Source organism: Niastella yeongjuensis (genome assembly GCF_900110245.1).
Classification (GTDB): Bacteria; Bacteroidota; Bacteroidia; order Chitinophagales; family Chitinophagaceae; genus Niastella; species Niastella yeongjuensis.
Window position 1 is genome coordinate 57,672 of sequence record NZ_FOCZ01000004.1, and the last position, 230,686, is coordinate 288,357.

Annotated in this window: 178 protein-coding genes, 1 tRNA gene and 4 pseudogenes (2 of these 183 only partly in view); 80 read left to right on the forward strand and 103 right to left on the reverse strand. The window is 43.6% G+C overall.

Annotated features, from left to right (window positions below; genetic code table 11):
- The 7 genes from BMX95_RS11675 to BMX95_RS11705 form a co-directional block, all read left to right on the forward strand.
- Positions 1–330, forward strand: partial view of a helix-turn-helix domain-containing protein gene (locus BMX95_RS11675; protein WP_081200575.1) — the 3' portion only. The gene continues 42 nt to the left of window position 1, outside the view; the window shows 330 of its 372 coding nt (coding positions 43–372); its start codon lies beyond the left edge, outside the window; the stop codon is at positions 328–330.
- Between the two features lie 375 nt (positions 331–705).
- Positions 706–1,620 carry a glycosyltransferase family 2 protein gene (locus tag BMX95_RS11680; RefSeq protein WP_081200576.1) on the forward strand — a complete coding sequence of 305 codons (915 nt, stop codon included), beginning with the start codon at positions 706–708 and terminating at the stop codon, positions 1,618–1,620.
- 31 nt (positions 1,621–1,651) lie between these two features.
- Positions 1,652–2,116 carry a MauE/DoxX family redox-associated membrane protein gene (locus BMX95_RS11685; RefSeq protein WP_081200577.1) on the forward strand — a complete coding sequence of 155 codons (465 nt, stop codon included), beginning with the start codon at positions 1,652–1,654 and terminating at the stop codon, positions 2,114–2,116.
- A gap of 81 nt (positions 2,117–2,197) precedes the next feature.
- Entirely contained in the window at positions 2,198–3,757 is a 1,560-nt protein-coding gene (locus BMX95_RS11690) for a hypothetical protein (protein ID WP_081200578.1), read from the forward strand.
- 105 nt (positions 3,758–3,862) lie between these two features.
- A complete protein-coding gene (locus tag BMX95_RS11695; RefSeq protein ID WP_081200579.1) occupies positions 3,863–5,401 on the forward strand; it encodes a hypothetical protein in 1,539 nt (512 codons plus the stop codon).
- Between the two features lie 12 nt (positions 5,402–5,413).
- Positions 5,414–5,908: a TlpA family protein disulfide reductase gene (locus BMX95_RS11700; RefSeq protein ID WP_133053913.1), complete on the forward strand. Its 495-nt coding sequence runs from the start codon at positions 5,414–5,416 to the stop codon at positions 5,906–5,908.
- Positions 5,909–6,282: 374 nt separating this feature from the next.
- Positions 6,283–6,579 (forward strand): hypothetical protein, encoded by a 297-nt coding sequence (locus BMX95_RS11705; RefSeq protein WP_081200581.1) that lies wholly within the window; start codon positions 6,283–6,285, stop codon positions 6,577–6,579.
- 525 nt (positions 6,580–7,104) lie between these two features.
- Here BMX95_RS11705 and BMX95_RS11710 read toward each other — a convergent pair.
- The 9 genes from BMX95_RS11710 to BMX95_RS34945 form a co-directional block, all read right to left on the reverse strand.
- Positions 7,105–9,879: a S9 family peptidase gene (locus BMX95_RS11710; RefSeq protein ID WP_165758929.1), complete on the reverse strand. Its 2,775-nt coding sequence runs from the start codon at positions 9,877–9,879 to the stop codon at positions 7,105–7,107.
- A 140-nt stretch (positions 9,880–10,019) separates the two neighbouring features.
- Positions 10,020–10,478 carry a hypothetical protein gene (locus tag BMX95_RS11715; RefSeq protein ID WP_081200583.1) on the reverse strand — a complete coding sequence of 153 codons (459 nt, stop codon included), beginning with the start codon at positions 10,476–10,478 and terminating at the stop codon, positions 10,020–10,022.
- Between the two features lie 133 nt (positions 10,479–10,611).
- On the reverse strand, positions 10,612–11,997 hold the full coding sequence (locus BMX95_RS11720; RefSeq protein ID WP_081200584.1) for a thioredoxin family protein: 1,386 nt from the start codon (positions 11,995–11,997) through the stop codon (positions 10,612–10,614).
- A 407-nt stretch (positions 11,998–12,404) separates the two neighbouring features.
- A complete protein-coding gene (locus BMX95_RS11725; protein WP_081200585.1) occupies positions 12,405–13,898 on the reverse strand; it encodes a RagB/SusD family nutrient uptake outer membrane protein in 1,494 nt (497 codons plus the stop codon).
- A gap of 28 nt (positions 13,899–13,926) precedes the next feature.
- A complete protein-coding gene (locus BMX95_RS11730; protein ID WP_081200586.1) occupies positions 13,927–17,334 on the reverse strand; it encodes a SusC/RagA family TonB-linked outer membrane protein in 3,408 nt (1,135 codons plus the stop codon).
- 304 nt (positions 17,335–17,638) lie between these two features.
- Entirely contained in the window at positions 17,639–18,847 is a 1,209-nt protein-coding gene (locus BMX95_RS11735) for a FecR family protein (protein ID WP_081200587.1), read from the reverse strand.
- Between the two features lie 131 nt (positions 18,848–18,978).
- Positions 18,979–19,578, reverse strand: coding sequence for an RNA polymerase sigma-70 factor (locus BMX95_RS11740; RefSeq protein WP_165758930.1), 600 nt, complete (start codon positions 19,576–19,578; stop codon positions 18,979–18,981).
- A 563-nt stretch (positions 19,579–20,141) separates the two neighbouring features.
- Positions 20,142–20,735: a hypothetical protein gene (locus tag BMX95_RS11745; RefSeq protein WP_081200589.1), complete on the reverse strand. Its 594-nt coding sequence runs from the start codon at positions 20,733–20,735 to the stop codon at positions 20,142–20,144.
- 10 nt (positions 20,736–20,745) lie between these two features.
- Positions 20,746–21,678: a hypothetical protein gene (locus tag BMX95_RS34945; RefSeq protein ID WP_177193691.1), complete on the reverse strand. Its 933-nt coding sequence runs from the start codon at positions 21,676–21,678 to the stop codon at positions 20,746–20,748.
- A gap of 427 nt (positions 21,679–22,105) precedes the next feature.
- On the opposite strand from BMX95_RS34945, the gene BMX95_RS11755 reads away from it, so the two are divergent.
- On the forward strand, positions 22,106–22,438 hold the full coding sequence (locus BMX95_RS11755; RefSeq protein WP_081200590.1) for a hypothetical protein: 333 nt from the start codon (positions 22,106–22,108) through the stop codon (positions 22,436–22,438).
- Between the two features lie 131 nt (positions 22,439–22,569).
- Here BMX95_RS11755 and BMX95_RS11760 read toward each other — a convergent pair whose 3' ends face one another.
- From BMX95_RS11760 to BMX95_RS11780, 5 genes are all read right to left on the reverse strand, one after another.
- Positions 22,570–22,782 (reverse strand): hypothetical protein, encoded by a 213-nt coding sequence (locus BMX95_RS11760; protein ID WP_081200591.1) that lies wholly within the window; start codon positions 22,780–22,782, stop codon positions 22,570–22,572.
- Positions 22,783–23,001: 219 nt separating this feature from the next.
- Positions 23,002–23,688, reverse strand: a complete 687-nt coding sequence (locus BMX95_RS11765) for a hypothetical protein (RefSeq protein WP_081200592.1) — start codon at positions 23,686–23,688, stop codon at positions 23,002–23,004.
- Positions 23,689–24,117: 429 nt separating this feature from the next.
- Entirely contained in the window at positions 24,118–24,987 is an 870-nt protein-coding gene (locus BMX95_RS11770; RefSeq protein WP_081200593.1) for an RteC domain-containing protein, read from the reverse strand.
- Between the two features lie 154 nt (positions 24,988–25,141).
- Positions 25,142–25,726, reverse strand: coding sequence for a Crp/Fnr family transcriptional regulator (locus BMX95_RS11775; protein ID WP_081200594.1), 585 nt, complete (start codon positions 25,724–25,726; stop codon positions 25,142–25,144).
- Between the two features lie 117 nt (positions 25,727–25,843).
- Positions 25,844–26,512, reverse strand: coding sequence for a hypothetical protein (locus tag BMX95_RS11780; RefSeq protein ID WP_081200595.1), 669 nt, complete (start codon positions 26,510–26,512; stop codon positions 25,844–25,846).
- Positions 26,513–27,658: 1,146 nt separating this feature from the next.
- On the opposite strand from BMX95_RS11780, the gene BMX95_RS11790 reads away from it, so the two are divergent.
- Positions 27,659–28,003 (forward strand): restriction endonuclease, encoded by a 345-nt coding sequence (locus tag BMX95_RS11790; RefSeq protein WP_133053915.1) that lies wholly within the window; start codon positions 27,659–27,661, stop codon positions 28,001–28,003.
- Positions 28,004–28,171: 168 nt separating this feature from the next.
- Here the strand turns inward: BMX95_RS11790 and BMX95_RS34950 are convergent, their stop codons facing one another.
- Together BMX95_RS34950 and BMX95_RS11795 are read right to left on the reverse strand one after the other, a co-directional pair.
- Positions 28,172–28,342, reverse strand: coding sequence for a hypothetical protein (locus tag BMX95_RS34950; RefSeq protein WP_177193692.1), 171 nt, complete (start codon positions 28,340–28,342; stop codon positions 28,172–28,174).
- Between the two features lie 33 nt (positions 28,343–28,375).
- Positions 28,376–28,822, reverse strand: a complete 447-nt coding sequence (locus BMX95_RS11795; RefSeq protein ID WP_081200598.1) for a DUF6934 family protein — start codon at positions 28,820–28,822, stop codon at positions 28,376–28,378.
- A gap of 1,218 nt (positions 28,823–30,040) precedes the next feature.
- Between BMX95_RS11795 and BMX95_RS11800 the strand changes: the two genes are divergently transcribed.
- The 4 genes from BMX95_RS11800 to BMX95_RS11815 all read left to right on the forward strand — a co-directional run bounded on the left by BMX95_RS11800 (position 30,041) and on the right by BMX95_RS11815 (position 36,931).
- Complete coding sequence (locus BMX95_RS11800) at positions 30,041–30,646, forward strand: RNA polymerase sigma factor (protein WP_081200599.1); 606 nt, start codon at positions 30,041–30,043, stop codon at positions 30,644–30,646.
- 123 nt (positions 30,647–30,769) lie between these two features.
- Positions 30,770–31,996 carry a FecR family protein gene (locus BMX95_RS11805; protein WP_165758931.1) on the forward strand — a complete coding sequence of 409 codons (1,227 nt, stop codon included), beginning with the start codon at positions 30,770–30,772 and terminating at the stop codon, positions 31,994–31,996.
- Between the two features lie 127 nt (positions 31,997–32,123).
- Positions 32,124–35,558, forward strand: a complete 3,435-nt coding sequence (locus tag BMX95_RS11810; RefSeq protein ID WP_081200601.1) for a SusC/RagA family TonB-linked outer membrane protein — start codon at positions 32,124–32,126, stop codon at positions 35,556–35,558.
- Between the two features lie 11 nt (positions 35,559–35,569).
- Complete coding sequence (locus BMX95_RS11815; RefSeq protein ID WP_081200602.1) at positions 35,570–36,931, forward strand: RagB/SusD family nutrient uptake outer membrane protein; 1,362 nt, start codon at positions 35,570–35,572, stop codon at positions 36,929–36,931.
- A gap of 3 nt (positions 36,932–36,934) precedes the next feature.
- Here the strand turns inward: BMX95_RS11815 and BMX95_RS11820 are convergent, their stop codons facing one another.
- Entirely contained in the window at positions 36,935–37,210 is a 276-nt protein-coding gene (locus BMX95_RS11820; RefSeq protein WP_081200603.1) for a hypothetical protein, read from the reverse strand.
- Between the two features lie 157 nt (positions 37,211–37,367).
- Between BMX95_RS11820 and BMX95_RS11825 the strand changes: the two genes are divergently transcribed.
- Positions 37,368–37,904: a restriction endonuclease gene (locus BMX95_RS11825; RefSeq protein ID WP_133053916.1), complete on the forward strand. Its 537-nt coding sequence runs from the start codon at positions 37,368–37,370 to the stop codon at positions 37,902–37,904.
- Positions 37,905–37,967: 63 nt separating this feature from the next.
- Entirely contained in the window at positions 37,968–38,591 is a 624-nt protein-coding gene (locus tag BMX95_RS11830; RefSeq protein WP_081200605.1) for a class I SAM-dependent methyltransferase, read from the forward strand.
- A gap of 13 nt (positions 38,592–38,604) precedes the next feature.
- On the opposite strand, the gene BMX95_RS11835 is transcribed toward BMX95_RS11830, so the two are convergent.
- On the reverse strand, positions 38,605–39,588 hold the full coding sequence (locus tag BMX95_RS11835; protein WP_081200606.1) for an aldo/keto reductase: 984 nt from the start codon (positions 39,586–39,588) through the stop codon (positions 38,605–38,607).
- A 158-nt stretch (positions 39,589–39,746) separates the two neighbouring features.
- On the opposite strand from BMX95_RS11835, the gene BMX95_RS11840 reads away from it, so the two are divergent.
- Positions 39,747–40,646, forward strand: coding sequence for a helix-turn-helix domain-containing protein (locus BMX95_RS11840; RefSeq protein WP_081200607.1), 900 nt, complete (start codon positions 39,747–39,749; stop codon positions 40,644–40,646).
- 158 nt (positions 40,647–40,804) lie between these two features.
- On the forward strand, positions 40,805–43,204 hold the full coding sequence (locus tag BMX95_RS11845; protein WP_081200608.1) for an ABC transporter permease: 2,400 nt from the start codon (positions 40,805–40,807) through the stop codon (positions 43,202–43,204).
- A gap of 40 nt (positions 43,205–43,244) precedes the next feature.
- Here the strand turns inward: BMX95_RS11845 and BMX95_RS11850 are convergent, their stop codons facing one another.
- The 5 genes from BMX95_RS11850 to otsB form a co-directional block, all read right to left on the reverse strand.
- Complete coding sequence (locus BMX95_RS11850) at positions 43,245–43,673, reverse strand: hypothetical protein (RefSeq protein WP_081200609.1); 429 nt, start codon at positions 43,671–43,673, stop codon at positions 43,245–43,247.
- Between the two features lie 5 nt (positions 43,674–43,678).
- Positions 43,679–53,365 carry a SpvB/TcaC N-terminal domain-containing protein gene (locus BMX95_RS11855; protein WP_081200610.1) on the reverse strand — a complete coding sequence of 3,229 codons (9,687 nt, stop codon included), beginning with the start codon at positions 53,363–53,365 and terminating at the stop codon, positions 43,679–43,681.
- A 16-nt stretch (positions 53,366–53,381) separates the two neighbouring features.
- Positions 53,382–55,373, reverse strand: coding sequence for a DUF8202 domain-containing protein (locus tag BMX95_RS11860; protein WP_081200611.1), 1,992 nt, complete (start codon positions 55,371–55,373; stop codon positions 53,382–53,384).
- Positions 55,374–55,653: 280 nt separating this feature from the next.
- Positions 55,654–56,991, reverse strand: coding sequence for an NAD(P)/FAD-dependent oxidoreductase (locus BMX95_RS11865; RefSeq protein WP_081200612.1), 1,338 nt, complete (start codon positions 56,989–56,991; stop codon positions 55,654–55,656).
- A gap of 146 nt (positions 56,992–57,137) precedes the next feature.
- Positions 57,138–57,917 (reverse strand): trehalose-phosphatase, encoded by a 780-nt coding sequence (otsB, locus tag BMX95_RS11870; RefSeq protein WP_081200613.1) that lies wholly within the window; start codon positions 57,915–57,917, stop codon positions 57,138–57,140.
- 224 nt (positions 57,918–58,141) lie between these two features.
- Between otsB and BMX95_RS11875 the strand changes: the two genes are divergently transcribed.
- Both BMX95_RS11875 and BMX95_RS11880 read left to right on the forward strand, forming a co-directional pair.
- The gene (locus BMX95_RS11875; protein ID WP_081200614.1) at positions 58,142–60,370 is read left to right on the forward strand and encodes an alpha,alpha-trehalose-phosphate synthase (UDP-forming); all 2,229 of its coding nucleotides are present in this window, start codon (positions 58,142–58,144) and stop codon (positions 60,368–60,370) included.
- Positions 60,371–60,454: 84 nt separating this feature from the next.
- Positions 60,455–61,024: a carboxymuconolactone decarboxylase family protein gene (locus BMX95_RS11880; RefSeq protein WP_081200615.1), complete on the forward strand. Its 570-nt coding sequence runs from the start codon at positions 60,455–60,457 to the stop codon at positions 61,022–61,024.
- Positions 61,025–61,033: 9 nt separating this feature from the next.
- On the opposite strand, the gene BMX95_RS11885 is transcribed toward BMX95_RS11880, so the two are convergent.
- From BMX95_RS11885 to BMX95_RS11920, 8 genes are all read right to left on the reverse strand, one after another.
- Entirely contained in the window at positions 61,034–61,882 is an 849-nt protein-coding gene (locus BMX95_RS11885) for a sigma factor (protein WP_081200616.1), read from the reverse strand.
- Positions 61,883–61,970: 88 nt separating this feature from the next.
- A complete protein-coding gene (locus BMX95_RS11890; protein ID WP_081200617.1) occupies positions 61,971–62,513 on the reverse strand; it encodes a hypothetical protein in 543 nt (180 codons plus the stop codon).
- Between the two features lie 31 nt (positions 62,514–62,544).
- Positions 62,545–63,093 carry a hypothetical protein gene (locus BMX95_RS11895; RefSeq protein ID WP_081200618.1) on the reverse strand — a complete coding sequence of 183 codons (549 nt, stop codon included), beginning with the start codon at positions 63,091–63,093 and terminating at the stop codon, positions 62,545–62,547.
- A gap of 24 nt (positions 63,094–63,117) precedes the next feature.
- Positions 63,118–63,666, reverse strand: coding sequence for a hypothetical protein (locus BMX95_RS11900; protein ID WP_081200619.1), 549 nt, complete (start codon positions 63,664–63,666; stop codon positions 63,118–63,120).
- Positions 63,667–63,683: 17 nt separating this feature from the next.
- A complete protein-coding gene (locus tag BMX95_RS11905) occupies positions 63,684–64,175 on the reverse strand; it encodes a hypothetical protein (RefSeq protein ID WP_081200620.1) in 492 nt (163 codons plus the stop codon).
- 12 nt (positions 64,176–64,187) lie between these two features.
- Positions 64,188–64,661, reverse strand: coding sequence for a hypothetical protein (locus BMX95_RS11910; protein WP_081200621.1), 474 nt, complete (start codon positions 64,659–64,661; stop codon positions 64,188–64,190).
- Positions 64,662–64,693: 32 nt separating this feature from the next.
- Complete coding sequence (locus tag BMX95_RS11915; RefSeq protein WP_081200622.1) at positions 64,694–65,071, reverse strand: hypothetical protein; 378 nt, start codon at positions 65,069–65,071, stop codon at positions 64,694–64,696.
- A 379-nt stretch (positions 65,072–65,450) separates the two neighbouring features.
- The gene (locus tag BMX95_RS11920; protein WP_081200623.1) at positions 65,451–66,830 is read right to left on the reverse strand and encodes a T9SS type A sorting domain-containing protein; all 1,380 of its coding nucleotides are present in this window, start codon (positions 66,828–66,830) and stop codon (positions 65,451–65,453) included.
- 491 nt (positions 66,831–67,321) lie between these two features.
- On the opposite strand from BMX95_RS11920, the gene BMX95_RS11925 reads away from it, so the two are divergent.
- From BMX95_RS11925 to BMX95_RS11935, 3 genes are all read left to right on the forward strand, one after another.
- Positions 67,322–67,405: transfer RNA gene (locus tag BMX95_RS11925), tRNA-Leu, on the forward strand.
- A gap of 65 nt (positions 67,406–67,470) precedes the next feature.
- On the forward strand, positions 67,471–68,457 hold the full coding sequence (locus tag BMX95_RS11930; RefSeq protein ID WP_081200624.1) for an AAA family ATPase: 987 nt from the start codon (positions 67,471–67,473) through the stop codon (positions 68,455–68,457).
- Position 68,458: 1 nt separating this feature from the next.
- The gene (locus BMX95_RS11935; RefSeq protein ID WP_081200625.1) at positions 68,459–68,986 is read left to right on the forward strand and encodes a hypothetical protein; all 528 of its coding nucleotides are present in this window, start codon (positions 68,459–68,461) and stop codon (positions 68,984–68,986) included.
- 222 nt (positions 68,987–69,208) lie between these two features.
- Here BMX95_RS11935 and BMX95_RS11940 read toward each other — a convergent pair whose 3' ends face one another.
- The 15 genes and pseudogenes from BMX95_RS11940 to BMX95_RS12005 all read right to left on the reverse strand — a co-directional run bounded on the left by BMX95_RS11940 (position 69,209) and on the right by BMX95_RS12005 (position 81,872).
- Entirely contained in the window at positions 69,209–69,712 is a 504-nt protein-coding gene (locus BMX95_RS11940; RefSeq protein WP_133053917.1) for a hypothetical protein, read from the reverse strand.
- 610 nt (positions 69,713–70,322) lie between these two features.
- Positions 70,323–70,463: pseudogene (locus BMX95_RS35835) on the reverse strand (DUF1016 N-terminal domain-containing protein); the annotation flags it as partial.
- A gap of 297 nt (positions 70,464–70,760) precedes the next feature.
- Complete coding sequence (locus BMX95_RS11950; protein WP_081200627.1) at positions 70,761–71,573, reverse strand: sensor histidine kinase; 813 nt, start codon at positions 71,571–71,573, stop codon at positions 70,761–70,763.
- 108 nt (positions 71,574–71,681) lie between these two features.
- A complete protein-coding gene (locus tag BMX95_RS11955) occupies positions 71,682–73,340 on the reverse strand; it encodes an MFS transporter (RefSeq protein WP_081200628.1) in 1,659 nt (552 codons plus the stop codon).
- A gap of 2 nt (positions 73,341–73,342) precedes the next feature.
- The gene (locus BMX95_RS11960) at positions 73,343–74,740 is read right to left on the reverse strand and encodes an alginate export family protein (protein ID WP_081200629.1); all 1,398 of its coding nucleotides are present in this window, start codon (positions 74,738–74,740) and stop codon (positions 73,343–73,345) included.
- Positions 74,724–75,386 carry an isochorismatase family protein gene (locus BMX95_RS11965; RefSeq protein ID WP_081200630.1) on the reverse strand — a complete coding sequence of 221 codons (663 nt, stop codon included), beginning with the start codon at positions 75,384–75,386 and terminating at the stop codon, positions 74,724–74,726. The genes BMX95_RS11960 and BMX95_RS11965 overlap by 17 nt, the downstream gene beginning before the upstream one ends.
- Before the next feature lie 18 nt (positions 75,387–75,404).
- Complete coding sequence (locus BMX95_RS11970; RefSeq protein WP_081200631.1) at positions 75,405–75,956, reverse strand: YceI family protein; 552 nt, start codon at positions 75,954–75,956, stop codon at positions 75,405–75,407.
- Positions 75,957–75,974: 18 nt separating this feature from the next.
- Positions 75,975–76,733 carry a DUF1345 domain-containing protein gene (locus tag BMX95_RS11975; protein ID WP_081200632.1) on the reverse strand — a complete coding sequence of 253 codons (759 nt, stop codon included), beginning with the start codon at positions 76,731–76,733 and terminating at the stop codon, positions 75,975–75,977.
- A gap of 8 nt (positions 76,734–76,741) precedes the next feature.
- The gene (locus tag BMX95_RS11980; protein WP_081200633.1) at positions 76,742–78,631 is read right to left on the reverse strand and encodes an amidohydrolase; all 1,890 of its coding nucleotides are present in this window, start codon (positions 78,629–78,631) and stop codon (positions 76,742–76,744) included.
- A gap of 6 nt (positions 78,632–78,637) precedes the next feature.
- Positions 78,638–79,309, reverse strand: a complete 672-nt coding sequence (locus BMX95_RS11985; protein WP_081200634.1) for a M17 family peptidase N-terminal domain-containing protein — start codon at positions 79,307–79,309, stop codon at positions 78,638–78,640.
- Positions 79,310–79,511: 202 nt separating this feature from the next.
- Positions 79,512–79,844, reverse strand: coding sequence for a DUF1622 domain-containing protein (locus tag BMX95_RS11990; protein WP_081200635.1), 333 nt, complete (start codon positions 79,842–79,844; stop codon positions 79,512–79,514).
- 89 nt (positions 79,845–79,933) lie between these two features.
- Entirely contained in the window at positions 79,934–80,563 is a 630-nt protein-coding gene (locus BMX95_RS11995; RefSeq protein WP_081200636.1) for an alpha/beta hydrolase, read from the reverse strand.
- A 3-nt stretch (positions 80,564–80,566) separates the two neighbouring features.
- The gene (locus BMX95_RS12000) at positions 80,567–81,172 is read right to left on the reverse strand and encodes a VOC family protein (protein WP_244898104.1); all 606 of its coding nucleotides are present in this window, start codon (positions 81,170–81,172) and stop codon (positions 80,567–80,569) included.
- A 177-nt stretch (positions 81,173–81,349) separates the two neighbouring features.
- Positions 81,350–81,484, reverse strand: a pseudogene (locus BMX95_RS35750) (VOC family protein); the annotation flags it as partial.
- Positions 81,485–81,506: 22 nt separating this feature from the next.
- Positions 81,507–81,872: a hypothetical protein gene (locus BMX95_RS12005; RefSeq protein ID WP_081200638.1), complete on the reverse strand. Its 366-nt coding sequence runs from the start codon at positions 81,870–81,872 to the stop codon at positions 81,507–81,509.
- Positions 81,873–82,095: 223 nt separating this feature from the next.
- Between BMX95_RS12005 and BMX95_RS12010 the strand changes: the two genes are divergently transcribed.
- The 5 genes from BMX95_RS12010 to BMX95_RS12030 all read left to right on the forward strand — a co-directional run bounded on the left by BMX95_RS12010 (position 82,096) and on the right by BMX95_RS12030 (position 87,451).
- The gene (locus BMX95_RS12010; RefSeq protein ID WP_165758932.1) at positions 82,096–83,385 is read left to right on the forward strand and encodes an MFS transporter; all 1,290 of its coding nucleotides are present in this window, start codon (positions 82,096–82,098) and stop codon (positions 83,383–83,385) included.
- Positions 83,386–83,449: 64 nt separating this feature from the next.
- Entirely contained in the window at positions 83,450–84,157 is a 708-nt protein-coding gene (locus tag BMX95_RS12015) for a Crp/Fnr family transcriptional regulator (RefSeq protein ID WP_081200640.1), read from the forward strand.
- Between the two features lie 153 nt (positions 84,158–84,310).
- A complete protein-coding gene (locus BMX95_RS12020; RefSeq protein WP_143067612.1) occupies positions 84,311–84,634 on the forward strand; it encodes a hypothetical protein in 324 nt (107 codons plus the stop codon).
- An 85-nt stretch (positions 84,635–84,719) separates the two neighbouring features.
- The gene (locus tag BMX95_RS12025) at positions 84,720–85,205 is read left to right on the forward strand and encodes a methyltransferase domain-containing protein (RefSeq protein WP_244898095.1); all 486 of its coding nucleotides are present in this window, start codon (positions 84,720–84,722) and stop codon (positions 85,203–85,205) included.
- 302 nt (positions 85,206–85,507) lie between these two features.
- Positions 85,508–87,451, forward strand: a complete 1,944-nt coding sequence (locus tag BMX95_RS12030) for a sigma 54-interacting response regulator (protein ID WP_081202380.1) — start codon at positions 85,508–85,510, stop codon at positions 87,449–87,451.
- A gap of 28 nt (positions 87,452–87,479) precedes the next feature.
- On the opposite strand, the gene BMX95_RS12035 is transcribed toward BMX95_RS12030, so the two are convergent.
- Entirely contained in the window at positions 87,480–89,297 is a 1,818-nt protein-coding gene (locus tag BMX95_RS12035; RefSeq protein WP_081202379.1) for a sensor histidine kinase, read from the reverse strand.
- Positions 89,287–90,597, reverse strand: coding sequence for a sensor histidine kinase (locus tag BMX95_RS12040; protein WP_081202378.1), 1,311 nt, complete (start codon positions 90,595–90,597; stop codon positions 89,287–89,289). The genes BMX95_RS12035 and BMX95_RS12040 overlap by 11 nt, the downstream gene beginning before the upstream one ends.
- A 335-nt stretch (positions 90,598–90,932) precedes the next feature.
- Between BMX95_RS12040 and BMX95_RS12045 the strand changes: the two genes are divergently transcribed.
- Positions 90,933–91,505 carry an alpha-ketoglutarate-dependent dioxygenase AlkB gene (locus BMX95_RS12045; protein WP_165759005.1) on the forward strand — a complete coding sequence of 191 codons (573 nt, stop codon included), beginning with the start codon at positions 90,933–90,935 and terminating at the stop codon, positions 91,503–91,505.
- Between the two features lie 230 nt (positions 91,506–91,735).
- Here BMX95_RS12045 and BMX95_RS12050 read toward each other — a convergent pair whose 3' ends face one another.
- Positions 91,736–92,065: a serine hydrolase domain-containing protein gene (locus BMX95_RS12050; protein WP_081202376.1), complete on the reverse strand. Its 330-nt coding sequence runs from the start codon at positions 92,063–92,065 to the stop codon at positions 91,736–91,738.
- A 133-nt stretch (positions 92,066–92,198) separates the two neighbouring features.
- Between BMX95_RS12050 and BMX95_RS12055 the strand changes: the two genes are divergently transcribed.
- The 8 genes from BMX95_RS12055 to BMX95_RS12090 all read left to right on the forward strand — a co-directional run bounded on the left by BMX95_RS12055 (position 92,199) and on the right by BMX95_RS12090 (position 108,854).
- Positions 92,199–92,780, forward strand: a complete 582-nt coding sequence (locus BMX95_RS12055; RefSeq protein WP_081202375.1) for an RNA polymerase sigma factor — start codon at positions 92,199–92,201, stop codon at positions 92,778–92,780.
- Between the two features lie 64 nt (positions 92,781–92,844).
- Positions 92,845–94,080: a FecR family protein gene (locus tag BMX95_RS12060; protein ID WP_081202374.1), complete on the forward strand. Its 1,236-nt coding sequence runs from the start codon at positions 92,845–92,847 to the stop codon at positions 94,078–94,080.
- A 233-nt stretch (positions 94,081–94,313) separates the two neighbouring features.
- Positions 94,314–97,532: a SusC/RagA family TonB-linked outer membrane protein gene (locus tag BMX95_RS12065; protein ID WP_165759004.1), complete on the forward strand. Its 3,219-nt coding sequence runs from the start codon at positions 94,314–94,316 to the stop codon at positions 97,530–97,532.
- 10 nt (positions 97,533–97,542) lie between these two features.
- Positions 97,543–99,180, forward strand: a complete 1,638-nt coding sequence (locus BMX95_RS12070) for a RagB/SusD family nutrient uptake outer membrane protein (protein WP_081202372.1) — start codon at positions 97,543–97,545, stop codon at positions 99,178–99,180.
- A 23-nt stretch (positions 99,181–99,203) separates the two neighbouring features.
- The gene (locus tag BMX95_RS12075) at positions 99,204–100,160 is read left to right on the forward strand and encodes a LamG domain-containing protein (RefSeq protein ID WP_081202371.1); all 957 of its coding nucleotides are present in this window, start codon (positions 99,204–99,206) and stop codon (positions 100,158–100,160) included.
- A gap of 76 nt (positions 100,161–100,236) precedes the next feature.
- Positions 100,237–103,398, forward strand: a complete 3,162-nt coding sequence (locus BMX95_RS12080) for a GH92 family glycosyl hydrolase (protein ID WP_081202370.1) — start codon at positions 100,237–100,239, stop codon at positions 103,396–103,398.
- Positions 103,399–103,434: 36 nt separating this feature from the next.
- On the forward strand, positions 103,435–105,771 hold the full coding sequence (locus BMX95_RS12085) for a GH92 family glycosyl hydrolase (RefSeq protein ID WP_081202369.1): 2,337 nt from the start codon (positions 103,435–103,437) through the stop codon (positions 105,769–105,771).
- A 14-nt stretch (positions 105,772–105,785) separates the two neighbouring features.
- A complete protein-coding gene (locus BMX95_RS12090; RefSeq protein ID WP_081202368.1) occupies positions 105,786–108,854 on the forward strand; it encodes a GH92 family glycosyl hydrolase in 3,069 nt (1,022 codons plus the stop codon).
- Between the two features lie 88 nt (positions 108,855–108,942).
- Here BMX95_RS12090 and BMX95_RS12095 read toward each other — a convergent pair whose 3' ends face one another.
- From BMX95_RS12095 to BMX95_RS12115, 5 genes are all read right to left on the reverse strand, one after another.
- On the reverse strand, positions 108,943–109,788 hold the full coding sequence (locus BMX95_RS12095) for a serine hydrolase domain-containing protein (protein WP_207631650.1): 846 nt from the start codon (positions 109,786–109,788) through the stop codon (positions 108,943–108,945).
- The gene (locus BMX95_RS34955; RefSeq protein WP_177193693.1) at positions 109,785–109,973 is read right to left on the reverse strand and encodes a hypothetical protein; all 189 of its coding nucleotides are present in this window, start codon (positions 109,971–109,973) and stop codon (positions 109,785–109,787) included. Before BMX95_RS34955 ends, BMX95_RS12095 begins: the two co-directional genes overlap by 4 nt.
- Positions 109,974–110,360: 387 nt before the next feature.
- Positions 110,361–111,230 (reverse strand): SH3 domain-containing protein, encoded by an 870-nt coding sequence (locus BMX95_RS12105; protein WP_081202365.1) that lies wholly within the window; start codon positions 111,228–111,230, stop codon positions 110,361–110,363.
- 295 nt (positions 111,231–111,525) lie between these two features.
- A complete protein-coding gene (locus tag BMX95_RS12110; RefSeq protein ID WP_133053977.1) occupies positions 111,526–112,095 on the reverse strand; it encodes a hypothetical protein in 570 nt (189 codons plus the stop codon).
- Positions 112,096–112,740: 645 nt separating this feature from the next.
- Positions 112,741–113,715, reverse strand: coding sequence for an SLAC1 family transporter (locus tag BMX95_RS12115; RefSeq protein ID WP_081202363.1), 975 nt, complete (start codon positions 113,713–113,715; stop codon positions 112,741–112,743).
- 128 nt (positions 113,716–113,843) lie between these two features.
- Between BMX95_RS12115 and BMX95_RS12120 the strand changes: the two genes are divergently transcribed.
- From BMX95_RS12120 to egtB, 5 genes are all read left to right on the forward strand, one after another.
- The gene (locus tag BMX95_RS12120) at positions 113,844–114,836 is read left to right on the forward strand and encodes a helix-turn-helix domain-containing protein (protein ID WP_165759003.1); all 993 of its coding nucleotides are present in this window, start codon (positions 113,844–113,846) and stop codon (positions 114,834–114,836) included.
- A gap of 92 nt (positions 114,837–114,928) precedes the next feature.
- Positions 114,929–115,807 (forward strand): RNA polymerase sigma factor, encoded by an 879-nt coding sequence (locus BMX95_RS12125; protein WP_081202361.1) that lies wholly within the window; start codon positions 114,929–114,931, stop codon positions 115,805–115,807.
- A 21-nt stretch (positions 115,808–115,828) separates the two neighbouring features.
- Positions 115,829–116,785: an L-histidine N(alpha)-methyltransferase gene (locus tag BMX95_RS12130; RefSeq protein WP_081202360.1), complete on the forward strand. Its 957-nt coding sequence runs from the start codon at positions 115,829–115,831 to the stop codon at positions 116,783–116,785.
- Between the two features lie 30 nt (positions 116,786–116,815).
- Complete coding sequence (locus BMX95_RS12135) at positions 116,816–117,241, forward strand: YybH family protein (RefSeq protein WP_081202359.1); 426 nt, start codon at positions 116,816–116,818, stop codon at positions 117,239–117,241.
- Positions 117,242–117,355: 114 nt separating this feature from the next.
- Positions 117,356–118,507 (forward strand): ergothioneine biosynthesis protein EgtB, encoded by a 1,152-nt coding sequence (gene egtB / locus BMX95_RS12140; RefSeq protein ID WP_081202358.1) that lies wholly within the window; start codon positions 117,356–117,358, stop codon positions 118,505–118,507.
- Between the two features lie 55 nt (positions 118,508–118,562).
- Here the strand turns inward: egtB and BMX95_RS12145 are convergent, their stop codons facing one another.
- From BMX95_RS12145 to BMX95_RS12155, 3 genes are read right to left on the reverse strand one after another with little or no spacing between them, the layout of a single operon-like run.
- Positions 118,563–119,060, reverse strand: a complete 498-nt coding sequence (locus BMX95_RS12145; protein ID WP_081202357.1) for an OsmC family protein — start codon at positions 119,058–119,060, stop codon at positions 118,563–118,565.
- A gap of 18 nt (positions 119,061–119,078) precedes the next feature.
- Complete coding sequence (locus BMX95_RS12150; RefSeq protein ID WP_081202356.1) at positions 119,079–119,609, reverse strand: carboxymuconolactone decarboxylase family protein; 531 nt, start codon at positions 119,607–119,609, stop codon at positions 119,079–119,081.
- Positions 119,610–119,657: 48 nt separating this feature from the next.
- Positions 119,658–120,575, reverse strand: a complete 918-nt coding sequence (locus tag BMX95_RS12155; RefSeq protein WP_081202355.1) for an NADP-dependent oxidoreductase — start codon at positions 120,573–120,575, stop codon at positions 119,658–119,660.
- Between the two features lie 505 nt (positions 120,576–121,080).
- On the opposite strand from BMX95_RS12155, the gene BMX95_RS12160 reads away from it, so the two are divergent.
- From BMX95_RS12160 to BMX95_RS12180, 5 genes are all read left to right on the forward strand, one after another.
- Positions 121,081–122,085 carry a manganese catalase family protein gene (locus BMX95_RS12160; RefSeq protein ID WP_081202354.1) on the forward strand — a complete coding sequence of 335 codons (1,005 nt, stop codon included), beginning with the start codon at positions 121,081–121,083 and terminating at the stop codon, positions 122,083–122,085.
- 5 nt (positions 122,086–122,090) lie between these two features.
- Positions 122,091–122,777, forward strand: coding sequence for a DsbA family oxidoreductase (locus BMX95_RS12165; RefSeq protein WP_081202353.1), 687 nt, complete (start codon positions 122,091–122,093; stop codon positions 122,775–122,777).
- A 22-nt stretch (positions 122,778–122,799) separates the two neighbouring features.
- Complete coding sequence (locus BMX95_RS12170; RefSeq protein ID WP_081202352.1) at positions 122,800–123,054, forward strand: hypothetical protein; 255 nt, start codon at positions 122,800–122,802, stop codon at positions 123,052–123,054.
- A 240-nt stretch (positions 123,055–123,294) separates the two neighbouring features.
- Positions 123,295–124,452 carry a M57 family metalloprotease gene (locus BMX95_RS12175; RefSeq protein ID WP_081202351.1) on the forward strand — a complete coding sequence of 386 codons (1,158 nt, stop codon included), beginning with the start codon at positions 123,295–123,297 and terminating at the stop codon, positions 124,450–124,452.
- Positions 124,453–124,700: 248 nt separating this feature from the next.
- Positions 124,701–125,051 (forward strand): VOC family protein, encoded by a 351-nt coding sequence (locus BMX95_RS12180; RefSeq protein WP_081202350.1) that lies wholly within the window; start codon positions 124,701–124,703, stop codon positions 125,049–125,051.
- A 96-nt stretch (positions 125,052–125,147) separates the two neighbouring features.
- On the opposite strand, the gene BMX95_RS35310 is transcribed toward BMX95_RS12180, so the two are convergent.
- Positions 125,148–125,675, reverse strand: coding sequence for a hypothetical protein (locus BMX95_RS35310; RefSeq protein ID WP_207631648.1), 528 nt, complete (start codon positions 125,673–125,675; stop codon positions 125,148–125,150).
- Between the two features lie 285 nt (positions 125,676–125,960).
- On the opposite strand from BMX95_RS35310, the gene BMX95_RS12190 reads away from it, so the two are divergent.
- Both BMX95_RS12190 and BMX95_RS12195 read left to right on the forward strand, forming a co-directional pair.
- Complete coding sequence (locus tag BMX95_RS12190) at positions 125,961–127,457, forward strand: hypothetical protein (protein WP_081202348.1); 1,497 nt, start codon at positions 125,961–125,963, stop codon at positions 127,455–127,457.
- Between the two features lie 105 nt (positions 127,458–127,562).
- Positions 127,563–127,961, forward strand: a complete 399-nt coding sequence (locus BMX95_RS12195; protein WP_081202347.1) for a hypothetical protein — start codon at positions 127,563–127,565, stop codon at positions 127,959–127,961.
- A gap of 16 nt (positions 127,962–127,977) precedes the next feature.
- Here BMX95_RS12195 and BMX95_RS12200 read toward each other — a convergent pair whose 3' ends face one another.
- Entirely contained in the window at positions 127,978–129,363 is a 1,386-nt protein-coding gene (locus tag BMX95_RS12200) for an RtcB family protein (RefSeq protein ID WP_081202346.1), read from the reverse strand.
- Positions 129,364–129,499: 136 nt separating this feature from the next.
- Between BMX95_RS12200 and BMX95_RS12205 the strand changes: the two genes are divergently transcribed.
- From BMX95_RS12205 to BMX95_RS12215, 3 genes are all read left to right on the forward strand, one after another.
- A complete protein-coding gene (locus BMX95_RS12205) occupies positions 129,500–130,171 on the forward strand; it encodes an SH3 domain-containing protein (RefSeq protein WP_081202345.1) in 672 nt (223 codons plus the stop codon).
- Between the two features lie 511 nt (positions 130,172–130,682).
- Entirely contained in the window at positions 130,683–131,555 is an 873-nt protein-coding gene (locus BMX95_RS12210) for a helix-turn-helix domain-containing protein (RefSeq protein WP_081202344.1), read from the forward strand.
- Between the two features lie 65 nt (positions 131,556–131,620).
- The gene (locus BMX95_RS12215) at positions 131,621–132,358 is read left to right on the forward strand and encodes an SDR family oxidoreductase (protein WP_081202343.1); all 738 of its coding nucleotides are present in this window, start codon (positions 131,621–131,623) and stop codon (positions 132,356–132,358) included.
- Positions 132,359–132,418: 60 nt separating this feature from the next.
- Here the strand turns inward: BMX95_RS12215 and BMX95_RS12220 are convergent, their stop codons facing one another.
- Positions 132,419–132,880 carry a thioredoxin family protein gene (locus BMX95_RS12220; protein ID WP_081202342.1) on the reverse strand — a complete coding sequence of 154 codons (462 nt, stop codon included), beginning with the start codon at positions 132,878–132,880 and terminating at the stop codon, positions 132,419–132,421.
- 11 nt (positions 132,881–132,891) lie between these two features.
- Positions 132,892–133,548: a peroxiredoxin-like family protein gene (locus BMX95_RS12225; RefSeq protein ID WP_242673184.1), complete on the reverse strand. Its 657-nt coding sequence runs from the start codon at positions 133,546–133,548 to the stop codon at positions 132,892–132,894.
- A 324-nt stretch (positions 133,549–133,872) separates the two neighbouring features.
- Here BMX95_RS12225 and BMX95_RS12230 point away from each other — a divergent pair, with 324 nt between their 5' ends.
- Positions 133,873–134,700 (forward strand): hypothetical protein, encoded by an 828-nt coding sequence (locus BMX95_RS12230; protein WP_081202340.1) that lies wholly within the window; start codon positions 133,873–133,875, stop codon positions 134,698–134,700.
- Between the two features lie 101 nt (positions 134,701–134,801).
- Here the strand turns inward: BMX95_RS12230 and BMX95_RS12235 are convergent, their stop codons facing one another.
- Positions 134,802–135,290, reverse strand: a complete 489-nt coding sequence (locus BMX95_RS12235) for a DinB family protein (RefSeq protein WP_081202339.1) — start codon at positions 135,288–135,290, stop codon at positions 134,802–134,804.
- A 104-nt stretch (positions 135,291–135,394) separates the two neighbouring features.
- On the reverse strand, positions 135,395–136,462 hold the full coding sequence (locus tag BMX95_RS12240; protein ID WP_081202338.1) for a ligand-binding sensor domain-containing protein: 1,068 nt from the start codon (positions 136,460–136,462) through the stop codon (positions 135,395–135,397).
- A gap of 276 nt (positions 136,463–136,738) precedes the next feature.
- Between BMX95_RS12240 and BMX95_RS12245 the strand changes: the two genes are divergently transcribed.
- Positions 136,739–137,482 carry an SDR family NAD(P)-dependent oxidoreductase gene (locus BMX95_RS12245; protein ID WP_081202337.1) on the forward strand — a complete coding sequence of 248 codons (744 nt, stop codon included), beginning with the start codon at positions 136,739–136,741 and terminating at the stop codon, positions 137,480–137,482.
- 114 nt (positions 137,483–137,596) lie between these two features.
- Here BMX95_RS12245 and BMX95_RS12250 read toward each other — a convergent pair whose 3' ends face one another.
- Positions 137,597–137,992 carry a hypothetical protein gene (locus BMX95_RS12250; protein ID WP_081202336.1) on the reverse strand — a complete coding sequence of 132 codons (396 nt, stop codon included), beginning with the start codon at positions 137,990–137,992 and terminating at the stop codon, positions 137,597–137,599.
- Between the two features lie 499 nt (positions 137,993–138,491).
- Between BMX95_RS12250 and BMX95_RS35670 the strand changes: the two are divergent.
- The 5 genes and pseudogenes from BMX95_RS35670 to BMX95_RS35945 all read left to right on the forward strand — a co-directional run.
- A pseudogene (locus BMX95_RS35670) lies at positions 138,492–138,989 on the forward strand (sulfatase-like hydrolase/transferase); the annotation flags it as partial.
- A 49-nt stretch (positions 138,990–139,038) separates the two neighbouring features.
- The gene (locus tag BMX95_RS35840) at positions 139,039–139,137 is read left to right on the forward strand and encodes a hypothetical protein (RefSeq protein ID WP_425311890.1); all 99 of its coding nucleotides are present in this window, start codon (positions 139,039–139,041) and stop codon (positions 139,135–139,137) included.
- A 387-nt stretch (positions 139,138–139,524) separates the two neighbouring features.
- Positions 139,525–140,640: a hypothetical protein gene (locus tag BMX95_RS12260; protein WP_081204920.1), complete on the forward strand. Its 1,116-nt coding sequence runs from the start codon at positions 139,525–139,527 to the stop codon at positions 140,638–140,640.
- Between the two features lie 223 nt (positions 140,641–140,863).
- Positions 140,864–141,157 (forward strand): hypothetical protein, encoded by a 294-nt coding sequence (locus BMX95_RS12265; protein WP_081204919.1) that lies wholly within the window; start codon positions 140,864–140,866, stop codon positions 141,155–141,157.
- 591 nt (positions 141,158–141,748) lie between these two features.
- Positions 141,749–142,182, forward strand: a pseudogene (locus BMX95_RS35945) (DUF6438 domain-containing protein).
- Between the two features lie 185 nt (positions 142,183–142,367).
- Here BMX95_RS35945 and BMX95_RS12280 read toward each other — a convergent pair.
- Both BMX95_RS12280 and BMX95_RS12285 read right to left on the reverse strand, forming a co-directional pair.
- Positions 142,368–143,855 (reverse strand): RagB/SusD family nutrient uptake outer membrane protein, encoded by a 1,488-nt coding sequence (locus BMX95_RS12280; RefSeq protein ID WP_081204916.1) that lies wholly within the window; start codon positions 143,853–143,855, stop codon positions 142,368–142,370.
- 18 nt (positions 143,856–143,873) lie between these two features.
- Entirely contained in the window at positions 143,874–146,987 is a 3,114-nt protein-coding gene (locus BMX95_RS12285) for a SusC/RagA family TonB-linked outer membrane protein (RefSeq protein ID WP_165759133.1), read from the reverse strand.
- A gap of 450 nt (positions 146,988–147,437) precedes the next feature.
- On the opposite strand from BMX95_RS12285, the gene BMX95_RS12290 reads away from it, so the two are divergent.
- The 4 genes from BMX95_RS12290 (at position 147,438) to BMX95_RS12305 (ending at position 153,527) form a co-directional block, all read left to right on the forward strand.
- Positions 147,438–148,013 (forward strand): hypothetical protein, encoded by a 576-nt coding sequence (locus BMX95_RS12290; protein ID WP_081204914.1) that lies wholly within the window; start codon positions 147,438–147,440, stop codon positions 148,011–148,013.
- Positions 148,014–148,133: 120 nt separating this feature from the next.
- The gene (locus tag BMX95_RS12295) at positions 148,134–148,859 is read left to right on the forward strand and encodes an ImuA family protein (RefSeq protein WP_081204913.1); all 726 of its coding nucleotides are present in this window, start codon (positions 148,134–148,136) and stop codon (positions 148,857–148,859) included.
- A gap of 1 nt (position 148,860) precedes the next feature.
- Positions 148,861–150,360, forward strand: a complete 1,500-nt coding sequence (locus BMX95_RS12300; RefSeq protein WP_081204912.1) for a Y-family DNA polymerase — start codon at positions 148,861–148,863, stop codon at positions 150,358–150,360.
- Positions 150,361–150,371: 11 nt separating this feature from the next.
- Positions 150,372–153,527: an error-prone DNA polymerase gene (locus tag BMX95_RS12305; RefSeq protein ID WP_081204940.1), complete on the forward strand. Its 3,156-nt coding sequence runs from the start codon at positions 150,372–150,374 to the stop codon at positions 153,525–153,527.
- A 257-nt stretch (positions 153,528–153,784) separates the two neighbouring features.
- Here BMX95_RS12305 and BMX95_RS12310 read toward each other — a convergent pair whose 3' ends face one another.
- From BMX95_RS12310 to BMX95_RS12405, 20 genes are all read right to left on the reverse strand, one after another.
- A complete protein-coding gene (locus tag BMX95_RS12310) occupies positions 153,785–153,973 on the reverse strand; it encodes a hypothetical protein (protein ID WP_081204911.1) in 189 nt (62 codons plus the stop codon).
- Between the two features lie 160 nt (positions 153,974–154,133).
- Positions 154,134–154,640 carry a hypothetical protein gene (locus BMX95_RS12315; protein WP_081204910.1) on the reverse strand — a complete coding sequence of 169 codons (507 nt, stop codon included), beginning with the start codon at positions 154,638–154,640 and terminating at the stop codon, positions 154,134–154,136.
- Between the two features lie 2 nt (positions 154,641–154,642).
- Positions 154,643–159,115 (reverse strand): DUF6443 domain-containing protein, encoded by a 4,473-nt coding sequence (locus tag BMX95_RS12320; RefSeq protein WP_081204909.1) that lies wholly within the window; start codon positions 159,113–159,115, stop codon positions 154,643–154,645.
- Positions 159,116–159,131: 16 nt separating this feature from the next.
- Complete coding sequence (locus BMX95_RS12325; protein ID WP_081204908.1) at positions 159,132–159,473, reverse strand: hypothetical protein; 342 nt, start codon at positions 159,471–159,473, stop codon at positions 159,132–159,134.
- 8 nt (positions 159,474–159,481) lie between these two features.
- Positions 159,482–163,471, reverse strand: a complete 3,990-nt coding sequence (locus BMX95_RS12330) for a hypothetical protein (protein ID WP_081204907.1) — start codon at positions 163,469–163,471, stop codon at positions 159,482–159,484.
- A gap of 79 nt (positions 163,472–163,550) precedes the next feature.
- Positions 163,551–164,432: a hypothetical protein gene (locus tag BMX95_RS12335; protein WP_081204906.1), complete on the reverse strand. Its 882-nt coding sequence runs from the start codon at positions 164,430–164,432 to the stop codon at positions 163,551–163,553.
- A gap of 1,102 nt (positions 164,433–165,534) precedes the next feature.
- A complete protein-coding gene (locus BMX95_RS12340) occupies positions 165,535–166,164 on the reverse strand; it encodes a class I SAM-dependent methyltransferase (protein ID WP_081204905.1) in 630 nt (209 codons plus the stop codon).
- Positions 166,165–166,264: 100 nt separating this feature from the next.
- Positions 166,265–166,627: a DUF6717 family protein gene (locus tag BMX95_RS12345; protein ID WP_207631734.1), complete on the reverse strand. Its 363-nt coding sequence runs from the start codon at positions 166,625–166,627 to the stop codon at positions 166,265–166,267.
- Between the two features lie 103 nt (positions 166,628–166,730).
- Positions 166,731–168,104: a PQQ-dependent sugar dehydrogenase gene (locus BMX95_RS12350; RefSeq protein ID WP_081204904.1), complete on the reverse strand. Its 1,374-nt coding sequence runs from the start codon at positions 168,102–168,104 to the stop codon at positions 166,731–166,733.
- 180 nt (positions 168,105–168,284) lie between these two features.
- On the reverse strand, positions 168,285–170,906 hold the full coding sequence (locus BMX95_RS12355) for an MGH1-like glycoside hydrolase domain-containing protein (RefSeq protein WP_081204903.1): 2,622 nt from the start codon (positions 170,904–170,906) through the stop codon (positions 168,285–168,287).
- Between the two features lie 66 nt (positions 170,907–170,972).
- Complete coding sequence (locus tag BMX95_RS12360) at positions 170,973–173,960, reverse strand: TonB-dependent receptor plug domain-containing protein (RefSeq protein ID WP_280517375.1); 2,988 nt, start codon at positions 173,958–173,960, stop codon at positions 170,973–170,975.
- Positions 173,961–174,034: 74 nt separating this feature from the next.
- Positions 174,035–175,036 (reverse strand): FecR family protein, encoded by a 1,002-nt coding sequence (locus BMX95_RS12365; protein WP_081204901.1) that lies wholly within the window; start codon positions 175,034–175,036, stop codon positions 174,035–174,037.
- Positions 175,037–175,147: 111 nt separating this feature from the next.
- The gene (locus tag BMX95_RS12370; RefSeq protein WP_242673281.1) at positions 175,148–175,699 is read right to left on the reverse strand and encodes a GNAT family N-acetyltransferase; all 552 of its coding nucleotides are present in this window, start codon (positions 175,697–175,699) and stop codon (positions 175,148–175,150) included.
- Positions 175,700–175,753: 54 nt separating this feature from the next.
- Positions 175,754–178,468 (reverse strand): TonB-dependent receptor, encoded by a 2,715-nt coding sequence (locus BMX95_RS12375; protein ID WP_081204900.1) that lies wholly within the window; start codon positions 178,466–178,468, stop codon positions 175,754–175,756.
- Positions 178,469–178,787: 319 nt separating this feature from the next.
- Positions 178,788–179,354 (reverse strand): DUF4256 domain-containing protein, encoded by a 567-nt coding sequence (locus BMX95_RS12380; protein ID WP_081204899.1) that lies wholly within the window; start codon positions 179,352–179,354, stop codon positions 178,788–178,790.
- A gap of 4 nt (positions 179,355–179,358) precedes the next feature.
- Positions 179,359–179,763: a DoxX family protein gene (locus BMX95_RS12385; RefSeq protein WP_081204898.1), complete on the reverse strand. Its 405-nt coding sequence runs from the start codon at positions 179,761–179,763 to the stop codon at positions 179,359–179,361.
- A 24-nt stretch (positions 179,764–179,787) separates the two neighbouring features.
- Positions 179,788–180,378: a YdeI/OmpD-associated family protein gene (locus tag BMX95_RS12390; protein ID WP_081204897.1), complete on the reverse strand. Its 591-nt coding sequence runs from the start codon at positions 180,376–180,378 to the stop codon at positions 179,788–179,790.
- Positions 180,379–180,384: 6 nt separating this feature from the next.
- Positions 180,385–180,849, reverse strand: a complete 465-nt coding sequence (locus tag BMX95_RS12395) for an SRPBCC family protein (RefSeq protein WP_081204896.1) — start codon at positions 180,847–180,849, stop codon at positions 180,385–180,387.
- Position 180,850: 1 nt separating this feature from the next.
- Positions 180,851–181,171, reverse strand: a complete 321-nt coding sequence (locus tag BMX95_RS12400; RefSeq protein ID WP_081204895.1) for an ArsR/SmtB family transcription factor — start codon at positions 181,169–181,171, stop codon at positions 180,851–180,853.
- Positions 181,172–181,237: 66 nt separating this feature from the next.
- Positions 181,238–181,855 (reverse strand): RNA polymerase sigma factor, encoded by a 618-nt coding sequence (locus BMX95_RS12405; protein ID WP_081204894.1) that lies wholly within the window; start codon positions 181,853–181,855, stop codon positions 181,238–181,240.
- Positions 181,856–182,205: 350 nt separating this feature from the next.
- Here BMX95_RS12405 and BMX95_RS12410 point away from each other — a divergent pair, with 350 nt between their 5' ends.
- Both BMX95_RS12410 and BMX95_RS12415 read left to right on the forward strand, forming a co-directional pair.
- Complete coding sequence (locus tag BMX95_RS12410; RefSeq protein ID WP_081204893.1) at positions 182,206–182,478, forward strand: MoaD/ThiS family protein; 273 nt, start codon at positions 182,206–182,208, stop codon at positions 182,476–182,478.
- A 42-nt stretch (positions 182,479–182,520) separates the two neighbouring features.
- Positions 182,521–183,603: a WD40/YVTN/BNR-like repeat-containing protein gene (locus tag BMX95_RS12415; RefSeq protein WP_081204892.1), complete on the forward strand. Its 1,083-nt coding sequence runs from the start codon at positions 182,521–182,523 to the stop codon at positions 183,601–183,603.
- Between the two features lie 260 nt (positions 183,604–183,863).
- Here the strand turns inward: BMX95_RS12415 and BMX95_RS12420 are convergent, their stop codons facing one another.
- The gene (locus BMX95_RS12420) at positions 183,864–184,262 is read right to left on the reverse strand and encodes an ester cyclase (protein ID WP_081204891.1); all 399 of its coding nucleotides are present in this window, start codon (positions 184,260–184,262) and stop codon (positions 183,864–183,866) included.
- Between the two features lie 162 nt (positions 184,263–184,424).
- Here BMX95_RS12420 and BMX95_RS12425 point away from each other — a divergent pair, with 162 nt between their 5' ends.
- From BMX95_RS12425 to BMX95_RS12445, 5 genes are all read left to right on the forward strand, one after another.
- Positions 184,425–185,618 (forward strand): FecR family protein, encoded by a 1,194-nt coding sequence (locus BMX95_RS12425; protein ID WP_081204890.1) that lies wholly within the window; start codon positions 184,425–184,427, stop codon positions 185,616–185,618.
- Between the two features lie 429 nt (positions 185,619–186,047).
- Positions 186,048–189,380 (forward strand): SusC/RagA family TonB-linked outer membrane protein, encoded by a 3,333-nt coding sequence (locus tag BMX95_RS12430; protein WP_165759132.1) that lies wholly within the window; start codon positions 186,048–186,050, stop codon positions 189,378–189,380.
- A 128-nt stretch (positions 189,381–189,508) separates the two neighbouring features.
- On the forward strand, positions 189,509–191,119 hold the full coding sequence (locus tag BMX95_RS12435) for a SusD/RagB family nutrient-binding outer membrane lipoprotein (protein ID WP_081204888.1): 1,611 nt from the start codon (positions 189,509–189,511) through the stop codon (positions 191,117–191,119).
- Positions 191,120–191,647: 528 nt separating this feature from the next.
- Positions 191,648–192,223 carry an RNA polymerase sigma factor gene (locus tag BMX95_RS12440; RefSeq protein ID WP_133054102.1) on the forward strand — a complete coding sequence of 192 codons (576 nt, stop codon included), beginning with the start codon at positions 191,648–191,650 and terminating at the stop codon, positions 192,221–192,223.
- A 166-nt stretch (positions 192,224–192,389) separates the two neighbouring features.
- Entirely contained in the window at positions 192,390–193,043 is a 654-nt protein-coding gene (locus tag BMX95_RS12445; RefSeq protein WP_081204886.1) for an HD domain-containing protein, read from the forward strand.
- Here BMX95_RS12445 and BMX95_RS12450 read toward each other — a convergent pair whose 3' ends face one another.
- Both BMX95_RS12450 and BMX95_RS12455 read right to left on the reverse strand, forming a co-directional pair.
- Positions 193,044–193,229, reverse strand: a complete 186-nt coding sequence (locus BMX95_RS12450; RefSeq protein WP_081204885.1) for a hypothetical protein — start codon at positions 193,227–193,229, stop codon at positions 193,044–193,046.
- Between the two features lie 109 nt (positions 193,230–193,338).
- Complete coding sequence (locus tag BMX95_RS12455) at positions 193,339–194,697, reverse strand: rhamnogalacturonidase (RefSeq protein ID WP_081204884.1); 1,359 nt, start codon at positions 194,695–194,697, stop codon at positions 193,339–193,341.
- A 192-nt stretch (positions 194,698–194,889) separates the two neighbouring features.
- Here BMX95_RS12455 and BMX95_RS12460 point away from each other — a divergent pair, with 192 nt between their 5' ends.
- The 6 genes from BMX95_RS12460 (at position 194,890) to BMX95_RS12485 (ending at position 204,199) form a co-directional block, all read left to right on the forward strand.
- Positions 194,890–195,489 (forward strand): RNA polymerase sigma-70 factor, encoded by a 600-nt coding sequence (locus tag BMX95_RS12460; protein WP_081204883.1) that lies wholly within the window; start codon positions 194,890–194,892, stop codon positions 195,487–195,489.
- 109 nt (positions 195,490–195,598) lie between these two features.
- Positions 195,599–196,618 carry a FecR family protein gene (locus tag BMX95_RS12465; protein WP_081204882.1) on the forward strand — a complete coding sequence of 340 codons (1,020 nt, stop codon included), beginning with the start codon at positions 195,599–195,601 and terminating at the stop codon, positions 196,616–196,618.
- A 30-nt stretch (positions 196,619–196,648) separates the two neighbouring features.
- Positions 196,649–200,068 (forward strand): SusC/RagA family TonB-linked outer membrane protein, encoded by a 3,420-nt coding sequence (locus BMX95_RS12470; protein WP_081204881.1) that lies wholly within the window; start codon positions 196,649–196,651, stop codon positions 200,066–200,068.
- 25 nt (positions 200,069–200,093) lie between these two features.
- On the forward strand, positions 200,094–201,740 hold the full coding sequence (locus BMX95_RS12475) for a RagB/SusD family nutrient uptake outer membrane protein (RefSeq protein ID WP_081204880.1): 1,647 nt from the start codon (positions 200,094–200,096) through the stop codon (positions 201,738–201,740).
- A 3-nt stretch (positions 201,741–201,743) separates the two neighbouring features.
- Positions 201,744–203,225 carry an arylsulfatase gene (locus BMX95_RS12480; protein ID WP_081204879.1) on the forward strand — a complete coding sequence of 494 codons (1,482 nt, stop codon included), beginning with the start codon at positions 201,744–201,746 and terminating at the stop codon, positions 203,223–203,225.
- A 26-nt stretch (positions 203,226–203,251) separates the two neighbouring features.
- Entirely contained in the window at positions 203,252–204,199 is a 948-nt protein-coding gene (locus BMX95_RS12485) for a glycerophosphodiester phosphodiesterase family protein (RefSeq protein WP_081204878.1), read from the forward strand.
- A gap of 70 nt (positions 204,200–204,269) precedes the next feature.
- Here the strand turns inward: BMX95_RS12485 and BMX95_RS12490 are convergent, their stop codons facing one another.
- The 3 genes from BMX95_RS12490 to surE all read right to left on the reverse strand — a co-directional run bounded on the left by BMX95_RS12490 (position 204,270) and on the right by surE (position 208,101).
- Positions 204,270–205,301, reverse strand: a complete 1,032-nt coding sequence (locus BMX95_RS12490) for an aldo/keto reductase (RefSeq protein WP_081204877.1) — start codon at positions 205,299–205,301, stop codon at positions 204,270–204,272.
- Positions 205,302–205,391: 90 nt separating this feature from the next.
- Positions 205,392–207,041 (reverse strand): tetratricopeptide repeat protein, encoded by a 1,650-nt coding sequence (locus BMX95_RS12495; protein WP_165759131.1) that lies wholly within the window; start codon positions 207,039–207,041, stop codon positions 205,392–205,394.
- A 319-nt stretch (positions 207,042–207,360) separates the two neighbouring features.
- Positions 207,361–208,101 carry a 5'/3'-nucleotidase SurE gene (gene surE / locus BMX95_RS12500; protein ID WP_081204875.1) on the reverse strand — a complete coding sequence of 247 codons (741 nt, stop codon included), beginning with the start codon at positions 208,099–208,101 and terminating at the stop codon, positions 207,361–207,363.
- Between the two features lie 87 nt (positions 208,102–208,188).
- Here surE and BMX95_RS12505 point away from each other — a divergent pair, with 87 nt between their 5' ends.
- On the forward strand, positions 208,189–209,085 hold the full coding sequence (locus tag BMX95_RS12505) for a diacylglycerol/lipid kinase family protein (RefSeq protein ID WP_081204874.1): 897 nt from the start codon (positions 208,189–208,191) through the stop codon (positions 209,083–209,085).
- A gap of 256 nt (positions 209,086–209,341) precedes the next feature.
- Here BMX95_RS12505 and BMX95_RS12510 read toward each other — a convergent pair whose 3' ends face one another.
- The 4 genes from BMX95_RS12510 to BMX95_RS12525 all read right to left on the reverse strand — a co-directional run bounded on the left by BMX95_RS12510 (position 209,342) and on the right by BMX95_RS12525 (position 215,745).
- Positions 209,342–210,403, reverse strand: coding sequence for a response regulator (locus tag BMX95_RS12510; RefSeq protein WP_081204873.1), 1,062 nt, complete (start codon positions 210,401–210,403; stop codon positions 209,342–209,344).
- A gap of 536 nt (positions 210,404–210,939) precedes the next feature.
- Positions 210,940–213,762 carry an FAD-binding and (Fe-S)-binding domain-containing protein gene (locus BMX95_RS12515; protein ID WP_081204872.1) on the reverse strand — a complete coding sequence of 941 codons (2,823 nt, stop codon included), beginning with the start codon at positions 213,760–213,762 and terminating at the stop codon, positions 210,940–210,942.
- Between the two features lie 116 nt (positions 213,763–213,878).
- Positions 213,879–214,877, reverse strand: coding sequence for a hypothetical protein (locus tag BMX95_RS12520; protein ID WP_081204871.1), 999 nt, complete (start codon positions 214,875–214,877; stop codon positions 213,879–213,881).
- Between the two features lie 88 nt (positions 214,878–214,965).
- Positions 214,966–215,745 carry an alpha/beta hydrolase gene (locus tag BMX95_RS12525; protein ID WP_081204870.1) on the reverse strand — a complete coding sequence of 260 codons (780 nt, stop codon included), beginning with the start codon at positions 215,743–215,745 and terminating at the stop codon, positions 214,966–214,968.
- 183 nt (positions 215,746–215,928) lie between these two features.
- Here BMX95_RS12525 and BMX95_RS12530 point away from each other — a divergent pair, with 183 nt between their 5' ends.
- From BMX95_RS12530 to BMX95_RS12540, 3 genes are all read left to right on the forward strand, one after another.
- On the forward strand, positions 215,929–216,489 hold the full coding sequence (locus tag BMX95_RS12530) for a hypothetical protein (protein WP_081204869.1): 561 nt from the start codon (positions 215,929–215,931) through the stop codon (positions 216,487–216,489).
- 114 nt (positions 216,490–216,603) lie between these two features.
- Positions 216,604–218,847, forward strand: coding sequence for a CRTAC1 family protein (locus BMX95_RS12535; protein ID WP_081204868.1), 2,244 nt, complete (start codon positions 216,604–216,606; stop codon positions 218,845–218,847).
- Between the two features lie 314 nt (positions 218,848–219,161).
- Positions 219,162–219,581 (forward strand): response regulator, encoded by a 420-nt coding sequence (locus tag BMX95_RS12540; RefSeq protein WP_081204867.1) that lies wholly within the window; start codon positions 219,162–219,164, stop codon positions 219,579–219,581.
- Here the strand turns inward: BMX95_RS12540 and BMX95_RS12545 are convergent.
- The 7 genes from BMX95_RS12545 to BMX95_RS12575 all read right to left on the reverse strand — a co-directional run bounded on the left by BMX95_RS12545 (position 219,575) and on the right by BMX95_RS12575 (position 229,810).
- Entirely contained in the window at positions 219,575–222,598 is a 3,024-nt protein-coding gene (locus tag BMX95_RS12545; protein ID WP_081204866.1) for a glycosyl hydrolase, read from the reverse strand. The genes BMX95_RS12540 and BMX95_RS12545 overlap by 7 nt on opposite strands.
- 202 nt (positions 222,599–222,800) lie before the next feature.
- Complete coding sequence (locus BMX95_RS12550; protein WP_081204865.1) at positions 222,801–223,739, reverse strand: glycerophosphodiester phosphodiesterase family protein; 939 nt, start codon at positions 223,737–223,739, stop codon at positions 222,801–222,803.
- 24 nt (positions 223,740–223,763) lie between these two features.
- Positions 223,764–224,360, reverse strand: a complete 597-nt coding sequence (locus tag BMX95_RS12555) for a histidine phosphatase family protein (RefSeq protein WP_081204864.1) — start codon at positions 224,358–224,360, stop codon at positions 223,764–223,766.
- Positions 224,353–225,810 (reverse strand): FGGY-family carbohydrate kinase, encoded by a 1,458-nt coding sequence (locus BMX95_RS12560; protein WP_081204863.1) that lies wholly within the window; start codon positions 225,808–225,810, stop codon positions 224,353–224,355. Before BMX95_RS12560 ends, BMX95_RS12555 begins: the two co-directional genes overlap by 8 nt.
- Positions 225,811–226,039: 229 nt before the next feature.
- Entirely contained in the window at positions 226,040–227,485 is a 1,446-nt protein-coding gene (locus BMX95_RS12565) for an FGGY-family carbohydrate kinase (RefSeq protein ID WP_081204862.1), read from the reverse strand.
- Positions 227,486–227,492: 7 nt separating this feature from the next.
- Positions 227,493–228,494, reverse strand: coding sequence for a 2-hydroxyacid dehydrogenase (locus tag BMX95_RS12570; RefSeq protein WP_081204861.1), 1,002 nt, complete (start codon positions 228,492–228,494; stop codon positions 227,493–227,495).
- 29 nt (positions 228,495–228,523) lie between these two features.
- Positions 228,524–229,810, reverse strand: a complete 1,287-nt coding sequence (locus tag BMX95_RS12575) for an MFS transporter (RefSeq protein WP_081204860.1) — start codon at positions 229,808–229,810, stop codon at positions 228,524–228,526.
- A gap of 386 nt (positions 229,811–230,196) precedes the next feature.
- Here BMX95_RS12575 and BMX95_RS12580 point away from each other — a divergent pair, with 386 nt between their 5' ends.
- Positions 230,197–230,686: the 5' portion of a DeoR/GlpR family DNA-binding transcription regulator gene (locus tag BMX95_RS12580; protein WP_081204859.1), read on the forward strand. 275 nt of this gene lie beyond the right edge of the window; only the first 490 of its 765 coding nucleotides appear in the window; it begins with the start codon at positions 230,197–230,199; the stop codon falls past the right edge of the window.

Genomic DNA, 230,686 nt, shown 5'->3' on the forward strand with positions numbered 1-230,686 from the left:
GTTGAAAGCATCAAGCTGCATATAGATAAAGATCCCTTTCAGTACCAAAAGTCTTCAGACCTGCTCGACCACCTTTGCACTCCCCACCGCAATGTGGCCGAGCAGGCATTTAAAGCCATGTATGGCTGCCGGATAAAAGAATACCAGGTAAAACAACGGTTAAATATGGCTAAAAAATTCCTGGAAGAGGGCATGTCAAAAAAGATCCTCGCGGACAAATGTTATTATGGTTCCTTAAGTGCGTTCAGTACGGCCTTCAAAAAAAAATTCGGTATTTCACCAACAGCATGGGAAAATAGTTTTAGGAATGCTCCCACTGCAAAAACATAAAGGAATCCTGCAAAAAGATAAAGACTCCCTGCAAAAAGATAAAATAGAGGTGTGTAACTTGCATACAGAATGAATGACGCTCCGGACATTGCCACCGGAAGAATAAAAGAAAAGGTTAAGGCTATTACTACTTCATAAGGCAATACTTGAATTTGGTTCACATAAAACTTTATCCAGCATGATTGCACAAACTATCTTCAAGCATCAATCTGACAGCCTTTATTCAAGCAAAACATTCAACATTAATTTTACCCGGTTTCAATTTTCCTGACACGGCTTAGCGCCGCCCTTTTCTAGCAATCCTTACCAGGTGGGCTACAGGCATTCTATTGCCCAATAGGTGACTCATTTTACTGATACGTAAAACTGATTTCTATGCGTGACGAAATTCAGGTGAACACATCATTGCCATTACAGACAGACATCAATAACGATACCAATAATTATATCGAAGAAGGCAATACTCCTTCCGGTCAATCTATAAAAAGACTATCCATCATCATACCTGCTTATAATGAAGAAAAGACCATCTCATTAATCATGAACCGCATTAATGAGGTGAAGCTGATACGTAACATCGAAAAAGAGGTGATTGTAGTCAATGACTGCTCTACCGATAACACAGAAGCGGCCCTACATAATTATATGAATACAACACCCAACCTTACGATAAACTTTTTCAAATATGTACGACACGATGTAAACCAGGGAAAGGGTGCGGCCATCCATACGGGTATAGCCCAGGCAACCGGCGATTACCTGTTGGTGCAGGATGCTGACCTGGAATACGATCCAGGTGAATACAATACGCTTTTAAAGCCTATCATTCTTGGATCGGCAGATGTGGTGTATGGCTCAAGATTTATCGGCGGCAATCCTCACCGCATTCTCTTCTTCTGGCATAGCATCGGCAATCGTGTGCTTACCTTTCTTTCCAACATGTTCAGTAACCTAAACCTGACTGACATGGAAACCGGTTACAAACTATTCCGAACCTCCATCATTCAACGGATCTATCTGCACGAAAAGCGGTTTGGTTTCGAACCGGAGGTAACACAGAAGATCTCGATGGTTCCGGGGATCCGGATTTATGAAGTGGGCATCTCCTACTACGGTCGAACGTTTGCTGAAGGGAAGAAGATTGGCTGGAGGGATGGAATTAGGGCGATTTGGTGTATTGGGAAATATGGGTTGTTTAATACCAAAACATTTGTAACATCAAAGAATAGAGAAAGGGCATTCAGATATAAACAGCACGAAAATGCACCAGTCTCATCCTTAAAGGACTAGTGTTGTGTAGGGTAAACTAAATTTAGAAAATATGAAGCGCAATACCATTATAGAAATCGTTATCATTCTATATGCTATATTATTTCTATATACAGGAATCAGCAAGATCATTGATTATTCTGTATTTAGAGAGCAACTTGCAACGTCACCGATACTTGCACCAATCGCAAAACCAGTAGCGGTTCTATTACCTTGGTCCGAATTTTCTGTCGTGATTCTGCTCATCATTCCTCGTTGGCGGCTAAAAGGGTTATATACTAGCTTGTTGCTTATGCTCGCATTCACTCTCTATATTATAGCCATTCTAAGCTTCAGCGAACATTTGCCATGTAGTTGTGGCGGAGTTATTTCAATGCTTTCCTGGAAACAACACCTGTTTTTCAACGGAGCGTTTATATCCCTTGCTGTGTGGGGTATTTTATTGGAACGACGATTTAAAAAAGAACAACGCGACGCTTGGAAAAGTGCGAATCCAGCAGTTGGGTATTCCGGATAAAACTTATGGTAACATTAGAAAACATTCGGAGAATTTAAGCTGATTGTCAAAAATAAACGCTAATCATTCATTATTTACGATATGACTGAACAATATAGTATACCAGCCAATGAAATGACTTTCAAGGAATTCTTATTCAAATACCGAGGGAACAGAATAATCTTAAAGTGGACAGTAGTCGCAATTGTGATACAGTTTGCAGTTTTCAAGTATTTGTATCCTTTTGCCAGCTTCATACATGGAGATTCTTTCGCATATATGATTGCTGCGGATAAAAATCTAACCATTAACACCTATCTTATAGGTTACGCGAAATTCTTACGCCTATTTAGCGTATTTGCTAAGCCTGATTACTTACTAGTCGCTTTTCAATACTTATTCATTCAATTCAGCTTGTTGTATTTATTGTTTACCCTTTTCTATTTCTATAAGATAGGCCGAGTAGTGCAGTTAATATTGTTGTGCTTTATGGTTTTTAATCCTTTGTTTCTACATCTCGGCAACTTAGTAAGCAGCGATTGCTTTTTCCTGGCATTAAGTGCTACATGGTTTGCTCTGTTAATTTGGCTTATTCACAGACCATCTAACAAAATCATCATTTGGCATGCTATAGTGTTATTTGTTGCATTCACGGTGCGTTATAATGCTATGATATACCCTTTCATTGCCTGTCTTGCGTTTGCCTTATCGAAATTGTCGCTTAGAAAAAAAATTACAGGCATAGGTTTAGCCCTGTTGCTCTGCGGATGGTTTGTTGGTTTAACCATGTATCAGTATAAAAAGCTCACAGGGCACTGGCAGTATTCTCCATTCAGCGGATGGCAACTAGCAAATAATGCTATGTATTCATATCGTTATGTCGACAAAGCCGAAAGAAAACCCGTACCCAAAAAATTTCAGGCATTAGATAACATGATACGCGAATTCTTTGACAGCACTCGTGATGTGGAAAAAAATAGAACTGAAGCAATAATGGCCAGTACATTCTACATGTGGTCTCCGGGAATGCCTTTAATGGTTTACAAAGACAATTTATTTAAAAGAGATACCGCTGCGAGTGATTTAAAAAAGTGGGCGAGCATGGGACCGCTTTTCAAAGAGTATGGTATATATATCATCAAACAATACCCATGGCATTTCATCAGGTACTTTATGTGGCCCAATGCTAGCAAATATTATGCACCTCCAATTGAATTTTTAGAGTCATTTAATAGCGGAAACGCAGCTGTTCCAGAACTTGCTAAACAATGGTTTGGATATAAAAGTCCAATCATAAAGACTAGGATGAAAGATTTGCGAGTATGGGTATTAGATATATACCCTTTTTTATCTGGCATTGTAAATATACTTATGCTTTTTGCTATACTTTGTTACATCTCGCTAAAGGGCTGGCAGTATAGCGGCCCTTTGCACAAGGGTATAATTATGGGCGGAGCCGTTTGGCTTTTAAATGCAGTTTTTACGATAAGCGCCTCATCAGCGGCTCTTCGATTTCAGTCATTTCCAATTTTATTGACTACAATATTCGTGGCCTTACATGTAGATTGGATGATACAGGTTATGGCCCAGTTGAAGCAAGAAGGCAAACGACTCGACATCGAGAAACAGATGGAAGAGGCAATTCCTCAGGGAGCAATTTAAAGACAATAAATTTCGTCGAGCAAGATTGACATGAATAAAATATTCTATTTCCTATAGTTGTTGTTGAACTGAAAATAAAATACAACCTAAAACAGCTAATAAAACATGTTATTTGATCAACCCATTTCAACGATACCATTTAAACAATGGCTCAGGGAAAACAAAGAAAACAGAAGGCTATTTTTGTTCTTTGTCATCGCGATGACAATATCATTTACCTGGATTAAGATATTGTACCCTTTCCCCAACTTTATGCCACCCGACTCCATATCCTATATTCAAGCCGCTCAAAACAATGACTTTATAAACATGTGGCCTATTGGATATTCAAAATTTATCAGATTTTTAGGAGCTGTCAACAAATCAGATTTATTCTTGGTTGCAGTGCAGTTTATTTTGATTCAAATTGCCATGCTTTATTTACTGTTCACCATACGATATCTTCTATTGCCGGGTAAATGGATGTTCAGAATTTTGTTCATTGCATGTTTTTCGAATCCACTTTTATTGCATGTCGCGAATTTTATATCCAGCGATTCTTTATTTATTGCAGTAAGTATCTTATGGTTTACCCAATTGCTATGGATCCTGTATCGGCCGACGATGAAATTGATGTTGACTCATAGCATTATATTACTCGTGACATTTACGGTCCGTTACAATGCCATTTATTACCCATTTATCAGTCTTGCTTTTTTCGGCTTGGCGCAAATTCCGAAAACACATAAACTGATAGGAATCGGTTTTACAATAAGCCTGTTATTTTCCTTTGTAGGATTAACGCAATATGAATATTATAAAAAAACATCCACTGTTCAATTCTCTGCTTTTGCAGGATGGCAACTCGCCTCCAATGCTTTATATGGATATGCTTACTCCCCAGAGTATCCGGTTTCGAAAGTCCCCGTACTCTTTAGAGGGCTACATGAATCGGTAAACCAACATATGAACATGCTCAATAAGCGAGTACTTAGGCCAGATGGAGATGTTGGTATATATTATCTATGGGATCCTCAGTCGCCCTTATGGACATATCTTAACGAAATCAGAAGGGACGACACGGGAAGCCTCTTTTTAAAATGGTCAAAAATGGCACCTCTTTACAGTGCATATGGTCGCTATCTCATTGCGCAAAATCCGACGGGTTACGTAAAACATTTTCTATTGCCCAACCTTCGTAAGTTTTATGTACCTCCGCCAAGTTTTATGGTGATCTATAACATGGGTAACGACACGGTAGACAGTAAGGCTGCTCTATGGTTTGGATGGAAAAACAATAAAGTTTTCACACGGTCAAAAACAGCTATAATACAGATCGTAGAACTATCTATAATCCCTATAGCGATTATTAACGTTTTGTTTTTGTTGAGTTGCGCTGCCTTCACGCTAGCCGGCGGTTTCAAGCGATCGGGTGGTTACGCCAGAAGGGCAGTAATATTGATGCTCGCTATTTGGTTTGTCAATATGGCTTTTAGCATTCTAGCTGCGCCTAATGAACTACGATACCAGCTATTTCCCTTGGTCATCACAATTTGTTTTACTTGCTTACTTATAGCTTGGTTATTTGAGCATGCATTCTCTAAACAAAATATCACTAATATCCCTCAAGACTCCAATCCTCTATCGAATTCTTTGAGTCATTAAATATGCACTAATATGAATGTTCTAGTCTGTATTTCGACGTTAATGCTTATAATGGGCTGCAATGACCATCTTGCCAAATTAAAAACCGGCAAAGAGGGACAGGTATTGCCACGTGTAAACCTATTGCTGATGGACAGTACGACTCAAATTAATACAAGCAATATACCTATCGGCAAACCAATTGTTATATTCCTTTTCAGCCCGTACTGCCCCTATTGTCAGGCACAAACCAGGGAAATTATAGATAAGCAAGCAGAGCTTTCTGAAATTCGGTTTTATATGGTATCTGCGTTTCCCATTAGTACACTAAAGGAATATTATAAAATGTTTAATCTCGAAAAATATCCGAACATTACTGTGGCACAAGATAAGCAGGGCTTTTTCCGGACATACCTTAACCCTCCGGGCTTTCCATATCAGGCAATTTATGGCAGGGATAAAAAATTGCTGTACGCATTTCTCGGTATAGTAAAACTGGATAATATTAAGGATTTCATTTCCCAGTAAAATTAGAAAAAACAGCAACAGAAAATACAAGCTGGAAAACTCTGTAGTGTAAATCGTGCTTTCAAAAATGAAATTCATTCTATTTTCTATAAGTAAAAATGAAACATTTAGATTGTCAATAGAATGGGTATACTCACCTTTATTTGAACAACAGACGTCGTTGTTCACCGCATATCCCGGGTTTGTGGTTAATAAAGGCTAGAAGGCAGCGTTTTGCACACTATACTAAAAAAAGGTGAAATGTACCGTCTAAATTCACGTTGATGGACACCACCGAGCTAGTTTCAAAAAGGGGTAAGCCGAAAACCTTTATAAACGAGTAGGCACATTAATTCATTCAAGTTTTGCTTTTTACATTAAAAAGCACATTTTTTATGAAAAGAATAAGAATTATGCTCATGAGCATGGTTGTGTTAGCTGCTGTAGGTGGCGCTTTGGCATTCAACGCAAAGAAGAATATCAGAACGTTCTGTACAGATCCTAATCCCGCTCACATTCCAGGTAATCTTGCATCTATTACTGCTGCGAATAATTGTAATGCGTTAGTATTGACTTCAACAACAGTACAACCTAACCCTGCTGGATTGAAGTACATTACTCCGACGGTTTTACAAGTTTGCCAATTCCCGGCAAATGCAAACTGTCCTGCGTTCTATTCAATTGGAGAATAACCTTAATCGATGTAACAAAAGCAATCTTTCATGTTCCGCAAAATGATCTCGTTTAAGATCATTTTAATCAACCTAAGGCTGGCGTCAATGCCAGCCTTAGATATTCATACCAACTGAAGTGTTGAACGTTGCCTTAAAGTTGTGACATTTAACCTGATTAAACGATAAGGATCGACTGAAAACCAACCAAAGCTTAGCTATAAAATTGCATAGCATTCAATACTAAATGTGGTCTTTCTATATTTAATAATTCATTGTACACCGAATACCATGAATTTCAATAATTAACTAACCACTATAAGAAATAAATAAAACAACTTATCGTCCTCCATTCTGTCGGTGTTTAATTAACGATTCTGAACGACTATAAAATACTTTACTTGATCGAATGTCACGGCGTACTACGTTTATTTATAGCTCGTTGCCATTTCCAGTTGAAATTACAAATGTGACAAACAATAGAAAAAACATTTATCCCATTAATTGATTTTTCATCATTACAATTCAACTCAATTAGACCTTTTTTCAATGGCTTTCCAAATCAAGTTCCAATCCGCTATCCAATCCTTTTCGAACAGCTGGAATACCGCGGGTCATCCACTTAGGCGCTGGCGCACCCTTTAAATAATGGTCAAAAAACTGAGTTATTCTGGCCGTAAAATCCTCCGCATTTTTTCCCATCACTAAATGATTGCCATCGTCATATTCAATTAACCATACTTTTTTGTTAAGATATCTGAGTGCCAAAAACAATTCAACTGCCTGTCCCCATGGCACTGCTCCATCAGGTCGGCAGTGAAACATAAGTAAAGGAGTTGTTATTTTATTCACATTGAAAATCGGTGAATTTTTGATCCATAGTTTAGGAGCTGTCCAAAATGCATTGGCATTATTTAGCGTACTACTCAGCCTTGCTCTTCCATCACCATTGAGGCTTAAGTTATTACTGACGTAGTCAGTAACCCCAGCTCCTTCACAAGCCGCGGCAAAAAGATTGCTGTGGGTAATTAGAAAATTTGTATGTCCGCCGCCAAAGCTATGGCCAGTGATGCCCATTCTTTTGTTGTCAATGAATGACATTTTCGACAAATATGTCGCTGCAGCCACTACAGAATTATATGCACTTGGCCCTGACTCGTACTTGGTAAAATAAATATCTGAGGTAAACACCAAGTAACCGCGACTTACAAACCACGGAATATCCAAAGAAGCGCTACCCATAAATAATGGCATAGGGCATTCGTACAGACGCCCTGAGAAATTTCTATAATACGTAACTAGTAGTGGATATTTTTTTCCCGGATCAAAATTTTCCGGCTTGTAAAGAATACCCTGTCCAGGACTCCCGTCTAATTGTCTAAAGTTTACTAGTTCTGCAGTAAGCCAGTTATATCCCCTATGAGGCTGAAGATCTGTTAAAGGCTGGTAACTTTTAAAATCCGTAGTAAAAAAGTAATTTGGTGCTTGGTCAAAGGTTTGACGACTTACAATCCAAGAGTTTGATTTCGCTGCCTTAATTGGCTCGATTCCACTATCAAATTCGTCAGGAAGTCCTATTCGTAGCCAATGATAATATGTATAAGGCCCCATTGTAAGTAATCTCGGTGGGCCTTTCTTATTTAAAGAAATCTGGTAAAAACCATTGTATTTTGTAAGCGTGTTATATGCAGCCATAATTAAGCTGTCTTTCGTAACTACAGTATTAGGCTTTGTGTCAGTTACCTTGAACTTGATGTGATGTTTTCGACCATACCCTTCGGTGATGTTAATAGCAGGATTCTTCCCTAAAAGATCTAACAACCAAATATCGAAATTATCATAAACTAGGATACCACGGTCATCCGGTAGCCATCCAGCCGGAAGGTCAACAGGAAACGTATTTGAATATCGTTTATCGAATTCATCCCGATATGACAACCATCCTTTGGGAATATTTGATGATATTTTTACCAATTGTTTTAAATGTAAGTCATAGCTAAAATATTGTTCTTTTCCTGCATCAAACCAGACCAAAAAATGGCCATTCGGAGAAAAATAAAAATAACTTTCTGGGCTATCAGATACATTTAACAAAGTACTTGAACCATCTTTCAAACAAACAAGTTTAAAAGAACATTTGTAAGGTAACCAAAAACGGTCTCCCAGTGTGTCTCTGTTATCCTTTTTCACGACAACATAATCTCCATTTTCAGCAAAGGCATATACCACTTCGCATTTTTTCTCCAAACGTATAACTCTAGCAACCGTATCTATACCTGCAGGAAAAACACACAAATAAGCTGGCTCTTGAGCTGGAGAGCCTAATTGAAAAGATTGAATAAGAGGATCTTTATAATTCCAAATATTTACTTTCACGGATCCTTCGATAGGGACGGGTCTTACCACATTAGTTTTTAAATCAAAAAAAATATAGCGACCGTCATCACTAAATCTGGCGCTGGGTTGTATCAATAGACTGGATTCAATTCCAAGTGTACCATTTGTAACTTTCAAAACTGCTTTATCCATTCCTTCCCTATAATACCAGATCGAATAATTTTGATTACTCCCCCTCTCCGAAAAGCTTGAACTGTCGAGGACCGTAACAATAGCTTGAGTACCTGAGTTATCCAGGCTAGCGCTCTCAATGCTTTGACTTTCTCCTCGATAAACGTCATAAACTTTCTGATTTCTTAAATTAACAATTTGTAACAATACCCTCTTTCCTTCATCTTTTACCACAATTAATCCTGTACCTGATTTATTAAAATAAAATTTCCTTACCGAATGGAAACGCACTTCCTTTTCGGTAAGTAAGTTCAGTAACACCATTGTTTTACTGTCATCTTTTTGCAGATATGCTATCCATTCTCCAGGGCTACCTTGTGGAAATTGAACGGACTCTACATTTGTTATATAATCGACTTGATTGGTGCCTAATAGCACCAAAAACAACGTGTCATTACGTGTAAACGCAAACTTTTTGCTATCTATTGAAAAAAAAAGACACGTTGCACTTGTAAACTGTTTATCCCAGTCTTTGCGAACAGACTGAACAATTAAATTTTGGCTACCTAATGGCTTATTAATGATTCCATAGGCAAAGTATAAGCCATTACTACAAATAGAAACGTCATTCATAGCGTCAAACCTAGGCCATTGTCTAATGAGTGATTCGTCAACGGCCGGCTTTTCTATTTTACCTTGTGCAGTATCGAGGGACACATTCTTTTTTAAAGTTGAGAATTGGCAGTAACTAGTCGAGCCAATAAATAAGGCTATCATCAATATATATATATGCTTCATAAAACGTAAAAACATATTTATCATTTTAAAAATGTAAAAAGCGTCCAATAGTACTATAAGTTACGAAATTTAGATTAACAGCAGTCAACTTCATGATACCCTTCTTGACTGCACGAAAAGATATAACATAGATCCGGTATCATTCTTAGACTATCTTACATCACATTGTGTTTCCTAAGCTCAACTAAATGTAGTTGCACATATTCTTTAAATTGTCGAATGTTACAAATGACATTCTCTTCCTTTCTGAAATATTTAAAATTCGGACTATATATAATTGAATAGTTATTGAAACGGTGAAGGCATAATTGCTTGTCGCGATCATTGCTAAAAACTAACTGTGTTTTTCCCGCGAGGTAACGTGCCCAGAGCAGACTTATGCTTATTTTATCCAAGTCACTGAGCTTGTTAATATGAAAAATTTCGATAAAGTTCTCCACTCCAGGTAATTCATCCAATATGTCACAAACGACACCATCAGTTTTATCCTCTTCCAATAAACCTTTTACATAAATCCAATCGCCAGCCAATACACCGAATTCAAGATCTTGTTTGTTATAGAACGGACTGTTATTTAAAAAAAAGGCTTGGAGTTCTTTGGAATCGATTTTCATCTTCAGATCCTTTTTATGGCAGCATCATAGATCATAATGATAAATGCAGACCTGTTCAGTGAGTGATAGAAAGTTCAACTAAAATTTACATTTAAGTCTCATTTTAGATCAATAATGCACCGTCGGTTGTTTGTCACCAGGTAGGTTCTTTTTTTGTCATTTTTTCGATTACCGTCCTATAATCTTTCAACGCAGATTCATTTTTGTCATTAAATGCCTTTTCCAATGCCTTTGTTTCCCACTTTAAAGCCTCATCAGACAGACCTTTATTGAACAACATATTGTATTTATATATTAAGTTGGCATAAGTATCAAATAAAAGCTCCGTTGAGACTGCAGCATCAAATTTTTGCGATACTAAATCTCTCATCCATGTTATCGCAAAATTTATCTGCTCAGCGCTATCACTTCGTTCAAAAATCATCCAAGCGCATTCATTTATTAATGCAACATCACCTAAATTAGTTACATCCATGTCCCTGCGTTGCATTCGAGCGCTGAAGGTATTGACATAGGCGGGGATATTATTCGAATATCTATAATACTCGCACTTTGCCTTCAGTAAGGCGCTAGCAGCATACTCCGCGTTGTATTCCGCCAAAATTCTATGATTTAGGGAATCCCACGCCGGCTCCATTTTCATTAACATTTGGAGGTCTTTTCCTTTGTAAAAATTACTGAGAAAAGGAGTGCAAATTTCATTCATTATTACCCAGTTGACTTTTGCGGCCGCATAGCCCTTTTTTTTCATTATGGCATCCGTTCTTTCCCCGTTAGGATAAAACAGCACAAAGAAAGGGCTCTGGGAATCTACCAAGGTGGAAGAGGCAAGAAATTCTATATTCGAAGTGGTAGACCATTCATCCTTTTTTAATTCAGTGAGGTAAGTGAGATAATCCTTTGAAAGTTTCATGTACAAATCGTACTGGCCGAGATTCCAAGCTACTTGAATCATTTCGGGCATTACTTTAAATTTTTTCTTACCATTTGAATAATCAGCTACAAAGGCTTCAAATTTTTTATAAGGATTTACTGTTTTGTTCCCTGATCCGGTGGCTAGCTTTCCATCTTCTATTAATTGAGAAACGGATTTATATCCCACTTGTTTATTTACGAGAGAACCATTTGAGGTAAAAAATAGGAACGTCGGAAGCACCGTAATTTTATACTTCTTATTAAGTTCAATTGCATCAGGATACCAGTTTTTAATTCGTTGATTATCATCACTGGTTTGATCCATTTGAACCCTGACTGAAATGAATTTATCGTTGAAATAAGTGCCAACCTCATTATTTATGAATACTTGTTGCTCCATTAGTTTGCATGGACCACACCAGGTTGCGTAAGCATCGACGAAAATAAATTTATTCTCATTTTTTGCTTTTCTTTTTATTTGTTCCCAGTTTAAACTATCCTCGAATTTTATCCCTCTATTGGAAGTAATATTTTCTATAGCAACCTGAGATTTTGCATCAAAGCATAGAACAATAAAGAGGATCGGTAACATTCTCATCTTCATATAAATTGAATTGGCCTTTCGGCTACGATTAAATAATCATTTTTAATACCGTTTACTGATAACCGTAAAGCGACTAAATACTGCAATCCACATTAAGAAGTTAAGCTTACCTGTATATGTAAAGTAGCCAGTAAACTGCAATGCGTATATCGTCTCGACCGCCGATCATTTCAGGAGTCGTTTAACCTTTAATTTGAAAGTCAAATATTTTAAACCTCAATTATGTCGCACTTAACTTGCACAACTGTGGACTCACCCAAGATTGCTATTATGCAAATAGCTAAGCTCGATATTAACGATACGATATCGAGTTTCCTCCTTGATAGAGCGTAGGACATTTTCCTCTAACTGCTTTGGAAGCATTAGCACCTGCTCAGATTCTATAATTAGGAAATGACCCCACTTCCCTAATAACCCAGATTTTGCTTAAGACTTTGGTTTTTTTTCAAATCAGAAAAAAGAATTGGATAAATCTGTTGATATGATTGCCAATGAACCGCGCCGTTGGACTTCATTGGTGTAACAATATTCATTACAGCGTCCACTTTACCGGTTCTTTTTAAATCAAACCATCGGTTAGCCCACTCTGTGAACAATTCGACTTGGTTTTCATGTAAAATGGCCGACATTAAAGAATTTTGATCATTTGCCGTTGTAGGGCTAAGCCCCGCTCTTGCCCGAATGACGTTCAAATCACTTGCCCCACCGTTTATATTTCCAAGATTCGCTCTTGCTTCAGACCTAATTAAATATTGTTCCCCCAACCTCAGTACCATAAAATACTCAGTCACCGTGGCCTCGATGTTTTTATACTTAAATGGAAAAAAGTAAGTTGTACCTAATAAAGTGCAACTATCTATCCAATTGCCAGCTACTTTTCTTTGGTCATTGAGCTCAAAGCTGTTCAGTAACTGACTACTCAAATAAACTGGGCGATCATAACCATTCGGAAGATCAGGGCTAAGAATAAAGGTTTTCGCCTCTTCGGTATTGCTACCACCCCTTACCGGTTGTAGCTGCCAAATTGCCTCCCTACTGTTTTTCAGAAATACATCATTTAGAGCTACGGTATCATACATCGTATTGTTTTCAATCAGGTCAGAAGCTGATGATTCAGCATCTGACCAATTGCCAGCGTACAATTGAACTCTCGCTAATAATGCAATAGCAGCCCATTTATTTGGTCGTACTCTTTCTGCCAGTAGGCTACTTGGGTAATTCTTAAGATTACCATTAAGATAATCGCTACTTAATAACTCTTTTGCATCATTAAGATCTATAATAATTTGTTGGTAAACTGCAGGTGTAGAAGAACGGGCGAGTGAGCCATTCACTTTATAGTCCGCGGACAATGCCAATGGCACATCTCCATACAAATTCACCAAATAAAAGTAAAAAAACGCTCTTAAGAATTTAGCTTCACCCAATAGTTGTTTTTTTACGCTGGCAGTAAGTGAAGTTGACCCATTCAAACCTTCTATTGCAGCGTTGCACTGGTAAATATAGGAATAGAGAGGTGACCATAGTTCTGATCCATAGTTTTGGGCAGGACTTAATGCAAGCAATGAATTGGTGTAATATGATACATAATTAGGCAAGGGATTACTGTTATATAAAACCAATTCATCAGCTGATAAGCCAGCATATAAATTAATGCTACTATTTCCTGTCATTGTACCGGCTTGACTCATTTGAGTAAAAATTCCCGTTAACACAGCAATTGCATTATTATCCTCCTTAAATACGTTTTCGTCACTTATGCTAGTATATGGCGCATCTACTTGTACAATTTTTTTACAGGATGTTCCTAACACAATTATCATATTTAGGCTGATGAAAACATTTACAATTACCTTTTTCAAGCTCTGCCCAAATTTTATTTTATAATATATAGAAATCATAATTCTCTGTTTGATTGTTTATTCTTCTTTAAAATGTCAGCTGCACACCGGTAGTTATTGTCCGTAATGGCGGTAACGCTGTTATACTCTGGTTTTCAGGATCTAGCCCCTTATAATTTGTTATAGTGAGAAGGTTCTGACCTTGGACATATAGCCTACAATTTTGGATATGCAGTTTTTTCCCCCATTGACTCGGCAAGTTCCACGAAAAAGAAACATTTTTAAGACGAACAAATGATGCATCCTTAAAAGCGGCATCACTAAGATATAGGTAACCCAGGCCGAAAGAATAACCAGTCGTATAACTTTCGATAGGAGCTTGATCTCCGTTTTTTTGCCAGCGCTCCAATACGGTTGCAGGTTGGTTGCTGCTAGTTGTCGAAAAAGAACCGGGTGCTACGTAAGGAGTTGCACTATAAAAAACAGGTACTCCCTTTTGTTTGGTAAATTGGAAGAGAAAGTCAAGTTGAAAACCTTTGAATTCAATACTGTTTTGAAGACCACCGTAAAACTTTGGGCTTAAATCAACAAGTGCGAATCTGTCATTAAAATAGTCCGGAAGAGGTACGAGGGTTCCCTTTGCATCTGTAAATTGATATTTTCCCGTAGTCCTATCGACCCCAGCGAAATGAAAAACCTTTTTTGAACCTAGAGATTTGCCAACAACTAGATCTGAACTAGCATAACTCGAATTCTCAATATCTGGAAATGCAATTAACTTATTTTTCGGAATTGTGAAATTAAAAGAGCTATTCCATTTAAATCTATTGCTTTTAATATTAACTGTATTCAGTAAAAATTCTAAACTAGTATTTTGAACTGTGGCGGGAAAATTTTGTATTATTGCTGAGGAACCGGTCATTACCGGTAATTCGTATGGTAACAATTGATTGGAAGAGCGATTTCGTTGTAATGTTGAACTAAGAAGTATCCGGTCATTTAAAAACCCAAGGTCAAGTCCAATTTGCGCCTTCCTCGTCTCTTCCCATTGCAGGTAAGGATTAGATAATCCATTAGAAACTAAAGATGGAACGGTTTGATATGGAACTCCTACCGAGATATTATTATATAGACTTAGATAACTGTAATCTCCAATTTGATCACTTCCGGTGTTGCCATAACTTGCCTTAAGTTTCCCAAAACTCAACCATTTTAAATTCTTTTTTAAAAATGCACTTTGAGTAAAAACCCAAGCGGCACCTACACTCGCAAAATTGTGAAATTTATTTTTATCTCCGAAACGGCTGCTGCCATCCCTACGGAGGGCGGCGTTGAGAAGATACGTGTCTTCCCAATTGTAAGTGACCCTTCCGAAGCCAGCTACATATTTATATAACGAGTATCCTGACGAGGAGGTCAGAGAAAGTGCAGCTTGGGGATTGCGAAGAGATTCATCGTTACTATATCCTTTACCTGCATATAGATTATATTCCCAAGATTGCTGATTAAACGTAAAACCAGCAATCCCGTTAAGTATTCCTTTATTAATACGACCGTTGTATACAACCTGTGGTTCAGTGATAATGGACTTCATTGATCGGTTTCCGTATTGTGCAGCACGAGGGCTAGGAGTATAGTCCCGGTTTTCCGGAGCAAAATACCCTATTGAAACAGCGTTGTAATCATTGGTCTGTAAGCGTGAATAGCCGACATTTGCTTTTATTTCAAGCCGATCAAGTATATGGTAGCTTAAGTTGAAATTCCCCAACAGATTGTTCGTTCTGATGTCCGTAGTTTGAAAATAAACACTGTTTAATGGATTGGTCCAAGTAGAACTTCCTGAAGCATCCGACTCCCAGTTCAAAGTTCCATCTGTACTATACAAGTGCGGCGCTACAGGTGCCAAAGTAATTGCCTGATTAGTAAAATCTATACCTGGCAATTGATTGCGATTTGTCAAAAAGCTACCGGACAAATCCATATGAAGCCGTTGCCCCGAGGAACTATTATTTAAATCAAAATGCATACCCGCGCTTTCATTAGCAAAATTTCCAGGAAATACAGTCCCGCTTTTTGTATATGTACACCCGACTAGGTATTGCGCTGCAGGAACTCCACCCGACAATGAAGCGTTGATATTTGTATGGTGCGCGGTGCCGCCAATCAATTCTTTCTGCCAGTTCGTGTAATGCGAAGTGTCCCACAACGTTAGGTCTTTATTATTAAATGAAGACGCAGTCCAATCTATTCCATCGTTTTTGTAGGCCTCATACCGCATGTCGAGATACTCCCTGGTATTGAGCAACTCAATAAAATGAGCGACTTGCGACCATCCTTTTTGTATATTAATATTAGCCTTCGGTGTTCCTGATTTTCCTTTTTTTGTAGTAATAAGAATAGCACCATTGGCGGCACGTGATCCATATATGGATGTAGCATCCGCGTCTTTCAAAATATCAATTCTATCAATATCAGCAGGATTAATAAAGGCTAAGGCACTGGGATTAGTTCCGTTAATATTACTGGGAAAAAGAGCACCTTCATTTCCCGTTATTGGCATATTTGAATAATATGGCACACCGTCAATTACAATAAGGGGATCATTTCCTTTGGCTATACTGTTCTGCCCTTGTATACGGATCGTAACAGGGCCTCCGATGACACCACTTTCTTGAGTTATGAATAAACCGGGCACACGACCTTCTAAAGCTAATAACGGATTACCAACTGGTTGCTTTTCAATATCCTCAGCCTTAACCGTAGCCACATTTCCCGTCTGAAGTCTTTTAGTTGTCTGCCCGTAGGCTATCACTTGTACCTCGTCTAATTGGCTTGTTTTTGTTTTTAACTTTGCCAGAATTTCCTTTTGACCGCTTACATTGATTTCAAAAGATTCCATGTTAACACTGCTAAAAATCAGAACGGCATTATCGGAGACATCCGAAATACTGAATTCTCCAACTCCATTGGTAATGGTCTGCTTCTTAGTTCCTTTTACAGTTACCGTTACACTCGGTACAGGCTTACCATTTTCGTCAACGACTTTTCCGCGTATGTCAATCGGCAGGGCAATCTTATTATTGTTATCATACTGAGAGTCGTCATTTTTTTTTGGAAAGACAGTAATCATTTTCCCCGTTATACTGTAAGAAACTGGCTGATCCTTAAAAAGAAGATCCAAAACCTGATGCAAAGGCATGTCCTTTACTTGAACGTTAACTTTTTCTGTTTTCTTCACCCAGTCAACATTATAAAAGAAAATATAATCAGTTTGCTTTTCAATAGCTTTAAATATTTTGGTGAGTGGCGCTTCCTTTTCTGAAAGCGTAATGCTCTGCGAGTAGCTTCCAGCACTCACGTGCAGTGTGCAAACAAGCATTATAAAAGCAGTTATTTTCATGATCCTTACCGCCTGCCGGTATTTATCGTTAAGCAATCCGGGCCATGGCATGGGCATGCCGAAAGCCCGTTTTTTGCAGACACCGAAATGTTGCATAAATTCGAGTTTTGGTTAAAGAAATGACGTTCCTTAGTTGTTTTGTTAACCATGTTGGCCGGAAGTGTTGCAATCACTTTCGGCTCTTTTTTTGACCATTAGGCAGGTCATTAGGGCGGCTAATACCCTGGATAATTTCAATGGTTAACAGCTTTGCAGCTTGTAAGGAAGCAGGCGGAAGTTATTGGCAATTAGTAGTGTAAAGTTGAATAAGCGAATTATAGGAAAAGGAGATTGTGAGCATCGCAGTGATGAGCCGTGCATATGACAGCTACAATGACAATTTATTTTTTACGGCTATTTATTATTGAGTAACTATAATTTTTTTTCCCTCTATTCGAAAACGGATACCGTTTTGTTCCAGTACCTTCAATACTTCCGAAGCATTGGCATTGCGGGACAGTTTACCAGAGAACACTGGTTGAGGTATTTTGCCCTCATAAACGATCTCCATATCATACCATCTTCCAAATTCCTTCATCACCGTTTTCAGGTCTGCTTCATTGAATTGAAAATATCCGTTTTTCCAGGCAATGGCTTGTTCTGTATCTGCATGTTCTATCAGTTCGGCGATTTTGCCAGTTACGGCCGCCTGTTGTCCGGGTAGTAGTGTTACTGGCTTGCCACCAGTTGGCGTTACCTGAACACGTCCCTCGAGCAAAGTTGTCTTTATGGCTGCTTCATCTGAATAGGCATTGATATTAAAATGCGTACCTAACACCCTTATCTCAATACCGTTCGCCATAACAATGAAAGATTGATTATGATCAAGGTGTGCAACTTCAAAATATACCTCTCCGGTAATTTCTACACGTCGCGCTGAACCATTGAATGATACTGGGTAACGGACAGACGACGCGGAATTCAACCAGACCTTTGAGCCATCAGACAACTGCAGCCTGTATATCTCACCCTTTGCCGTTGTCAGCGTATTGTAAACAGCGTCTGCAGCTTTTCCTAACCCCTTAGCGTATGCAAGGCCCCCATTTTTATTAACCACTTCCGTATTGCCTTGCTGTGTCAATCTACCTACCCCACCGCTGTCCAGTACAATTGTGGACCCGTCTGAGAGTGTCAACTTCGCTTTATAGGTTCCGGGCGCTGCATCATGGACTATGGCCTCTGACTTTTGCTGTACTGTAATGCCTGGCGTGTTCTTTTTATTATTCCAGATATACAGACCCGCTGCAATGATCAGCATCGCCGCTGCGGGTATCCAAAATCTTGACGGACCACTCATGGATCTTACCGGTGCTTTATTCTCCTCTCTGATTAACTCGTGCACCGTCGCCTTCGCTTCGCCCGTCATAGCTTTTGCCTGTTCATATTCTTTCATCCTTTCCAACAACGAGTCCTGGTTAGTCAGGCTTTCAAGAAAGACCCGGTTACGTGGTGATTCATTCAGCCATACTTCGAGCGTGCCACGATCAGCTGCACTCAGCTCATCGCTTAGATATTGTTCTATCAGCCTGATCTTTTCAGGTAACCCATCGGGAAGCCCCAGTAGTTCCATGCTTTCAGGTTTACTATTTAATGATTTTTCTCGTCGAACGAATTAACAATTATATAACCCTCTTGTAATAGAAACAATCCTGAAAGATCAGATGTCCAAGAAATCTTTTAAAAAAAGGAAAAAAGTTTACATTAGCAGAAGTGCGGAATTATTGAGAGCCCGCCGTCTACCAATAATAACAAAGCAAGAAAATCCTCCTCAGACAATACAGCCTTCAGATATTTAATGGCGATATGTCTTTGCGTAGTAACGGTACTGGTGGATATGTTAAGCTGTTTGGCAATTTCACCAGCATGTAATCCCTCCAAATAAGTCAGCTTAAATATCTGTTTACATCGGTTCGGTAATTCTTCGATCTTATCATAGATCTTCTGCATCACTTCGGACTCGATCATGCGCAGTTCCACATTATGCTCATCGGCTATAACGGCCAGCCTGCTTTCGTATTCCTTTTTACCAGCCTGTTGCCTTTGTCGCCGGCGTAGGTAATTAAAACAATGATTGCGGGTAGTGATGTAAAGAAAGGCTTTAATATTAACCAGTGTCTCAAACCGCGACCGGAGGTTCCACAAACTAAGAAACACCTGGTTCACTATATCCCTAGCCTCTTCCCCATCACCAATCAATCTGGTAGCGAAGAATTGCATCTGCGGAAAGAATTCGTCAAATACCCGGTCAAATACACATTGCAGATCGCCCTTTAAACCTTCAATAATTTCTCGTTCGGTCATGTTAAATGCCATTACTTTGGTTGGTGTCAATAAAATGATATGGAACCTTTTTCATCATATGTGGTACAGTGTCCTTTAAATTAGCTTGAAATTATTGCAGGATAAAAGGTAATATGTGGAGGATACAAGTTTAGAAAGAGGATAACGTATACTGCTTGCGTTACTAAAGTAGATAACTACCTAAAAATAACGAAATTAAGAGTAATTCTTTGTTGCATTTAAAAGTATCTTCTACAACAATCAAAAAGATTGGAAGCGGAATTTAATTCCAGAAGATGTACCAGACACACTATATGCGCTACCAAATTTCTTAATTGCCTGTGTAAAATAAATAAAACCTTGTATTTATGAAATGTAGACGGCACAATAAAATTCTGAAGTGGTAAAATGTTGAGGTCAATCATCCCAACCATCGACTTGATCAAAATCAACATTTAAAGATTTCCCTGATTTTTATTAGTATTTTCCCCCTCATAAACCCTTTTTATTTAGCATATAGATCAATCGACAATCTCAAGAAAGTGGCGATACTGTAAAATGGTATGCCCGGTTTTCGCCGTTTTCTATATTTGAACCGGTTCAATAACCTTTAAATCAATCCTTGGCCGTTTTTCCATTTGGCAGTAAACATCAAGCGCTCTTTTAACTCCCCGTAGAAAGTCTTCTTCGTCTTCTTCAAAATCAATGTGCCAAATCTCAGCATCTTCAAATGCCGCACGTGCTATTTCCATTGGATTATCAACACCGGAATAAACTAATTTTTCAACACATGCTTCAAAATACTTATTGCCTATTGCATCAAATATGCGGGAACGATACATCCGGCCTCCCGTAATTTCTTTTCGAACCAGACCAGCAGCTCTGGAATTCGCACCGCCTTTTAACCCAAATTGCAAGCCTTCAATCAGCCATTTTTCAAAACAATCAATGGTTGAAATTTTATATCGTTTATCATTCCAATACAAATCCTCGAACATTTCGAACCAAAAATACTCATGCTCTATTGATTCTGAGCCTCTAGCTTCTCTATTCATACCTGATACTGCTCTCAAAATTGGATATCGATATTTTTGTTTTAGATAGTCAATTTGTATTATGGAGATAGGTGGCAGTTTTTCAATAATTCTTTCTTCATAAGGTAAAAGTTTCCAACTCATACACCGCTTTTTACTGGTTTATTGGAGTAAAATCCATACTCAAAAGACGTTCAGCAGACTTTATAAGGCAAAGTATATTCCTGTATGTATCAAGCACACTACAAGGATCGGTAATTTCCGTTTTCCATGGACCGAAATGATTAATACCAGCTTCTAACAAATCCTCCAATTCTCTCATGATATAAACCATGGGAAATTTTTCAAAAAACGTCACAATTACCTGTGTAGGGTTGGCAGCCTGTTCCTTACTAAGCAAGTTAGGCGTATAAACTTTTAGACTCCATGCTCTGATAGACGAATCCAATATTCTTTCCAGATTAATTACATACAAGGCTTCAATAAGTAAAAGCAGTTGATCTTTAAAGTTGACTAAAATCTGTTGATCATCTCCATCACTATAAGCGCTCTCCTCCGAAACCAATCCGATTTCCACCCATTCTTTTAAATAATCAATGGACCAAATAGCGGGATTAAAAACTTCTTTTATTACAAATAACGGATCATCATTCACATATTCAATTCGTCGTTTTCCCTTATTAAAGATTTCACCAGGGTCAGCGGCAGATCCCTGACGGATCGGCCGGACTGAATTAACATTATCACTTAAGGTAGTATTCAGTTCTGCTTCAGACTGTTTAGCTTTCAAAACAAAAGCAGCTTCAATAACCTCTTCTAATCCTTCATAAAAACACATATGATTGCTTCGTTCAAGCGGCTCACTGGAAATGCTTCCCGGACTTGAAATAATAGCAGAAAGCCACTGCCATAACACTTCCCGGGTCTCATTCAAATGATAAGTTTGAAAAAACTCAGTAAAAATAAGTAGCGGATCATTTAACTGTTCTTCAGTAAGGCGTAATGGCTCGTTATACCAATGGGGATGTTTGTTGTAGGTTTTACCCTTGAAAGCTGATTTTGTTGAATTGGGCAGTGGCTCAATCATTAGATAGAAATTAAAAGTTAATGAATATAATAATGAGCCTATAAAGGGAGGAAGTTTCGGAGCGGTATATAATGAAAAAACAATAGGATTGGAACCCGCCTGCCCTTTGTCACGAGGCCCTGACAAGGCCTACCATCAACCGATGGCCAGACACAAAAGACATAAGCGAGCCCAACCCTATTGTAAATATAAGGGCCGGGCATTACACTTACGCTCTCGCGTCTGTTGAAATTGTCAGGTTTCGTGGCGAGAAGCTCATAAGATAATGCCGAATGCTAGTAAGCTGTAATAAAAACACCGATATTAACTACATAGGCTAATCATTTCATTTATGATTACACTAAGATAGGATTTTATTTTCTATTATATGCGATCGCATATCAATTAGTTTTTAAAAATCCTTGACTTTTCCTTTTTACATATAAACATGACTAATCAGGAAAAAGAAATATTAAAGTTGAAATTTGGCTTAGCAGTTATGAAAAAAATTGATGAGAATAAAGCATTAGCCAAATCGAACAAGGAAAACGGAAAGGAAAGTGATCAATTAATTGACAGCTTACGTAAACTTGAAGCTTCATCCGGAATCCCTTATCCAAGTATTCAGAGAATAACAGTGGGTGAAAAAAACGCAAGTTTTACAACCATTTCGGCTTTAATTGATGGACTGGATATGAACCTGGATGAATTCTTTGCCAATTATTATTATAAGATATCAGACAGCGAAGTAGAAAAAAAGCTAAAAAAGAACAAAAAGTAACTCCGTTAGATAAATGATACAGGGGCTAAGTCTGCCTACCTGGTATTGCCTTTTGCAAATTGAAAACATTACGCTACATAGAAAAAGAGTCCCGCATTTCACGGGACTCTCCTACTAACAACACACTAGCCCTATTCCCCTTCATTCAGTACCGCTGTCTGGCTTACGGCGCCCATTACTGTCCCAGCTAAGGCCAAATAGCCTGCTATGTCGGTAATGATAGCTGGCAATGCCACAGGCGAAGCAAACACGGCAGCGCTTACTGCTGCCAGGGCCACGCCTATGTTGCGAAGTATTTTGAAGAACTTCGGCGTGGTTTCCTGCATTCTCGTTATAATACCCATGTCTTAAAATTTACTGATTAAAAAATAAACATTACACACTACTAATCGATTGCATAACCATATTGCGCAGCTTACCGGACAAAGTCCCTGCGCACTGGACCCAGGCCAATAAGGTGTGCCACGTAGCAGGCATGGAAGCTTCGATATATACATGCCTACCAGGGACACACAAGCGCATTACACTGGCAACTCCTCCCCTTTAGGGGCTGGGGGCGAGTATTACACAGGCTTATCTACCAGCAGTATGGTGGCCGCATTCCGCAGTCCCGACTTAAGCGGATAACTCCGCGCGTTCACCTGTTGGTAATACTCGATGCCCAGCATCGCTATTACGATATTCGTGCTGGCGGCTGGTAATGCCATTGTAAGCGTAGCTGCCTGCGTAGGATCGCTATTGTAAGGCAATTCATTCGTTCCCTGCATGGCATAATCATACGCTTCCGTGTCGAAATTGACAGCGGCAGCTGCAGCCACGATCCTGTAATGGGTCATGCCTCTGGCCCTTTCCACCATGTTACGGGGCACAAAAACGGGAATGTTCACTACTACTTCTCCCGACACCCGGTTGAAACTCATAGGGCAGCGCACAAAAAGTGAACTCGTAATACCTGCCCGTTCGTTGAACTGGAAATCCTTCAGCTCCTTAAAGTCGCCGGCATTTACCGTACGTTCACCCCTTTCATTTATGGGGTCGGTCTTTACAATAGTGAGTATTACCTCCAACAATCGCGCGTAGGTGATTCTGTCCTTCGCTATACTTGTTACTTCCTTGAAAATCGTACGCAGCAAGGTAGCTGCTTTACTGGCGGTCTTAAACTCCGCATTGTTCTCCCGTGTACGATCAAAAGCAGACGCATTTTTTATTCTGTCTGCCGATATTCCACGATTGGCTGTTGTTTTTGCCATTGAAATAAAATTTTTTTAGTTAAAAAATAGGCGGCCAAATGCCGAAAACATTTTACAAAAGCGAAGGTGGCCCCCTGGGCCCGGTCCTAGCGCCCAGGAATGTTCGAATTGATATCTGTCTGCCTGGGAATTTTGTTCGAATGATCATGCTGTAAAATTTGTTTTGCAACAAGTAATTAATACAACACAAATATGGCCCTGTAAAAAGGCGTTATATCATAGTGTAATCATAGGCTATGAAAAATATATTTTGAAAGAATAGAAAAAGACGGACTAGCTGGCGGGCATGTATACCTGATCTTGCAATGAGCGAGAATTGTATAAAAATGGCGGGCAGTATGGAAAATAAAAAAGATAGCCTCAATAAAAAGGCTATCTATCAGTTCGCTGACTGAGGCTTGTGAAACGTTATTTTAAAAGCAAAAAAACTTATCCCTGGCCATCACCTTGCAATTCATCAATATATTGTAAATAGCCTTTGCGAAGGCTATCGAGAAATTGTGTATACCCTCCTTTTTTACGACGAAGAATTTCCTGAAATACGGTGGTATAATGGGGAACTTTAATTTTAAAAACAAATTGAAGGTAATCGAAGATCTCCTTTAAGGTAGCTGAACCGTTATTGAATAAACCATTTGCTTTAGCAGAATAAACGAATTCCACGAAGGCAGATTTGTGATGTGTCCAATTAAGAGGGCGGACTTTAAACTTCACTTCCTCATTTTCAATTTCCTTTGGCGACAGCGCTTTTTGAAGATATCCAGCCAATAATTCATTGGCTATTATGCGGGAGAATATATAATCGATTCCGGTAGAAAATAATGGATGGGCATTTATATCATCGATGCAAAACGATAATGAAGCACCTTGTTTGTTACGTAAGAATAATTTATCATCAAACAGTGTTTCCCTGCACCGGTGGTATTGGTAAAAGAATTTATTGTCTATAAAAAAGTGTTGCACCCGGTCTAATTGACTTCGGTAAAAGATCTTAATATCCTCTTCGTTGCCTATCGGCCGGCTTGTTTCTAAACAGTATACATGCTGATAAAAAAGGAGCAAACTATAAAACTTCGGTTTTATTTCTTTAAAGAAAAAGATCTCTTCCGTGTCACAGGGAAAGCCGGTTTGAATAACATGTTCCTGCAGTAAGTTCATGGCATCCCTGCAAGCGTGCAGGGACTGTTGCGCCTGACTAAGCGAATTTTCCGGCTTGTCAAGAATGGCGGCCAGCTTATCAGTTAATTCCTGGAACAGGACTTCCCAAAAAGGCAAATGTTTTGTTACTTCCATTTTCATAGTAGTAATTTTTAGTCAATAGTTTTTATTACCGCATTCTACGATTTAAAAGGATCGAATACCAATACGCGTTACGACTGTTAGGGGGGAGTTGCTATTGACTTCAAATTACTATGTAATAGGCAGATAAAAATTGATATATTTTAAGATTTATTCATTTCCGTTTTATCCGGCTAAAATATTCACTCGTAATTCCCAAATATGAGGCAAGGTGTTTACTGGCTACCCGTTGAAGCAGTTCTTGTTGATTTGTTACCAGCCATTCATATCGCTCCCTGGGAGGTTTAGATTTTACAAACGATAGTTGATCCGATAGCAGGTAATATTTGCCGGTAAGCACGAGGCCTATTCGTTGAAACTCGGGAAACCTGTAATAAATTTCGTATAGCTCATCGTGGGTTATATAAAACAGTTGGGATGGTTCCAGGGCCTGGATGTATTCATAAGATGGTTGCTGCATATAAAAACTGGAAACGGAAAATACTACGTCACCCTCGCTCATAAACCACCTGTTAACGTCTTTTCCTTTAGACAGGTAAAAGCATCGTAACAATCCGCTTTCTATAAAACTCACCCGTCGTGACGTATCCCCTTCTTTTAAAAGGTATTCATTTTTGGCTAAGGTTTTCGATTTCAATGTTTTCCGTAAATGCTCCTGTAAGTCAGAAGACAAGGGTTGCACTTTATATTGGGAAGGCCCTGGCTCTTGAATCGTGTTTAAAAATTCAAGTATACGCATAGAAAATAAGGTTTAATGAAAGTTCATGAACAGGCATACAGCCTGTGTAATTAATATTTAAGGTAATGAGCAAACGAAGATGTCCGGCTGGAGTTATAATGGGCGACTATGTCAGGCTTAAAACACTTTTACAACAGCCAGGGCATTATGTTTTTTATCAACCGGTGTAATACTCCCTCGGTCGTCAAGAAAGAATTCTATTCCCAATGCAACAATAACAGTCTTATCAGGCTGATAGTCAATAACTGGAATCTGCAGCTGCAGGTCTTTATGATGCTGCAGGGCCAAATCCAAAATATCGGTTTGCACGGGTTCAACCGGGAACGCTTCTTTTTCTAAATCCACCGACGCCGCCAGGGCAGTCAGCATAAAAGCGTTGGCGCCAGATGCCGTGTCTATCATAGCCTGGGGAATAATGGAGGGAAAGCTGATGGTAGCCCGCATCAGCTGGTTATCGAATATAATCGAATAAGGTGCTTTTAAAACATTCTGCAGGTTGGTGTCGCGGTTAAAGTTAAACCCTTTCAGAGTGGTCAACACGCCCTGTGGCACCCTGCGTTCGCCCCGTCCGTTTACGAGGTCACTTTGAAGGATCTTAAACATTGTTTTAGTAAGCCGGCCTGAAACATAACGATCCGCCTTATTGCGCATTCCCAGTTTAAAAGCCTGCCGAAGCAGGCGGTTAGCCGTGCAGGCACGGGAAAACTCTGCGTTGTTTTGCCGGGTCAATTCAAAAGCAGGGTCGGCAAGCACCCGTTTGCGGTTTAATGGCGTTTTCTTCTTCATATGGAACTCAGGATTATTATACTGACAAGCCTACCCGAAGTTATCACTTATATACATACAATATAGCCATTTCCCGGAAATAATTGCACTGTAATTGCACTGGATTACCACTGTAACTCCACTCCTCAGTGCAATTACAGTGCAATTATGTTGGTAGTTTAATGGGAGTAGTACCGGCTATCCACCGTATATAGCATAAGGCAGACTACATATAGACATGGGGATCACAAGGCAAAATTGTGGAAGTCGTATTGAGCTGCAGGCCGATGCACATATGGCTCACCAATACTACCGGCTTGTTACACAATCAAATATCAGTTATTGTAACAGGGCGAACAACAACACTGCTCCTATATGGGAATGGAGGCATTTAATGCAGGTAGCGATTCTAAAATAGGCCAAAGCCTTTGTAAAAATGTGTTGCTTTGCAAACAACAATCCCATTTGCACGGTAATTTACTATGGAAGGGGCCATGCGGTGCTTGGGCGTTTATCTTTTTTCTGACATATATTTGTATAACAACGATTAAACAAATATGCATATAAAACTCACCTTATCTTTCCTATTCCTTTTTGTTCTATCTGGTTTTGGGCAAAAGAATGATAAAATGGACTTCAAAGCTAAATTCTGGATTGCATACCTGGCCAATGATACTATGTATGATCTCTTAAAATATAATGTTGCTCAAGACAGTATCATAATAACACGCAAAACAGACCCGGGGTTTTCAGGAAAATACAATATTGTATTTAGGCAGAAATTAGATAATACACAGAAAGCAAGTTTATCTAAAATATCATTGTTAATTAGTAATAGTAAATTTAATTCTTATTATTACAATCCATGCATAATCCATGGATCGACAATTGAATTTTGTTTTATGTGGCCTGACCAAACAAAAAGGATTACTGTAGCGAATTATTATTCATATAAATTGGGGCAGGTTGTCGATTTTGTTAATAACAATGTGCCCGATAAGTATAGAATTTTATACAACAAGATCAAGCTTCAGGCTGACTTTAAAAATTGTCTAAGCAAATAGTAAAATTAAAAGAGGTTTCATTCGTGCCTCAAAATGTAGTTGCTCGGGTGTTTACCTATATCCATAGAGCCTGGCTTCACGATGCGTTACTTATACACTTTTATTGTCACAATTATTGGAATCGGATGGATTCAATATAGAATTGATGCAGGGAACGAAAGATGGCGGTGTTGATATAATTGCCACAAAATTGCATGGTATCTCCGGGTATTACAAAACACTTTGGCAGGCAAAAAAGTATTCAAAAAATAAAGTATCAATAAACACAGTACGCGAATTAGCAGATAGCGTAAATGAGTTCAAGGCATCTAAGGGAATTATTGTAACATCAACTTATTTGACAAAGGATGCATTGTATCGCATAGAGCGTGATAAATATATTTTAAGTAAAGTAGACAGGGTAGATCTGGACAACTGGATCAACAGCATTTTGCGTCGGCATTTATAAACATTGAATGTAAAAGCACCTTCGTTAACAATCAAAAAGCATAAAGGCGGAATTAAACCCTAAAAACTCCTAATAAGACTTCGATGGTTATCCATAGAACTCGTTAGTCCGTTAATAAACAAAAAAAGCCGGTTAAACCGGCTTTTAGTATTACTTTAAGTTAGTTGACTATTTAGCTTGAGACTTTTTGAAAGATTCAGGTAGCCCGACTTTCTTTAAAAACGCAGCAGCAGCCTCCCTTTTCTTAATAAAGTAAGGATCATTGGCATAGTCCTTTACTGATTTATCAGTGACTGCCTTACTCTTTGCTGTCAATTTCTTTTTAGTTATATTTCCCATCATCAACTGATTTAATATTTCAAATTTAAGAATTTATTTGCCCTTTAGCAAGAACGCATCGAAATTAACACCCTTTTGAAAGGGTTGCCATGAGGAATTTATACTCCCTTGTATTTCAAATATTAAGCTAATTTGATCCCATAGCCTGGCTATCCCCATCTGATATAACCGCGTACGAGATTTGGTGCTTCCCCATGCTAAAATGATAGCTTGAGGATGGTCTTTCATGAATTCATATACCGTTGCAGCTACCGTTGCCAGCACTTTATCCCGATCGGAGTTATTGGAAATAGCAAGATCACTAAAATGCAGATCTTTATCGTCCCAATCGCCAAACGCGAGATTGTATACTTCCTCATTATAATCCACTAGCCTATAAAACTCAACTATCTTCTTAATATTACCATTAGGCCCATTACTGAAAAATTCATAATAATAGCTGGCTGGCCGTTTTGTGAAAGAATAGGTTTCAAGTTGCATTGCTATTGATTAACCGTGTTTAAATAATTATTAGCAAGACTGAATACTGTAATTGGCCGGTCTGTATCTAGCCAATTTTACGACCCAATAGGTTTTAAAAAAACGGGCAAATGTTTGTAAGATTAGTAGCAGAGAAAACCCGGAGGCTGGGCATTGATTAGTTTCCATATTATTGATTATTGGTATTATTTATTAAAACAACTTACTTGCCCTGTTGTACTAACTGCATCCCATCACTCTTTATCCACAATTCCTTTATCTTTACAACTTCGGTAAAATGAGGATATACTTGTATTTCGTTCACTTATGACCGAGAATGTTCAACCATTGTACCGGCAAAAAATGCATTAATGCGAAATGATCGGCGGGCAGTATGCGAAGGGATCCAGGTACATTAGGGTTAACAGATCCAATTTAATAGAACAATATAATGCCATCAGTTTGCCAATGATCATTTGCAAAGTCACCTAAACTTCTCCCGCAAAAATAGTTACCCCGTTAGTGAGCGTTACAGTAGTAGCGAACGTATGTAGGGCAATGTGGCACCCATGTATCTTTTGTATTCCCATACTGGCAATGGGAATGGTCTTTGTACCGGTCAAGAATGGTAAGAGCGGTGGGTACCGATAATGATCTCAGAACGCTTGAGCTTCTTTATCAAATATCAGTTTTTGAAACAAGGCGATCGTAAACCCATTGAACTGCTTGTTTATGGGATTGCAGCGTGAAAGTAATGAGCCGATTGGAAGAAGAATTAAATTCCGAAAGATGTACCAAACACACTATGCCCTACCATTTTTTTAATTGATTGCCTAATATAATTAAATCCTCGTATATTCGAAATCTGAACAGCAATTAAATATCGAACTGCTGAATTATTGAGGACAATCATTTTTGCTACCATCTTGACTACAATCAATTTTTTAAAAATTTCCTGATTTCCATTAGTAAATTTCTTTCCAATTGTTGTTTTAATAGTAGAATACCATATTAATCACTGCTTTTAGACAGCTTCCTACCACGATTTAGGAGAGTTCGTTCTATGCAATCCTTTTTAATCATTTAGCATTATCCATTCACATAGCTTCCTAATGCGTAACCCCGGCGCATTAAACATTTTCGTATGCTGCAAAACCATTGCAGCATATTATGAGTATTTTAATTAATAACTGGCGCATATAGCACCAACAACTTAAACACTCAAACAACCAAAGCTTTATGCTAAATGAAGCACCAATGGATAATGACTCACTCTTGATCCAACAATTTAAGGAAGGAAATGAGGAAGCGTTTAATAAAATTTATTACCAATTTAGCCACTCTCTTTATTATTTCGCCGAAACACTCATTAAGAATCGCGAACAAAGTCAGGAAATTGTCAATGATAGTTTCATAAAGCTTCACACCAGATGTTCGCATTTCGACACAATTCCCAACATAAAAGCCTTTTTGAATTTAACTGTGAGAAATGCCTGCTTTGATTGGCTTAAAGGGAAAAAGGTGGAAAACAAAAGGTTCGGAAGAAAGGTAGAAATCTTCGATGACATTCATGCTTATGACACTTACGAATCAGAGCTGGCCAGCATTCAATCGGAAACAATAGATAGAATCTTTGAAGAGGCAAAAGCATTGCCCCCCGTCTGCCGAAAAATTTTCCGGATGCATTATATTGACGGGAAGAAGTTAACCGCCATAGCCAAGGAACTCGGGCTCAAGAAGGGCACTATAAGAACACAACTAAATGTTGCAGTACGCAAGTTAAAAGGTTCCCATAAACTGCTCACCTTGATGCTCTTCAGCAAACTAATCCTCTTTTTTTTATAAAATAGTAAAATAGTTGCACAAAGCTTTCTTACAAATCTGCTGTCTGTCGTTTTTAATATAGGTAACAGTAAGATTTGAATAAAAGGTATGATCAGTGCACATCTATCAAGTAAACTGTTAAAGATGTTACACAACAAACAGATCCCCGCTCTTATCCTGAAATTCCTTCGTGCGGAATTGACCCCGGCCGAAGAAATTCAATTTAATGAATGGATCAATGCTGATCCAAGAAACGCGGCTTTGGTCAAAAATTTTGAGGACGATAGTTGGGTGTATCAGGAAATGAGAAAGTATGGACAAGGACCATCAGCAGCGGCGGAAAAAAATCTTCGGGCAAAGTTGAATCAAGCTAAAGGCGGGCCAGTGCCACCGATAGAAAAGAAAATAACACACCCATTTTTCCGGTATATGATGGCCGCCGCTGCAATTGCTGTAATCGTTGTGGGAACTATATATATAGGTAAGTATGGAACAGCAAAGAAAAGTGACACACCAACAGTTACCCGTGTAGATTCAACCAATGATCCCATGCCGGGGAAAGACACAGCGGTATTGACATTGGCAGACGGCACAAAATATACCTTAAATGATACAGCTGATGGCACTATAGCAAAGCAAGGCAATGTTGAGTTTTCGAAAAAAGGTGGTGTTATATATTGTAAAGCAGAACCGGGAAGTGTTGCCCCGAAAAACATAGGCTATAATACACTGGCAACTCCCAAAGGCGGGAATTACCAACTCGTATTACCGGATGGCAGCAGGGTGTGGTTAAACGCTGAAACCCAAATACAATTTCCAACCGTTGATACCGGCAACAAACGAATGGTGACACTGGTAGGGGAAGCCTATTTTGAAGTGGCGAAAAACAAAGCCAAACCTTTTATAGTAAAAGCGAATGGTGGGGATATAACAGTATTGGGTACACATTTCAATGTAATAGCTTATCCCAATGAAAGCTTTTCAAAGGCCACGCTAATCGAAGGAAGCATTGGTATTGCATCCGGAGGAGAAGTGAAATTGATAACCCCTTCTCAGTCGGGTCTTTATACAATGGGAAGCAAACCTACCGTCTTCAATGAAGACAATGTAGACAGGATCATAGCGTGGACAAACCACCAATTTTCGTGGAATGGAGATAGCCTTACTACAGCACTCCGTGAAATTGAACGTTGGTATACTGTAAAGGTAGAATACAAGGGAGAAACACCCACTACGATCTTAGAGAACCTTAATCAGCCCAAAAAGAAATCCCTGAAAGACCTGTTGAATGACCTTACTATCTACGACTCCAGTGTTTCCTATAAACTGGAAGGCCGAACAATATTTGTAAGCACCCAAAAGCGGCCATAAAAAAGAGTGAATACCATGTAACCTTGGGCCTTATCCGGAGGCTATTGGATAAACGCTGTAGCTGCACGTCTGCGCTGGCTACAGCCTTATCCAAACACGAATAAAATGAAAATACACTCTACAATTTATGAAGATCACCCGTACATTAGTTGTCGCCCTCCTATTGATCACCGCATCTGTACAGGGGCAAAAAATTACATATAATGGAGACTCCGTTGAGGTAGCATCAATCTTCCAAATAATTACAGACCAAACCGGGTTTGGATTCATCCCGAAGTCAGGTGCGCTCAACGGAGCCAAAAAGGTAAACATTCACGTAAAAGACAAACACTTTTTAAAATTTTTAACCGAAAACCTTTGTAAGGACCAGCCCTTCAATTATTATCTCTCCAATTCAAAATCTATAGTACTTTACCCAAGGGAATCGCCGGAAACTATACAAGAAAGCAACGAACCGGAAAGCTATGGGGGTCAATTTGTCGACGACAACGGAAAGGGTGTAGAAAATATCAGTATAGTCAATTTGAAAAATCAACAGGTAGTCAATTGCAACAGTCAGGGAAAGTTCCTGCTTCAGCATGTGAGCCCCGGCAATGTATTTAAATTCAGTGGGCCGGAAATTGAACCGGGATATTTTACGCTAACAAGCAGTAAGGAAATAAAGATCGGGGTAAAATATGCTGAGAAATTCACGAGTCTGGATTCAGTGGTAATTTCTACAGGAATTATAAATATAGCTAAAAAAGATATTGGATCCATCAATGAATTGCCCTCCAAGACACTCCAACAACGCCCCATACCCGATATTTACAAACGCATGGAAGGTTTTACGCCGGGTTTATTATTAACGGTGAACCAACACCCTAACACCTACCAGCCAAAAAAAGTTTCTATAGGCGGCCGAACAACCTTATTTTCCGGAGCAGACCCATTGATTGTATTAAATGGATTCCCGTTCCTTGGACGGCTGGAGGATATAAACCCGGATGATATTGAAACGACAAACTTTCTTCGGGACGCATCCACCACTACGCTCTGGGGCGCATTGTCCGGCAATAGTGTTATTGTCGCGAATACCAAACCTCTTAAATTTAATCAACGAACCACCATCACTTTCAATGCCTATGTGCGCACTAGTTCTGAACCTGATGTTTTTGCTAAAGATATGCTCCCTCCTGCTGACCGGTTTACAGTCGATAGCTTTTTAGCCCGTAGTGGTTATTATAACGCTTTCATCAGAAATCCGGCACATCCTTATGTTCCTGAAGCAGCCCTTTACATTTTAAACAACACCCTTTCCGATGCTAACCGCATGAACTTACGGCAACTGGATGTTCGGAATGATATGGAAAAATATTTTTACCGGCACGCTAATGACAAGCATTTGGCGCTGCAAGTATCGGGCGGAAAAAATAAAAATGCTTATCTTTTTTCTGCGGGTTTCGATCACGCGCTTCCAGCATTGCAGTTCAGCAAAACCCAGCGCCTGAATCTTAGCTTTAATTACATTACACACGCTATTGATGGTATGGAAGTAACTGCATCCGTAGCTACTACCTATAATAAACAACATAATATAGATGGCGAACCAGAGATCCCGGTAACCTATTCCAACCTTGTCGATGAGTCAGGAGAACCTGCCGTTCAAAGCTATAAAAGAAACAAGTTCTTTATTGACAGCGCCGGCGTTGATGCAAACAATCGAAACAAATTAAGAGACTGGCGGTACCGGCCACTCAATGAGTTCAGGACCCGGAACAATGACAAAATTTACACAGATAACCGGATCCAGTTAGGCGTTAAATACAACAAATTTGCATTTTTAAAAGGACTGGAAGCCGGCGCATACACACAATATGAGATCGTGGGCAGCAAAGACAACGACCTTAAAGACAAAGACGGGTTTTACGTAAACGACCTCGTTAACTCTTATACCCAAGTAAACGGTTCTTCAGTTGAACGGCCTATTCCTGTAGGTGATATTCTGGATTATTCCCAAACAAACCTGAAAACATTCAACATCAGGGCACAGCTTTCGTATGCCAAAAACTCACGCAACTCCACCTTTAATATACTACTGGGCAGCGACCGCATAGTAACAAGGGGTAAATACAGCGCCAGAAGAATATATGATTACACAAAAGATATGGCCGAAGGTCAGGGTAATTTGAATTATCAAATCCTGTACCGCCAGTATTACTTCCCTGCTTCCTCGCTTTACATACCTTATCTTAATGATGCAAAACGGACCGTTAGTAACAACATATCGTATTATGCCACGTCAAATTTTCAACTAAAAGGGAAATACCATGCCTCTGTTTCTGCCCGAACAGACCAATCCAATATATACGGATCCAATACCAACTGGCGGCTCAACCCATTTGGTGCTGTAGCTGCGGCATGGGATATAAGCGAAGAACGGTTCTTTCATCGCCGCCTGTTCGACTCTTTGAAGTTAAGAACAAGCATCGGCTTAAGCGGTAATCCACCTTTAGGCGTTAGTGCGGTACAAACAATAAGTAAGGCCATCAAAAATGAAAATGGAGATGTATTTGCAGACATCAACAACCCCTCGCTTCCCAATTTGAAATGGGAAACAGTAATGACTTATAATCTGGGGTTGGGTTTCAGCTTAGGCAAACAGATTTTGACTGGAACCATAGACTATTATTATAAAAAGAGCACAGACGTGGTTGATAACAAAACTGTCGATCCCACTGTTGGTCTTGCATCGATCATGGCCAATGCGGCCTCGATGGCCTCCCACAATATTGACGTGGTGCTATCCACCAAAAACATAAACAACAAACTATTTAGCTGGTATACTAAATTTCTTTTCTCCTATCTAAAAGAATTCGTCATTCAAACAGATACCACGCTGCAACCAGCCTGGGTCTATTGCGATCAAACCCGGTTTAGCGCAGTACCCAATCGCCCAATATACGGGATCTATAGCTTTCCCTCTACTGGTTTGGACAATGCCGGCGACCCGGTATCGAAAACAGGGGATAAAGACTATCAGTCAATCACCACCCATCCGGGGCCGGGCACGCTGAACTATAAGGGTTCGTCGACCCCTTCACTATTCGGGAGCGTTACTAATGAGTTTAGCTGGCAACAAATTGCGCTGTCAATCACTTTCATCTATAAGCTGAATTATTATTACCGAAAGCCCTCTGTAAATTATACCGGATTATTCAACGGTACCGATCCCGGTTCACCCGACTTTGCCAATCGCTGGCAAAAGCCCGGTGATGAAAACCGAACCTCCGTACCCCGGATGCAATTCCCCGGCAATAATTTCAGGGACTTTTTTTATATCTACTCAGACCAATTGGTAAAACGGGCCGATTTCATCAGGTTGAATAATATTTACATGAGCTATAACCTCCCGGAAAAAGTGCTTACCAAATTGTACCTGAGCCAGGCTACTTTATATACCCACTGCGATAATGCAGGCATTGTATGGCGGGCAACCAAATCAAATTATGATCCCGATAATTTAGCAGGATATCCCCAGCCTACAGTCTTCACATTTGGATTTAGAGGAACATTCAAATAAAAAACAAACAGATGAAACCCAATAACATTACCATATTATATTTAACGATCTTTTTTTTCCTTGCCGCCTGCCACGATAAAGACCTGCTGTCTGAAAATACAGACAGCAGCCTGTTGACCATAAATAGCGTTGAAAACGCGCAGGCATTGCTGGATAATACCTCGGTCATAAGAGAAACACCGGGCCTGGGCGAACTGTCTGCTGATGACTTTTACCTGGACGACACCCTGGCAAACAGCCAGGTGGAATTAAATGCCTATACATGGCAGGCAGACATCTTCCAGGGACAAACGCTTTATGGTGACTGGGCAATCCCTTACAAACAAATATTTTTTGCCAACTCAATTATTGAGGCCATTCCAAAGTTCTCCGGGTCAGCCAAACCGGAAGCCATCAATAATATAAAAGGAAGCGCAAAATTCATCCGGGCCTATGCTCATTACAACATAGCGCTTGAATTTGCCAAACTATACAGCCAAACAGCAGCTACCGACCCCGGCATACCCCTTCGGTTATCAGCCGATCATGAAATAAGGTCCAGCCGGGCTTCCGTAGAAGCCACCTACAACCAGATCATAAATGATCTAAAAGAAGCGCTGCCGTTGTTACCTGCTACCATAGACGACAACAGGAAAAACCGGCCTTCTTTGGCAGCAGGCTATGCGCTTCTGGCAAGGGTGTACCTTACCATGGCCGATTATGCTCAAGCCACGCTATATGCAGACTCATGCCTTAAGCTGCATGCCAACTTAATTGACTACAATAGTATTCCGGCCAATAGCCTGTTGCCTTTCACCCCCAACAATGCAGAGGTGATCTATCAATCCAGCCTGCTTTCTACTATCGGGTTGTTCTACCAGGATAATTTTGTGGTAGACACTACTCTCTATAACTCATACGATCTTTCGGATTTGCGAAAAAGCATCTACTTCACCACCAATTGGCAGGGTAAAGCAATTTTAAAACCTGGCTATAGCGGCGGCCCAATCAAATTTTCGGGTCTGGCTACGGATGAAATATTATTGATCAGGGCTGAATCGAACGCCCGGCTGAATAACACCTCCGAAGCCATGAACGACCTGAATACCTTGCTAGGCAAAAGATGGAATACCGGCAGTTTTGTTCCATTCACTGCTGCTTCTTCTGCTGAAGCGTTAGACCTGATTTTGGCAGAGCGGCGAAAATCGCTTATTTCCCGCGGACTGAGATGGATTGATGTACGCCGATACAATCTCGATAATCGGGGCATCGATCTTACCCGCCTGCTGAATGGAAAAAAATATACACTTTCGGCAGGCAATAACCGATTTGTATTGCCGATCCCGCCAGATGTAATTGCTTCCCTTCCTGAAATGCCGCAAAACCCGAGGTAGTTCTTACTTATTTTTCAGGAAAGTAAATTGAAAAACGCCCATGTGGCAAGGCGCATAGGCATTAGGATTGTAAATATTAGGCTGGTACCAGGTGCAATTTCCCGGACCATATTGGCAGTAGTAGTCAATGCCATAAGTACCTGCTGGAAAATAGGTATTCATTCCAAACTTATAATATTGTTGCAGACTTTCGCATGGAATTTTGTAAGTGGAAGCAAATGCCCCTGCAATTGCACAAATTACAGATGCCGAAATGAGCACCCATTTAATCTTTGCCATAAAAACTGGTTTAAGTAGTTAAAATAAAAAGACGCTATGTTTGAGTAAACATGGAGACAGGAATATAATCTATAAACAACTGAGGCGCACTTCTTGACAAAAGAGTACCACCAATTTGATGTGGGGCAACAATAAAGGCTTTAATACTATATATATCATGCCCAATTACAATAAACTATTAATTCAGGATTTTCTAAGGAGATCTGATAAAGCGAGTAATCCGGATGCAAAAGGGAAGATATTTGAAGACCTGGTAGTTTATTTAATGAAAAAACTGCGGGGCATCCGGGTTGAAGAAAGAAACGTTTTAGACAATACAAATGCGCAGGAACTGGATATCGTTTTTAGGAACTTACGGCATATATCTCCTTTTGATTTTTTAGACCCATATATTATAACTGAATGCAAAAATGAAGCTGTTCCATTGAGTAGTGCCAAGTGCAGGGAGTTTGTGGCTAAATTAAGGAGCAGGGGTGCCAACTCAGGAATATTAGTAGCATCAAATGGCATTGCAGGGCAGAAAAAAAGATACAAATATGCCAACTCGGTAATTATAGATGCCCTTACTGCAGATAAGATCAAACTAATAGTTATTGATAGAAATGAAATATTGAAACTAAACAGCACCCGGGATTGGGTTAAGTTAATAACAGACAAGTTCCTCGATTTAACCCTGAGACGGGCCATGGATTAAAAGCCAGCCCAATCCCATTTTTATTATTGGCCGTTATATATCTTTACCGCAGAAACTATATGTATGAAAAACACCGCCTATCCAAATCAACTTCAAAAAACCTTTGGCAATATTGACATTTATCTGTTCGATCAATTGCTGAAGGGGCGTTACGATAATTGTAAAAAAATACTGGATGTGGGCTGTGGCAACGGGCGAAACCTGGTTTATTTCCTACAGCATGGTTACGAAGTGTTTGGTGTTGACCCGCATGCGCAGGCTGTTGAAACAGTCAGGGGATTATCAGCAGCACTGGCCCCTGATAATCCCCTGAAAAATTTCATGGTTTGCACAGCAGAAGATCTGCCTTATACCGATGGAACATTTGACCTGATCATTTGCAGCGCGGTATTGCACTTTGCAAAGGATGTTCCGCATTTCGACAACATGCTGCAGTCTATGTTTCGGGTTTTAAAACCAGGCGGATACTTCTTTGCCCGGTTAGCATCAGATATCGGGATAGAACACCTGGTAAAACCATTAGGCAACGACCGCTATTTATTACCCGATGGCTCAGAACGCTTCCTGGTAAACGAACAGGTGCTGCTAAAATATACCAGTATGTTTGGCGTATTATACGAACCCATCAAAACAACCAACGTGCAAAATCTGAGGTGTATGACAACCTGGTGTGTTCAAAAGCACTAACCGGTGCCAATTATTATTTCCCTGCCTGTTTTTGTAAATCTGCAGGATACCTGGCGCCCGCTATCTGTATTTTGTTGGCAGCGTCCTCGATATTCTTCAAATCTCCAGCAGTCAGTACAACATCAACAGCCCCAATATTTTCCTTTAAACGCGACAGTTTAGTAGTGCCTGGTATAGGAACGATCCAGGGTTTCTGTGCGAGTAACCAGGCCAGTGATATTTGCGCTGAAGTTACCTTATGTTGCTCAGCCAGTTCTTTGATCAGGTCTACGAGCGCCTGGTTTGCCTTTCTGTTCTCTTCTGAAAAGCGGGGTAACCGGTTTCTGAAATCGTTGTCGTTAAACTTGGTAGTTTCATCAATGGCACCGGTTAAAAAGCCCCTGCCCAGTGGACTGAAAGGAACAAAACCGATCCCGAGCTCTTCCAATACCGGTAAAACGTTCTGCTCCGGCTCCCGCCACCAAAGGGAATATTCGCTTTGTAAAGCAGCAACCGGTTGTACGGCATGTGCCCTGCGAATAGATTCTATACCTGCTTCCGACATGCCCCAATGCCGCACCTTACCTTCTTTTATCAATTCCTGTATAGTGCCCGCCACTTCTTCAATGGGCACATTCGGGTCTACCCGGTGCTGATAAAACAGATCTATATAATCTGTTTTCAGTCTTTTAAGGGAAGCTTCCGCAACTGCCCTGATATTTTGGGCGCTGCTATCCACCCCCTGGTCAATTCTTCCATTTTTAAACCCAAACTTGGTAGCTATTACCACTTTATCGCGGAAGGGGGCCAACGCCTCCCCCAGCAACTCCTCATTGGTAAAGGGGCCATAAGATTCAGCAGTATCAAAAAAAGTAACCCCCGCCTCAACGGCTGCCTGCAGCAATTTTACTCCATCCTGTTTATCCGGTGCTTCGCCATATGCAAAACTCAGTCCCATACAACCCAGTCCCAGGGCTGAAACTTCCAGCCCGCTGTCTCCTAACTTACGATATTTCATGCGTTAAATTGTTTGTAATGATTAATTGAACTTGAATGCAAAGCTCCATTGAAATTTTGAACCGGCCTGTATACCAATCACTGAATTACCTACCATAATCACTGATTGGGTTGCCTGCAGGAATGTTATCCGTAGATTTGTGTTGCAAAACAAGCGGAATGGAACAAATAGTCAACCTGGATTCGGTGGCCCAGTACAATGCCATCAGAGGTGTAGAAACTTTGCATCCTTTAGTATCAGTGATGGACCTGAATGGCTTACATCCTATGGGCACCAGGCGGTATCATTTTAACCTGTATGCCATTTACCTGAAGGAACTGAAATGCGGGGAAATGAGATATGGCCGCAATCTCTACGATTACCAGGAAGGGACCCTTGTTTTCATTGCGCCCGGCCAAATGCTGCAAATTGAACGCAGGCCCGATGCACCGGCTTCCCCCAAAGGATGGGCCCTGGTGTTTCACCCCGATCTGATTAAGGGCACCCCTCTGGGCAGGCATATGCCGGATTATTCATTCTTTTCCTACGACGCCAACGAAGCCCTGCATTTGTCGGAAAAAGAACGCCAGATTGTGGTGGACTGTTTTGTAAAAATTCAATATGAGTTAGGCCATGCTATCGATAAGCATAGTAAAACACTCATCACTTCCAATATAGAGCTGCTTCTGAATTATTGCCTGCGTTTTTATGACCGGCAATTTATAACCCGGGATGATGCCCACCAGGGCGTTCTGGAAAAATTTGAATCGTTGCTGAACAACTATTTTAATTCAGGCAAAGCCCGGGAAAATGGATTACCGGCAGTTGGGTGGTGTGCCGGTCAATTAAACCTCTCGGCCAATTACTTTAGTGATCTCATCAGGAAAGAAACCGGCAAGTCGGCCCATGAACATATACAGGCCAGGGTGATTGACCTGGCAAAGGAGAAAATGTATGATGATAGTAAGTCTGTCAGTGAGATCGCTTATGAACTGGGTTTTAAATATCCGCAGCACTTTACCCGGTTGTTTAAACAAAGAGTGGGATCTACACCTAATGAGTACCGGACGTTAAATTAATTATACCGGACACCCATTGTCCATTTTCGAACACCCGCCTTCCGGTTCCCTTCCGCAACTTCCTGCAAAACAAGGGTTTTCGTTTTGGCATACAGGTTGACCCAAGCAAGCGTGAGCCATACGTGTGCCTGAAGGGAATTCTATAAGAAATCTTTTGTATGTTAAGAAACTATGTCATGATCGCCTGGCGGAACATTACCAAAACCCGCTTTTATTCCTTTGTAAATATTGCCGGATTAGCCACTGCCATCGCATTCACCATGCTGATCGCCGCGTTTATCTGGAGCCAGTTCCAGGTGAACAGCGGGCTGAAAAATTCCGGCAGACAGTACATCATCACCAGTAAATGGAAAAACCCGAATCTGGGATTCCCGATTGCTACCCTTGGGCAACTGGGAAAAGCATTGAAAGAAAATTATCCCAACCTGGTTGCCAATTATTACCGTTATGACGGTATTACTTCTGCGGTATCAAAAGGGGATAAAAATTTCCGGGAGAATTTGCAGGTAGGTGACAGTTCCTTACTGACCATGTTTGGTTTTACTTTGCTGCAGGGAGACGTGCATACGGCATTGAATGATCCTTTTTCGGTAGTCATTACAAAAGAAAAAGCGATCAAGTACTTTGGCAGAACGAACGTGGTGGGTGAAACAATTACCATTGAAAGCTTTCTGGGCTCCAAACACGACTTTCTTGTTACCGGGGTTTTAAACCCCATATCCGATAACTCGGTTACCACGCTGGTTGACAATTATCCCGGCAACTTCTATATACCCGCTGCCAACCTGAATTTCTTCGGTAGAAATATGGACTGGAACAATCCATTCATTGTAAATTATATTGAATTAAAGGAAGGCGTTACCCCAAAAGACCTGGAGAAGCCAATCGCTGCGCTGCAAAAGCAGAATGCCCCGCCACAGATCACGGCTGATCTTACTTCAATTCCTGTTCCTTTAAAAGAATTTTATTTGTCGGCCGACAATGGGCTCGTACGCAAAATGTGTTATGCGTTATCGGGTATTGCCTTGTTCATTCTGATAATGGCGATCATCAATTTTATCAATATGACTGTAAGCCGGTCAGCATCACGTATGCGGGAGATCGGCATTAGAAAAGTGCTGGGCGGTATCAAGCGCCAGTTGATACTACAGGCCCTTATCGAATCCACCCTCATCGTGTTATTGGCCACCCTCATTGCTTTTCTTCTCTATATTCCAACGAGGAATTTATTCGGCAGTATACTGGGCAAAGAAGTACCGCCCCTCTATGGGTTTCCGTTGTATTTTATCTTATTCCCGATAGTATTTATAGTAATTACCGGATTTATTGCGGGCATTTATCCGGCCTTTGTATTGTCGTCCCTGAAGTCAGTGGATTCACTAAAGGGTAAACTATCGGGCATCAAAGACAATATCCTTTTACGCAAATCGCTGATCGCATTCCAGTTTGTGACGGCCACCACGGCCTTCACCGGCGCCATCATCATCTCCAAACAAATCAACCTGTTCCTGAGCAATGACCTTGGTTATGACAAAGAATATGTATTGTCGGCCCAGGTACCGCGTGACTGGACATCGCAGGGCGTGCGTAAAATGGATTACATCCGCGATCAGCTGGCTGTAATACCACAGGTAAAACAAGTTTCGCTTTCCTTTGAAGTGCCCGACGGCAACAATGGGGGCGGCGCTGCTATTTACCCATATGGCTCAGATTCAACCACAGCCATTGCCAGCCAGCTGTTAACAACAGATGATCATTTCCTGGATGTTTATGCCATACCATTAAAAGCGGGCTCTTATTTCGAAGGACAGGCTACTGATTCGGCGAAGGTCGTTCTCAATGAAACAGCGGCCCATGCATTGGGCTTCACCAACGCTGCAGATGCCATAGGCAGGCAGGTGCGGTCTGCCGGCGATCCCACCATCTTTACTGTTAAAGGAGTTACCAGCGACTTTCATTTTGGCTCCATGCAGCAGAAGATACCCCCCATCGCTGTTTTCAATGTGCAATTTGCAACAGTCTACCGGTACCTGTCGTTCAAAATACAACCGGGCAATATCCCTGCTTCCCTCGATGCTATACAAAAAAAATGGAGCACCCTCATGCCGGATGCGCCCTTCGAGTACAAATTCATGGATGCTACCCTGGCCAATTTATACAAAACGGAAATACAACTGCAAAAAGCCGCTTATACGGCAACGATACTTGCTTTGATCATTGTGCTGTTGGGTGTTATCGGGCTTGTATCATTAAGTATTCAGAAGCGCACCCGGGAAATTGGGATTAGAAAGGTATTGGGTTCTTCCATTACCGGTATTGTATCGCTGTTCCTTAAAGAATTCTTTGCGGTGATCGCTATTGGTGGATTGATCGCCTGTCCGCTTGCGTACCTCATTATGAACAACTGGCTGCAAGGCTATGCTTACCGCATCGAGATCACGGCAGTGCCGTTTATTATGGCTATTGCAGGGCTGGCACTCGTTACCATGCTGCTGATCTGTTTACAAACGATAAAATCGGCGTTGCTGAATCCTATAAAGGCATTAAGAACGGAGTAAAAAGAAAAGGGCTGTCCCTGGTGGACAGCCCTTTTCTTTTTTAATGAAAATAGTATAACAACAAAGTATCTGCTCTTACACAAAAGACACTGTCATTTTTTCGTTCTGTTATTCCGTATCTGACTTCGCCATCTGTAACCTCTTTTTCCGTCAGCCTGATCCGGCGTACATCGGGCAATTCCAATGTACTTTTAAACAGGGTGTCTTCATCCAGTTCTTTTTTACTGTACCCCAGCTTTCCTTCCGGTTTATAAACAGCAGCTCCGCTGAGGCTATCCCTGAAATACATTCCAGTAACCAACGGCAGGTACACAGTACCGTTGTATTTCAACAGGTCGCCGGAATAACTGTAACCCTCCCCCACTTTCTTATAGCTGGTTACAGTAATGTGCTCAGGCGCCGGCGGTTGGCTGCTATTGCCCTTACAGGAGGCAATAGCAGTTATTAAAAATAATGAATGCAGTTTCATAATACTTATTGTATAGGTTCTGTTTTTGTTTGTGTGCGTTCTGCAGCGGTCCGCTTTTCAACGATCACTTCAATTTTACCTTTATTGGTCTTACTCTTATTGGCCTGGTCAATGATCTTTCCCAGCACATTATTCGAGTAGTCGTTAGCAGGGTTCGTACTGGAACTGGTTCCATAGGTAACCCCAAAACAACCTTCTGATGCGGCCATTGAGGTAGTGCCGTTCGCATGTTCGTAAGTACCCCCCACATGGATCATTACACCGGATGCCACGTCATTTTGTTTTCTGTAACCCAGTTCCACCGAGGCATCATTCGCATCTGCATGCATCACTTCCGACCCGTACTGGGTAAGCTTCAATGCCTTGGTGCCATTGCCTTGGGGATAACCTTCCGGCATCACTTTCGCGGTATAATGGTTCACATTTCCATCTTTAGGCTCAAACGCAACATTCGTAAGATTCATTGTGCCATTTTTGGAATCCCCGAGGCGGACCGCATAGGCATCGCGGGTTACCGAGAAGGTCATTTTAAAATTCTTATCCTCTGTGTCTGTTACGGTAACCTTATACAAAGGTATTTTGGTGAACTGTTCTTTAGTGGCGCCTGTATAACCAATGATCCTTTGCAGGGTGGTTCTGCCCGTTTTTTGCTTGGTGATCGTAATGATCGGGTATGCGCCGTCCGGGTCCATTAACACCACCGGATTGTTCAAACAGTACGCATATGGGCTATGTGCAGGTATTTTAACCGCTTTCGGGTCAACACTCTGCCAGATGCTTATTCTTGGGTTATAGTACCGTTCGCCGTAATAATACAATCCTGTTTCTTCATCCAGCTCTTTCCCGTTGAAAAGATACGGCGTCCGTTGGGTATTACTGTGTTCTTCAACAAAAGTTTCCCCAAACGGATAGTATTCCAGGTGCTGATATACTTCACCGGCGCCATCCGTGATGTAACTGGTTGTACCGAGGTGATCGGGGTGATAAAAATACAGAAATGCGGCGCTGTCTGGTGTATTTCCACCCTTCCCGTTCTTATAATGCCCGTAGGCATAATGGTTGCCCGGATTGGTTCCACCAGCGTTGCTGTTGCTGTTGTTATTTTCATTGCCATTACCGTTGTTCGACATCACTTTATCATCATTTCCCCTGGCATCCTTACCGGTTATACTGGCTGTATTGGCATTGCCATTCCCTACCAAGGTTTGCTGATCACGAGCCATTCCCTGCAACATATTCTTTTCTTTCCTTGTAAAAGTTATGGTATCGGCTGCATCCGGCGCTTCTACCTGGTGGTCCCAATTATGCAACAACCGGGTGGCTATGCGCTGATTGCCTACAAAATAATGATTGGAGTACTGGCCGCTTTGCACCACCACAAATTCATTTACATATACCGTAAAATTACCCACGCCGCCGGAATTACTATTGATATCTCCATTCACAAAAACCGATTGCCCGGAACCCTGTCCTTTCAGCACCCTTTCACCGGAGCCATCATATGTATAACTGTTCAACTGACCATTCACCGATACATTACGTAAGCGATTCTCTTCATCCCAAACCATTTTCTGCCGCTGACCCGATTTATCGTCTGTCCAGCCGGTCATGTTGCCATTGGCGTCGTAAGTATAGGATTGATCGCCGATGTGCGTAGCCGTATGCGGCTGTTTGGCATCATAGGTGTATTCCATATCATACGTGGCCTTTTTCTGCGCGATCCATTTATTGCCTCCGCCATTACCCGGACTCTTGTCAGTTGTTTGGGTTTTACGGGTAATGCTTCCTACGGTATTGTATTTCATTGTGAGGTTAAAGCGGTCCTGTTCATTGGGGCCTTTATAATAACCATCCGCCGTTGTTAACCGGTACAGATCATCATATCCATAATTGTAAGCGGAAGAACCGCCCATCAGGTTATTGCCGGGTACCGGGGCATTGTTCACCAGGCTCAGGATATTTTCTTCCTTATCGTACGAATACACGTTGTCCATGATGCGCCGTCCGTTACCAGCCGTCACCTGCATGTTTTGCAACCGGCGGCGTGTAGGTTCAATGGTATAATTGGTTTGGGTATTGTTACCATAGGCATCGAACACGCGTAATTCGAACTTGTCGTAACCCCGTTGTTGTATAAAGGTTGTTGTAACGCCCGACCTGTCGCTGTTCATAGATAGCAGCTGGCCGCCCAGGTTGTATGCATAGCGCACCACTTCACTATCCGGATAAATGAGCGATATCAACCTGTTCCAGGTATCATAATTCCATTGCGTTACATACGTACGTTGACCGTGATTGGGAATAACAATGGTGCGTACATTCTTTACCATTTCGCCCAACGGCCCGTAGAAAAATTCCTGTGCACCGGTAGCATCTTCCTGTACTACAATTCTGCCGGCCCGGTTATAAGGAGCACCAACAGGTCCATACGTGTACCGCACATTATTCTCGGGGTTTTTCGGATAAGTAATACCGGTCATCCGGTTAAAATCATACGCATAGGTAATAGCCATACTGTCTTGCTGCAGATTGGCGGTAGCCATTTTAATGGTATTGCCGGCCAGGTCAAACGTATACCGGGTAGTTCCCTGATCGGGGTGCGTGAGGCTGACCCTGCGGCCCAGCATATCGTACCGGGTAGTTGTGGTGGTGCCGATATCGTCTGTTGACGTCAATTGCTGGTTGACAGCGTCGTACGTGAAACTGGTCCATACATCGCCATTACCGGTATATTTCTTTTCTGCAGCAGTAAGCCCTCTGATGTTGGCAAACATTTCAGACAGCTTACCATTGGCATCTTTCGTTTTCGTACTGAACTGCTGCTGTTGCAGGCGGTCTTTACCAAATCCATAGGTGAGGCTGGTTACCGCCCCATCGGGCAATGTGGTGGTCAATACCCTGTTCATTACATCGTAGGTAGTTGTCGTTGGGTTTATATTATCGTAGCGTTTATTGAAAACACCATTGCTGCCTTTATCTTCTACAATGGGGTACCATGTGGCAGCCTGTCGGCCCAGCCCATCGAATTGTATCCGGCCCGAAACGAGCATCTGTTCCTTATCATCTTTTCTTACGCCCTGGAATAAACTGCCGTCTTTTTTGGTTTGCAGTAACCGGCCCAGTCCATCCATGAAAGTAACTGTTTCCAGATCATTGCCGGGATGAGCAGGGTCGTAATGTGCCGTATACGCCCATGGCATAGCCGCTTCGGGATGATATTCGAAACGAAGCGTATAGGGTTTACCTGCCGCCAGTTCATAAGGACCTGTTATTTGTGTTATGCGCCCCAGGTCGTCTAACTGATATGTAATGCTGTTCTTATTCAGATCTATGCTTTTCAGCGGATGGCCAAACCGGAAATCGTACTCCGACTGCGAGCTGTATCCGAAGCTGTTGGCTACGGTAACCGGGTATTGATGTACCTGGCCGTCGTATGTGTAGGTTTGTTTGAACCGTTGTCCTTTTGCATTGGCAGGCCCGGTAACACTGGCCAGGTTGCCATAATCATCATAGGTCAGGTTGTGAACGGCTGCTGTGCCATCTTCCAGGTACTGTTTTATCTCTATAACATCACCTGTTTGCGGATCTATTTTACTTTCGCGTTTGCGATAAGTTATACCTGATCCTGTTATCACAATTGACTTTGGCTTACCAACAATGTATTTATTAGCCAGGTTGTGATAAGTAACGGTGGCACTAATGTCATCGCCAGCCCCGTCATCACCAAAATCTGTATACAGGATCGTATTGCCTTTGGCATCGTAACCGTAGGTCATATAGGTTGACTTGCCGGGCTGCGGCTGCCCTTCATAATACAACAGGTCGGTGCGCATCAATGCCACAAAAGCGGCACCGGCATTATTGGCTTTGTAAGACTCCGGTAATGCATCACCCGTAAGGATGTCTTTTAATGCATACTGATTGATCCGTTCGTGGTATTTTTTTCCATCGGCGCTTTGCAACAGTTCCGACAGGATCACTCCTTTCATGTAATAATTGTCGTTGCTGTGGGTTTGCGTAGAAAAAGTATACACCGCGTTGTTATTAGCCGCATCGTGGCTTCTTGTAACTACCTTTTTAAATCCATAGAATTCGCGTTCATCCCGATCGAAATAACCACCTTCATAACCGAAGGTCGTTAACAGCGTATCGGGGCCATCACCGGCGAAGCCGTCGTATACTTTTACAGACGACAAGGTCCATATACTGTTTGGCATGGAGTAGGTATTACCCACGCGCTGATAATCCATACAGAAATAAGCACCCATTGGCCGGCTTACTGATTTCAATAAATTGGTACGTCCGATGGTAGAAAGCGCTACTGCCAGGTTATCATCTTTGGAAGAAGTAATATAATCGGGGTTACCATCGCCATTGATGTCCTGGATCTTTGCCAGGTCGCGGCTCATACCGTCGCCCAGGTTTACACTTGGGTTCACCGTGAATTTTACCCCAAAGATCATAAACCCAACGGTAAAGGCCAGGTTGCCTGATTCAGTGGCACTGCTATTGAGGTCTAAGGTACTGGCGTTCGTCCAGGTGAGTACCTCTGTGCTGAATCCATTACCGGTATTAAGTCTTACCTGTAATGCCTGGGTGCCTGAACCAATGCTCACCAGGTCGGGTAATCCATCACCGTTCATATCCTGCAGCGACTTGCCCGAGTTGTTATCTGAACGCGACAGGCTGAAGCCGATGTTAATACTGTTGTTGCCTTTTACCAAACCCAGGCTTGCACCGCCGCTTTGCGACTTGCTCGATCCAGCCTGGATCTGATCGACTTTCCAGTCTTCCTCAGCTGCAAAACCATAACCCAGGTTCAGCGAAACGCCATGACTGGACTGGTTAACGCGATCGGGCAACCCGTCGCCATTCATATCTATATAAGAGAAATCGGCCTGATTAGTGCCGTTTACGACACCGGCATTTCCACCCAAACTAATCTTGGCACTGCCAGCATTTGTTTGGGCACTACCGGCATCAACCCGCACTTTACCACCTGGTGTTCTGCGGAAGATGGCGGTGGGGATATAGGAAGAACCGGTAAGACTGATTCCCGTAGTGTTCGTACTTGTTTCCTGGATAGCAGCACCTGGTGCTGTTCTGGCCGACAATCCTCCCCTTGCATCTGTATACTGGATCTGTTTTTCGCCAATTATATCAGGGTACTGATCACCGTTCAGGTCCATAAAATCGGTAAGCGTTTTTGAAGTAGATGTGGAAACACTCGCGCTGCCGCCTACACCGCCAGCACTGGCGCCTACCGTAAAGGAGAGGCTTTTTATGCGGCTCACCTTATCTACTGCGGGTGAACCCGTGCCATCTGTATTGATCTGCAGCAGGCTAACGTCATCAGCACCCTGACGGCTGCTGCTCATGTTGGCACCTTTAACAAATACCTGCTGATCGTAACCGCTCCAGCGTTGCTGGTTCGCATTTCCGATCAGTATAATGAACCGGTCCTGTTTTGGATCGTAGGTTTGTGAAGGGTCTAATTCATTTCCATTTTTATTGGCCAGCGCATCCGGATCTACATTTTGTTTTGCTTTGATCTGGTCGCTGGGTCTCAACAAACTTTCATCGACCGGTGTTGTTTCCCAGCCGTTATTGCCATTCCAGGCAAACTGTCCCCAGCCGCGATAAAAGCTGCCGAAGATGATGTCTTCTTCCCGGTTGTTTTTGGGGATGGTTGAAAATAACCCCGCCGTTACGTTGGCGCTTATATCGCCACTTAACACTGCCGTAGCACCGGCGATTGCAGCTGCCATGGTATCATTGGGAACATGGTATTCGATATAGATCCGGTCTTTATTATGAACGCCAACATTCAGAGCGTAGTTACCGGTTTGCAATACACCATTCACAAACGGCATACTCACCTTGCCCAGTAATTTGCCGGCCGCCTTCACTGAAAAAATAATATCACAGGTATAGGCACTGGCAGGTATCAACACCGGGTTTACGGCCAGCTGCGGCGTTATGGTGATGGTATGCAGGGAAGTATCTGCCAGCGTCACTTCATAAGGCGCGTTCAGCTGCAGCATATTTGCCAGTATCGTGCATTTAGGAACGGCAAATGCCTGAATTGGAGTAGCAGTGAGATCGATAGCCGGATCACTGACAGCAATGAAGGTCATGGAAGGCTGCCAGCTGATGGCCGTCCAGTCGATATTCGTTTGCGATGCCACTACAAAACTATACTGCTCATTATTGTTCACGGTAACATTATCAACGGAAATCGTTGTATTTACTACCTGATCGCTTTTATAGGTTTGCCTCCAGATGGTATCTGTGGCATTGGAAGTAGTGCGCAGTACCACCAGCATTACATCATCGGTAGTTACCGGTTTAATAAAAGGCCCGCTGATGCGCACCTTGCCATTGATGGGCGGTGTCAGCTGCTGCGTACTACTGAGGATAAACTCTTTGGCGGCATCATAACGGTACAGGGTGCTGCCATTGGCATCTGCCACCTGCAGGTCTTTTCCTGCGTATTCAATCACAGGCGCCCAGTTCACCGAATCATAGGAGCCATTTTCAATAGAACCGATCCTGAAATAGAGGCGATCGCCTTTTTGCACCTGTAGTCCATTCAACCCGGAAGGCTGATGCACCGAATAGTCATCGGCACTGATATTTTCACTCCACAATTCCCTGCCCTTCCATTGCACACTGGCCCTTACGCCATCAGCAGGCGTGGATGCCCTGTCGGGATCAGAACTGGGCAGCAACTGCAACGGCGCCGTTACATTGATGGTGCCGCTGAAAGGCGCCTGCCACATCCTCACTATATCCTGCAGGGGATTATTATTGATAGCCTCCTGCCGTTCATTGGCCAGTTCTGTTGCATCGATCAGGTCTTTACTAATAGTTACACCTGCAAAAACAGGACTTGGAGTACCTGTGCTGGTGGGAGTAAAAGTTATAATGCCGGAAGTTGTATCCAGGTGGTTGAAATACACCTTTCCATCTTTAACAAGATCTACCAGCTGATCACCATTGGCTTCGGTAAAATAAATGGTCACCTTTGCCGTGGAATTGCTGAAATTGGCGCCGGCCATCAGAAAGCCAAATGCATTGGCTTCCAACCCAACGGTATAGCCCTGCGTTTTATCTTTCTGAAATACATTCAGGCCTTCGATCGCTATTTTATCACCAAAGCTGGTTTTACCGGTCACCCCAGACTGGTTGGGCCGGTAACTTAGTGTATTGTTGCCATTGAGGAATAATTTATCGGGCAGTCCGTCGCCATTGATATCGATCATTGCCAGCATGCCCTGGCTCTGCGATTGAGCATATGAAAAAGAGCCACCAACGGAATTGATCTTACTGGTTACATCGGCGCCAAACCCTACAGAAACGGTAACTCCGCCGCTGACGTCTTTGGAAGCCGTTCCACTCAATGCAGAAGCTTCGTCGGTAAATCCGCTGACGTGGGTAAGCATATTACCATGAACATTATCGGAACCGATGGTCCAGCTGCGGGAAGTAGCCAGCGGCACCAGCGAACTTCCGGAGGCTACATCATTGTAATAATCGAAAGTATGCTGGTTGAAGAATTTTCCGGCAGCATCATATTGTTGAATGCCTGCCAGCAGTGTTTTATAAAAAGCGCCTTCTTTGTAGGAAAATTCATAATGGCGGATACTGACGCCATCTAATTGAACGTCGATCCGCTTTAACAGATCGGCTGTAACCTGTTTGAAACCATTGTTAGCAGCGATGGCCACATCTTTTCTGCCCGTGCGGCCATCCAGATCACGGTCTCTTTTGAACACAACGCTATACCGGCCTTCTTTGCCATTAAAACCGGTGTAGGTTATGCGGCTTACATACAATTGAACGCCGGTAACGGCACCGCCTGATACACCGGCATCATTCACCTTTGTATACTGGTAACTGATAAAATTGCCGTTCAGATCGAGTACTTTCTTTAAGGCCCAATGCGCTTTATTGCCAGCCCCATCACTTAATGAACTGGCGGCGTCGGGTCCGGTATCGGGGTCACCGCCGTAAAAGAACCTGGTACCTTCCTTGTCGGTCACTTCCCACCAATATTTTTGCGGGCTGCTGCCATGCCGGATGATCTTATAGAAAGGTTGTTCGATACGCTGATAAAACTGTTTCTCTGAACTGCGCGCAACCAGCTCACCTTTATGAGCAACCGGGCTGAGCTGCTGCCCGTTCATCGTGTAAGTCTCCGTTTCATTCTGCCCGTCAAACCGCGGTACGCCCCACCGGGTATCGATCCCTATGGATGGAACCGATAGTTCCCATCCTAAACCTAACCAGCCATTGCCACCACCGCTGTTGTAACCAACAGACAACTCTGGCTGCAACCCCGCGCGGCCATTGGGGATCTCAATCGGGTAACTAAGGTTGGCTGTTCCCATACTGGTGGCTGCAGGCGGCGCTATCATATTGACGGCTTCCCCCGGGTTGGCTGCTTTAATTCCTTTCATCGAATTGGAATTATAAGCTTCCACCTGTGGTGACTCAGGTACTTTAAGCACCCCATTGATGATATCTGTAAAATGAAGGGTGCGGGAATACACTTTGCCTGCCAGCAATGAAACGCTGTCGCGGGAAAGTTCTGCCCAATGCCCTTTACTTTCATCAAAATAAAAAGAACGGACATCTTTTGCCGTATAACCATCGGGAATCTTTGCTGCATCATAACCAAGGCTCAAATGGGCCGGTTTGCCAAAGAGCGAACCATGTGGCAGGAACCGGAAGCCGCCGCCATCAGGGGTTACATTCACCATATTCATATCCATTGCCGGCAGATCGACCGCGCGTAGTGCGGTAAGGGAAATAGTGGCCGCCTTTTTTAATGCGCCGCCGGGAATAGTCAACACGGCGCCACCGGCCGCAATAACAGCGGCCTGGTTTGGTTGCAGCGCGCGTTGGGTGTGCACAACAGCACTTTGCAGCTCATATTTGTAATCGGCCTTTTGCCCGGCTGAGAATGTAACAACCTGTTGTTTTTTCTTTCCGTTGGCATACGTCACTTCTACCAGGGATTGCCACGCGCCTTTTCCATCGGCCGGCCGGTTAACAAGGGCCTCGAAGGCACCTTTCCAAACCCTGGCTGGCTGCCCATCGATGGTGATTTGGGCACTATTCTTTCCTTCGCCGGTAATAAAACCACGCACATAACCCTGGTTGTTATAATAATTTATTGAAGGCTGCGTAATGATGAGAGAGGTACGTTGTTCGTCAGTCGCCGCTATTTCAATACTCAGGTTCCTTACTTTATAACTATAGCCTGCATTCTGCGGTAATGAAAAGCGGATAATGTTTTCGCCTTGCTGCAGCCAGGAAGTACTGATCGGTTCTTTCTGGCGTGCCCAGCCCTCTCTTTTCTTCACCAGGTAGCCACCTGCAGCCAGCTGGTCGTTGATGCTCCGGCTTACAGCGGTATAATCCTGCACACCATCCAGCTCGTAGGTAAGCCATACCTGTTCGTTACCCTGCAACGGTTTATCCAGGTATACGTGAAAGGAGTTGTCGGCAGGATTATCAATCTGATTGGCTGCATTCACGCCAATCAATCCTTCGCGTTGCCGGGCATGGTACAAACGACTGGCGCCGGCATTTTTTTCAGGACCTGGTACTTTGCCACTGGCAACTGTACAACATAAGATTGCTATTAAGAAGAAGGGGATCTTCCTGTAAGTAAAAAATGACATGGAAAAAGGATTAGGGTTAAAGTATAAGCAGTTTACGGGATTCCAGGCCGTGACTGGTTTTTACCGATACGGTGTATAAACCCGGCGATATCATGTGACCGGAAAAACGGAATTCCGTATTATTGGTCCCGGTCATTTCCTGTATTTTATTGCCTTTGCTGTCGTAAATAGTCACGTTCACCGTTTCAGCCTTTGGCAGCGACACACTGATGGTAAAATTGCCATCGGGTGATGGTGACGGATATACAGTCATATGCTGCTGCGGGTTACCGATCACGGTAACCGTATCGGTGAACACACAACCTGCGCGGCTGGTTACGCTCACTGTATATATTCCCGGCTCGCGTACGGAGATGGCAGCACTTGCTGAGTTGAAACCACTGGCACTTTTCCATTGATAGCCCAGTACCTCTCCTGCCGGAATGTTGCGGCCTGCATCGAGCAGCAATTCATTTGATGACGCAAGCAGTTGTACCGGCGCCAGCCCAATATTTAATTGTTGTGCTTTGGGCACTGGCATAGTAAGGTAGCGTTTGGATTGATGCCCCTTGCTATCGGTGAGTACAACACCGTAAGTACCCATGGCGAGGTCACTGATCTCTGCTGTGGAAGCCGCATTCGGAAAACTACCCTTTACCACCAGTTCTCCCAGGTTATTGGTAATGGTATATTGAAAGGGAGCCTGGCCACCAATGGCCTGAAATCTGGCTTTTCCATCCTGAGCAGCACAATCGGGACTATCCACCACTTTCAATTGCAGCAGCAGGTCCTTCGGTTCAACAAACCCGAAAAGATCATTACCAGAATGATCTGTGTCCCATTGCACATTTTTGTACATCGCCATTCCGGCGGCTGTAAGCGTATCGGCAAAATAATACCGGAGGCTGTCAACAGGAAAACCGGGGTAAGCACCCGGATTGATCACCAGCCAGTATTGGCTGCCGCGTAAAGCAGACTGATTCAGTTGAAGGGTTGTTTTCATATCGCCGGAGGTGGCGCCACTCGCACTCATCAGCCACTGCCTGTTGATTATGTTAAGCTGTTTATCGCTGGTCAATGAAGTAGTAAGGGCTTTATTATTATCGCCCCAAATGAGGAAGTTGCCGTTCGTGATCGTATCGGCATTGGCGCTGTTGCTAACCATAAGTTTTCCATGGCTGATCACCAGCACGCTGTCGGCATCAACTGCACTGGCTGCCTGTTTTTGATGCAGCGAAAAGAAATCATCCCTCCCAAGCGCTGTTATGTGATGGCTGTAATCTTTATTCTTTTCTGCATTCCAGAGTACAGCCTGTGCAGCACTCACATAGTTGCCGCGGGTAAGCGGAATGCCATATTTAACCGCCAGGTAAGTTTCGTACTGGATCTGGGTCAACACATCCAGGCTTCTGTCGAAGATCAGGAGTTCAGCAAGCTTTCCTTTGAATGCCGGCATGCCTGATTGTGCCCCGGAAGAACCGAACAGCATATAGCCATTGGTACTTAGCTGCAGGCTGGGATTCCAGTTCTGAATAACCGTGCTTAACAGGGCGAACTGGCCGGAAGCGCTGATGCTGCCAGTACTGCCATCGGGCCCGGTGATACGGCGGGTAGTCATCATCGTTTTATGCGCCGTTGCATTGACTGCACCCCAGATGCCTGCCTCTACGGTATCTGCAGGCTGAAACACTGCCATAATGGTCATTTCCTGCATACTGTCCGCATTACAGGGAATACTTACAGAATCAGTTTTGCCATTGAATGTAAAAGCGGGATTATAATTCAGGGAAACAGGTTGCAGCACCGGTTGTCCAAAAACCGATGCATCGAATCCTTTGCCAGTAGCATCTATCCAGCTGCCTGGCCTGGTGCCTTTGTTATCTGCACGCAACCATACAACAGGATGATCACTGCTGTTCAGGAGCTGCGCAGTAGCATGGAGACTCGTCAATAAAAAAAAGGGAGAAATAAAAAGGGTTACATAACGGGTCAGACCAGTTTTAAACGGTCTATTGTTAACGTTATACATAGGGGGATTGAGGTTTACTGTTTCAATGGATTTGGGTTAACGGCGTGTAAGGTATAAGGTTATTTGTTAATGCGCAATATAATTATATATATTTTATTTGTCACGAGCGGGATTACTGTTCAAACATTGCTTATAACTAACAGATATACTTACTGTTATAGTTAATTAAATGTCGTATGTTAATTTCTACCGGATAGTAGTTTTACCTGGGAATAACCCCACGGTTTTCAATATTATTTGCACTTGTTAGTTAGTGTTATATTACAGCAACAGCCCTTCGCTACTCCAGATACCGGTCTACGAATTCCTGTCCGGCCTTATCTTCTTTGTGTACATAAGGCCGGATGATCAACCGGTTGCCGCGCTGATAAGTAAAAAAGCGGTAGATCCAGTTGCTCAGTACAACCAGCTTGTTCCGGAAACCAATGAGGTAAAAGATGTGGACGAATAAGTAAGTCATCCAGGCCAGGAAACCAGTGAGATGGATATTACCCGGCAGGTCGCCCACTGCGCCGTTTCGACCAATAACTGCGAGTGAGCCTTTGTTAAAGTATTGAAAGGGAAGAAAAGATTTTTTACGCAATCGCCTGGTGAGGTTTTGGGCCAGGTGCTTTCCCATCTGAATGGCAGGCTGCGCCACACCCGGATGCCCATTGGGATATTCGGCGGTTTTCATCAATGCAATGTCGCCTATGGCAAACACATTACTCAATCCCTTCACCTGGTTGAACTCGTCGACCAGGATCCTGCTTCTTTCCAAAGATCCGGCCGGCAATCCATTCAGGAGTTCACCGGTAACGCCGGCTGCCCAAATGAGGGTTTGCGCCGGTATTTCATCGCCGTTGCCCAATGTTACCAATTTACCATCGTACGATTTAACCCGCGTACTCACTTTTACAAGAATTCCTTTTTTTTGCAGGTAACGCATGGTCCAGCTGCTTGATTGGGGCGACATGGCCGGAAGCAACCGGTCATTTCCTTCCACCAGGTAGATGTTCATCTTCTCAAAATCGATTCCTTTATAGTCACAGGGTAAAATGTATTTACGCATCTCGGCCAGTGCACCGGCCACTTCTACTCCGGTAGGACCGCCGCCCGCAATGACAATATTCAGAAAGCTTTGGTGAAGCGCTGCATCATTGATCATATTCGCCTGCTCGAAAACCTGTAACAAATGACTGCGCAAATCAAGCGCATGCCGCATTCGCTTCAGGGGAAAGGCATATTGTTTGATCATTTCATTCCCGAAAAAATTAGACTTGGTGCCGGTAGCAATAACCAGGTAATCGTAGGTAAGATCGCCGATGAGGGTAGAAACTGTTTTTGTAGCCAGATTGACCCCTGTTGTTCGAACCAGCCGGAAATGGAAATCTTCCTTACCGGTAAACATTTTCCGCATGGGCTCTGCAATGGCGTCCGGTTCAAGGCCTGCAGTGGCCACCTGGTACAGCAGGGGCCAAAAGCCATTGTAATTTTGCCGGTCGAAAAGAACGATTTGAAAGTCTTTGCCTGATAAATTCTTTATCAGGTTCATTCCGGCAAAACCGCCGCCGATTATAATTACGCGGGGTTTGGTAGTATCAGGAATATTCAATGTGAAATGATCGATATAGAGCATTGCATAGCTTTTTGGATGAAGAAGGTATTTTATCCTGAAGCTGATCGGAGATCCATGCAGTTACGTTGGTCCTGTTTGTTTGCGCTTTTCCGAAATGCAAGATAATGAAAAAGGGCTGGCCTGTAACTGGCCCTTTTGAATGCGTATCATCGATCAATCACATAAGAAAACGTTTCCAGCAGGGAAACAACCATTTGCGGGGTATAAAGATGGTACTGGGCAAACGAAGCATCGTCACCCACTTTAATGGTAAAACTGTTATTCACCGCAGCCAGTTCCCTGAACATGGCTTCATCAGTATAATCATCGCCCACTGCCAGAATAAAATCGTATTTACTCCCGGTTAAAAATTGTTTAATGGCAGCTCCCTTATTGATCCCTTTTATTTTAACCTCCACTATTTTTTTACCTGAAAAAACTTCCAGCTCTTTACCCGGGAGCTGGTTGTTGAATTCCTGGTAAAGTTGTTCAGCCAGTACACTTCCTTCGCTGGCATTGGCATTACGATAATGCCACACTACAGCATATTCTTTCTCCTCGATAAAAGTAGCCGCACATTGCTGAACATATTTGTTCATCACCTGTCTCACGCCCTCCTTCCAATTGTCAGCCCCGGTTTCTTTTTTCAACCATGGTTGTCCTTTCAATTTTACACAACCACCATGTTCAGCAATAATATGAATATTCAGTGTTGCAAACCATTTATCGAACCAATCGCTGTTCCTGCCACTGATTATACAGAGATCATTTTTGCTGGTATTTAATTTCTTCAGCACCTCCATTAAATTATCACCCGGTATGGCATCAGAAGGGTTGGAAAAGAAAGTGATCAATGTGCCGTCATAATCCAGCAGAATAAGCCGTTTACTGGCTCTCCTGTATTGTTCAATGAGATCAACCTTTGAATAATAATCCAAAAACTTCACTTAAGTTCATTTTAAACGTGCAAGGTAAAAAGGGATCCGAAGTCATTCGTTAAAACAAAATTAGAAAAAAATTAATTCAAGGTTCTGCCTTCAATTTCAGGTAAATTTGCAAAGCCCCCTACTCCACTAATTCAACAGGCAATAGTATCCTGCAGCATTTGTAGCGTAATTTATTTAATTAGGTTTTAATCCTAAAACGCATTAGCACCACATATACAAAAGGTATGAAAATTAATCTGGCATTAATAACATCTATTATTGTAGCAGTTGGACTGGTTGCCTTAGGCTTCACTATTTTTCAGATCTCCAGTGACCGGGAGCAACTAAGAAATGAACTGGAAGGAAAAACCATCCGGGTTGTTGAAGACTTCTACAAAGCATATTTTGAAAGAGTAGAACAGGGAGACAGTCTTCGATACAGCAAGATCACCGACAGCGTCATCAATCAATACCGGTTTGCCGGCATAGCAGTTTATGTTAGTCAGGACAGTATTGTTCCCCTGAACCAGGATGTTAAACCATTACTGGCGCCTTCTACAGATTTTATTTCGCAGGTAATTTCTGCCGACTCTTCTATGGGCCGGTTTATCAGGATAAACAATAACAATTATTACGTATATACCAGACTGATACAAAAAGCAGACCTCCCTGCAGCGGCGGCTGTTTTTTATACAGATGCAGAATATATCAAAAACCTTACAAACGGCATCTGGTTCCGCAATTTCTGGCGCTGGTTTTTACAGGCACTGGCGATTTCAGTAGTAACGCTGCTTATTATCAGATGGGGAATTTTATCGCCGATCAACAAGGTAATTGAATGGGCCAGAGCAGCCAGATTGGGTAATTTTGAGCTGTTGCAAAAGCGTCCGCGGGTAAAGTTCCTGGAACCGTTGTATAAGGAAATTTCGGGCATCGCCAAAGCCATGCAGGAAGCCAAAGCTGTAGCACAGGAAGAAGCAAAACTCAGGACCACAGCCGAATCGGTATGGACGCCCGAACGGTTGAATGAGGAAATGAAAGTATTGTTGCAAAATAAAATGATGGTGGTGATCTCGAACCGGGAGCCTTACATGCACGTACGGGTAGGCAGGGAAATAGAATGTATTGTTCCTGCCAGTGGTATGGTTACGGCCATGGAGCCCATTTTAAAGGCCTGTGGGGGTCTTTGGATTGCATCGGGCAGCGGCGATGCCGATAAAGAAACGGTAGATGAACATGATAAGGTATCTGTGCCGCCGTATGAGAACAAGTATACATTACGGCGCGTATGGTTAACGAAGGAACAGGAGAACCATTTTTATTATGGTTTTTCCAATGAAGGGTTGTGGCCTCTTTGTCATATAGCCCATACAAGACCCGTATTCAGAAAAATTGACTGGGACTATTATGTGGAAGTAAATCAATTATACGCCAAAGCCGTATTGGAAGAAATAAAGAATGAAGATGATCCCTTTATTCTTGTTCAGGATTATCACTTTGCCCTGTTGCCCCTATTTATTAAACAGGAACGGCCGGATGCGAAAGTGGCTATCTTCTGGCATATACCCTGGCCCAACCCCGAATCGTTTGGGATCTGCCCCTGGCAGAAAGAATTGTTACAGGGAATGCTGGGCGCCGATCTGATTGGCTTTCATACCCAATACCATTGTAACAACTTTCTCGAAACGGTTAACAATGCGCTCGAATCGCGGGTAATATGGGAAAGCTTTTCGGTGAAAGTAGGCAACCATTTTACCCTGGTTAAACCCTTCCCCATCAGCATTGCTTTCACTTTGAAAAACTATGAAGCTGAGCCAACTCCCCGGCAGGAACCAGCCGAACTGTTAAAACAACACGGTATAACGGCGCAATATATGTGTATTGGGGTTGAAAGAATTGATTACACAAAAGGCCTGATTGAAAAGTTCCTGGCTGTTGAACGATTTTTAGATAAATACCCTGATTACCAGGGACAATTTACGCTGGTGCAAATTGGTGCAGTCAGCCGGTCGCTTCTGAAAACCTATTCAGACACCGTAAATGCAGTAGAGGCTGAAATAAACCGGATCAACGGGAAATTCAAAACAAAGAACTGGCAGCCTATTTTATTTCTTAAACGGCACCACAGCCATGAAGAGATCATGCCTTATTACAAAGGCGCCAATTTGTGTATGGTAACTTCCCTGCACGATGGCATGAACCTGGTGGCAAAAGAGTTTATCGCCTCCCGCGACCAAAACGACGGGGTACTGATCCTCAGCCGGTTTGCAGGTGCTTCACAGGAACTCCATGGCGCCATTATCGTAAATCCATACGACATTGAAAAAACTGCCGATGCCATCAAACAGGCGTTGGAAATGCCCAAGGACAAGCAATACCAAAAAATGAAGCAAATGCGCCGGATGATCATGAATCATAATGTGTATGCCTGGGCCTCCAATATTTTAAGATCCATGGCATCTATTCAGAATTGATTTACCGGCACTTAAAAATATTTTTCCCAAACCTGTCACAAAACAAACCCGGCCGGATCATAGGTAAGAACAAATCTTAAATTTATGGACGCACCGTTTCTTACTCCTATTGAAAATCCCAAAGGTTTGCTATGGAAACTCCTTTATTTCTATTGTAAAAAGAAGTTTGGTAAGGTAATGACCCCATTAAAAGTAATGGCAGCCCGCATGCCCCTTGGCTTTGGTTCATTCTCCGGAAAAATCAACCAGCTGGATGGCAAATTGCAGTTACCAGCCGAAACCGTTATGCTTGTTCGCCAGAAAGTAGCAGAAATAAATGTGTGCCTTTTTTGTATCGATATCGGCCGGGCCAAAACAATTGAAGCCTCCATGGACCAGGCAAAGTTTGATGAGCTGGCAGACTATCAGACAAACAACCGTTTTTCTGAAAAGGAAAAAGCGTTACTGGATTTTGTCACCAGGCTTGCCCGGGACCGCAAAATGGAAAAAGAGCTGTTTGATAAACTGGCCAAACATTACGATGAACGTTCCATCTGTGAGATCGTTTGGATAGTAGCCACTGAATTTTATTACAACATCGGGAACATCGGGCTTAATGTTCATTCAGATATGTTTTGTGATATCACCAAAATGCGAAAAAGCCAGCGGACATAATGGGCCTGGTTATACCGTTCTGAATTTTAGCTTATCCGGATTACGGACAAACAGGATACGGGTAATAACAGATCCATCCATTTCAAAATATTGAATAGAGTCTACTTCTTTATCTGCCTTACGGAGTATCAGTGCTGCTGGTACTCCGTTAACAAAGGCGGGCATAACTTCAAACTGATCGCCCTGGTTTTCGGGAAGCTGCATAACACCCAATAAGAACTTTTGTACTTTTTCAAAGCCAAAGATAGGTTTAAGCGCAGCAGTTTTCTTGCCACCGCCATCACCGTAGAGTTCTATGTCACTGCGAAGGATCTGTTCTAATGAAGACCGGTCCTGGTTTAATAAAGACACCAGGAAGGCTTCAATGAGTGCATGGTGTTTTTCGAAATCAACCGGGAGTTTTGGTTTGCGGCCAAGCTTTTCGTACGTGCGGTGCAGGGTTTGGCGGCAATTTTCCATGGTAAGCCCGGTGAGGTCCGCAATATAACTGTACTCCTCTGTAAAGCTTTCCCGTAATATAAAAACGGCCCGTTCAACAGGATTCAGCCGTTCCAATAAATAAAGCAGTCCGTATTCTATGGTTGGTGATTCAGGCGCTTCTGTAGTAATATAAGGCTCTGGCAGCCAGGTTCCGGTATAGGTTTCCCGGATTGTCTTCAATTCATTGAGGCGTTTAATACTTTTGTTTACAACCATGCGCCCCATATAGGCTTTCGGCTCCTTTACATGGTCAATGGCCAGCCATTTTTCATAAATGTCCTGAACAATATCTTCCGCTTCCTCAATTTCGCCAAGCATGCTGTAAGCAATTTTGAACAGGTATGGACGGAGTTGCAGGACTTCAGTAGTTGTTTCCATTTCTTTTAAATGCTATAACAAAGCTATTGAAAAAATGAACAACTATTGCCTGGCCTGTGCGCAAAAAGCGTTCAGGCAACAAGGGACCTTATTTCCCCGAACTTAAGCATGCGCCAAACGCTCCGGTAGCATAATTCAGTTCTCTTGTTTCATAATACTCATCGTCAAACTCGATATTGACCGCCATTACAACATCCCCCTGCTCATTTCTTTTCCAAACTGCGCCAACTATATACAATTTGGTCTGTTGCCTGTACCGTAAGTACCGGGTACTTTTCTTTATCAGTTCGGATATTGGTTCGGGACAGGCCAGGATCAGGTGTACGGTCCCGTTTTCATTATAGACAACCGCGTTATGGGGCGACGGAAATTCAGGATGGCCGGGTGGATAAATGACAACCACCTTTTTAAAGTCTGGTGTTACCATTCCATGTATCCTCATTCCCGCCGAATAAATAAGGTGCTCTTTTCCCTGTGCTAACCATTTTATTCCTTTAGTGCTTGCGGTGGAATAATTTATTTTCGTCTTCATATCATACCCTTCCAGCACATCCCTATTACTTAGATCATTTGTAAGATCCACCGTCAGGTCAATATTGTTTGAAGCTATCAGATGAAATGCGGTGATCATAATTAATTTTTAAGCAACTATCCTGTTTCCATTAATAGGAATAAGTATAGAAATAAAAGTCATGGTGAGCATTTAAGACCTCCTTCTTTAATGCAACAAAATCATAACCTGATATTTCAAAATAGTTTTCCTCCTCCTTATGTACAGCATCAAAGTAATCAACCATCACTTTTGCCTGCTCCAGATATTTTGGTTCTTTTATTTCAGCAACCAGTTCCTTGTCATCAGAAAATACATAAGTTAAAGCTATGTACCAATCTATTAAATCAATTACCTGGTCTTTTGTTAATTTATAATTAGGACCGTGTTGCTCCACTTCTCTTTCATCATTAAGCCAATCAAATGAGCTGAAACAATAATCCGTCATCTCCCAAATAGTGAAGCAATACCTCTTAATCCAATTACCAAAAATAAATGTCAGTCCACAATCTATATTATCATCAACTTTTTCCCATAAGATTTCATCGTACAGACGTATCAATTCCTCAAGAGATACCTCCTGGCTGTTTTTAAAATAGCCAGGATAATCTCCCACTATTTTTTTAGCGTTTACTCCATACAGATCCAGACTTGCACTCATTGTTAGTTTTTTTATATGTTTCCATTAACACGAATAAGTATAGAAATAAAAGTCATAATGAGCATTCACCACCTCTTCCTTTAATGCAACAAAATCATATCCTATTACTTTAAAATAGTTTTCCCGGTCCTTATATATAGCTTCAAAGTATTCAATCATCCTTTTTGCCTGTTCCAAATATTTTGGTTCTTTTATTTTAGCAAGCACATATTCATCATCAGAAAATACATAAGATAAAGCTATATACCAATCCATTAAATCAATTACCTGGTCCTTTGTTAATTTATAATTAAGCTCGTGTTGCTCCACTTCTCTTTCATCATTAAGCCAATCAAAAGAACTAAAACAATAATCCGTCATCTCCCAAATAACGGAACAATATCTCCTGATCGCATTTCCAAAAATAAATTCTATTCCACGATCTATACTATCATATTTTCTTTCCCATAAGGTTTCGTCGTAAAGACGTATAAATTCCTCAAGAGATATCTCCTGGCTGTTTTTAAAATAGCCCGGATAACCTTCCACTATTTTTTTAGCGTTTACTCCACATAGATCCAAACTCGCGCCCATTGTTATAGTTTTTTTTATTAAGAAATATTACGTTTCACGCCCAGGAACTGATCGCCCCTGAAATTTGCTTCCCAGGAATAGGCCCCCAAATCTTCCCCATGATGAGCGTAATAGGGGAAATACACAAATGAATATTCGAAAACAGGTGTCGTATCATCTTTTTTAAATAAACCATTATAAGTAATATCGAAAGGTTCAAATATGACATCTTTCAGAAATTCGTCTGAAAAATATTCTTTATTGTTTGCGTTAAAAAAGGCCTTCATAACAGTTTGTGCATTATCCAGGTTCTCATTGATTTCCTGTTTTTCACCAGTGAGGTATTCTATGAAACCGGTTATCTCCTCCCAATCAACTTCACCACCTGGTCTTTTAACTTCAACTTCCAGGGCAACCGCATAGTTATCAATTAGTGAATCATCCTCCATGACCCACCAGCTATTATACCGTTCATCATACACGAAAGTATAAACAAGGCCATTAACTGTTAGCTCTTTTACGTTGTTCATATAGTACAATTCTTAACAGGTAACACCTATGAAGTGTATGTTTTTGAAATTTGCCACGTAAAGAGGCTGACTTAGTTCAGGATCATTATCCTTCCCATGCTGTGGGTAGAAGTAAAAATCATATATTAAATCACCACCTTTATGGCCATGGAAATGAATAGATGAAAATTTAAAGACAAGATCCTGAAAGAATTCGCTGTTATATTGCTTTTTATTTTTAGCCCTGAAAAATTCCCTTATAACAGGCCGCGCACGTTCCACCCGATCACTCGTCATTTGCGGTTTAAAATATAAAAAGCCTATAAAATCCGTCACGTCTTTCCAGGTGCGTTCGCTATCCGAGTCATTGGGGTCAACTAACAGATCGATTGAATAGTTTTGGATCAGCATTTCATTCCCGGCGCTACGCCATTTATTCACCTGCTCATCAAAAACAAATTCATGATGAACACCTTTCACTATTAATTCTTTTATTCCTTCCTTCATAGGATTATGTTATCATTTAACGCATTTATTACCTACAGTCCATTAAGCTCAATTATCTGTATTTCCGGAACATCGTACAGCTCATGTTTAAGTACATGATACAGGTAGGTATTTATCCTCAGCCATTCCTCTGGGATACTATTGTAATTGATGTAATTGCTTAATGTTCTGTGCTGGTTAATTTCCAGGAAGTAATCATTAGCCTCGCCCGCTGATAGTATTATTGCAAAGCCCATAATAGCAGGTCCTATATAAATTGCTGGTATTTCTTCATAGATCTCGTAATCTTTGCCTTCAAAAGGCAAACCGCCAAAGACTCTTTCAGAAATTATTTCAGCTACCTCTTCTAAGGAAAGGTTTGATACTATTTTAGCAACCGCCCTGATAAGGGGCATTTTATTTCGTTCCATTATACAATATTTTAACTCCCTGCGTATCAGAAACGCCAGGGCTGCGGGTACATATTGGCTGAATCGTGGTCTGGAATTATTTCACCCGTAACGAGGGTGTGAGATGAACTAAGCTGGTGAGTATACGAACACAGGAAAGTACTTTCACGATCATAAAGGTTTTCAGGGTAACGGTGTTAATGCGGCACAAAAATAATTAATCCGGCTATAATATGCCAGTATTGCCGGGGAATTTGTATAGGCGTGTTGATTTGGGGTTTATTCGTGCAGTTTTGAACAATAAGCGTGCATGTTACCCAAACGCCCTTAACCTCTCTAATAAAACAACAGGACAAGAGGGAAATCCCGCCTTGTCCTGTGGAGTGATGAGTTGTTACTATTATTGAACGCTGAACTTATAGGAGTACCGGTTATTACCCAGTTGAACACTGGCAAAGTACATTCCGGCAGACACCTGTTGCAGATTCAGGATATGATTGCTTGTACCCTGCATGGCGCGGCTGTTATATTTTTTGATGATCTTTCCCTGCATATCATATACAAACAGGGTTACAGGCTGATCATGAACCGACTCGGCCCTTACCACCACATTATGATTATAAGAGTCATAACGAATAAAGGCAGCATCTTTTGCTATTATATTTTCGGTAACGACTACCGGTGGCTTTTGTGGACTGGTAGCCATCCGTAATTCGAATGGCATGGAAGTGCGCGAAGTTACAAACTCACTGCAATTGTTAGAGGTGGTAACGGCATTTAAAAATGTTTGTTTGAACGTATAAGTTTGTGAAGCAAGCGGCACAGGCCCGTAAGGCGAACAAGGCATTGTATATGGACAAGCGTTGGGATAATAAGAACCGCGCACGGTAGCCGACCACAACAGATTATTCGCGGGGCCATACCATTCAGCTTTTGTGTTTACCTCATCACACAAAGCGGTAAACCCGTTTTGAAAGTCGCCATTGTATCCCAGGTACCAATTGAGGTTGTCATCTTCGAAAAATGGTCCGTTTACCAATTTCTCCCTGAATATTTGTGGGAAGGCTACATGTAACCAGGCCTGGCCGGCAGAACCGATCTGGCGGGGGAAGATCCAGATCAGATCATACTTATCTTTCGGTATAAACCTGACTACTATACGCTGGAATCCGGGGATAGCACTGATATCCATGAAGGTTTCACAATAAATTACCTGAGAGCCTGCCGGGAGGGCGGGAATGTCGGTTTTGGTAAGGCTTCCACCCGGGAATTTTGTCTTGTCGGCACATTTAATAAGAACGATGAAAAAATTATCCAGGTGGGTACTCGGGATCGTTGGTTCAGAAGTAACGCGCCGGTAAAAGGATAAAAGGTAAGGTTCCCCTATATTCAATCCGCCTGGTGATGCGTTGGGAATGTTTCCAACTATTCCTTCCCCTCCAGCATCTCCCCTCGCCCACATAGAAGCCACATTGGTTCCGGGCGGTAAATAATCGAGGGGTTCAGGAACTCTTATATTCAGTTGAGGCGAACCATGTGAAGCATCCCAATTGGCCAGAAAGGGAGAAATGAACGGATTGTTATTGGCAGGTGTGCCACCCGATATGGTAAACTGGCTATTCAGGATCAGGTTACAGAATCCATGTCCGGCCCAGCCCGGGCATTCACTAATTGACATGGGTTTTACATTCGGGGTTTCATTGACATTGTCCTGGGCGGTTACCAATTCGAATATGGCCAGGCAGGCCACCAACAAAAACGCAGGTAGATTTTTGAGCATAAAAAAAGGTTTTAATGGTTAAGATGTATTGTGTAATGCCACTGCTGACATTGCACAACCCTAACGTAATTTAAAGGCTTAACCGATTCATAAAAGCTGGAGTTAGTAAGTGCGCGAATTTGGACAGAAAGCGTGCGATTTGGGCTGTAAAGTGTGCAGGGCAGCTACCTTTTAATGGCCTGGGTATTGCCTGACCATTGCCTGGAGATTGCCAGGGAATTGCCTTGTCCTGGGGAGTATTGCAGGCAATTCCCCTACCATTCTCTGGCTATTGGCCTACCATTCCGGCGCCATAACGATGGTAAATAACACGGAAAACAGCCAGGCGGCGGCATAAAATGGCTTTTCCCATCTAATATTTAAAAAAAATCACGCTACATTTTGGACAGGAATATTCTAATCCGTAATATTGCATCCCATTTGAAGAACGGGGTTTACTGAATATAAGTCTTTGATTTTAAGGAAGTAAAACAGGTTCTTTAGAAGGAAAAGCCCAGATGGCGGAACTGGTAGACGCGCTAGACTCAAAATCTGGTTATCGCAAGGTAGTGCAGGTTCGATTCCTGTTCTGGGCACAAAAAAACCTGTAGATCATTATCTACAGGTTTTTTTATGTTATATTGAATCATATCAAAAATTCATGCTAGAAGCCATTCCCTCCATATCAATAAAGAATTTCAAATCTATTCGTGATCTTCAAATATCAGATTGTTCCAGAATTAATCTTTTTATCGGTAAGCCAAACGTAGGTAAGTCGAATATTTTGGAAGCTCTTTCTACTTTTTCGATTCCTTATTTACGGGAAAATCCAACCCGTAAGTTGTCTCATTTAATCCGCCTTGAAAGTGAAACAGAGCTATTTTATAATGGAAATACAGAATCAGCCGCGGAAATTGATATTGCAATAGGCTCTTGTGCAATGGCATTTAACCCCAAAGAAGGTTTAAAAGCCAGATTAAGTTTACATAATCAGTTGTGGGAAGACCTTAGAATAGATGATAAATTGATTGTTAAAGGCATTAATACCCCAACTTCCTTTGATGTTCCTGTAAAAAAATATCAGTACAAACACAATGTTGCTTATAAACGATCTCATTCAAAATACCTGGTCCCTCCATTCGGAAGTAACTTGCTCTCAATTATCGAGAATTACGATGAGTTAAAGCAACAAGTAGTAGCTCTATTTCGTGAATACAATCTGGAGATTGCTTTTGATAAAGGCAGTCAAACAATTAAGGTAGTTCAGAACAAGCAAGATGGTTTGTTTTTAATACCTTATAACTCGATTGCTGATACACTGCAAAGAATTATTTTCTATAAGTCTGCAATAGCGTCTAATAATAATAGTATATTACTATTCGAAGAGCCTGAAGCGCACTCATTTCCTCCGTACATGACGCATTTAACTCAAGAGATAATTTACAAAAAGGATAATCAGTATTTTATAGCCACACACAGTCCCTTTATCTTAAATGACCTTCTTGAAAATGGCAGGGACGAATTAAGCGTTTATATGGTAGATTTCAGGGATGGGCAAACTGTAGTGAATCGCCTTTCATCAGATCAGTTATATGAGATATTCCAGAATGGAGTTGATCTTTTTACTAATAGTGAAAGTTACTTATAGTATGGATTTGTCTGTTATCCCTGAATGCTATGTAGATACCAATCTGATTGAAACATTAGTACCTCCAAACAGAGGTTATAATCATCAAAAAGGATGTGGAACTGTTACGAAGGTTATGCAAGAGCACTTCGCTGATAATTTTGCCTTGGGCATTGTCGATAAGGATAAGCAGGAGTTGGATTACCTGAAAAAATTCTTGTTAGTTTTGGCGAAAGGAAACATTGAGTTGTATAAGCATAATAGTCGGAATCACTACATTTTAAGAGTAATCCCGGCTATCGAAAAGTTCATTTTGTATAACGTAGATAAAGCAGGGATTAATATTGAAGATTTTGGATTACCTGCTGATTTTGACAAGTTTCGAAAAGCAACTAAAATGGTTAATAGTAAGAAGGACGAAAAGTTCAAGACGCTTTTTAGAGTGCTCCGTGATCACCAACTTGAAGATTTCAACTTGCTTACTAATTGTATAAAATATTTGCTTGCCCATCCTTTTAATGCAGATTTAGAGGCTTTAAAGGCGTTGTAGTTAAATCGCCCTAGGTATAATTGCGCCAAAACTTTTCTGACCGAAAGTCCATTATTTATAAAGTAGTGAAGCTCAAAGGGGCTTTGTTCCTTTTCTGGGCCCACGAAGCCTCGTAAGTCAAAAAGATTTGCGAGGCTTTTTTGTTTTATGTGTGGTCGTTTTTGTGTCGATTTTTGGGATCAAGTCAAATTGGTTTAATCTCCTTTTTGTGAACACGTCAACTTATTTGCAATTGAGGATTTTCAGCGTAAATGGAATAAATATCAGTAATATGAAACCGCTGATAAATATGTAATTATGCTTTAAGAGAAAAGCCGTGACTTGTAGCATGTCTTGAACCCGTTCTTTGAGCATGTCCCATACCGAAGGTTTATCGTCTTCTGAAGAGACTATTGAAGGGGCAATAACGTCGACTTCGAGTTCCAATGGAGGCAGTGGGGCAATTAGGGGTTCACCGAATATATAAAGTTCATTGTCTACGAGCGCATATCGTTTTACCCGGTGAAGTATCAATTGATTCAATATGCCTACAAAATCTCCATAGCTAATACCCTCGCCCAAACAAACTTTTAAAACAGAGGTAGTGTCGTGTGTATATGTTATTTGTTCAATCTTATGCAAAACAAAATTAAGTTTGTTGTTATAATTAAACGTTTCAATAGGCTCACCCATAGGGTCATACCAGAATTCTACCGGGATTATTTTCTTGCCTTTTATGGCGGTCATAACTGTGTATCTTGAAAAGGCTAGAACATTGGGTAAAGGTTTTTTGTCTTGTGGAAGAAATAGTTTAATGCAATTATGTCTAATTATTTCCTGCGGACCCATGATCCATAGCAATATAGGAAGCCCTATCAGGCTGATTAGCCCGGGAACATACAATATTTTTTTTCTGGTCATTTGCTATGAGATGCCAGTAAAGTACATTTCCACATCAAAGGATATTTCTTTTCTGCCATCGCAGCCCTCCCCTTTAGATTGTTTCACAATATTGCCCGCTACAGTTGGTTTCACAGGGTAGGAAAAGTGCCACAATGGAACTAGAAAATATCTGATCTAATGCAATCAGTTGATTTCTATTTCCTTCTTTGAAATGGATACAACTTGTAAATTCAAGGTTTCTCCCATTTTTGTCTTTGGGAACAGAACATTCAAAACCAATTTGTGGGACACTGTCCCACTATTATGGAATAAGTCAGAAGTAAGATACAGTTCAAGTTATAACCTCTCTCGCAACACCATGTATCGCCTTAATTGCCTCAGTGTATGCCAGGATGCAGGCACGTACCAATGAGATCAGACGGAACCAGGAACTTTTTGACCTCCGCTATGCTTTTTACCAGAAGGTGCGCCGTTTCAATTCCCTCACGCTCCATTTCTCTTTCTCAGACTGCTTAGTATAAAAGCTGATTTCAAGATCAGAATCAGCTTTTAGAATCTCATAATAATGGCTCCAGGTCAATTTGTGGGACAATGTCCCACTGTTTTGAAAAGAAAGTTAGATCTTCCAAAGCCTTTTCCGTAGGCTTGGGTCAGGTCTGTTGAAAGCCGGTCAAATAGCTGGCTTCCGTATTCCGCCTTTAACAGGCACACTAACGGGCACGTAAATAGGCTCTTTATTTTTCTGTGACACACCCTTGACACAACAGGGTTTAAATAATTGATATCCAGAAGTTAAGAATTCCTGTTCTGGGCACGGCAGAAAGCATGTAGATCATCGATTTACATGCTTTTTTGTTTTATATGGGATCATTTTTGGGTCGGTTTTTCACGCTTATTCCCGCTTTTGTTGACACGTAAATGACAGCGGGGTGGCTGTAAATATAAGGGTTAGCGGCAGTCCGTCTTCATTTTCCAATATAAGGTTCGCATTCACCTGGTCGCTGAGACCGCAGATCAGGTTTTTAGCAAACGCGCTTTCAGGCTGAACGTTGAAATTGTCGGGGAGTCCGATTCCTTCGTTGGCAATGGTGAGTTTGTAGGCAAACACACCAGCTGTTTCGAGCCTCACTGCTACTGTTCCTGGTTTATTTTTAGGAAAGGCGTTGTTTAATAGATTACCCACCGCTTCGTTGATAATTAGACCGAGCACCACTGCCAGCTCGAAATTGACAGTTAACTGCTTAAGGCTCGATTCGAAACGGATACCTTGCACGTCGCTATATTCGTTATTTAAGTAATAGAGCAGTTCATCGATATATTGGGATAAGTTAAGGTTACTGACGATCGACGCCTGATCAAGTTTTTGATGCACCAGCAAGATTGCCTGTACCCGGTGTCTGGTGTCGCGGAGTGCAGTTTTTGCATAGGTATTGGTGAGATAAGCAGACTGCAGATTGAGAAGGCTGCTAATCATCTGCAGATTGTTTTTTACCCGGTGATGAATTTCCCGCGTTAGCCATTCGTGATGGGCTGAGTGCTCAGCGGATGATGACTTCGCTGCGCTCAATTGATTTTCAAGGGACTCCGCCTCTGTCAAGGCATTATCCAGCCGCTTGCTGCTCCTGCGTTGGCGGCCATAATAGTACACTGCAGCGGTGGTCGCAGTGACTAACAGGATGGTAAATATAAAAAAGTCGGGTAACATTATGTTATCAGCTTAGAACGTCTATAGATTCCACATACTACCTTGATTTACTTACCATGATTATTCTTCCCGTTTTGTCACAACAGTAATAATTTAAAATTCCATATTCTATGTTGACGGTATCTCTTTGGGAACCTGGGCTAACATAACCTTCTCTACGGGTGGGGTACTTCCAGAGTGATATTTCAGTATGCCACTTAAAATTTCAAGATCATTGACCGTGTAACGCTCGACCTGCATCTGATATTCAGACCAGGATTCTACAAAATAAAACTCGGTAATAAGTGTTGGAACCATTACATTCTGAAATAATCCTACCTGTGACGCTCCATTTCGCATACGTAATTGACTGAGCGTTTCAGCAGCCGTTGTAAAACTCCTTATATCTTGTTGCGCAACGGTGTATTCAACCCAGACTAAAACTGGCCCATCAACAGCAGTTATTTCTAATAGTGGTATGACAGCCAGAGGAGCTTCAGGTATCGTTAAATCTTCTGGAACAATACTATCAAGCCTATATCTAAAAGCCATTAACAGACTCAATGACAATAACCCGGCTGCGCAATAGAGAGACATTTTTAAGGAATAGTTATCTGCAATCCATCCCCATAAGAAGCCGCCACTTGCTAAGCCTCCTTGAAAAAGAAGGAGGTAAATACTAATCGAACGGGACAACACCCACTTGGGAACATTCGATTGAATTAAAAAATTGAAAGTGGACATTGTCATAAGCCAGGCAATACCCGAAATAAAAAATCCTACATAGAGAATATACACATTGCTTATATGATACATCGATAGAAGTACCAAAATGACGACGACAGTCGCCAAAAGCAATTTCTGATCAGCACCAAGAATTCTGTTTATTTTTGAGAGCACAAGCGCCCCGACAATTGCACCCCCACCTATGCAAAAAAGCATAGCTCCATAAGAATTAGCTTCGAGCTTCAATTTGGTTGAAACAATGATCGGCAATAGAGCGAACATTCCGCTTACGCCGATTGCGAAGATTACAGACCGAATCAAGACCGGGTGCAATTTATTTGCATACCGCATATAATTAACGCCAATACGCATTGCAGCAAAGAAGCGCTCCGTTTGAAGTGCAGTCGAGACTGGCGTACCTGACCAGAAAAACACGACAAAAAAAGTAATCAGGAAAAAAAATGCGTTTAAAATGAAAATATAAGATGCAGCGTAATAGCTTAAAATTAATCCTGCCAATGCGGGGCCAATAGCTCTTGCAAGATTTATGCTTACACCATTCAGTGCTATAGCTGATGCTAAGCTACCCGGAGGAACAACAAGAGGAACGATAGATTGCCACGCCGTTTCATTTATGGCCGGTCCCAAAGCAAGTAAAAAAGAGAGAGTTAATATGAGATAAGGCGATGTATATCCCAGAAAAGTGCAAACAGATAGGATGGCCGCGATAATAAACATCCAACTTTGGGTGATAAGCAAAATTTTGCGCTTATTAAAAATATCGGATAGCGCCCCAGCCGGAACTCCCAGAAGAAATATTGGGAGGCTTGTGGCGGTAACCATGAGGGTAACGAATATCGTAGAGTTATGTGCTTTTGCAATTAACCAGCTGGCGCCAGTATTTTGCATCCATAGACCAAGGTCAGAGAATAATGCCGCAAGCCAAATTGCGGTGAACACCCGATATTGAAATGGCGACCAAAAAGAACCTGTTGCTATAACAGTCGATGCGTTGGTAACCGTACCAGGTGTTGTAGTGCCTTTTTTGTCTGTTTCTGCCATGTTTAAAATTTATATGAAATTCGAGCAAGTAAAAAGAACAAAACTTTACCATTGCCTGTATCGGAAATAAACCCACCTGGCGGACAAACGCTATAGCCCAGAAGCATACTGAAATTTCTGTTAATCTGGTAATCACATTCCAAAATGTATTGAGTGCCAACAAATCTACTATCACTATTATCATCGGGTCTTGAAATGTCGACACTTGGATTATACAAAGCATCGTCTGTGCTATATCTCCACATCCAGTCAAACTCAATGGCAATGATCAATCGTTTTTTGGGATAAAATCTGAAGCCTGGGTGAAGGTTAATAAGATTTGCAGGGCCAATAGGAGCTGCAAGCCCGAAGTATGGACGCGGATACAATGCATCGAAGGTCCCCATGAATCTTCTGTTGTTATCGTTTCCGGCAATGATGTTACTTCCAAAAGTAAAAGTAGGTACAGTTTTTACATTAGCAAGAGCGTAACTTAGCTCATTTGAAAAGTAATAAGAACTGATGGGTTTGTTACCGAATGATCCGAATTGATAAGAAAATTCCAGATCATAATTGAAGTATTTTTTGTATTTACTGTAATATTTGGCTCCTATAGTATGTCGAACCTGCCTCGCTGTACCTTTTTCAAAAGTTGCACTATCTTTTTTTGAATAAAAATAGTAAATATCACCACCGGTAGCGGCCGTAAGGTTATTTTTATGATATACTCCTCCCAGCCAGGCATTGTAATCTACCAGATCATCGAATACAAACATTTTATTAAGTACGGGTCTTACTAAAAACATCTCGGTATTGCTTTGGGGAGTATTATATCTTATTAAACCGCCTTGAAAATTTATTCGGTTATTTGGCATGTCGGAGACTGCAATCAATCGACCGGTTCCGTACAACAGTTCAAATCGACCTGCTCTAAGCATTAGTTTACGCGTAGAATCCTGCCATGGAATTGCCTCTAAATACAACTGATGAAAATCAAGTTCATTCTTGTCAGGTGGACCAACCGGCGTCTCCTTTCCGTAGACAATCCCGCTTTTTAATTGCGCGAATACACTGACATAATTTTTAAATTTAAAATCAGCATGGAGCATGACTCGTTGCAATAGATAACCATTCTTATCATCAGATGGAACATCTCCCCAGTCTTCATTTTTATAATGTTCGTATTGATAACGCAATTCCCCACCAATCGATAAGAAGAAACCACTGTGAAAGTCGATGTATTTTATTCTGTCAAGCAATTTTAGTTTATTTGTGTCATTTTTAAGATAAGAATAGTCTTCTTCATGCCTCAACACTTTAAAAGGCTCTTCATGACTTTGTGCCAGAGCGTTTGAAAAGGAAGAAACATAAACTATTATAAAAGCTATGACACAATTGTAATTATTAACCTTCTCCTGCATTACTTGATAGCATTGATTTTACATACTGTACTCCTATTCCATAGGTTCCTGCATGTTCCTTCACAACAGCGGTAACTGCGTCGTAGGTTTCCTTTCTTGCCCAATCGCGTTGCAGCTCCAGCATAAATTGCAACCATGTTACTGGTTGAGCACCTGCCATTATCATACGTTCAACAGCCATGGTGTGTGCCTCTTCACTAACACCGCCCGAGGCATCAGTAACAAAGAAAACATCCAATCCTTGTTCGAGTGCTGACAATACCGCCGTCACGAGACATACTTCAGTCCATAATCCGGCAACGATAAGCTTTGGACGATTATACTTCATTACCTCGTCCACGACACGCTGATCTTCCCAAGAATTCAATGTACTCCTATCAATTGGTTTCTGTTCAGGATAAACAGCCTGCAGAGCGGGGAAAAGGGGACCACTAAAAGTAGTTGTAGCTACAGTTGTTAATATCGTTGGCACAGCAAATACTTTGGCTGCTTTTGCAAGCCCAACCACATTATTGATGAGCAATTCCGCAGCAATGGATTTTGTAGCAAAAGCCATCTGTGGTTGATGATCAATAAGAAGAAGTACACTGTCGCCTGGCACCAAAAGACGTTTACTTGGTATTGCTTCTAGTTTGTTCTGTTTCATGTTATTTACTTTTCTTTTTTATGGTGTTAATACTGTCTTCATTAACTCGATATTGCATACAACTTCAACATTCAACCCCACGTCAAGAACATTTCCTCCAATAATTCTTTGAAAAGATACGTCGAACTCAAACCTCGGGATAGTGCCTGTAACTTGAAACCCAGCTTTTCTATTGCCTGAAAAATCATCGGACGCTCCAAAATACTCGACGCCCAGAGTAATTGGCAGAGTCGTTTTCTTAATCGTTATTTGTCCTTGCAATTGGAAATGACTACCAACCGCTTTTGATAAATTTTCGCCCGAGAAAGTAATGTTTGGATATGTCTCAACCTCTAAAAAGTTTGCTGAGCGTATGTTTTGATCGCGGATATCATTTTTTGTAGTAATACTATTTGCGACTAATGATATATTAAATGCCCCATCTAAAAAACTCTCATCAGATGAGGTAGCTCCACCCTCAAATTCCAAAAACTGTCCTTCCACCATTGAGATTTGCAAATGTCTAACGGCAAAACGGATATTACTATGTCCAGGATCAATGTGCCATTTTAATTTATTTATTTCTTCCATATCGATTTATTTTTCCGTTTATTTATGTCCAAATGGAATTGGCATTTTAACTAAGCCTGATATTATATTAATGCTCAAGGCAACTATTGCAGTATTGTACCCGAATGATAGTAATGCATGTATTAAGACAAGACGACGAATGTTTTTTGAAGCAATTGGAATGTCGGGGGTTTGAAAAGTCATCCCAATACTAAAAGAAAAATATGCGAAATCGAGATAGTCAGGGTTGTAGTTATCAGGGAAGCCCAATATATCCTTTCTGGCATTTTCTACATCTTTTCTGGCATTGTTTACATCTTTTTTAGTGTTGTCTACATCGGCTTCCAGAGATCGTCGTTCTATGTAATACTGGCTGGCATATCGAATAGTAAATAAAGTATGTATAAGAACCCATGAAAATGTAACTGAAAAAATTGAAAGCCCAATACCGGAATAATAACTCCAGGATCTATCGCTTGGGAGCAACTGTAACAAAAAAATGACACCAAATAAGCTAACAATTGATGAAAACAAAATGAAAAAAAAGACAAGAAAACCTTTTAAGTCCTGCTGCCTCACAATAGTTTTCATTTCAGTAGATTGGGCAGTTATTATGGTAGGCCAATACATGCATAAGTTTATCAAGACAAAGCAATTCCAAAGCAGCACTGTTTGAACCTGAATACGAAGCGAGTTTCTTGTAAAAACAAATACCACAGCTACAAATATCAAGCTGATAAGCAGTCTTGAATGCTCAGGCATGACATGCAATCGTTGTATGAAAATGTTCTTATTCATCTTCTAACTTAAAAGGCAAAACAAGAGCAGCCTAAAGCGCCCCAAAATGATCTATAGTTACTAATCGGGATATTACTGAATCTGGCAATGTTTTGATTATGACCATGTACATTACAACTTCCAGCACAGGAATGAATTGATGCCAAAATATTTTCTTTAGCCGTATTAAGTTTGCCCATATCCAGGTTACCATTCGCTCTTACAATGGAATGATAGCCACCGTATATTTTAACGGGCGACCAATCTGGTAAAACAGGAATCGGTTCGGGAGAAAAGGACGAGAATTCGTCTCTGGCAAAAACAATCCTGCCATCAACAATCGTTAAACTTGCCTCAATATTTTTTATTTCTTCGTCTCGAACTTCAAAATAATCTTGATCAAGCACAGTCAGGTCAGCAAGTAATCCTACTTTAATATCTCCTTTTTTATCTAGTTCATTCGAAAACCAGGCGCTTCCTCTCGTGTAAATCTGAAGTGCAATATCCCGATCTAATAACATTTGGTCGTTGTAAAGCTTCAGGCCGCCGACAGTTTTTCCTGTGGTAAGCCAATACAGAGATATCCAGGGGTTATAACTGTTCACACGGGTTGCATCTGAACCGCCGCCAATCGGAATACCTGATTCCAACATCCGTTTAACGGGAGGCGTTTCAAGTGCTGCTTCGGTTCCATATCGATCAGTAAAAATCTCACCCTGATAAGCCATACGGCTCTGCACCGCAATTCCGCCATCGAGTTTTTTCACACGGTCGATGTTGTTTTGATCGATTGTTTCGGCATGATCAAAAATCCATTGAAGACCATTGAAAGGCGTATCTGAATTGACTTTTTCAAAGACATTTAAAAAGCGAGTAATACTTTCATTATAGGTAGCGTGAATACGAAACGGCCAGCGTTTTTCAACCAATAGTCTGACAACTTTTTCCAGTTCATCCTCCATTTCATCTGGTAAGTCTGGACGAGGTTGAATGAAGTCTTCAAAGTCTGCCGCAGAAAATACAAGCATTTCACCGGCACCGTTATGTCTATACATGTCATCACCTTGATAGAGGACAACAGTCTTTGTCCAGTTATCGAAATCCTCAAATTCATGTTTTGGTTTTTGAGTAAATAAATTATATGCTATGCGAACTGTGAGTTGTTTATTTTCATTTAATTTATTAATGACCGTATAGTCTTCAGGATAATTTTGAAATCCACCGCCAGCATCTATTATGCTTGTAATCCCTAAACGGTTTAACTCTTTCATAAAGTGCCTGGTAGAATTCATTTGGTGTTCTTCGGGAAGTTTCGGTCCCATGGCAAGAGTTGCGTACAAAATGGTCGCATTGGGTGTTGCGAGTATTAATCCCGTCGGATCACCATTTTTATCCTTTTGAATCTCCCCTCCTGGAGGTGCTTTCGAGTCTTTTGTAAATCCTACAACACGCAAAGCAGCGGCGTTCAGGAATGCACGGTCGTAAAGATGAAGGATAAATACAGGCGTGTCGGGAGAGATGGCATTAATTTCCTCCAAAGTCGGCAGTCGCTTCTCGTTGAATTGATGGTAGCACCACCCTCCTACGACCCTCACCCACTGAGGTGATGGAGTACGCAGCACTTGTTCTTTTAGCATATTCAATGCTTCTGACAGAGATGGAACTCCGTCCCACCTAAGTTCCATATTATAACTTAAACCGCCTCTAATGACATGTATGTGAGAATCATTGATACCCGGAATGGCGCGCTTCTTATTCAAGTCAATTGTTTGGGTTTCGGAGGTTGATAACTTCATTATCTCCTGGTCTGACCCTACTGCTACAATTTTATTTCCTTCGATTGCAACTGCTGTTGCGCCTTTATTCGCGGTATCGAAACTGTGGATTTTTCCATTAAAAAGAATTATATTAGGCGTCATAACTTACTACAATTTTAAAGAATTGTATTCTGTAATTTTATTTAATATGCCGGTGCCAGCTGTAACAAAAAATGCAGTCCCGGCAAGTAGACTTATTTTTGTTAATGGTTTAAAACTGGTCATTGCTTTAGACTGTAACATTAGTTGAACACGGTACGCCTCAACTGCTCCCTGAACAATCCTTTCGCTCAATTCATTTGGAACAGATTCAACACCCGCGTCCTTAATATCGGCTGCGAAGGAATAACTTGTTACACCCAGTCTTAGCGCTTCGCGTAAAGCAGTTCTGGAAACAGCGATCATTAAGTCAACACTAAACATATTCCTGTTTCCTAAACCAATAAGCAAAAGTTGATCGGCAGAAATTTTCCCTTTTGGGGGTTGAAGGTGTAATGTTTCCAGTTCACGGCCTTCAAATTGACCGGAGCTTCTCATTGCGGTAATAAGTCCATCCAAGGCGCTGTCAAGGTGAACCATGCCATTTAATTCAGCGGGTAATGCAGGAGGATTAAAAATATCGCCTTCCACATACTCGAATAGACAGGCAACCTGCAAAGGGGTAGTTTGTGTTGATGGGCCTTGAACGACACCTTCATATTCAATTTCGTCTACTTTACCCCAGATCTTTGTTGTTCCGAATGGCGTTACTGTGCTCGATTGCGTTGTTTCATTACTCATGATCTAGATTTTTAGAATTGAATGAATAAATGTTAATTTGTTCTAAACGAACTCTAACAAACCATTTTTCAGGTTTTCATCTAGTTTACCAGTGCTTCCCCTCTCAATTTTAATTTCCGCCTAATGGTATTCGGTATGCAAACAGATCAGATAGTTAATTGCTTTCGTAATTACGCATGTCCATATTAGAATTTAAATTGTCCTAGTTCCATGGCAACTTGCCTTCAATCTCCACTTCAATTGACAGGCTTAAAAATGTCCTTATAAGAACAATCATCGCGAGGATTAAGACTTTATTCATTGTAGGATCAGTGATAACCGTAGCGATAATGTCACCAGCCACCAATATTTCGAGTCCTAAAAGAATAGCTTTACCTAACTCACGACGCAAAGTCTTATAATTTCTCGGCGTGACACTTTTAATAGGAAATAGATATCGGCCTAATGCAATTAGAACTCCAAAAGCAATAGTTGCCACACCCAAAAGTTCGAGACCTCTGGCAACAAAACTTAAGTATATTCTAATTTCTTCCATCTAATTAAAAGGTTATGTGTCGTTAGATATACTTTCAATGTGCTATCTGATTTTAGTTCTTAATCATGATTTACAATTTGTATTTCAAGTCAGCTATTATCATATGAAGATAAAAGGGCTGTTGCATCTTTGAGTTCTTCCTGGCCTATAGTGTGACCCATGAGTGGATAGATTTTTGTCGTTACTATGGCATTCATGTGCTGGAGGACGGTCGCCGACTCGAGCACCCGTTCAACCGGAACATGTGGATCGGGATCGCTGCTTCCAATAAAGATGGGCATATGGCCAAAATCGCCCTTATAGTTTTGAGTATAGATTTGATCGCCGATGAGTCCGCCTGTGAATGCAAGCGCCCCGGCGTAAGGAGCTGCATTCCTTGCAAGGAATTCGAGCATCAGGCAGGCGCCCTGGGAAAAGCCCGCAAACCAGATATCATCTTCGGCAATGCCGCGGTTCTTTACTTCCTTCACCATTCGTCCTACGACATCTAATGCGGAACTCAGCCACGGCTCATTGTGTTGTGGTGGTGCCAGGAAGGGGAATGGATACCAGGTATGATTGGTTGCTTTTGGGGCAAACAGAGCAAAATCCCGAACAGGTAGCGCATCGGCCAGTTGCAGAATATCTTCTGCAGAAGCACCGCGGCCGTGGAGTAAGATCATTGCATGCTGAGCTGGGGGAATGCCTTCGCCAACAAAATCAAAATGAAATGTGTGCATGGCTTAGAAGTTTACTTTAGGCAACTGTTTTTCAATGGCGTCCCGATCGGGTTCATATTGGAAAGGGAGCTTCAGATGAGTACCTAACTCATCAAGGGATTCGTCGACAGTAAACCCGGGATTATCGGTTGCGATTTCGAAAAGGACCCCACCAGGTTCCCGAAAATACATCGAATAGAAATAATCACGGTCAATCTTAGGTGTAATCATCAATCCTCTTGCGGAAATCCGGTCATTATACTCCTGTTGGACTGCTTCATTCTGGACACGGAAGGCAACATGGTGATTGGTGCCTGTACCGCTTAGACCGCGAGGTGCCTGAGGATCTTCAATTAGATCAACGATGGCAGCTGTGAGAATGTTTTCAGTTTTAAAGCGGTACCTGTTCCCCTCCTGTTCGCTGAGTTCATAATCGAAGACATCGGTGAGGATGGAAGCTGTTGGTTTGATGTCGTTCAGGGTGAGCGTTACGCTGTGAAATCCTTTCGTAGCTGCATCAGACCAGACGCCATTGCTTGTCCAGGGTATCCGGTCATCGAGGTATTTTGACTCGATGAGGTTTATGCGTAGTCCTTCGGGGTCCTGGACGGGAAGGACGGTTTCACCCATTCGTTCAATTACAGGTCCTGTGGGATACAATCGGTCTCCCCAAAATGCCAGGCTTCCCTTGGGCACAGAGTAGCCAATCTCGGTGGCCATCCCGGCTCCGGAAACGCCAGGATAAGCTCTCTCCCATGGAAAAAAGGTGAGGATAGTGCCAGGCGCACCCTCTTGGTTACCATAGTAAAAATGATAAGTGCCGGGGTCATCAAAGTTGACGGTGCGTTTGACGAGTCGCAATCCCATTACCCTGGAATAGAAGTCGTAGTTCTTTTGGGCATTACCCGAGATTGCTGTGATATGATGAAGACCTAGTATCATAACAGATTTATTGTAGGTTCATTTATTGTGGACATCCGGCATCGATCCAATCAGCTATTGCCTGTACTTGCTCTATGGTGAATTTTGTAACGCCGCCGGCGGGCATTTGCCCAAAGGGGCCGCCCGGTCCAAAAAGGGGGCCTTCTCCTCGTAGGGCCATGATGATGTTGCTGGATTTGGAGTCTCCTTTTTTCAGTATAGGAAGAGAGTTGCCAGTAACCGGATCCTTTACTCCCGGGACCGTCCCGTTGCAAAAAGCGTCATAAGACAGGGTTGCCCAAAAGGCTTTATGCGGTGAATTCAGCGGTGGTGCACCTGGAATTATATTATCTGCCATGATCTTCTCAATGAAGGCCTGGATTTCTGAAAAGTGATTTAGTTTAGTCATACATTGGCTTTTCTAGGAGCAGGCGTATCAATAGACGAGCCTAATTTTCATACCATTGATTTTCAGCGATTCATTCTTTTCCTGATTTTGCTGATTTGCGATATTTCAGGAATTCGCAATCGTTCATAAGAGGGTATACAATTTCGACTTACAATCAGTTGATTTGGAGCGATCCGGTTTTATGGCATGTTAATTATCCATTATGACTATTAAACTTCATTCAATGACTGAGCAACTAACTGCCGGGGCGTTCGCGCCATTTGAAGAAAAGACCTTTCGGACAATATGGACTGGTGGATTTGTGTCAAATATTGCTGCGTGGATGCAAAATATTGGAGTGAGCTGGGTCGCGGCGGTCTTGACGACGTCGCCGTTTCTCCTATCCATGATCCAGGTAGCGACGTCCGTGCCGGCCTTATTCCTTAGTTACCCTGCAGGCGTAATAGCCGATCACGCGGACCGGCGAAAGCTCCTGATCGGAGCACAGGTATTCTTTTTCATGGTATTGCTGGTGCTTACAGTTTTAACGCAGCTCAATTATTTAAATATGGAGGTGCTGATCATTTTTACCTTTTTAATGGGTTGCGGATCTGCATTCTCAAACCCAATTTGGCAGGCAATTACGCCGGAGGTCGTAAGTCCTGGCAACCTGAAAGCTGCCGTTGCCCTGAATGGCGTGAGCTTCAATCTGTCCCGTGCTATTGGTCCGGCACTGGGGGGCTTGTTGTTAACTTATGGCGCAATCCAATCAGTTTTTTTATTTAACATAGTGGCATTCGTGTTGTTGATTTGGATACTTTATCAATGGAAGAACCAAGAGATTATGGCTCCGCCGGAGTCATTTGCGAAGGCCTATGGCGAAGGGATAACGGCTGTTCTCAAATCCCGTAATTTTTTAAAGCTCATCGTTCGAACCATTGCCTTTACGGCTTTTGTTGGTGCCCTTTTTGCATTGTTGCCGCACCTTTCCAAATATGAGTGGCACCAAACGACTATCCAGTATATGATGTTGTGGGTGTTTCTTGGCGCAGGCGCCATTTGCGGCAGTTTAATTTATGGCAAGATGACGGAGCTTCTCCGTTCCTATCAACTTGTTGCCGTGAGTTGCATAGGGGTCGGTGCAACAATGATCTCCCTTGCGTTGACTGGAACCAACTTATGGCATTACGGATTGATTTTCCTGCTGGGTTTTGGCTGGATATGGTCAACCTCGACCTTAAATGTGCTGGCGCAATTGTATTCTCCCGATGCCCTTCGGGCGCGATTCCTTTCGGTGAACATCACCATATTTCAGGGATCACTCGCGTTGACCAGTCTATTTTGGGGATGGGTTTCTAATGAAATTGGGACGATAGCTACCGTTGAAATGTCAGGGGTCCTTATGGTGGCGGCCAGCGTTGTGCTGTTATTTTTTCCGATGGAAGAACCCAGTGCAGATCCGGGAGAAAAAGTGGCGTGTACTGCACCCATTTTAATCCCCGCCGAACAGCAAGCGAAAACCAATACCGACTGAAAATGGTGCAATCTGGGCCTTCAGCGAGCCGTCAGCATCAAAAAATTGTAAATTTGTACCATTTATGAGCATACGCGGCATTTTCCCAATTGACAACTGGAACTTTCAAAGTGAATCTATTTTAACGGATTTGCCGCCGGAAGATTTTGCATTGTTGACAGCACATAAAACTGAACAGCTATATTCAAAAGGGGAAATTATTTTCAGAGAAGCGGCCTATCCCGCTGGTATTTTTTACATTATAGAGGGAAAAGTAAAAAAGTACAAAGTCGACAAAGAGGGAAGGGTGCATATTATTTATGTAGCAAATCAGGGTGACATAATAGGTTATCATGCTATTCTTTCAGAAGACAGGTACCCCGATTCCGCCGCTGCATTGGAAAAAAGCAAAATTGCATTTATTCCTAAAGAAGATTTCCTGATTACTATACAACAATCTCCAGTATTAAATAAACGCCTGCTGAAAACTTTGAGCCATGAATTCGCCGTGTTGGCAAATAGTATTTCAGTTTTTGCTCAAAAATCGGTTAGAGAAAGACTGGCTTTACAGCTGATCGTCTTACGGGAAAAATACAAAGTGAATTTTCAGCCTGGCATGCCTGTAGAAATTAATATCAGTCGGGATGACCTTGCAAATATTGTAGGAACTGCTCGCGAAAGAGCTGTACGTATCCTTACCGAATTTAAAGAGGCAGGTATATTAGAAACAAAAGGCCGGACAATTATTGTACATGACGTCAACCAACTTATAAAAATTGCTAATTACAAATAAAACTCTTTTCAGGAGATAGCCATTTATAGCCCCGCGCATATTCTCACCACCTGGCGCATTAAGCATTTTCATATTTTAAAAATTGACAAAAGTCACTTTTTGGAGTGACAATGTTAACCGCTTATGGTTGGTAAACAAAGTAATTTTGCATGTATGCATTCGGCACAGGCTTACCCTAGCACAATAGATTATTGGTTTAGAAATGATTCCCATTTAAACAAATTATACCCTGAATCTATTCAATTGTTGGCCGCAAGGCATTGGACGCCTTTAAATATTATCCAGTTAGTGATTCCCTTTCTTGTAACACATCCAGGAATTAAGGTATTGGACATTGGAAGTGGCGTAGGGAAGTTTTGTGTGGCAGGGGCCTACTATAAACCGTATGCTTCATTTTATGGCGTTGAACAACGCAAAGACCTTGTAGATCATGCTGAAAAAGCCAGGCTCTTTACATTGTATGAAGCCCACAGTTAAAACACCACTTCATTTAGAAAACTGGTTTAGCACTGATGCTGCATTACATAAATTGTATCCTGAGCCGATTAGATCATTAGCCCGCATGCATTGGTCGACGTTATATATTAGTCAAAAGGTCGTTTCTTATCTGACACCGGGCAATAACGTAAAAGTGTTGGACATCGGCAGTGGGGTGGGTAAATTTTGTCTGGCGGGCGCGTATAATAAGCCAGCAGTTTCCTTTTATGGGGTTGAACAACGAAAAAACCTGATAGCATATGCAGAAGCAGCCCGAATAAAAATGGGTTTAAAAAACGTACACTTCATTCATAGAAATTTTACACAATTAGATCTCAATGAATTCGATCATTTTTACTTCTACAATGCTTTTTTTGAGAATCTGGATGGCACCGAAAAAATAGACAACGAGCTTGCTTATTCGAATGAGTTATACAATTATTATAGCATTTACCTGTATAATCAATTGGATAAAATGCCCATTGGAACAAGGGTGGCACTTATTGTAGTTGGGGTGATGAGATACCACCATGCTTTCAACTGGCAGAAACGCATTTTGATAATTTATTAAAGTTTTGGATAAAAATGTAGACCTATGATGGCTCGTTTAACTCCTACCCCATAGTCTGTAAGGACTGCAATGAGCATGCAGGCTTATTTAGTTTTCGATGAATATTAAAAGAAAATGAATAACCCAAACAACTTTAAAAATGAGAAAATAACACCTGGCTGACTCCAGGCCAAGAAGAAATTTTATGTTGATTATAAACCCGATTCAACTTTAACATCGAGCTAAAAATCGTAAACTTGCTATGTGTAGTGATAGTCTGTAACTCTGTGGATTGCGAAGGGTTAAAAATTAATCTTTTTACAATGAGAGAAAGACTATTAATAGTTGAAGACGAATTCATCGTTGCCAACGATCTTCGGATGATGCTGGTGAATGCCGGGTATGAAGTCTGCGGAATTGCGGCTTCCGTTCGCGCAGCAAAGGAATGGGTAGAAAAAAGTAAGCCTAACTGGGTGCTGTTGGATATTGTTTTGCAAGACGGCAGTGTGGGTACTGATCTTGCTCAATATCTAAGAGAACGGAATATTGGCTTTATTTATGTTTCTGCGAACACAAACGAAAGTGTTCTGGAGATTGCCAAGTCGACCCAGCCATACGGATTTCTGGTTAAGCCATTTCGGATGAACGATCTGCTAATTATGCTTGATATTGCACGAAGCAAGCACAAACATAACCTGGAACTCGCGACCCAGCGAGAGATGCTATTTAGAAACCAATTGCGGCATATTACAAAGTTTACCGTTAATCAGGAGCAGTTGCTGTCGTTCCTGCCAGGCCTGTTTCGGTCATTTATTCCATTCGACGTAATGACGATCGCTGTTCTAAGCCCCAATAGGACCAAGAAGGTGGAAGTTTGCTTTGTCCAAACGGGATATGAAGAATATGAGCTGTTGCCCAATGAAGAAGTGGCAAGATTAATTCAGCGGGTTGGTCCGATTACCATCGATGAGATAGAAATGTCACAAGGCTCACAGTTACTCAATGGAGAGTCTTTTAAGCAGCAATTATCCCCTAAGACAACGGATGGTGTATTGAGCAATCATTTCCGGCTGGAATCAAAACTCAATTTTGTCCTCGAAACGGACGCCCAACATTTGGTCTTCTCCTTTTATAGCCGAAACCCGGATGCATTTAGCCAAAGACAGTTAGAGTACCTAAATAAGTCTGAAGGACATCTACGTGAACTGTCAGGGGCACTTCTGCGGGCGTTTCAACCGAAAACCAAGAATGCTGCCATTAAACCAGTACGGATCGCGGTCACGGCAATGGCGCGGGATGGTGAGAAGTTCCCGGGCATTATTGGTAAAAGCCAGGTCCTTCTGGAGTTGTTGAGCGGTATCGAGGCGGTAGCGGCTACGCCTGTCTCAGTACTGATCATGGGAGAAAGCGGAACTGGTAAGGAACAGATCGCCCGGAGTATTCACTCCCTTTCTACACGAAGAAGTAAACCATTCCTTACTGTCAATTGCGCGGCACTTCCTGCTGAGCTGATCGAATCGGAACTTTTTGGCCATGAAAAGGGGGCGTTTACAGGCGCTGTGGAAAAAAGGGTAGGCAAGTTCGAGGCGGCAGATGGAGGGACCATCTTTCTCGACGAAATCGGTGAGCTTCCAATAGCGTCCCAAGTAAAGTTACTTCGTGTGCTGCAAGAGATGGAGTTCGAACCATTGGGGAGTAGTAAAACAGTAAAGGTCAATGTTCGGGTAGTGGCCGCAACGAATCGCGACCTCGAAAAGGAGATCGCTGCCAATAAATTTCGACTCGACTTGTATTACCGCTTGAACGTTTACCCAGTTTCACTCCCACCACTGAGGGCCAGGAAGGAGGATATTGTGCTTTTGGCTCAATATTTTTTGAAACAGAGCGCGGTGATGTTGGAGCGCACGGAAGTTCCGGCAATTAGCACTAATGCACTACGGCAACTGGAAGCATATGACTGGCCAGGGAATATCCGGGAACTCAGGCACCTGATTGAGAGAACGATTATCAGGACCACAGGGCCAATCATAACTGAAGTCGATCTTCCAGCTTCCAGGCACCTTACACAATCGAATACTTACTTAGAGGGTGAGTACCGGACACTCGAAGAAATGGAGACCGACTATATATTACAAGTACTCCAGAATTGCCAGGGCAAGGTATTTGGTTCGGGTGGGGCTGCAGAAATTTTAGGGTTGCCTCCGAGCACACTCTCCTCCCGTATTAAAAAGCTGGGCATCCGAAAAGAGTTACATTTTAACAAATAGTACACCCCTAGATAGTAGTAATGCGATGTTATACCGCATTGGTCCTTCCTGGTAAAGTAAGTTGTTTTTTGTTAGTAATATTAAAACGGATGATGATCGTAGATCCGGCATCCGTTGTTTGGAAAACGATTTCGCCATTCAACTGGCCGGCGAAAAACTCCATCAGGTCGTGTCTGGAAAGATGATGTTTGTTGTTGGGCGCCGGTTCCCGGGTGAGTGCATGCCCTTTGCTAAAAATAGTCAAAACGATCGTATCGATGCTGTCCTGGTCAAGTTGGAATTGGAGCGTACAATCGTTTTTGACTTCGTGGCAGGTATACAATTGCGCATTTGAAACGGCTTCGGTAGTGATCATTCCCAGAAGGACTGCCTGCTCTACATCAAGATACAGTGGATCTCCACCTACCAGCACCCGGATAGTACGGCGAGGAAAAGATGTTTCTGTAAGGAATTGGCAAAGGTCGATCAGGTAGCCGATCATTTCGATTTCGCCAAGATTTTGCGAATGATATAAGCGGTTGTGGATAAGCGAAATGGTAAACATTCTCGCCTGGCTGTCTTTGATAAGATTGAGGGCCTCATCATCAGCGATAAGGGTCATTTCTGAATTGAGCAGCGATATAGTGATCTGGAGATTATTTTTCACACGGTGGTGAATCTCCCTGAGTAATCGCTCCTGTTCCGCGGCGAGTGCAGCCAATTCGACGTTTTGGGCGTCAATTGCTTTCTGACTCCGACCAATCAACCGAATGGACCGCATTTCTATAAGGTAACGGCTAATAATTACTCCGATTAGTATAACAACAAGCCCAACAACGACTAAGCTCAACTTCCTGATGAGAGCGTCTGCCTGTAGGGATTTGGTTTGAAGTCTGCTTTCATTTGTGAGGAGGTCAAGTTCGTGAGCATTTCTTTTCAGTTCTTCGATAATCGTTTCCTCCCTGTATTGGATTTGCAATACATCGATATCCATGTCAAAGTTTCGCCTGTTGATTGAGTCGGAGAGTGATCGAAAACGCTGGTAATGCCGGATTGCGGATGGAATGTTCCCCCGCGCAGAGTCGATTCGAAATGCCAGGTTTTCCGTAGTGCAAAGTAAATCCGGATCATGCAGATTTTCCGCCAATGAATGCAAAGCCTTGAGCTGCATTTCGGCTTCGTCGTATCTACGGGTTGAAACTAGTAGCGCGATGCTTGAGCGAAGCCCGTATTTCATTACGTTCTGATTAGGACCAATCCCAGCGATGTGGATTTGCATTTGGTTGTAGGATATCCCGGCAGCATTTAAGTTGGAAAGCGCTAACTCCGCCTCAATTTTATTTGCCAACAAAAAGACAAGAATGGTATAAGCGTCCGCTGGTGACAATCGTAATGCAGGCTCCAGTACTGCGAGGGCTTTCTCCGGCAGGTGGCTTTGATTGTAGGCTAACGCCAACAATCCAGATTGTGTAAGAATAGAGAGGGTGTCATGATTTCTTTTGGCGTAAAATAGCGACTGTTGAAAGCGGACGGCAGCCTGGCCGGGATCATTCAGGCTCATATAAATGTTGCCAAGTCGTTGGTGGGCATCATGGGCATATAGGAAGGCCTGTTGGATGTCCCCTAAATCTGAGCCTGTTTTGTCAAGGTAGTGCTTGCTTAGGGCGAGGTCCAGGCGAATGATAGTGGTATCGGATGTTGCGAATTGTAGCATCCGGGTGAGGTTTTGCTCCACCGTATCGTAGGTGGGTTGCGCTGATATGAACGAAGAGGAAAATATGACCATTAGTATCGTCGCCAAGGCAATACAAGTTATTGTGAGTGATCTGCTCCTGTTTGCAAGAATATGACGTAACTCAAATGCCATTCGACGAATGATTTTGCGACAACATAATATGACTTTTCCATTGAAGTTTGAGCGTTAACCCGTTATCATTCATTAAATCAAGGTGTCCTTTGATCTGTTCAGCAAGACCGAGCATTAAACTAATCCCAAAGGTGCTGGAATCAGTAAAGTCGAATCCATCCGGCATGCCGATACCGTTATCGACAATGGAAAGCTGTACAAGGTTGTCGACGGTCTCCTGAAGGCGTATTGTGACCATCCCTTGTCGTCCGTCGGGGAACGCATACTTAATGGCGTTAGTAATAGCCTCATTGATAATAAGCCCAAGAGGGACTGCTTGCGATATCTCCACGTTCAGGTGTAACACGTCGACCACAAACTCAACCCGGCCAGATGTCCGGAAACTTTCTTTTAGGAATTGGATCAATTCGTTGATGTAGCTACCAAGATCTACTGAAGATGCTGCGTCACCTGTGAACAGACGCTGGTGGATAATAGAAATGGCATTTATTCGATTTTTGCTGTCGCGAATGATTAAGGAAGCGGGCTCGCCTCGAAAGTCAACGGCTTGGGCATTCAGGACTGAGGTCACCAGCTCCAGGTTGTTTTTGACCCGCAGATGGATTTCTTTCAATAACCATTCCCGCTCAGCAATGAGGCGTTTAAGCTCAAAATTTTGTTCGGAGGTGGCCCGCTGGCGGGACTGGATTTCCTGTTTGATGTGGGTTTTCAGCTCGTAGCGACTGTATCCAAGCGCGAATACCATGAGTAGCAAGATGACGCATCCAACGATAAGGTTACGAACGATGTTCTCGTTAAGGAACTTTTGCTTTTGCAAGGTTGTCTGCCGGGTGAGCAGTTCAACGAGTTGGCTGTCAAGCTGTAAGTTTTGTCTTTTTTTCCGATGACCATGTTCATCTTCCAATCGTGCAAGCTGGCGTACGTATTGAATCCGGGTGGCAGAATCAAACAAATGTTTGGATACTCTCAACAATTGCAATGCCGCCTCCCAATGGCCATCTGCCGAATCCAGCCGAAAATGCAGGGCTGCTATGCTGGAAGAAGTTATCAAAGCATTTGATGTTGCGTCTGGCGGGGTCAATACATCAAAAAATTTCCGGGCTTTTTCGATCTGGCCCCGGTCGATCAATTCATTGACGGCATTAATCTGCTTTTGCCATGACATGGTCGCCGACGGCTGATTCAAACCGGCCCGACTTTCTTGAACCTTGTCAGTTCGGCCATGTTGCTGACTATAACTTTGAGTAGTTACAACTAACCAACAAAAGGCGCATAGTATCAGATTAATACTAGCAGTCATTGTCAAAAAGCAGTTGCTGGATCAAAAATAACTTATTACTTAATCGGGAGTTACAGGAACTATCGGCCTGGACTCGGGCAGGAACAGGTTTGAACCGGATCGCTTGAACGTCGGCCGGGAGGAACTTTTATAAACGAGTTTCAGTAAATAATATCATAGGTATCATCGAGGCCTATCGAACATTGTTGTATCTCCAATAGCAACACCTATACCGGTTAAAGTCAAACACCAAAGTTATCTAACTTGCAGCATTTTGTATATTAAAACAGCTGATAAAAGGCGCTCCCTTGACAATGTGCATATTTTGCTGGCACAGGATTTTAGGGAATAATTATATGCCTACATTATTTAATGAACTACCAATATTGCCTGAAGGGTTTTACTACTATCCTGATTTTATTAGTCAAGCCGAAGAACAGCAATTGATGGAGATCATTCAACAGATCGAATTGCATGCAATGGTTTTTCATCAATATACTGCCAAAAGAAAAGTGGCGAGCTTTGGCTATGATTATAATTTTTCCACCCGCAAAATAACAAAGGGCATTTCAATACCTGAAACTTTTAATTGGATAATAGACAGAGTGTCAGAGCAATTAATGGTCAGCCGGGACCAGATAGCGGAATTGCTGGTAACCGAATACCCGGTTGGGTCGGTGATCAACTGGCACCGCGATGCACCACCTTTTGAAAGTATAGCCGGCATTTCCCTGGGTATTGATTGCATATTTAAATTAAGACCTTATGAAAAATCGTTACAATCAAGAAAGTCAATCATTTCCTTACCGGTAAGGCAAAGATCTCTCTACATTATGCAGGGACCTGCCCGAACCGATTGGGAACACAGTACAGCGCCCATTACAGATATTCGATACTCCATTACTTTCAGAACGTTGAAACCGGGTTAATTTCTTTTATTATCCCTGGTGTTTAAGAACCGCCTTATCAGCATTTGTGACCCTACCCAGCCCCCATAAATCGGCACATTTCCGGAACTGCTGGAAAAATGTAAAACAGTGACTCAAAAATGACTCACTGTTTTCTATATATTGTGGCTCAGGGTGGCTTTGTTCCTGTTCTGGGCACGATAGAAGGCATGTAGATCATCGATTTATATGCTTTTTTGTTTTATCCATGGCTAATGCAGGATAAATATACCGCCTCGACAACTCCGCTGAACCGTTCTTAATATTCCATTTATTATAATTTCCGGCAGCGTTCCCGGGGGCAACTCCATTGGCTGACTTAAAATAAATTCAATGGGATTTCCACTCCTGATCATTTGTATTTCGCTGTTGTCAGGATTATCGTATGGTACTTCTTCATTCCACTTTAACCCCGATGTCATAGTGAGCAGGTGTTCAATAGTCAATAGAGATTTCAAACCAGTATCCTGCTTTTTATATTCGGGAAAAAAATCAAAGACCTTTTGCGTGGTGCTTTTTACTTTACCCTGCTGTACAAGCATACCAAAACAGGCAGATACGGGTATTACATGTCGAATGAGCGCTTAACAATATGATAATAACCCTTAATATGGGATCATCTGTGCATTTTTGCACCTTTGCGCGGAAATTGTCAGTTAAAAGATAACCGGCCAGATGTTGATGCACAACGACCATAATACTTTGGATACCCCCATTCAACTGAATGATCCGGCGGTGTTTGATGTGGTGTACAAAAGTTATTATCATCCCCTTCGTTTTTATGCTGCCAAATTTGTTCAGCCCGAAGATGCAGAAGACATCATTGAGAACCTGTTCCTGAAATGCTGGAACAGACAACAGCAATTCGATTCAACCATCCACATGCAGGCATTTCTGTATCATGCCGTAAAGAACGCCTGCCTCGATCACATAAAGGTATCAAAGAACGCAGCACAACGTCATCTTCGCATTGCCCATGCTGAAGAAACAGTTCCTACCGATCATTTACACAGAATTATTCATGCCGAAGTACTGGCCGAAATATACCGCGCCGTGAACGAGCTGCCGCCACAATGCAGTAAGGTTATTAAAATGGGTTTTATTGAAGGCATGAACAATTCAGAGATAGCCAGCACATTGGGTTTATCGGAACAATCCGTGAAGAATTACAAAGGCCGTGGCCTCATTTTGTTGAAAAACAAATTAAGTGGCAGCACCTTTGCCCTCCTTTTATTGCTTAGCCAAATGAATCATTAATTTTTCTCCTGTACACTAGGTACTTTCCTTCTGTTGCATCGTATTGCTGTAAACACGCGCACAAATGGCTTATAGCGATATGGAACAAATGCAGCGGATCATCTACCTGCTGTCTGGTCATATAAAAGGCAATCTGAATTTTCAGGAAACAAGAGAACTGGAAAACTGGATAGCCGACAAACCGGAGAACCGTGCGCTGTTTGAAAAATTGCAGGATAAAGGCTATCGCGACCAGTTATTGGCTCAATGGCAACCACAAGCTGCCGAGCAGTCCCTGCAACGGGTAAAACAAAAAATTGCCAGTCAACAGAAACCAGCCCGCTGGCCACGCTGGGCAGCAGCTGCGTCTTTGCTATTGGCGCTTGCTGCAGCTGGTTATTATATATTACTACATAAACAACCACTGCCAGTTGCAACCAAAAAGGTGCAGCAACCGGATGTGGCACCCGGCCGCAACCAGGCTACCCTCACCCTGGCTGATGGGCGCAAGATCGTACTCACCCGGGAATTGAATGGACAACTGGCCCTACAAGGACAAACCACCATTACTGCCAATAATAAAGACGGCATCGTATATACCACTGGTTCAACCAGTACTGCAACTTCCATAAGCTGGAATACGCTTACCACCGCAAGGGGTGAACAATCACCTTATCCATTAACCTTACCCGATGGTTCCAAAGTGTGGCTGAATGCCGCTTCTACCATCACCTTTCCAACAGTTTTCAACGCCCATGCGCGTACCGTTAAAATAACCGGTGAAGTTTATTTTGAAGTGGAACATAATGAAAAACATCCTTTCCGGGTTGAAGTTAAAGACCAGTTGATAGAAGACATCGGCACGCACTTTAACGTAAATGCTTATGATGATGAACCGGCATCGAAGACAACTTTGCTGGAAGGAAGTGTGAGAGTAGGCAGAAGGCCCTCCTACGCCAAGGCTTCGGCGGGCGAGGCAAAAGAAAAAGATCAATCAGTAATACTGAAACCAGGTGAGCAGGCGGTATCGGCCCCCCATTCACCATTGACCATTGACCATTCACCGGATCTTGATGAAGCGATGGCCTGGAAAGAAGGGATGTTCCGTTTTAGTTCGGAAGATCTCGGCAGCATCATGCGCACCATTTCCCGCTGGTACAATGTAGAAATAGTATTTGCCGATCCCGCAGCCAGATCGCTCCGGTTCGGCGCGCTGGTCAACCGTTTTGCCAATGTATCGCAGATCCTGCGTATGCTGGAACTCACGAAAGAAGTTCATTTTAAAATAGAAGACAAAAAGATTATAGTCATGAAAAACTAAACCAGACAAGTATGTAACAACACATCATCCCAAAACTAAACACCCTGGATGAGTATAAAAAAACCGGTAGTGTTGGTAGCACTGCCGGTGGAATCCTGTTCATCCTTTCCGCCAGGGGCGGATAAATTCTGCGACGAAACAAAATTTATGATTCACAAGATGTTCAAATGTATAAAAAATCTTCCCGATTTTTTCGGGTGCCTACGGGCTTTATCAAAAAATTCCTACCGGTCATGAAATTAACGGCTCTACTTCTTACCGTTACCTTCTTACAGGTAAGCGCAGCAGGTTTGGCACAGAAGATCACCTATGTGCATAAACAAGCTACCTTAAAACAGGTATTTGATGAAATTCACAAACAAACCGGTTACAGTATTCTGTGGTCGTCACAGACCGTGAACCCCCGTGAATTGTTTGATGCCAATTTCAACAATGCGCCTATCGACGAGGTACTGAACAAATGCCTCGCCAACCAACAGGTGAGTTATACTATTGAAGACAAAACTGTAGTCATCAGAAAAAGAGATCAACGCACATTTATTCAATTGACCGTTGATTCGGTGCAGGGAGAATTAGCCCCACCCATAACCATTTCCGGTAAAGTATTTAATACAAAAGGCGAGCCACTAAGCGGTGCCAACGTAAACATCAAAGGAACGGTTATCGGCGCCATTGTAAACAATGACGGCGAATTTACACTGCGGGTGCCCGATGAAACCGTGGTGCTGGTGATCAGTTATCAGGGATACCGGCCAACAGAAGTGCGGGTACGAAATAACTATAACCCGTCCATTGTGCTGGAGACTGTTAGTGAAAACCTGAATGAAGTGGTAGTACTGGGATATACGTCGATAGCAAAAAGAGAACTCACCGGGGCTGTGTCCTCGCTCAACCCGCAGATGATCACGCGGGTACAAAGCAATAACCTGGTGCAAAGCCTGGTGGGTGTTCCGGGATTGCGCGTAAACGGCGGGGCGTCCGGCGTAGGAGACGTACGGATACGGGGCAACCGGTCGTTACTCGCAAGCAACAGTCCGGTTATCATTCTCGACGGTATGCCTTATAATGAGTCGCTCAACACCATTGATCAATACGACATTGCTTCCATCGATGTGTTGAAAGACGCATCCGCCACTACGCTGTACGGTTCAAAAGGCTCCAATGGTGTAATTGTCATTACCACTAAAAAAGCACTGAAGGGCAAAACCAGTATTACCCTCGACAACTACACAGGGGCCAATATACACGTGGATGGCAACCTGCACCCCATGAATGCCGAACAATACATCCAGTTTAAACGCGATGCCAACCAGGCCGTAGGCATCTGGAACTCACCTGCCGATGATCCCAAGATCTTCACAGCCGTAGAACTGGCCGGTTTTGGCAAGGTGAATAATACCGCTGCACAGGATTATTACAACAAACTGGGTTTTCAAACCAACAGCACCCTTACCATTATGAATGGCGGCGAAAAAGGTTCGCAAAAAATATCACTTAACTTTTTCGACAATAAAGACCGCGCCAACACTGGCTACTATAACCGGTACATGCTTACCACCAACATAGACCAACAGGTAACCAAAAGACTGAAAGTAGGGGTGAATGGCCGGTTGTCCTATGAGTTCAGGCAAAATTCACCCGGCATTGGCGGCAACCTGTTGCGGTATCCGCCCACGGTTGATTTCTATGATTCAACCGGTCAGCTTATCACAGCGCCACTGGGTGATCCCAATATGCGCAATCCTTTGCTTGACCTGAACCGCGACCACAACGATTCCCGGTCAAAAGCCTGGGTGGGTTTGTTGAAAGCCTATGCCAGCTATCGCTTCTCAGATGCCCTTACTTTCAGCACCAATGCTTCGCTGAACGCAGTATTTACCTGGGCTGGCTCGTATGTAGATAACCAGAGCGCCACGTATAGCAACGCGTTAAACAAGGCAACGATCGACAATGAAAACAAATCATTCATTGCCTGGAACAATGTGCTGAATTTTAAAAAGCATTATGGCGACCACTCCATCGACGCTACCGCGGTCTTCGAATTGCAGAATCAACAGGATTTTTCAAGCGATATGTCGGGCATGGACATTACTCTTTCGCAATATAAATGGTATAATATAGAAGCGTCACTGCAAAACCAGACAATCAGTTCTAATTTTTTGCGCACCCAGATGCTGTCGTATGTAGGCCGGGTACAATATGGCTATAAAGACAGGTATCTGTTATCATTGACTGCCCGTTCTGACGGTGCGTCGCAACTGGCACCGGGCTATAAATGGCAATCCTTCCCTGCGGTTGGTTTTGCCTGGCGGGCAAGCGATGAACAGTTTATGAAAACAATGCGTTTCATAGACGATCTGAAATTCAGGGCCAGCTATGGCGTATCGGGTAACAATTCCATTGCTGCCTATGCCACACAAGGCAGCCTTACCACCCGCTATACCATCTTTGGCTCAACCAATGGCGATATCCCTTACGCTACTAATGAACCCAATCAGCAGCCTGTACCGAATCTTAAATGGGAGTCTACCAAATCATTAAACCTGGGTGCAGACTTTACCTTGTTGCACAACCGCATCTCAGGTACCTTCAACTATTTTATTTCCAACACCTATGATCTGTTGAACAGGCGTAAACTCCCTTACACTACCGGTTTCAATACCGTGTTCGACAATATCGGCAAATCGAGGAACCGCGGATATGAAATTCAATTGACTGGCAATGTGATTGAACACCGGGACCTTACCCTGAACGTAACCATGAGCTTCTACCACAACAAAGAAGAACTGACAGAATTGTATGATCCACGACTGACGCAGGATATTGCCAACGGTTGGTTTGTGGGTTACCCCGTAAGCGATGTTACCTACGATTATACGGCCCTTGGCATATGGCAAACCAAAGAAGCGGCAGTAGCGGCCATTTATGGCCGTACGCCCGGTGAAATAAAAATAAAAGACCTGAATGGCGATGGAAAAATCGATGGCAACGACCGCAGCATCGTAGGTGTGGAACGCCCCACATTGCAATCATCCCTTATTGCCAACCTTACCTGGAAACATTTTGACGCAGCGGTAGACTTTTATTCAGAATACGGCGCTATTGCCAATGACGCCAATACCGGCAGCACATTCGGCGGCAGCATTGGCCGGTATAACGTTTCGGTAATCGATTACTGGACGCCCACCAACCCTACAAACAATGCCCCCCAGCCACGTGCAGGTACTTCAATCGCTTACCTGAACACTATTGGCCGGCACAGCAACGATTATGTACGCCTGCGTAATGCCACCATCGGGTACACCTTTTCAAAAGGCATGTTGAAGGGCATTGAAAAATTGCGCATCTATGGCGCCGTTACCAATCCCTGGCAATACTGGTCGTTCCTACATGAAGGCGGCCTTTCAGACAGGACCATTATTGCAAACCTGGGTGTAAACGTGTCATTCTAAAAACAGAACCATGAAAAAATTAACAATACTTCTCATTATAACAGGCATGCTGGCCGCTATGACCAGCTGCAAAAAAGACTTCCTTCAGGAAGAAGGCTACGGCGCCACCACTGCCATTTTTGAAACCCAGGAAGGTTTGATCACCCTGGTAAACGGGCAATACAACAGGCTGCGCCTAACCAAAATGTATGGTTCACAATGCTGGGCCTACCTCACAGAAATGGGAAACGATATGTGGCTGAAAGGCGGCAACAATACCCAGCAGCAAATGAGTGAATACCGCACGCTGGACGCCACCTCCTCCAGTTACAATACCGACCTGTGGAACCACCTTTATAAAGGTGTTTGGAATGCCAACTACTTTTTTGAGCAGGCCGATAAAATAAAATGGACATCCGACGATATCAGGAATAAAAACCGGGGTGAGAACCTTACGTTAAAAGCTTTCTTCCTGTTCAATATCGTGAATATCTGGGGCGGTGTATACCTGCCACAAACTACTTCATATGAAGACGGCCTGGTTGCAAAACGCAGTCCGGCAGAAGACTTTTATCAGGAGATCATAAAGGAACTGAATGAGGCGCTGCCGCTGGTACCTGCTACTTCCACTGAAAGCGGCCGTGTTACCAAACCAGTGGTAGAAGCATTACTGGCCCGGGTGCATTTATACCATAAAGACTGGGATGAGGTGGTGAAATATGCCACGAATGTGATCAGCAATTATAACTACGGGCTGATATCCGGCTGGAAGAACCTGATCAACAACAGTACCGACAGAAGTAAGGAATTCATCTGGCAGGTAAACTATGGCCCTGATGTTAAATATACCGGCGCCAACGACAACTGGTATTTCCTGGCCTATGCACCATTCATCGATCAGTTCTCTGGTATTCAAACCGAATTGAACTGGACCGGTTATGGCGGCTGCCAGCTCTACCCCACCCTGTATAACCTGAGCCTGTTCAACCGCGATGCAGACGCCCGCTGGAAAGATGGTTATCAAACAGTATGGTACTACAACAAACCTTCCAACAAACTGTCGTTGCAGAACACCATACACGTTGATACGGCCTTATACTTCGTACCCTTTGCACTCACCGCGCAACAAAAGACCTGGGCCACCAACCGCTACATCGCCAAAGACCTCAATGACCTGTACAACACAAATGGCATTGCTAAAGACCCTAAAGTATTTATCGGGTTTAAAAAGTTCGATGCCAATGACCGCCCGGGCGCGTTAACTACCAACAATGTGGCCGAAGACTATTCCATCATACGCCTAGGTGATATTTACCTGATGCGTGCCGAAGCCAATATGAACCTGGGTAAAAACGACCTGGCAGCTGATGACATCAATGCCATTCGCCTGCGCGCTGCCGTGCCCGGTTATGAAAGTGTGATGACCAATATCACAGCGGCTGATATCAACCTGAACTTCATTCTCGACGAACGCGCGCGTGAGTTGGGTGGTGAGAATATGCGTTGGTTCGATCTGAAACGCACCGGCAAACTGGTTGAACGCGTAAAGCTGTATAATCCCGAAGCGGCACCGTATATAAAAGAATTTCATAACCAGCGGCCCATACCACAGGCCCAGTTCGATGGTATGCCCGACCCTTCCACTTTAGGACAGAATGAAGGCTATTAATTTACTCCCATAAAAACTGACTAATGAAACGAACGATATATCTGCTGCTGGTAACCCTCGTTGGATTTACCGCCTGCAAAAAAGATGCACCATCCAGCGCCCGCCAAGACCTGCAATCAGCCATCGATGAAGCCATCAGCCTCATCGGATCTTCCACAGAAGGATTGGTACTGGGCCAGTTGGCACCCGGTTCAAAAAGCTCCTTACAGGCAAAAGCCGATTGGGCAACATTCATCCTGAACAGCTCAGGCAATGACGATGCATTTGCCAATGCATTGACAACGCTGAACGCCGCCATGGAAGAATTCAAAAACAACACGGTAAAAGCCGGTACACCCAAGTTCGGTGTGAACGCCTTTTTCAACCTGGGTTCCTGCGACAGCCTGGTGCCCGACAAATCGCAATTCACCATTGAAGTAAAAGCAAAGCTTACCGATCTCAATACCGATGGCACCGCCAAGCTGGGCGCTTTTATTACCATCGATGATAAAGCAAAGGGTATCCTGTTCCGTTATACCAATACCGGCGCTGTGGCTGCGTATGTATTTACTACCGCCTACATTGGCGCTACTACAGCCGCCAATACCGTAGTGCCCGGTCAATGGTATCACCTTACGTACACCTACAATGGCACCACCATCACCATTTATGTAAATGGGGTTAAAAAAGCTACCGCTAACGTAACCGGTGGACCGCGGCCAACCATCATTGCCGCCAACTCTCCTACCCGCCTGGGTATGAGCCGCAACAGTGAGTGGACAGCCACCGACCTGCGCAGTATGCATGGCAACCTGAAAGACGTTCGTTTCTGGAACCGTGCCCTTACTGAAGCAGAAGTAAACACATATATGAACAAAACTCTCACCAGTGCCGAGAACGGCCTGGTAGCTTACTGGCCCTTTGATTTAAACCTGGGCAATAATGTGACCGCAGCAATCGGTAACTTCACTGCTGTTGGCACAAATATTACCTGGGAATAGATTAAATAAAGACCTGTCCGGGGGACCTAGACCCCCGGACAGGTCTTATCATCAACATTAGAACTGCTTTATACACATGAAAAAGAATTTTTTGCTGCTTTGCGCTGCAATAGCACTTTTCCATTGTTCCATGGCACAACCCGGCACCAACGAGATGTGGAGCATTGGGAAGAACGAACGGCTGGCATTGGCGCCCAATGGCTACAAACAGTTCATTGCCCATGACTTTGGATTTGAAAACAAATACTTCTTTGTAGGCCATTCGGTTGACAGTATCGATTTTCCTTATGTATTACCCGGCCCCATCGATACCTGGGGCGGCACCTGGGGCACTGCCGGCTGGCGAACCAACCAGGTGAATATCCTGTTCACCAATAGCAATTATTCAGCCGACTATACCGGCAACCTGCATATTGCCTTGCGTGACTATGCCAAAAAATTCCTGCCCTTACTCAAAGTGACCATTAACGATCATGATGAATACATTCAACTTACCGCCAATGGATATGATGTAGCGCAACAACCGCACCCCGGCATGACCGAACCAGGTGTAGATACCTCAGCGCTGCAAGGCGATCTGTCAAAGGCCACGCCCCGAACCCTTACCATTCCTATTGCGAAAGGTATTATGAAGCAAGGCGGTAACCGCGTTACCATCACCATACTGCAGGGCTCCTGGATCCTGTTTGACCATGTAGCAATGGACGGGATCAATGCTATACCGGCAGAAAAACCCGGTCAACTGTTTTTAGAGCAGGTGAAACCGGCCGCCTATGAACTCACCGCCAGTGAGAAACGTTACCAGCCGCTGCTGGTAAAATGCCATCACCTCAGCCAAACACCTCAATTGACGGTGTTGCTGGATGGAAAGCAAATATTTTCAGAACGCGTGGAAAAAGGCACTTATCAGTTTGAAGCTTTGATGCCGGCAGTTACAAAACCAACCAACAGCCATTATAAAATACTGGAGAATGAAAAGCTGATTGCAGCAGGAGATCTTACACGCGCCCCTCAATCAGTACAAACCCTAGCCGATTATGTAGATACCCGCATGGGTACCGCCCACTCCCGCTGGATGATAGCACCCGGTCCCTGGATGCCCTTCAGTATGGTAAAGATGAGTCCCGATAACCAAAGCAATGGCTGGCAATCGGGTTACGATCCTATCTTTGAAAGCATTGGCACCTTTAGCCATATTCATGAATGGACAGTGGGCGGTGTTGGTATTTTTGCCAGCAATGGCCCACTGAAAACAAACATAGGCGACGAATTTAAACCGGGCTCCGGATATCGCTCGGCCATCGACAAACGAACAGAAGAGGCGCCCATTGGCTACTATAAAGCACAACTCACCGATTACGACATCAAGGCAGAAATGACCGCCACTACCCGTTGTGGCTTACTTCGCTTTACATTTCCCCAAAACCGCGACAGCGCCCGGGTATTGATCGATCTGCATATTCCCACTGAATATGCGTATCAGCTAAAAAACATTTCGCTAAAGAAAATAAACGATCATCGTATTGAAGGTACATCGCATCAATACTCCTCCGTTTGGGGAAGAAGCGCTGACCAGGATTATACCATCCATTTTGTAATTGAATTTGACCAACCCATACAAAGCATACACGGCTGGGTGAACGGCCAGGTTCAAACAGCCGATAGCTTTGTAGCCAGTAACCCAACCGATGCAGGGTTGTCTGTTCAGTTCAACGCAAAAATGCATCCGGTTGTACAGGTACGTTCTGCCATTTCCCTGGTGAGTTTGGCCAATGCCAGTGAAAACCTGCAAAAAGAACTGGCGCAACCATTTGGCTGGAATTTTAATGCCGTTCGTGATCAACAACGTACCACATGGAACGACCTCTTCAACCGCGTAACCATCACCAGCACCAACCGGCTGGAGAAAGTTCGCTTTTACAACGCACTGTACCGTTCTATTTGCGGCCGCAATACCTGGAGTGATGTTAATGGCGAATGGAAAGGCACAGATGGTATCATTCATTCCACCGGCGGCAAACACGTTGCCCTGGGCGGTGATGCCTTCTGGAATACCTTCTGGAACCTGAATCAATTGTGGAACCTGGTAACGCCCGAGTGGAGCAGTAACTGGGCCCAATCGCAACTGGCCATGTATAAAGCCAATGGCTGGTTAGCCAAAGGTCCGGCCGCCATGAACTACATACCGGTAATGGTAGCTGAACATGAAATACCGCAAATAGTTTCTGCCTGGCAAATGGGCATCCGTGATTTTGATGGCGGTCATGCACTGAAGGCTGCGGTGAAGATGCAAACCACACCTGGACAAAAAGTATTTCAGGGTTATGCCGGTAATGCCGACCTGGAATCTTACCTGCAACATCATTATGTACCCTATGATAAAGGCCGCTTCTCCAACTCTATGGAGTATTCGTTTGACGACTGGACGGTTGGACAACTGGCCCGTTCATTGGGCGATTCCACTACCTGGCGTCAATTCAATGAGCGCGGTTACTGGTGGAAGAACGTAATAGACACCGCGGGCTATTGTCACCTGAAAGACAGTAATGGAAAATGGGCGGATAATTTCGATCCATTTAAAAGCGGCGCCAACAAACAATACGTAGAAGGCAACGCCTGGCAGTTGACATTCTTTGTTCCGCAAGATGTACCAGCGTTGATCAAAAGCATTGGAAAAGATAAATTCATCAACCGCCTGCAATGGGGTTTCCAACAAAGCGAGCCCTGGCGGTTCAATGGCATGAACGATCAGTATTGGGATTATCCCGTTGTACAGGGCAACCAGCAAAGCATGCATTTTGCTTTTCTGTTTAACTGGGCCGGCAAACCCTGGCTCACGCAACAATGGAGCCGTTCCATACTCGATCGCTTTTATGGTTATACTACCAACGATGCCTATTTGGGCGATGAAGACCAGGGACAGCTGAGTGCCTGGTTAGTAATGGCCACATTAGGATTGTTTCAAACCGATGGAGGTTGTAATACCAATCCCATTTATGAGATCGGCAGCCCCTTGTTTACACAAACCACTATCAACCTGGGGAACAGGTATGGCCGGGGAAAACAGTTTACCCTTATTGCGAAAAACGCTTCCCGTACCAACCAGTATGTACAAAAAGCAACCTTAAATGGTAAGGTGTTGAACAGTTTTCGTTTTCCTGCCACAGCACTGTTGAAAGGCGGCTCGCTGGTGCTGGAAATGGGCCCCGCGCCGAATGAACACTGGGGCATAGAATAATAACAATATTTATACTATTACATAACGACCCGATATATGCGTGCAGCATTAACAATAATAACGGGCCTGGGAATGCTATTTTCATTTGTACACCAAACCCAGGCACAGCAAAAGCAACCGGTTGACTATGCCGACCCTATGGTTGGCACTTCTGAATCACGCTGGATGTTGAATCCCGGCGCTACCCTGCCCTTTGGCATGGTACAATTAAGTCCCGATAACCAAAGCACCGATTGGAAAGCCGGGTATGAATATACACTCGAAAGCATTTCCGGCTTCAGCCATATTCATGCCTGGACAATGGCCGGTCTTTCGGTAATGCCTACCACCGGAGTAGTTAATCCGGCTATTTATCCACCCGATGCCCCTACGACTACCGGGCGTACAGCCGGCCACCGTTCCCGCATAGATAAAACCACAGAACGGGCCAGTCCGGGTTATTATGCGGCAGACCTCATCAACTATAATATCAAAGCCGAATTAACCAGCACTACCCGGGCGGGTTTCTTCAAATTCACTTTTCCCGAAACGCAGGATGCGCATGTGCTGTTCAACCTGTTGTTCCCGGCAGAGTATCCTTTTACTGTATTGGATGCCACCATTACCCGCGTAAGCGATACCGAAATAGAAGGCTATTCCAAACAACAAAGCGGCAACTTTATGCGCCTGGGTGGTTTTAATGACTATACCGTGCATTTCGTAGCCCGGTTCAATAAACCATTCAAACAATTTGGTGGCTGGAAGGGGAAAGAGATCAATAAGAACATTACCCAACTCACCGGTAAGGATGACATAGGCGCCTGGGTTGATTTTGATACCAAACAAGGCGAAGTGCTGCTGATGCAAACCGGTATTTCGTACGTAAGCATTGAGCAGGCCCGGTTGAACCTGAACCAGGAAATGAACCCGTTTCATTGGGACTTTGAAGCAGCCAGAAGGAACGCCCAAACAACCTGGAATGAGTTGCTGGGGAATATCAAAGTAGCTGGTGGTACCGAAACCAACAAAAAGAAATTCTATACCAATTTATACCGGTCGTATTGTGCCCGAAGCATATTGAGTGATGTGAATGGCAAATACCGGGATGCCTGTGAACAGGAACGCCAATTGAGCGATCCCCATTCACCGGTCTTTGGCTGCGATGCCTTCTGGAACACATTCTGGAATTTAAATCAGTTGTGGACACTGGTAAATCCAGACATAGCCAATCAATGGGTGCAATCACAACTGGAAATGTATAAAACCGGCGGTTGGCTGGCGCGTGGACCAGCAGGGTTTGAATACTCCGGTATAATGGAAGCCTCGCATGAAATAGCGCTTATTGTGAGCACCTGCCAGAAAGGTATTGGCCGGTTCGATACGGCTACTGCCTGGCAGGCCCTGCTGCATCAGCAAACCACCAATGGCACACCACACGAATGCGGAGGCTATGCCGGTAATAAAGACATACAAACGTATATGCAGCTGGGTTACATTCCACAACCCGGGCATGTATCAAATACCTTAGAGTATGCTTATGATGACTGGTGCGTGGCGCAAATGGCTAAGCGCCTCGGTGATACCAGCCGGTACATTCAATTCATAAAGCGGGCAGCGTACTATCAAAACATCTTCGACCCGCAAACGTTATACATGCGGCCGAAAGACAGGGAAGGCCATTGGCTCGAAAATTTCAATCCGCTCAGCACTGGTGGCTATACAGAAGGCAATGCCTGGCAATACAGCTTCTTTGTACCGCACGATGTAAACAAACTGGTGAACCTGATGGGCCGCGATACCTTTACCAACCGGCTGGTGTTTGGCTTTGAACAATCGTCAAAAATGAACTTCAACGCCATTGGCGACAAACCCGAACGTGTATACATCAATCACGGCAACCAGCCCAATATGCAGGCGGCGTATTTGTTTAATTATAGCGGTAAACCCTGGCTCACGCAACACTGGGTACGGGAGATCATGAATAAGTTTTATGGCACCAACCCTTACAACGGCTGGCCCGGCGATGAAGACGAAGGCCAAATGGGTTCCTGGTTTGTGATGAGTGCTATGGGTTTGTTTGAGACCGATGGCGGCACCAGCACCCAACCTATTTATGAAATTGGCAGTCCGCTGTTCAACAAGATCACTATACAATTAGATCAGCAATATTACCCGGGTAAAACATTTGTGATAGAAGCCAAAAACACCTCTGACGCCAACCGCTATATTCAGTCGGCAGAATTGAATGGAAAACCGTTGAACAAACCGTGGTTCTATCATACTGAACTGGTTCAGGGAGGTAAGCTGGTACTCACCATGGGACCGGTTCCCAATAAAAGCTGGGGCAGTAAACCCGGCGATGCACCCCCTTCTATGTCTACTACCCTTCCCTAAACTGAAAACGAAACATGACAAATAAAACAAGCAGGCTGGCAATTGCATTTGGTTTATTAAGCAATCTCTGTTCAGCGCAATACACAGGTAATGCCACCTACGTTGATCCTTTTATTGGTACTGCAGTACAAGGTCATACCTATCCTGGCGCTACCAGTCCGTTTGGGCTGATACAGGTAAGTCCCGAAACCGGCAACGTAGGCTGGAACTATTGCTCGGGTTATCATTACGAAGACAAAACCCTCATGGGTTTTTCGCATACCCATTTGAGCGGAACCGGGTGGATGGACCTGGGCGATGTGCTGGTGCTGCCTTATACCGGAGTTATAAATGGTTATCCCAAACGCCCGCACTTCTCACACCAGACAGAAAAAGCACAGCCAGGATATTACACGGTTAAATTAGATGACTACGGGGTAAAAGCAGAACTTACCGCCACCCAACGGGCAGCCTTTCATCACTATACTTTTAGCGGCAATAAAGGCAATCTGCTGATAGATCTGAAGCATGGCATTGTACCCGACTCTGCCGCACTGGAAACCCATGTGCTAAAAAGCCAGCTAACGATCGAAGACCCATATACCCTTACAGGTTATTTGTATACAAAAGGCTGGGCTGGTGACAAGCAGGTATACTTCATCATGCGGTTCAACCAGCCTGTCGCCGGCAAACAATGGTTAACTGACAGCAATGCTACCCGCAACCAGCAGTTGGTGTTGCAATTCGTGAACGATCAATCACTGCTGTTGGATATGAAGATCGGTCTGTCAACCGTAAGCATTGCCGGCGCCCGCAGCAACCTCGATAAAGAGATACCCGGCTGGGATTTTGGAGCTGTGCGTAACAAGGTCTATCAAACCTGGGACCGGATGTTAGGTACGGTTCAGATAGCGGGAACTGAAAAAGAAAAACGCATCTTTTATACCGGGTTGTACCATAACCTGGTTGTTCCTAATAACCTGGCCGATGTTGATGGCCAATACCGCGGTGCCAACAACGCCGTTTTTACTGCACCCAATAAAGCCTATTTTTCTACGCTGTCATTATGGGACACCTTTCGCGCCACTAACTCTTTGTATACCTTGCTGTATCCGACTGTTACCAACGATATTGTACAAAGCATGATCGCCCATTATGAAGTAACAGGAGTTCTACCAATCTGGACTTTATGGGGCCATGAGAACAATGGCATGATCGGCAACCATGCCATTCCGGTGATTGCAGAAGCCTGGAAAAAAGGCATTCGCAAGTATGACGTAAACAAAGCCTGGGCAGCCATAAAAGCCAGCTCAACGGTCAATCACACAAAATCCGACTGGAATATTTATAATCAATATGGCTATTATCCCTGCGACATCGTGAAAAACGAATCAGTGTCCCGCACATTGGAGTGTAACTACGATGATGATTGTGTGGCGCAATTGGCTAAATCACTTGGAAAGAAAGCAGAGTACGATATCTTCTCCAAACGCGCCCTGTACTACAAAAATGTATTCGACAAAAGCACCGGTTTTATGCGCGGCCGCAAAGCCAATGGAGAATGGGATGCTCCTTTTGATCCCTTGCGTTTTTCCCATGCCAGCACCGGCGGCAACTATACGGAAGGAAATGCCTGGCCCTACATCTGGCATGTAATGCAGGATGCAGATGGATTGATAAATGCTTTTGATGACAAACAAGCCTTTATTAACAAGCTCGATAGTATGTTTACTTTTCAATCAACTGCTTTTGCCCAGGGCGCCCGTGGCCGTATTGGACAATATGTACATGGTAATGAACCCGGCCACCATGTAGCCTATTTGTACAGCCTGGCCGGCGAACCCGCAAAAACCCAGGAGCGGGTGTATGAAATAAAAAATACCCTTTACAACGATACGCCGGACGGTTTATGCGGCAATGACGATTGCGGACAAATGAGCGCCTGGTACCTGTTCAGCGCTATGGGTTTTTACCCCGTAAACCCTGTCGATGGCCGATATGTTTTGGGCACGCCTTCTTTTTCTAAAATGGCATTGCGTACCGGCAAAAAAGAATTTGTGATCACGGCGACCAATTTGTCGGCCGAAAACAAATATGTACAACAGGTAAAGCTGAATGGCAAACTATATGACAAACCATACATTACCCATACCGACCTGATAAAAGGGGGCAATCTGGAATTCGTAATGGGCAACAAACCTGTTAACTGGCAAAAGGAAATGACTGCCTCTTTTAACTGGTTCCGTCAACACCCACCAGACAGCACGCAACAACGTTTCACTGAACGCTGGCAGCAAACAGCCACGCTGGACAGGTACGGCTTTCAATTAAGCGACACAGCCTGGAAACAATACCGCACCTGGTGGGTAAATGATACCACTAAAGCTGCAGCAATGGAAAACACCCGTCCTATTCTTTATTACCTGCATAAAGCCGTAAGCACATCGGTTGATGAAATACGTTCTACCTCTGTGAAGCAGGGTGCCGTGATCTGGAAGCTGTATAACATGGGGTATATTGTAAAAACTAAAGATGCCTGTTTTGGCATTGACATCAACCAGCCGGGATCTGCAAAACTGGCCACCATATTAGACTTTGTAATCTCCTCCCATGTGCACGGCGATCACAGCAATGCTGAATTACTCGATGCCCTGACTGCCGCAGGCAAACCGGTATATTCACCGTTCTATTCAAAAGGGGTATTAATTAACGACACCCGGTCCTTTTCGCATGGAGAAGTGACACTTCGATTTACCATGAATGTGCAGGGCGATGTGCCGGTGATCACGTCCCAGATAGACTGTGGCCCCAGCGCTCATAATTATACCATTTATCACATTGGTGACTCCAGGTCGGTGGCTGGTTTCAATCCTGATAAACACATCAATTTGTTTATACTTCATATTGAAAACGCCATGGACGTATTTGATGCTGTTGCCAGGGTAAAACCTGACATTACTGTGTATGACCATGTAATGGAACTGGGACATGCGGTGAACAAGTGGCGCTGGTCGTACCAGTATACCTACGACAAAATAAAAGGATTACCACCTGCTAAAAGTTATGTACTGACCTGGGGTGAGAAGCTGGTTGTTGGGAAATAGGAAGTCGGGATCCATCAAATCCAACACCCACTGATTAGATAATTTTCCTGTTCTGGGCACACGAGTTTGTAATAAAGCATGTAGATCATCAATTTATATGCTTTATTGTTTTATCCATGGTTAGTGCAGGATAAATATACCGCCTGGATAACTCCGCTGAACCGTTCTTAATATTCCACTTATTATAATTTCCGGCAGTAATTACTATCACTAACTGCCTTGCTTTATCTATAAAGATCCGTTGGTCACCATTACCAACACATGCTATAATGTTTACCGGGCTTCCTTGTGCAGTATCATTAAAAAGCCAGAACTGGTATCCATAGTTCATATCACCCCTATCCTGTTTTAAATGTGGTTGCACTGATACCTCAACCCACTTCCGTGGCACAACTTGTTTGCCATTCCATTCACCATTATTAAGATACACCAGCCCGAATTTCAACAGGTCCCTTGAACGCAATCTCAATCCAGAGGCTGCTGCATATGCTGTTGTTCCCGGATAAGTAAACCATTCGTACTGCGAAATTCCCAAAGGCTTAAAAAGGTTTTCAGCGGCAAATTCAGTTAATTTTTGCCCTGAAGTTCTTTCTATAATAGCAGCCAGTAACTGGGTAGTACCACCATTGTACTTCCATTGCATTCCCGGGGCCAACTCCATTGGCTGACTTAAAATAAATTCAATGGGATTTCCACTCCTGATCATTTGTATTTCGCTGTTGTCAGGATTATCGTATGGCACTTCTTCATTCCACTTTAACCCCGATGTCATGGTGAGGAGGTGTTCAATGGTCAATAGAGATTTAAAACCAGTATCCTGCTTTTTATATTCGGGAAAAAAATCAAAGACCTTTTGCGTGGTGCTTTTTACTTTACCCTGCTGTACAAGTATACCAAAACAGGCAGATACAACGCTTTTTGAAATGCTTCTCAAGTCGTGTAAACTATCCCTGGCATGGTTCTTAATGCCTGCCCGAAACGTGGTCCCTGAAAGTATCCTGTATAGCTGTTATAGTGAAAGTCGCCATTATCTTTTGTAGTCTCTTTGTCTAAACGATAGATCTGGCCAACATTTTTATGAAACTTATCATAGCTTACTTCATCGTTTACATACAACATAATAAGCATTGTACAAGCCAAACCAAGACTTAACCCTGCAATATTTATGAAGGAATAGATTTTATTATGCAGCAGGTTCCTACATGCGGTTTTGAAGTAGTTTCTAAACATGGCAACAATTTGAGACTGTGTTTTAATGTTGAGAAGGCACACGTATCGTTCGCCAGGAAAAGCGCCAATCGTTGTGCCAATTCTTCAAATCCTTGCAGCCAATGGCTTTAGAAACCTCAGACGTCCGAAAGTGTGCGAAAACGAACGGTTTTTGTTCGCAGGCGTACAGAATGGCGTCAATCCCTTTTGCACAATTTCAACCATGACAAAACGGAGATCTCCGGCATGCTTCGATTTTTGCATTAAAAGCCTCCGCTAAAGCATTAGTGCTTCAATTCAATTACAATAACTATGATCAACATACTGTTTATTGCCTTTCGAATCGATGAAATAACATCCGCCTCGGGGGCCTCTGTAATATTTTCTGCGTGGAGCTGATTCGGCAGCCCTCATGGCGCGTGCTTCTTCGCGTTCTTCTTCGGCAGCCGCCTTTTTTAATTGTGCGGTATAGGCTGCAGTGGGTATAAAGTGGTATTGCTGGCCAGTTACCAGGCGTGCGCTGTCCTCGTGTGAAGGCGCCAGTTCTTCCCAGTCAATAGCCACATAGTCTCTCAATACATAACCACTGTGCTCACCAAAATTTACTTCTACCCAATCCTCGTTATTTTCTACCTGGTAGGCTTTTATGTAACTAAGGCGGAGCAACTTACCTATGGTGGGGGCTTTGGTATCAGGTTTGGTTCGCACATTTAGGGTGTCACCGCTGATCCATGCATAATTTGATTTTAGTTGCTCAAAAAATGCTTTATCTTCAGCTGCTTTCTTTTTCGCCAACGCTTTCTGGTCCATCTCTTCCCTGAGCGCTTTAAATGCTTTCATTTCATCCCGGTAATAATGTACTGGATAGGTTGGATCTTCCTTTTCAATCCTTACGCAATACCGTTCTATGTCGTCGTACACGTTGCTGCCTCCGAACGGTGCATAAGAACCCTTATAGAGGTAAGTCAATCTATCCAAATCGTTTTCCGCCTCTCCAATAAGCCCCAGGATATTTGAACCGAACTCCGTTTCGGGTACACGTAACACGATAATCTCTTTCCCGTCAACGGTCTTTTTTTTAACCCATTGGGTAAAATCGTGTGTTTGAGCTGAGGCAGAAACAGTAAGTAGAAGGGCTGCAATTAAAATGGCGAGTAAGGGTTTCATATGGGGCAATTGAAGCAACAAGATAGAAATTAAGAATGAATGTGCACAATCATATTAAATCACTTGCAATCTCAGATCTCTTTTATCGTCTTTCTTCAGTAATGATAAAAACAGTTGAATCATCAGAATAAGCGCAAACACCAATCCGATGAACAGGAAAACGGTACAAATCGCTTTTATTTATTTTTTAAATATATCTGACCGAATGACACAGAATAAAAACGTTCCCAATAGGGCTGCTACTGTTGCTATGAACATATCTATATTACTTTTATTTAAATAGGACATCACTGAATTACCAGGTTACAGGGCATAATACTTTAAAATAGACATTGTCCATATTTTTAAACCTTATTTCATACTTTCCCTGACACCTGTTAATGGCACTGCCTTTTGCCAAACATAATAGAAATTTTCTTGGGTAAATTTCACTGTACCTCCATCCATTTTGTTCTTTTAGCTTGTTTGTGTTTTTATCGACCGGAACTAAGACAATATCCTGTTCTGCATTTCTTAAATGGGTTTGCAACTTATTATAAAAACGAGAGTGTTCCAATGACGGATAATAGTAAAGTAAATTATTTACTAAACAGGAAAATTCAGCTGCCAGTAAAAACAGGTATCCATTATGTGAACATAAAAAATTTAAACAACTGGTGTCATCTTTACGCACATAATCAAGACTTTCTTTGGGCACCAAAACATTATTTAAATAATGGCCATTTTCTTTAAACTTAATCAAAATGGGATCTTTTATTTCTATTGTATCAACGATATATAGCTCCTTTTCGATACTCATTTTTTGAGCAGCGCTTCCAAAATAAATTAGACAACAACAGGATATTAATAACAATCTAATTTGCATTTGTATCTGTTTTTGATGGTGTGGTCGTCGCTGGCGCCCCAGTAACTGTACCAGTTCCGAAATTTGCAGAAGCCACCTTATTACTTTTTTCAACAACGATCTTTGCCTTTGTAGAGCCATCTGATTTTACTTGGGCATTATCATATATGACGTAACCATCCCCACGGTTCCCTTATCAACTAATAATTTTCCCACCCTGGCATAACTTAATATGGCAGATATGTTTCGAAGCGTAAAATAGATCGTAAACAGTGTTGAATTGAAACTAAGAGCCTGTTAAGCAAGAGTATTCAAAAACAGGTAGACTGGAAGGTAAATTTACTATACGGGAACGGAAAAGTATAGGGTAATAAGGCGTCATCTATCAAAAAGTTAGGTGGTTTCAATTATCGGGTTAATGGGTCGGTTCAAAAGTAATACATTTCATAATCCATCGGCACATTTTTTAATATTCGTGAATAGATGCCAATGAGCGCGCAGATTTTGGCGGTAAACGTGTAATCAATGGTGTTGTAATTAAGCGGGGCTGGCAGAGGAAAGGGCTCACCCCTTCCAGTTAGCGCCCCTGTTGCCAAAAACCAAGCCTAAGGATAAAATTCTCGAACACCACCTGATTATCAGCCAAAACATCTTCTTTTGGATATTTTAAACGTGCTTATAATTTAGTCTTTTAAAGATGTTAAATGTGATACGTATCAATACAACTCCGATGATCAGCGTCCCAATAGATAGCAACCCCATAGCCATCAGCCAACGGCCGTAATCGCTTCCCCTGTTTGCAAATTTCAATGCCGAAACGGTAACGATTATCAATGGTGATGACAATCCCCAAAATGAAAAGCTGAAGGAGGGTTTGTGTTTTATATTCAGTGTATAAAGGCTCAGGGCGAGCAACAATCCAGCCCCAAGAAAGAATAAAGCCTGTGAGAACCGGGAGTCAATATGGATATAAGAATCATAAGCCATAAAGACCAATGCGCTCAATGCCGAAAAAGTAATGATCGCATTCCTCAGATCTCTTTTGTCGTCCTTCTTCAGTAAAGACAAAAACAGTTGAATCATCAGAATGAGTGCAAAAAGCAATCCAATGAACAGGAAAACGGTACAAATCGCCTTTATAACAATTACCGGCAAATAATAACCTGTAATAGGAACATCCAGCGCCACGGTGATCGGAAGCACATAGGATGGTGTCATCTTTTCAAAAATACACCGGTAACAAAGCCACTGAATGGCAATATTCCAAATAAACGCAGCGATCAAAAATGTGCCCAGGCTCCATAAAACGATGGTGACCGCTGGATAAGCTGGCCAGAAGATGGTAGACAGGAAAAGTATGGTAATAGGGAAAATAACAAAATAATGCGGGGAAAGCGGATCTTTTAAGGCTGCCCTGAATACCTGCGGATGCTGAGCAAACTGATATAAAAAGAACAGGGTCAGCGCCAAAAACAGCAGCAACGAAAAACCATCTACATAGGCAAGCAGGGAATTGGGTATATGCCACCGCACGCAGGCCAGCTTCCAGGAGAATGACAACCCATTAATGCTTGCTATAATCCCAAATGTACAGACCGGTACTATATTTAATAAAGACTTTTTATTACCATCGGCAGACATGTCAACACGCTTTAGTACTTCTTATTAGATGCAGTCCCGCAGCCCCTGTGACAAAAACAACTGGAAACTGTCACACGGCCACAATACCGGTGTCAAAGATGTATTTCAGACATTCTTTATATTTGTGTATGACTATAGACCCAACTGCAAATGTGTCCACAGGCGATGTGGATGCGCTGATCAGTGAACTGGATGTTCAGTTTGTATGGTTGTCCCATTGCCTGGTAAGCCCCGGTTTCCGCCTTGACATGGGCGGATCCGATTTTCCCGGCATCCATTATAACCTAAGTGGCAGAGGCTGGATGCTGATTCAGGGATTGCAGCCAATTGAACTGGCACCTCACACCCTCATCGTTGTTCCCAGTAACCATCCATTCAAGATTGAAGTGTTCCCGGAAAACGAGCACGCTCAGGAGTTGACAACAGTCAACTGGAAAGATGTTATGCAGAACAAAAATAACATTCACCAGTTCGTGGCCGGCGACCCCATGAAGGCTGAAATAAATCTGGTCTGCGGTTTTTTCAAAGCATCGTACGGCCAAACCATGGACCTGTTTGCCGGACTGCAATCCCCTATTATTGAAACATTTCACACAAACGAGCAGTTAGGCGACCGGTTGCGGATAGCAGTAGCTGAGTTCCTGAGCCAGGAGGTGGGTTCCAGCGAAATGAGCAGCCTGCTGTTAAAACAGGTGATCATTCTTTTGTTACGGCGATCACTGGCCTCGATCACATTATGGAGTGAACGTTTCTCCATACTTCGGGATGCCCGCATTGCGAGAGTAATAGCGACAATTGCGTCAGACCCCGGGGAGGGTCATACCGTAAAAAGCCTGGCCGACATTGCATGTATGAGCCGCTCCAATTTCATGACCACCTTTACCGAAATAATAGGCAAAACGCCCATGGCAACTTTACGGGAGTTTCGCATGCGGCATGCTGCCCGGCTGTTAAAGAATTCGAATCTATCTATTGACCAGGTAGCCCGGGAAAGCGGTTATCATAGCAAGACCAGCTTCGCACGGGTTTTCCGTCAAACATTTGGCAAATACCCCAATGAATACAGAATAGACCCGGCTAATAAACCAATGGAGTCTCAAAACAAAGACCGAAAATCCTGAATTGATAGCACAAAGTCCTAAACTATCGCAGCGTCATTTTCCGATGCCTCAGAGTGCCTAATTTGAGCCTCCAATTAAAGCGCAAGCGAGGCATGTCAGGTATGTTCCCGTTCGAAACCAACCATTACAATACACAGGAAAAAGCAGTTATTGAAGCAGCTCAAAATGGATCCCGTTCAGCCATAGAAACGTTGATCAAAAAATACCAGCAATTCGTTTATAATGCAGCATTAAAACTGGTACGTAACCCCGAAGATGCAGCAGACATCTCACAAGAGGCGTTATTGAAAATGCTGATCAAACTACCCCAGTTCAATTTTAAAAGCAGCTTTAAAACCTGGTTGTACCGCATTGTTATGAACCATTTTCTCAATGCAAAACGCTGCATTGGGGAAAATGAAGTGTATTCCTTCGATGAATTGGGCGAACTGTGCGACAATCTTGAAGAAGAACTATCGCCAGTAGAACAAAAGAGTAAGAAGGAAGAGATCCGGTATATAAGGGATAAATACATGGCCTCAACTTTATTATGCCTCAGCCGCCAGCAAAGGATCATATTGGTCCTGGGTGCTGTATTTCGCATTCAATCCACAGAGGCGGCCCAGGTACTTGATATCACACCTGAGAATTTCAGAAAACAATTGCAACGGGCCAAAGAAGACCTGTTTCAATTTATGGAAAATAAATGTGGATTGATGGACCCGGCCAATCCCTGCAAATGCCGAAAAAAAACAAAAGGCTTTATTAAAGAGGGATTGATCGATCCTTCCAGTTTACAGTTTCACCGTAAAGCCGTGCAATCGATCAATGCCCTGGTACGGAGGAAAAATAAATCGCTCGACAACTTAATGGAGGGAAAATACCTGCATTTATTTATTGATCAACCGTATGCTAACGAGCTTAAAAAGCAGGCGCTTGTAAGGCAGATCTTAGAAGATGCGGAAGTCCGGGAGATCTATCAACTTTCTTAATATAGAAAAAATATAAGGGCAATGGTTAATGGTGATTTTGTGGTGAAGTTTTATAATGAAGTAATAGCAGGATTGTCGCAGTACCCCAAAAGGCTTCCCTCCAAATATTTTTATGACGCAACAGGTGACAATCTTTTCCAACAGATCATGCATAGTCCCGATTATTATGTTACCCGCTGTGAACTGGAAATATTCACGACACAGTTACCTGAAATGACGAAACTGGTAATAAAAGACGGGTCGCCTTTTGATTTGATCGAATTGGGACCGGGAGACTGTTACAAGTCAATTCACCTGATGAAGGAGCTTACCAGGCTGGAAACAGATTTCAACTATCTCCCCATCGATATCTCCGGTGCCGTACTCGACCAGATCAATACGACCCTGCCTCCCTTGTTACCCAACATGCCTGTTCAGTGTATGAATGGCGAGTATTTTCAAATGCTGTCTAAAGCCAAATGGTATTCTTCCAACCGGAAAGTGGTGTTGTGTTTAGGGGGCAATATTGGGAACATGACTGTGGAAGAAAGCCATACGTTTTGTAAGGCCCTGCACAAACATTTAAATCCCGGCGACCTGGTGATCATAGGTTTTGACCTGGTGAAGAACCCTAATGTGATCAGAACGGCTTATTACGACAGGGAAGGCATCACCAGCCTGTTCAACCTCAACCTGCTCGAGCGCATTAACCAGGAACTGGAAGGCAATTTCAACCTGAATGATTTTGAACATTATTGCAGTTACGAACCTGAAACGGGCGCCTGCAAAAGCTTCCTGGTGTGCCTGGCAGACAGGATCGTGCGCATCCGTAACAAAGAAATCATCTTCAAAAAGGATGAATACATCTGGATGGAGATCTCCCAAAAATATAATCCGGGACAGATCAGCGAGATGGCATTGAGCAATGGCTTTAAACCTATAGGTAATTTAATGGATAGCAAACGATGGTTTGCAGATGCCTGCTGGGAGGTTATTTAATGTAATTATATAACGCTAAAATTTATACAGATGAAATCAAACACTGAACAGATGACAGACGCTTTTCCGCTCCCTACCAGGCCCGAAGACATTATCCCGTCGCTGGTTGACCGGTTTAATTCCGGCGATGTCAGGAATCAGATGGCCCTGTATGCACCAGATGCCGTATTCGTCGCAAACGACGGGCGAGTTATCACCGATCACGAAGAGATCGCTTCCATTATCGGGCGCGACATCAAGCTCGGCCTGCCGTTGAAGACCAATGTTCGCCACGTGTTCGTTGGCGGCGATACCGCACAGATAATTGTGGACTGGTCCATCGAGGGCAAGGGTCCCGACGGCAAGGAGATACGCCTGGGCGGATCGGCATGCGATATCGCGCGCCGCGGTGCAGATGGGTTCTGGCGGTACATTATCGACAATAATCAGGGAACAGCGGTGCGACAGCCCGCCTAATGTTTTGTTTAGTTAATGCCTGTTTTAAGGTATCCCCTCCTGGGAGGGGTAAGGGGTGGGTTTGCCAAAACGAAAACCCACCCCTTAACTAAACGAATAATTAAATACACAACGATGACAGACCTTAGAGACAAGTACCGGCGCGTTCGAACGAGAAGCGAAGAAATTTGTGCTACCCTGAAGACGGAAGACTATGTGGTGCAGCCAGTGGCTGATGTTAGTCCACCTAAATGGCACCTGGGCCATACGACCTGGTTTTTCGAAACATTCGTCCTGAAACCAGTGAATGGCTATAAAGAATTTGACCCGAGGTACAATTACGTTTTCAACAGCTATTATGAAACAGTGGGTGTGCGCGTGGTCCGTACAAACAGGGGTAACCTGAGCAGGCCTTCCGTAGCCGACGTTTATAATTACCGGAGGTACATAGATGCAGCTATGTTAAGCTTACTGGAATCAACCCTATCCCCTGAAATGACGCAGCTTATCATACTGGGGTTGAACCATGAACAACAACACCAGGAGTTGCTGGCTGCAGACATCAAATATATTCTGGGTAACAATCCTTTGCTGCCGGCTTTCGGTGAAGCCAACATTACAACGCCTGTTGTTCCCGACAAAAACTGGATTGACATGAACTGCGGCCTTTACGAAATAGGCCATCAGGGATATGGCTTTTGTTTCGACAATGAACTGGGCAGACATACGGTGTACCTGCCTGCTTACCGCATAGCTACCGAACCAGTCACCAACCGGGAATATGTTTCGTTTATACAGGACGGTGGTTATCAAAAACACCAGTACTGGCACGCGGAAGGCTGGGATTGGGTAAACAACAACAAGATAACTGCCCCTATGTACTGGCATGCTATAGATGATGAATGGTGGTGTTATCAATCTTCCGGTCTGCAATTGCTGCAGCCGCACGATCCGGTTTGCCACATCAGCTTTTATGAAGCGGCTGCCTATGCGGCGTGGAAGGGTATGCGTTTGCCTACTGAATTTGAATGGGAAGCGGCAGCTTCACAATTCTCCTGGGGCCAACGCTGGGAGTGGACAAACAGCGCCTATCTCCCCTACCCTGGTTTTAAAAGAGCCGAAGGCGCCGTTGGAGAATACAATGGTAAGTTTATGGTAAATCAAATGGTGCTGCGAGGTGCTTCTGAAGTTACTCCGCAGGGACATAGCCGGTTAACCTATCGTAATTTCTTTCATGCGCCATTACGCTGGCAGTATACGGGTATACGCCTGGCTGAACATATATAAAGAGCAAGAGCGGCATAATGCCGCTCCATTTCCTGAAAACCTGACTTCCTCCTGCTTACAAACTTTCATTCATGATCCCTGCGTCTGCCGGCGGGTAGTCACCAGTGCCTGCCGGTACTGTAGCATCGTCTGACAGATACGATTCAATCACAATCTCCCCTTGTAACAACTTAGCTGCCGGGCAATTCTTAGCTATCCAAAGCAGCTTTTCCTTTTGCTCCTCCGTCACTGGCTGGCCAAACGATACGGTTCTGTAGATACAGGTTTTGAAAGGTTCCTGTTCCTGCCACATGTTTACCGAACAATGGATGTCGGTAATATCCCATCCCTTTTTGTTGATATACATACGTAAAGTAGTCAACGTACATCCTACCAAACCAGACAGGATAGCCGTAAACGGATCAGGACCAATATCCTTACCACCGTTGAAGGGTGGCTCGTCCAGCACCAGCTGGCCCGACCTCCAGTTAATGACAACCTCCTGCCGGTCTTTTACCAGGTTACCGGTAATATCCTTTGGGAAGAGTCGGATGGTTTTCTTTTTATGTATCATGAAATTTGATTTTAGGATTTATACATATACTTTGGGCCAGTCGATCGGTACATTTGTCATTGCGTACAGCAGGTTCAATGTCCAGATATTACCTACTGCGAGTACCACATCCACCAGGTGTCCCTGATCATATCCCGCTTCATAAAAGTCTTCAAGGATCGCGCCTGCTATTCTTCCCCTGGTCATCGCTATGTTATGCGCTAAGGCCACTAAGGTTTTTAGTTTCCTGTCAAAACTGATATCATTCGCCCGGATGTTCAGGATCTCCTCCTCCTTAAAGCCCAGGCGGTTGGCGATGGCCGTGTGAAAACTCAGGCAATACTGGCATTGATTTACCTGGCTTACGATCAGATTCACCGCTTCCCGCTCCCGGTCGCTGAGCGAACTTTTTTGTGTCAGATAGTTAAAATAATTCTCGAGCCCATTCTCACTGCTTGCAAAAGCAGCAAAAATGTTCGGGACTTTGCCGTACAGCCCCTTTACTTCTCCAAAGATCTTTTTGTCCTTATCTGAGATATTTTGCTCAGTAGGTACTACAAACTCAGTCATAATAAATTCTATTTATTTATATAGAAACCGTTTAAGAGCACCGGGTGCTTAGGGACGAACGCGGATGATCGTTTTTCCTTTGCCACGTTTAGTTGGATTGAAAGCAGCAACTGCCTCGTCGAGGGAGGCGATGTTACCGATGTTTGTCTGCAACCGGCCTTCCCGGAACCGGTGAACGACCTCATTCAATTGGAAGCGATTTGCTTCAACAACGAAGTCAATGGTAGTAACGTTAGCAGGCTGCGCCTCAACCGGGCCGGCGATGGTCACCAGCGTTCCACCGGCACGGACCACTCCCAAAGATCGCTTGGCGATGTCGCCGCCGAGGACATCAAAAACCAGGTCTACCCGGTCAATAGCTTCCAGCTTGTCGTTATCGAGGTCAACATACTCCTGGGCACCGAATTCAGTGGCCGTCTTACGACCGTCTGCCCGCCCGGTACCGATGACGTATGCGCCAGCTTCGCGTGCGAGCTGTACAGCCATCGAACCCACTATGCCGGCCGCACCATGTACAAGGACGCGTTGCCCCGCCTGAAGGCGACCATGGTCGAACAACCCCTGCCAGGCAGTAAGACCCGGCATCACCAGGGCGGCACCCACTGTAAAATCAACATCACCCGGCAGCGGTGCCAGGTTGCGCGACTCAACGGCCACATATTCCGCCAGGGTGCCATCGCGATACCAGTCTGTAAGACCGAACACCCGCTGCCCCACCGATAACCCGGTTGTGCCATAGCCAAGGGCAGTTACCACGCCGGCCAGTTCGTGGCCGGGGATCGCTGGCCTCCGGTCATGGTCGGCACGATCTGTCCAGGTGGAAGGCCACGACAGTTCATCGCCGGTGATACAGGCAGCGTGCACCTGCACAACTACATCGTTTATAGTAGGCTGCGGCTCAGGCCGTTCCACCAGTTTCATACCGGCTGTTCCTGCAGCCTGATCCGTTACAACGATCGCTTTCATAACAGGCCTCCTTTTTTGTTTACCGGCAGGCACCCTTTCAATGAAGGCGTGTTGCCATACATTACTATTTTCATTTTTTTAGATTGAAGTGATCACTAGGTATTTTACCTATTGCAAAAATAGACCCACAAAAACTGCAGGAATTCCAGTTTTGAACGCTAAAAGTCCGGATTTAAAAAACAGACTACATTTCTATTATGATGTTTATATAGAACCAGAAAAGAGGACGGTGTGACAATATCTTAAAACTGCCGGTTGATGTATGCATTCGAAGTTGATATGCAATTACTATTCCTCTGGTGGTGAGAAATATTTTACCATCCACAGGCATAATTTTTTCAGCTTAATATATGTTCGTTCCCCCACCGCCTTTTTTATAGCAGCTATACATAATTGAAAAATAAAGCAGGGAGCAGGCTCTAATCGCCGCTTTTCAACGGGTCGTTAACAACCACCCGCGCTGCATTTTTATGCATTTATTTTCTTACTATAAAAACAGACAAATATGTTTTACCACGTAAAAGAATTACAATTCAATGCACGGGTATCTAAACCTGATCCTGCATTTGCATCGCTTTTATTGGAACAATTTGGTGGTGCCAACGGTGAACTCGCTGCTGCCCTCCGGTATTTTGGGCAGGCATTTGGCGCGCGGAAACCATTTCCCGACAAATATGACCTGCTGATGGATATTGCCACCGAAGAGTTCAGTCATCTTGAAATAGTGGGTGCTACTATTCAAATGCTGCTCACCGGCATAAACGGTGATCTGAAGAACGCAGCTGAAAATTCCGAGATCATGCGATTGCTCGATGGCAAAGCCGCCAAAGAACAAATGATACATGAAGGTATGGTGGCCCCTCAGTTCCTCGTAGGCAGCGCAGGCACCCCGGCTTTTACCAATACACAGGGCGTTCCCTGGACGGCCGCCTATATCAATGGCGATTGCACCGGCGATCTTACTGCAGATCTTAGAAGTGATATAGCAGCTGAATCACGCGCCAAAATGGTGTATGAATACCTGTTACAGTTTACAGATGATCCTTACGTAAAAGAAACGCTGATGTTTTTAATGACCCGGGAAGTTGCCCACTTCCAGATGTTTGAAGCAGCATTGGAAAACATTAAGCCAAACTTCCCACCCGGTGTATTACAGAGTGATCCCCGGTACAGTAATCTGTATTTTAATATGTCTACCGGAAATGATTACACGGGTCCATGGAATACCGGTAAAACCAGTGAAATGGGAGAAACGTATCAATATGTGGAAGATCCCATCAGGTATGTAATGGAAACGCATGGCTTACAGGGGCAGCAACCACAAGGCACCAACCGTACCATGGAAATGGTAGAGCAGGCCGACCGGGAAATGAGCCAGCAGCGTAGCGAAGAAATCAATAATGCCGCCCCTATCGATGAAGAACAGGAATGGAATATGCCTTCAGATAAAACGGATGAAAAAGGGAAAACAAGATCAAAATCAAAAGGTAAAGGAAAAGATAACATATAGTTACTATGACAAGTTATAGCCAGAAAAGTACATCTCCGGACTTGCAAAGCAGGCTTGTAATAGATATTGTTTACTATACAGATCCGCTTTGTTGCTGGAGCTGGGCATTGGACGCTCAACTGACCAGGCTGGAAAAAGAATGGCACGGCATCATTAATTGGCGCTATTGTATGGGCGGATTGTTACCCGCCTGGGACCATTATACAGACAATTACAATAGTGTGCAACGGCCTGCCCAAATGGGCCCGCTATGGATGCTGGCCAGTAAAGAACTGGATATTCCCATAGCCCATCGAATTTGGGTAGAAGACCCGCCGGCATCGTCGTACCCGGCCTGCATAGCCGTAAAATGTGCACAATTGCAATCGCAAAAAGCCGGAAAGCTATACCTGTATCTTGTTCAAAAGGCCGTTATGCAATACGGCCTGAATATTGCCCGGCAAGAGGTATTGTTGCAGGTGGCACAAGGCGTGGCTGAGATAGACAGGCAATTTTCGTTAACACAGTTTAAAGAAGACATGCAAAACGACCGGGGCCAGGAAGCATTTCGTAAAGACCTGCAAGAGGTAAAGTACAGCGGTATTAACCGGTTCCCTTCGCTGCTTATAAAGCAGAGTGCAACACCCGGAATTTTGATAACAGGTTTCAAACCAGCGGAACAATTGCTTCAGATCATAGAAAATGTTTTTTGATTAAGAACCTAAATAATAGTTTATGGAAACGATGTATAAAGCAGACAAGAGAGAAGGCAAGATGGCAAAAATACTTGAAGAACAAACTTCAAAATTACCATCCGACGTGTTCCTTTGGGCATCGGTTGGCGCCATGACAGCGGCATTTGTATTACAACTTGCCCGTCAAAAACACATGAGCTTATTTATAGGCCAATGGGCAGCGCCTTTCCTGTTATTCGGCATTTACAACAAGTTGGTAAAACAACGCGGGCACGACAAAATAGACAAAGCCTGACATGTAAGTGACATTAATCTAAAAAAAGGATCATATAACCTATGATCCTTTTTTTATTGAGCCCCGTTTCGATATCACTATTGTGCCTTTTCAGTGAGGTCGTGCCTCTACCTTCACCGGTTTGCTTTACATGGAATAATATTCAGATGTTTCAGGAATACCAGGAGTTAACATTCAGTTAACATACCTTGTCTAACTTTCTTGTGCAAACGAATATTCCATAACCATTAAACTTTCAAAATGAAAAGAATCATTTTCATTCCATGCCTCTTTTTGCTCTTTACGGCCTGTAAGAAAAATGTAGTTGAACCTACTGCCACCTCCTCCGAACCAACCGCGCTGTATCAAAAACTTCAGGAAGCAGGATTTTCAAAAGAACACATCAAGGATATCGGCAAATATTACCTGGTAGAAGGTGATATGTTATTTGATAAGAATAACACTGATATGGATTTTTTTGATGAGTATTTCAAAGACCAACCTTCTGCTACCGGTGACAAAAGCGGAGCGCGCCACTTTGTTACCCCTACCCAGGTGTCTCAATACAATATTGAGAACATGAAAATGGACATCGCCGAGTTTAATTTTGGTGATGAAATTCTTGACTGGAAGAAATCATCCGCTACTGCTATGGGCTACTGGGCGGGCATAGCTAATACCAGCATTAATTTCGTAAGGTATCCTTCTTCTTATGGCGGCGACAGGTTTATCAATGTAGTTGATGATGCGGGAACACTTCCCGACAACGTTATTGCTGCCGCAGAATTCCCATCTTCCGGCAACCCAGGCTTCCAGATCAGGATCAATCTGGACTTTTTAAGCAACATGACGGTATCATCGGGCCAGCGCGTATACAACCTGGTACATGAGCTCGGTCACTGCATCGGGTTCCGCCATTCAGACCTGGCCAATTATACCGAGGCGCAAAATGGTGCTATTGCCATTCCTACTACGTCAGCAGGTATTGACAATTTCTCTGTAATGAAAGCAGGGACTGCCCTTAACAGCTGGGCCGGTTTTTCTTCTGATGATATTGTTGCTGCCCAATCTGTGTATCCGGTGGGTCTTGGTTATTCTAACTGGCTTACGTCGCCTAATAGTGGTAAATACCCTGGTTACAGCCACTATTTTATTCTCGATTACAGTGATCCTATCAACATTACCTGGAATGCTTCTCTGGTAAGCACACCTACGGTAACATTACAGGTTTTTCAAAATGGCGTGTTTAAACAAACCATTGGTATTGGAATACCTAATACCGGATCTTACAGTTATCCTATTATGAATGTGGTAGGAAATGGCGCCCACAGTGCGTATGAAATACAGGTAAAAATTATTTCAGATGCCAGCTCATTTGTTACTGACTTCAGTTCTATGTTTGATATTGTGTCTGACTAGTTGATAATTAGTTTTTATGTAAGAGGCTGTCTCGAAGAAATTTGGGGCAGCTTCTTTTTATTGGCGTCCAAGCCTACCCAAAAGGATCGGCTATCCGCCGTATATAGTATAAAGCAGACCACATACAGCCGTAGGGATCACAAGGCAAAAGCCTATAAATCATATTGATTTATAGGCTTTTGCAGGTATGGTTGGCCGGTACCATTTCTTTTTAGCGAAAAGATGCTTTATTTTAGGGCCAAAAGAACATGGGTGTTAAAAGAATTGTTGCCAATATCGCTACGGCAAACGTTATCGATGCAGGTAAATTTTACGGAGATCTCCTCGGTCTCCATGAGCTGATGAACATCGGCTGGTTCGTAAGCTATGGCGCGGATACAAAAATGACTGTCCAAATCAACTTTGCTTCAGAGGGAGGCTCAGGAACGGTCGTTCCCGACTTATCTATTGAAGTAGACGATGCAACTGCAATTTATACCGATATGAAGCAGGCCGGGTTTACGATTGAATATGAATTAACGGACGAACCCTGGGGCGTAAGAAGATTCTATGTGCGTGATCCGTTCGGAAAGCTTGTAAATATCATGTCTCATATCTAAAGGGCTGAACAGGTAGAACTGAACGAAAAAAATTGCCCCCAATAAGTCAGACACTTAAGGGGGCATTATACATTTACTTTGGAATTCCTTTCTTTATTAGTCTTTTAATCCCAGATACGTTTTTACCGCGGAATAATTAGACCAGTCTATTGGAGAAGCCAATCTTGCCGTAGTATTGCCGGGTACGATCATATACCGGTATTGTTGATACTTCTTACCATTGTTGGTTAAGGTACTCGCATCAAAATTAGCATACAACTGAATATTCTGCGTATAAGCCGACACCTGGATGCTGGACTTGGTATATACATCAAAATAAGGCATCGGATAAATAACCGGATCGCTTATATCCTTGGTATTGATGTACGCTTTTACATCGGCGGTACTCAGCAGGGCCGCAGTAAGTTTAGGTACGTTAATAGTTGCATAGAAGCCGATCGTATCAATACCACCGCCTGCGGTGTGGAGGGTATCGGGCATAAACGGCACATCCAGCCATGTGGAATAGATCACACTGCTGGAGCCGGTGCCGGCATCACCTTTAGGGCCAGCAGGACCGGCAGGACCCGCAGGGCCAGCTGGACCAACGGCGCCATCGGAGCCATCTTTACTGCAAGACATCATGAACACAATTAAAAAAAGCCCTGACAGGAGGACTAACGGTGAAATACGATTACAAATTTTCATACTTGAGAAGGTGTTAACGGTATGAAGCGTTAAGGATTCATACCTGATTTTGATTTTCGGACGCGAAAATACACATTCTACTGAACACTTTACAGGATTGCAGAGGATTCGAACCTTCACAAAGGGTCGCCGCATAAGCATCTTCTTGAGATTTGAGATTTTTATTGGATATTTACCACCCATTCATCATATTAATTATTTAACCCAGATATCCTATAAAAGATGTCGCAGCATTTGTTTCAAAAATTGTACTGGATACCCGTATTTATTGCATGGTTATTCATTTTATTGAAATACCGTAGCATCCTTAGCTATAAGTTTAAACTGCTGAAGCCGGCCAACCGTTCTTCTAAAGCTTTATTACTTCCATTGATGGCCATCCTGGCTGCGTTGATCACATTGGCCCTGGTATTGCCTTTTTCATACGACGAATCTTTTACCTTTACGCAATTCACTTTCCCCGGTCCACAACAGGCTTTATTTAATTACCCGGCCCCTAATAACCATGTTTTTCATTCATTATTGACCTGTATTACCTGGTTTATTTTTCAATTTACACATTCAGAAATCGCGGTAAGAATACCAGCCCTGTTCTTTTCTGCATATATTTTGTATTTTGTTTTTACCCGATACCTGGAAGGAAATTTATACGCAGCTGTTTTCTTTGGCATTTTGTACCTGTTCTCACCTAATATTATTGAATTTGCATTTCAGGCCCGTGGCTATTCTATTCAGATCTTCTGTAGTCTTGCTACTTACTATTTTATAACTGATAAAAAAACGATCAGCAATCTGCCTTTCTTTGCCAGACTCAATCTCGTATTACTGCTCACAACTATTGGGCTGTTCACCAGTCCGGCCTATCTCTATACAGCAGGCGGTATTTACCTGATGTTTGTTACACTTAACATCAGGGACATCAAAAAAGAACCTTTTTCTTTTGCCTTGATAAATATTTTTTATGGGCTTACCGTTGTTTTATTATATACTCCTATTATTGCTTCTAAAGGTTTACATACCATTGTGGCCAATCATTGGGTAGGCCCGGTTGACGGTTTCACACTCAAAAACGTACTGGAACATTTAAACAACCTTGTCAAATTTTTAACCCTGCCCCAACAACTGGGTTGGATCGTGATCGTTTTATTTGTTTTGAACAGTATAAAACAAAGGGCATATTACAACATGTATATATTGGTTATACCGGTAGTTTTAATGTTCCTACTTAAGCAGCTTCCGGTTTACAGGGTCTTTCTGCCTATTGGTTGCATTATGTTAATAAATGCCTGCATGGCAGTAACCGGCAGTAAATTATTTCAAAGGACCACAGCTATCCCACTCTCCTTTTTACAACAGGCGCCGGCCATAGTACTGATTGCAGTCAGCAGTGTGCTGGGCTATTATTATTTTGATAATTATCACCCAAAGGACGATCTGTCACACGCCTATCGATTTAAGAAAATACAGGCTGTGCTCCCTTTACATGACAAGGTATATTCTAATGCCCTTGGCGATAGCTGGGCTATTTGGGAGATCCTTTCGGCATCTACGAAACTCCGTGGCATTGAATGGATACGCGAAATTGAAAAAGATATAAAGGAGTACGATCTTAAATCGGCCCTTATATTATCAACCGTACCATTAGAGAATATGAAGGTCATTGATTCAACGACAGATGCCGATGGCCGAAAGATACTGATAATGGAGGGTGGTAAGTAGTAAATCATTTGCGCCGGTACTATACAGTGACTAAGTAACTTTAGTTTTTATTTAGCTCTGGAATTTGATAAAGCAGAGCTACTATATTTGCCGAAATAATAGAAAATGGAACACTTGTTTAGGTTAGCCGAAAGAGTCACTGATCATTTAAACGAAGAACTAAAAGCTAACAAGCAGTTGACAGACTTTATATCGTTCACAGAATCCGTAATAACAAATACGACTGTGAAGATCCTGTTTTCCAACGGAAAGAAGGATAAGATCGTTTGTTATCTTAGTCTTCATCCCCTTGATATGCCCTGGAATTTTCAGATTAAAATAAATATTGACGCAGCTCCTGAATTCGAACTTAATAAATGGAAACAGGAAAAGGCAAAAGATAATGAGGTCGCTTATGAGGTCTATCCAAACCTATTAAAAGACCCGGAAGGCAAAGGAGATGAACTTGCAAAACAGATTTCAGCCGATGTGATGAGCGTCTTCAAAGAAATTAAGTTAAAATAAGGACAGGAGATTATGGTTACACAGATCCTGATTGGTATTTGTCTTTAAATTTTTTTCGCCAGGGTGCATCGATTTCCCAGTCTCCAGCCATAATACAACCATAAGGCATGATCTCATCTACCACTTCGCCAAGTCCGAATTCCTGCATTTGGCGTTTTACCGAATGGGCATCTTTATAGGCACTTGGTAATTCAGAGACATCTATGTTGTTGGAGAAAAATCTAATATCAAGCCCCTGCGTTTCTTCCGCAAAAACCTGTTCAATAGTTTTGCCGGCTTTTGTCCTTTTATGAGCTTTTCTACTTACGTTTCTACCCGCCCCGTGCGGTGCAAAACCCAGGTTGCTTTCAGTTGTTTGTCCCTTTACAATCAAAACAGGCATACTCATATTCAAAGGGATCAGGCGCAAGCCATTTTTGCTATCAGGAACAAATTTGTCATCCAACGGCGTGGCGCCTTTGGCGTGATAAAACAGGTCTTCGTCCTTAAATACAAAATTGTGTTCATTCCAGAACCTGTCCACCAGATCTATTCTTAGCTTTTCAAGGGTGGCATTATGAATAGTGGTATGATTAAGTTTTGTCCAGTCTCTTACTATTTGTAACGCCTCCCAGTATGATTTACCTTCATTGGTATCATAGGGTATCCAGGCATTTTTAGGAAGCGTTTGGGGAGAGATGTCTTTTCTAAACATTTCAGCCACTTTCATTCCCTGTGTATAAAGGTTTGCTCCAAAGCCACGGCTTCCATGGTGGGTTACCATCATCGTTTGGCCGGTTTGTTTCGATACACCTACGAATAAAAAGTGGTTGCCATCGCCTTGTGTTCCTAAATGAGATTTTGCCAAATTCAAACCCGCCTGATTGTTAAAGAATTTGTTTGCAACAATTCGCGCTTCCAGGTCTTTTGGCAGTTCAGAAAACTCCAGCCGCCCACCGCCACCAAAATGCGTAACAGAATGTGCTTTATCTAAAACTTCTTTAGGAGATATGTTGCCAAAATTAGTCATCATTACAGAACAACAAATGTCTGCACTATGCATAGCCGGGTGAATAGCGTTTTTTGCGGCCACTACCCCGCCTACAGGAATTTGCCCAACTTCCCCGGTAGGACATGCATCAGGCATTACAACACCCTTTACCAATGTCGGAGTCCTCATTAGCACATTCATTGTATCAAAAACCTGTTGCACATTTGAGATTTCGGCCTCAGTTTCTGCTTTAATATTCTTATGAAAAGGTAACGGCTCGGCAAACGGATCAATAATAGCCGGTGCAATAGTCCTAACGTATGAAGCAAGGGCTTCCCCTTCCAGGTTATGTTGATTCGCATATTCAATTGCTTCTTTAAACCATTTTGAAGGTCTGTAACCCAATTCAATAAGTTCCTTTCCGGTTATCATTTTGTTAGTATTATTTCAGGGATATGTTTATCACTCAATTCCTGCTGCAAATTGAGACCGGTCTACGCAATGCATCTGCGCAGTATAGAATATTATTTTTTTTGATCTATTTTAGCCTTTCAAAGCCTGATCATTTATGCAAAAATCCCTGCCCCTTACACTTCTTTTATTAATAGCCGCGCTGTTATCCCTATCCTCCAGTGCTCAATTGGGCATCATAAAAGACCCCGATGGCTTCTGCAATGTAAGGGCCGAGGCCAGCAATCAATCCAAAATTGAAGACACCCTTACAAACGGACGGTTTGTTTTGGCACTTGAACAAGAGGTAAAAAACAACTGGCTGCTGGTAGATTATCACAAAGGAAAAGACCTCCACTCCGGTTATATACATAAATCGAGGATTGTATTTCTGAAAGATCTTACCGCCTTCAATGAAATTACGGCCACAGATACCCTGGCTAAATGGCAATTAAACGAAATGCAGATAACTATTAAGTCGGGACCATTTTCAAAAGCGAACAGAAAGATAGATGGTAAAATGGCCTGGGGTAACGATGGCCGTGTGCCCCGCACTGAATATAAATCCATCCAGTTTAAATCAGGCACACAAACGCTTAATTTCCCTAGATCAGGTTTCAATGACCTGTTTGAGATTAGCCCTGTTAAGCATACAGCTGTAACTCTCGATAAAACTACCGGCAAGGTGTATATAGAGGCAGAAAACAGCGATGGCGCCGGCTCATATCTTGTAGTTTGGGTAATAAACAGCGGTAAAATTGAATGGCGGGAAGAGTTTATTCCGTTTTAACCGGGAAAAAATGGAGTAACAAAATTCCCATTCTGTAGCTTTAAATGAATTCAAACCTGCTTTAAGAGAACCCAAATAAGACATAAGGAATTAGTTCCCGAAACTACCTTTATTTATTTTTCTAATACTAATAAAGCTATCCACGCGCAATCCACGTACAAGCAACACACTTCCATTTGAATTTATCTCATTTAAACTCGCTACTGACATATTGCACAGAAGGCAAGCCTTTTTCCATTCCTTTGCTTTTATCAAAATAGGATTGAAGGAGTCTGTCAAGCGAAGAAATGATCTCATTATTTATGGCCTTACGGGTGATGAACTGCCGGTTGTAAAACCGGTCGCTGAAATTCAACAGCTGTTCTATTTGCGATACACCTGAATACGGGAATAATGATGGTGTTTATTGAACCGCAAAGTTGATGCATCTTGCCCGGCAAAAAGTAGCCAGATTGGTAATTGTTGTAGTCAGGCAGGGGTTTTCGTATAAATCTGTATATTGTTGCATAATATGAAAGAACAAAAAGGGAAACAGGAGGGTTTACAGCATGATGAGCTGGGAATAAAGATCCGCTCAAACGACAATCCTTATCTTTCAGCCGATCTTCAAAAAAAGCTGCTGCAACCTCGCAAATTATCTTCTTATTTTATTGTATTAATTGAAAGCGGCACCATAACATACAATATAGACTTACAAGATTTTACGCTTACTGACGGGCACTTGCTTTTTGCAATGCCAAATCAACTATTGACGCCACCCGCTAAAACAGATAATCTTAAATATTTCAAGCTGCTGTTTGATGAAAATACATTGGCATTGTTGCCACAACAATTTTCCTTTTTAGTGAACCCACTAAACGCTCAAACCATAGTACTTGACAGTGCTGTAAAAGAAAGAGTAATAAAGGTGTTTGGAATTTTAAATCAGCTATTTCTCCTGGATAAACAGGAGACCGACACTGAAATAATATTAGCTTATTTGAACACCTTGCTATCAGAATTAAACAGCGCTTATTTCAAAAACAGGGAACCTGTCAATCTCTTAAACACCAACCTTTCAAAGTTCATCGAGTTCAAATTAGTAGTGGAAACATCCCTTACAGAGCAACCTTCTATCAATGCAATTGCAGAAAAATTAGCTTTATCTACAAACAGTTTATACCGAATTGTAAAAGAATATTCCGGAACATCGCCAAAAGATTATTTCATTAACCGTTTGATGACCGAAGCGCAAAGAAAATTGCGTTACTCCAATACCTCTATCAAAGATCTGGCCTACGAATTGGGTTTTAATGACCCTGATTATTTTTCAAGGCTCTTTAAAAAAAGCACTGGAAAAAGTGCAAGTGATTTTTTGCCCAGGCAGGATTTGTCGGGGGAATAGAGTGAATTGTCCATTTCCGCTATTTTTTGGCCTGCTACTTTTGCCTTATAAAATTCATACAGGAAATGAAATTTGCATTAGTAACAGGAGCTAACAAAAGCATTGGCTTTGAAGTGGCACAGCAGCTTGCCCAAAAAGGAATTTACGTTTACCTCGGCAGTCGCAATTTAGAAAATGGCCTTGAAGCTGTTGGTAAATTAAAAGCGAATGGCTTAAACAATGTAGAAGCTATTCAGCTCGACATTACAGATGACGAATCAGTAATGAAAGCCCGTAATGAAATAAGTAAAAAAACAAAAGTATTAGACATACTTATTAATAATGCGGGTATCCATGGTGGTTCTCCACAAACGGCACTTGACTCAACTATTGATCAGTTTAAAGCAGCTTATGATGCAAATGTTTACGGCGTGGTGCGGGTTACACAAGCATTTATTGATTTATTGAAAGAGTCGTCAGAACCTCGTATTGTAAATGTAAGTTCAAGTCAGGGATCAATTACCCTGCACAGCGATCCAACATATAAATACTACGACTACAAAGGCGCTGTATATCTTTCTTCAAAATCAGCCTTGAATATGTACACTGTTGTTTTGGCATACGAATTAAAAAATACCAACTTCAAAATAAATGCCGTTTGCCCGGGGTTTACAAAAACAGATTTCAATAGACATCGTGGTACCGGAACTGTTCAGGATGCCGGAAAACGGATAGTAAAATATGCGCTGATTGACAATGATGGCCCAACGGGAAAATTTTTTAGTGAGGAAAATAATCCGGAAACAGGAGAAATACCCTGGTAACCTCAAAAAAAAGGACCGTCCTTGCCGAGACAAGACGGTCCTTTTTAATTTTATACAGTTCTATTTTCCGGCGAGCGCCTGCTTGCCAAATTCAATCAATTGCTGTCCATCTACATACCCTACCTGTTTCATAACCATTTTACCTTCAGGGGTAAAGTACAACAGGGTAGGATACACGGTTACATCCCATTTTTCAGCCAGTTCTTCTCCCTCTCCTTTTTCCATATCAACCATATAATTGATAAAATTCCCATTGTAAAATTCCGCAGCCTCTTTGTCTTTGAATGTAACCTCTTTGAGTTGACGGCATGGAGTACACCAGGCAGTATATGCGTCCACAAAAATGTATTTGCCATTTTTCTTTGCCAAAGCTGCTACGTCCTCCCATTTTCCATTTACAAATGATATTTTCTTTGCAGCCGGCGTCCTGTTTTCTTTTTGCGCAAAGACCATGCGTGATCCGATTGTCAACCCAATTAGGCAAATGACTAAAAATACCCTACTGCTCCTGGCTTCCGACATGATTTCTTAGTTTAAAGGTCCTTTTTAATAGTGGCCGCTACGGTTTTCAGGAGATCCGCGTTCATCCGCTGTTTGAAATCAGGATTGATATATTCAAATTGTATTACGCCTTTTTTGTCCAGAATATATACAGAGGGTACGGGAAGCAGTAAATCGATGTCTTTTCCATGGGTGGATTTTAACAATGTTTCCCAGTATCCCATTGGCGCTTTGTAAGCGAGTCCGAACTGTTTAGAAAAGCTAAGGTCTGCGTCTGACAACAAGGTAAAAGTTAAACTTTCTTTTTTTGCCGATTCCATAAGTCCTTCGGGCGCATCCGTACTAACAGCGATCAATTGATAGCCCAGCTTTTCCAGTTCCGGCGCAGTTTGTCGCAAGCCGGAAAGCTGTTTGGAACAATAAGGACACCAGCCGCCACGATAAAAGATCAATACGGTTGGTTTTTCAGAGACCGCCTTGTTCAGATCAAAGATCTTCCCGGAAACATCAGGCAGCTGCGTCACAGGGATCTTCTCACCATTGAGCAACGGACTGATATCTTCCGGCTTTTGCGGAGTTACGTATGATACCTGTTTCAAATCACTGGACTGATCATTCTGTGCCTGGGCCAATCCTGCTGAACATGCCAACGATATGGCAACTGCTATAGATTTAAGTCTGACGTTCATTGTACTTTTCATTTTAAGAGTTATTGGGTTAATTGCCTGTACGTTTTACTGATACTTACATTTAAAAAAACTAACAAGGGAACGTTTTTGTGCTTCCTAAATTGTAAGTAAGCATACCGGTAACACAAAAATAATGTGAGTTATAACCAGCCAGGATGTTTTTATTTCCCGGTTTGTTGTAGAAATTTCCCGGCTTAATAACCTTGCACAGCTCAAGCATCTAGTATTTTTACTATAACCAGCCCGTTACAGTGAATATTTTACATTTGCACCCTATTAAGCTCTTTTTATCGTTAACCAGTAACCAATAACTATAAACAAGTAATGTCAGAACAATTATACTTTTTCAAATTCGATAAGGAAATTGCAAGAAATAAACTATCTGCTTTGATCAATGAGGATGATAGTTTTTCTTACAAACAATACCTCTCTGAAAATCCCGAAAGCGAAGAGAAAATCCAGTTCAATAATGTAACAAACAAGATAGAGGAAAACATTGAGCTGCTCTCAACCGAGGAACTCTGGAGCCTGTATAGTTGGTTTTCTGAAAGAATCGAAAAACTAAATACCGATATTAAATACGACTATTTAGATGATAGAGCGCTTGAGGAAATGCGTAATTATGGTTTAGATTTATTCTACGACTTTCCTACTACAACAAGCGTAAGAATTTTTTACGACTTTTTAAGAGATTACGATACATTAACAGATCATTGGATTGAAGATACTTGCGGACCGGATGAATTAAATGGGTTATTAAATTATATTATTTGCTATACCGGTGAATTGACGCTTTTCCTGAACAAGTATTATTATGAATGGGAAGATGGTTGTGAGGAAAACTTGAAAATAGAACAATTAATTCACGATATCAATTCAACGTCCAATAGTTATTTTCATATTTTGGCATTATTAGAATTCGAAAACCCATTGGAGCATTACAATGAGACTATGCAATTAGTTCCTAAATTGACTGAATTTCGTCAAGCCAACAAGGATAAATCTTCTTATTCACTACCTACGGAATTGTATGAAATCGAAAAAAGTGTAGGTAAAATGCTCAATGTTGCATCCTTACTACACATAGCTTCATACATTAAAGAAAAAATCAAGAACTATAATGGGAAAATCACAAGAATACATTCGTTTTAAAAAATAACTATCGCTAACAAATAAACTTCGCTAACCATCACAGAAAAAGACTACTTATCGCGACCGATTTAAAAGTGCGATGAGAATGAAATTTTGTTATCCTATTTCCAGGCACCCAGCAATCTTCTGAGTACAATAATCTCTCCGGTATGATAACTGGTATGATCCGCGATCAACATCGCTTCCCGCAACAGATTCTGTCCATCTCCGTGTGCAAATGGTTTATACAGGTCTACATCAGGATCATTCAATAGTGCTACAAATTCCTTCAGGTCACTTTTAATCTGCGCCAGGCTATGTTTCCAAGAGGCATCGTCTTTGGGCGCTTTTTCCTTTGGCCAGTAATCATCTGGCCAGTTAGGAGAAGTATGTTTCGCATTACGGGAAAACTCAAGGATATCCCATTGTGTAATGCGAATGTGCTCTACCAGTTGCCAGATACTATAAGGCATCCCCTCAGGCACCTCTCCCCTCAGAGTAGGCGGTAGTCCTTTTACAGCATCCTCAAAGGTTGCATGTGCATGTCCGCCGGCAAGGAACTGTTCCAGTGTCTTTACGATCTCTTTTTCATGATTGCGGGCCGTAGTCATATTAAAGACAATTTAAGTGATAATATGTATAGGCATGCACTAAAAGAATGCCAGATCAAAAAATCCGCCGGCTATTTTCTAAATTTGAGCGTTGGCAATACACATTATTGCTGCCCCGCTTTACTTTTAAAGTCCGCGAGGGTGTTTCCATCATAACGGCACAACACTCCCTCAGATGTATTAATCCAAATACTTCCATCGTCAGCTGCAAAAAGCCCCAATAAAGTTGAAACGGGTACTCTTAACATAATTTCCGTTACTGTGGTTTTTTTATTGTACAAGGACTTTTGATCATAACGGGAAAGTGCCCAGACACCCCCATTCCCACCAGGATTTACCTGACGAGTAGTCCAGATGTTTCCTTTTTTATCTTCGACTATAGCATTAACACCTCTCTGCGATACGTTTGTAAAGGTACTGCCGTCATAGCGCCAAAGACCTTTGTCACGCCCACCGTTGACACGAAACCAAATATTGCCGTTTTTATCTTCGATTATCGACCAAACGTTGTAAAAAGCCTGGCCTTCATGAATTAAACGGGTAAACGATTTTTCGTCATAAACGAAGGCTTCACCCGTTTTTGTGCCAATCCATAATTTCCCCGTTTTATCTTCAATGATAGTAGTAATATCATTATTGGAAAATCTTTCTTTAGTTGTAAAATTTCGAAAAGATTTCCCATCGTAACGGCTTAGTCCACTTCCCCCGAACCAAATATTGCCGGCTTTATCTTCGTAAATACACATAACCGCATTATTAGCAAGTCCCTCCCTGGTTGTAAAATGTTGAAAGGATTTCCCATTGTAATAATAAACGCCTGAATCAAGAGAAGCGAACCAAAGGTTTCCGCGTCGATCTTCCAGTACGTCCCAGAATCTCTGCAAACCTAGTTTATCTGTGAGATTAGTATATGATTTTCCATCGTATCGAAAAACAGCGCCACCAAATAAGCTGTTCGTGCCAGCAATCAAAATGCTTCCATTTCTCTCTTGCCTTATATTACTAACCATTCTGAGAGGTACGTAGGTGTAGATTAGGTGAGACCCGTTGGAAGTGACCGTGTCTTTGGTTTCGGACTTGATAATATTCTTTTTTACCTCTGTGCGATTCTGTCCACAGGAAGTGTGAAAAACAGACATTAAGAACAAAGTATAGAGGAGTACGTATTTCATAATTTTTATATTTAATTATTGGATCAGAAAAATTGCCAGACCTGGCTGCTGCATTACTTTTTTAGATATTGAGCTGGTAAACGACGTACAGCGAAACTACTTTGATCCTCTCAGCCTGAAGGATTACGATTGTAAATTAAAATGTAACCTTTGTAAATTATTGTAAATAGATGGACGATGAACGGATTGCGATGCAAAGAAGATGACTAAGCTGCTCAGAAACAACAACTTGCGTTTCTTCAATCCTCACCAAAACGTAAATAAAAAATCAAACTCATGGAATGGAAAGATACTGTTACTGTCATTACCGGTGCCAGCTCCGGAATTGGCAAAGCCACTCTTGAACTGTTAAGAAATGAAGGTAGCCTGGTATACAACCTTGATAATATGCCATCTGCACAAGCTGACCCCTATTTTATTGATTGCGATGTAAGAAATCGACTGAATGTAGAGCAAGCCATTAAAACGATTTATGACAAAGAAAAAAGAATCAACTTTCTGTTTTCAAACGCCGGGCGACATCTTTTCGCAAATATTGAAGACACCAGTTATGAGCAACTTGAATCACTGGTAGGCATTAATCTGATGGGTACTTTCTATCTATTAAAAACAGTGATCCCTCTTATGAAACTGCAACAAAAAGGTAGTATTGTTCTAATGGGTTCCGATCAGTCCTTCGTTGGTAAAGCCAATAGTTCCGTATATGGAATGACCAAGGGCGCCATTGCTCAACTCGCCAAAAGCACCGCTATCGACTATGCTCCATTTAACATAAGGGTGAATTGTATTTGCCCCGGAACAATTCAAACGCCCTTACTCGATAATGCCGTAAAACAGTTTGTAACCCTTTCAGGACAGGAAACAACTGCAGTATATGCTTCGCTGGATAGCGTTCAACCACTAGGACGTATTGGCCGACCCGACGAAATTGCCAGGACTGTTCGTTTCCTTTTATCGGATGATAGCTCTTTTATTACAGGAGCATTGATTGCTGTAGATGGTGGGTATACGTGCCAGTAAGAACAACATTAATCATTTTGCCTGCATCGTGTCAGAAGCGGACAGGCATAATCAGAACTGGCCTGAATATATTTAATAATGGAAACAGTAATCTAATTGTAAAATATGTGATTACTATTCAACAGCAGCTTCATTAATTATTACAGCCAGGTCAAGGCCATGTTGTTCATAAACATGCTTTGCTTTATTAAAATCGAGATGGCGGCCCGGATTACCATGGTTGGGAATATGATAAATCTCATTTTCTTCTCCAATAATAAATAAATTTAATTCATCTGCAATTTTACAGACATTCGCATACAATGCATCATCCGGCCCTACGCAGTCTATAGAGCTTCTATTTTTATCTACTCCACAAACATAGCTCCACCCTTTAGAAGTATTATATAGTATTACCGGATAAAAGAGATTTGTCCAGGTGCCCGATTTATCAAAGTTGTAAGAAGGATTATTTAAACAAAAATTTTCAAGTTTGTCAACATCTACCGGCACATTATCAATGGCGGTCATTATTAGGCTATAGGACATTTTATTGTGTTTATTACAGTCAAATGTAAACTACTTTTTTGGGATCAGCCATGCTTCTTTGTAACTCGTTCCTTTCCGAAGGAATTGTTTTTCAACCAACCAGCGATTTTGCTCCGCCAATTTAGTCGGGGTGGCTGCACAAATTTCGAACCATTATTTAGAGAATTTGATGGAAATTCAAAGGCTTAAACAGTTTTCAGGAAGGAGAAGTTCAGAATTCTATTTTACATTTTTATTGATTGGCGGTTGATAGGGATCGGGAGTACCAGCATTTGATTAATAGACACATCTCATCATGGTGTTTCGCCAAGCAAGCATCTTTTAAATTCTATTTTTGGGCAGATTTATCGGCTTATAAAGAGGAAAAGGAATTGTGAATAGTGTCTTTAGTTTATAGAAGGAAACTCCCGGGTCGGAATTAGCCGAACAGGAAAAACCCGCCTGTGCTTCTACATAATCATTTAACTATTTAAAAGTAAACATGAAAGCAAATAAAGATAAAAGCAATACAGATGGTAAGAGGAACCAGGGGGCATCCTCTCTGTCAAATGTTTTGCCGTTACCAACTCCCGGGTTCCATGGCCATATTGGCAACACCTATGCTGACTCTGAAGCGGATAGTATTTCTTTGCCCACACCGCCTAAGGGAGCGCCCAATATCCTGGTGATCCTGCTTGATGATGTTGGCTTCGGTCAAACAAGTACGTTTGGAGGCCCAGCCAACACACCCACACTTCAAAAGCTGGCAGATGAGGGACTTCGCTATAATCGCTTTCATACAACCGCCTTGTGCACACCATCCCGGTCAGCATTGCTATCTGGTAGAAATCATCATTCTGTTCACAACGGTGTCATCTCGGAAATGGCTACCGGCTTCCCGGGATATGATGCGCTATGGCCGAAGGAAGCAGCATGTGTTGCAGAGATATTGAAGGGTCATTACTATAGCACCGCTGCCTTTGGCAAGTGGCACAATACACCCGACCACGAGCTCAGTGCAGCAGGGCCAGAAAAACTGGATTCCCACCGTGCCTGGCAGGAATTGGTTTTCGTATTTTCGTTTGTACCAACCCACTGAAGCCTATTTTGATCGTTCATGGCCACTGCCCGACTTTGAACAGATATAATCAAAATCATAATATTGGAAAGACCCTCACATCAACTAATATCGGGCTTGACCGAATTCTATTTAGCTTTTAGTTGTTAACTTCAGCATTAGTAAATTTTCTTTGGCTTCGGTTCCGGGCGGACACAGCAACAATTCGGTCGGGTGGACTGGACAAATGTCGAACTGCCTCCTTAAAAGTCTTGTTGAATTTCAGAGAATTAAACATATTATTCGTATGGAATAAATGGCTCTATCTTTTTTTGGAATTACTGCGCGATTTACAAGACATCCTGCTCGCGGAGATTGTCAGGCGAAAGTACGCTAACCCCAAACCATTGTTGCATACCGCTCACGCCTAGGTTTTTTGATATTGGTAAAATGTCTATTTTACAGCAATTTCTTTTCAATGATCAATATTACCTCATTTGAAACGCTTGATAAGGCCATCAAGCTGGCTGGCGGAGAACCAACAGTACTGGAAGCATTGTGGGATGGCGACACATCTGGATGGTATTTGTATTTGAATTTACATGTAATAATAAAAAAACTCTTTTCTATTAAAAAAGAAGTTAGGTATTTAGGTACAATTAGTCTGGGCGGAGACATTAGGTTGTTCAATGGAACCGTACCACCCTGGCCTGAGGCTGAACTGGCAAAAGAATGGGGCAAGATGGCCAATGAAAAATATGGATTGATCTTTTATTTTCCATCTGATAAAGAACCGGATAATAATTGCCCTGGTTGGGAGCAACGGCATTTAGCCATTCAATGTGCTGATTGTGCTAAGATGATCATCCCTACCGATAGCCCTTACTTGTCAAAGGAAATTTGTTATAGTTGTCATCTAAAGCGAGAATTCAACAATAAAATAAAAAATGCCGAGCCTTACGATGATGGCGTTAATTTGTTCATGGTAAAAGATGAAGAGTATAATCATTTAGGTTATAGTAGTTTTTTAGACGGATTTTCCATGGCCCCATTCATTGATGACACAGTGCAATCCCGACGGGAGAAAAGACTAGTTGATATCGTTACTATTGATGAGCTGGATATTTCGATTATAAAAGAAAAAATTGAACAGGCACTTGATGAAAAAGTGGCAGTTTATAAATCAGCTGAATTCCCTCCAGATTTTCCTGAAAAATTTAAAAGTAATATAAAACGACATACTGTCGAATACAAGGGAAATAAATATGAATTGATAGAGCGGTTAAACGAAGAGCATTCGAAAATTGACGGATTAGTGTGGGCGCTTGAAATGGTTGACAAGGCCATTTCTGGGAATTATTGTTTCAAGATCTATTTCAAGAATGGGTTTACTTACCGGGATGATGCTGTATTACGGTTTGTGAACTTTGTTAGTAATGGCTCAACCTCCCTGGCGGCGATTGTGCAGCAGTACAGCGGTATATTAACGGAAACGGAGGTGCAGGATACAGTTACAAAGATGGAGAAGGCTGGTTGTTTGATAATAGAGGGAGAAATTGTACAGACTACAGATGTAACCAGGAAGCTGTTGTAGATTCATAAGGTTTAGGATGTAAGCTATTGCGCCTAAGATTGAGGCGAAACCATAAAAACAAATTCCCGACGGTAACCGTCGGGACTACTTGTTAGTCGGGCAACTGGACGAAGTTCGAACCTACTGATACAAGATTTTAAAGCCTTAGCCAAGAGGACTTTTGTGCTACGTTAATACGTATCTGAAGAAAGGAATCGTGAAATAATATTAAAAGTCCAGTAAAATGACGAAAGCTTTAAAGCATCTTCTAGCGGTAATGCTTATACATTTCCTCCTTATTCATTTTGGAATTTATTACATTACTCCTCCATTTCTTGTCAAAAATGAAATTCAAACCTTTTTGGATAAAGAATATAATAAGAAATTCAAAGTAGTTAAGGTAAAGACAGAATATAGCCCTGACCTTTTTCATCAGCCAACTGGATATTCTCTGGTGTTAAAAGATAGCGATGGATTAGAGTTTGATAATGTCTATGTGCAAAACAACAAAGAAGTCAGTGCATTACGAAAGAATTAAATATATAATATATTTAGCCGAGATTTGGCCGATTAGTCTTCTGAATTTCTATTAAGAGAAATTAAAAAAGAGCCAGGCTGATATTATGCAAGTGTTGAGATTATTGCATCCTCTTGTTGATATATTTGCATTTGCAGGATCTGGGCATACTTCACAGTTAGATGCAAATGTTGTTTTATAATTTATAAATAATGTATGAGAGCTATTTTTTTAGCAGTATTCATGGCAATTTCATTGATTTCCGTCGCAAACAAAATAGACGAGCTTAAAATTGAATCAGAGATAGTGCATTTTGTTGATGAGCTTTCAGGATACACTACAGTATTTCCAAAATCGATTCCTTCCGATCTGTCGCATATCAGATTCTTGAAAATCGATATTGATAACAATGGATCAACAGATCTTCTTGTAAATGATCGAAAAATTTTTGCAATCGTTGATGCTGGTAATGACAAATTCGAATTGAAATACGTAGGTACAGAACATAAGGAAAACAGGTTAGTCAGAATAGACACAACAGGCACGATGCCAATCCTGATAATCAAAAAGCAAAATGGTTATCAAAACCGATATCAACCAAAATTCGCTGAAATGCTGGATTCCATAACATACCAGTTTAATGGTTTCATCGAGTATAATAGTAAGCCAAAGGAAATAAAATTAGAAAGAATTAAGATTAGCAGTGAGCGATGCTTTGGTTCCTGCCCAATATATGAACTTACCGTTGATAGTAACAGAAGTGCAGCATTAAATGCTAAGGCATATATGAAGCATGAAGGCTTACTGAAAACTAAAATTGACAAAAGTCTTTCGATGAATTCATCAGTTTGTTAAGCTATCTAAATCCTGATTCTTTAAAAGCCGACTACTCTATTGATGCAACGGACAATCCGGCAATCAATATTGAAATTAAGTATAACGGAACCTTAAAGGAAATCCACGATTATGGGTTAGAGGGTAGTTTGGGATTACGACAGTTTTATTCTTTAATTGAAAAACTAGTCGAAAATCAAAAATGGCGGTAATTAAGTCTATTTAAACAAGAATACTTCAAACCAAAAAGAGCCTTCAAATCCAATGACTTGAAGACTCCTGTAAATTTCTGTCGGGCCGGCTGGATTCTAACAACAATAACATCACTGCCACCGATGATTAAAAAAAAGAGCCCCGTTTTCACGAGACTCTCTTATACTAATTTTTACAGTAACACCTAATAGCCATCATTCTGAACAAGCGCAGGCTTATTCAGGTCTATCTCCGGCTGTGGCAATGGCCAGAACTCATTATTATCTTTATAGATCGTCTTCAATTCCGGATGCTTGGGGTTTTGAACAAAATCATTAAGCGTTTGTTTGGCGATGCCCCATCTTCTTAAATCAAAATACCGCTGCCCTTCAAGCGCCAGCTCTACCCTTCTCTCATGCCTGATCCGCTGACGCATGGCATCCTGAGATAATGCCGCAGGCAATGCAGCCATATTCACCCCAGGCCGGGCCCGTACATCATTCACCTGCTGGTAAACACTCGCATCTGCACCTACTGCTTCGTTCTGTGCTTCGGCATACATAAGTTTTACATCCGCATACCGCAGCAATACATAGTCCTGGTCATCGAGCAAACCGGGCACGGGGTTTTTAACCGCCGGATCGATAAACTTCTTAGTGGGATAAAATCCATCTACCCACTCTGCTACACCCGGTGTTGCAGTAGTACCGGGATAAGGCCAGCCTTGCGCGGCGCCATCACCCGGGAAAAAGAAAGTCATTGTTTTCCTGGGGTCATTGGTTTCATATTCATCGATCATACTCTGCGTGCCCTGCACATCCTTCCAGCCGGGACCAATCAGCAACACGTTCAAAGAATAGCCATGTGGTACAGCCGGTGCTTTGAATTGAATAGAAAATAGGATCTCAGGACTTGACGTTTGCGCCGGTTTGTAAAAATTACCGGCATAATCGGGGTTCAATGAAAACAGTCCGGCATCGATGATCTTTTTGGCCATGGCTGCCGCTTCGGACCATCTCTTTTCATATAAGAACAAACGCGTCATATACCCTTCTGCAGCCGCTTTTATTACATGACCGGTGGTGTATTTCACATCTGGCAAATAAGCGATCGCTGAATCCCAATCCAGTTCCACCTGTTTCAAGATCTCAGCCCGGGGGCTTTTTGCCTTTGTGCTTTTATAGTCTATCGTAAACGGATCCTCCAGCACGAGGGGCACATTGCCATAGGTCATAGCCAGGTAGTAATAATTAAAACCCCTGATGAAGTACGCTTCCCCACGATACTGATTCAACTTATCGCCCGACAGTACTTTGTTTACATTCACCAAAAAAGTATTCACTGCGGCAATAGCCCGATAACAATTGTAATAGGTAGTATTGGGGAAACCATTGCTGGTAGGCGACAATCCAGCTACCGACGCTTCCTGTGCACCTGCCAGGCTATGCTGGCTATAGGAATTATCACTGAAGTTCTCCCACCACATAGGGGCAAACTGGTCTACCCCACTGCCGGCATTGCTGTAAAAAGTGTTGTACAACCCACTCAATGCCAGGTCGGCATCGCCGGGTGATGTCCAGAACACGGTTGTAGATAACTGATCGGGCGGCGTAAGGTCTAATTTTTTACAGGAATAAAAACCGGTAATGGTTAGTAACAATATAATGGACGGAATATATTTCTTGCGATTCATGTTTTTCTTTTTGCAGGTTTAAAATTCTACAGCAGCGCCAAAAGTGAAGGTCCTGTTTTGTGGATAATTGGCAAATCCATACCAGGCATCAGGTTTATAACTTAAATTAAGCCTCTCGGGATCTGCGCCTTGTTTTAAAGGCGTGAACACGGCGAGGTTGTCAACAGTAGCGTACAACCGTAATGATTTTACTCCGCTTATGAATTGTATGGGTAAATGATAACTTACCTGCACATTTTTTATGCGCATGAAACTCGCATCGTATAAATGGAAAGTTGACTGATAGTTGGTGATTTTCGGATAGCCATAAAAGCCGAGGTACAATTTGGGCATGGTGGTGGATGGATTGGTTGGTGTCCACCGGTCGAGCCAATCAGTTGTTGGCGGTGCCCCCTGTGCAAAAGGATCTGTTCCCCATTTATACAGATACACTTTGTTTCCCTGTGATCCATACAACTGCACGCTTATATCAAAACGTTTATAACTTCCTCCGAAGGTGAACGAATACTGAAAGTTCGGATACTGGCCTGCTACCACCTTACGGTCATCGGCATTTACAATATTATCACCAGTCACGTCTTTATACTTGATATCCCCAGGCGTGGGTGCTCCACCCAGTGAAGATTGATCGGGCGATTTGTTGATCTCATCCTGGCTTTGAAAAATGCCATCCATCTGATACAGGTAAAAAGAGTTGATGGGTTCTCCATTTCTCATGATCAGCTGGTTATCCGGACCGGTTATTACATCCTTCCCAAACGATACCAGCTTATTGCGGTATTGTGAAAAATTGGCCATCGCAAAATAAGAAATGTCTTTGTTGATCTTGTCCTGGTATTTCACCTGAAACTCAAACCCTTTATTACTTACTGCGCCGTCATTAATGGTAGGTGCATTCAAACCAAGCCACTGCGGCACCTGCGAGCCCCGTAAAATATCGTAGGTATATTTATTAAAATAGTCGGCCGAAAAACTCAGGCGGTTGTTCAGTACCGACATATCAAAACCCAGGTCAAGACTTCTGGTTGTTTCCCAGGTAAGCGCCGGATCAACCAGCGTATTGGGAACAAAACCAGTGTTTACATTACCGGCAAAGGCATAATTGTTTTGACTCAGGATGGGCTGATAAGGATAATTACCAATGTTCTGATTACCCAGAATACCCCAGGAGCCGCGGAGTTTAAGGTCGTTCAACCAGCTTACATCACTCAGGAATGCTTCCTTCGATACGCGCCAGCCACCAGAGAAGGAATAGAACAAACCCCAACGATTGTTTTTAGGCAAACGGGAAGTTCCATCATACCGCACACTGGCACCGAACAGGTATTTATCGGCAAAGTCGTAGTTGGCGTTTCCATAAAAGCTTTGGATGGCCCAGATGGAAGAAGAACCACTGTTTGTTTGTCCATTGGCAGAACCGGCATTTAATTCGGTCAGGTAATTGGTAGGATAACCTGTTCTGGCCGCATTTTGATACGTGTAATTATCCACTTCTTCCTGTGCGCCGGCCAGTAAACTGATACTATGCTCGCCCAGATGCTTCTGATAATTCAACTGGCTATACAGCGTTGTATGAATTTCATCATTGCTGCCCTGAGAGTAACCCAAGGTGCTGCCCGGGTTGTAATTACCAGCCGGTGACAGATCATTGAAATAATATACAGGGACCGTAGGCACAAAGGTGCTGGACTTATTGTAATCGAAGAAAACACCGGCGCGGTTTTCCCATTTCAGGTCTTTGGTAATATCCACATCGAGCGACAGGTTGCCCTGGCCATAGTAATCCGGATTTTTCGTTTGCGCCATAGTAGCTGTCAGCACCGGATTTTTATTACCCATTTCTGTTGAATAGGCTTTATAGATCCACAAGCCATCCTGGGTACGGGCCGGGTATAATGGCGACTGCGACAAGGTAGCAATATACAGGTCGGTACTGTTATTGAAAGGATAGGTACGGTTGCCATAACGGAATTGCATATTGGCACCCAGCGTCACTCTTTTGTTGACGCGGCTGTTCAATCCCATGCTAAGCGTATACTTTTTATAATCAAAACCCAGCATGGTACCTGGCTGGCTGGTATATCCCAAACCTACACTATAAGTGGTACCTTCTTTGCCACCGCTCAGGTTCAGGTAATGGTTTTGTACCACCGCTGTTGAGAACATATCATCCAGCCAGTTGTGGTTGGGATATTTCTGCCGGTCGGTCGCGTTCTTATACAAATCGATCTGCTGTTGGGTATAAACAGCCGCTTGTCCTGAATTGGCAGCTGCTTCATTCAACAGCTCCATATAGGTTGCTGAATTGGTGACCAGCTTTGGGAGTCTTGTTGGGTTAGAGATACCAACATTATAATTATAGGAAAGCGAAAAACCACCTCCCTTGCCCTTTTTTGTTTTAATTACAATTACCCCATTGGCGCCGCGTGAACCATAGATAGCTGCCGAGGCGGCATCTTTCAATACGCTCACCGATTCAATGTCATTGGCATTGATGGCAGATAAACTACCCGGTATCCCATCTACAATAACCAGCGGATTGGTACCTGCGCCGCTGAACGTGCCCACCCCTCTTATTAAGAGCTGCAGGTTTTCGTTACCGGGTTCGGCTGAGTTTTGGGTAACCGATAACCCTGGCAATTGTCCCTGCAATAAAGCAGCGGGATCTGTAGCCACCCGTTTGGTAAGATCATCGCCCGAAACAGTGACCACAGAGGAGATGTTTTTGTGTTTGCTTTGGGTGCGGTACCCCACCACTACCACATCTTCATTTTGCACCGCAGTCGCCTGCATTGCCACATTAATTGTTTGATCGGCATCAGGCGCAACAATCTGCTGCGATTGATAGCCGATATAGGAAATAGTAATTACTGTACCTGTTGGTACATGTAAAACAAACTTTCCGTTTTTGTCGGTACTAACAGCGGTACTTTTGTGTGTGCTGGTAACCACGCTGGCCCCTTCCAGCGGTTTCCCGGAAGCAGTTACCGTTCCGGAGAGGGTAACAGCAGGAGGATCTTGTGCAAAGCTGCCGGTTGCAGCGAATAGGAAAATGAATAAAAAAGAATGGAAAAGTTTCGGGTACCATTCAAAGGAAGACTGGCGTATGCGGCAATCATTTGTACTTTTCATACAGTGCAAGCATTTGAAATGAATAAAAGAAATAAGTAACCTTAATTTATAAACAGACTGCTTCGGCAATAGAATACCTGTCACAGAAGCAGACATATTATGCCCTGTGCTGAGAAAACAACACAAAAAAATGCAATAAGAAAAAGATTGGAGTTAACGTCGTGAAAGCACCATTGCCCCTATTCATCAGACCCATTCACGAATAGTCCGCACCCCGACTGTACTATACTATCCTATACTACCGTACAAATATATTATTAACTTTTTATTTACTTACAAAAATTTTTTGATTAGAGTAGATTCCACAACCCGTATTTAACCGCTGTTGGCCGGAGTGAAGGAAGTGCAGGTATTGGAATCAGAATGGGAAAATCTGGCCGCAAAAAGTGTATCGATATTTTTCTGAATACCGGACTTTAAGCAGACAATAACTTTTTGTAGTTTGGCGGGATGAGATTGAAAAAACTGTCGATAATACCGGCCCTGTTTATTTTGATGAGTTGTGCCAGGACAACAATTCTTAAAGATGGTTATTCTAAAGCGCCTGTAAATCCCAAAGTATTTAAGAACAGGGTTTATTTTGACAAATCAATTTTAACTCAGGTTGATACCACCGTTATTTATGAACTATATAATGACAACTTTTATGTAGGATTTGAAAAGCAACCGGATGTTTTAGCAAGATTCAATTATAAAGATGTAAATACTATTTATGGAGTTTATAGATTTTATGGAAACGGTTGTTTTAGTCTCTTTCACCTCGACAGAAAAAAACCCGAATTAACATCCCAGTTTTTTGACCCCGCTTATACTGGTTGGAGGGGGGTACTTTATAAGAAGAAAAATAAAATACTAGGAGATGAATTTACTCAAGTCGGACCAAATAGCTGGCAATTAGGTAAACAAATTCAAGAATTTATATTTAACGGAGACACACTTATTGTAGATTTTAAAAATGTACATAAATATACTTACATAAAACGCCACATCGAACCCAAACTACTGGAACATAAGGCAGACTGGTAAATAACTCAATCCTTGCCTCCTCCCGGGAGGGGATTTTTGAAGAATATGTGTAAAATGCCCCTATTACTAATATATTTAGTAACTTGCAGCCAGAAACATTAGCAAATTCAACCAATAGTCATGGCTGCAAATCAGGATACTTTTGCGCGATTGCAGCAGGATATTCTCTTGCTTCAAGGTTTTAAGCCGGCCACTACGCAAATCACCAACTGGCATGGCCTGGAACAGCTTAAATCAGCATTCCCGAATGGCGTTTTCCCAACTGGCGCTGTTCATGAATTCTTTTGCACTGGGCCGGAAACGGTTTCTACCTCTGCAGGGTTTGTTAGCGGTATTTTATCCTCTTTATTAAAACAACAGGGCGCCACCATTTGGATCAGCCCTGGTAAAATGATCTTTCCTCCTGCCTTAAAACATTTTGGCATGGACCCCGAAAAAGTCATTTTCATTCACCTTAAAAATGAAAAGGAAAAGTTGTTTGTGATGGAGGAAGCGCTTAAATGCGATTCGGTAAGTGCTGTAGTGGGTCAAATAAACGAGATCAGTCTTACAGAAAGCAGGAGATTTCAACTGGCGGTTGAACACAGCAAAGTAACCGGGTTTTTAATTCGTCAAAACCCCAGAAATATAATGACTTCCTGCGTCACCCGCTGGCAGATAGCCCCCTTGCCAGGTGACGATACAGCAGGTTTACCAGGCGTAGGCTTTCCCAAATGGGATGTACAATTATTAAAGGTGCGAAACGGCAAACCCGGCCGTTGGGAAATGCAATGGCAATCAGGCAGGTTCCAAGTTACGCCAAAATATAGTTTTGAAATAAAAGTCCCAATACGGAAAATAGTATGAGATGGAGAAAAGATATGTGGCAATATGGTTTCCGTACCTGGCTACGGATTGGTTTGAGCGCCAACATCCTGCATTGAAAAACAATGCATTTGTTTTATCGGCACCTTCGCATGGCAGAATGATGATCACTGCAGCCAATTCCGATGCGCAAAAATTACTGATTCGCGAAGGAATGGTATTGGCCGATGCAAGGGCTATATGCCCTACCCTGCAATATTTTGATGATAAGCCAGACCTTACCGGTCAGCTGCTGCAACGAATAGCTGAATGGTGTATCCGTTTTACGCCTATAGTAGCCATAGATCCGCCGGGTGGTCTTATATTGGATGCGAGCGGCTGTTCCCATTTATGGGGCAGCGAAGAAGAGTATGTATTGGATATTATTAAGCGATTGGCAACAAGAGGTTATTTTGCAAAAGCGGCCATGGCCGATACCATTGGCGCCGCCTGGGCTATTACCCGCTTTGGAAAAGAAAGGGTGGTTGAAAAAGACAATCACCTGGAAACCCTCCTTGCTTTACCGCCCGAAGCATTGCGACTGGATGAAAATACCATAGCCCGGTTACATAAACTGGGGTTGAACCAGATCAAACATTTAGTGACTATTCCTGCTGCTTCATTGAGACGCCGGTTTGGGCCCCTCCTGCTTCAACGCATAAACCAAATAGTAGGAAGAGAACACGAATTTATTGAACCTATCATCCCGCCGGAACCTTACCAGGTGCGTCTGCCCTGTATAGAGCCTATTGCCCGCGTTGCAGGAATTGAAATTGCGTTACGCACCCTGCTGGAACAATTATGTGAGCGCATGCAAAAAGAAGGGAAAGGATTGCGTACCGCTTGTTTTAAAGGACATCGCCTGGATGGCAAAATAGCAGACATCCAGATCAGTACCAGCCGCGCATCCTGCAACGTCAATCATTTGTTTCATCTTTTTGAAATGAAACTGCCTGCATTTGAACCTGATTTGGGTATTGAACTTTTTTTACTGGAAGTTACCCGGGTGGAAGATTATACACCTGCACAGGAACAATTCTGGAAAGAAAGCGCGGCATTAAATGATCAGCCCATTGCTGAATTGATTGACCGGTTAACAGGAAAGATCAACCCGGACGCTATTCAACGCTACCTGCCCGACGAACATCATTTACCCGAACGTTCCTTTAAAAAAGCAACATCACTTTCCGAACAACCAACCACCCAATGGCCAACCAACAAACCACGGCCCATACTCTTGCTGGAAAGACCGGAAAAAATTGAAGTAACGGCCCCCATCCCCGACTATCCTCCGCTGAATTTCAGGTATAAGGGACAGTTGCATAAAGTAGTTAAAGCAGACGGTCCCGAGCGTATTGAACAGGAATGGTGGCTTGCGGAGGGCGAACATCGGGATTATTACACCATTGAAGACGAACAGGGTTGCCGGTACTGGTTGTTTCGTGCCGGTCACTATAATGAAGAAAAGAAACCGCATTGGTTCCTACATGGCTTTTTTGCTTGAAAGCATATTTTATGGAATACACTGAACTACAGGTTACCACCAATTTTTCGTTTTTGCGGGGCGCATCGCATCCGCATGAATTGGTAGAGCACGCAACAAAGCTCGGTTATAAAGCAATTGGTATTACCGACCGGAATACCTTAGCCGGCGTCGTTCGCGCATACAGCGCAGCCAAAGAACATGGAATAAGGATCATTACAGGCTGCCGGTTAGATTTGCTGGATGGGCCGAGCTTACTGGCCTACCCAACCAACAAAGAAGCTTATGCGCTGTTAACCAGCTTACTTACTTTAGGTAATACCCGGGCAGAAAAAGGCGAATGCTTTTTGAACAAGGAAGATGTGTACAGCCACTCAAAAGGTCTCCGGTTTATCTCCATACCGCCAGACCATTTGAACGAAGCATTTGCCTTTGACAATCTTTACATAAATACGTTAGAAGAATATCGGGAAGCGTTTGGCAGCCATCTTTACCTCGCCGCTTCAAAAAGGTATGGCGGTGATGATCAAAAACAGCTTTTCCGACTGGCAGAATTGTCTACCCGCTATCGCATCCCGATGGTAGCCACCAACGACGTGCATTATCATATTTCAACCAGACGGCAATTGCAGGACGTGCTGACCTGTGTGCGTGAAAAATGTACCATCTATAATGCGGGTTTCCGGCTTCATGCCAATGCAGAAAGATTTTTGAAACCTGCCCAGGAGATGAACCGGTTGTTCCGGCACTATCCCGGTGCCATCAAATACACGCAGGAGATTGCAGAAGCCTGTACGTTTTCCCTCGATGAATTGAAATATGAGTACCCGGATGAGATCTTTACTGAAGGCCGTAGTCCGCTGGAAGAGTTGACCATTTTAGCCTGGGAAGGTGCCAAAGAATATTATGGTAACATTATACCTCAAAAGATCATTGACAACATCAACCATGAACTTCGTTTCATTGAGGAAATGAATTATGCCTCCTATTTCCTTACTGTATATGACATCGTACGTTTTGCCCGCCAACAGGGCATCCTTTGTCAGGGAAGAGGCTCTGCCGCGAATTCCACCGTTTGTTTTTGTCTTGGTATTACTTCGGTTGACCCTACAAAATTTGATCTCCTGTTTGAGCGCTTCTTATCAGCTGCGCGCAACGAACCACCAGACATAGACGTAGATTTCGAACACTCGAGGCGCGAAGAGGTGATTCAGTATATCTATAACAAGTATGGCCGTGACCGGGCGGCTATAGTCGCCACCGTTACCCAGCAACATTCAAAGGGGGCCATCAGGGATGTAGCAAAAGCAATGGGACTTTCTATGGATGCTATCAACCGGCTTGCCAGTTCCGTAGGTTCGTTGGGTGCATATTCCGAGCAGCCGATGGATGTAACCCGGATTACGGAAGAAGGATTCGATGTACGGGACAAACACCTGCAAAAAGTATTAGACCTTACCCGGCAGTACGTTAATTTCCCCCGTCAGTTGGGCCAACACACCGGTGGTTTTGTTATGACGAGAGGAAAGCTTTCAGACCTGGTCCCGATCCTGAATGCAAGGATGGAGAACCGCACCTGTATAGAATGGAACAAAGACGATATTGACGTTTTAGGATGGCTTAAAGTGGATGTGTTGGCGCTGGGTATGCTCACCTGTATTCGCAAGGCGTACGATTTGGCCAAAGAAAAATATGGTCTCCATTTAACGTTGGCGAATATCCCACAAGACGATGCGGCGGTATACGACATGATCAGTGCCGCAGACACCATTGGCGTTTTCCAAATAGAATCGCGGGCACAACAATCCATGCTGCCAAGACTAAAGCCCCGCTGTTTCTATGACCTGGTTATCGAGGTGGCCATCGTGCGGCCCGGCCCCATCCAGGGCGACATGGTGCATCCCTATCTACGTCGTCGGAACGGTGAAGAACCGGTGGAATATCCATCAAAAGAACTGGAAGATATTCTGAAACGCACCCTGGGCGTTCCCCTGTTCCAGGAACAAGCCATGAAAATAGCCATTGTAGCAGCAGGCTTTACCCCTACAGAAGCTGATCTGCTGAGAAAGAGTATGGCAACGTTTAAAAATCCCGGAATGGTTTCTCATTTTAAAGAGAAGCTTATTAAAGGAATGGTGAATAACGGCTATACAACGGAGTATGCTGAACGGGTTTTTAAACAACTGGAAGGTTTCGGTAGCTATGGGTTCCCGGAAAGCCATGCAGCCAGCTTTGCACACCTGGTGTACATTTCCTCCTGGCTTAAATGCCATTATCCCGATGTGTTTGCCTGTGCCATCCTGAACAGTTTACCGATGGGTTTTTATCAACCCGCACAGCTGGTTATCGATGCACAAAAACACGGGGTGGAAGTAAAGCCAGTCGACGTTAACTACTCCCATTGGGATAATACACTGGAAGAAAAATCAGGCAAGTATCATGTGCTTCGGCTTGGCTTCCGCCATATAAGGGGAATGAAGGAACAGGACACACAGACGCTATTAACCCATAGAACAAAACAATATACCAGCATCAATGAATTGCGGACAATAGGCATTTCTGACACCACCCTGGAAAAGCTGGCCGATGCAGATGCATTCAGGTCTTTGGATTTGGCCCGCAGACAAGCGCTTTGGGAAGTATCAACAAAAGACTCCCCTACCGGTATATTTTCTAATCAATCGAACAATGAGCAGCATCCTGTTATTTTACCGGAAATGTCACCCTTCGAGCATGTGCTGCAGGATTATCAGGCCACTGCGCTTTCTATTAAAGAACATCCGGTGAGTTTTGTACGGGAGAAGCTGAAGCAGCTTCATGTATCATCCTCCGCCGACCTTGAAAAAGGCATTGACGGCAATATAGTGAGAGTGGCTGGATTGGTATTAGTGAAACAAAGACCAGGAACAGCCAAGGGCGTTTGCTTTATGACCATTGAAGACGAAACGGGTACCACCAATGTGATCTTCTTTCAAAACCTGTTCAAAGAATATCGGAAAGAAATTGCCTTATCGAAACTGATCATGGTAGAAGGAAAACTACAAAAACAGGACGGCATCATCCATGTGATCGTTGAACGATGTTATAATTTCTCGAAGCTTTTCTGGGAAGCGAAGCAGGAAAAGACAACGAAGGGAGATGGCCAGGAACAGTTGAGTATGTTTCCGAAGGGGAGGAATTATAAGTGAGATTGGGCTTTTAATATTAAAGAAAAAAGGATCGAACAACTAGAATTTATTTAAAATCTGGCTCTCATAAGTGATTAATGAGCCGCAGCGGGTGCTGCGGCTTTTAAACTGTTTTAATTCTAACAACAATTAGAAAGAAGGGAACTCCCCTATTACTTTAATAATTTCACCACTTCCTAAAACATGTATTCCTTCATCAAAGGTAAATTGCTCCCCAGCAGTAAATTGGCTATCATTTATCATTCCCTTAATAAAGGTTATTTGAACAATACTTTCATTCCCGGTTCGAATAAGGGCATTTCAATTAAATCAATTCGACCTGAAATTTTTGTTTTTTCATCTTTAAAATTGAAAAGAGGTCTATAACCATTTACGATAGGTTTATTTCGGGTATTTTCCCCCGAAAGCAATTCGATTTTAGCTAATATTTTAATTAAATGATACATGATTCATATTTTACAAACCCGGTCCGTTAAATGACGCGCTCGCAACCAGTACAATAAGAATATTACGGACCGTTGACTTTTTTATCCGAATAACGACCTAAGAAGCGGAAAGCACAAGCGGACGCTTGCGCCATTTCGGAGCATTTCGACCCTAAAAAATTCAAAGATCTAAATTTGACAAAGTAGAGTTAATTACAGTTTGTAATTCAGTATTTGAGATTTTCGAATTATACAGGCACAAAATTCTTCCATCATTTTCGCAGCGTGCAATTTCATATGTTAAATTTTCAAGGCCGAGATTGTTATGAACGTATTTAATAATCTCGTCAATATTTTCCGATAAAATATTTCCATCGGTAAACAAAAGCAATAAGCCTCGTGCAAATTCTTCCGATTCGCTAATATCCTGAAGTATTGAAGAAGGACAGAAATCAATCTGGTTAATGAGGTATTTGGTTTTACCCAACTTGAATTCAGAAACCGAACTAAAATCATAACCTATCGAATAATTTTCTTGAGGTGCAATCGTCAAAACAATCACTGGTCTATTTAAAAAAATTTTACATAATATATTAAAATAAAGTTTTTCAATCGTAGCCAATTCTTCCAAACTGTTATAAGAAGTATCAATTTTTGTTATTGTTACATTATTAATTCTAATATCCATCCTTATTCATTTTTAAGTTCTACAATTTTTTGTCCGGCTGCCTCCCCGGCACTCGAACCTATAAAGGAACCTCCTATACCACCAATAATTGCTCCGAAAAAACCGCCAACCGCAGTACCTACAGGACCACCAAAAGAGCCGAAGCCTGCACCGATCGCTCCCCCTCCTTTAGCCCCTAACCATGCTCCAGTCCATCCACCAGCAATCTTAGACGATGCAACAATAGTATTATCGCCTGATTTGTGTTCATCAACGTCCTTTGCTATTGCATTTCCTAACTGCATCCCGTCGGCGGCAAGGGCTAATGGTACCGCTACTTTATTTATCCCTTCCAATACCTGACCTGTTGTTTTTAAAGCGCCAAACTGACCAGGTGTAAGTTTAATGTGAGGATCAGGAACTCCCGTTACTTTCGGATTAATATTTAAATGCGGTTCCGTCATTCCCACATGCGGTCCATCTACTCTAATTACAGACTGAGCACGTATTTTTCCAGACTTATTAATGGAACCCATCATATCTCTTATTCCTGTAACTGTAGAAGTTATCGGTGGTTCAAGTTGAAAACGCTGATTTAATCCAAAGGAAAACCCCTTTGCAGTGTTACCGACAGCATTAGCTACTCTTGCAGGCCAGGGAACACTAGAATCTCCTAATGGGTCTGCATGAAGTATGGGATTATTCAACATAGCTGTATATGGAGACCACGCTTCTGCACTTTCTATTTTAGGATCTATTTGTAAAAATCTTCCGATCTGTGGATCAAGCGTTCTATAGAAAGCATCATATTGGTTAATATCTAAATCAGTAGTATGTTCTATTCCGTTAAACTGTTTCTTGTTTTCAGCATAATTTGGCATTAACGCCTTCGAACTTATCCCCGCCATCGTCAGTCCAAACGGATAATAATGCGTTTCCTCGAGTAATGGCCCTGTATGATGAGTTACCGACAGGTCATCAAAGAACACATCCCAATTTTCCGTTTCATTGCTCACGTAAATATACAAATATCCGTTCTTAGTGATGTCAATACCACTTTGAACCAGCGGATTAACCGTCTCGGCTGCACCTACTGGCTTAGCGCCACTTTGCGGAAAGGTGTTTACATACCCGAATTGCTCATCAACCAATATCCAGTTCAGGTAGGCTTTAGGTTTATTGAGGATGTCGTTATTATTATCCTGGCGGAAACCTGTCAATGCACCCTTCAGCGGACTGTTAACCGGATCACTTAAATCGGCCAAGGTTCCCTTTGCCACTCCCGAAGTCGACACAATTCCACCTGCCAGGGAAGCAAGGATATCATTGAATAGGTCAACAGTTGGCTTTGTCCCCGGATTATCATGATACAACGATCTTACCCCGATATCCACCACATCGCCTGCCATTACTTTCAGTACAATACCTGGTCCTTTCTTTTGAATGTTACCATTCACATATGCTACCGTTTCATTTGAATCTTCTGCTCCGCCGCCCGGAAAACCTGCAGTACTGGCCGGATACTGGCTTACATCCAGGTTATCGAATAACTGATTCTCCTGGGTACGGGCGCCGCTTTCCATGGTGGCGATATAATTATGTTGATCTTTTTGTTCGGTTAATACCATCCGGACATTATCCAGATGGTCTTTTAAAAAGTAATCCCAGGTAAAGGAAACGAAGTTCCCGTTTTCGTCACGTACAGGCCGTATTCTTCCTTCTTCCTGTGGTAAAAACTGCAACACATCATTTTCATAAGTACCGAACAGATAGAGTGTAGTTTTATCGGGCTTGCCTGTTTCGTGTACCGTTTTCTTTAATTTATTACCAGTAGCATCGTAAGTATAATCTATACTTCCCTTATTTTTTATAGTAATGGTTTGAGGAAGGTTCAGGTGATTATACGTAATAGCCGTAATGTCTTTATTCTGATCAACCGTGAGGTTACCATTGGGATCATAATCGTAATCAGTAGCCGCTGCTGTTTTAGTTCCGCCCAATATATTGATATAGTCCTGAGAAGTCCTGAAATCGCCCAATTTCGTTTGTGCATCATTCTTATCATCAACTACATTTTGCAATCTATTCGAGTTCGGCAGATAGGTATAATGCAACTGATCGATATAATCGCTGCTGGATACTTTTAAACCCTTTTGTGTTTGGGTAAGTATATTGCCATTGGCATCATAGGTCAGGTTCGATACAGAAAAATCGATTCCTGCATTTACATTGAAGCCTGAGTTGAATTGCGTGAAATTGGCGCCGGTTAGCCGGTTCACATTATCATAGGTAAAATCGTATTTTCTTACCTGCCCGTCGCCTTTGCTTTTCCATACCGTACCCGCAATGTTCCCACTATATTGAGCGGCGGCATAATTACCCAATGAGCCGATGGCTGGCTTATCATACCCCAGATCAAAACCAAAATAATGCGTAGTATTCGAAGTGCTTTTGGCATAATCCCGGTTGGCGCCCAGCATCCAACCTCTTATATTGTAATCATAGGTCAACGTTTCTATGCCGGCGTTGTTATTAAATGCCGGCGATAGTTTTTTGGTTATCACTTGTCCCAACGCATTGTAGGCCATTGTTGCAACCGCCTTCCAGCCTGTATTATTCAGGTTCTTTTCTACGGCCATTATTCTTCCGAGATCATCATAACTGTACTTTGTTGCCAGGTCGTAGTGTTCTCCATCACCGCCGCTTTTCTGATGTTTTATATGACTCCGCAGCAACTGACCCGAAAAACTAAACTGGTTCGTGACAATATCCATTGCCCCGGTATAATTCATCGTTTGTACCTGTATCACCCTTCCCTTTTCATCATATAAATTGCAGGATGTTATGTATTTGTCTTCGCCTAACACTTTTACTTTTGTCCACGTGACCAACCCGGTCAATGAAGCACCCTGCGTTACAGGGTCCGGAAAGTCCGATGCACCTGCGTCCAGGTAAGGTTCATACCCATGTACCAGATCTGTTGTTGAAAAATTGGTATAAATACCATCATAATTATCATAATAGGTATGGGTAAGCAGGGTAAATGCAGCGCCGGCAGGAATGGGATCGTTGTTTATTAACGTTCCATCGATCATGGTGCCGGGAGAAGAACCACCCGTTTGTCCTGAAAATAATATCTGAGCACTGAATTGAGGGCCGGCTTCAAAACCATCCACCAGGGCAATACTGTTGATGGCCTGTTTATCACCACTAACCGGGGATGGTTCACCGGCATTCGGCAATACCAGGTCGTTCACCAGGGCGGGAGTAGTTCCGCCACCTGTATTCGCTGGTGTGTTAACCAATGCCTGCAATGCGACAGCTGTTCCTGTATAAACTATAAGCCCTGTAATTACAGGCCGGTTCAAGCCGTCGTACAGGGTAGTGAGCCATTGGTCATTCTTTTTCAAATTAGCATCCTGGGTAAATACCAGCCGGTCCCTTACATCGTAGATCATTTGCACGGGTTTCGCTCCGGGCACCTGTTTCATGGTCAGCCGATCGCGCTGGTCATACTCATAGCGAAAACATTGCTCCTTTAAGATATCTCCATTCAACGACGTTATGTTCCAGCCATTTTGCATTAACAACACAACACCTTGCGGCTGTATTACGGCCCTTAAAAGGTTCCCATCATCATAGATATAATAGGTGCATAACCAATTGGTATGCCCGCTCCCACTGCCATCATCGGCCAGGGCTGTATGCTGCACTTTTTTAAGGACCACCAGGCCTTCCTTATCTTTAAATTCAATAACCTGTTTACCTTGTTCGTCGACTGTTATGCTTTTATACAATTCCCCGGCAGCATACACACCATTGGTGCCAATGGCGCCAAAATCGTTGAGTACGTCTGTTATTGTCCAGATCCTTACTTCATCCGTTGAGGTGTTCAAAAAATACTTTGCTTTTACTGACCGGCGGTCATTTTCATTGGTCTGGGCGTAAGTGCCAGTCCAACTATCACCTGGCGCAAACGACTCCGTTATGCGGTTAAACGGAGAGCTTTCATAATTAATTTGTCCATAGTAAAAGGTTTCGCCCGGGTATTGGACCGCTCCAAAAGCTGCCTGTTGCTGATAGGGATCCAATTTGAACAATCCATCGTTTATGGAATTCAAACCACTGGTATTATTAGCCGCAAAGGGCAGGTACTTATACACCTCCCTGCCCAATTCATCATACTTTACAGGGCTTATCAGATCAACAGGATTGTTGCCATTTGCACTTGATAAAGAACCCTGTTTTAATACCGATTGCAGGGGCCGGCCTAATCCGTCAACATATTGAGTCGTTTGTTTCACGGCTTTTAGCGGTCTTGCAACCAAAGTTCCGGGATCAGTTTCCGGGGCGTTAGCCTCCCAGCTTCGAACATAGTTCGCTTTCATCCCTGCGCTATAGATATCCTGAAGGGGCTGGGGTTGTTGCGCACAGGCGCCCACAGACCACAATATAAAAGCTATATAAACAGTCAGCCTGGTTGTTAACCTGGTCATATTTATTAGGATAATGTTAGTTATTAAATAACAGGTTTAGCTTTTTGCGGCGATAAAGGATCATCTGATCCGGTGTCAATACCGCACGATATAATGAGTCCCTTGTATTTTCTGTTATTTGCAGAAAATAAGTGATCGGGTCGCCCTCACTGTTGGCATATTGCTTCCAATACTGCATTTTCCGCGTATGGATGCGCATATTGATGATATAGATACTATCCCGTTGTTGGGTGGTAAGACCAAGCGTATCCATCATCCGCCTGGCTATTTTTTGAGACCGTTGTTCACCAACATCCGATTGCGCGAACGTTTTCCTGCTACTTACAATAAAGAAGAATGCAATAAGAATATATTTCATAAAATCATTTAATTGACAATTGGACATCCGAGCGGCGAAGTAGTTATTTCCTCCAATGCCCCTGATGTTGTACCATCACTGAATTCATAGCCATAATAACATTGCCACACATGTACATCTATCTGTATTTTTTCGTAATACACCTTTCTACCAACTTCACATTGATTATTTATGCATTTGTGATCAATCCCATAGCAATTTCCGGTATTACATACGGGGCAAGCGGTTGTATTGGTAGCTATTACTATCCAGCGTTTACCTTGATTTGAACAGGGGTTCTTATCTTCCTGTTCCTGTTCCTGCTCCCCACTGTTAATCCCATTCGTATTCTTACACCGCACCGGAGTAGTTGTATTTTGCCAGTCGGGCTGCGGAGTACAATTACCACCTGGCACATTCACCCACTGGGTAGTATTATATAAAGGGCTATTGGGATTTCCATCTTTTTCCTCTGCCTGCATACAATAGGTAGTATGAATGTTATCACTGCAAGGTGTACAACGCGTTGCACCGGTGCGTTGCCATAAAGGAACCCTGGTTGGATAAATCTGGTATTGATAGTCATATTGTTTTAGAATATTCTTATCCTCATCCCGCACGCGCAACAACCGGTTTAATCCATCGTACTCGTAATTTGTGATCTTATTACGGCCATCACATTGGCTGGTCATGCCGATCATGGGCGCGTAGGCATAGGTAGTCATTAATGACCCTGCCGGATAAAGCCTTAATTCATCTATTAATCCACCATTACCCGGAATAACAACCTGTGTTACGCCAGAAACCTTATGCTCGAAATACGTCCAGCCGTTTATTGTTTTTCCCCGCACAACATTTACTTGTGTACCAGAAATATTAAAAGCTGCGTTCTGGGTATTCCAGTACGAAACAATATAGGTAGCATTCTGATCAAGGCCGCTTTTGGTGATGGCCCCATTTGACAAATCGTAACTTTTATTGCCCGTAATACTGCCGGATGTATTCCGTTGGCTGCCGGAAACCGCCCAGCCACCCGTGCCATCACTTTCAAAACCGGTGTAGGCAATCTCAGCAGTGGAAGCATTGACCGCTTCGGCGACCGGGTAACGATTTTGATAATCCCAGATATATGAATTTGTTTCCCCGGCTGCTTTTCTTTGTTCCAGTATATTCCCTGCAGCATTATAATTCAATACTTCATAACGCTTTTCAAAGGGATAATTTAACTTACTGATATTTACCGTTGCCAGATGAGGAACTCCATTAGCGGGGTTCACCCTGTACAAATTCACCAGATCCTCTGTTTGTTTACCATCCCTGATGGTTATTTGTTCCACAGGCACATCGATCATATTTTTGTTTACGAGGCTGTTGATGCCCTCCCAGTCGGCGACAGTGGCGCCCGCATTGTTCAAATGGGTGGGATTCTCATTGATCACATCCTGCGGATATTTTGCCATTTTTGTCAGCGTACCACCTTTACTGGTATAGGTAGTCACCTGGGTAGGCAACTGGTGCATGGTGTTATCATATTTATTCTCCTGAATGGTGGTAAGTGACAGGTTCCCATTTTCATCAAACTCTTTGGTAGTGATCTTATCATTGTACACCCATTCTGAACGAAATTCATAACTTAAACAGGTTACATTTTGAAAATCGGACAAACTTCCCGTGGTGGAATTACAGGAGGAGCATAAACTAGCGCCCGCACCTGTAGCCACTAAAGAAAAAAAGGTTTTGGAACGGCGCAGGCGTGGATCGTATATCCAGTTGTTATTTACCTGCTTAATTAAAACCCGGTTACCATTGATCATTTTATAATAATTGGTGAGGGCCTCCTTACCATTTATGCCAACACTCGTATTGGACAAAGGGCCATTCATGATCTGGTCGCCCGATATCAAATTGGCATTAACATCCTGTTCAACCCAATATTGATGTTCGATCAAGCCATTGGAAAGATCAGCTTTATCCGATTCCAATACGGTTGGATAATAAATATGCTTCCCATCGTAAGAAAAGAGATCATAAAAACTTCCCGAGTTAAATCGTACATAACTGCATTCATTATAAACACAGGAGCCCAAACCACCACCAGAAACCAGCACATGGTTTGTATAATTGGTCTTGTTATAAGGGAATTGATTATAGGCAATCCCACAGGACTTAGTAGGTTCTCCCAGGGTTGTATAAAAAAAGTTTTTCTCCGTTGCAGGACCAACATTATTAACTGAAACGATCTTTTTAACCCTGACACCAGGGATCTCCCTGTTAATTATTACCGGAGCATCGTAATAATGTAACTCTGAATGGGAATTAACCTGGCTGAAATGAGTAATCCTGAACTGATAACTTTTTCCGGCTTTCAATTGAACATCTTCCTTTAAAAAAGGAACATTTAAATCAACACGTTCATCTATTATTGCATTACCATCCTCCAGTAACACAAATTTTATGTAGTAATATTTTGAATCCTCCGGATACACTTCTATTCCGTCCTTAGGATGGCAGATAACCGATACCGAGCCGATGTGGTCATTGTTTACAACGACCACATTCGAATACTGATCTTCGCTACTTCTCTTAAATATATCACCACCTTCCCCGTCAAATCTTAAATAGGCATTGGGTTTAATTTCATCCGGTGGAAATCTATTATCGCTGAGAATAAGATGAGGTTCGTAGGTGATCTGGTCGTACCCGCCTGTAGGGTAGGTTAGTTTTTGCAGCATGCCCATTTGGGAATATTGCCAGGCTGGGCTGCGATCGCCAAAACCATACGATTGAAAAAGATTTACCCATTGCTGGTCAACGGGTTTGGAGATCATGGTAGGATTGAACTTACCATTATAAAAACCCATGTAATCCTGCGAGTACGACAGGCGGGGTGGCAAACTGGAGATGGAACCATAATCAAAACTATATTCTTTTGATGGACTACTGGTAACCTCATCAGGCGTTTGCACAACCTTCATCAAAAAAAGCCTTTTATCGATAGCGTCTGTACTACTTTTATTACTATAATCATATATAAAGGAATACGCTTTTATTGCTTTTGGGGCAGTGGCATCGTAGATCACCATTTTACTCAGGCATTTATCCCCGCGCAGATCCTGCCTGTCGTCATATAACAATTTGATCAAACCGCCGGAGTTTGAGCTTATTTCTACCGGATATACTCCGTCATTAGTGTTCACGGTTTCACAGGAAACAAATCGTTGTGTCGGCTGATCACAGGCGCTCCCTATAGTGTTTAACCCGTTAAACGATTGATTTATTCCCGACTCATAAATAACATGGCAGTTTGCGTATTTGATCGATATCACATCGTCATCAGGATGAACGATCCTGGTGAGGAACCAGGCATTTTTGTACATATTTCTGTCGAACTGGTTACCCGAACAGTTATTTACAGACCGGGACGTTTCAACTGCGTCAAAAAAGTATTGGACCCCATCAGGTGCAGTTACTTCAAAAGACCCATATCCATTATTTGTTATAAGCAGGTTATTCTGTTCTAATTTTTGAATCTGTTCGTTATCGTCAATAAAAAACTGTCCGGAATAACCCATAAAACTAAATGTAAAGATATCGGCCTGGGTATCATACCCATCCTGGATGGCTGCATTTACAAAATTAGTAGCCGTGCAGCCTTTTGTTGATGGAAAATCTGCCGGGACCTGGAGTTTGTTTGTATAATCATCAGCTTTTCCCAGGATCATTCTATTGATCATACCGCCTGCATTGAGGAGCCATCCCAGGCCCTCCCTGGAAGCAACGGCGTCGATCTTTAAACCGCTGGCAGAATAACTTAAACTTACCGGCAACTTCAAATGCGGGGTCGTTAAAGTATACAAGGGAATTTCGGTACGCAACTCACCCGTTACCAGGTTTGGAACAGCCAGTCCGGCCCTTCCTAATTCAGCAGCTGTAGGAGACGGCGGAATGATCTTTGCAATATTTTGAGCCGAAACAATGTTACAAATCAGAAATACGCCAAGAAATAGTATTTTTCTCATAATCGATATCTATACGTATGTATGTGTGTGCTGTTGCTTAATGTCCAAAGCAATTTCCGTTTCCTTATATAGGGGAATATCATTTTCCTTTTTCTTCCAATAATTTTACTTTTTCTTCAAGCGCCAATATCTTTTTATTTTGCTCAATTGCATACAAGGTCAATTCTTCAATCTTCTTCAACAAAAGAGCCTGATTCTCAACAAGACTGACACCTTCTTTTTTAACAGTTTCTGCTGACGGAACTTCTGGCAGGTGATGATTTTGTATCAGGTAGCTTTCCACATCAGGAAGGGTACGCAACTTGTAGGTGGGATCAAATACATAGTCTGACCAGCTAATCGTGGTATCATTAACTTTATATCCTTTTGCATTAACAGTTCCATCAACTTGCAGTTTATAGGTATCACCAGGAACTATACTTCCAATGGCCACATTACCATTGTCTCCAAGTGTCATTACTCTTCCCCAGTTAACATTTGTTCCATACCCCCAGAACGAAAGGCCATTACCGTATCCGTCCTTCATATTATAAATAGCCCAATCCATATTCTGACCTTCATTGGTCTTACCCGGATGTCTTAACATCAGGGTGCCGCCGATATTATCATTATCATAACTGGATTGAATATATACTCTGCCCCCATTTGCCTTCAATTGTATATTGGCACCTGCTGTTTTATTTTCGATTTGAAAATCAGTTCCCTGATCAAGGCCCATCCATAGATTCTGAATACCGTTTCTATAAAAAGATAACATTTGCGGAGCCGAAGCAGTCGAACTTTTGAAAGTAAGGATGTTTCCATCATTAGACTCAATTAATGCTTTACCTGAAACGTGCAACTTTTCGGTGGGGGAACTTGTTCCTATGCCTACGCCAGTACCCTTTACATATAATTGGGCGAGTGATACGGTATGGAATAAAAACGTTCCCAGTAGGGTTACTACAACTGTTTTAAACATATATTTATATATTATTATTAAAAAGAACATAAATACCCCTTGATAATGGAATATACAGACAAGCAATATTGTTATGACACCAGCAACATGATTAATGCCAATGCAATGTATTTACAGATCAATACTGGTCAATACGAGAAATCTATGCTATATAGTGTCTGTGAAAAAAACTTACGTACATCTGACATTGGAGAATCGAATCAATTTTGAGGGACAAATAATTAGCTTTTTTGTATGGTAACCAGTAAGGACACTGATTCCTTTTTTAAGCGTTTCCATGTCATTTGATTTTGGGGGTACGCGAATATATATTACATTTAGTATTAAAAGACAAATCAGTTTGTCACAATCGAAAATTTAATTTCTCTATTGATATAGCAACAGTGGCGATCTGGTGTTGGATGTGCCACAATTAAGCCCAGAAGTTAGTACCAGTGAGTTCCAAAATCAAATGACAGCTATCATAAATCAAAGCAGGCTTCCCTATTCAGTATTAAAGGGTCAATAATTCAACTTGCGGACCCAATAATTTGCCTTGAGGGGCTCCTGCGCTCTTTTTTTGACGTCTTATTCTAATTATTTCATAGCATAAGTTTGCAATAGCCCCCATATTCAGTTTTACAGCCATCATAAATCAAATTGAACCTTCAATAATTCGAATGGTAGCCTCCATAAATTGGTTGAAGGCTAATATAAATTTTTTGGAGTTACCATAATTCTTATGACAGCTTCCATAAATCGAATGACAGCCTCCATAAATCGCATAATGGCTTCCGTGAATTTATTTTAATCGAAAAAAAAATCAATTGCCACTTGCGCATTGCACATTGTGAGTTGCGCATTGCTCATTATGACTCTCCAATACACCATTGGCAGTATCGAATAGCCCATTAGGTGAATTAATGTGCTTATTGTCACATCGGACAAGACAAAGACGCGAAATCATAATTTATTCCGTCATTCAATGAGCTGATGTTGTCATCCAATTTTCTGAAGCTGTCAAAAAATATTCAAAGCAGGTTTCCAGGCCAAGTGACCACTTATTTATGCTTCCCGGACTTCGTTTATTCCGGTTCGTTGGGAATTTATGAAGTTTTAATCATTACAACAGCAATAAGCTAACTGGTGTGTTTACCTGCTGGTAAAATACCGTCATTTCATACTGCTGCCGGCAAAAGGGCAACAGCTTTTCGATAAAGGGCTTGGCCATGAGCCGCTGAGGAGTAGAAAGCAGAATAGCGGTCCCCTGGCGAATAAACCGCAGCAGTATCTCGTACAACTGATCGAATTGTTCCGGGTCGTAATTGATGTCGCTTAGCAGTAATACGTCTGTAATGAGCCCTGCAGGCAGGTAGCTCCAATCCAGCAGCTGACTGGTAACATTAGATAGCTGTAAATGCTGTGCAGATCTGGTCATAACGGCAACTGACTCCTGCAGGTAATCGCTGACGCAAACCGTGTTGGCATAACGGGCTGCTATAAAGCCGGGCAGGCCTAGTCCGGCGGCCAGTTCCAGCACATTTTTATGCCGCACCAGTTCAGGATGCTGATGAATAAAATCGGCCATCGCCAGCGCAGCCGGCCATAGTTTGGTCCAGTGTGGAAAGGGCACCTGTGCCTGTACCTGTTTTTGTTGAAAGTAATTGTCCTGTACTTCCTGCGCATCGGGTACAAACAGCTCTATGGTATAACCTGGGCGCTCCAGGTGTTGTAGTTGCAGTGATACTGACATGAAAGTGTTAAGGGGGGGAATTAACTACCGGCAACAACTCTTTTTCGGAAATAATATTTTCCGCACTATTGCCCATATTTTACGCCACATAGGTATTTGTTTATTCTGAAGCATCTTCTTCTTTAACAAAGATACGTTCGGGAAGTTTGCCAAACACAAATTCTGTTACCTGGCACAGCCACATGCGGTGATTTACCTCCCTGCCATTGTATTTCTCCATCAAATAATAAGCGCCACCAACGCTGGGATCACATTTCCCGGTCATTACCAGCACATCTGCGCCTTCAAATGGTTCTTCTGAAATATTTAACACAACAGATGTGCCGCGTTCTGCCATTAAGTCGAGCATGGTATCGGCCCCATCAACCATTTGCAGATCGCCGGCATTTCCACCCTGCTCAATGTATTCAGGCAGATCAATGAACCATTCATCTCCATTTTTTACGAACAGGTAAGTTTCCATAATCAGTATTTTTTCGTACTTCAAATATAAAAAAAAGGTCGTGCGTAACGACCTTTTAACTCGCAAAACATATAAATGTTTGTGTAGATACTTCTACAATTTTTCACCAGTCATTTTTATTATTTACCGGTACCAGCTTAAATACTTTTCCAGTTGTTCCACTTGGGCCCAGCATGGAGGAAACAGTTAAATAGATCTCGCCCTGATTATCCTGTCCAAATCCGCGCAGAAAATAGCCGGTATCATCAGGGTGGCTTTTCAGATTTATTTCATCATAATTCCAGGTAGCGGCCCCGGAGGTTTGCGACATAAACAACTCGCCATCTCCAACGGTGAACCCTTGTGAGAACGTGCCGAAAATGTATTTTCCATCCCAACCCTTCAATTCTTTGCCCCGGTATACATTACCGCCAATGATGGTAGTGGCCCTGCCGCCTATTGGATTAGCCGCGTTATTCACTTCTATTACCGGATCAATCAACGGATTACCCAGGTTATCTACCATTGGGCAGGAACCCAGCACCTGCGTATCCACCGCAGCATCAAAGCAGTGCCGTCCTTCTTTTACATTCCAGCCATAATTTCCGCCTTTTGTTACCACACTTACTTCTTCCCACAATGACTGTCCGGCATCGCCTACCAACAGCTTATGATCGCCGCCCATATCGAATGAAAACCGGAACGGATTGCGGAAACCATAAGCATAAATTTCATCTTTACCGTTTTTGCCCACAAATGGGTTATCTGCCGGTATTCCATAAGGACTGCCATTATTGATATTGATGCGCAGAATATTGCCGAATAAATTGGAGTCGATGTCCTGGCCATTGCCGCCTGCATTGGGCAGATACCAGTCGGTAACATGCCCTGGCGCAACATCATCGGCGGCACCACCATCACCAATGGAAATATACAAATAGCCATCCGGGCCAAACGCCAGCGTACCGCCGTTGTGATTCGATTGGGGGTCATCCATTTCCAACAAAACTTTTTCAGAATTCATATCTGCCATATCTGCATTGGCCGATACTTTAAATTCTGAAATGCGGCTCAGGTTATCCCAGTTAACACCCATTTGCGGTCCACCGGCACGGGGTGGCAACTGATAATACACAAAGAAGCGCCCATTGTTTTTATAATCCGGATGGAAGGCCAGCCCTAATAAGCCTCTTTCATCATAACCGGGATCCAGGGGAACCAGTTTGCTGGTAACATCCATAAAAGGTACTGCCAGTTTTTCACCGTTCTTAATAACCCAGATCTTTCCAACCTGATCAATCACAAACATCCGGCTGGTATCATCGGGCGGCGTAACCAGGCCAATGGGGGAAACAAAATTATCGGCAATCAACCGAATGTCTACTTCCCCGTTGTTGTGATCAATGGGGTTATCATGCTTTTTACAACCCGTCAACATCAATGCAAGAAACGTTGATGCCGCAAAAAACCGGCAAACAATGGAGGAATTAACTCTCATGATAGTTTAATTTTTTGGTTTCAAAAAAGGTTTGTCAGGCCACGAACAGCCTGAACATAACTATTGAGAGTTATTTCTTAGTGGGGAATGGTTTGGTGTGTAAGGTAAATTATGCAAAGCTTGTACCCTGTTGGGATACACATTATAAACCCACCCCTACCCTTCCCGGGAGGGGATCCGTCACGGTTGATTTTTCATAATAATCAAATTGGCTATCAATCCCGTCCAACCCGTTTGATGCGAGGCGCCCAGTCCCCGTCCATTGTCACCATGAAAATATTCGTGGAATAAAATGTAATCCCTGAAGTGGGGATCGTTCTGGAATTTGGGGTGTGAACCCAATACAGGGCGTTTGCCTTCCTCATTACGCTGGAAGATGCGCAACAACCGGCAGGCGATCTCATTGCCCACCTGCTTCAACGTTAGGTAATTGCCCGAGGCAGTTGGATATTCTATTTTAAAATCATCGCTATAATAGAAATGATATTTACGCAGGCTTTCAATAAGCAGGAAATTCATCGGCATCCATACCGGTCCGCGCCAGTTGGAGTTACCGCCAAACATGGCACTGTCACTATCGCCCGGCACATAAGGCACACTCATTGGTACCCCGTTTATATTGATATTATATGGGTATTTGGCATATTCTTTCGATAGTGACCGAACTCCATAATCGCTTAAAAAAGCAGTTTCATCGAGCATATGGCTCAACAATCTTTTCATGCGATGGCCACCCAGTAAACCCAACAGGTGGGTATCCTGTTTACCTTCCTCGTACCAGCGCGATACCAGCAAGGCCAGATCGGGCCGGTGCCGCAGGAACCAGTTCATGCGTTCGGCAAATACCGGGTTATTGTCAAGCGTGTCGCGGGTGATCACTTCTACTGCAAACAGGGGGATCAGTCCCACCATGCTTTTTACTTTCAGTTTTACGACCTGGTTATTTTTTATGCGTACCTGGTCATAAAAGAATTCATCTTCCTCATCCCACAAACCGGTATTGTTCTTACCCATGTTTGCCATAGCGCCGGCGATGTACAGGAAATGTTCAAAAAACTTGGTAGCCATTCCCGTGTAAGCCTTATTGTGGGTGGCCAGTTCCAGTGAAATATGCAGCATGTTCAGGGCATACATGGCCATCCAACTGGTACCATCGGCCTGTTCAGCATGTACCACTTCGGGCAATGGAGCACTTCTGTCGAACACCCCGATATTATCCAGCCCCAGGAAACCTCCTTCAAAGATGTTATTGCCTTCTTTATCTTTCCGGTTCACCCACCAGGTGAAATTGATGAGCAGTTTGTGAAAGAGCGATTCCAGGAATGCATAATCTTTTACGCCTTTTGTTTTGGCATCCATCCGGAAGATCCGCCATACGGCACCTGCATGAATGGGCGGGTTGGCATCGCCTAACGACCATTCATACGCAGGCAGCATACCCGAAGGGTGCATATACCACTCTTCGGTGAGCAATTGCAATTGCTGCTTGGCAAAATCCGGGTCCACCAGGCCAATGGTAACACAATGAAAACCGAGGTCCCAGGCGGCATACCAGGGAAACTCCCATTTATCGGGCACCGAGATGATATCTTCGTTATTGAGTTGCTTCCAGTCGTTATTACGCCCCTGCCAGCGTTCCGGCGGCGGCGTAGGACAAGAAGGATCCCCATCGAGCCATTGCTGTACCTTATATGAATAGAATTGTTTATTCCACAGCATACCGGCTATTGCCTGCCGGAAGATGAGTTTTTCATCTTCATCAGGAATGCTCTTTTCCAGATCCGCATAAAAAGCATCCGCCTCTGTTATGCGCTGGGCAAACAGGGCTTCAAAGATGGCTTCAAATTCATCGAACGCATTGGGATGGTGTTGATCGCTTAACCGCAATCGAAGGGTGTGGGAGGAACCGCCGGGAATGGTCAACTCATAATTAATGGCTGCCTTGGTACCCATCATGGCGGGGTTCACCGATTTCTTACCCCGGATCAAAAAGTCCTCGATCCCGTCTTTGGGATATGGCCGTTGATCGTCGTTATTATACAACCGCTGGTTATTGCTTTCATTCTCGCAGAACAACATGGTACCGGCACCCTGAAAATACAGGGATGATACCTCCAGCCGTTCGTGTTCTATGCGAATGGAATGATCGCCGTTCTTGTATAATGTAGGTTTATAATCATGGCGGCCCCACGTCCAGGTATTGCGAAACCAAACGGTGGGCAATACATGCAAGCTGGCAGCGTCTTTACAGCGGTTATGAATGGTTATTTTTATGAGGATATCGTCAGTACCGGCTTTGGCATACTCAACAAATACGTCGAAGTATTTATCCTCATCGAACAAACCGGTCTCTATCAATTCAAACTCCGGTTCCTGGCGGCTGCGGCGGCCATTTTCCTGGATCAGCCATTCGTAGGGGAATTCCTGTTGCGGATACTTGTACAACATTTTCATATACGAATGGGTAGGCGTGGCATCGAGGTAATAATAGATCTCTTTTACATCTTCGCCATGATTACCCTGCTGGTTATTCAAGCCAAACAACCGTTCTTTCAGAATGGGATCTCTTTTATTCCATAACGCCAGTGAAAAACACAACAGCTGTTTGTCATCGCTTATACCGGCAATGCCTTCCTCGCCCCAGCGCCAGGCTTTGCTGCGGGCCATATCATGGGTAGTATATCCCCATGCGTCGCCTTTGGCGCTGTAATCTTCCCGAACAGTACCCCATTGCCTGTCAGATACATAAGAGCCCCATCTTTTCCAGCTGGGGTCCTGTAATCGTTGTTGTTCTGCGTTCATTCTGTGCTATTTCCGCAGACAAATGTAAAGTAAAACGTGTGGTTGGTTGAAGCTTTTGGGCCTTTTTTACAACTTACAGTTTAGCGTTAACAAAAACGTAGTCCCAGACTGGCTAAAGTGCGACCCATCGTACGTGGCAATTTGGTAGCGACCGTTAAATGTCACCGCATTTATATTCCGTTTAAACGCAACCGGGTCATTCAACACCTGCTGTCCGGAAAAGTTCAATGGTTTCAGTATATATTCCGGTAGTATATTGAACAGGTTGTTTACGGCAAAGGAGCTTCCCAGCCACGAATTGAATTGATAACTGAGGTGTGCGTCGGTAACAATTTTGGGCTTAAACACCATTTTTATGTTCCGGTCGAGCCCGGCACTGCGAAAGATGGCCGGACCAAACAACGTATTATTGAGATTAAATCCCAGTTTCCCAACAGTAAGGTCACCACCGAGGATGGCTTTGAATTTTGGTCTGCTCGTTAATAACAATGCTTCCTGCATATAATCAAAGATCTGCTGCCCGGCCTCTTCAATTAGTTTGGGATTGGCCACTACCCCTAGCAATTTATTGGCCATCGTATAATTACCCGCGAGGTTAATGGTTACGTGGCCGGTATTGAACACACGGATATTTTTAAAGGTGGCTACCAGATCGAGCCCCTGCGTATTGGTGCTGATGCCATTGGTAAAAAAACTAACGCCAATGATCCCATTGGCGCTTAATACCGTATCGAGTGGCGTATTGTTATCTGCTGTATGTGCAATATCCGAACTTAAAATAATCCGGTCTTTAATATTGATATTATAATAATCGAGCGTTAAACTGAAATAACGGGAAGAACGCAGACCAATGCCAGCGGTGAAATTCAGCGATCGCTCGGGTTTTAGGGCGGGCACTCCCAGCACCTGGGCCTGCCTGCTTTTGTTACTCACCACGCCTTTAGTTTGCACGCCCATACCGGGCGTAAAGATCTGTTGTACTATCTGCAGGTTTACCTGGTGCAAACCCGGTGCCCGAAAACCGGTTGACAGGGAAGAACGTACAGACAGTTTATCGCCCAGTAATTTTTTTCGGCCACTCACCTTCCATACAAAGGCGCCGCCAAAATCATTGTAATATTCCTGCCGGGCCGTAGCATTTACCAGCATTGATTTCGATACATCATAGCTCACATCCAGATAACCACCCATATTAAACCGGTTCGACGTTTTGGCGTTGAGGTTAGCAATGCCTGAAAAAGAAACAGGTCCTGTGCCTACGCTGGAAGCCCGGTCGCCGGCCATGATGGTAAAGGTCTCATTCCGGAATTCGGTACCCAATGCAATGGATAAATGGTCGTTAATGGTATGGGTGATATCGATATTCCCAACTACGTGGTGAAAGCCATAACCTCCGGGGCGGAAGGTGGTAGGACTTTGCGCACCCAATGCGGGGTTCCAGGTATTGTCGACCGAATACAATTGTTTGTTACCGCCGATAGTAGCGCTTACATCCGTTGTCCAGCGTGTTTTTTCCTGTTTAAAACCCAGGGTGGCGTTATAGTCGTTCAGGTCACCGGCAAAGGTTGGACCAAACCCCAGGTAAGTTGAATTGGTATCGTGTAATAAATTAAAGGGGTCCTGTTTCCAATAATTCGTTCGATAGTTGGCATAACTCTGTATGTTCTTGTACACATACGCTGCATTCGCATAAAAAGTAGCGTTATCATCTAATGGGATGCCGGCGTTTACCAGGAAGCGGGCAGCCGTAATGGCGGGTGTACCATTTACATTGCGGGCGTCGGGAAATTGTGCCAGGTAGGCTTTTACTTTTTCCAAACCGGCAGCAGTTCCATCACCCAGGTCTATATTGTCCTGTTCGGCATCTACTTTACCCGGCCGGTTGGTGCGGTTCTCTTTTTGAAAACTGATGGTATAATTGGCGAAACCTTTCGTACCGATGTTCACGCCGCTGTTGATGCTGTTGCCGATAGAAAAACCATCGCCCCTGCTCGTAATGCCGGTATTGGTTTTGAAACTGGTATACTCAAAACGGTCTTTCAAAATGATGTTCATTACGCCGGCAATAGCATCGGACCCATACTGGGCAGAGGCACCATCGCGTAAGATCTCCACCCGTTTGATCGCTTCCACCGGAATGGCAGAGAGATCGGTTTCGGTTTCTCCGCGACCGGGTGAAGTTTGTATATATACGAGTGAACCGGGATTTTTTCTTTTTCCATTTATCAGGATCAACGTACGACAGGGCCCCATATTCCTGATCTCATAGGGGTCTGACAAACTGGTAGCGTCGTGCACCGGCATGTTCACGGTGTTGAACGAAGGCGCGCGGTACTGCAATGCTTTATCGAGTGTTAACTGACCGGTACTGATGAGGTCAGCACCATTGATATTATCTACAGGTAAAGACGTATTGGTAAAAGTGCGCTGGCCGGCACGACTGCCTACTGCCACCACTACCCCACTAAGGTCGGTTATAACATTATTAAGGGTCACATTCCGCACCATTGCTGCTTGCTGTATTTTAACCGTAGTTACATAACTGCTGTACCCAACGCTGCTGTAATAGATCTTATGATTGCCTTCATTCAATGGCAGCCAGTAGTTTCCCTCCGCATCGGTTACGGTTCCTTTGGCGCCAATCACAATAACAGACACGCCCGGCACCGGTTCGTTCTTTTCATTGCGAACAGTTCCGCGTAATCCGGGTTGCTCCACATCCGGCGACTTTTCACTCTTATCTGTATGGCCGGGAACTTCCGAAATGATGATCTGTGTGGGTGATACTTTTTTGTAGGTCAATCCGAATGGCGTTAGCAGCGTGCGCAAGGCTTTATCGGGATTGTTGCAGGCGGTGGTATCGGGGGTTACATTTTTGTTTTGTACCAGTTGTTCGCGGTAGAGAATACTTAGGCTGAATTTCTTTTCGAGGGCAAAAATCACGTCTTTCAGGGGAAGACTGTTTGGGGCAATCCGCTGCCCCTGCACGGCCAATACCATGCACAGGGATAAATAACATACAATAAGCCATTTGTTAAAAAGGCTTTTTCTCATAATCATTATCCGCTTAGCGCTTTTTCCTGTTTTAGCGCGCTGCGTTCTATAATAGTTTTGGTTCCGGGTTCAACTTATCTAATAACAACCTGGTTGTTTGTTCTGATAATTGTTGTATGCAGTAATTCACGCAGTACAAACAACGCTGTATTTCCATCCTGTAATTCCAGTGTTCCTGAAATGACCTGTGTTTTCAGTTCCGGTCTTTCTATAGTAAAATCGAACCCAAAATATTCTTTCAAAGTTTCACAAACATCCTGTACTGTCGCTTTTTCGAACCGGTATTTGTGCTCCATCCAGGAAGTGAACAGCACCGGGTTGGCAGTACGGGTTGTTATTTTCCCTTGCGCTGCTGCATACTGGCAATACTCGTTTGGCTGCATAATGGTGCTGGCATTGCCGGCCGGAATACTGAACCTTACTTTCCCCTTTTGCAGCAGTACACCGGTTGTATTGTTAATGCTCTTTACATTGAACTCGGTGCCCAGCACTTCTATTACTGCATCGCCGGCATATACGGCAAAAGGTTGCGCTTCGCCGGCTTTATCGATGTGGCGTACTTTAAAAAACGCTTCTCCCGTTACCCATACTTCCCGTTTGCCATTGCTGCCCTTTCTGTTGAACCGGACAGAAGAATTGGCGTTCAGCACCACTTCTGAACTATCAGGTAACCATACCGTTTTGGTAGCTGCATATGGTGTTGAAATATATGTGTAATCCGGCTTTCTTACATAATACAACACCAATGTGCCTGTAAGCAAGGTAGCAATTACCGCTGCTGCTTTCATCCACCATCGGCCTGATCGCCCGGATTGTATGGGAATGGCCTGTTCGCTGGCGATTGTGTTGTCGATCCGTTGTTTCAGGTTCCCGTAATAGTTATTTGGCACCTCCTCCTTTTTAAAATCAAGGGTGCGGATGATCTCCATTGCTTTTAGTGCCGCATCCTTTTGAGTTGTGCTATTCATCCATTTCATCCAGGCCTGGTTGTTTTCCCCTTCAGGGGCCAACACCCAATTGATAAAAGACTCGTCTTGTAGAAAGTCTTCGGTTCTGTATTGAGAGTATTTGTCCATTATTCGTTGTTTCTTGACTATTAACCAGCTGTTTCAGGCTACAGGTTTCACGGGGCGTTAAACAGTATTTTCCGTGCAACCTGGAACTTGTAACCTGTAACTTGTAACTACTCACCACTTCCAAATAACAATATTCCATTCTTCCCCGTCAGGAGCTACGTAAGAATGGATCGTTTCAAACCCTACCCTTTTGTGCGCATGCAGCGAACGCTGGTTGCGGGTTGCGATCTCAGTTATGGCAAAATCATATTTGTCGTTAAAATAGCTACTATAGGCCTTGTAACAGGCATCAAATACGCCCTGTCCCCGGTAATCGGCCGCTACACAAACCTGTCCTACCACCATATAATTATAATCAGCAATCTTTTTATGCTGATAGGTTACCGCGTCAAATAGGTCGAACATAGGAAGCAGAATGGGAATATCGAGCCGGGAACGAACGGTCATAGCCAGGATGTACCCTATAACCCGGTCATTATCTTTCGCAATTACATGCGCCTCCAGTTCATTCATTTTATACAGGTCGGTAAAACTGTGCGACACCGTTACAAAACCTTGCGCTGCTATCTGCTCCTCAGTTAATCCAACCGCCAGGTTTTGTTTTTGCAGTGCCAGGATCTGCTCCAGTTCTTCCTTTGTTGTTGACCTTGTATAGGTAATCATGTTCTTGTAAAAGGGAAGCTGGCCCGTACGCCAGCCCCCTTGTTTTCAGGCAATCTACAACTTAAAATTCAGCGTCGCCAAAAACGTTGTTCCCAGCTGGCTGAAATGTGATCCATCATAAGTTACCATACTATATCTGCCGTTGAAAGTAATGGCATTGACATTCTTTTTCACCTGCGCCGGGTCGCTTAAAATAGCATCGCCATTGCTGTTCAAAGATTTCAATTTCCATTCCGGCACTATATTGAATATGTTATTTACTGCTATCGATGCATTTACCCGGTTGCTGAACTGGTAACCGATATTGATGTCGGTAAGTACCTTGGTTTGAAACTCCAGCTTCAGGTTTTTATCCAACCCGTCATTATGGAAAGTAGTAGGTCCAAACAACGTATTGTTCAACAGGAAATTCCATTTACCAACGGTAAGGTCACCGCCCAGCACCACTTTGTATTTGGGCCGGCTGGTGGTCAACAGGGCTATCTGGATCTGATCAAGGGTGCTTTGACCAGCATCACTGATCAGCTTAGGATTGGTAACATTGCCCTCGAGGTCATTTTTGAGGGTGTAGTTACCGGCCAGGTTGATGGTGAGTTTGCCTGTATTGCCTAAGCGAATGTTTTTATAGATGCCCACTACATCGATACCTTCTGTTTTCGTATGAATACCATTGGTAAAGAAGCTCACGCCAACAATGCCATTGTTCCGCAACACCTCATCCAGTTCGGTATTGCCGGCTGCGGTATTGGTGATGTTGGAGCTGAGGATGATGCGGTCTTTTATATCGATGTGATAATAATCGACAGTAACACTCAGGTTCCTGGTGGGGTTGAAGCCAAACCCGGCAGTGAAGTTCACCGACTTCTCCGGCTTTAAGGCGGGTACCCCCAATACATGCGCCTGCGGACTTTTATTACTTACAATTCCCTTTGATTGAATGCCCTGTCCCGGTACAAAACTTTGCTGGGCTATCTGCAGGTTTATCTGATGTAAACTGGGCGCCCGGAAACCGGTTGAAACAGAAGAACGAATGGTCAGTTTATCACCGATTACTTTGGCCCGGCCGCTGATCTTCCAAACAAAGGCACTTCCAAAATCACTATAGTACTCCTGCCGCACGGTTCCATTTACCAGCAATGCTTTGGTGATGTCATAACTCAGATCGAAGTAGCCACCGATATTGAAGCGATTCACTTTGATGGCGTTGATCTCATTTACACCGGGAAATGAGTTGGCGCCCTCACCGGTATAGGATGCAGTATCACCGGCAAAGATCTGGAAGTTCTCGCTGCGGAACTCACTGCCAAAACCAATGTTCAATTTATCGGCCACTTCTTTGGTGATATCTATGTTGCCCACTACGTGGTTAAACGCATAACCGCCGGGTTTGAACCGGATAGGACTTTTGGAGCCGAGGGAATGGTTCACCGTATTCTCTACCGTGTACAATTGTTTATTTCCGCCGGTGGTAAAGCTGATGTCGTGCATCCAGCCGTTTTTGATTGTTTTGAAACCAACCGTTGCGTTATAGTCGTTCAGGTCGCCTTCAAAGGTAGGGCCATAACCCACGTATTCAGTACCGGCATCGTGCAGCAAACCATAATCTTCTTTCCAGTAGGGCGTGCGGTAGTTGGCATAGCTTTGCACTTTTTTATATACATATGCCGCATTGGCATAGAAGTCGGTATTGTCACTTACAGGGATACCTGCATTCACCAGGAATTTGGTAGCCGTGGCAGTTGGTGTACCGCTGATATTTTTGGCATCAGGAAAACGGGCCAGGTATTTCTTAACCTCTTCCAAACTGGCAGCCGTACCGGCGCTCAGGTCGTTGTTGTCACCTTCGGCATCTACATTACCACTTCGGTTGGTTTTGTTTTCCCGTTGAAAATTGATGGTATAATTGATAAATCCTTTACTGCCGAAATTGGCGCCACCATTCAAACTGGTCAAAATCGAAAATCCATCTCCCTTATGGGTTACGCCGCTGGCTATTTTAAAATTAGTATAATCGAAGCGGTCTTTCAAAATCACGTTCATTACGCCGGCAATGGCATCGGAGCCATATTGGGCAGAAGCACCATCGCGCAGGATCTCTACCCGTTTGATGGCTTCGGTGGGGATGGCTGCCAGGTCGGCGCCGGTCTCCCCGCGGCCGGGTGAAGTTTGAATATACACCAGGGCGCTGGGGTTTTTACGTTTGCCATTCACCAGTATGAGGGTGCGGCTGGGCCCCATGTTCCGGATCTCATATGGATCGAGTAATGAAGTAGCATCGTTCACCGGCGTATTGACGCTATTGAACGAGGGTACCCGTAATTGCAGGGCTTTATCAAACGACAATTGTCCGGAGCTTTGCAGTTCCGAAGCATTGATATTATCAACTGGTAATGGTGTGGTGGTGAACGTTCGTTGCGAGGCGCGGCTGCCTACTGCTACTACGACCTCGCTGAGGTCGGCGATGGCAAATTGCAGGACGATATCCCGGGTAACGGTGGCATTGTCTATTTTCACCGTCATGCTATAGGGATTAAAACCTACGCTGGTGATAACCAGTTTGTGGGTACCCGAAGGTAAAGAAAGGCGGTATTCGCCCGAGGTGTCGGTAGAAGTACCGCCTTTATTACCGCCGACAACAATGGATGCATTAGCCAGCGGTTCTCCACTTTCGCTAGTTATCTTACCTTTTAGAACGCCCTGCGCGGCGGCCATATCGATAAGCAGGAATAGCATAGCTGCCACCTGCATGGCATATATTAATTTTCTCATGTGACTGATATTAATGATGGTTTACAATGAAATGCAAGCTCGCATCATAATTTACCGCGCGGGTTAACAGTTAAGAGGAAGTCACGTGAGAAATTACCCCATGGGAGAAAAGTTTTTTTAGATATTTCTTTTCGGAATATAAGTTGGGGGAGTTGAAAGTTTTAAGTTGAAAGTTTTAAGTTCTAGGTTATTGGGCTATTGGGTTATTGGGTTCTGAGTTTTTTCATTTCTCTGCCTCAGCTACGTATTTCTTTTTGCCTTCTGCCCTTTCCCCTACTGCCCTCTGCCTTCTGCCCTTTCCCCTACTGCCCTCTGCCTTCTACACTCGCAAGGAACCTCTAAACCCTCTCGCGGCATAGTAAGAATCCGCTCCGTTATGGTAGGTGAATACCGTATTGTAACGCCGGTCGCCAAAGATGGCGCCGCCCAGGTGCCTGATGTCGGCGGGGGTTACCAGCCAGCTGGAAGTTTTTGTATCAAACTCACCCAGTTGTTGCAGTGCGCGGTATTGTTCTTCGGTCAGCAGTTCAATACCCATGGCTTTGGCCGCATCCAGGGCGCTGTCTTTGGGTTTGTTCTCTTTTCTGGCGTCCAGTGCTTTGCGGTCGTAACAAAGGCTTCTGCGGCCTTTAGGGCTTTCTGGCGAGCAATCAAAGAAGATGTATTCATCCGTTTTTTTGTCATACCCTACTACATCGGGTTCGCCGCCGGTGGTTTCCATATCATCCAGCACCCACAGTTTTTCAGGGTCCGACTCCAGCCTGGCCTGTACATCGGCCCACACTATTTCCTGATGGCGGTTTTTATGCTTCTCAAAACGGGTTTTCAGAATGGTGAGCAATTCGGTGCGTTGTGCGGGTGACAACTCTTTTTTGGTTTCTTTCATGGCGTTAGTTATTTAGTGAAAGGAGCTTTCTGTTGGCAGGTCTGAAATACCAGGATACAATGGTAAGTACTATCAGTAAGAGGGGGCCGAATAATTCTGCAGGGGCATCGTTTACTGCCAGGTGAGAAATAACAGCACCGCTCATGACAAAGAAAAAACCGGCATACGCCCATTCTTTTACCAATGGAAATTTAGGTACAAGCACCGCTATTACGCCCAGCATTTTCCAAACCCCGATTATTATCAGTAAATACATGGGGTAACCCAACCGGCCGAACATAGCGGCTTCGTCTTTGTTTTGTAGTAATTGCACGATGCCTGTTGCCGTCATGCCCAATGACAGCCAAAGCGTGGCTATCCAATAAATGATCTTGTTTCTTTTTCCGGATTTGCTTTTTGTTTGTTCCATGTTGATTCGTTTTTTTAGGGTTATTTAATCATCCAGTCCTTTACCATTAAGGATCTGTTTCAGGTATTTCTCAACCCGCGCTTCGCGGGTTTTGGCTTGTTTAGGTTGAGAAAAATAAAAGATATAGGCACGTTGCCGCCCGGGTGTCAACTCTTTAAAGGCTCTTTTCAGGGCGGGCATTTTGTCCAGTTTCGTTTGAAACTCTTCCGGTACCGCATAATCGGTTGTCTTTTTTAAAGTCACCTTCATGCCGGCTCTTTCTACCTCGATGGCTTCCTTTATATATTTCTTCAGGGTGGGCGCCAGCCTGATGATCTCTTTTACGTTGGTGAACCGGATCTGGCGGGCGGATTGCACATTTTTTGTTTGCTGAATGAGGATCCCCTTGGGATCATTCAACAAAGCGCCTTTGAAAAGCAGCAGGGCACAGTAATCCTTGAATCCATGGATCAGTACAATGTTCTTTTTAGCATCCGAGTAACTGGGACAACCCCATTTTAACTCTTCGGTGAGCCCGCAATCGAGCACGATCGAACGCAATTGCTCATACTCATCGTGCCATTTTTCTGATTTAAAAAAGAAATCAACCCGGGGGTTCATGATACTTGTTGCCATAGTGTGTTATTTTAATTGACGAACAATTTCTTCAATCCGGTTATGTGCCATGTTTATGCCCATTGCAAATGGCAGTTTAAGCACCTGGTCGCGTTGTTCAACCGACTCATAGATCACATGCATTTTAAGCCTGCTGGTTTCTTCCGTTAGTTCTTCAAACTCATAGATCTCCAGCTGAATACCAAAGGGGGTGTTCTCCATTTCAAAAGTGCGGGAGATCTTTTTGTTCGGCACAAATTCATGTATCACGCCATTGAACCCGTGTTTGTTTCCTTTGGGATCGGTGGTTTCCAGCTGATAGCTGCCATGTTTTTGACAATCGAACTTCAGCACTTTTGTGCCCATCCATTGTTCGATGATCTCGGGTTCTATGTACGCTTTAAAAAGCAATTCAAGGGGCAGGTCAAATTCGCGGGTGATCTCCAGTTCCTGTCTGCCGTTTTCGGCATCGATCTTTGTTTTGCGTTCCATGTTATTTGCTTTTGTATTTTTTCATGATGTCTTCAATCTTGTTAAAACGGTCGTCCCACATTTTGCGGAATGGCTCAATGAAATCGGCCACCTCTTTCATTTTATTGGGGTTGAAGTGATAGTAAACCTCCCGGCCGTTTTGCGTTTGTTCCAGCAACTCACATTCAGTGAGTATTTGCAGGTGTTTTGAAACGGTGGGTCGGGCCGTATCGAAATTCGACGCAATGGCGCCGGCGGTCATCGACTGAGAAGCCACTAATAATAATATGGCTCTCCTGGTTGGATCGGCTATTGCCTGAAAAACGTCTCTGCGCAGATTCATTATGTAGCTATTTGACTACAAATATAAGCGTAGCTATTTAACTACACAATTTTATTTTACAATTTTTCAGGCAGTGAGGAATAATAAGATGATCAACAGCATCAGGGGGCCGGGAACTTTTTCGCGCAGGATGGAAATGGCGCGGCCCATCAGCTTATAACAGGCTTTTACCGAAAGGTGCATGTTGCGGGCGATGTCTTCAAAGTTCAGTCCTTCATAATAACGCAGGTAGATCACTTCTTTTTGTTTGGCAGTAAGGACGTTCAACACGCTTTCTATGTGTTGCCGTAACTGTCGCTGGTTTTCATTTTCCAGAACTAATGTTTCAGGGGTCAGTTGCAGTTCGAATGGATACCCGGTTTCATCTGACGGGTTCAGTTCGCGCAACCGGTTTTGTTTTTGCAACCAATGTAACATGGTGGTACGTACGGCCTTGAACAAGTAGCTTTTTACAGACGTATGCATATCGAGTTTATGCCGGTTGGTCCATAGCCACACGAACACGTCGTGCAAACAATCTTCCACTGCCGGCAGGTCGGCAATGAATTTCAATCCGTATTGCGTTAAAGGCTGGATGTATTTATTGTAGAGAAGGGTAAAAGCATCATAGTCCCCTGACCGTATGGCAACGATCAGCGACTTATCTTCCTGTGCGCTGTGTGAATCCAAGGGTGTCCGGGTCATGAGCCCTGTAATTTAGCAACAAAATGCACGTGACTGACATTTGGATAATATATATGTGTGTAAGTAAGCGATTTATTCCCTCAAAATCCAGCTTCGGCCCATTCATTTCCCGGTTTATCTTCTTTTAGATTCTATAGTTCGTTGAAACTCAGGAATTGATTAGCTTAGCTTTAGAAGGGCAGAGGGCAGAGAAGAAAGGCAGTAGGCAGTGGGCAGTAGGAAAATACAATGAGGAATGGGGAACAGCCAAAAGTTGAAAGTTTTAAGTTTAAAATTCAGAGTTCCAGGTATAATGCGCACCGCTGAAATGTATTGCTTACGGCTTACCGCTTAAAGCTTACAGCTATATTATGGTTTTAGTAAAATTTACATATGCGTTGAAACGGTTCTTTCCCAAACTGGCTGATACAAAAGTCGATGGGAAGACCATATCGGCTATTTTGCAGGAAATTGAGGCCAGGCATCCCGGGGTTACCAAATATGTGCTGGATGACCAGGGCCGGCTGCGGCAGCACGTGAATATCTTTATCGACGGCGTTATGATCAAAGATCGCACTAAATTAACTGATCCGTTCCTGGAAAACAGTGAGATCTATATTATGCAGGCCCTGTCGGGCGGGTAGCAGAAATACTTCAACAGTTTTTCAACATTCAATATTTGCCAAATGAAATCAACACTTTTATTGGGAACACGGAAAGGGTTAATTGCCTATCGCTTTCAAAACGGGAAGTGGACAATGGAAAGCTGCTCTTTTGAAGGCGTGCCCATTTCTATCGCTTATGCCGACCCGCGCAATGGCACGTGGTGGGCCTGCCAGGACCATGGCCATTGGGGCGTTAAACTGCAACGTTCCAAAGACCGGGGCAAAAGCTGGGAAGAAGTGACCGCCCCTGCCTATCCCGAAGGGGAAGAAGTGAAAGACGGCATGCCGGCCACCACCCGGTATTTATGGGCGATGGCACATGGCGGAAAAAACTACACCTCCCGGTTATGGATAGGTACTGATCCCGGTGGGTTATTTGTGAGTGAAGATGAAGGCAACAGCTTTCAACTGGTTGAATCGTTATGGCAGCACCCTACGCGTAAAGAAGGCTGGTTTGGCGGCGGCCGCGACCTGCCCGGTATTCATTCCATTGTTGTTGACCCGCGTAATGAAGATCATATTCATATAGGCATCAGCTGTGCCGGCGTGTTTGAGACCACCGATGCCGGTAAAAGCTGGGCCATCCGCAATAAAGGGATGAACGCCGATTTCCTCCCCGATCCTACGGTAGAAACAGGCTTCGACCCTCATATTGTTGTGGCGGCCCCCAGCAACCCCGATATGCTGTGGCAACAAAATCACTGCGGCATTTTCCGTAGTACCGATGCAGGGAAAAACTGGATCGATGTAAGCGAGGCTGATGGTCCGGCCCGTTTTGGTTTTGCCCTTGCCGTTGCCGGCGACAATCCCGACCAGGCCTGGGTAGCACCCGCCGACAGCGATGTAAACCGCACGGCCATTCAGAGCGCCCTGGTTATTTGCAGAACCGATGATGGTGGCAAAACCTGGAAGCAACTTCGCAATGGTTTACCCCAGGAAAGTTGCTTTGACATCGTTTACCGCCATGCCCTGGTAAATGACAGCAACGCCGTTGTATTCGGCACTACCACCGGCAACCTCTTCTTTTCACCCGATCGGGGCGAGCACTGGCAGGTGATCAATAATTATTTGCCGATGATTTATTCGGTGCAGTTTGCGGAATGAGAAGAAGGGCAGAAGGCAAAGGGCAGAGGGCAGAGAGAAAAGGCAATGGGCAATAGGAAAAGGCAGTAGGCAGTAGGCAGTAGGCAGTGGGCAGTAGGGGTAGAAAACCCTCCTACGCTCGTCGACCGCCGTCAACCTCAACAACTCAATCAACTCCGTCAACCCTATCAACTTGTTAACGTGTCAAGTTGTTAACGTGTCAACTTGTTAACTTGTTAACGTGTCAACTTGTTAACCCTATCAACGTGGTAACTTGTTAACTACCCAACCACCTGCCCATACCTCCAATGCTCTATATACTGCCCATCCTTCAACTTTACGATGTCGATACAATGCATGGTAATTCGTTGATGGGTGGGCGGATTGTTTAAGAAGTCCCCGACCTGAATGCCGGAGATCGCTTTGCGGGTTACTACCGTATCTCCTTCAGCGATCTGGTCAAAGATCTCCACCTTTACATCAGTCAATGCTTTGTGCAACACCTCAACGATATAATCTTTGATCCCTTCCCGCCCCGCGGGAATATGCAACGTGGCCGCGCTCCGGTTCACAAAATCAACTGCTACAATTTCTTCAAATGCCTGTATGTTTCCCTGTTCAATGAATTCTTTATTGAAACGGGTGACTACCGATTTGTTCTTCTCTTGTAATGTATTCATATAACAAAGGTAGTATAGGGGCCAGGAGTGCCGGTAACGTGCATGGCTCAGAAAATTGTTATTTTAGTTCAACCCTGAGTTTGAGTGAGTTATAATTTTTTTCAAAAAGTTTATCCACATACCGTAGGGTGGCCCTAACATTTGGGTACATATATAAATAGTATGGATAAGCAAGCATTTCTCAGGATGTTGGATAAGTACCAGGATGGCACCGCCAGTTCTGCGGAAAAAACATTGATAGAAGAATATTACCGCCGGCTGGAAAAGGCCGGCACCACTGAACTATCGACGGAAGAAGAGATCGCCCTAAGACAGGCGATGTATAAAAATATAACGGCCGGCATGGAAGAGCGGAACACAATGGTTGTTCCCTTCAGAAGAAAAAACCATGGCCTGGCAGCAGCGGCAGCGGTATTGTTGATAGCGATCGGCGCTGGTAGTTATTTCTGGTTATTTAAAGATCACGCAGCCCAACCCGGCAAAAGCGAAACAGCGAAGACCAAAGCGCATGACCTGCCTCCGGGAAAAGATGCTGCCACACTAACGCTGGCTGACGGACGCACCATCATACTCGATTCTGCCAGCGGCACCATCTCCAAACAGGGTGGCGCAACCGTAATCAATTTGAACGGACAGGTTTCTTACGCCAAGGCAGGCGACAAAAACGAACAGGCACCCGTAGTATACAATACCATCACTACAGCAAGAGGGAATCAGTATCAGCTGATTCTGGCAGACGGTTCAAAAGTATGGTTGAACTCGGCCAGCTCCCTGCGCTTTCCCACCGCTTTCACAGGCAACAAGCGGGAAGTGGAACTGGATGGAGAAGGCTATTTTGAGATTGCTACCCTTCGGCTTCGCTCAGGGCAAAAAATGCCTTTTCATGTAAAAACCAACACCCAGGATATAGAAGTATTAGGCACGCACTTTAATGTGAATGCCTATAAAGATGAAGAAACGACAAAGACGACGCTGTTAGAAGGGAAAGTGAAAGTGGGTAGAGGGCAGAAGGCAGAGGGCAAAGAGCAAGTCGTAATTCTTAAACCAGGTGAACAGTCCATCGTCTCCCTGTCATCCCAACAATCCCAACCCATCACAGTTCAGACAGCAGACATCGACCAGGTAATGGCCTGGAAGAATGGCTGGTTTGAGTTTGACAATACAGATATAAAAACCATTATGCGCCAAATAAGCCGCTGGTACGATGTTGACGTGCGTTATGAAGTAAAAACAAATAACGAAACATACGGCGGCCGTATAAGTCGTAACCTAAATCTTTCCAACATTCTTAAGATGTTGGAGACTTATGGTGTTCATTATAGGCTGGAAAATAAAACATTGGTAGTAGTTAAATAAAAGAACTGATGTAGATACCCGGTCACTAAGGACGACGAACAAGCATTACAATTTGGCAGTAGGCAGAAGGTTGTGTGAATCCCGATTCATCGGGAGGGGTTGCAAGGGGTTTTAACAATTGAGAGAACAGTGCATCAATCAACAACTATCAGGCATATATACTGCAGTCATTGCACTTCCGGAAGCTTATTGCCAATTGTAGTTGCGAGCAGAGAACATTTGACAAGCTTTGTAAAAAAAATTGCCGCTTCGTGGCCAGACGAAACGGCGGTGTTCAGTAATAATAAACAAGACTGTTGAGGAATTATTTATTCAATCACCAAACCAAACAAAGTTATGCAAATAACTGCTATAATCCGTTTACGTAGATATACGAACGGGTTAATCTCCTGGTATGCCAGCCAGGAAATGCACAAACTGCTTAAGGTCATGAAGTTAACAACGTTGCTGTTATTCATTACATGCTTGCACGCAGTTGCCCATACCAGTGGGCAGACTGTAACCTTGTCGCTAAAGAACGTACCGGTACAAAAGGTGTTCAAGGCGGTATCGAGGCAAACAGGCGTGTCAATCGTGTACTGTGAAAACTTGTTTGAAGGGTTAGATCCCGTATCCATAAACGTAAAGAACGCCTCTATAAAAGACGTGCTGCAACAGTGCCTCACCGGTGCTCCTTTCGACTATAATGTACAGGGGAATACGGTGGTGATCCGGAAACGTTCTGCCATAGAAATAAAAGGCGATCTCAATACCCCACCGCCCCTACCCGTGCCCATCAAAGGAAAGATTGTGAACGATAAAGGCGAACCCATCTCCGGCGCCAACGTTCAGGTAAAAGGAACAAAAAAAGGTACCAGCACCAACGCTGAAGGAGAATTCACCATCGATGCCGACAAAGGCGATGTGCTCATCATTACAAACATTGGCTATGCTACCCGGCAAATAACCCTGACCGATATAAAATCATTGAACATTACGCTTGCCGTAAACTCACAACAACTGGGAGAACTGGTTGTAACCGCCCTGGGTATTCAACGCCGCCAAAAAAGTTTGACCTACAGCACTACAAAAGTCAATAACGCCGAACTGACAACGGTAAAGAACATGAACCCCATCAACAGCCTGAATGGTAAAGTGGCGGGGTTACAGATCAACCCCAGCTCATCGGGTGCAGGTGGTTCTGTTCGGGTGATCCTGCGCGGACAAAAATCAACGCGTGAAAACCAGCCGTTATATGTAATTGACGGGGTACCGCTTACTAACTTCTCCACAGCACAACCCATTAACCTGTGGGGTGAAAGTGGTGGCGTGAACACACCAGGCCGCGATGCGGGCGATGTACTCAGTTCCCTGAACCCGGAAGATATTGAAAGCCTTACCGTGTTAAAAGGCGCCTCAGCGGCTGCCCTGTACGGTAGCCAGGCGGCTAACGGGGTGATCATGATCACCACAAAAAAAGGCCGCGCCGGTATGGCCAAAGTCGACTTCTCTACCGCCCTCACGGTGGAACGCCCTATGTACACACCCGACCTGCAATACAGTTTCAACCAAACCAATAAAGACAATATTTACAGTTGGGGCCCTGCCGGTTCAAACCCCGATCATGTGAAGGACTTCTTTAAAACCGGTAAAACCTTTATCAATACCATTGCTTTCACCGCAGGTAATGAAAAAGCACAAACCTATTTCTCTTACTCCAATACCAACAACACCGGTATTCTGCCTACTAACGAATTCAAACAACATACATTCAACTTTCGTCAAACATCCAAATTCTTTAACGATAAGCTGAACGTAGACGCGAATATCATTTTCAGCACACAGAAAACAAACAACCGGCCTGCATCAGGTTTGTATTACAACCCGCTTACCGGTTTGTACCTGTTCCCCCGGGGGCTGAACTTCGACCAGTATAAGAACAATTATGAAAAATTCTCACCCGTCCGCATCATGAACCTGCAAAGCTGGTGGAATATAGATCCCGATAATAACGTGGGTGGTGCCGATAACCAGCAAAACCCATACTGGGTGTTGAACCGGGATGTAAACCTGGGTAAAAAAGACAACCTGTTTGCCTCGTTAACGCTGAAGTATCCCATTACCAAATGGTTGAACGTACAGGCCCGTGGCAGCCTGAACCGCAATTACGACAATTACGAATTGCGCGCCAATGCCTCTACACAGATCGTGCTGGCCGACTACAATGGCCGTTATACCTACGATCAACTGACCCGCACGTTGTTATATGGTGATGTAATTCTTTCGGGCAATGTTCCGGTTACCGACAAGATCGGATTCAACTTCAATGCCGGTACCAGCATCAACGATCAGAAACAAGACCGTACCTACATCGATTCAAAAGGCAGTGACCTGGCTTATGCCAATATATTCACCTTAGGCAACCTAAACCTGAACCCGGCCCTGATGGTACAACCAACCGGTTTGCGCCGCCAGGTTCAATCGATCTTTGCCACCGGTACATTCGATTATGACCAAAAGGTATATCTGGATCTAACCGCGCGTAACGACTGGTCATCAACACTGGCTTACACGCCTAAAGCAAAAAGCGGTTACCCGTATTTCTCGGCCGGTATCAACACCATCATCAGTGAGCTGGTGCAAATGCCGCAATTCATCAACTATAGTAAAGTGCGCTTCTCATTTGCAAAAGTGGGTAACGACGTAGAGCCGTTCTCTACCAACCCTACCAATACCATCAGATCGGGCAGTGTGCAAACAGTTCAGGAAAGTCCTTATATGGGTACTTACCTGAAACCGGAAGATGCCCGTTCTTTTGAAATAGGTACCGAGTGGAAATTCCTGAACAACCGGTTAAGCTTCGACTTTACCTGGTACCAGACCAATACCCGTAACCAGTATTTCGATTTCAGTGCACCAAGAGGCAGCGGCTTCGCCCGTTTCTTTGTAAATGCCGGTAACATCGAGAACAAGGGTATCGAGGCGGTAATAGGTTATGATGTGATGAGCAAAGGAAATGTAAAGTGGAACACCAGTGTAAACTTTACCCGCAACCGCAACAAAATAATACAGTTGTTACCTGAGCTGGGCGGCACGTATGAGCTTACGCTGGCCGGGGTAAACAGCTATTCGCTCCGTATTCGCGAAGGCGGTTCTTATGGCGACATTTACGGCATGAAATTTCAACGGGCAGCCGATGGCTCCATTGTAGTGGATGATAAAGGAAAACCACAATCGAGCGGCTTTGGTTTTGTGGGTAACCCCAACCCCAATTTCCTCGCCGGCTGGAACAACACCCTTGAGTATAAGAACTTTGTTATATCGGCGCTTATTGATGGCCGCTTTGGAGGTAAAGTGATGAGCATTACCCAGGCGGTACTGGATGAGTACGGCGTATCGAAAGTAACAGCGGATGCCCGTAACAACGGCGGCGTTCACATTCCAGCTACCATGCTGAATGGTTCCAAATGGAGTGGCGCTATACCTGCAGAAGCTTTCTATACTACGGTAGGTGGTCGTGCAGGAATATCTGAATATTATATGTACGATGCCACCAACATCAGATTGCGTGAACTATCAGTGGGTTACAAACTGCCCTCAAAGTCAAGTATTATAAAGGATATGCGCCTTTCACTGGTAGCACGCAATCTTTTCTTTATTAAAAAAGAAGCGCCTTACGATCCTGAGTTAAGCATGAGTACTGGTAACGGGTTACAGGGCATCGATGTGTTCTCCATGCCTTCTACCCGCAGCATGGGATTGAGTTTCCGATGCTCATTCTAGTAAGGCTTTGTCATTGCTGAGTAAAGAAACAGTTACAAGTTACAGGTTACAGGGAAAATCTGTTTCAAGAGCAAAAACCCTGAAACCTGCAACCTGGAACCTGAAACAACAAACTTAAAAGCACAAAAATGAACAACTTAAATAAATATATTCTTTCTATAGCAGCTGCAGCATCCCTTGCGGTAAGCGGTTGCACCAAAAACTTCGAGGACTTTAACAAGAATCCTTATGGTGCCAGCAACGATGACCTGTTGCCCGATTACGGACTGGTAGTAGGTCAGTTGAAAGAAGCGCAACGCTCCATCTATGTGTATCAGCCAGCCTGGGTTACCCAGCTACAGCAAAACCTGATGGGCGATGTATTCGGCGGTTACATGATGACACCTACCCCATTCAGCGGCAACAGCAACAACACCAACTACGACCTGGTCGATGGCTGGAACCTGTATGCCCTGAACCCGGCATACAGCAGTCCGGAAGCCAGCGTAATGGCCCCGTTGTGGAATGTACAACAGATCACCAAAACAGCTGCGCCCGACCTGTATGCCATGTCCAAGATATTGCAGGTAGAAGCTATGCACCGGGTGAGTGACATTTTCGGCCCCATCATGTACTCGAAGTACAAAATCCGGTCTGAAGATGGGGGTTACGATTACGACTCTCAACAGGAAGCTTATAATAATTTCTTTAAAGACCTGAACGAAGCCATTACCATATTGACCCCGCTTCGCGCGAAGAAGTCTACGCCTACTTTCACCAATGCCGACATGGTATATGGTGGCAGTTATGAAAAATGGCTACAGTTTGGCAATTCATTGCGTTTGCGCCTCGCCTTACGTATTGTGAAAGCGGATGCCGCCAAAGCAAAAACAGAAGGCGAAGCGGCGCTGGCTATTGCCGATGGTTTATTAAGCAAAGCCGATGACAATTTCAGTGTGAACATCGGCGCAACCATTCACCCGTTGAACACCATCAGCGGTGCCTGGGAGGATATTCGCATGGGCGCTCCCATGGAATCGATCCTTAAAGGATATAACGATCCCCGTCTGCCCAAATACTTTTTACCGGCTGAAGATTCGATGGTGCTTAAAGAGTTCAAAGGTATTCGCAATGGTATCGACATCGACGCCAAAACCCGTTACCAGAAATATTCAGGTCTTGTAACCCTTCCCAGTAAATTACAATTGATGACCGCCGCCGAAGCCTGGTTCCTGAAAGCGGAGGCCGCCGCCCGCGGATGGAATGGCGCCGGTAGTGCCAAAGACAATTATGAATCTGGCATCAGCACTTCATTTGATCAATACAATTTGAATGCAAATGCCACCTCCTATATCAACGACGCGGTGAGCACCCCGGCACCTTATATTGATCCCAAGTCAGTTACTCCCGGTCAAAACGATGTGAAGGCCGGCGATCCCTGGCTGAGCACGATTACCATTAAATGGGATGATGGTGATTCTTTTGAGAAGAAACTGGAAAGGATCATTACGCAGAAATGGATCTGTATATTCCCTGATGGACAGGAAGCCTGGAGCGAGTTCCGCAGAACAGGTTATCCTAAACTGTTCCCGGTGGTGATCAACAACAGCGGTGGTAAGATCTCTACTACAGTGTTTGTCCGTCGTATCAACATACCACCCGATGAATATTTAACCAATCCCAAAGGTGTGGAAAGGGCCCTCAAAACACTGAAGGGACCTGATAATGGCGGAACGAGATTGTGGTGGGATGTGCAGTAGGGTTGATAGAGTAGACAGGGTTAACAAGTTGACAGGTTAATATTTCAGCTGGCCTTGTTTGTTGAAGCCTGGCGGGTGTTCAGCAGACGGGTTAAAGAAAAATAGTAGTAAAATTTTGAGCGATAGCAACACTCCGGCGGTTGAGAACATTGCAACCTATCGATCGCCAGGAGTAAAACGGACGAAAAGACCTTAAGGGGAGTTCTTTTTTGTCCATCTGCAGATTTCTATTGAACCTCCCGTATACAACAACGGGAAGAAGCTTCTGTGAAAGCCGGGTGCAAAAGAATAAAAGGGTTTGAAGAAGGTCTCTCTTATTCGATGCTGATGTCTATCCCCGGCTTCCCTGAAGCAAAGAGTTAAGGAGTAAAAGAGTTTGAAGAAGGTCTCTTTTACTCCTTTCTCTTTTTAAATGACCTACATATCCGCAACACTTATACAAAATAGTTAATATAAATATCTTTTTGGCAGTTTTCTGTTCTGAACACTACCACGTAGGTTAATTTTGTCTTAACTTTCGGGTAATACGTGCAACATTATCCTACGCATACTGACAATGAGTTACTGAGAATGCTCTCTCAAAACGATGAGTTTGCCTTTGCCGAAATATACAATCGGTATTGGAAGCATTTGTATTTTTCAGCCCACAATATACTACAGGTAAAAGCCACCGCACAGGATGCCGTACAGGAAGTATTCATTGCCTTATGGAAACGCAGGAACGACATTCAGATAGAAGCATTACAACCGTATTTGCACCAGGCTGTACGCTTCCAGGTTTTTAAAGCCATCAGGGCCGAAAAAACCGACCAGGATTTCTTTAACCGACTGGCCCTCATCACCCGGGATATCTTGTTTGAAGATCCCGTACTGTTCAAGGAACTGGAAACCTTATACCAGCAATTGATAAACGCCTTATCACCCGATGAACAGGAGATTTTCCGCCTGCACCGCGACAGCGGCCTCACCTATAAACAGATCGCCGAACAAAAGAACATTTCCGTTAAAACAGTAGAGAAGAAAATGAGCCGGTCGCTGCGGGAGTTGCGTTTTGGACTGGATGATGCCATGATGGTAATCACTACGATTTATTTGTTGAAGTAGGGAGAAGGGCAGAAGGCAGAGGGCAGAGGGCAGAGAGAAAAGGCAGTAGGCAGTGGTGAAAGGCAATGGGCAATGGCTGTGACGCGGCAACTTAAAACCTACGAACTTAAAACTTTCAACTTAAAACTTTAAACTGGCTTTCCTGATCTTCCGTACATTCGCAGGTATGAACAATCAGGAGATAATAGATCAAACGATAGCACATGTAAAGAACCAATTGGCTAATGCTGAAGGCGGGCATGACTGGTGGCATATTCACCGCGTATGGAAAACAGCCCGGCATATAGCCGCTGCTGAAAAAGCCGATGAACTGGTAGTAGCGCTGGGTGCCCTGCTGCACGATATAGCCGATTCAAAATTCCATAATGGGGATGAAACCATTGGACCGCGTTTGGCCAGGGAATGGTTGCAGTCGCTGCAGGTAGTGGAGCCTGTTATACAGCACGTAGAAAATATCATTACCCATATTTCTTTCAAAGGGGGCAATCACCAGCAACCTTTTAAATCAAAGGAACTCGATATTGTTCAGGATGCCGACCGGCTCGATGCCATTGGCGCCATTGGTATTGCCCGGGCATTTAATTATGGCGGATTTAAAAACCGGCTGCTGCACGATCCTGCGGTGTCTCCCAACCTAAACATGAGCAAGGAGGAATACAAGCACAACAATGCGCCTACCATCGCTCACTTTTATGAAAAGCTATTGCTATTGAAGGATAGAATGAATACTTCAACCGGAAAGCAAATGGCTTTGCAGCGACATGCCTTTATGGAAAGTTATCTGAAACAGTTTTACGGTGAATGGGAAGGGGAACTATAATTAGTTATGCATACTGGTGTCTCTTTGCATAGAGCCACTGGTATCTTTTTGTGTTGACATGCTGGTATCAGTTGTAGTGCTTTTAGTGGCCGTACTGTCGGCAGTTGGTTCTGTAGCCTTTTGTGGTGGATTACAGGCACCAGAAACTGCTAATACGATTATTAATGCAAAAAGGATGTTTTTCATAAATTAAAAGTTAATACCCTTATTGCATCAATTCCTTTGCCAGCCTGTGGTACAAGAATTGTAGAACCGATTCGACAATTGCCCGGTAATTGAAGGTGGCCCACCAACCTTAGTATAATTTTTCCCCGTTTACTGTAACATTTTTCAGCTTGAAGTTGGGTATTATCGAGGTGTCTATCTTCAAATTATTTTTTGCTTTGATAGTGAGGTTCTCGAATGTGAAGTCAGATAATTTATAGTTGAACGCATTTGCATTCCCACGATTTTCGGCAACGCCTACATTAAAGAAGTTGTCACAATCCAGTTTGATATTGCGCATGGTAATGTTGCGGCTATAAGAATCCCTTGACGCTTTTTCGCCTTTCAGATCGAAGAACTGGGTCCATGGGCGTACAAACAGGAAATTACCGATGTCACTGCCTTCAATATCTTCTACCAGAACATATTCATAATCCTGTGGAGTATCTGGCCGCATTTTAAGCCAGAGCAACCGCTCGGCATTGTTTACTTTTAACCGGCGCAGGATGATATTGCGGTCATGGATAGACTCACTTCCCAGCGTCAATACGCCGTGACAGAATCCATAAATACAGTCCTCGATGATAATATTCTCGTTGCTTCCATTGTTTGGATCTTTGTCGGCAAGCGGACCTTTGCCGCCTTTCAGTGCTACGGCATCGTCGTTTACTGACAAATAACAATTTTTGATCAGGAAGTTTTTGCAGCCATCAATATCAACCGCATCGGTACTCGGTGCCCTTACCGGCGCTTTTGGCGAATAGATATGAAGGTTGAGCAATTTTACATTTTCACATTTATACCAGTGTGTAGTCCAGAAAGGTGAATTCACGCATGCCACTCCCGAAACCTGCACGTTCTTACTGTTCGATACATATAACAACCTCGGCCGCATTTCATCCATATTGGTGCAGTTGGGATTGAACTGGCGTCTTAACCAAAATGATTTCCAGTAACGCAATCCGTTTCCATCGATGGTCCCTTTTCCAGAAATAGTGAACCCATCCAGGCCATCCGCATTTACCAAAGCCGCAAAATATTTGAGTGTTTGTCCTTCCATGCGGGTCATAACCAATGGAAAATCGCTGATATCATCGCTGCCTTTCAATTTGGCGCCTTCTTCCAGGTAAAGATGTGTGCCTTGTTTAAAAAACAGGGCCCCGCTCATAAAAGTTCCTTTTGGAATAACTACTACCCCACCGCCGGCTGCTGCAGCTTTGTCAATCACAGCCTGTATTCTCTGTGTCTGAATGATAGTACTGTCGTTTTTTACGCTATAGTCAGTAATGCGGTATGACTTGCCCAGTTTATGGATGTCGGTAGGACTATTTTGTCTGAACCAATCCGGTATGGGTGTGCCGTCGGGGAATGTTTCCTGCGCAAATGCATGTACGTGTAGAAGGATGGCAACCAGGAGTACCAGGGCAAGCTTGATTTTATGCATACTCATAAATATTCTCGTTAGATGCGGCCCTTTTCAAGGACCGGTAGTAAGATAAGCGATCCCCGCAAGATTATTTGAATAATTCGTTTTACTCATCCTGTTCTATCCTGATAAGACATAACAATTTGGTAAATACACTATAAATATACCACATCGTTAATTAAATAAACTTTGTTCCCGAAATCGCCAGGGGAAACCATGATAGATATCCAGGAAGTAAAAGCATTACAACAACAGCTTTCCCTTACGGAGGACGAAACAGCCTACGTGAGGTTATTCCGCATTTATTATACCGCCCTGTTCCAGTTTTCCCTGTCGTTTGTAAAAAACAAGCCTGCTGCAGAAGAAATAGTTTCCGATGTTTTCATGCAACTATGGCAGATCCGTAAAAAACTCGATACCATCAGCAACCTCACTGTATATCTGTATACCTGCATCCGCAATCACTCCCTCAATTATCTCAGAAAAAACAAACGCGAATCCACCAGCTCACTCGATGATGCAAGTCTTTCTATTCCCAGTACTACAGCCGATCCTGAGCAATTGTACATTACCACCGAGCTGGCCAAAAAGATCGATGCTATCATTGAGCAGTTACCAGAGAAATGCCGCATTATTTTTAAACTGGTACGTGAAGACGGTTTAAAATACCGGGAAGTAGCAGAAGTATTGGACATTTCCGTAAAAACGGTAGAAACCCAGATGGGAATTGCCATGAAAAAGATCAACCTCGCCATTCAGCCCCTCACCGATCCTGAACTACTCTCGGCCACACGCCTTCGCTGCCATCAAAATTAAATCGCCATGTTAAGCTAATATTAACTGTTATTTTTCTTTCAGGGTAACAATTGTAATAATGTGTCTTACTACCAAACTATGATAAACCATTAAATCTTAGTGTTAGCTGATGGAAGAAAAACGATTATGGGAACTAATAGCAAAAAAAGCAGCTGGTGAAGCAAGCGGGCAGGAGTTAGAGGAATTGAATCAGCTGCTTGAAAAATTCCCCGAGGCCATGTATTCGATTGAAACGATTGGTCATTACTGGAACGCACAAAAAGACCAGCAGGCTATTGCCGAAAGAGAGGAGGCGCTGGCAAAACATATCAGTCGCTTTCAGCAGGAAAAAAGTATGGTTGAATCCGCCATTAATAACAGACGGGCGATCGTACGTACACTTATGATTGGAACGGCAGCTGCAGCTGCGCTTACTATTATAGGTGTAGGCGCCTGGTATTTTAAATTGAACGACCGTATAACAAAAGGAACAGTCAAAACACTGGCAGCATCGAATGGCACCAAAAATCATGTAACCCTGCCAGATGGGTCCAAAGTGTGGCTGAATGCAGGTTCTACGCTCACCTATGAAGAAGGGTTCGGTAAAAAAAAGACCCGTGAAGTAAAGCTATCAGGTGAAGGCTTTTTTGAAGTGCGGCACGATGAGCAACACCCGTTTGTTATACATACTCCTCAGGTGGATATCCGGGACATTGGCACCAGCTTTAACGTAAAGGCCTATCCAACCGACAAAACCACTGAAGCTACTTTAATAGAAGGCGCTATAGAGGTAACATTGATAAACGGCGACCAATCGATCGTACTATCGAAGCCAAATGAAAAAGTGATCGTAAACAATAAGGCTGCTACAACCATAACCAAATCCGCGCTGCCGCCAACCGATAGCCTCATAGCCGAAACAGCCTGGATGAATGACATGCTGGTATTTCGTAATGAAACATTCGGGGACCTGGCCGAAAAAATGGAAAGATGGTATGATGTAACCATAACATTCCAGAACGAATCAATTAAACAACATAAGTTCACCGGCATATTTTCAAATGAAACGATAGAACAGGCACTGAACGAATTAAAACAGATTTACTCCTTCAAATACAAAGACAGCAACAACACTATCGTAATTTATTAATAAGCGCACCTAAAAAATTAAACATAAGGTATGAAAAATTTGAGACCAGGAATTGGTATCAGGGCATTGTTTTGCCTAAAACTAAGCCTTGCGCTGATATTGATCTTTTGCCTTCAGGCCGCAGCCAAAGGATATTCGCAAACCGATCCCCGCATAACCTTTACGGTTAAAGATGCAAAGATCAGCGAAGCGCTGCTTACCATAGAAAGAAAAAGCAGCTTCCGGATCATTTACAGCGAATTTGACCTGCCTGCCACCAGCCATATAACGCTCAGTGTAAAGAATGAGTTGTTATCGGAAGTATTGAAAAAAATGCTCTCTGTATACAAACTCAAATTCAGGATTCTGGAAAACAAAGCAGTAATCATCTCCCAGGAGCAGGCCAATAACCGGGTCGACCAGATCAGCCAGGTAACCGAACAATTGCCTGCTGTAATAACGGTCAATGGAAAAGTGACCGACAGCAAAGGGCAGCCCCTGGCCAATGTATCTGTTAAAGTAAAAGACTCTCAACTAGGCACCCTTACTGATGACCAGGGCAATTTCAACCTGCGCTTCCCCGATGAGCTGCCACATGCACTGATCATCAGTTCTGTGGGCTTTGCCTCACAGGAAATAAAAGTAAAAGACGGACAAACCCTTTCCATAGTATTGGAAACTGCTGCCGGTGATCTGAATGAAGTGGTCATTGTGGGATATGGCAAGCAAAAAAGAAATGCCGTTACATCTTCCATTTCATCCGTAAAAGGCGAAGCAATTACCAAAGCGCCTGTGGCGAATATCAGTAATACCTTAGGAGGGCGCGTATCAGGCGTACTATCGCGTCAGTCAAGCGGAGCGCCCGGTGAAGATAATGACCAGATCAACATCCGGGGTATTGGTACAACCGGTAATGCCAGCCCCCTGGTAATTGTGAATGGCATACCCATGGATTACAATCAGCTTAACCCTAATGAGATCGAGACCATAACCGTATTGAAAGATGCAGCAGCAGTGGCCCCTTATGGTTTGGCAGGCGCCAATGGCGTAATACTGGTAACCACCAAAAGAGGTAAGGAAGGAAAATTCTCCCTGAACTACGATGGCTATTATGGCTATCAAAAAACCGCCAATATGCCGACGTTCCTCGATGCGTATGGTTATGCCAGTATGTTAAATGAAGCCAATCTGAATTCGGGAAATCCGGCGGCCTATACACCAGAGCAATTACAGAAGTATAAAGATGGAAGCGATCCCGATCATTTTCCCAATACAGATTGGGTAAAAAGGATCATCAGCCCGTCTTCGCCCATCACCCGGCATTCACTCTCGCTCACCGGCGGTGCAGAAAAAGTGCGCTTTTACGCCAATCTGGGTTATTTGTTCCAGGAAGGTGTGGTGAGCCCGATCTATTTCAAGCGTTACAATGCTACTGTAAATATTGATGCCAATGTAACCAATACCACCATTGCTTCTTTTGATTTGAACGGTTCGTTATCAAATCGCAATAACCCCAGCGGCGCCAGTGGTTCTTCCATCTATAGTAACATTACCGAGTATCCTCCTATTCTTCCGTTACAGTTTTCCAATGGTTTACCAGCACATGAATTGCTGCCGCAGATCTATGAAAGTGGTTACAACCGCGAGAATTTAAAGAACCTGAATGCCAAACTAACAATAGAACAAAAGATACCCTTTGTAAAGGGCCTGTCGTTAAAAGGTGCTTTTGCCTGGTTTGGCGGCGATACCACTGATAAAATATGGACAAAGCCCGTAACCTTTTATGGCCTCGATGCAACAAACCAGTATATTCCTAAAACTGCCGGCCCAGCTACCGGTTCTACCTTATATCAGGGGCTTACACAACTGCAACGCACGGTATTGCAGGGCTACATTACTTACGACCGCACCTTCGGCAAACATGCCGTGAACGCCCTGGCTGTTTATGAAAAACAGGATGCAACGCTGGCCAACTTCTCTGCCAAACGAGGTGCGTATTCGGTAAACCTCGATGAACTGTCTTCGGGCAGCAGTAATAAAAACGATTACGACAACAACGGTTTCTCCGGGCGTAGTGCGCAGGTTGGGTATGTATACCAGGTGAACTACGGGTATAACAATAAATACCTGGTGGGCTTTTCGGGCCGATACAATGGTCATTACTATTTTGCTCCCGGCAAGCGCTTTGCCTTCTTCCCTGCCGCATCTGTTGGCTGGGTGCTTTCTGAAGAAAATTTCATCAGAGATCAATTCAACTGGATCAATAACCTGAAAGTAAGGGCCTCTTACGGTAAAGCGGGTAACCTGGCCGGTAACCCCTTCCAGTACCTCACGTCTTATGGACTCAGAAACAGCTATGTATTTGGAAGCACAACTCCAACACAGGTACAGGGTGTATATGAAAATGCACAGGCCAACCCCAACATTACCTGGGAAACTGCAAAGAAAGCGAACATCGGTCTGGACGCCCTACTCTGGAAAGGAAAACTGGGCTTTACGATAGATGTGTTTTCCGAAAGAAGGACCGACATGCTGATCAAACCCAATGCTGTCGTTCCCGTTGAATATGGCATTGACATCTCACAACAAAATGCCGGTATCATGGAGAATAAGGGCATCGAGTTGAGTGTGAATACCGCACATAGTTTCAGTAACGGTATTAAGCTCGATGCAGCGTTCAACTTCTCTTATGCCCGAAACAAACTGATACAAACATTCGAAAGTGCCAGCACCTATAATAATCCAAACACCCGTACAACCGGCAGGCCTTATAAGGCGCAGTTCGGATTACAAGGCCTTGGCCTGTTTCAGCAAAGCGACTTTGAAGCAGACGGCAAAACTTTGAAAACCGGTATTCCCAAGCCAACGTTTGGACCAGTATATCCAGGTGATATCAGGTATGCTGACCTGGCTGGTGCACCCGACGCCGATGGTAAACCAACCGGCCCTGATGGCAAGATCGACATCAACGATTACACCATGATCGGACAACCCCTGTTCCCGCAGATCATTTATGGATTAAACCTGAACGTTTCCTGGAAAGGTTTCGACTTAAGCACGCTGTGGCAGGGTGCCGGTAAAGCTTCATTGTACCTGAATAATGAACTGGCTTTCCCTTTCTATAACGGAGCAAAAGTGTTTACGGAACAAACCGACTATTGGACACCTGAGAATACCGGAGCCAAATATCCCCGTCTTACATCAAACCCAAGCACCAACAGCACACAGGCCTCTTCTTTCTGGATCAGAAGTGGAAATTACCTGCGGTTGAAAACAGCAGAATTGGGTTATTCCCTGCCAGCTTCTGTAATGAGGATGCTTAAAATAAGATCTGTACGGGTATTTGTTTCAGGACAGAACCTATTCACTTTTAGCAAATTCAACTACCTCGATCCTGAATTAGGAAGTGATCGTGGCCGTTATTACTTCCAGCAAAAAGTGTATTCTTTTGGTATGAATGTAGGATTTTAATTCGTGTACGTTTAATAATACAATCATGAAACATTTCGTCATAGTATCGTCGTTCCTCTTTTTGATGACAGCATGCAGTGAAAAAGACCTGGATATCACTCCGACAGACAAACTGAGTGATGCTACCGTGTGGACAGATTCTGCATCTGCCAGTTTCTTCCTCAATGATGTATACAACTCCCTTAATGCAGGTCCTTATCCCACCGTTTTTACCAACCTGCCCAGCGAGATCAGCAACGACCCGCTCGACAACTTCACCGATAATACCACCTATGGTCCCAGTTCAGGGCTTGCCTCTGCTTCTTTATTCGACAACAGCAGTTACGGCCCTTTGAATACCTGTTTCGATGCGCAGTGGAAGAACATGTATGCGAATATCAGGAAGTGCAACCTTTTTATTGAAAAGGTAACAGCGGCCCCGTTTGCCGACAATACCAAAAAAACAATGCTGGCCGAATGTCGTTTTTTGAGAGCTTACTATTATCGGCAGCTGATGGACCTGTACGGCGGTGTTCCCCTTATAACCGGGGTGTTGTCGAATGATGGTTCACAGGATATTTTTTATGCCCGCAATACCTATGCTGAATGCGTTGACTTTATTCAAAAAGAGTGCGACGAGATCTATGCTGATCTGCCCCTTACCGTTACCGGTAAAAACATTGGTCGTGCCACCAAAGGAGCAGCCCTGGCTTTAAAAGGTGAGGAAGAGTTATATGCCGGCAAGTATGAGGCTGCTGCAGCCACCCACAAAAAGATCATCGACGAAATGGGCAATGGCAAAGTGTACGACCTGTTTCCCGATTATGCCGGCCTGTTTTATGCCAACAACGAGAATAACAAAGAAGTGATCTTCGATATTCAGTTTGCACCGGTTATAAAGATCAAAACCATCAACCAATACTGGGGCGTGGTAGAGCTGGCCAAAGGGGGCGGCTGGGGCTCCTGCGACCCTACACAAAACCTGGTAGATGAATATGAATTTACCGATGGTAAAACGGCGGCCGAAGCCTCTGCCGATTATGATCCAACGCATCCATACCTGAACCGGGAGAAACGTTTCTATGCTTCTATCATTTATGATGGTTGTACCTGGAGAGGAAAAACAATCTATACACGTACCGACGTTCCCAATAATGCCAATGAAATAAACCTCACCAATAAACCGGGTAATGCCGGCCGTACCGGTTATTTCACCAAAAAATTACAGGATTCTACCATTGGTTCTTCTCCCAGCACACTCGATGGAACCAATGTGATCGTATTGCGGTATGCCGAAGTATTACTGAACTATGCCGAGGCGCAGAATGAATCAGTAGGACCCGATGCCAGTGTATACGATGCCATTAACAAAGTACGTAAACGTGCCGGTCAGCCTGCATTGCCTGCAGGGCTCAATGTAGATCAGATGCGTCAACGTATCCGCCACGAACGCCGGATCGAGTTTGCCTTTGAAGGAAAAAGGTTTTACGACATCATGCGCTGGAGAATAGCCGAACAAATATTCAGTCAGCCCATTTATGGGATGAAGGTCAGCGTATCGGGTAACCAGCTCACCTATGATAAAGTAAAGGTGCGCACCATTAAATTCGACCCAACGAAAAATTATTTACAACCGATCCCACAGGCAGCGATAAGCCAGAATACAAAGCTTAGACAGAACGATAACTATTAGCTCATGCAAATGAAAAATAAACTGATCACCCTGTTTGTACTGGCCGCATTGCCCGGCCTGGTGCAGGCGCAGCAAAAGCCCAACATCATATTCATTATGGCCGATGACCTTGGCTATGCGAGTATCGGCGCTTTTGGCCAGCAAAAGATACATACGCCCCACCTCGATAAAATGGCAAAGGAAGGAATGATCCTGACCGACTTCCATGCCAATTCCATCTGTGCACCAACCAGAGCCTCGCTTATTACCGGGCAGCATTCCGGTCATAACATCGTAAGGGATAATTATGAACTGGGTGGGTTCGAAGATTCTGCAGAGTATGGCCAGTTGCCTTTACCAGCCAACACCCCAACCATTGGCACCATGCTACAATCCGCGGGTTACACGACTGCGGTGTTTGGCAAGTGGGGCCTGGGAGGCCCTGGATCATCGGGCATGCCTACGAAACAGGGCTTCGACTTTTTCTATGGCTACCTCGACCAAAAGCAGGCGCATAATTATTATCCCACCCATTTGTGGCGCAATGAAGTATCGGAAAAACTGCCCAATGAATATTTCAGTTCACATCAGCAATTGGGTAACAAGGACCCGAACGATCCGGCCTCATACGACGCCTATAAAGGAAAAGTATACAGCTGTGATACGCTGACAGGCGAGGCTTTGAAATTCATGCGTACCAACCGCAACAAACCTTTCTTTATGTACATGGCTTATATACTTCCGCATATGGCCATGCAGGTGCCCGACGAATATGTGAAGCCTTACCTTGGGAAATTCGAGGAAACGCCGTACAAGGGTGGCTATCTTCCCAACAGAACGCCTAACGCCAGCTACGCAGCCATGATCAGTTTGCTGGATGAGTACGTGGGCAGGATCATCGATCAACTTAAAGCATTGGGGCTGGATAAAAACACCCTGGTGATCTTTACCGGCGACAATGGAGCAGCCGTTGGCGGTGGTTTAAATGCCGACTACTTCAATTGTACCGGTAATTTAAGAGGCAGAAAAGGTTCGTTGTACGAAGGCGGTATCCGGGAGCCATTCGTTGCCTGGTGGCCGGGCAAAATACAGGCGGGCAGTAAGTCTGAACACATCTCCGCCATATGGGACCTGATGCCTACGTTTGGGGAAGTGGCCAGCGCCAAACCACCCAAAACAGCAGATGGCATTTCATTTTTACCAACCCTGTTAAGCAGAAAGGACCAGCACGAACATCCTTATTTGTATTGGGAAATACATGCACCCATGAAAGGAATGCAGGCCGTACGTTTTGGCGACTGGAAGGCCGTGCGTAAAGGAACACATGTCAATGCCAATGCCCCCATAGAATTATACAACCTGAAAGACGATGTTGCTGAGAAAACAGATGTGGCTGCACAACATCCGCAGGAAGTGGCGCTGGCACGCAAATACCTGGCTTCGCGTGAGCTGGCCATTTTACAGGAGTGGAACTTTTATCAGTTCAAAAATAAAGGCGACGACTAACTAATAATAACATTAACAATAACAGCATGCAACTAAAAGATCATTTCAAACCAGTAATAGCTATGCTGGTGCTGGCTGCAGCCGGTATTACAGCTTTTCATACAGCACCCAAAGCGCACTTCATCAATGTCAAAGAACCGAAAGACATCAAAGCGTTCTTTCATTACTCCGCTGACAGAATACCGTTTGTAAGCTCGCATCGCGGCGGCCCGGCAAAAGGCTTTCCTGAAAACTGTATTGCCACTTTTGAAAACACCATTCAAAAAACCTGGTCCATACTCGAGTGCGACCCCCGGTATACAAAGGACAGTGCCGTTGTATTGTTGCACGACCCCACCCTGGACAGAACATCGACCGGTACAGGTAAGTTGAACGAACACACCCTGCAGGAAGTAAAACAACTGAAGTTAAAAGACAGACAGGGAAATGTTACCCCCTACTCCATTCCGACACTGGATGAGGTACTGGAATGGGCGAAGAACAAAACCATCATGGTGCTTGATCAAAAAGATATACCAGTAGAGATATGCGTAAAGAAAATACAGGAACACAAAGCCTGGGCCAATGCCATTATGATCGTATATAAACTGGAAGATGTAAAACGCTGCTACGAACTGGACAATAGAATTGTAATGGAAGTAATGGTACCTGACAAGGATGCTGCCGCCAAACTGGAAGCGACAGGTGTTCCCTGGGAAAACATAGTGGCATTTGTAACGCATATGCAGCCAAAAGACAAAGACATCTACAATTATGTACACAGCAAAGGCGCCCTTTGCATTATTGGAAGTTCCAGAACGATCGACAAGGATTTTACCAGTGGGAACATTTCTGAAGCCGACCTGCCCGGTAAATACCGTTCCCTCGTAAGCGATGGCGCAGATATTATTGAAGCCGACCTGGGCATTGAGGCAGGCGCAGCCCTGCAATCACTGATGCCTGCCAAAAGCAGTAAGCGTATATTCTTTAAATAATGACAGAAGGAATAAGAATGGCGGCTGCCGATGTAAAAAATATTTACATCGGCAGCCGCCATAAACGTTACTAATAAAACTTCGGTAAAGGGTTCAACTGTGTATTTTGACGTTGATGCCAATAAGGATAAATCGGGTATTGTTCACTCGCCTCATCCAGTTTTTTAATTTGATCAACAGTCAGGTTCCAGCCAACTGCCAGCAGGTTGTCCTTAAGTTGTTCTTCATTTCTGGCGCCAATGATAATATTAGAAACCGTTGGCCTTTGCAGTACCCAGTTAAGTGCAACCTGAGCCACTGATTTATTTGTTTCTTCAGCTACCTGGTCTAAGGCATCCACAATTTTATACAGGCGTTCCAGGTCTGTTTCCGGTCCATGGTGCCCGCCCTTGCTTCCGCGGTTATCGGGTTGCGTTGTATTGCTTCTTCTGAATTTGCCGCTTAATTTACCTGAGGCCAGCGGGCTCCACACAATGGTACCAATGTTTTGGTCTACCCCTAACGGCATCAGTTCCCATTCAAACTCACGATCCAGTAAGGAGTAATAAGCCTGATGCGCGATGTATTTACTCCAGCCATATCTTTCTGAAACGGACAGGGACTTCATCAAATGCCAACCGGAGAAATTGGAACAGGCAATGTAACGGATCTTTCCGCTGTTGATAAGCGTATCCAGTGTTTTCAACGTTTCTTCTACAGGGGTGTTGCCATCCATACCGTGCAGGTGATAAATATCAATATAATCGGTATTTAACCGGCGCAGGCTGTCTTCTACAGATCGCAGTAAATGAAAACGGGACGATCCATAATCGTTGGCGCCGTCGCCCATTACGAAGGTAGCCTTGGTAGAGATCAGCACTTCCTTGCGAATTCCCTGCAGTGCCTTACCGAGGATCTCTTCTGCCAGTCCGGCTGAATAAACATCTGCTGTATCAAAGAAATTTACCCCGGCATCCATACACAGGTTTACTAACTTCTTTGCTTCATCCAGCTGGGTTGTTCCCCAGGCCTTAAAAAAATCGCCCTTTCCTCCAAAGGTGGCTGTTCCGAAACTAAATACCGGTACATTTAATCCCGATGCACCTAATTTTCTATATTCCATAATAATGCAGTTTAATTCAGTTCTGAAATAATTCCGGATCAGTAACAACAATTACGTCAAAATGTTGGTGGCCATTCGAGCTGTGGCAGATTACAACCCCTGTACAAACCCCGTTAAACTCTCCTCCTGCCCCAGGTTCAATTTCTTTTTAAGGCGGTAACGGCTTACACGTAAGCTATCCTGCGAAATGCCTAACAGGGTGGCCATGTCTTTACTGGCCATATTCAATTTAATAAGCGAGAGCATGCGCAGGTCATTGCTGGTAAGCTCTTCACTGTGTCTTTTCAGGTTGTCGAAAAACGGCTGGTGCAGTTGTTCAAAGGTTTCGCGGAATTCGTTCCAGTACTGGTCGTGATTAAAACTCTGGTTGATGTGCTGGATCAGTTGCTGCAGTTGTTTCTTCTGGTCGCGTTTGTCGTCTTTTACCAGCAACTCCAGTTTATTACGCAGGTCATCGAGCGACTGATTCTTTTGAATGATGTGCAGGGTATAGGAGGTCAATCCCTTTTTCTTTACTTCCAGTTCTTCCATCAGCCTGTCTTCCTGCAGCTGTCGATTGGCCAGTTCAACCTGCATCAGGTCATTCTGGGTTTCATAAATATGCCGGTTGCGTTCGCTTACCATTTGTTCGTTCCTGATCTTTAACCGCTGGCGGCTGAAGGTTACCCAACCCAATATCACCAGCAACACCACTACAATCACCACGGCTGTGGTAACGATCAGGGTAATGTTGCGGGCATTTTCCAGCTGAACGATCTCAACGTTCTTTTTATCTATGTCGAACAACACGCTTAAGAAAGCGGTCTGCCGGTTATTTTCTATTGAATACAGATCGATGGTAGCCCTGCGGGAAAGATCGATATAAAAATAAGCACTGTCTTGTTGCCCCAGCAAATTCCAGGCTTTACCCAGGTCGCGGTAAGCCGCCTGTTTCTGATACAGGTCATTGGTGCCGTTGGCACGGGCCAGGGCTTCATTACTTTTATTGATCGCATCGTGGTAGCGGCCTGTTTTGCGATAGATATCACCCAGGTTATTGATAACTTCGATACCAGCTACCTGGTCGTTCGCCTGATCATATAGCTTCAGGGAGTGATCGAAATAATACCAGGCGGAATCATATTTTTCCAGGTCTTCATAAATGCTGCCGATGTTTTCATAGATCTTGGCCACTACCGATGGTTGTGCCACATCCCTGCATTGCTGTAAAGCCAGGCGTTGAAAATAAAACGCGCTGTCCACCTGCTTTTTCTTTTCGTACAGGTGACCGATCTTTCCATAGGTATCGGCCAGCCCTTCCTGGTCCCTTAATTTATAATAAATAGATAAGGCTTCATCGTATTGTTTGCGGGCAACCGGCAGCTGCCGGTTCTGGTAATAAACCAGTCCCATATCGTTCAGGTTACGGGCCAGCTGTTCATCATTATTTGTTTCGCGGAAGATCTTATCGGCCTGCACGTGAAAATCGAGCGCTTTCGGATAATTTCCCAGGGAATAACATACCTGTCCCATCTGTTGCAGACAAATGCCCATGGTTTGCCGGTCTTTACCGGCAATGGCCTTGCTGTACATTTCTTTCAATAATAAAAAGGCGGAGTCAGGAAATTGTTTGCTCAACCGCTGGGTATGTAATAATTCAGTGCGGTCATTTTCCTGCGCCTGTACAGGAGGAAATTGCAATAACAATATTGCAAACACAGTCATCACCCAACCAAAATAATTAACCCGGAAGCATTTCATGCGCATTAGTTCTGGTATGCAAACTTAGAACAGGGAACGCATACCCGCTTCACTTAACAATTCGGTAATGTTTCGGTAATAAATTGGTAATGACGTTTTTTGTTCTTTAAGATCATTTGACTATCAACTATTTGCTGCTGTCCTGTTAACGTTGTTGCGGTGTTGTTAACGGTGCTGTTAACGCTGTTACAGTAGGTGAAGGGCAGAAGGCAGAGGGCAAAGAGAAAACCGCTTAACGCAGCATTGTGTTAAGCGGTTTTCTCTTTAAAGATATTCCCGTAATGTATTTTTTCTCTGCCCTCTGCCCTCTGCCAATTCTTCACACCGGCAAAATTTCCTTAACCTTCCTCAGCATCTGTTCATCGGTCAAATCCAACCTAAGCGGCGTAATAGAAACGTAATCGTTTTCAACGGCCCAGCGGTCGGTCCCTTCTTCAGCCGGTTCCAGGGGCGTAACGGTAAACCAGTAGTGTTTACGGCCCATGGGGTCTACACCGGGAACAATCTTTCCATCGTATAACCGAACAGACTGCCGCGTCCATTTGAGGTCTTTGGGCTGTGGCGGAAAATTTACATTATATAGACCCAGGTCTTTATTTTCAAACAGTAAGGCGAGCGTTCTTTCTACAAATGGCGCCAGGGCTTCGAAGTCGGGCTCTGTTTTACCTACCGGCGTACTTAAGGCAATGCCCCTTATTCCTAACAGAACGGCCTGTTTGGCTGCAGCCAGTGTACCCGAATGCCACATGGAATTACCGAGGTTTGGTCCCATATTAATGCCCGATAACACCACATCGGTTTTAGCATATAAATGACTGCCCAGGGCCACACAATCGGCCGGCGTACCATTTACCCGCCAGGCCTCGATGCCATCCCCTTCAAAAACAATAGGTGATTTTTTTAACGACAATGGCCGGGAGTGGGTAACCGCATGCCCCATGGAACTTTGCTCCACATCGGGTGCTATTACCGTTACTTTTCCAAAACGGGACGCTATACGGGCCAGCGCCGCAATACCCGGACTATAAATTCCGTCATCATTGGTTATCAGTATAGTCATAATAAATATTGAACATTGGATATCCAATAGTCAATATTATAATTGTGCCAACCGCGTGGTACAATTTTGTAAATAGATCTATTTACAATGAAAACCATTAACCTCATACACAATCCCGGCGCCGGCGATGAGGCGCATTCGAAAGAAGTACTGGTAAAGCTGATAGAAGCTGCAGGTTACGTGTGTAGATATAGTTCTACAGATAACGGGAACTGGCGAAACATACCCAATGAAACCGATTTCATTGTTATTGCCGGGGGAGACGGCACCGTGAAAGAAGTGGCAGCAGTACTGCTGAGGAAAACGCATCCGGTGAAACGGCTGCCGGTAGCCATTCTGCCTTGCGGAACTGCCAATAACATTGCAGAATCGTTAAATATAAAAGGAGAGCTTATCGACATCATCCGTTCGTGGGGCATGCCTCAAACAACCGCCATCGACGTGGGTGAAATTTTCGATATAGAACAACAACCCGATTTCTTTATCGAAAGTTTTGGGTATGGGCTGTTCCCCTATCTGATGATGGAAATGAAAAAGCAGGGCAAAAACGATATACCGGATAAAGAACAGAAAATGAAAGCTGCCCTGCAACTGATGCATGACATCACCCATACCTACAAACCGCATTATTGTGAACTGATCATCGATGGAGAAGACCATTCAGGCGAATACCTGATGGCAGAGGTGATGAATACCCGCTTTATAGGACCCAATCTTTTTTTATCACCGTATGGGCACCCCGGTGATGGTACATTTGAAGTAGTATTGATACCGGGAAAAGATCAGGCAAAATTCGCTGCATACATCGACAGCAAACTTAACGATGCTGAAGTTGTATTTAAATTCATCACCATTAAAGCGGAAGACGTACATATAAAATGGAAAGGCCGCCATATGCATGTAGATGACGAACAGCTTACCTTAAAGGAAAACACGCCGGTGCATGTACGAATTAAAAAGAACGCATTAGTATTCTTAATATAACTGGCAACAATCATAAAAATTCGTGACCGTCATCATTAAAAGTTATACGAACCTGTTATACATTCGCATTACGGGTTTTTCATAGGATATTTAAAAAAATCAGAGACTAAAGCCCCGATTTCTATCGGGGCTTTCTTTTTTTTATAATTATAGATGATCGTTATAAATACAAACGCCTCCCTTCGGCGTAACCGAAGAAAGGCGTTTACTTTTTAATTTATTTAATAAGTTTGGGCAGGCAAGCCGTGCCACGGTTTCAGTTCAATAAATTCTCCAGTTCTTTCTCGTTTAAAATGGTAATGGCGCCATCGTGAATCTCGATCAGCTTCTCGCTTTTAAATTCACTGAGTGTTCTGATCATGGAGGCGGTTGCCGTGCCAGCTATGGCTGCCAGGTTTTCCCGGCTTATATTAATGGAGGTTTTGTATTTTTTGTTTACGGTGATCAATGCATCGGCTACTTTTTTGCGCAGGGAGTTATAAGCCAGCCCCAGTAACAGCTGTTCCTTTTCGGTAATGTTCCTTGCCATCATGGTCATAAAACGAACCACCACTTCTTTGCGGGTGTTCATTAATGCATCGAACTCATCTTTGGGAATAATGGCCAGCTCGGTATTCTCCATGGTTTCGGCCCGTTCTTTATAAACCGTTCCTTCCAACAGGGCCACATAACCCAGGAAGTCGCCTTCGCCATAGATCCCTACGATCAACTCCTTCCCTTCTTCATTGGTTTTGTATGTTTTTACTTTTCCTTTCTTTATATAATAAAGCCGCGCCGGACGATTCCCTTCCACGTAAATGATCTGTTTTCTTTTGTATTTGCATACATCGCGGTTATCGCTCAGTAAACAGAGAATATCCCGTTCATTGCCGTTTTTGGGAATATCGTGCAGATGATGACCGTTACCATTAATAGCAGCTTCCCTTGGCACAAACTCCTGTTTAAGCCATTCAGCACGCTTTAAACGGCATTCTATTGCCTGTAAAAGCTCGGTCTTCTCAATGGGTTTAATAATGTAATCATCTGCACCTAATTCCATGCCCTTGCGCATTTCAGCGCGGTCGGCAGTGTCTGACATAAAAATGAAGGGCGTGTTTCGAATGGTGGGATTTTTGTGAATGAGGTGAAGGACACCATAACCGTCTAATTGCGGCATTAGTACTTCGCATAAAATGAGGTCGGGCTTTTGAAGCAACGCAATCTCTATTCCTGTTTTTCCATCCTCTGCAGTATACACCTTGTAATTAGCCAGCTCGAGGATCTCTGCAATATTCTCTCTGGTCCCGGCATTGTTTTCAATAACAAGAATCTTCTTCATGTTTTGGTCGGGTTTTAAAAAATGAGCAAAAGCTGTTTACCTATGCTATGGCAAGCACGGTCATTGACCTGGTCGGTCTCGGTCTTCTAAGGAACAATATGAGCTATTCTTGAACGGGTTTGGATAAGGTTTGTAAGAACTGCGTTACGGAGTAATGTTTCAAAAAAAGAACGGAGAGACAATCTTTTCCCTATGGCCTCACTGTAACGAAAACTAATACAGTGTTGATAGTTGAGTTATTTATTTATTTAACCTGCAAAGGATCGGGTTACTGCTATCGAATATGAATCGGCTGGACTATGTAACTAAAGATAACGTATTTTACACATCATCCAATCGACATCATAATTTTTTTTATGAATTCATCAGGCTAATAACAGTGCAAATAATATACTGTTTGGATTATTGTTTCCAGGTAAGACACGGTGAGGATGTGCAAAGTTGCATAATTCTATTATTTTTTCATCCTGTTCCATCAGGTTTTTTTGAAAAAAAATGCGAATACGTTGTAGCCCTTTAAGATATGCTGACCTTCATCATTGTGTTACTTCATCGAGCAAATACAATACAGATCTGTAGTTTCTGCCTGATGATTCAGCTAATGCCATCTCGCAGGTTTTAGCTGTTGAGTAACAATCATTGACTTGTGCATTATTCACTTCTTCCACTTCGGCACGTGTAGCAGCTGCTGTTAACCCCGGATAATAAAATCCGCGATCACCAGCCATACCACAACAACCGGCAGTATTGGGAATAACAGGCACTTCAACAGTTTTTTCGGCTAGCTGTAAAAGGTTTTTGTTCAGGTTCATTTTGTGCAATGAACATACAGGATGAAATACAGCCTTGTCTTTTTTCTTTGTGATAGTTAACCGGGGTAAGAGTATATCTGTAGCAAATTGCAGGCTGTCGATAATTTGTAACTGGTCGAACCGCTGTTGGTTCTCAGGCGACAAATACGGCCGGCAGGTTTGTAAGGAATGTGTACAGGAAGTAATATCGAGCACAATGGGCAGGCTTCCGCTTTTGCTCCAGTCCCATAATGTATCGATCGTCTTATTTACAATGAAGCGGTAGGCCGGTGTAAATCCTTTGGAAGCAAATGGCTGCGCACAGCAGGTGCCGGTAAGGTTATCGGGGATCAGCAGGCGCACGTTAGCCTTTTCAGCCAGCCGGCGGCAAACATCCACAATAGATTCCTGTTTCTCCATATCGCGGCCCATGGTGCGGCTGATACAGGAAACAAAATACACTACATCAGCCTGTTGGGGCATTTGTGATTTAACCGTTACAGGCGCAGTTAATTGTTGCGGCCACAAGGGAAACGCCGGCGCTATTTTGCGCATGCCACTGGTTAATTTGAACATGGCTTTTTTGCCGAACACACTGTTTACCAAACCGCCACTGCGTAAACCGGTTTTTATAAGCCGTTCCACCAGTCCGAAGTTTTTGGCCACCTGCATGGCAATGGCATTACCGGTTTTGGAATGATTTTCTTTCCGTAACCGTTTAACCAGCTCACCGGTATTGATGGCAACCGGGCATTCGGTGGCACACATGCCATCTACGGCACAGGTATCCAACCCATCATACGCGTAATCTTTCAATATGCTATTATAGGTATGGGTATCACCTGCCTTTTTTAAACGTGATAAGGATCTACGCAATACAATGCGCTGCCGGGGTGTTAGGGTAAAATGACGGCTGGGGCATTTATGTTCGCAATACCCGCACTCCACACATTTGTCAACCTCTTCTTCCACCACGGGCAGCGGCTTCAGGTTCTTTAAATGACAGGTATTATCCGGGTTAATGATCACACCCGGGTTCAGGATATTATCAGGATCGATCAGGGCTTTCAACTCCTTCATAATGGTATAGCCCTCTGTGCCCCACTCTGTTTCAACATAAGGCGCTATTTGCCTGCCTGTACCATGCTCCGCCTTTAACGCACCGTTGTACCTTTTTATGACCAATTCCGCCAATTCATCATTAAAGGCGCCAAAAACGGCAACCTCTTCCGGGGTATCTATCGACTGCGATACCAGGAAGTGCAGATTGCCTTCCTTGGCGTGGCCGAAGATAATGGCGTCGAAATATTTGTATTTAATAAACAGCTGCTGCAGGTCTTCCACACAATTGCCCAGGTTTTCGATGGGAACGGCAATATCTTCCAGCATTGCCGAAGTGCCTTTTTGCCGCACCGCCGCTACGGAAGGATACATGCCCTTGCGCAGCTTCCAGTAACTGGCCTGTAAATATTCGTCGGTAGTAAATTCAGTTTTATAAGTGATGGGCAGCGAATCGAGGTACTGTGCCGCCCGGGCTATTTTTTCCTGTAAACCGGCTGCCGTGTCTGACTGGTATTCACACAAAATACCTGCGCTGTTTGCCGGCAGGGTTTTCAGAAATGCCGGTGCACCCGCCAGGTCTTCAATAGACTGAATAGCGGCCCGGTCCATAAACTCCAGCGCTTCGGCATCGCTGTCGCGCAGGGCGGGAACGGCATTACAGGCTATTGCTGTTGAAGCAAAGAACAACAGTCCGGTACTTTTATAGGGTTTATCGGGAATGGTGTTCAACACTGCTTCCGCAATAAAGGCCAGGGTACCTTCTGCCCCAATCAGCAAATGCGCCAGTATATCCAGGGGATGTTCGTAATCGAGAAAGGCATTGATGCTGTACCCGACCGTATTCTTGATCTTATACTTGTCCCTGATCTTTGCAGACAGGGCCGGGCTATTCTTTACGCGTTGCGCCAGTTGTACAATGCCGGCTGCCAGCTGCGGCTGGGTAGTTTCAAATCTTTTATAGTCGTCCTTGTTTTCGGTATCAAATACTTCCCCATTGGGCAGCACAAATTTCACATGCTTCAGCGTATGGTAGCTATTATTCACCACACCGCAACACATACCGCTGGAGTTGTTCGACAAAATCCCCCCCATCATGGCGGCATTGATGGATGCGGGATCTGGCCCTATTTTCTTTTTATATTGTTTCAGGAAAAAGTTTACGCGGCTGCCCGTAATACCCGGTTGCACGCGTACTGCGCTCCCCTGCTGCTCGGCCTTTATCAATGGCCAGTTGCGCGACAGATCGACCAAAATGCCCTCAGTAACCGACTGGCCCGATAAACTGGTACCGCCGGTACGAAAAGTAAGCGAGGTTTGGTGTTGTTTGGCCAGTTTAAAAAGCAACTGCACTTCTTCAATATTCACGGGGTATACAATGGCCTGTGGTACCAGCGTATAAAAGCTGGCATCTGATGAATAGGCATGCAGGTCGATGGGACGGGTTTTTAATCTGTCTGCCGGGAACTGTGCTGCCAGAGCCTGTTGTACTTGCTTTTCCTTTGTCATAGGGGAATCCTCACTAATTTCACTCCGCAAGTTACGTCATAGATGCTTAATGACGAACGCCTGACGAAAAACAGGCTTTCCGTCAGGCGTTGGTCCAAATTGCAGAAAACCGCAACTTATGGCCGGTAATAATATCGTTGGGCAGTGGTGTATATGCCAATATGAGGTTCCCATATCCCCTGATATGAAATGGAAGTGAGGTTTCCACTAGCATCAAAGGTGTTTGTATAAGTGATTAGGACAACATTGTCTTTTTTAATGGTTTGCACGACATTTCCAAGGATATAGCCCTCATAGCTCTCAGTCCCGATCGTAATAAAAGGAAAAAATTGCTTGGCACGGCTATACCAGAAAAGGTCACCTATCCATTGCGCCATAAACTTTTGTAATTCCTTAGGGGTTTCACCGCTACGTTGATAGGTATAAATTTCAGGGACGCGCTGGTTAAGGATTTCTGTGGTGGTGGCCAGGTTTCCCGATGCATCGTATTCATATTTGTCAATGATACTATCAGGTTCGGCATTGGGAATGGGAAAATATTTTTTAAATACCGGCTTTCCACCTACCAGGGCCACCTGGAAATAATCCTGCCCGTCATAATAACCGGGATTTTTCTTTACCGAATCAAGATAAGTGATGAAGGTGGTGTCCCCGCGCTTGTCGTATTTTACGGAACCTTCGCTGGTGGCCACCAGGCCATTTTTATAACCGGAGATCACTTTGGCCACCTGACCGCTGGCATCGCGCACAAATTCCATCCGGCTGATGTCAAAACCTCTATAGGAAGTAACATTTTCATATAACGCCAGCTGGTAATTGCTGTTGTAGGTAAACGTAGTTGTAGCGGTATCCCTGGTGTATGTACTACTGTTATAATCCTTACATATCACCTTTCTATTAACAGAATCAATGGAGATCTCCATGCTATCCTTCGCATAATAACTATTAGTTGCTGATACCCTGGAACTTACTATGGTTTTCAATTTGAACCAGGTGCGGTCAGCCGGGATGGTATCGTTCGGGTTGGTATTATCGTTATCGGAGAGGCCACTTTTATGACACGAAAACAACACCAGGCACATCAGGCTTGCAAAAACGAGCAAACAGCGATTCATGATAATTGATTTTTGGTGCTGCAAGATAAGATTTGCAACCCAAAAATGTGCCTCAATACAATAATGTACTAAGGCACAAAGGAACACATTATTGCTTCTGGATCCAGTCCAGCACCTGTTGCGCATCCTCTTTCCAGTTAGGCAGTCCTAAAACATGGTGGTTACGGCTTGGCACTTCCAGGTATTCCGTTACCGATCCGTTATTTTGTTTATAGCGTTTGAAGTTGCGTTTGTTAAGGGAAGCGGGAATGATGTTATCGGCAGGACTGGACACAATAAGCAGGGGCGCATGGGGTTTGTTGAAATCAACTTTGGCGGCGCTGGAAAGGCCATCCCGGGCCAGCAGTTTCGATTCGGGTACCACATACTTATCATATTCTGCCCGTTGGGTCGCCTCCGGCATACCGTTAGTAAAAGCGTATTGCCAGGTTTTGAACGACATCAGGTAATCTTTTTTGGTAGAAGTGAATAAACCCAGCGAACCTGTGCCTGCTTTGTAAAACGACAACTCCAGTGGTATAACGCCCTGGGGCGGAACCGGGTGAATGGCCACGCCGGCAGCGCCATAATCGCGATTGACCAGGATCTGCGTCATCAATCCACCAAAGGAATGACCGATGATAATTGGCTTTTCGGGCAACTGTTTGGCGATGTCGATGTAATTATTTAATACGGTATTCATGCGCAGGGTGGCGATAGGTGAATTGGGATGCTGGCTGCGCAATACATCGGGCGCTCCTTCTTTTAAAGGCCAGGCCGGCGCCAGCGCCGTGTATCCTTTACTTTCAAAAAAAGTTACCCAGTTGTCCCAGCATTTGTAACTAACAAAACAGCCCGTTACAAACAGAATAGTTTTTGATTGAAGCATGATGGTTGGTTTTTTGTGGGGGCTATGAATTTACTTAGAAAAAACCACACACAGATTTTAATTTTTTATTAAGCACAGTTTTTACATCCACAATAAGCTCTGCATGTCATAAATGTGTAACCGCATTTTAGAAATAACAATTTAAAATATGCGTGACCATTTGCGCTATTTTGGTTAAATTCATTGAATATTCTTTTACCGCTGAAACAGTGCCTGGCCATATTGTTGCTTGCAGTACATCTGTTTAACCTGGCAGGCTATACGCTGTTGTTTGAGTATTTCATGCAACAGTCAGACAAACAACTAACCCAACAACTCGACAATAGCCAATATAACGATAGCGGGCTTATTGAAGTAAAGATTGTCTTGCACGCACCTTATCTTACCAGTTGGAGCGCTTATGAACGGATAGATGGCGAGGTGGAGGTGAATGGTGTTTTTTATAATTATGTAAAAAGAAAGGTACACAACGATACCCTGTACCTGTTGTGTTTAGCGAATAAAAACAAAACCCAGTTACATTCAGCCCGTCTTGCGTATGCTGCCAACGTGAATGATGTACCCACCCAGGCAAAGGATACTGGCGCGTTTAAAAAAAATCCGGCCGGTTTTGAGTACCAGCAACCGGTACAGCTGTTTACAGTAGCCCTTCTGCTGAATGCAACCGGTGAAAAGGCGCAACAACCCGCCCCACCGGTAGTACTACCCTATATAAACGCACCATTCCACCCACCACAGGGCTAACCTGCTAACGCTTATTCTTAGTAAACCTGGCTGGGAGGCAACTCCCCTGCCCATTTATCTACACGGCTTACTGATCGATGGACCATTGATCACAGGCCTCAATATATACATCCCATGACCATTGCCTTTCCTCGAGCATGGCTGGCCATATTTTTATGGCTGGCCTTCTCTTGTTCTACGCAACATTCGCCCAATAAAGACATGATCAACCTGTTACAAACTGTTGCCGAAAGTGAAAATGTACCCGGCAATGCGTTTGCATCAGAAAGAAAAAAGGTGTTCTATGATTCTTTGCTGCAGGTGGCCAGCACCTATCCTGATTCAGCGGCCGCCAGCTTTGGTTTGGGGAACACTTTGCTGGAACTGGGACAGGAAGAAAAAGCAATCCCCCTCTTTGAAGACCTGTTAAAGGGACTGCCTTCTTTTCTGATGGACAAAAGACAACTGGTTATGAAAAGCGTGGCCATTGCTTATTTGCGACTGGGTGAAAGAAAGAATTGTATTTACAATCATAACGGCGAATCCTGTATCTATCCCATTGCCAACAAAGGTATCCATGTAAATAAACAAGGGGCCGAAAAAGCTATCGAATTGTACACCAGCCTGCTGCGATACGATGGCAGCGACCTGGAATCAAGGTGGTTACTTAATATAGCGTACATGGCTGCGGGCGGTTACCCAAAGGAAGTACCGCCAGCCCTGCTACTGAACTTACCCGCCACCGATAGCAGCATTACCGTTAAACCATTTCAGGACATTAGCCCAAGACTTGGATTGAATATAAAGAACATGGCCGGCGGCAGCGTGATCGATGATTTTAATAACGATGGCTATGTCGATATTGTTACCAGCAGCTGGGGATTACAGGAAGGCATGCACTGTTACATCAATAACCGGAATGGCACTTTTACTGATGCCACTGCCGCCTCGGGTTTAAAAGAACTTACCGGCGGATTGAATATGGTGCAAACCGATTATAACAACGACGGACTGAAAGATATTTTTGTGTTGCGGGGCGCCTGGAAAGGTAAATATGGGAAAGAACCTAATTCCCTATTAAAGAATAACGGGGATGGAACCTTTACCGATGTCACCGTAGCAGCGGGTTTGTTATCCTTCTACCCCACCCAAACGGCTACCTGGGCCGATTTTAACAACGATGGCTGGCTCGATGTGTTCATCGGCAATGAAACAAGTTTCGGCGGAGAAAGTAATCCCTGTGAATTTTACCTCAACAACAAGAATGGTACCTTTACTGAGATGGCCGTAAAGGCCGGTTGCTCAGTGATCGCTTTTGTAAAAGGCGTAACCTCGGGTGATTATGACAACGACGGTTTTCCGGACCTGTTTCTGTCTACATTAAACGGGAAAAAGATCCTGCTGAAAAATGAAGGTCTTGCAAATGGCGGCATTCATTTCAAAGATGTTACTGCAGCAGCCGGGTTGAGCAATAATGTTACCGCTACCTTTACTACCTGGTTTTGGGATTATGACAATGATGGCTGGCTAGATATCCTGGTTAGCGGGTATGAATTCAACCGGTCACTGGCCTGGTATGCAGCCGAAGAAGCATTGCATTATTCTAAAAGCCATTCCGGACATATATTCCTGTTTCATAACAAACATGATGGTACGTTTGAAGACGTAACGGAAAAAACAGGTTTGAACCACATTGCTTTTTCCATGGGTGGAAACTTTGGCGACATCGATAATGATGGCTGGCTTGATTTCTATATGGGAACCGGCAATCCGCAGTACGCTTCTTTGGTACCCAACAAGCTGTTTAAAAACATACAGGGTAAACGCTTTGCCGATGTTACGCTGCCAGCCCGTGTAGGCAATCTGCAAAAAGGCCACGGCGTTTCCTTTATTGACCTGGACAATGATGGCGACCAGGACATTTATATCGAGATGGGCGGCGCTTATGTTGGGGATGCGTATGAGAATGCTTTATACATAAATCCCGGGCAAAACAACAACCACTGGTTATTGTTATCGTTACAAGGTAATGAGTGCAACCGGGCAGCGATTGGTACGCGACTGAAGATCACTTTTTCTGAAAACGGAAATAAACGGGTGGTATACCGTGATGTTAATTCAGGCGGCAGTTTTGGCGCTAATCCACTGATGCAACACATAGGCACGGGCGCAGCCCCCATCATTGATGAAGTTGCCATACAATGGCCTGGCAATTTGTCAACCCAGGTATTTAAAAATATACCGGCAGATGAATTGATCTCCATCAAACAAGGCGTGCATACATTTATTACCAGGCGCCTGCAGCCATTTAACTTTAATACCATAACACCTAATATCATAGATTGTTTTCCGGTAACAAAAGCTTCAAAACTATTTTAATTTAAGGGCTAAATAATACTGATTTTCACTACGTTAAACCTGCTAAAACTGCCATCGGGAAAGTTTGGCCTCATGATTGCTATGTAACCATATTATCTTCAACTAAATAATACCGGTACTGAATGTTTCAGGTATTGGTTAATGCGCTGACAGTACGCATACAAACTCTTTCCGTATTCACCCTGCCACATTTGTAGCAGCTGATGTATTCAGCACGAGCCTATTTATTTCAATGAAAAAAAGGAATTGACCAACTCGGGTTAAACCTGAGCGGTCATCTTTTATCCAAACCACAAATCTATTATCAGAAAAGTATGAAGCGCGTACAAACGACGATACTATATATAGACGACGACCAGGATGATCTGTTGATATTTGAAGAATCTGTTAATACTTTATTTCCTGATATCACCCTTTTTAAAGCACAAAGCAGTGAGGCGGGTATCGATATCCTGAATCAGCTTGAGCTTGATAAAAAACCCTATCCTTCCCTGATCATGATAGATATGAACATGCCTAAAATGGACGGCAGGCAAACCTTACAGCATATACGAAGCGTTGAAAAATGGCAGGAAATTCCCGTAGCCATTTTCACCACCTCCGCCAACCGGGATGATATAGAATTCTGCAGACATTATGGGTCGGCCTGTATTACCAAACCCATGAACTTTGCCGACTATAGTTTAACCTTACAAAAATTGTTTAATCAGATCACACTGCCCATCCGTTATTGACCTTTTGTAATAACTACCGGACCCAATAAGCCCGAGGGCATTAAAGGTGCATCGGGCTTAAAAGCTATATTGGTGCGGGTGAGTCTTTTTTCAGCGGGCAAAGCGGCATCACCGATCAACCGGTTGGGCCAGCAATTCACTACCACTATCTCCAATACATTACCGGTTGGTTGTAACAAACCGGTAACGTCAATGCGCCAGGGCGCCGTCCACAGAACGCCCAGCGCCTTACCATTCAGTTTTATTTCGGCAATATTGTGTACCACACCGGTTTCCAGAAAATACGAAATACCGGGCTGTATGCTGCCCGCATCGAAATGTTTTACATAGGCAGCTTTGCCGGAATAATATTTTATGGCTGGTTCGGGTCGTTTGGTCCAGTCTTCCAGCGCAGGAAACCCGATGCTGGCTGGTGCGCCCCAGGCGGGATCAAAATGCACCGTCCATGCGCCGGTCAGTTCCTGCACGGGTGTATAGGAAAGAAAATTGGAGCTTGTACTTTTAACAACCGTTTTTTGTACAACGCCTTTTTTGAAAACGATGAACCACGATTGAAAAGGCGCAAATTCCAAAGGAATACTGGTATAACCATCTGCCTGTGTATAGGCGTTAACCGGTATTGACTTACCGGTTGTTGCATCCCAGATCTCCGGCTGGCGACCTTTGATACGGAACCGGCCATTCCCCTTCGCCTCCTGTTTATTTCGATTCGCTATAAAATAGATGTCGGTATCGCCTATGTTACGATGGATAAAATCTATAAAGGCATTGTCGTTGTCGCAGATAAAATCAGGCCCTACCCTTTTTTCTTTCAGTACTTCCCGGAGGGGAACATTCCAGTAGATCTTTCCCTTGCCGGTTGCCTGTTGTTTTATGGTGTTGCCATCACATTTACCCCAAATAGCTGCAGCCAGTTCCTGTACCCGTGCATCACAATGCGGATAATCTTTCAGGCCACTGTCTTTTTCCGGTTTGGGGCCAACCACTACAGCACCGGCCAACACCAGTTCTTTTATTTTTTGAAGTACGGGCACGGGCATATTGGTATTGTCCCGCAATACTAAAATATGATAACTCATGCCATCGGGCAGAACCAGCTTGCCGTTTTTGACGCTTACCCGGGTCAGCAGCACTTCTTCATTGCAAACATCGTAATCGTAGCCTTTTCCTGCAGCGGGATCAACGTGTTTGGGCAGCACGATATTCGGAGTAATGTCGCCGTTATAATATAAGATATCGGCAACAAACAGACCCTGTTGCAACAGGTACTGGCACCGACTGATGTAATCAAGGAAGGGCCCCGCCTGATTCCACCAGGTTACGTTGGGATTAAAGTGCGTGCCCGCACCATATTCAAAACCCGGTTTGCCATCTTTTGGCCGCGTGGCGGTGGAAGTATGGAACAGGAAACGATTGATGCCTTCACAAAAAGCGCGGTCGGCCGCCTGTTTCATATTACCGGGATAATCGTACCAGTGCCGGAAAGAAGTGAACGATTCGGCCGAGGCTGTTTTCTTTCCATAGATGTGCGCCGCAGCCGCTACCATTTTGGTTACTTTGTTCTGGCCCTGTTCTAACCGCACTACGCCATAGCCCAGTTTTTCATCGAGGCCGCCTTCCTCATCATGTTTGCCACCCAGCCAGAACTCGCCCTGTGGCATATCGCTTCGGCCCAGGTTCTTTAATGCATCCATACACATGGTGCCGGAGCGGCTGGGACCTGCTGCTTCATTCTGCACCTGTAGTCCGTTCCGGTGGCACAGATCGGCAAAATATTTATAGTGTTCATCAGCCAGGCAATCGGCTACCGTTTTGCGATAGTCGTTCAAAAAGCGATCGCTGATCTCTACGCTGCCGATGATGAACCCATTCAATACTGGCAGGTAGGGCGCAGGATCGTATCCACGGTATTTTTTGAATTGCGGAATGAGGTTTTCTGTCCAATTGGGAAAACCGTCTTCAAAACTATCATCACAGAAATATTGCAGGGTTTTTCCGGCATATTCGCCTGCTTCCTGCAACAAGACCTTTCCTAAATTTTCAAATTGCAGATCAACACCGGTATGGCTTAACCAGTCAACCGACAGCCCGCTGGCTTCGGGTTGTGCGATCATTACTTTGGAACCGGTCATCCTATGACCGGTACGAATGATGGTCCACTCACCGGCGGGCACCTCCCAATTAAGTTGTCCATCGGCGGTTAGCCGGCCGGTAAGATCAATCACTTTATCAACCGGGATGGGCTGATCGCCGGGCATGGTTTCCCAGGGTGTAGACACCGGCCCCATCACATCATTCGCTTTTATAAAGTTGCTGGCATCCTTGCGGTTGGTTTTGGCAATAAAGAGTGTTGACCGTTTATCTGTTCGTAATGGATTGTTGTTGGCTGTGGTGGGAATGGCTATAATGGCCGTATCGCGATAATCAACCTGCTCCAGGGGCAAATCGATGTATTCTTTCCAGCCGGGCGCGTTTACCAGGTTATCGTACCCGTCGCGGTTACCGGGTAGTGGTAATTTACCGGAGAAGGTATGCGGCCCGGTTACCGTTAGTTTTGATTGCAGGAACCAGCGGCATGCATGTTGTGGCGGCACCCAGGGCCCACCCATACACCAGCCTGAACTCATGTTTACCCCAAATCGTATTCCCAAACGACTGGCTTCCTGCAAGGCAAACCGGTACAGCTCGCGCCATTCAGGCGATAAGAACAAGGCGCCCTGTGGCACTGTAGCGCCGCCGAGGCCACCCGCCGAATTGATCATCAGCACCTCTCCCATGCCTTTGGCTTTAAATTCCTCCAGGTCGCGGGTAATGCCTTCTTCATCCATAAGACCATTGAACCACCACCAGTAACAACCAGGTTGAAATGCCTGGCCGGGAAACGAAAACATCTTTTTCAATGTACTTATATCAGGCACGTTGGTAAATCCGGGCAGCCATTTAGTAACACCTGTTTTCGCAGATGCCACATGTGCGGTAGCCAGTGACGAAAGTGTTATAAATTTGCGACGATCCATTTATTTGTTATTAGGTTATTAAGTTATTAGGTTCATAAGATATTGGGTTCGTATGTTATTAGGTTACCACCTAACAACCCAATAACACAATAACCTAATAACCAAATAACTTTCTCTTTTAAAACGTATTAAACACTAAACACCACCAGCTACTTTCAACTTTAAACTTTAAACTTTAAACTTTCAACTTAAAACCAAGAACTTACTTCTTCCCGAAAAACTTCTTCTTTTCACTGAATGCCGGAGCTAATGACTTAACAGCTTCGGCTGCTTCTATAGCTCTGTCTGCTTCAATTACATCAACGCCGCTTTTGATGATCTGCGCATAGGCTTTGGCGCGTTCTTCTTTAGTTGGCAATTTATCGTAGGTAGGGGCGCTGGAGATCATACACATCACCCCGCGCTGATGCAACAGGTCTATCAGTTCTTTATTCTCCGGTTTATCTTCGGGCCCAATATAGGCCATGATCTGCTGCCAGGGAATGCCGGCCTGTTCATATTCTTCCAGGGCCTGTTTTGTTTTTACAAACGCTTCGAACATGATGTTTTTATTATCGTCATAATAAAACCTCGCCTGTTTGGCATTGTGCACGGTAACCATTACCCAGGTCTCGGCATGATGCTTTTTGATCAGTTTCGCCGTTGTTTCCATAGGCACATCTTTTTTATCGAGGCTCAACACCGTTCTTCCCTTTGCCCAGACAATGGCTTCTTCGAGCGTAGGCACCCGGTAGGGCGTTACGTTGCCATTTACATCTTTCAGTTGCAGCTTTTTCACTTCCGCCCAGGTATAGCTGTTTAGTTTTCCCTTACCGGTGGTGGTTCTGTCGAGCGTATCATCGTGCAGCAGCACAATCACACTGTCTTTTGTAAAGCGGGGATCTATTTCAAATATGGCCGGTGTAAACTGCAGGGAATGTTCAAAGGCTTCCAGGCTGTTCTCCGGTGCGCCAGTATCAGGACCACCACGGTGCCCGCTGATCAGCGGCACATCGTGACCGGTATATTTAAAGTATTGTTGTAATTGCTGAGGCGTACTGATGTTAAGCACGTTTATTTTTTTTGACTGTCCCACTGCCTGAACAGCCATAAAACAACTGGCCGCTATTGCGACTTGTATACCGGCTCTACGAAGATTCATAATGTATATATTTTTTGCTAGCAATCAGAATTTTGAATTGAGGTACCGCAGCATGAAACCGCCATCCGGTTCCAGCGTGAACATACTGGCGGCGGAATTTTCCATAAAGAACATGCGATAATTGCGCAAAGGCATTCCCAGTTTATGCGCCAGGAACAACCGGTTCACGCCATTGTGGGCAGCCACCAGGAAGTTACCCGCAGTATGCTGTTGTTGTAACGACTGAAAGAAGGCATCCATCCGCTGCACGATCTCCGTAGCGGTTTCACCCGTACCACCGGCCCGGTTGCTGGCAGGATCGTTCATCCAGTTGTACCACAGTTCGGCATTCTCCGCTATAAATTCCTCTTTTGTTTTTTTCTCCCACCCGCCAAAATCGGCTTCTATCAACCGGTCATCTTTTATCACGGATGTGCCCGTCGTTATTTGCGCAGTAGTATAAGCGCGTTGTAACGGGGAGGAAAAAACGCCATCCCAGGTAATGGATTGTAACTGCTGACGCAGGGTTTCGGCCTGTTTCAGTCCTTTTTCGGTAAGTGGAAGATCTGTCCTTCCGCAATAACGGTTGTTATCGGCATTCCAGGCGGTTTCTCCATGCCTGATCAAATAAATATTAAGCATATACTGTTTTGCTGATATAGCCTTTGCCGGCCAGGATATCGATAAATTGGTGGTAGTTCTGTTGATAAACAGCACTCGCTCCCGGTTGCGGATGCACTTCTTTTTCAATCTGTGTTAATGTGTTGGCCGCTTCGGTGAGTGACGTAAAATGCGTTTGTGACGCAGCAATAATAGCAGCCCCTACGGCACCCGTAACGTGTTTCATTTTAAATACCGGTAATTGCAATACATTGCTCCTGATCTGCAACCACAATTCACTGTTGCTGCCGCCCCCTGCGGTGAATACCGCCGACACCCTTTCGCCCGATAATTGTTCAATCACTTCATACGCATACTTTTCAATATAGGCAACGCCTTCCATACAGGCTGCAAACAATTCGGCAGGCGTTAAACCCACCGGGTGAAAACCGGTTGCCTGCGGCGCTATAAAAGGAAAACGTTCCCCTTGTTGTTTCAACGGCCACGCCAGGTGTTTGGTGGGAACCAACAGAGCGGCTTGTTTTGTTAATTCACCCAGGTCATTGCCAAAATCGCGTGTCACCCAATCGGCACCGGTATTACTGGCGCCACCGGGCATCCAATATCCTTCGGGATGGCGGTGACAATACAAACGCCCCTGCGGATCGTTGATCTCCTGCGTAGTCACTCCTTTTACCACCAGCGTGGTACCAATGGTCGTGTTCCAATCGCCCACCTGTACCGCGCCTGAGGCGATCTGCGCCGCACAACCATCGGTCATACCAGCTACTACCAGCATACTTTTGGGCAATCCCAATGCTGCTGCCAGTTCCGGCAGTAACGTCGCTACGGTTGTGCCGGAAGGTTGTACTACCGGCAACCAGTTTTGTTGAATGGGTAATTTTTCCCAGATGTAAGCAGGCCATTCTTTTTTGCGTACATCATAACCCGATTTCAGGCCATTGGTATAATCAGTAACCTCATACCGGCCGCATAATTTCCCAATGATGAAATCAGCCGCATGAATGAATTTGCCCAGCTGTTCCACTTTATCGGGATAGCGGTTAATGAACCACATCATTTTGGGCAGCCCGCTGCTGGCATTAAATGCAGTATACCCATTGCTGTTGGCCGCCAATGCCACTTTTTTACAAAAGCCGGCTTCTTCTACCGAACGCGGATCGCTGTACATAATGGCATTGTACAGCGGATTGTTATTTTTATCGAGCGGAATTATGGTACCTGAGGTAGAAGTAACAGATATGGCCAGCACATCATTTAGATTTATCGTTGCCTTTACCTCCCCTATTACCTGTTGCAAACACAACATACAGTCGTTCCACCATAACTCCGGCGATTGTTCTTCGCGCGACTGATTGCTTAAAGGAAATGCCTGTTCGCCACTTCCCAGCACGGCTCCGGTTGCATCTATTAAAACTGCTCTTGCGCCCTGAGTTCCTACATCTATACCTATGAAATATGGTTTATTCATGTTGGTTCTGATTATTGAAGACCTGTAAGGTGCATCATTTAAAGCCAAACCTAAGGAGAGCCCAATTGCACCTGACAGGTCTTTTTATTTTAAGCTTGCGCCCATCGCCAGAGTAATTGCCTCTTAATAAATGGGTCTACAATTCGAGTCTCTGCGGGGACACGACCTGTCAGGTCCAATTCACCATGCTGACAGTTCAAGCCCCGATGATGGACCTTACAGGTCTGCCTTATTGCATGCTTCTAAAATTTATCCTCGTCTTCTTCCACTCTTTATACAACCTGGCATAATACTCCTGTTGTTGGGGATGCACCACTTCAATGGTATCATCAAACGAAACCTTCGCATTCAACGCTTCATTACAAATGAGCGCGCCGCCAATAACCGAAGATTGTTCAAAACCCCGCCGTACCTGTACTTTCTTGTTCAACAAACCAGCCAGCAAACTGCGCAGGGCCACACTTTGTAAGCCGCCGCCGCAAGCCCATACATAATCGGGCTGGTGACCGGCCACTTCACACAATATTTTATAATTCTCCGCAATAGAACAGGCAATATCCAATATGGTAGCCCATACAAAATGCCCACGCGTTAACTGATGCGATACCGGGGTGGGAAAAACAAAGCCGCCTTTTGTCAGTGGTGTTTTTTCATCTGCCACCAGCGAACCCAGCGAGGCCATACAAAATGCATCTTTGGTAGCAGCCAGTTCCTGCTCTATGACCGTATAACTTTCATTGGGATAAAAGATCTCCTTCAACCGTTGAAAATTCAAACCCGTTACACCCGCATTGGCTTCAAACACCAGTCGATCTGGTTCAATATCCCTGCTCGTCCAGGTACGTTGGTTCGCATCGAGCAGATAGGTATTCACCAGTTTTACAATGGGCGTGGTAGTGCCCGACACGATCACAATGTCTTCTACTGCAGGCTGCGTGCTTTTAATAGCGAGCTGCGTATCGCCACCGCCTACTACCACTACGGCTTCCTGGCTGATGCCAAAATCAGCAGCAACAGCTGGCAACACCCGGCCCAACACGTCGCCCGACTGATGTAATGGCGACAGCAGGGAACTGTCCAACGCAAACAGGTCGCAGAGGTCTTCACTCCATTCCCTGAATTGCACATCGTACAACAGGGTTTCCGATGCCTGTGCGTGTTCGTATTTTATAATGCCACTTAACTGGTATTCCACCCAGTCACTGATGCTTACAAAATTTACGGTGTGCTGCCAGATCTCTTTCCACCGCTTTTTTATACCTATTAATTTGAAAGCGGAAAACAAGGAGGTCGGATACCGGCCGGTCAGTTTGTAGACGATCGTTTTATCGGGGATCAGGTCTTCCCACTCACGGCCGCGGTGATCGATATTGGGCAAGCCGATCAGCGACTCGCCGTTTTTGCCCAATAAAACAATGCCCTCGCGCTGACTGGTAGCCGTTAACGCCTTAATGGTAACGCCGGGCAATTGACCGATGACCTGTTTTGCCAGGCCAGCTACCTGTTTCCATAAGGCATTGGCATCGAAATACAGGGCATCGGGATATTTATCATCACGGATGTAGGGAAGATCTTCCCGGGCCACGGCCAATACCGTTCCATTGCTGCTGGTTGCAGCCACACGTACATTGCCGGTGCCGATATCGAAAATTATGTATGCTTCTTTTGCAGTCATGGTAAACTTATATCTGAACAGTGAGTAATTCTTTATTGGCCAGTCTGGCGCCGGTTCTTTTTTTGTCAACGTACCAGTCAACCAGGGTTTTATTTAAAATAGTTACATGGTGATCTTCCACTTCAAAGGTGGCGCCCGCAATGTGCGGTGTAGGCAGCACATTGGGATGATCGATTATTTTATAATCGATTTCATCGGGTGGTTCATGATCGAATACATCGAGAATGGCACCGCGGATAGTACCTTCTTCCAGTACCCGTAACAGGTCGTTGCGTTGTACCACTACGGCACGGGCGGTATTTACAAAGATGGCGTTCGGTTTCATTTTCGATAACAGCGAATAATCGATCAGTCCTTTGGTTTGCTCGGTAACCGGCAGGTGAATGGAAACAATATCACTGGTAGCAAATACTTCTTCCAGTGAAACGGAGCGATAAGCATTATCATAAGCAGTTACATAGGGATCATAAAACTGAACCGGACAGGGATAACATTGCAGCATGGAAGCGATCAACTGCCCAATGGCGCCAAAGCCAACCAGCCCCACTGTTTTACCAGCCAGCTCGGTGCCTTTGAACTGCAAATAAGAAGTGTGCGCACCGGCAGCCCAGTTGCGTCCTTTTAACCATTCCACACCAGCCAGGGTATTGCGCATAAAGGTGATCACATTGGCTATGAACATTTCGGCCACGGCCTGTGCATTCCGTGCGGGGGTATAAAAAACAGGGATGCCATGCCGGGTAGCGGTTTCAAGAGCTACATTAGAGGGCGTTCCCCGGCATACACCTATAAATTGTAATTGAGGATGGGCATTTATTACGTCGGCTGTCACGTGGTCGTGTTCGGTTATCAATGCATCGGCCGCTGATGCGGTTAACAATGCCGTTAATTCATCGGCATAATACGCCCGGCCATTGGGTTTCCAGGGTCTGTAAATTACCTCGCCCAACTGTTCCTGCAATGTTATTAACCCGTTATCATTGTACGGCGCCGTCACAAGTATCTTCATAATTAAACGCTTTGATTTTATTCGGTATGTCAGATAGTAGTTTCCAATGTTGCGCTGTCCCGTTTAACATGGTGCAATGTTTTAGCATTATCGGGCAGCGTAATAAATTTTGTTAGCAAGGCACTTATAAAATATAAAACAGCCAGTATCCAGATGATGCCTTCTTCCCCCACAGCGCTAAAGGACAAGCCTACCAGTGCAGGTCCCACAAAAACCGGCAGGCCTGCGCCCAGGTTCAGGATGGCGATGGCAGCGCCTTTGTCTTTTTTCACCAGTGAAGGAACCAATGCCGATAGTGGCACATAACCAGCCAGACAGGCGCCCCATAAAATACCGGCAGCCAGTACAACCGTGAAATTTCCCGGTGCGGCCTGTGGCACATAATACAGGGCCAGCGTGGTAATAGCACAACCAATACCGCCAAACCACATAATGGTATTGCGCCAGCCAAGGCGATCACCCACAAAACCAAAGATCAGGTTGAAGATGATGTTGCTTGTAAAGATGGAACCCCAGATCTGTAACCAGGTCGTTGTATTGAACCCGTGCCTTTCCATATACATAGGTAAAAAGACCGGGAACGCAAATTGCGCCGTGGTGTTGATGATGCGTACTATACCGCCGATCAACACTTTCGGTTCTTCCTGTACGATGGTGAGGCCTTTCAACAGCTCACGGGCTTTGCTGCCTGCTTCGTTTCCGTTTGAACCGGTTTTAAAAGTTGCTTTATTCAACAGCAAAGCGCAGCAGGCGCCGATCAACACCCAGAAAACAGAGCTCCATAGGGTATTGATGTAACCCAGGCTTTTTATGGCCCAGCTGCTGTAAAAAGCACCCAGCACATTCAACCCGCCCGTAAACACAAACCAGAACCAGCCTACGGCCCGGCCCAGCTTTTCTTTCGGGCTTTGATAGGCGATCCACACCATAAAGGAATACGCAAATAAGGGGTAGCCAAACCCACGCAATGCATAGGTGATGATCATAACGGGAAAGTTCAGCTGTGCCAGTCCGTACCCCACAAAACCGGTGGTACCGGCCAGGTATAATAACAAACCGGCCAGCATGGTTTTCTTTGGACCAAACCCTTCTGCCAGCACCCCGGAAAACCAGGCCGAAACGGCTACAGTGATGCCATAGGCGGTGAACAGGGTGGCGTTTTGTTCAAGGGTCATACCCTGTGCTTTCAGGTATGGACTTAACCAGCCGGTTTCCATCCCATCGCCCATCATGAAAATGAGTATACCTACATAGCCCCATAGCAGGGACAGGGGAATGCCGGTTTTATCGGCAAGTTTGTTGTTGGCAGCAATCATTAGTAATCGTTTTGTTATTTTGGTAGCCTGCTCGTTAATCTGTTAACTGGTCAACCTCTCTGCCTTCTGCCTTTGTTTAAATTCTGTTTCAATTTCTAAAGCATCAGCCCGGAATTATTAACAATTGACAACCTTTATGGCAAAAAAGTACCAGAGTATGCCGAAAATGGCCAAATAGCGGCAGGGTACAGTACCCAAGCCAGGCGATTTCGACACCAAAATAAACAAAAATAAATACAATTAAACATTATTAAACCATTATTTAAACACAAATAAGCGCGCAATCGGGTGCACTAATATTATCATTATTTAAAAAATTAAAGGATATATAACCTTTTTACAGAATTCTAAATAACTTGCTGCTGAGATTTCAAATCCCACTTAAGATGACTATTACCGATAGACACCAGCTCATTATTCAGAAATTGCAGGAAAAGGGACGGGTAGATATTCAGGAACTCAGTGAAGAACTGCAGGTTTCGGGTGTTACCATTCGCAAAGACCTGAAACTGCTTGAAGAAAAGAACCTGTTATTCAGGACGAAGGGTGGCGGTTCCATCAACAACCCTTATGCGGCAGAACGCACCATTAATGAGAAGGAGTTTATCAATGCAGAACAAAAGAAGAGGATCGCAAAAGCGGCGCTTACCCTGCTTGGTCAGAACGACAGCATTATCATAGGTTCAGGCACCACGGTATTTGAACTGGCGCAGGCACTTTTTCCGCCCAAACACATTACGGTGATCACTCCTGCCCTGCGGGTAGCGATAGAATTGTGTAACCGCCCCAATGTAGATATTCTGCAAATAGGCGGATTGATCCACCACAGCTCGGCCTCTGCTGCCGGTGCCTTTGGCGAACGTTTGCTCGAAGACA

What these genes read in the sequence shown, in the direction of transcription:
- BMX95_RS12385 (WP_081204898.1), bottom strand. Translation starts at nt 179,763, where the DNA reads ATGGAACAAACAAAAAGCAAATCCGGAAAAAGAAACAAGATCATTTAT.
- BMX95_RS11685 (WP_081200577.1), top strand. Translation starts at nt 1,652, where the DNA reads ATGAAGCGCAATACCATTATAGAAATCGTTATCATTCTATATGCTATA.
- BMX95_RS11965 (WP_081200630.1), bottom strand. Translation starts at nt 75,386, where the DNA reads ATGAAACAGAACAAACTAGAAGCAATACCAAGTAAACGTCTTTTGGTG.
- BMX95_RS12105 (WP_081202365.1), bottom strand. Translation starts at nt 111,230, where the DNA reads ATGAAACCCTTACTCGCCATTTTAATTGCAGCCCTTCTACTTACTGTT.
- BMX95_RS34955 (WP_177193693.1), bottom strand. Translation starts at nt 109,973, where the DNA reads ATGTTGTATGTAAACGATGAAGTAAGCTATGATAAGTTTCATAAAAAT.
- BMX95_RS11880 (WP_081200615.1), top strand. Translation starts at nt 60,455, where the DNA reads ATGGACGCACCGTTTCTTACTCCTATTGAAAATCCCAAAGGTTTGCTA.
- BMX95_RS12120 (WP_165759003.1), top strand. Translation starts at nt 113,844, where the DNA reads ATGACTATAGACCCAACTGCAAATGTGTCCACAGGCGATGTGGATGCG.
- BMX95_RS12520 (WP_081204871.1), bottom strand. Translation starts at nt 214,877, where the DNA reads ATGAATCGCTGTTTGCTCGTTTTTGCAAGCCTGATGTGCCTGGTGTTG.
- BMX95_RS12425 (WP_081204890.1), top strand. Translation starts at nt 184,425, where the DNA reads ATGGATAAGCAAGCATTTCTCAGGATGTTGGATAAGTACCAGGATGGC.
- BMX95_RS12490 (WP_081204877.1), bottom strand. Translation starts at nt 205,301, where the DNA reads ATGGAATATAGAAAATTAGGTGCATCGGGATTAAATGTACCGGTATTT.
- BMX95_RS12390 (WP_081204897.1), bottom strand. Translation starts at nt 180,378, where the DNA reads ATGGCAACAAGTATCATGAACCCCCGGGTTGATTTCTTTTTTAAATCA.
- BMX95_RS12230 (WP_081202340.1), top strand. Translation starts at nt 133,873, where the DNA reads ATGTCAGAACAATTATACTTTTTCAAATTCGATAAGGAAATTGCAAGA.
- BMX95_RS12465 (WP_081204882.1), top strand. Translation starts at nt 195,599, where the DNA reads ATGGAAGAAAAACGATTATGGGAACTAATAGCAAAAAAAGCAGCTGGT.
- BMX95_RS12060 (WP_081202374.1), top strand. Translation starts at nt 92,845, where the DNA reads ATGGCTTATAGCGATATGGAACAAATGCAGCGGATCATCTACCTGCTG.
- BMX95_RS12050 (WP_081202376.1), bottom strand. Translation starts at nt 92,065, where the DNA reads ATGCTTGTACAGCAGGGTAAAGTAAAAAGCACCACGCAAAAGGTCTTT.
- BMX95_RS12395 (WP_081204896.1), bottom strand. Translation starts at nt 180,849, where the DNA reads ATGGAACGCAAAACAAAGATCGATGCCGAAAACGGCAGACAGGAACTG.
- BMX95_RS12455 (WP_081204884.1), bottom strand. Translation starts at nt 194,697, where the DNA reads ATGAGTATGCATAAAATCAAGCTTGCCCTGGTACTCCTGGTTGCCATC.
- BMX95_RS12305 (WP_081204940.1), top strand. Translation starts at nt 150,372, where the DNA reads ATGGAATACACTGAACTACAGGTTACCACCAATTTTTCGTTTTTGCGG.
- BMX95_RS12205 (WP_081202345.1), top strand. Translation starts at nt 129,500, where the DNA reads ATGCAAAAATCCCTGCCCCTTACACTTCTTTTATTAATAGCCGCGCTG.
- BMX95_RS11980 (WP_081200633.1), bottom strand. Translation starts at nt 78,631, where the DNA reads ATGACGCCTAATATAATTCTTTTTAATGGAAAAATCCACAGTTTCGAT.
- BMX95_RS11680 (WP_081200576.1), top strand. Translation starts at nt 706, where the DNA reads ATGCGTGACGAAATTCAGGTGAACACATCATTGCCATTACAGACAGAC.
- BMX95_RS12210 (WP_081202344.1), top strand. Translation starts at nt 130,683, where the DNA reads ATGAAAGAACAAAAAGGGAAACAGGAGGGTTTACAGCATGATGAGCTG.
- BMX95_RS11740 (WP_165758930.1), bottom strand. Translation starts at nt 19,578, where the DNA reads ATGACCGAACGAGAAATTATTGAAGGTTTAAAGGGCGATCTGCAATGT.
- BMX95_RS11975 (WP_081200632.1), bottom strand. Translation starts at nt 76,733, where the DNA reads ATGAATAAGAACATTTTCATACAACGATTGCATGTCATGCCTGAGCAT.
- BMX95_RS12145 (WP_081202357.1), bottom strand. Translation starts at nt 119,060, where the DNA reads ATGATACATAAAAAGAAAACCATCCGACTCTTCCCAAAGGATATTACC.
- BMX95_RS12150 (WP_081202356.1), bottom strand. Translation starts at nt 119,609, where the DNA reads ATGACTGAGTTTGTAGTACCTACTGAGCAAAATATCTCAGATAAGGAC.
- BMX95_RS12065 (WP_165759004.1), top strand. Translation starts at nt 94,314, where the DNA reads ATGAAATTAACGGCTCTACTTCTTACCGTTACCTTCTTACAGGTAAGC.
- BMX95_RS12180 (WP_081202350.1), top strand. Translation starts at nt 124,701, where the DNA reads ATGGGTGTTAAAAGAATTGTTGCCAATATCGCTACGGCAAACGTTATC.
- BMX95_RS12030 (WP_081202380.1), top strand. Translation starts at nt 85,508, where the DNA reads ATGAGAGAAAGACTATTAATAGTTGAAGACGAATTCATCGTTGCCAAC.
- BMX95_RS11895 (WP_081200618.1), bottom strand. Translation starts at nt 63,093, where the DNA reads ATGAGTGCAAGTCTGGATCTGTATGGAGTAAACGCTAAAAAAATAGTG.
- BMX95_RS12325 (WP_081204908.1), bottom strand. Translation starts at nt 159,473, where the DNA reads ATGAAATATATTCTTATTGCATTCTTCTTTATTGTAAGTAGCAGGAAA.
- BMX95_RS11735 (WP_081200587.1), bottom strand. Translation starts at nt 18,847, where the DNA reads ATGGAACTACTGGGGCTTCCCGATGGGTTACCTGAAAAGATCAGGCTG.
- BMX95_RS12420 (WP_081204891.1), bottom strand. Translation starts at nt 184,262, where the DNA reads ATGAATACATTACAAGAGAAGAACAAATCGGTAGTCACCCGTTTCAAT.
- BMX95_RS12220 (WP_081202342.1), bottom strand. Translation starts at nt 132,880, where the DNA reads ATGTCGGAAGCCAGGAGCAGTAGGGTATTTTTAGTCATTTGCCTAATT.
- BMX95_RS12565 (WP_081204862.1), bottom strand. Translation starts at nt 227,485, where the DNA reads ATGACTGCAAAAGAAGCATACATAATTTTCGATATCGGCACCGGCAAT.
- BMX95_RS11900 (WP_081200619.1), bottom strand. Translation starts at nt 63,666, where the DNA reads ATGGGCGCGAGTTTGGATCTATGTGGAGTAAACGCTAAAAAAATAGTG.
- BMX95_RS11890 (WP_081200617.1), bottom strand. Translation starts at nt 62,513, where the DNA reads ATGATCACCGCATTTCATCTGATAGCTTCAAACAATATTGACCTGACG.
- BMX95_RS11860 (WP_081200611.1), bottom strand. Translation starts at nt 55,373, where the DNA reads ATGTATAACGTTAACAATAGACCGTTTAAAACTGGTCTGACCCGTTAT.
- BMX95_RS11695 (WP_081200579.1), top strand. Translation starts at nt 3,863, where the DNA reads ATGTTATTTGATCAACCCATTTCAACGATACCATTTAAACAATGGCTC.
- BMX95_RS11820 (WP_081200603.1), bottom strand. Translation starts at nt 37,210, where the DNA reads ATGGCAAAGATTAAATGGGTGCTCATTTCGGCATCTGTAATTTGTGCA.
- BMX95_RS12350 (WP_081204904.1), bottom strand. Translation starts at nt 168,104, where the DNA reads ATGAGAGTTAATTCCTCCATTGTTTGCCGGTTTTTTGCGGCATCAACG.
- BMX95_RS11690 (WP_081200578.1), top strand. Translation starts at nt 2,198, where the DNA reads ATGACTGAACAATATAGTATACCAGCCAATGAAATGACTTTCAAGGAA.
- BMX95_RS12505 (WP_081204874.1), top strand. Translation starts at nt 208,189, where the DNA reads ATGAAAACCATTAACCTCATACACAATCCCGGCGCCGGCGATGAGGCG.
- BMX95_RS12460 (WP_081204883.1), top strand. Translation starts at nt 194,890, where the DNA reads ATGATAGATATCCAGGAAGTAAAAGCATTACAACAACAGCTTTCCCTT.
- BMX95_RS12025 (WP_244898095.1), top strand. Translation starts at nt 84,720, where the DNA reads ATGCATTGGTCGACGTTATATATTAGTCAAAAGGTCGTTTCTTATCTG.
- BMX95_RS12265 (WP_081204919.1), top strand. Translation starts at nt 140,864, where the DNA reads ATGACGAAAGCTTTAAAGCATCTTCTAGCGGTAATGCTTATACATTTC.
- BMX95_RS12430 (WP_165759132.1), top strand. Translation starts at nt 186,048, where the DNA reads ATGAAGTTAACAACGTTGCTGTTATTCATTACATGCTTGCACGCAGTT.
- BMX95_RS11935 (WP_081200625.1), top strand. Translation starts at nt 68,459, where the DNA reads ATGGATTTGTCTGTTATCCCTGAATGCTATGTAGATACCAATCTGATT.
- BMX95_RS12340 (WP_081204905.1), bottom strand. Translation starts at nt 166,164, where the DNA reads ATGTCAGTATCACTGCAACTACAACACCTGGAGCGCCCAGGTTATACC.
- BMX95_RS11725 (WP_081200585.1), bottom strand. Translation starts at nt 13,898, where the DNA reads ATGATTTCTATATATTATAAAATAAAATTTGGGCAGAGCTTGAAAAAG.
- BMX95_RS12080 (WP_081202370.1), top strand. Translation starts at nt 100,237, where the DNA reads ATGAAAAAGAATTTTTTGCTGCTTTGCGCTGCAATAGCACTTTTCCAT.
- BMX95_RS12290 (WP_081204914.1), top strand. Translation starts at nt 147,438, where the DNA reads ATGAGATTGAAAAAACTGTCGATAATACCGGCCCTGTTTATTTTGATG.
- BMX95_RS12135 (WP_081202359.1), top strand. Translation starts at nt 116,816, where the DNA reads ATGAAATCAAACACTGAACAGATGACAGACGCTTTTCCGCTCCCTACC.
- BMX95_RS12310 (WP_081204911.1), bottom strand. Translation starts at nt 153,973, where the DNA reads ATGTATCATTTAATTAAAATATTAGCTAAAATCGAATTGCTTTCGGGG.
- BMX95_RS11950 (WP_081200627.1), bottom strand. Translation starts at nt 71,573, where the DNA reads ATGTTACCCGACTTTTTTATATTTACCATCCTGTTAGTCACTGCGACC.
- BMX95_RS12330 (WP_081204907.1), bottom strand. Translation starts at nt 163,471, where the DNA reads ATGAGAAAAATACTATTTCTTGGCGTATTTCTGATTTGTAACATTGTT.
- BMX95_RS12130 (WP_081202360.1), top strand. Translation starts at nt 115,829, where the DNA reads ATGGTTAATGGTGATTTTGTGGTGAAGTTTTATAATGAAGTAATAGCA.
- BMX95_RS12285 (WP_165759133.1), bottom strand. Translation starts at nt 146,987, where the DNA reads ATGAAAAGTACAAATGATTGCCGCATACGCCAGTCTTCCTTTGAATGG.
- BMX95_RS34950 (WP_177193692.1), bottom strand. Translation starts at nt 28,342, where the DNA reads ATGGGAAATATAACTAAAAAGAAATTGACAGCAAAGAGTAAGGCAGTC.
- egtB (WP_081202358.1), top strand. Translation starts at nt 117,356, where the DNA reads ATGACAGACCTTAGAGACAAGTACCGGCGCGTTCGAACGAGAAGCGAA.
- BMX95_RS11730 (WP_081200586.1), bottom strand. Translation starts at nt 17,334, where the DNA reads ATGCAACATTTCGGTGTCTGCAAAAAACGGGCTTTCGGCATGCCCATG.
- BMX95_RS12550 (WP_081204865.1), bottom strand. Translation starts at nt 223,739, where the DNA reads ATGAATCTTCGTAGAGCCGGTATACAAGTCGCAATAGCGGCCAGTTGT.
- BMX95_RS11780 (WP_081200595.1), bottom strand. Translation starts at nt 26,512, where the DNA reads ATGAAGAAGAAAACGCCATTAAACCGCAAACGGGTGCTTGCCGACCCT.
- BMX95_RS11905 (WP_081200620.1), bottom strand. Translation starts at nt 64,175, where the DNA reads ATGAACAACGTAAAAGAGCTAACAGTTAATGGCCTTGTTTATACTTTC.
- BMX95_RS12435 (WP_081204888.1), top strand. Translation starts at nt 189,509, where the DNA reads ATGAACAACTTAAATAAATATATTCTTTCTATAGCAGCTGCAGCATCC.
- BMX95_RS12235 (WP_081202339.1), bottom strand. Translation starts at nt 135,290, where the DNA reads ATGACTACGGCCCGCAATCATGAAAAAGAGATCGTAAAGACACTGGAA.
- BMX95_RS12055 (WP_081202375.1), top strand. Translation starts at nt 92,199, where the DNA reads ATGTTGATGCACAACGACCATAATACTTTGGATACCCCCATTCAACTG.
- BMX95_RS12045 (WP_165759005.1), top strand. Translation starts at nt 90,933, where the DNA reads ATGCCTACATTATTTAATGAACTACCAATATTGCCTGAAGGGTTTTAC.
- BMX95_RS11995 (WP_081200636.1), bottom strand. Translation starts at nt 80,563, where the DNA reads ATGCACACATTTCATTTTGATTTTGTTGGCGAAGGCATTCCCCCAGCT.
- BMX95_RS11835 (WP_081200606.1), bottom strand. Translation starts at nt 39,588, where the DNA reads ATGAAATATCGTAAGTTAGGAGACAGCGGGCTGGAAGTTTCAGCCCTG.
- BMX95_RS12035 (WP_081202379.1), bottom strand. Translation starts at nt 89,297, where the DNA reads ATGGCATTTGAGTTACGTCATATTCTTGCAAACAGGAGCAGATCACTC.
- BMX95_RS12160 (WP_081202354.1), top strand. Translation starts at nt 121,081, where the DNA reads ATGTTTTACCACGTAAAAGAATTACAATTCAATGCACGGGTATCTAAA.
- BMX95_RS11705 (WP_081200581.1), top strand. Translation starts at nt 6,283, where the DNA reads ATGAAAAGAATAAGAATTATGCTCATGAGCATGGTTGTGTTAGCTGCT.
- BMX95_RS11700 (WP_133053913.1), top strand. Translation starts at nt 5,414, where the DNA reads ATGAATGTTCTAGTCTGTATTTCGACGTTAATGCTTATAATGGGCTGC.
- BMX95_RS11805 (WP_165758931.1), top strand. Translation starts at nt 30,770, where the DNA reads ATGTTACACAACAAACAGATCCCCGCTCTTATCCTGAAATTCCTTCGT.
- BMX95_RS12190 (WP_081202348.1), top strand. Translation starts at nt 125,961, where the DNA reads ATGTCGCAGCATTTGTTTCAAAAATTGTACTGGATACCCGTATTTATT.
- BMX95_RS11760 (WP_081200591.1), bottom strand. Translation starts at nt 22,782, where the DNA reads ATGGGTATTATAACGAGAATGCAGGAAACCACGCCGAAGTTCTTCAAA.
- BMX95_RS11915 (WP_081200622.1), bottom strand. Translation starts at nt 65,071, where the DNA reads ATGGAACGAAATAAAATGCCCCTTATCAGGGCGGTTGCTAAAATAGTA.
- BMX95_RS11960 (WP_081200629.1), bottom strand. Translation starts at nt 74,740, where the DNA reads ATGCAGGAGAAGGTTAATAATTACAATTGTGTCATAGCTTTTATAATA.
- BMX95_RS11865 (WP_081200612.1), bottom strand. Translation starts at nt 56,991, where the DNA reads ATGCTCTATATCGATCATTTCACATTGAATATTCCTGATACTACCAAA.
- BMX95_RS11810 (WP_081200601.1), top strand. Translation starts at nt 32,124, where the DNA reads ATGAAGATCACCCGTACATTAGTTGTCGCCCTCCTATTGATCACCGCA.
- BMX95_RS12380 (WP_081204899.1), bottom strand. Translation starts at nt 179,354, where the DNA reads ATGAAAGAAACCAAAAAAGAGTTGTCACCCGCACAACGCACCGAATTG.
- BMX95_RS12525 (WP_081204870.1), bottom strand. Translation starts at nt 215,745, where the DNA reads ATGCTTCAATCAAAAACTATTCTGTTTGTAACGGGCTGTTTTGTTAGT.
- BMX95_RS12040 (WP_081202378.1), bottom strand. Translation starts at nt 90,597, where the DNA reads ATGACTGCTAGTATTAATCTGATACTATGCGCCTTTTGTTGGTTAGTT.
- BMX95_RS11855 (WP_081200610.1), bottom strand. Translation starts at nt 53,365, where the DNA reads ATGTCATTTTTTACTTACAGGAAGATCCCCTTCTTCTTAATAGCAATC.
- BMX95_RS12200 (WP_081202346.1), bottom strand. Translation starts at nt 129,363, where the DNA reads ATGATAACCGGAAAGGAACTTATTGAATTGGGTTACAGACCTTCAAAA.
- BMX95_RS12260 (WP_081204920.1), top strand. Translation starts at nt 139,525, where the DNA reads ATGATCAATATTACCTCATTTGAAACGCTTGATAAGGCCATCAAGCTG.
- BMX95_RS11920 (WP_081200623.1), bottom strand. Translation starts at nt 66,830, where the DNA reads ATGCTCAAAAATCTACCTGCGTTTTTGTTGGTGGCCTGCCTGGCCATA.
- BMX95_RS11825 (WP_133053916.1), top strand. Translation starts at nt 37,368, where the DNA reads ATGCCCAATTACAATAAACTATTAATTCAGGATTTTCTAAGGAGATCT.
- BMX95_RS11910 (WP_081200621.1), bottom strand. Translation starts at nt 64,661, where the DNA reads ATGAAGGAAGGAATAAAAGAATTAATAGTGAAAGGTGTTCATCATGAA.
- BMX95_RS11830 (WP_081200605.1), top strand. Translation starts at nt 37,968, where the DNA reads ATGAAAAACACCGCCTATCCAAATCAACTTCAAAAAACCTTTGGCAAT.
- BMX95_RS12115 (WP_081202363.1), bottom strand. Translation starts at nt 113,715, where the DNA reads ATGTCTGCCGATGGTAATAAAAAGTCTTTATTAAATATAGTACCGGTC.
- BMX95_RS12170 (WP_081202352.1), top strand. Translation starts at nt 122,800, where the DNA reads ATGGAAACGATGTATAAAGCAGACAAGAGAGAAGGCAAGATGGCAAAA.
- BMX95_RS34945 (WP_177193691.1), bottom strand. Translation starts at nt 21,678, where the DNA reads ATGATTGAGCCACTGCCCAATTCAACAAAATCAGCTTTCAAGGGTAAA.
- BMX95_RS12000 (WP_244898104.1), bottom strand. Translation starts at nt 81,172, where the DNA reads ATGGGTGAAACCGTCCTTCCCGTCCAGGACCCCGAAGGACTACGCATA.
- BMX95_RS11765 (WP_081200592.1), bottom strand. Translation starts at nt 23,688, where the DNA reads ATGGCAAAAACAACAGCCAATCGTGGAATATCGGCAGACAGAATAAAA.
- BMX95_RS12300 (WP_081204912.1), top strand. Translation starts at nt 148,861, where the DNA reads ATGGAGAAAAGATATGTGGCAATATGGTTTCCGTACCTGGCTACGGAT.
- BMX95_RS12450 (WP_081204885.1), bottom strand. Translation starts at nt 193,229, where the DNA reads ATGAAAAACATCCTTTTTGCATTAATAATCGTATTAGCAGTTTCTGGT.
- BMX95_RS11715 (WP_081200583.1), bottom strand. Translation starts at nt 10,478, where the DNA reads ATGAAAATCGATTCCAAAGAACTCCAAGCCTTTTTTTTAAATAACAGT.
- BMX95_RS12540 (WP_081204867.1), top strand. Translation starts at nt 219,162, where the DNA reads ATGAAGCGCGTACAAACGACGATACTATATATAGACGACGACCAGGAT.
- BMX95_RS12405 (WP_081204894.1), bottom strand. Translation starts at nt 181,855, where the DNA reads ATGACCCGGACACCCTTGGATTCACACAGCGCACAGGAAGATAAGTCG.
- BMX95_RS12515 (WP_081204872.1), bottom strand. Translation starts at nt 213,762, where the DNA reads ATGACAAAGGAAAAGCAAGTACAACAGGCTCTGGCAGCACAGTTCCCG.
- BMX95_RS12370 (WP_242673281.1), bottom strand. Translation starts at nt 175,699, where the DNA reads ATGATTACCTATACAAGGTCAACAACAAAGGAAGAACTGGAGCAGATC.
- BMX95_RS12075 (WP_081202371.1), top strand. Translation starts at nt 99,204, where the DNA reads ATGAAACGAACGATATATCTGCTGCTGGTAACCCTCGTTGGATTTACC.
- BMX95_RS11755 (WP_081200590.1), top strand. Translation starts at nt 22,106, where the DNA reads ATGACTAATCAGGAAAAAGAAATATTAAAGTTGAAATTTGGCTTAGCA.
- BMX95_RS12225 (WP_242673184.1), bottom strand. Translation starts at nt 133,548, where the DNA reads ATGAACGTCAGACTTAAATCTATAGCAGTTGCCATATCGTTGGCATGT.
- BMX95_RS12400 (WP_081204895.1), bottom strand. Translation starts at nt 181,171, where the DNA reads ATGAATCTGCGCAGAGACGTTTTTCAGGCAATAGCCGATCCAACCAGG.
- BMX95_RS11795 (WP_081200598.1), bottom strand. Translation starts at nt 28,822, where the DNA reads ATGCAACTTGAAACCTATTCTTTCACAAAACGGCCAGCCAGCTATTAT.
- BMX95_RS11840 (WP_081200607.1), top strand. Translation starts at nt 39,747, where the DNA reads ATGGAACAAATAGTCAACCTGGATTCGGTGGCCCAGTACAATGCCATC.
- BMX95_RS11955 (WP_081200628.1), bottom strand. Translation starts at nt 73,340, where the DNA reads ATGGCAGAAACAGACAAAAAAGGCACTACAACACCTGGTACGGTTACC.
- BMX95_RS11845 (WP_081200608.1), top strand. Translation starts at nt 40,805, where the DNA reads ATGTTAAGAAACTATGTCATGATCGCCTGGCGGAACATTACCAAAACC.
- BMX95_RS12010 (WP_165758932.1), top strand. Translation starts at nt 82,096, where the DNA reads ATGACTGAGCAACTAACTGCCGGGGCGTTCGCGCCATTTGAAGAAAAG.
- BMX95_RS12360 (WP_280517375.1), bottom strand. Translation starts at nt 173,960, where the DNA reads ATGAGAAAAAGCCTTTTTAACAAATGGCTTATTGTATGTTATTTATCC.
- BMX95_RS12070 (WP_081202372.1), top strand. Translation starts at nt 97,543, where the DNA reads ATGAAAAAATTAACAATACTTCTCATTATAACAGGCATGCTGGCCGCT.
- BMX95_RS12005 (WP_081200638.1), bottom strand. Translation starts at nt 81,872, where the DNA reads ATGACTAAACTAAATCACTTTTCAGAAATCCAGGCCTTCATTGAGAAG.
- BMX95_RS11710 (WP_165758929.1), bottom strand. Translation starts at nt 9,879, where the DNA reads ATGTTTTTACGTTTTATGAAGCATATATATATATTGATGATAGCCTTA.
- BMX95_RS11720 (WP_081200584.1), bottom strand. Translation starts at nt 11,997, where the DNA reads ATGAAGATGAGAATGTTACCGATCCTCTTTATTGTTCTATGCTTTGAT.
- BMX95_RS11885 (WP_081200616.1), bottom strand. Translation starts at nt 61,882, where the DNA reads ATGGAAACAACTACTGAAGTCCTGCAACTCCGTCCATACCTGTTCAAA.
- BMX95_RS12085 (WP_081202369.1), top strand. Translation starts at nt 103,435, where the DNA reads ATGCGTGCAGCATTAACAATAATAACGGGCCTGGGAATGCTATTTTCA.
- BMX95_RS12240 (WP_081202338.1), bottom strand. Translation starts at nt 136,462, where the DNA reads ATGAAATACGTACTCCTCTATACTTTGTTCTTAATGTCTGTTTTTCAC.
- BMX95_RS11940 (WP_133053917.1), bottom strand. Translation starts at nt 69,712, where the DNA reads ATGACCGCCATAAAAGGCAAGAAAATAATCCCGGTAGAATTCTGGTAT.
- BMX95_RS12155 (WP_081202355.1), bottom strand. Translation starts at nt 120,575, where the DNA reads ATGAAAGCGATCGTTGTAACGGATCAGGCTGCAGGAACAGCCGGTATG.
- BMX95_RS11815 (WP_081200602.1), top strand. Translation starts at nt 35,570, where the DNA reads ATGAAACCCAATAACATTACCATATTATATTTAACGATCTTTTTTTTC.
- BMX95_RS11970 (WP_081200631.1), bottom strand. Translation starts at nt 75,956, where the DNA reads ATGGAAGAAATAAATAAATTAAAATGGCACATTGATCCTGGACATAGT.
- BMX95_RS12510 (WP_081204873.1), bottom strand. Translation starts at nt 210,403, where the DNA reads ATGAAGAAGATTCTTGTTATTGAAAACAATGCCGGGACCAGAGAGAAT.
- BMX95_RS12020 (WP_143067612.1), top strand. Translation starts at nt 84,311, where the DNA reads ATGCATTCGGCACAGGCTTACCCTAGCACAATAGATTATTGGTTTAGA.
- BMX95_RS11850 (WP_081200609.1), bottom strand. Translation starts at nt 43,673, where the DNA reads ATGAAACTGCATTCATTATTTTTAATAACTGCTATTGCCTCCTGTAAG.
- BMX95_RS12195 (WP_081202347.1), top strand. Translation starts at nt 127,563, where the DNA reads ATGGAACACTTGTTTAGGTTAGCCGAAAGAGTCACTGATCATTTAAAC.
- BMX95_RS12175 (WP_081202351.1), top strand. Translation starts at nt 123,295, where the DNA reads ATGAAAAGAATCATTTTCATTCCATGCCTCTTTTTGCTCTTTACGGCC.
- BMX95_RS12245 (WP_081202337.1), top strand. Translation starts at nt 136,739, where the DNA reads ATGGAATGGAAAGATACTGTTACTGTCATTACCGGTGCCAGCTCCGGA.
- BMX95_RS12560 (WP_081204863.1), bottom strand. Translation starts at nt 225,810, where the DNA reads ATGAATAAACCATATTTCATAGGTATAGATGTAGGAACTCAGGGCGCA.
- BMX95_RS35310 (WP_207631648.1), bottom strand. Translation starts at nt 125,675, where the DNA reads ATGATGTCTTGCAGTAAAGATGGCTCCGATGGCGCCGTTGGTCCAGCT.
- BMX95_RS11745 (WP_081200589.1), bottom strand. Translation starts at nt 20,735, where the DNA reads ATGAGTTGGAAACTTTTACCTTATGAAGAAAGAATTATTGAAAAACTG.
- BMX95_RS12320 (WP_081204909.1), bottom strand. Translation starts at nt 159,115, where the DNA reads ATGACCAGGTTAACAACCAGGCTGACTGTTTATATAGCTTTTATATTG.
- BMX95_RS12555 (WP_081204864.1), bottom strand. Translation starts at nt 224,360, where the DNA reads ATGCTTAATATTTATTTGATCAGGCATGGAGAAACCGCCTGGAATGCC.
- BMX95_RS12315 (WP_081204910.1), bottom strand. Translation starts at nt 154,640, where the DNA reads ATGGATATTAGAATTAATAATGTAACAATAACAAAAATTGATACTTCT.
- BMX95_RS12475 (WP_081204880.1), top strand. Translation starts at nt 200,094, where the DNA reads ATGAAACATTTCGTCATAGTATCGTCGTTCCTCTTTTTGATGACAGCA.
- BMX95_RS11770 (WP_081200593.1), bottom strand. Translation starts at nt 24,987, where the DNA reads ATGAAAATGGAAGTAACAAAACATTTGCCTTTTTGGGAAGTCCTGTTC.
- BMX95_RS12495 (WP_165759131.1), bottom strand. Translation starts at nt 207,041, where the DNA reads ATGAAATGCTTCCGGGTTAATTATTTTGGTTGGGTGATGACTGTGTTT.
- BMX95_RS12295 (WP_081204913.1), top strand. Translation starts at nt 148,134, where the DNA reads ATGGCTGCAAATCAGGATACTTTTGCGCGATTGCAGCAGGATATTCTC.
- BMX95_RS12110 (WP_133053977.1), bottom strand. Translation starts at nt 112,095, where the DNA reads ATGCAAATTAGATTGTTATTAATATCCTGTTGTTGTCTAATTTATTTT.
- BMX95_RS12535 (WP_081204868.1), top strand. Translation starts at nt 216,604, where the DNA reads ATGACCATTGCCTTTCCTCGAGCATGGCTGGCCATATTTTTATGGCTG.
- BMX95_RS12215 (WP_081202343.1), top strand. Translation starts at nt 131,621, where the DNA reads ATGAAATTTGCATTAGTAACAGGAGCTAACAAAAGCATTGGCTTTGAA.
- BMX95_RS12545 (WP_081204866.1), bottom strand. Translation starts at nt 222,598, where the DNA reads ATGGATCGTCGCAAATTTATAACACTTTCGTCACTGGCTACCGCACAT.
- BMX95_RS12365 (WP_081204901.1), bottom strand. Translation starts at nt 175,036, where the DNA reads ATGGACAAATACTCTCAATACAGAACCGAAGACTTTCTACAAGACGAG.
- BMX95_RS12415 (WP_081204892.1), top strand. Translation starts at nt 182,521, where the DNA reads ATGAAATCAACACTTTTATTGGGAACACGGAAAGGGTTAATTGCCTAT.
- BMX95_RS12280 (WP_081204916.1), bottom strand. Translation starts at nt 143,855, where the DNA reads ATGAATCGCAAGAAATATATTCCGTCCATTATATTGTTACTAACCATT.
- BMX95_RS12125 (WP_081202361.1), top strand. Translation starts at nt 114,929, where the DNA reads ATGTCAGGTATGTTCCCGTTCGAAACCAACCATTACAATACACAGGAA.
- BMX95_RS12090 (WP_081202368.1), top strand. Translation starts at nt 105,786, where the DNA reads ATGACAAATAAAACAAGCAGGCTGGCAATTGCATTTGGTTTATTAAGC.
- BMX95_RS12410 (WP_081204893.1), top strand. Translation starts at nt 182,206, where the DNA reads ATGGTTTTAGTAAAATTTACATATGCGTTGAAACGGTTCTTTCCCAAA.
- BMX95_RS12570 (WP_081204861.1), bottom strand. Translation starts at nt 228,494, where the DNA reads ATGAAGATACTTGTGACGGCGCCGTACAATGATAACGGGTTAATAACA.
- BMX95_RS11930 (WP_081200624.1), top strand. Translation starts at nt 67,471, where the DNA reads ATGCTAGAAGCCATTCCCTCCATATCAATAAAGAATTTCAAATCTATT.
- BMX95_RS11875 (WP_081200614.1), top strand. Translation starts at nt 58,142, where the DNA reads ATGAAAATTAATCTGGCATTAATAACATCTATTATTGTAGCAGTTGGA.
- BMX95_RS12335 (WP_081204906.1), bottom strand. Translation starts at nt 164,432, where the DNA reads ATGTTTAAAACAGTTGTAGTAACCCTACTGGGAACGTTTTTATTCCAT.
- BMX95_RS11800 (WP_081200599.1), top strand. Translation starts at nt 30,041, where the DNA reads ATGCTAAATGAAGCACCAATGGATAATGACTCACTCTTGATCCAACAA.
- BMX95_RS12165 (WP_081202353.1), top strand. Translation starts at nt 122,091, where the DNA reads ATGACAAGTTATAGCCAGAAAAGTACATCTCCGGACTTGCAAAGCAGG.
- BMX95_RS12355 (WP_081204903.1), bottom strand. Translation starts at nt 170,906, where the DNA reads ATGAACGCAGAACAACAACGATTACAGGACCCCAGCTGGAAAAGATGG.
- BMX95_RS12345 (WP_207631734.1), bottom strand. Translation starts at nt 166,627, where the DNA reads ATGGAAACTTACCTGTTCGTAAAAAATGGAGATGAATGGTTCATTGAT.
- BMX95_RS12015 (WP_081200640.1), top strand. Translation starts at nt 83,450, where the DNA reads ATGAGCATACGCGGCATTTTCCCAATTGACAACTGGAACTTTCAAAGT.
- BMX95_RS12485 (WP_081204878.1), top strand. Translation starts at nt 203,252, where the DNA reads ATGCAACTAAAAGATCATTTCAAACCAGTAATAGCTATGCTGGTGCTG.
- surE (WP_081204875.1), bottom strand. Translation starts at nt 208,101, where the DNA reads ATGACTATACTGATAACCAATGATGACGGAATTTATAGTCCGGGTATT.
- BMX95_RS12575 (WP_081204860.1), bottom strand. Translation starts at nt 229,810, where the DNA reads ATGATTGCTGCCAACAACAAACTTGCCGATAAAACCGGCATTCCCCTG.
- BMX95_RS11990 (WP_081200635.1), bottom strand. Translation starts at nt 79,844, where the DNA reads ATGGAAGAAATTAGAATATACTTAAGTTTTGTTGCCAGAGGTCTCGAA.
- BMX95_RS12250 (WP_081202336.1), bottom strand. Translation starts at nt 137,992, where the DNA reads ATGACCGCCATTGATAATGTGCCGGTAGATGTTGACAAACTTGAAAAT.
- BMX95_RS12445 (WP_081204886.1), top strand. Translation starts at nt 192,390, where the DNA reads ATGAACAATCAGGAGATAATAGATCAAACGATAGCACATGTAAAGAAC.
- BMX95_RS12375 (WP_081204900.1), bottom strand. Translation starts at nt 178,468, where the DNA reads ATGAGAAAATTAATATATGCCATGCAGGTGGCAGCTATGCTATTCCTG.
- BMX95_RS12480 (WP_081204879.1), top strand. Translation starts at nt 201,744, where the DNA reads ATGCAAATGAAAAATAAACTGATCACCCTGTTTGTACTGGCCGCATTG.
- BMX95_RS11985 (WP_081200634.1), bottom strand. Translation starts at nt 79,309, where the DNA reads ATGAGTAATGAAACAACGCAATCGAGCACAGTAACGCCATTCGGAACA.
- BMX95_RS11775 (WP_081200594.1), bottom strand. Translation starts at nt 25,726, where the DNA reads ATGCGTATACTTGAATTTTTAAACACGATTCAAGAGCCAGGGCCTTCC.
- BMX95_RS12470 (WP_081204881.1), top strand. Translation starts at nt 196,649, where the DNA reads ATGAAAAATTTGAGACCAGGAATTGGTATCAGGGCATTGTTTTGCCTA.